Here is a 225,130-nt window from a genome sequence, read left to right as displayed (position 1 = left end):
TCGGAATGGCGGGCTGGGGGAGCCCGAGGCGCTCACGGAAGTGGGCTGCAAGTCCCGTCGTGTGAGCGTGGACGGCGTCAGCATCCAGGCGCGTGACCAGCTGGAGGGCGGCTTCGGCGCCGACGAAGGCCTGCCAGGCCGGGGAGACGTCGAAGCGACGGGCGGTCTCGGCGAGCGGGTGATCGTGCCCGTACAGCGAGGTCCACGGGTCGGCAGCCGAATACCACCCCGCGAACAGCGCGGGAACGTGCGGCGTGTACTCCTCGGAGACGGTCATGAACGCGACGCCGCGCGGAGCACCGAGCCACTTGTAGCCGTGACAGATCGTCGCGTCGCACACTGACGCGTCGACCGGCAGCCACCCCACGGCCTGGGTGGTGTCGCACAGCGTGCGTGCGCCATGGGCCTTCGCGGCCGCGGTGATCTCCGGGAGGTCAGCGACGTCACCGGTGCAGGACTGTGCGAGTGCGAACGCGACGAGATCGACGTCGTCGTCGATGTGGGCTGCGAGCTCGGCAAGGGGAGCGGTGCGCACGTGAAGTCCCTGGGGAGCCTGGGCGAAGGGAGCGACGAGGGAAGCGAACTCGCAATCCGGGATGAGGACCGTGGCACCCGCGGGCAGGCTTGCCGCGATGAGAGCGACGAACGCGGATGTCTGCGAGCCGATCGCCACGCGATCTGCCGTGACGCCGACCAGACCCGCGTAGAGGTCCCGGGCGTTCTCGACGATCGCCGTATAGCGCGAGATGTCCGGGTGCGAGAGGCATCCGCGGTCGAGATCGTCGATCATCGCGGCACGGGTCGAGTGAGCCATGAGCCCCACTGTCGAGGCGTTGAGATATCCACGCGCAGCGGGAAACTCCTGCGCGATGAGCTCGTGCGGCAGCGCGGCGGGCGCGGCGGCTCGCGTGTCGGCTCGCGTGTCAGTGGCGATCATGAGTCCAGAGTCCTCCAGGCCGAAAGATTCGTCTACGTCAGGGTTTCAATCGAAAACATGCCTATTAGTTATGCTTTGCTCATGGTGGAGCGCAGCGATATCGATCCCGACCTTTTCGCGGGCGAACTGGATGTGCAGTCCCTGCGGGTCATCCGTGCGATTGCGGATGAAGGGTCGATCACGGGAGCAGCCGCCGCGCTCGGCTATAGCCAGCCCGCGATCAGCCAGCAGGTCAAACGCATGGAGCAGCGGCTGGGCATGCCCCTGGTCGAACGCGTCGGGCGACGGCTGCGGCTGACCGAAGCGGGGCGCGTGTTGGCACGGCATGCGCCGGCTGTGACTATGGCGTTGGATGCTGCGGCCGGCGAACTGGCCGAGCTGCGGGGGCTGCGTCGTGCCCGAGTGCGTTTGGTCGGCTTTCCCTCCGCCTCGCCGACAATCGTGCCCCGGCTATTGCGAGAACTGTCGGCATCCGCTCCCGGCCTCACGGTGACGTACGTCGAGGCCGAGCCGCCCGAGGCCGTGGAGGCGGTGCGTGAGGACCGCGCCGACATCGCGGTGACTTTCAGCTATCCCGGTGATCGGGATGACCCGCATGGCGAGAGTGCGCGCGGGCTCGCGGTGCGTCCGATCGGTACCGACGAACTCATGCTGGTGCTCCCCGAGGGGCACGAGGCGGCGCGTGCCGAGCGGGTCGATGTCGCGGCGCTGTCGGAAGAGAACTGGATTGCCGGATGCCCACGCTGTCGCGGACACCTGCTCGAGATGTGTGGGCGGGCAGGATTCGCGCCCCACATCACCTTCGAGACCGACAACGTGGCCGCCGTCGAAGGCCTCGTCGCGCAGGGGATGGGAGTGGCGACGCTGCCACGGCTGGCTGTTGCGTCGTTCCCCCGGTGGCCGGCATCCTGACGCGCCCACTGCCCGAGGGGGAGAGGCGAAGTCTGCACGTCATCACGGCTCACGGAGCAGACCGCGTGCCCGCTGTACGCGCCACGATCGATGCCCTCGATCGGGTCTGCCGTGGTCTCGGGAGCAATACCGCCGGTCTCGGCGACGTGTGTGCCGCGGGCTGAGGCATTGCCCGCCCAAGTTGGTCGCCCCGGGGGAGGAACGGGACGAGGACGCGACGTCGATCCGAGGGGTGGCATCCGCCGCGGAACTAGACTTGATCTCTATGCCTGGTACGCCGCATCCCGCCACCACGACCGCCACCGGAACCGACCTCCGCGTGAGGTTCTGCCCCTCGCCGACGGGTCTTCCGCACGTCGGTCTGGTGCGCACCGCCCTGTTCAACTGGGCGTACGCGCGGCACAACGGCGGCAAGCTCGTCTTCCGGATTGAAGACACGGATGCGGCGCGCGACTCCGAGGAGAGCTACACCCAGCTGCTCGACGCGCTGCGGTGGCTGCGCATCGACTGGGACGAGGGCGTCGAGGTCGGCGGTCCCCACGCCCCGTACCGGCAGTCGCAGCGGCACGAGATCTACCGCGGCGTGCTCGAGAAGCTCATCGAAGCCGGTGTCGTGTACGAGAGCTATTCGACCGCCGAAGAGATCGATGCGCGCAACGAGGCGAACGGGCGGGCGAAGCAGCTCGGCTACGACAACTACGACCGTGAGCTCACCGACGAGCAGAAGGCCGCATTCCGCGCCGAGGGACGCGAACCCGCCTGGCGCCTGCGCGTGCCCGACCACGACCTCACCTACGTTGACCTCATTCGCGGCGAGGTCACGTTCCCGGCCGGATCCTTCCCCGACTTCGTCATCGTGCGGGCAGGGGAATTCCGCTCTACACGTTCGTGAACCCGGTCGATGATGCGCTCATGGGCATCACTCACGTCATCCGTGGGGAAGACCTCATGCCGTCCACCGCGCGCCAGCTCGCGCTCTATGATGCGCTCGTGACCGCCGGTGTCACCGACTTCGTGCCGCGCTTCGGCCACATGCCGCTCGTGCTGGGGGAGGAGGGCAATAAGAAGCTCTCCAAGCGTGACCCCAAGGCCGACCTCTTCTTGCAGCGTGAGAAGGGCTTCATCCACGAGGGTCTGCTCAACTACCTCGCTTTGCTCGGCTGGTCGATCGCGCCCGATCGCGACGTGTTCTCGCTCGACGAGCTTGTCGCCGCCTTCGACATCGCGAACGTGAACCCGAATCCGGCCCGCTTCGATCAGAAGAAGGCCGAGTCGATCAACGGCGACCACATCCGGATGCTGGAGGCTGACGACTTCGCCTCCCGCCTCGTGCCCTACCTCGAGGCAGCGGGCGTCGTGTCGAGCCCGATGACTGACGCACAGGCGCAGATGCTCGCTGCATCCGCCCCGCTCGTGCAGGAACGGATGCAGCTGCTCGGCGACGCTCCGGGACTGCTCGGGTTCTTGTTCACGGATGCCGTCACCTACGAAGACGACGCCCTCGCGTCTCTTCCTGCCAGTGCGGGGGAGGTGCTGGTCGCCGGTGTCGGCGCGATCGAGCTGATCCCCGAGGCGGAGTTCACAGCCGCGGCGATCCAGGAGGCGCTCTCGGGGGCGCTCATCGAGGGCCTCGGTCTCAAGCCGCGTGTTGCCTACGGACCGCTGCGGGTCGCACTCAGTGGTCGGCGCGTCTCACCTCCGCTGTTCGAGTCGATGGAACTGCTCGGCAAGGATGCGTCGATCTCGCGCCTGGGTGGGCTCGTGGAGCGACTCACGGCGGCGTGACGCGCCGAAGCCGGGCGTGGTTTGGCGGGGCCTTGGGCGTCGTCTAGACTTGACCCTCGGCGCCCGTTCCGGCGGGAACCCTTGGGGTATGGTGTAATTGGCAACACGGCTGATTCTGGTTCAGTTGTTCTTGGTTCGAGTCCAGGTACCCCAGCAAGAGAAATCCGCGGAATCCCGCGGGTTTCGTCGTTTCTGACAACGGTGGTTTCAGACATCCACCGGTTGGGCAGTTTTACGGGCCATTGGCGCGGCAGGGTCTTTGCCGTTCGCACGGCCGCTGTAGGCGACACCGAGCCGGAACGTGGCCCACACCATGCCCATGACAGCCGACGCGACCAGCACGATCCCGACATCGGGCTGGAACCGAAGGATCGTCCCGATTGGCGAGCCCAGAAGACGTGGCATGACCCAGACCAAGACGGCTGCTGCGGTGATCGTTGTAGCCAGCGGGAACCACAGGCTGAACAGCCCGAAGCCGCCTCGTTTGGCGCGCAGCGCGCTGCGGTGTCGCCACGCCCACACAATGCTCGCTCCGTACGCGACCGGAAGGAGAGTAAGCCCGACGAAGAGCGCCTGTTGTTCCCACCGGGACTCGGCCTCCGGGCCGGGCATACCGAGCGCAGCCGCGATCACGCGATCGCGTAGTCGTGTCGTCTCGCCGAAGCCCATGCCGCTTCCGCCGTTAACGAGCACGAGCGCGGCTCGTTCCTCGTCGGGGGACAGTACCGCGAGCGTCTCGACGCCAGGCGTCGATCCCGAGTGCCAGACCGTCCCATTGGGTGCGTCGATGAACCAGCCGAGCCCGTAGAACGGCGAGGCGGCGCCCGCGGGCTTCATCATGGTCGCCTTTCCCTCGGCACTGAGGATGTCATCGTCGCCGTTCATCATCATCGTGAGGTAGCGCGCCAGGTCGGACGCGCTGGCAACCACGCCTCCCTGGGGCGCGGATTCACGCGAGGTCGATCGGTCGTCGAGCGGACGCTTGGTCCAGAACCACGGGGTGTGGCCGACGGCCATCTCCTCGTGTGCTGCACCGTCGGAGACGAAACTGCTGTCCATGCCGACCGGGTCGAGGATGCGTTCTTCGACGTAGGTCTCGAAGTCGTGTCCGCTCTTCGCTTCGACGAGACGCCCCAGGATCTGGTAGTTCGTGTTGGAGTACTCCCAGGTCGCGCCGGTTGGGTTCGCGGGGAGTCGGTAGGCCCGACGGGCGAGCTGTTGCCCTGCAGCGTCGAATACCCGCTGGTGTGAGAAAGCAGCTGCCGCACGGTGATGGCGGCGGCCGGGCCTCCGACGAACTCGTCGAGATGGGCCGAGATCGGGTCGTCGAGATCGACAAGTCCGGCCTCGACCAACTGCATCACCGCGAGGGCCGTGAAACTCTTGGAGATCGATCCGATGAGGAACGGCGTGTCGGGCGTCACCGCCAGGTCGGTGCCGGCCTCGCGCACCCCGCGGGCCCCAGTCGTCACGGTGTCGCCCTCGACGATGGCAAAGGCGAGTCCGGGGACCCCGGATGCCGTCATCTCTTGATCGATGACTTGTTCGACGGGGGGCGCGGCGTCACCGCTCGGCGAGAGTGCCGTTCCCAGCAATAGGGCGGTGGTCAGGAGCGTGCGCATCGGGGACCTTTCAGAGTCGGGGCCGCGGGTGGATCACTGTGGGGCGAGAACGCGAACGTCTTCCCGCGTGACGGCGCTCGACCGGCGACCGGCGAGCAGGAGCCAGATGGTGAAGGCGAGTTCTGCCACGATCGAGGGGATAGCGACACAGGCGAGCATGACGCCAGCGATGGCGGCATAGTCGGCAACGAGCACGTGCGCCAGCGTGTCGATCGCGTATGCGCCGCCAGCGACGATGAGGATTCCCCCGATGAGCCGCGGTGCGAGGCCGGATCGGATGATGAGGACGCCCAGCAGCACGAGGTGGCCGCCGAAGGCGATGAGGCCCACAAACCATGCGAAGTCGAACGCCTCGAACATCAGCAGGGCGGCCTCGGGGCCGAGCGAGGACGTGCCGGTGGCTATCTGCAGACCGAGGAACATGAAGACCGCGCCGACGCCGAGGAAGACGGTGTAGACCACTCGGAACCACGCGACGAGCAGGGAACGGGCGCGACCGGCGGGAGCAAAGAGTACATATAGTGCCCATGCCACGGCGATGTCGATCAGGAAGATGATCACGAAGGCCGCGAGACCGACGCGGAAGAGGGACTCCTGCGCTCGGATGGCTTCGACGGTTGCCGCGGCGCTTGTCGTATCGATGAGTCCCTGCTTGACGACGAAGTTCGCGAAGATGGCCAAGACGAACAGGGCGAGATATCCCGTGCCGGCGATACGGGCGGCGCTGCGGCGGGTGGTGTCAGTGGTGATGGTCATGACGAGTTCTCTTTCGGGTGAATTTGTCGGGTGGTCTGGTGGATCAGTCGGCGATGCGTAGGACGGCCTTACCGCGGACAATGCCGGCCTCGAGGTCGGTGATCGCCTGGCGAACCTCGTCGAGCGGGCAGACTGTGGTTAGTGTCGAGCGGAGAGCCCCCGACTCGACCATGCGCGCGACCTCAAGAAGATCCGCGCGCTCCTCGGACGTGATGAAGAACCCCAATCGCCGCCGCGTGAAGGCAGAGCGCAGTCGAGCTCCGAACTGGCGTTGGATGCCACCGGTCAACCGGCCACCGTCTTCGCCTCCGACGATGACGAGCGCGCCGGTCGGCGTAAGGGTGCGAATCAGGCGGCCGAGCGGCAGTCGACCGTTCACATCAACGATGAGGTCGTACCGGTCGGGTAGGTCAGTGACGTTCGTCGTTGTGTAGTCGATCGACCGCACGGCGCCGAGTGACAGGACGAAGTCCGCCTTCGCGCCGCTTGCAACGCCGGTCACCTCGGCGCCGGCTGCTGCGGCCAGCTGCACCGCGTAGCTGCCGACTCCGCCTGATGCGCCGGTGACGAGTACGCGCTGGCCAGACTGGACGCGGCCGTGAGTATGCACGGCTTCAATTGCGGTGAGGCCCGACACAGGAATTGCCGCAGCTTCGTCGAAACTCAGGCCCTCGGGCATGGCGGCGAGCGAGCTCGCGTTGGCGACGGCGTACTCCGCAAAACTGCCCACAGCGCTTCCGAACACGCGATCACCGATGGCAAAGCCGTCGGTGTCGGGGCCGAGCCCCACGACTGTCCCTGCGACATCGACTCCGGGGATGGGCTGCCGCGGCGTGCTCATGCCGAACATCGGTCGGACGAGGTAGGGGAGCCCCGCCATGACGTGCCACACCCCGCGATCGAGCCCTGCGGCGGCCACCCGGATGAGAACGTGGCCGGCCTCCGGGCTGGGAACCGCGACTTGTTCGAGGTGCAGTACCTCGGGACTGCCGTAGCCACGCTGGACAACGGCTGTCATCACTGCGGGGACGTTCGTGTCGCTCGCGGTCTCGGCGAAGCGCTTGTTCTCGGTCATCTATCTCTTCTCTCGCGACGTGGACGCATTTCGTACTAAGTACGATACTCAGGTAAACCATAGGCGTACTAAGTACGATCCGTCAAGACGCTGCAGAGAAGGAGGCAGGATGCCGCAGTCACGGCCACAAGCGCGTGGAGGGCTCGACCGCGATCGGATCGTCGACGGTGCGGTGGCGCTGGCGGACGATATCGGGCTTGAGCCCCTCACCATCCGCCGTCTGGCCGACCACCTCGGTGTGCGCCCGATGACGATCTACCACTACGTCAAGAACAAGGACGACATCGTCGACGGGATGGTCGGTCGCGTCTTTGACGAGGTGGAACGGCCCTCGACGGACGTGCCCTGGAAGGACGCGATCGCGAGCCGCGCTCGCTCGCTCCGAGAGGCTCTGCGCAGGCACCCCTGGGCGATCCCCATCATGGAGTCACGTCGTACGCCGGGCTCTGACATCCTCGACCATCACGAGGCGCTGATGTCCGTGTGGCTCAGCACCGGGTTTCCACTCGCGGTTGTTGCGCACGGCCTCGTGGTGGTGGACGCTTTCGTCTACGGCTTCGCGCTGCAGGAGGCCGCCTTGCCGCTTGGCGGCGGCGGGGGTGATCTCGCCGAGGCCAGCGACCAGATCATCGCACCCCTCTCGGCGGAGGCGTATCCGTCGCTCTTGCGCTTCACCGCCGAGTACGTGATGCAGCCGGGCTACGATTTTCGCGACTCGTTCGAGGCGGGTCTCGGGATCGTTCTGGACGGCATCGAGCGCCGAGGTGTCGAGATCGGCGGCCGGTCGCGGGTCTCAGGCTCCAGCGGAGCGGATTCGTCACTCCTCTGATGAGCGGGCTGCGACCTACAATGCAGGCCGCGCGAACCGGTCTCGATACTCCGTCGGGGTCACCCCGAGCACGCGCTTGAACGACCGGTGCAGGGTCTCGGCATTGCGGAACCCGGTCCGCCCCGCGACCGTGGCCACGCCATCGTCGGTGAGCTCCAGCAGGCGGCGCGCGGCGTCCAGTCGTACCCGCTCGACGTAGCGCGCGGGACTCGACCCGACCTCGGTCGTGAACAGGCGCTGGAAGCTCCGCTCGCTCATGTGAGCGCGATCGGCGAGCGCGCGGACGGTGAGATCGGCATCCGGATGGTCGGCGATATAGGCGAGCAGATCGGCGAGATCCGGATGCTGCGAAGCCTGTGCTGCCAAGTGCGCGGAGAACTGCTGTTGGCCCCCGGCGCGGCGGAGATACACGACGAGGCATCGGGCGACCTCGGCGGCGAGCGCTCCGCCGTGGTGGGTGCGGACGATCTCGAGCGAGAGGTCGATGCCGGCCGTCACACCGGCCGAGGTCCAGACGCCGTCGTAGTGGAAGATGCGGTCGGCGTCGACCTCGACACTGGGATGCGTGTGCGCGAGCGTGTCGGCGAGAGCCCAGTGGGTCGTCGCGGTCCGTCCCTCGAGCAGGCCTGCGCGGGCCAGAAGCAGCGCCCCCGTGCAGATCGAGCCGACTTCGCCGCTGCGAGAGGCCAGCGCCGCCAGGTCGGCCACGAAGACGGGGTCGTCGGCCGCGGCCTCAACGTGCAACCCTCCCGCCACCAGCATGACGTCCGGCGTGAGGTCCGGGTCGCTCACCGCCCGCGTCGCGTACAACGCGGGTCCGGCGGCGGTTCGCACCGGGCCCGGCTGCGCTGCGGCGATCTCGACCTCGTAGGGCGGGTGGGTCTCACCGGCCTGCTCGGCGACCCAGTTTGCGAAGTAGAAGACATCCGACGGTCCGAAGACATCGAGGCCCTGCACGTCGTCGAACACGACGAGGACAACGCGGCGGTGACGCACCCCACCATCGTGGAGAGCGCCACCGCCGGTGTCAAACACGCTGCTCAGGATCAGACGGATGCCGCGACCGGGGCCGCTGCGGATGTCAGCCGCTCGTGCGCGGGTCGGAAGTACCACAGCATGATGCCCACGAGCGAGAACCACACGATCATCGCGAGACCGAACACAGAACCCGCGTCCGAGAGGCCCGGGACCATCGTCGCCAGGCCCGCGAGCCCTGCGACAAGCCCGATGACGGAGATCCAGCGGGGGAGGGCGCGTCCCATCCATGCTGAGAGGCTCACGAGGATGACCCACACGGCACCGATGACTTCGTTGCCGCCGCCGAGGCCGTTGCCGATCGTGTCGACGGCGAGCCAGAGTGTCTCGGCCGCGGCGGCATCCGTCTCAGTGAGGGTCGCGATCGTCGTGATTCCGACGCCGATGATCATGCCGGCGGCGATGATGACGGTTGCCCACATGAGGCCGAACGCGGCGGCGATGCGGCCGAGACCAGCACCGCGGGTGCCGGCGGTGCGGTCACGAAGGGCGATGGCAAGCGGCACCATGGCGATGCCGAAAAGGATGGTGATGACGATGTTCCAGAGCGTCAGCAGGGGCTGGTGCTCGACGAGTTGTGCGACGGCGACGCTCGGATCGGTGGCGGTCACGTAGCCGCCCAGGATCGTCAGTGCCAGGAGCAGTCCGAACACGAAAGTGCCGGCCGCGATGGAGGCGGATGCTCCGCCGAACTTCTTCTGCAGGGTGGTCATTTCTCTATCTCCAAAGGGTGGGTAGGGGAGGTGGACAGGTGTGCCAGGAGCCGGTCATCGCGTCCCGCGAGCGCCGACGTGAGCACGCCGGTGGTGAGCGCGAGCGCGAGTGTGGTCACGAACGCCGCTCCCGCTACCCACACCTCGACGGTGGTGATGTTCGTCAGGGGTCCGAGGGTCGCAGCGGATGCGTCAGCGTTCTCCGAGCGCAGGAACGCCGCGACGACAGCGATCCCCGTCAGTGAGCACGCGAGCACCGTGATGCTGCGCACGCCCGCGCGCAGCATCGCCGTCAAGATCGGCATCGGTCGCTCGTGGGTTGTTGTCGGGTTCGGCATGCTTCCACGTTCCCGTGCGCCGTGGGATGGCGCCAGGACGGATGATTGACGATTCGCGCCAACCTCGTCGTGCCGGGTCAGTGTCCCCGCAGACTCGAGTCCTTACGCCCAGGAAGCGCCCGCGACGCGACGGAAGTTGCCTCCAAGCACGGCGGTGATGTCGTCACGCTGCCATCCGCGGTTCTGCAGTGCGTCGGCGAGCCCGAGGAACCGCTCGGGCGGCATCCACTCAATCGGGCCCCACCGGGTGTAGCTCTCATCAAAGCGCTCGGGCGTGTTCTGGATCTCGATGAGGAAGTCGGCGTGATCGAAGGAGTAGTCGCTGCTGACTCCGACATGCTCGATACCGACCAGCTCGACCGCGTACTCGATGTGCGCGATCATCGCCTCGAGCGTTGGCGTGTTGGGTCCGAGGAAGATCCCGACGCCCGTGATTCCCACGACCCCACCCGTGTCGGCGCACGCACGAGCCTGCTCGTCGGTGATGTTGCGCGGATGGTCCCACACGGCGCGCATGCATGAGTGGCTGTAGATGATCGGGCGGGAGGAGACCTCGCACAGGTCGAGTCCGGTGCGGATGCTGCCGTGGGATCCGTCGGGCACGATTCCGATCTCGTTCAGCTCGGAGACCAGATCGCGCCCCCACGCCGTCAGGCCCATGTCGACCGGATCCAGGCATCCGTGCCCTGCCTTGTTGGCGAAGTTATAGGTCGGGGCGAGCGTGCGGACACCGGCGTCGTGGAGCAGGGTGAGATTTTCGAGGCTGCCATCGAGCGGGCCGGCGTCCTCGAGATCGAACACGATCGCGAGGTGGCCACCGGCGACGATGCGGTCGACGTCCTCCAGGCGTGTTGCTCGCTCCAGACCGGGTATCCCGGAGATCTGCGCCGTGAAGTGCGCGGCTGTTCGGAGGGTGTCAGTCAGTGAATGGGGCGAGTAGCCGACGTTGACGGAGAGGAGCGCGCCGCCGGGCCGGGTGTACCGCGCCAGTTCCTGGACGTCAGCAGAGATGCTCACCTCGAGGCACGTGTGCTGATCCCAGAGCATCGCGTTCACGACCTCATTCTGTCGCCTCTCCCGCTGACATCAGCTGGGCAGAGTCCCTCACACCTCTTGGAGAGACCGCACCATGCTTCGCAGGATGCGGAGGGCGGCATCCTGATCGTCGTCGCTGAGGTCCGAGAGCATCCGCTGCTCGACGGCACGCACCGCCGTGGATGCCTGCGCGAGGCGCTCCTCACCGAGCGGCGTCAGGCGCGTGGGGAGAACCCTTCCGACAGGCGGCTGGGCGGGTCTGGTGACGTAGCCCTCGCTCTCGAGCGCCTTCAGGAGCACGTTCATCGACTGGCGGGTGACGAAAGCACCGCGCGCCAGGTCGGAATTCGACAGCCCCGGCCGCTGGGCGAGCAACTCGAGACAGGAGTAGTGCGTGATCGTCATCCCTAAGGGACGGAGCACCTCTTCCATTGCCGCACGCAGGGTGTTCGAGGCCTCCTTCACCAGGTATCCGAGCGAGGTGTCGAGATGGATGCCGCCTTCGTTGCTCATGTCAGCAGTCTGACATAGAATGAATGTCAGAAAACTGACACCAAGAAAGGTCTCATCATGTCTGTTTCCGGTCCCGACTTCATCTCCCTGCAAGTGAGCGACCTCGCTGCATCCCAGGCGTTCTACGAGCGCTACCTCGGACTCGTGCGCTCGCCCGCAGGCCCCCCGCACGCCGTGGTCTTCGAATCGGACACGATCGCCTTCGCACTTCGCGAGCCGTTGCCGGGTACCGACCTCGCGTCAGCGCCGCAGCCGGGTCTGGGAATCGCGGTCTGGATGCACGCACCTGACGCCCAGCAGATTCACGACGCGCTCGCCGCCGACGGTCACACGATCGTCGCGGCTCCCGTCGACGGCCCCTTCGGGCGTACCTTCGCCTTCGCCGACCCGGACGGCTACCAGATCACCCTTCACGACCGCGCCTGAGGCGAGAGCTGGCGCTAGGCGGGGCGCACGAACTCCGCGACGCGCTCGAGTGCGCTGGGCACGAGGCGGAAGTACGCCCACGTGCCCCGCTTGGAGCGGGTGAGGAACCCCGCATCGGTGAGCACCTTGAGGTGGTGCGACACGGTCGGCTGCGCAAGCCCGATCGGCTCGATCAGGTCGCAGACGCACGCTTCCTGCTCCTCGCTCGCCGCGACGATCGACAGGAGGCGCAGTCGCGCAGGGTCGGCGAGCGCCTTCAATGCGGATGCGAGCTCCTCGGCATCCTCGCGCGAGAGCGGAGCCTCGGCCAGGGGCGCGCAGCACGCCGAAGGGCTCATCGAGGGAAGGACGTCGAGAGCGGTCATGCATCGATAATAGTCAATATTGACAGATATCGATATAGGCCCGCATACTGACGTTCGACACCTGCTTGAGAACGCCTGGAGGCCTCCGTGACCCTGCTTGATCTCAGCCCGCGCCCTGCCGTCGACGACCAGCTCGTCACCCTTCCCGTCGTCGTCATCGGCGCGGGGCCCGTGGGGCTTGCTGCCGCCGCGCATCTGCTCGACCGAGGGATTGATGTCGTCGTGCTCGAGGCGGGGGAGAGGATCGCGTCCTCGATCCGGCTGTGGGGTCACACCCGCCTCTTCTCGTCGTGGCAACACCTCATCGATCCCGCGGCGCGGCGTCTGCTGGAGGACGCCGGATGGACCCCGCCCGGTGACCTCGACCGCATGCCCACAGGCCAGGAGCTCGTGGACGAATACCTCGAGCCCCTCGCCGCCCTCGATCCGCTTGCGTCGCGGATTCGCCTCGGCACGCGGGCAACCGCGGTCGGGAAGGACGGGATCGACCGAACCCGCACGGACGGTCGCCACCGGGTGCCCTTCCTCGTGCAGATCCAGGATGCCGGGGGTGAGTCGGCGCAGCTGCGCGCCCGAGCGGTGATCGACGCCTCCGGCACCTACGAGACCCCGAACCCGCTCGCCGCATCTGGGCTCGAGCTGCGGGGCGGATCGAGCGTCGCCGATCGGGTGGTGCACGCCCTCCCCGATGTCGCCGGCGCCGACCGTCACCTCTTCGCGGGGCGGCACACGACGGTCGTCGGCGCAGGGCACTCGGCCGCGAACACCCTGCTGGCGCTGGCGGATCTCGCTGACCAGGAGCCCGGCACCCGCATCACCTGGATGCTGCGTACGCCCTCGGCCACGCGCGTCACGGCATCCGAGGCCGACGAGCTTCCGGGTCGTGCACGTCTCGGCGCTCGCACCGACGAGCTTGTCGCGTCCGGCCGGATCGAGCTCATCGACTCGTTCCGCATCGCGCGTGCCGAACCGACGGATGGGGGCATCCGGTTGATCGGCACTCGCGACGGTGAGCCTGCCGAGCACGAGACCAATCTCGTCGTCAACGCGACCGGATTCCGCCCCGACCTCGGGATGCTGCGCGAGATCCGCCTGGAGCTCGATGAGGTCGTCGAAGCGCCCCGGCGCCTCGCGCCCCTCATCGACCCCAACGTGCACTCGTGTGGCACCGTGCCCCCGCACGGGTTCGCCGAGCTGCAGCATCCGGAGCGCGGGTTCTTCATCGTCGGGATGAAGTCGTACGGACGGGCGCCCACGTTCCTGTTGGCTACCGGATACGAGCAGGTGCGCTCGATCGCCGCGTGGCTCGCCGGTGACCTGGCGTCGGCATCCGCGGTGCAGTTGACCCTCCCGGCGACGGGCGTGTGCTCGACGGATGCCGCAGGCTCGGGGTCCTGCTGTTGAGCGTGGCCGTGCGGCCCCTGACGGCGGCGGATTGGGCGAGCGTCGAGCGGATCTTCGCCGCGGGCATCGACGGCGGCGACGCGACCTTCGAGACCTCGACTCCTGACTGGGTGGGGTTCGATGCCGGGAAGATCCGAGAGCCGCGCCTGGTCGCCGTCGATGAGGCCGGTGCGGTCGTGGGCTGGGCAGCGGCGTCACCGGTCTCGGCGCGTGCCGCATATCGCGGGGTCATCGAGCACTCTGTCTACGTTGCTCCGGAACACCACGGCAGAGGAATCGGGGGCATGTTGCTCCAGCGCTTTGTGGCGGATGCCGATGCCGCTGGATTCTGGATGATTCAGTCGAGCATCTTTCCTGAGAACGTCGCGAGCCTTCGCCTGCATGAGCGCAGTGGCTTCCGGGTCGTCGGCCGCCGGGAACGGATCGCGCGCTCGCTGCGTGGTCCTCATTCCGGGCAGTGGCGCGACACGATCCTCGTCGAGCGTCGGTCACCTCACAACGGCATCGATTGACGTCGCCGGGGTCAGCGTTGGCCTGAGCGCCGGACTCATCGTGCGTCAACAACCCTGGCGATGATGACGGATGCCGGGATGTGCCCGACTCCGAGAACCACGGCCGCCGCTGCGAGCCAGGGGTTGCTGAGCCAAGCCGCTGCCGTGAGGAACGCCGCGACCGGAAGGATCGCCATCGGTACGGGAACGGGCCCGATCGGACCATACAGGGCGCGCAGCGAGCGTCCCCGGACGAGATACCGCACCCATGACCCGTAATAGCCCGCGATCGCCGCGGCAACGGCGACGAGCCACCACCAGACCAGAGGGCCGGGCACGGTGATCGCCGGCACGACAAGGCAGAGAGCCTGCCCCGCCCGCTCGAATGCGGTGAGCAGCCAGGGCACGCGCACCGCAGGCCACGGCTCGGCTGGTGGGAACCAGATCAGCAGCAGATTCGGGAGGAGGATGGCCAGCGCGACGGCGAGGCCGAGGGGAGAGAAGCCCATCAGACGCGTCGCCCCACGGCATCCGATTGCCGGTGCAGCGTCGCAGCGACGACTCCCGCCGCCCACCCGGGCGCGTCGCCGCCGACCGGGGGAGTGATCGTCGTCGCGTCGATCCCAACCTGGCAGAGGATCCAAGCAACCAGCGAGTTGCTGTTCCACATGTCCCCGCTCGGAGCCAGGGAGCGGCCCCAGGTGTGGATCGGGACGGTGTGAAGAGTGTCGAGCAGCGTGCGAGCCTGCGCTGGGCTCAGCGGGATGACGGTGGGCGCTGCGACGGCGTACTCGCGATCGGGGAGAATCCCCTGCGGCCACGCCCGCACCTGGTACCGGAACATCCGGAACCGTCCGAGCATGCGCAGTCCGACGGGCCCCGTCGCAACGACGCCGGATGCTTCTGGTGGCTGGCCCCACTGCGGCATCATCTCGATGACGTACCGCTGGTCGCCGGTGAACAGTTCGAGCGCCGCGTGCAGCAGCTGCCGAGGCGGCCTGCGCTCGCGGTAGGCCCGAAGCTGCTCCCACCATCGGCTCGTGTGAGCCACGATCGTGCCTCCGGCCCCGACCGGAAGCCACCACAGTTCCACGCGAGCCTCGCGCTCGGCATCCATGAGCTCATCCTCGTCCCACCGGGGCGCCGTGACACCGGCCAGAAGTCCCCGTCGTGCACGGTGGATCTGATCAGATCGGACAGGATCGATCGGGTACACAGATCCCGAGCCGCGCAGGCTGGATGTCGAAGGAGGCCCCATGATCGCGGAACTCAACCGGCTGATCGAGATCGTCGACGACAACCTGTCCGACGAGCTCGATGTCGCCCGGGTCGCCCGGGAACTGGGCGTGACCGAGTATCACCTGCGCCGGATGTTCTCGGCGCTGACCGGGATGCCGCTGTCGGAGTACGTGCGTCGGCGGCGGATGACAGTCGCTGCGGCAGAGGTCGTCGCGGGGGCTCCGATGCTCGAGGTCGCCGTGCGGTTCGGATACGGGTCGACCGAGGCTTTCGGTCGCGCATTCCGCGCGGTGCATGGATCGACGCCGGCTCAGGTTCGCGGAAACGGCGGCCCCCTTCGCTCGCAACCGAAACTCAGGCTCCGCCTGACCGTCGAAGGGAACACCACCATGGACACGCGCATTCTCGACCACCCCGCTTTCCGGCTGGTCGGATACGCTGCCCGAGTCCCTCTCATTCACGAGGGCGTCAATCTCCACATCCAGGGGTACATCGCCTCACTCCCCGCGACCGAGCACGCGCGCCTCAAGGAACTCAGCTCCACGGAGCCTGCCGGTCTGCTACAGGTGAGCGACGGCGTTGACCCCGACTACGTCGAGGGGAGCGAACTCGCCTACCTCCACGGAGTCGCGGTCGACGACGCCACATCTGTGCCCGACGACCTCGATGTCATCGAGGTCGAGGCGGGGGAGTGGGTCGTCTTTCGCACGTCGGGCGCATACCCGGCGGCGCTCCAGGAGGCTTACGCGGCGTCGGCAACCGACTGGTTCCCCGCCAACCCGTGGCAGCTCCGGCCCGGGCCCTCGATCGTGGCGGTGCTCGATCGCGCCGACGATTTCAGCACAGCGACGACGGAGCTCTGGATGCCGATCATCCGCCGCTGATAGGGCGCCGATGCGCGCCTCCCGGCATAGTCTGAGGGCGTGAGCGACCGTGCGCCGCAGACCTGGGAGTGCCCGACCTGCGGCGACCTAGTCTGAGAGCGAGCGTGAGCGACCGTGCGCCGCAGACCTGGGAGTGCCCGACCTGCGGCGACCGCCTGAACTTCGAGATCCTCGACGATGAGCGCTTCCTGGTCGCATGGTCGTGCGTCCTCTGCGGTCCGATTCGCACGACCGAACCCGTCTAGTGTCGGCCGTGCGCCGATACACTCCACCTCATGGGCGTGACGGGAATCGGTGGGGTCTTCTTTCGTAGTCGGGATCCGCAGGTGCGTGCCGCGTGGTACCGCGAGTACCTCGGTATCGAGGCAGGAGCCGAGGGGGACGCATCCGTCTGGCAGCAGGATGCTGGGATGACGGTGTTCGCGCCGTTCCCGGCGGACAGCGACTATTTCCCGGCGGAGCAACCGTTCATGCTCAACTTTCGGGTGACCGGCCTTGACGAGCTGATCCGGCGTTTCGACGCTGCCGGTATCGATGTCGAGCGACGAGATGAGTGGGAGACGGAGTACGGCCGGTTCGTGCGCGTCACCGACCCCGAGGGCCTCCCGATCGAGCTGTGGGAGGCGGCGGACGACGCCGACGCGGGAGCATAGTCTGGAACGAGATCACCGTCCGCGCTCCACCATGATGCCGGGCGTCTCACCTTCAGGAATCGGGGCCCGAAGTGTTCAGCTCATCACACCTGCTCATTCTCGTCGCCGTGCTCGCGATGTACGCGCTCTCGATCTGGGCGTTGACCGTCACGATCCGTTCCGATCAGCTGATGACCATTGAGAAGGTGATCTGGTCGCTGATCCTGATCCTTGTGCCGGGCATCGGACTGCTCGTGTGGGCGCTGCTGTGGTTCACGCGCCGATGGCCTCGACACACGGTCTAAGCCCTTCGATCGTGCGTCGTAGAGCGGTTGAGCGATCCCTCACATCACGCGACGGAGCAGACCGTCGGCATTGAGGTCGAGTTCGGCATCCAGCCCCAGTCTTGCGAGAAAGCCGCGATCGTGGCTGACGACGATCATCGCGCCACGGTAGGCGCCGAGCGCATCGACGAGTTGATCGACCGTGCGCAGGTCGAGGTTGTTCGTCGGCTCATCGAGCACGAGAAGCTGCCGGGGTGGGTCGGCGAGCAGCACCTGAGCGAGCGCGGCGCGAAACCGCTCACCGCCGGAGAGAGTCGCTACGGGGCGATCCACCATGGCGCCCCGCACGAGGAGCCGGGCGAGCTGATTGCGCAGGTCCGCGCGGGGCAGATGTGGGGCGTAGCGTGCGACGTTCTCGATCACGGTCTCCCGTTCGTCGAGGTTCTCGAGCCGCTGCGAGAGCATCCCGATTCCCTCGACGTGCGCCACGGCCGTGGCGTGTCCACGCGCGGGGGAACGCCCGATACGAGTGAACGCACAAGGGTTGTCTTTCCGACACCGTTCGCGCCAGTGAGCGCAACGCGTTCCGGGCCCTGGATGACGACTGTCCGTCCGTCCGATCCGGTCAGTTCCGCGATCCTCTTGCCTGCGGGCACCGCGGGATCGGGCAGCTGAATCAGTATCCGATCGTCATCACGGATGCGGGACTCCGCCTCCTGTAGTGAGCGCTGCGCTGCGTGCATCCGGTCATCGAGCACCGCGCGTCGGGCACCCTGCGCCTTTTCGGCGGAGTTGCGCCGGTCATTGATCGCCGCGGGGACGAATCTGCGGTTCGCGGCATCCTTCCGGCCCTGCCGCTCGCTGTGAGCGACGCGTTCGGCCGCCGCGATCCGTTGCCGCTTCTCGACGCGCACCTCGTGTTCGGCCGCCCGCACGGCCCGCTCCGCAGCCTCCTGTTCCGCGGCAACCTGCTCGCGCCACGCGCTGTACGGGCCGCCATACACGGAGAGGGCACCGGCTCGTAGCTCAGCCGTGTCCTGCATCCGTTCCAGCAGCTCGAGGTCGTGGCTGACGACGATCACCGGGCCGCCCCACCCGCCCACGAGGTCGTGGACGCGTGCGCGCCCGGCGGCATCAAGGTTGTTGGTCGGTTCGTCGAGGAGAGCGATGTCGGCGCGGCGGAGCTTCACCCCGATGAGCGCCGCGGTCATCGCCTCACCACCCGAGAGTGAGGTGGCAGGCCGTTCGAGGTCGTCGATGTCGAGGCCCGCCGCGCTCAGTGCCGCACTCGCGCGTTCGGCGACGTCCCAGTCGGTACCGATCGTGTCGAAGAGTCCGGGATCGATCTCGCCCCGCTCGACGGCGGATATCGCGTCATCGACAGCGCGGATGCCGAGCAGATCGATCACGGTGTCGTTGGGTGTGGCATCCGCGCGCTGCGGCAGGTAGTCGACGAGTCCGGCGGTGTGCACCGAGCCGGATGTCGGAGTGAGCTCGCCCGCGATGAGGCGCAGCAGGGTGGACTTGCCGACGCCGTTGAGGCCGACAAGACCCGTCGAGCCTCGGGCGAAGGAGCCGGACACGCGGTCGATGACGCGCGTGCCATCGGGCCAGGCGAAGGTGAGGTCGTGCAGAACGACGGCGGGCGTGGGGGCAGGCATGCGGAACTCCAGATCGTGTCAGTTCCTGATCAAGTCAGGGGTGGGCTGACGCGGGATCCGCGATGCGCAGAGGAAGGAATCGAGGTCCGGTCAGCGGGGGATGCTGAGGCCCGAACCTGTCATGTCTCTTCCTTACCGTTCACTCCCTCTCACGTGCGGCAGGGCCGCGGGAGCGCGCCACAAGTATGCCACCGCCGCGGCGGAATGCAAACGCTCGTACCCGGCGGCCGCGCGCGGCCGGGGCGCATCTGGTGTCAGCGGGTCCCGGCCGCCAGACGGATCTGCACGATGTTCTCGGTCTCGTCGATCTCGGCGACCTTGGGGTGCGCCTTGATGAAATCGGTGAAGCTGCGAAAGCCCAGGGCACGCTCGCTGAAGCCGGGATCGAGCCGCGTAATGAGGCTCTTGACGACGTTCGCGTGCTGCCACTCTGTGCCCTCGCGATCACCCTCCAATCGCAGCGCGCGTTCGAGCAGCTCGGCCCCGGGATCGGCAGCCTTCTTGCGGCTGCGACGGGTCTTGGCGGCCACCGCGGTTTCGGCATCCTTGACCGGCTCGCGCTCGATGCCCGGCAGCGCGTCATACGTGTCGAAGCGGTCACACGCGGCAGCAAGCGACCGGGCGCTGGAGCCGGCGACCCCGACGCCCACGACATAGCGACCGAGCCGCTTGCACCGCTGCGCGAGGGGGACGTAGTCGGAGTCTCCGGCGACGATCACGACGTGGCTGAGGTCGGGGAGGCGGAACATATCTTCCACCGTGTCGACCGCGAGACGGATGTCGGCGCCGTTCTTCGCGTACGCGGCTGCGGGGAACAGCTGCACGAGATCGACGGCTCGGGCGACCAGCTGCGTGCGGTATTCAGCGTTGACGGGGGACGACCAGTCCGCGTAGGCGCGGGTGAGAACGAGCGTGCCGAAGGATGCCGCGTAGTCGATGATCGCGCCGAGGTCCACGGTCGCTGCCGCCAGACGCTCGGCGATCTCGGGTTCGGTCGGATCGGCGGCGATGCGCTGGCGGTCGCGGCCGTAGGCATTGCGTCCGTGCACCGTGTCGTACCAGGACATCACGATGTTGTCGAAGTCCAGATACACCGCAACTCGCGGATCGGTTCTCTCAGCCACGCTCACTCCTCGTCGATCGACAGGCGCCTGCCGGCTCCGGTTCGAGCCTAGTCTCGGCATCCGTCCGAGGCAGCGCTCAGGGTGCGCAGTCGTATACGACGCCTCCCGGGGCATCCGTCACCGTCTGGCAGGTGTCTTCGACCCACTCGCGGATCTGCGCCGAGGTCGTCGATGTGCCGCCCGACGGAGTGCTCGCCCCGCGACCGGCCATTCCGGTGCCCAGGACGTAGCGCAGGCTGCCGTCGGCCACGAGCGCTTCGAAGTCCTCCAGGGTCGGTACCTGGTCGTTGCCGTTGAAACCGCCGATGGGCAGCACCGATCCACCATCGGTCGCGAGGATGATGCCTGCCGCGCTTTGCGCGCCGAACGTGGCGATCAGGTAATCGGCGCCGCCCTGGTTCTCGCGGAGCCAGGCAACGAACTCGCTGGATGCCGCACCGCCGGCGTCGGCAGCTGCCCCTCCCGGTCCGGTGTTGGCGGGTTGACCGGGCGCCGCACCGACCTGGCCCGCGCCGGGTCCTGCCCCCTGTCCGGGGCGTTGCCCTGTCCCGGTCCTGAGGAGTTCGCACCGGGCGCCCCGCCGAGCCCGCCGGCCTGCCCTGGCGCGCCCCCGAGTCCGCCGCCCGCACCCCCGGGCCCCCGCCCGTATCGGAGACGCCGCCGGCGACCGGGTTGATGTTGCTCGGGTTGGCAACCGTCACTGCCGACCAGACTGCCGGCGTGAGCACCAGCGCGATTGTCGCGAGCAGCGCGGTCGTCCACCGCGGGATCCACCGCTGCCCCGCGCCTGGCCGCGTCCTTTCCGCGAACAGCAGCAGGATGGCTGCAGCTCCGACCGCCGCCTGAATCAGCGAGATGACAGGGGAGTAGCCGGGGTACCACAGTGAGATCAGCACCGCGGTGACGGCCGCGACGGCGATGAGTGAGACCTGCGGCCACAGGATGCCGTGACGCCGTGCGACACCGAACGCGAGACCCACCAGCAGGGCGACCGGGATGGCGAGCGCCGCGGTATAGAACTGGTGCATTCCGTCGACCGCCGAGAACATTGCCGCAAAGACCACCAGCCACGCGCCGAGCAACACCGTGACCGGCCGCGAGAAGCGGAGCATCCACAGCACGACCGCGGCGAGGACTGCCGCTGGCAGCAGCCAGGCGATCTGCCCCGCGAGCTGTTCGGTGAACAGCCGCACCGCGCTGGGGTCCCCGGAGAAGGGCGGGCTGAATGACAGGTAGTCGCTCGAGTTTGCTGTCGCCGAAAAGCGACCGAGACCGTTGTAGCCGAAGACCATCTCCCACGGATTGTTGCTGAGAGTGCTGCCGATGTACGGTCTTGCGTCGGCGGGAATGAGCGAGACGATGACGATCCAGCTCAGCGATGCCGCAACGCTCATGGTTCCGGCGACAGCGATATGCCAGAGTCGCCGCACGACAGGCTGGGCGGTGACCAGGTAGGCCAGCGCCAGCGCCGGCCACACCGCCCACGCGACGAGCATGTACATCTGGAACGCGAGCGCGATGAACAGCCCGGACGTGATGAGCCACCCGAGGCTTCGCTGCGTGAGTGCCCGCGTTGCGGCCCAGGCGACGAGGGCCAAACTGAGGACGAAGAACGTCTCGGGTTGGTTGGAGCGCGACACGGCGATGAGGATCGGGGTCGTCGCCGCGACAGCACCCGCGACAAGTCCCGCCGTCGGCGACACGAGCCGGCGACCCGTGACCGCCACGATGACGACGGTCACCACGGCCGCGAGTGCGTTGGGCAGCACGACAGTCCACGTCGCGTACCCGAACACGGCGACAAAGAGCGCGGGGATCCAGAAGGCACCAGGGATCTTGTCGAGGGTGACAGTTCCCGCCGGATCGAACGCGCCAAAGAAGAAATTCGCCGGGCTCTGGCTCATCGAAACGGCGATTGCCGCGTAGTAGTCGGATTCGGATGCCGAATCGATCGCCCACACCGTCAGGAGTGCGGTTGCCAGCGCGAGCGCGGCGAGCCCGAATCGAAATCCCCAGGGGGAGGGCTTCCGACCTTCGAGGGAAGGCGCGGGAAACGGGGCGGATGCCGGTGGCAGCGGGCGAGCATCGGTGAGCATGACCCCGACGGTAGGGATCGCTGTGAGGCGTGCGCTTTCGGCATCCTATGAGCGTTCTATGGCTGCCGCGGCTGAACGCTGCGCCGTCGCCGTCCTGCGCGACCGGCCCCGGGCCCGTGCGCCGGCTCGATAATGGGAGCCATGAGCGCGACGTTGCCGACGGATCTTGGTCGCGAGCTGGCCGCGCTCCGGGAGCGAGCGTATGGGCCGGGCGCCGATATCGCGACGGATCCGCAGGCGGCGGCGCGGCTGGCCGAGCTGGAGGCGCTCGTGCGCGGCGCCGACCCGCAGGCCTCCAGCGAGGAGACGGCGGACACCGACACCGCAACCGGTCCGGTCCCGTCGGCTGCCGGGGGACGCTCGCTGCATCCGACGCGAACGCATCCGCCGGGAACGATCCGCAGTCGTCGGAGCCGTTGCTGCCGACGCCGCGGTCAGCGTGGTGGCGGCATCCGGGTGTATTCCTCGCTGCTGGGGCCGCGCTCGCGGTGGGGCTCGGGCTCGGACTCGCGCTCCCCGCTGTGTGGACTGCTCGGCCCGACATCATCGCTGCGATCGACCCTGATGCTCCGGTCGATCCCACCGAAGCCTGGATTCGGCAGGCTGAGCGCGCCCTCGAGGTGGATGCCGGCACGCTTCAGCAGTACGAACAGGTGCAGGGCGTGACGATGTGGACCGGCACCAACGCTGCGGGTGCGCGGTGTCTGATCGTCGTGTGGGGAGAATTGTGGGGGAACGGGAGCTGTGCGCCGGACCCGTTGGATCCCGTCGTCGACTTCCGGGTGAATCCCGACATCCCGATGCCGCTGGCGGCGCCTCTGGACGAGGGAGGCGTCGTGCGCTTCGTCGCGCGCGGAGATGTCGTCGAGATCTGGGTGCGCGAGCCCGCGGAGAGCGGACCCGACGTCAGCGACAGCTGAGCCCAGACGGCACCGTCAGATGTCGACCGAGGCTCCGGCATCCAGCTCGAGGAACTCGCCACCGCCCTGTTCGGTCGCCCATCGCAGTCGCTGACGCCCCATCGTGCGGCCGATGATCGAGAGCGTCATGTCGTGGGTGCCGAAGCACAGCCGCGGCGCGACGGCCAGCACGAAGTCCATCGCGTCGCCGATCTTCAACCAGGGCGCGCCGACCGGAGCGGCCAGCAGCTTCACATCCCGACCCTCGGGCACGTCGTACGAATCGCCTGGGTAATAGAGGCGGTCGTTGACCAGCACACCGATGTTGTCGATGACGGGGATCGAGTCGTGGATGACCGCGTGGCGCCCACCGAAGAACTCCAGATCGAAGGGGCCGACAATGATGTTGTCGCCGGGTGCGGCGACCCGGACGTCGAACCCCGCTGCGGCCTCGGCGAGCCCGGCGGGGCCGATGATCTGCGCCTTCGGAGCGTGAGCGAGGATGCGCCGCAGGTGCTCCGGGGTCCAGTGGTCGGGATGCTCGTGCGTGAGCACAATGGCCACGACATCCCCGTCATCCGGCAGCGGATCGGTGAACGACCCCGGGTCGATGACCAGCGTCTTTCCGGAGTCGCGGATCGTCAGGGCAGCGTGCTCGTGCTTGGTGACTCGCATACCTCGAGTCAACCCTCGGGGGCCGGGTCGAGGCAAGCCCGCGGCGGCGTCGCGTCGATTTGGCCGGGCCTTCGGATGCATGGCATAATCGAACGGTTGTCTTGCGGCCCCATCGTATAGCGGCCTAGTACGCCGCCCTCTCACGGCGGTAACGCGGGTTCGAATCCCGCTGGGGTCACCAACAAGAAGACCCCCGGTCAGCCGGGGGTTTTCTTGTTCCTGCCGAAAGGCTCGAACGGGCGCTATGCCGCTTTTGGCAACAGATTGGCAACATCTGATTGCATGGCCGCGAGGTTCAGCGCCGTGGCAACACCGTCCAGGTCGTCATCGAACAGGTCGGCGTACACGTCGAGGGTCACCGCGGCCGAGGCGTGCCCGAGCATCCGCTGGACGGCCTTCACGTTCGCGCCGGCGCTGACGGCGAGCGAGGCAGCGGTGTGCCGCAGCTCGTGCGGGGTGAGGCCCTTGATCCCGACCGCCTCGGCCGCGGTGTCGAACCAGCCGACCCGGTAGACGTGGTTGCGAAGCCAGGTGCCGGTGCGGATGCCGTAGAACACCGGGGCGTAGGCCGGGCGCCCGGCGATCTGCGCGCGGAGCAGCCCGACGAGGAACGCCGGGATCGGGATACTGCGGTGCTCGTAGTCCTTCGGCGGCTCGATGCGCTGGTAGCCCTTGTCGGCCACGACGGTCTGCTCGACGGTGAGGCGCGGGTGCTTCGCGTCGAGGTCGAGGTCACGGATGCGGAGCCCGGACAGCTCGCCCCAGCGCAGGCCGCAGTAGGCGAGCACGAGGACGACGAGGCCGTAGCCGTACTCGCGCCCATCCTTCATCTCGTCAATGGCCTGGGCGAGCGCGGCGACCTGATTGTGGGACAGATACCGCTTGCGGGACTTGGTGGGCTTGGGGAGTTTGAGCCGGGCGGCGGGGTTGGACGGCAGGCGCTCGTCCTCGACCGCGAATCGGAGCGAACCGGAGAGGACGTTGACGATCTTGCGGACGGTCGCCGGGGCACCGGGGAGGGCCGAGGCCCACTCCTGCACCCGCAGGCGGGTGAGGTCGCCGATCGGGATCTTCCCCAACTCGGGGACGATGTGCTTGGCGATGATGTTCTCGACCCGGCTGCGGGTCGTCGCCCGGAGGTCGCCGCGGGCGGCGATCCAGGTCTGGAGCCATTCGGCCACGGTCACCCGCGCACGCGACGGGTCGAGGTAGCGGCCCTGGGCGATGTCGACCTCCGTGGTCGCCAGGAACAGCTCGGCGGCCTTCTTGGTGGTGAAGCCGCGCTTCTGCGTCTGCTTCTTGTCCGGGCGTCGGTAGAGCGCCCGGTAGCGACGGCCCTTGGCCGTGTCGTAGGACTCGATGCTTCCCATGACTGGCTCCTACTGCTCCAGCCCCGCGAGGCGCTGCACGTCGATGCGGCGGTAGACGCGCTTGTGCCGGGTGAGCCGAATCGGCTCCACCGGGGCCTGGCCCTCCAGGGCGAGGGTGCGCAGGGTCGTGCGGTGGATGCCGAGCAGCGCCGCTGTCTCCTCCTCGGAGTAGAACAGGCGCTCGGGCTCCCGAGCGTCGAGGGGCGATGCGCTCTGACCCATCACGGCCTCCTTCGCATCTACGATCACAGCCGCGATTGCTGCTGTCGTCTTAGATTAGACCACAACACGCCAATCACAGCAAGAGTTTTAGTTGCTCGTGTCGCTCGGTACACTCGGGATGTGACCGCAGCCCCGCGCAGACCCGGCGATCAGTCCTATGACGGCCTGATCGTCTCGGCCGACCTGCCGGACGGCTGGCATCTGCCGAGCCGGTTCCCCGGCGAGCGCGACGACGACGCCAGCGCGCAGATCGACGCGATCCTGGGCTACAACGATCAGGTGACGACCGAGGCCGACCGGCAGGCGCAGCTCGACTCGGAGCAGAACGAGACGATCGACGGCCGCTGGCGCTACATCGAGCACACAGCCACGGCGACCCGCGTGTTCATCCGGCTCCAGCGCCAGCAGTTCGCCGTGCCCGAGGAGGTGCGCATCACCGGCGTCGTCTACCTCCCGTGGCGGCCGGGCGATCCCGTGTCCAGCCAAGACCTCCGCACCCTGCCGACCGCGCGCATCGAGGCGGCGATCAACGAGCGCCTGTTCGCCATGAAGCGCACGGTGACCATCACCGGCGGGAAGATCGTGCTGCCCTCCGGCCGGAAGATCAGCGAGCGGGATCTGCTCAAGCCGCTCGGGAACCCGAAGCGCACGCCCGACTTCTACGAGCTGGTCGCCCTCCAGTACGGCAAGCTCTCGGCGCAGGGGGACGCGGCGCCTGCTGTCACGATGGCGAAGATCAACGGCGTCGCCCACGCCACCGCGCAGGGCTGGCTCGTGCGCACCCGCTCGCGCGGACTGCTCCCGCCGGGCCGCCGCGGGTAGTCGTCGGGGGAGCGGCGCGCACTTGCCCCCGAGCGCGTCGCTACAGGCTCGGCCCGAAGTCGGGTCCGCTGCTCGGGCTCGGACGGTGCTGGTCGCGGGTGAAGTCGTGCAGCTCTGCGGCACGCCGCGCCAGGGCCTCGGCTGCGACGCGCTCGGCCTCGGCTCGGGCCTCGACCTGGGCTGCGGCCTCGGCGACCGGCAGGGCTTCCAGCTCCGCGAGCTGGCGTCGCAGCGCCTCGGCCTGCTGCTGGGCGCTCTCGGCCTGGCGGCGCGGGCTGCCGGTGCTGTACGGCTTGCTGAACAGCCGCGTGTGCAGCATGGCCCGCTGCCGCTCCTGCCGGTCCCCGGCACGGCGCTGCTCCTGCCGGGCCTGCGCGTGCGTGCGCATGGCGTCGGCCAGCCGCGGGTCGGCCTCGGCCTGTTGCTCGGCCGCCGCCTGCGCCCACGCCGGCGCCTGCTCCGGCGTACGCGGGATCGAGCCCCACCGCTGCCGGGTCAGGTGCTCGGCCTCGTGGCGCTGGCGCTCGGCCTCGGTCAGCGCCCGGTCGGCGCTCCGACGCCTCAGCGCCCCGGCACGGCTCCTGGCGGCGATCGCCGTCTCGTGGCGCTCCCTGACCGCGAGGACCGCGGCGGCGTCCGTGCCGGCCTGCTCGACCAGCGGCGGGACGGCCTCGGCCCGTGCCGCCTCGACCTGCTGGGCGGCGGCCTCGACCTCGGCCAGCAGCGCCTCGGCCTCGACGCGGTGCGCGGCCGACTGGCGCTCCATCGCCTCGGCCGCCTCCGCCCACCGTGCCGCCTGGCGCTCGGCCTGCTCGATGCTCTGCCGCAGTCGGGTGCGCTCGGCGTTCACGACGCGCACCGGCCCGTCCGCGACGATGCCCGCGACGGCGGCCTGCGCCCGCTCGGTGGCCTCGCGCAGTCCGCGGTCGGCGCGGTCCCGCTCGAGCGCGGCCTGGAACTGCTCGCGCGCGTCCCCGAGGTCCGCGGCGACGACGTGCAGCCTGTTCTCCTCCTGCCCGCGGGTGAGGCCGACGTAGACGCCGGCCGCGTCGAGCGCGTCCGACAGGACGGTGTGCGACGCGGGGGCAGTCATGCCCTGGACGCCGTAGGCGGTCGCGGCGTAGGCCAGGTGCGCGTGCTCGGCGACGTACTCGGCGGGCAGATGCACGGTGCGCTGCTGCTTCCGCTGGCTCGCGGCGTCCCGCACCCACAGGCTGCCGTCGCCGCTGACGTGCTGGACGATCCAGGTCTGCCGGTTCGCCACGCCCATCTCCGAGTCGTTGCGGCGGGTCTGGATGAGGTCGCCGGCGCCGATGCTCAGGCCGTCCGCGCCGTCGATGGTGCGGGCGTCGTCGACCGCGCCCGCGCGCACCCGGTCCTCTCGGATCAGAGTGTTCAGTTCGCGCGCCTCGTCGTTGGTCGCCGCGGTGATCGCGGCTCCGTCGATCCGCTCGGCGGCGACCGCGGCGCGCAGCGCCTCGGTGTCCTCGTGGAGCCGCACGAGTCCGAGCGCGTGGAGCCGGTCGAACAACTCGGCCGGGTCGCGGCCGGTCCGCAGGGCGAGGGTGAGCTGCGCGTAGTCGGGGTCCGCGAAGCGGTGCAGGCTCGTCAGCGAGTAGACGCGGGGGACGAGCGCGGCCGCGATGTCGAGCACCCCGCCGCGCCCCACGGCGGGGAGCTGCGCCCGGTCCCCGACGAGTGCGAGCGTCGCGCCGGCCTCGTCCGCGACGGTCAGCAGGGCGAGGGCGGTGTCCTGGTCGAGCATCCCCGCCTCGTCCACCACAACCCGCTCGGCGGCGGCCAGTCGGTTCTCCTTCGCCGGGCCGCGGTAGGTCGCGCCCGTCACCGGGTCCGTGTCGCCCACGGCCAGCCGGGTCCAGACACCATCGGCGTTCCACCGGAACCCGTGGTCGTAGACGAGTGCCGCTACCGAGTCGGTCGGCACGCCCAGCTCGGCGGCGGCGACGTCGGCGGCCTTCTTCGTCGGGGTCACCACCCGCACCGAACGACCCTCCTGTCCGGCGGCGCGGATCGCAGCACCGAGCATGGTCGTCTTGCCCGCGCCCGCCGCGCCCTCGACCACGACGAGCGGCCGGGTGGAGGCGAGCGCGGCGGCGGCGCGCGCCTGGTCCGCATCCAGCCCCGGCTCCTGCACGCGCGGGGTTGCGCCGTGCACCGGCCGGGTGGCGCGTGCAGCCAGTCGGTCGCGCAGCTCCGTCTCGACGGCCACTACGTGCAGCGTCGTGAGGTGCGCAACATGCTCCAGCCGTGGCGCATCCGGCGGCAGGATCGAGAGGCAGTCGTCCGCCGCGAGCCGGGTCGTGATGGTGATGAACTCGCGCAGCTCCTCGCGGGTGGCGCGCACACCGGCCTCGGTGACGATGTGCGCCACCTGCTCCTGCACGTCATGCACGGTCCATGCGGATGCAGCAGCCGCGCAGCGGTCGAGCGCACGGGAGGCGACCTGTTGCACGGCCAGCTCGTCCAGCGTGCGCAGGGGTTGCACGGTGGCGCGCGGCAGGTCCGGGGTGTAGCCAGCCTCCTGCAACTCGCGCAACCAGCCGGCCTCGGAGCCGAGCACGCTGGGCTTCTTGCTCGGCCGCTCATGATCCCACGCCTTCGCGTGCAACCTGGCGCGCACCACCGGCCCCGTCTCCTGGCCGGGATGCGCGGCCTCCCACTCGGCCTCGAACTTGGCGAGGTTGCGCGCCACCTGCTGCCCGCGCTTGGACATGACCGCTTTCCACGGCACCAGCTCCGCGACCTCCCCGGTCACCGGGTCAAGGGTGAGACCGTGCGCGTCGAGCACCGCGGCGAGCTGCGGGTGCGCGGCGATGACCGCCGTGCCGAGGGCGCGGATCGCGCCCTGCTGCCGGAACAGCGCCGCGGTGTAGAGCCCGCGCCAGCGACCGGCCGCCCACACGCGCGTCCCGATCTGGAAGTGGATATGCCGGTGCGGGTCGCCCGCACGGGAGGTCTTGTGCGACACGGCCACGGTTTCGAGCTGCTCGATCGGCACGACCTCCTGCTTCCCGCGCGCGCCGACGCGGGTGACCGAGTGCTGGCCGAGCCAGGACCGGATCTCCGCAACCGCGTCCCGCTGGGCGGCGTCCAGGGCCTCGGACACCTCCGGGTGCAGGCCGGCGGCGACCGACAGGGACTTCGGGACGTTCACGACCATCTCCATGAACCGGGGCGACCCCCGGCCACCCTCGCCCGCAGCCGGGGTCGGCCCATCGACTCCCCGGTGAGCGGGTTGATCCAGCCAACCCACTGGCGGTACTCCTCGGCGGTCAGCCCGAGCTCGCCGATCACTCGGCCCTCGGCGTCGACCGCCGTGAACTCGGCCAGGGCGGTCCCCGCCTCCAGGTAATACTCGTCCGCCCGCGCGCGGTCGGACTCCAGATAGCGCAGGGCATCCGAGCCTGTGCCCCGGAACGGGATCACGCCACCTTTCATGCCTTCGCCTCCTACCTAAGATAACAGCTACCATATCAGGTAGGATACGTCCATTCTTGTGAAGAAGTCAGAAATGAGCGAGTCCGGGGTCCGGTTGGCGGATCAGCGAACGTCAGAGGGTCAAGAGTTGGGGAGAGTGGACAGTGGTGAGGATCTCAGAGAGATGTGCCTGCATGCGGTGATAACTGCTGGGCCGCGACCTAGGTGTAGCGACCCGGGACGTTGTGTGCGTCGCGGGTAGGTGAAGACCTCCGGGACGATGTGGGTATCTGACAACTCGCATCGGTGACCGGAGGTCTTCGTGGTTCACGCTAATGCTCATTTGACGCCGAGGGGGCGGCTTCGGCTTGCTCGTGCGGTCGTTGTCGGCGGCTGGTCGCTCGCCCGGGCTGGGGAACGGTTCCAGTGTTCGCAGGCGACGGCGAAGAAGTGGGCCGATCGATACCGGGCGGGTCAGCCGATGACTGATCGCAGTTCCCGTCCGTATCGATCGCCGACCCAGCTTGACCGTCGCACGGAGCGGCGGATCGTCGCGATCCGCTTCAACCGGCGGTGGGGTGCTCGGCGGATCGCCTGGCATCTGGGGTTGAACCCGGCGACCGTGGGTCGGGTGCTTGCCCGCTATCGGATGCCGCGGCTGTCGCATCTGGACCGCAACACCGGGCTGCCCGTTCGGAAGCCGAAACCGATCCGGTACGAGGCGGCCGCGCCGGGCGATATCGTGCATGTCGATATCAAGAAACTGGGTCGGATCCCTGACGGTGGCGGCCACCGGATGCTCGGCCGTCACGCCGGACGCCGCAACCGCCGCGCCGGGACCGGCTACTCGTTCCTGCACCACGCGGTCGATGACTGCACCCGCCTGGCCTACTCCGAAGAGCTCGACGACGAACAGAAGGACACCGCCGCCGGGTTCTGGATCCGCGCCCGCGCTCACTTCGCCGAAGCCGGCCTCACCGTCAAAGCCGTCATGACCGACAACGGCTCCTGCTACCGCTCCCACGACTTCGCCGCGGCCCTCGGCGAGGGAGTCCGGCACATCCGCACCCGCCCCTACCGGCCACAGACGAACGGGAAAGTGGAGAGATTCAACCGCACCCTCGCCGCCGAGTGGGCCTACGCATCGACCTACCTCTCGAACGCGGCAAGATCAGCCACCTACGCCGACTGGCTCGAGGAATACAATCACCGACGACCCCACACCGCCCTCGGAGGCCACACCCCCACCTGCCGCCTTCACAACCTCACGGGTCGCTACACCTAGGGTGGTCGCCATGAGTGACAGCGACGTCTACGTCAGCCCCACCCGCGTCCCTGCCGGCATCGCCCTCCTGCTCGCCGTGCTTGGCACCGCCGCCATGTACGCCGGCTTCGTGCTCGGGGTTCCCGCCGCCCTCGACGGCAGCGGCAGCGGAGCGGGTGGATTCATCGTGCTGTTCCTCGCCGGAGCCGCGCTCGTGCTGGCGGCGCTGGTGATCTCGATCGTCTGCCTCGTGCGCGGTCTCGCGCGCGGCATCGCGATCCTGGCGCTGGTCGTCGCGCTGGTGCCGGTCGTCGGCGTCGTGATCCTGCGGATCGCGGCGGTGTCCTAACCCGCGGCGTCCTGACCCTCCGCCGCCTTGTACACCTTCGACCGCGGCACATAGCGCGCGGAGTTGCCGAGCAACCCCGCGACCTCCTCGTCAGTGAGCTCGCGGCGCACCTTGCCCGGGATGCCCGCGACGAGCGACTGCGGCGGCACGATCGTGCCCCTCGAGCACCACCACCTCGCGTGCCGTGGCAGACCACGAGCACCGCCTTGCCGGGAAGTCGGTGGCGATGCGGGTCAGGGCCACGACCCCGTGCACAGCGACGGAGTCGAGCGACGCTGCGCCCGGATACTCCCGGTCGGGCCAGCGCGCGATCGCGGCGGCGGCCGAGGTGCCCTCCAGCTCGCCGTAGTCGCGTTCGGCGAGCTTCGGATACGCGGTGCCGAACGGGGTGTTCAGCCCTTCCGCGATGATGCGGGCCGTCTCGCGGGCGCGCAGGAGCGGGAAGTTCACGACCGCATCCACGGCAGTGAGCGCAGGGTCATCGGGGTATCCGCCACCTATCGGTGTCCGGTGTTGTTGAGCCGGATGTCGCTCGATCCCTGGATGAGTCCCTCGGCGTTCCAGTCGGCCTGACAATGCCGGATGAACGCGACGATCATGACGTGAAGGCACCGATCACGCCGACCACGGGTCCAGACCGCCCCGGAGCCCACGACGACGAGCCTCACGGGCGCCACCAGCAGGAGGAACCGCGCCCGGTGGGCGAGGCGCCACGGCAGCACGCCCAGGTATCGCCGCGCGAATTCCCGGATCGCGGGGGTCGTCGATCGTCGGCGTTGTGATCCTGAGGATCGCAGCGACCGCCTGACTTCGGGGTGCTCGCCGAACGCTTCAGTGCCGGGAACGGCGCCGGTGACCCGCCCCTGCGGGCGGCGCAGCATCTTTTACACGCTGGAAATGTTCAGGCCATGCCCGCGCAACGACAGCCAGCGAGCATGGATCGTATACAAAACGCGAGAGATCGCGTCATGATTGCCGCGAGAATTGAGAGGCTTATGAAGACTTCAAGCCACCGCGATAGGCGTCTCGCCTGGGCGGGTGCGACCATGGTGGGGATGCTGACGATCGCCGGTTGTGCGGCGGAGCCATCGACCGAGGAAGAGTCCCTTCCGGTCGTGGCGACACAGCTGAACTGGGTCACCAACGTGGAGTTCGCCGGAATGTGGATCGCCGAGAGCGAGGGCTACTACGCGGAGGAGGGCATCGTCGCCGAATGGCTGCCGGGCGGCCCCAACGTCTCCAACACCGTTCAGATCGTCGCATCCGGTGACGCACCGATCGGACTCGATACGAACTTCACCTCGTTCATCGACGCCGTGTCGGAGGGAGCCGACGTGGTGCTCGTCGGTGCTGTCTACCAGGAGAGCCCATTGGCAATCCTGTCGCTCTCCGAGAACCCGATCAACTCGGTCGAGGACATGATCGGCAAGCGCATCGGAAGCCCCCAGGGGCAGCAGCGTGAACTGGATGCCATCTTCACCATCAACGGGCTAGAGCCGGATTACGAGTTCGTGCCGATCGGCTACGACGTGCAAGCGCTCGTGAACGGAGACGTCGACGGGATCACCGCCTTCGCCACCAACCAGGGACTCATCCTCGAAGAGCAGGGTGTGGACTACACCAGCGTGTCGTGGCAGGACCTGGGTCTGGATGTCTACTCCAACATGATCTTCGTCGACCGCACCTACCTGGAAGAGAACCGCGACCTGGTTGTCGCCTGGTTGCGGGCTACCGTGAAGGGCTGGGAGAAGAACGCCGACGACCCCGAAGTGGCCGCGCAGCTCGCGGTCGACGTGTGGGGAGCCGACCTGGGACTCTCGCTGAGCCAGCAGATCAAGGAGAACATCAATCAGATCCCGATGACGACGAGCGATCTCACCGCGGAGTCGGGTCTGTTGCGGATCTCGGCGGAGGACATCGAGCAGAAGATGTACCCGATCCTGCGGGCTGCGGGCATGACCGATCTTCCTGATGTCGCGACTTACGTTGACGAATCGCTGCTCGACGAGGTCTTCGGCGGATCGGCAACCCTGCTCCGATGACTGTGCAGGACCTCGGTCCGGTCGGCACGGCGACGCGGTCCCGAAAGACCATCGAGATCGTGATCGGCGTGCTCCTCTTCGCCTCGGCGTGGGAGATCATCGGCCGGACCGGGGTCCTCTCCACCTCCTGGCCACCCCTCACCGACGTGTTGTGGGTGATCGTCGATCCCGCGCGTGCGCCGAGGTTGTGGGGGGCGCTCGGGGTGACCGTCCAGGAGGGGCTTCTCGGCGGCGTGATCGGAATCAGCGCCGCGGTGGCGACCGCGGTGCTCTCCCGCCTGATGCCGGTCACGCGTCGCCCGGCGGAGCGCTTCGCGGTTCTCGTCGAGGCGGTTCCGGTCGTCGCCCTCGGCCCGCTGCTCATGGTCCTTCTGCCCCGCGCCGTCGTGCCCGCGGCGCTGGCGGCGACAGCGGCCTACTTCGCTGCCTTTGTCGTCATCTGCTCCGCGCTGTGGACCCGACGGGCGGCGCAGGAGGACCTGTTTGCCGTACTGGGTGCCCGGCGGATCGCGGTGCTCGCGCAGCTGGAAGCGCCCGCGGCGCTCCCAGCGGTGTTCGCGGCTCTTCAGCTGGCGATTCCCGCGGCCCTGTTGGGGGCGGTGATCGGCGAGTGGTTCGGCTCCGCCCGGGGCATCGGGCCCCTGCTGATCAACTCGATGCAGAACTACGACATCCCGTTGCTGTGGGCGGCGGGGGTCCTGACCGCAGTGCCCGCCAGCATCGTCTACGGCGGCGCTGCGTCACTCGCCCGGCGGAGCGCGGCGAGGTTCGGGCTGTGAACGCGCGCGTGACGGCTATCGGGCGAGCGGTCGCCCGGTTCGCCTGGGACAACGTGGCGGTCGTGGCGATCGTCGCCGCGTGGGCGCTGTGGGTCGTGATCGGGCAGGTCAACCGGGTCGTCATGCCCTCCCCGGCGAGTGTTCTCGCCGACCTGGTCGGACATCCGGATGCGTATCTTCCCGACCTCACGGTGAGCGCCGGGCTGGCCGCGACGGGTCTCGTCCTGGGACAACTGCTTGGCATCGGACTCGCCATCGCGGCCCATCTCTCAGGAGTCGTGCGTGCGGCGGTGCGGCCCGCGGTGCTGATCGTCCGCGCTGTTCCCATGGTGGCGATGGTTCCGATCTTCGCGCGGATTGTCGGTTACGGAACGCCGACCGTGCTGGTCGTCGCCACACTGGTCGCGTATTTTCCAGCGTTCGTCCTGGTGTCGCGCGGTCTGGCCTCCGCCTCGCGCAGCAAGCAGGACCTGCTGACGGTGCTGGGAGCCTCGAGATGGACGAGGTTCCGGCGGCTCGATCTCCCGGCCGCGGTCCCTTCGCTCTTGGAGGCGTTCCGGCTCTCTGCGGTCGGGTCGGTGGTCGGGGTGCTGCTCGCCGAGTTCGTCGTCGGGTCGTCGGGTCTCGGGCAGCTCTTCGTGGTGTCGCGGGTCTCCTACGACATGTCGCGATCCTGGGGTGCCGCCATCGTCGCCACAGTGCTCTCTCTCGCATTCTTCGGGCTGGCTTCGGCCGTGACGCGGTGGCTCGAAGCGGCTTATCACGACGGCAGTAATGGGAAGGGATGATCGTGAACGACAACATCGACGAGGCTTGGGTACGGACGGTACCCAAAGCCGAGGTCCACGTGCACCTGGACGGATGCATCGACCGGGAGGAGCTGATGCGACTGGCCGGCAAGTACGGGGTGCCCCTTCGCCGACCGGCCGAGCAGCTCTTCGATTTCGACGGACTCACCGAATTTCTCCAGTTCCTCGACTGGGGTGCGTCGCTGGTCAGGACCGCCGACGACGCGGCATCCGTCGCCTATCGGTTCGCCCAGAGGCAGGCGGCCAGCGGCATCCGCTACACCGACGTGATCATCAACCCGACCCACTGGGAGGCCTGGCGCGGAAATATCGCGGGACTCGTCGACGCCCTCGACGCCGGATGGCGAGAGGCGGAACAGGACGGACTCCCGTCGACTGGCCTGTGCCTGAGCTTGTTGCGCCAGCAATCCGCCGCTGAGGCCGATGAACTGCTGGATTGGATGCTGGAGCGGGACCATCCGCGGGTGGTCGCCCTGTCGATCGACGGCGACGAAGCGGTTGCCGGGCGTGTGTCCGCAAGGTTCGCCGACACTTTCCGCCGCGCGGCATCCCGTGGCATTTACCGGACCGTTCACGCAGGGGAGTCCAGTGGTCCCGAGGGTGTCCGCGATGCGATCGACCTCCTGATGGCCGATCGTATCGATCACGGCTTCCGCGCGATCGAGGAACCGGCGCTGGTCGCCGAGATCGCCGACCGAGGCATCCCGCTCGGCATCTGCCCGGGGTCGAACGTCGCTCTTGGATTTACCGAGAGCCGGGCCGCGCATCCAGTCGAGGAGTTGCGGCAAGCCGGGGTGCGGATCAGCCTCAACACCGACGACGGCACTGCCCTGGGATCGATTCTCGACCAGGAGTACGCCGCGACCGCGCGGGCGTTCGGCTGGCAGCGCGATGACCTTCTCGCCATCGCGCGAACATCGATCGAGTCGGCCTTCTGCGACGATGACCGTCGTAGCGCGCTGCTCGCGGAGCTCGATGCGGTGGCAGCCGGCGAGGAGGCGCGGGCATGAGCGCGGTGGCGATCGTTGACGCGCGAGTGCTGACGATGGACGATGAGCGCCGCGACCTCGAGCGGGCGACCGTGTTGGTCGAGGACGGCGAGATCGTCGCAGTGGGATCGAACGTCGAGATTCCCGTCGGCTCGCGGGTGATCGAGGCGGCGGGGCGCGCGGTGATCCCGGGACTCGTGAACGCGCACACCCATGTGCCGCAGATCCTGCTTCGCGGCGGCTACTCCCACGATCGGCCACTCTACGAGTGGCTCTACAACGTGCTGTACCCGGGCCTGAGCGTGTACGAGAACGACGACATCCGGTGCGCGACCTTGCTGTTCGCGACGGAGGCGTTGATGAACGGTGTGACGACGATCGTTGACAACGAGGATGCTGGAACGCGTTCCATGGTCTCCACCGCGGCGAGCACTGTCGAGGCCCTCGTCGAGAGCGGCATCCGCGCTGTATACGCTCGCATGTTCGCCGACCAGCCTGCGCCGGGTTTCGAGGATTATCTCGGCGCGGTCCGTGCGAAGGCCCCGGACGTTCCGGACAGCGACATCTTCGTCGACACCGATCGCGTCTTGGCCGACCTCGATGAGATCGTGCGGAGGTACGACAGGGCCGGTGAGGGTCGGATCCGAGTGTGGCCGTCGCCGGCGATCCCCGGAATCGTCTCCCGACGCGCCCTGCAGCGGAGCCGACAGATCGCGCGCGAGCGCGGAACCATGTGGACGATGCACGTCGCCGAGGACGAGCGGGAGCGCGTGCAGCACATGATGGGCGCGGTCGAGTATCTCGACAGCGTCGGTGCGCTCGATGAGAGGTTGCTCGCGGCGCACTGCATCGACGTCTCCGATCGTGAGATCCGGTTGCTCGCAGAATCGGGCACCCGGGTATCGACGCAGCCGGCGAGCAACGCCTTTCTAGGCGCCGGGGTCGCGCCGGTTCCGCGAATGCTCCGGGCGGGCATCCCGATGGGGATCGGCACGGACGATGCGAACTGCTCGGATGCGGTCGATCTCTTCGGTTCGATGAAGCTCCTGGCGCTCCTGCACCGCGCGGTGAGTCGTGACCCGGGGGCGATCAGTCCGCAGCGGGTCGTGGAAATGGCAACGATCGAGGGAGCGCGGGTTCTGGGTATGGATGACCTGATCGGATCGATCGAGGTCGGCAAGCGCGCCGACCTCGTCATCCTTGATCTGGAGGAGCCGCGGATGACGCCCGCGGCCGACTTGTACGCGGCGCTCGTATTCTTGCAACCCACGGTCGCGGTACGTACCGTGATAGTCGACGGTCGGGTCGTCGTCGAACGCGGCGTTCCTACCTTCCTTGGCGCTGACGGCGACCTCGCGGCCCTGGTGCGGGAGGCCTCGGAGCGTTCCCGCGGCATCGCGGACCGCGCACGACTCCAGGTGGGCCGATGAACGCCGGCGCGCCTCTCGGGCGCAGCGTGCGGGTCGAGGCGGTCTCGAAGTCGTTCCGGCTGAAGCGCGGAGCGTCGGTCCAGGCGATCAAGCGGGTAGACCTGGAGATCGCCGAGGGGAGTTCGTCGCGCTCATCGGCCCGTCGGGCTCGGGGAAGTCGACGATCTTGCGGATGATTGCCGGACTTGACGAGCCGACTTCGGGGTCCGTGACGATCGCCGGTGAGCATCCGCGAGTCCTCGCGCGCGATCATCGCCTGGGTGTCGCGTTCCAGGACCACGCACTGCTGCCGTGGTTGACGGTGCGCAAGAACATTGAGCTCCCTTTCCGAGTCGCGGGCCGTGACGTCGATCGGCACCAGGTAGATGATCTGATCGACTTGGTCGGACTCCGGGGCTTCGCCGATGCGCGCCCGTCCCAGCTTTCCGGCGGGATGCGTCAACGAGTCTCGATCGCGCGGGCTCTGGCTCTGGATCCCTCCGTTCTGCTTCTGGACGAGCCGTTCGGAGCGCTCGACGCGGTGACGCGACGACGACTCAATGTGGAGCTGCAGGCGGTGTGGACGCGGTTGCGCATCACGACGCTCCTCGTCACGCACAGCGTCGAGGAGGCGGTGTTCCTCGCCGACCGAGTCGTCGTGCTGAGCGCCAGACCGGCGCAGGTCGCCGATGTCGTCGAAGTGGGGTTCGAGCGACCCCGTGAGCCGGATCTGCTGCGGGATGATCGCTTGCATCGCATCGTCGACGGGCTGAACGCGCGACTGGACGCGACGGAGGCGGAATCGTCCGCAAGCGGGGGAGCATCCAGCTGAGGCGACCGGAACTCGGCATCTGGCGGGGTTGGTCCCTAGAGTGAGGAGCATGGCTTCTCGTGCTGGGCTTCCCCTGCGCGACGTGATTGCCGCCGCGATCCGGGGACGGATCATCGATGGCTCGTACGTTCCCGGCAGCCGGCTTCGCGAGGAGGAGATTGCTTCCGATTTCGACGTCTCCCGAGTACCCGTGCGCGAGGCCTTTCAGGTGCTGGAGCAGCAGCGCTTTCTCGAGTTGCGCAAATACAAGGGTGCAATAGTCGCCCAGCCCGAGTCATCGGGCACCCGCGAGCTCATCGCGATCCGCGCCGAACTCGAGGCGATGGCGGCGCGGCTTGCCGCGGCTGCCCACGGAGGGGCGATGGCACGCGAACTTCGATCTCTTACAGAAGAGGGCAGCACCCTCGACCCGGTGACCGAACCCGAGCGCCATTCGGAGCTGGTGGAGCGATTCCACGACACGGTGGCGATTGCTTCCGGAAATCGAGAACTCGTCGAGATGCTGAGGACGCTGCGCAGCCGCCTCAGTTGGATATTCGGAGCGGAGCTGGCTGCGCGCGCTGCCGGGTCGTGGGATGAGCATCGCGACATCTGCGCGTCGATTCTCGGCGGCGAGGAGGCCGCGGCTCATCTCATGCGCGAGCACGTCCTCGGCGACCTTGCGTTCTTCGACGAGCTCATCCGTCGCTGAGGTTTAACACGGCGGTAACACTCCGACGCCGGCCCTCTCCGGTAGGTCGTATACGATCGAGGTGAGCAAGGGAGTCATAGTGACCACGACAACACCGCAGGCGATCCAGGCGGATCCCTATGCCTGGCCGTGGCACGGTCAACTCGATCTCACGCGCACGGCTCTGCTCTGCATCGACTGGCAGGTCGACTTCTGCGGCAGCGGTGGATTCATTGATTCGCTGGGCTATGACATCAGCCTGACCCGTGCGGCGATAGAACCCACCCAAAGAGTGCTTGGGCGGGCGCGCGAACTCGGGCTGACGGTGATCCACACGCGAGAAGGGCACCGCCCCGATCTCTCTGATCTGCCCGACACCAAGAGGTGGCGTTCCGCCAGTCAGGGGGTCGAGATCGGGTCCGTCGGGCCTCTGGGACGCGTGCTGATTCGAGGCGAGGCTGGGTGGGAGATCATCCCCGAGTTGGCCCCGCTTGCGGGTGAGACGGTCATCGACAAGCCCGGCAAAGGTGCGTTCTACGCCACCGACCTCGAGCACATTCTGCGCATGGCGGGGATTACCGATCTGCTGATTACGGGGTTGACCACCGATGTCTGCGTGTCGACCACAATCAGGGAGGCCAACGATCGCGGGTTCGAGGTACTCGTGCTGTCGGATTGCACGGCCGCGACCGATCGCGCCCGGCACTTGCAGACGATCGAGATCCTCACGATGCAGGGCGGCTTGTTCGCGGCTGTCGCTTCATCGGACTCCGTCCTCGCCGCGCTGGGTGCGGAATCGCTCCCGGCCGACGACCGGACGCGCTGATGTATGTCGATCTGACGGTCGTGCCGGTTGCTGCCCCCGACGACGCCCCGGTCGACAGGGTGTTCGGGCGAAGGGTCCTTGCCGTCATCGGAAAGACGGAGGGGAACGGCGGCGTTAACGACTTCAGCCGGGCTCTCGCGACTCGCGCCTGGACCGAGGGGCTCTCGGAACCGGCGTTGACCGTCATGTCGGGCGGCACTGAGGGAGTCCTCAGCCCGCATGTCACCGTGGTTTCGGAGGGTTCGACATCAGGCAACGGGCGACTTGCGGCGGGGTTCGCGCAGACCCCTCGGTTATCTGTCGAAGGGCTCGGGCGCCGAGAGCAGGTCGACGCGGTCGCTGCGGCGACGCTCGAAGCGTGCCGCAACGGAGGCTTTGATCCACGCAACGCCCACATGGTGCTCGTGAAATGCCCTTTGCTGACGACCGAGCAGATCGTGTCAGCGAGAGGCGGGGCCGTGACGGATGATCCCTACCTATCGATGGCGCGATCCCGAGCGGCTAGCTCGCTGGGCGTCGCGCTCGCGTGCGGAGAGATCGGCGGAGTCGAAGCGGACCAAGGCCTCGCAGGCGATCCTTCTGTCTGGTCGGCGGTCGCTTCGGCTTCCGCCGGTATCGAGCTCGACCGGTGCCTCGTGCTGGCGTTCGGGTCTCGACTCGACCCCGGCGGACAGCTGAACGCTGAGACGGTGGTCATGCACGACGCGATCGACGTGGAGGAGATCGTCGCGCTCCGCGATCGCATCCGAGCCGCCGGCGGCACCATCGTGCAGGTCTTCGCGAAGGCCGAGGCGAGTCCGGACGGGCGGATCCGAGGGTTACGGCACACGATGCTCACCGACACCGACCTCTCGTCGACACGACACGCGCGCGCGGCCGTAGGAGGCCTTCTAGCGGGGGTGTTCGGGCGCACATCGATCTACGTCTCCGGAGGCGCCGAGAACCAAGGGCCACCTGGAGGAGGTCCGGTGACGGTGGTGTGGCAGGAACCCACGGGCGGAGGTGAGACGAGGCGATGACGAGCAGATTCGGGCCGGTAGCGGCCACACCGTACGCGTGGCCGTTCGACGGAACGTTCTCCGCCCAGTCGACCGCGCTCCTGTGTATCGACTGGCAGGTGGACTTCTGCGGGGTCGGTGGCTACGTCGACCGCATGGGGTACGACCTCACACTCACCCGACGCGGACTCGCGCCCACAGCGCGGATCCTCGGTTCCGCTCGCGCGGCAGGCCTCCAGGTGATCCATACTCGCGAGGGTCATCGGGCGGATCTCTCGGACTGCCCGCCCAACAAACTCTGGCGCTCGCAGCAGATCGGTGCCGAGATCGGGTCGTCAGGACCGGGAGGACGCATCCTCGTACGCGGGGAACCCGGGTGGCAGATTGTGCCCGAAGTGGCACCTCTCGTGGGCGAGATCGTCATCGACAAGCCTGGCAAGGGGGCGTTCTACGGAACCGATCTCGACGTGATCTTGCGCACTCGGGGATCACTCATCTGATTCTGACGGGGATCACAACCGACGTCTGCGTGCACACGACGATGCGGGAGGCGAACGATCGCGGCTACGAGTGCCTTCTGCTCAGTGACTGCACAGGCGCCACCGATCACGGAAACTACGAGGCGGCGCTGAAGATGATCACCATGCAGGGGGGTGTTTTCGGTGCGGTCGCGGAGTCGTCGGCGCTGGATGACGCGTTCGGTAAGGGATCCGCGCGGTGATCTCTCCTCGCATGGAGATCGCCCGCCTCCACTCCGCGTACCGGCGGGGAACCTGCACACCTCGCGATGTGGCGGAGCGCACTCTGGCTGCGATCGATGCGCGAGGACGTGACGGAGTCTGGATCTCGGTCTCCGATCGACTCGTCCGAGATGCTGAAGCACTCGATCCTGCCGATCGCGATCGTCTTCCGCTCTGGGGCATCCCCTTCGCGGTCAAAGACAACATGGACGTCGAGGGGTGGGCGACGACGGCGGCGTGCCCGTCTTTCGCCTACAGCCCCAGCAGTCGGCACCCGTGGTTCGCGACCTGATCGCGGCAGGCGCGATCCTCGTCGGCAAGACCAACCTGGACCAGTTCGCTACCGGTCTGAACGGTACCCGTTCTCCTTACGGGACGCCCTCCTCGGCCCACGATAGCTCCCTCATCTCCGGCGGGTCGTCATCAGGATCCGCGGTAGCTGTTGCGGCGGGCCTGGTTGCGTTTTCTCTGGCGACCGATACCGCGGGGTCCGGGCGCGTTCCCGCGGCGTTGAACGGGGTCGTCGGTCTCAAGCCGAGTGTGGGCCTTGTCAGCACTCGCGGTGTCGTGCCGGCGTGCCGGTCGCTCGATTGCGTTTCGGTGATGGCGAACTCGGTTGCCGACGCAGCCATCGTGGCTCAGGTGATCGCCGGCTTCGATGATCAGGACCCCTGGTCGCGCCCGCTCCCGGTTCCTTCCGCCCGGGTTGCTTCGGTCTCGCTCGCCGGAGTCCGCCTGGGCGTGCCTGAGGTTGTCGCCGGATGGGGCGAGCGTGGCGAGGAGGACGCGTGGAGTCGGGTCCGTGCCGACCTCGTCCGAGCCGGAGCCGAACTGGTTGAGATCGACTACACCCCGCTTCTCGAGGCAGGTCGTCACCTGTATGGCGGTGCGTGGCTTGCTGAGCGCGCGACCGCCGTCTCGGTCGCGCTCGAGGAGGACCGAGACGACGTCGACCCGGTCGTGCGCCAGATCTTGGCGGGCGCCGGTGCGATGTCGGCCGCACAGGTCTGGTCGAGTATGCACCGCGTGTGGGAGTTGCGGCGGGAGGCGGATGACATCCTCCGTTCGGTCGATGCTCTGCTCACTCCCACGGTGACGAAGACCTACACGGTCGAGCAGATGCGCGCTGACCCCGTCGAACTCAACGCGCAATTGGGTACCTACACGACCTTTACCAACCTGCTCGACATGTGCGCCATCGCGGTCCCGGCGGGGAGTACGGCGGCGCACGTCCCCTTCGGTGTCACCCTTCATGGGCCTTCCGGTGCCGACCAGGAACTCGCAGGGCTGGCGTCGGCGCTCGCGGATGCGGTCGACCAGGACTCGCTGATGGAGGTCGCCGTCGTCGGCGCCCATCTCGAGGGGTTCGGACTTCATCACCAAATCACCGATCGCGGCGGGCTCCTGAGCCGGCGCACGATGACCGCACCCCGGTACCGGCTCTACGCGCTCCCCGGCGACGAGCCGCGACGTCCCGGGCTGGTGACCGATCTACGAGAAGGCGCTCGTATCGAGGTCGAGGTCTATCGGCTTCCGACTGCTACCGTCGGGTCCTTTCTCCGCGGTGTGAGTGCACCGTTGGCGATCGGCACGCTCGAGCTCGACGACGGCACCGCCGTCCACGGATTCGTCTGCGATCCGACGGCGCTCGAGGGAGCGCGTGACATCACCGCGTACGGCGGGTGGCGCTCGTATATGGCCGCGGCGGCCGATGATCTCAACAGGGCGGCCGATGCCAGCTGACGACGTCCCGATCCTCGCGGTTCACGGGGTCGCGGCCTCACCTGCCGTCTGGGATCCTCTGAAGCGCTTGATTCCACAGCTCCGGGCGCTTCGTCGCCCGAAGACCGGTCGGTTGGAGGACGAGATCGAGTGGCTGGCCGAGTATGCGGCGGGCGCGGTCATCGTGGGGATGTCAGGCGGGGCAACCCTCGGTCTCGCGCTCGCGGGCATGGGTGCCGCGTGCCATGGATTCGTCCTCCATGAGCCGGCGGCGGGGAACCTGGTGCCGGACCTTCTCTCCCCGACCGCCGAGGCCTTTCGCCGTGGCGGGACGACAGCGGTGGGTAAGGCGCTCTATGGCAGGAGGTGGTCGGTCGACCTGCTCGATGACCACGGAGACGTCGACGCGACGACGGCGAAGGAGATCGCCATGTTCCGCAGCTTTCAGCCTCGACGTCGACCGGTCGGGGGACCCCGATGCGTGGTCACGACGGGGTCTCGGTCGGCTGCGCCCAGGCACCATGTTGCGAGAGAGCTGCGGCGGCTGGGCTACGAGACTCGCACCATCGAAGGCTCCCGGCACTTCGTCACATACGAGCAGCCCGCGAGGCTGGCCGCCCTGGTGCGCGAGGTCGCCGGATTGGATGCGCCCGGGCATCCGGGGATCGATGACGGAGGTTCGGGGTGGGCGAGGTTCTGGTGGTGACCTCGCGGCGGTCTTCTAGACCTCGGCCGCGCGGTAGATCTTCGACCGCGGCACATAGCGCGCGGAGTTGCCGAGCAGCCCGGCGACCTCCTCGTCGGTGAGCTCCCGCCGCACCTTGCCGGGGATGCCCGCGACGAGCGATCGCGGCGGAACGACGGTTCCCTCGAGCACCACCGCCCCCGCGGCGACGAGCGAGTTCGCGCCGATGACGGCGCCGTTCAGCACGGTCGCGTTCATGCCGATGAGGCATCCGTCTTCGACGACGCAGCCGTGCACGACGGCGGCGTGGCCGATGCTGACGTCGGCGCCGATGATCGTCGGGTTGCCCGCCTCGGTGTGGATCACCGCGTTGTCTTGGAGGTTGCTGCGTTCGCCGAGCACGATCTCGTCGATGTCGCCGCGCAGCACCGCGCCGAACCAGACGTTGGCATCTGCAGCGATGCGCACCTTGCCGATCACGGACGCGTTCGGGGCGACCCAGGCGTCGGCGGAGATGTCGGGCTCGTGCCCGTCGAAGGGAGGATGACCGGCATTCCGCCAGCCTAGCTGTACTGCCCAGGCAGGTTGTTTGAGATCCGGCTGATGGGCGGGAGCTTCCCGATCGCAGTGTGGGGCCTGTGGTGATTGTAGAAGTGCAGCCAGGCGGGCAGGGCTGCGCGGCGGGCTGATTCGCTGTTGTAGTGCTTCACGTAGGCCCAACCGTCGGCCATAGTGCGATGGAATCGCTCGATCTTCCCGTTCGTCTGCGGACGGTAAGGACGTGTGCGCTTGGGTGTGATGGCGAGCTCGGCGCAGACGCGTCGCCAGGCGTGGGAGCGGTAGGCGGGGCCGTTGTCCGAGAGGACCCGTTCGACGCGGACGCCGCGGTCGGCGAACCAGGACACGGCCCGTTGCAGGACGCCGATCGCGGTCTCGGCGCGTTCGTCGTCGTGGATCTCGGCGTAAGCGACGCGGGAGTGGTCGTCGATGACGGTGTGGACGTAGGCGGTGCCGGTGACCATGTCGCCGGCGATGCCTCGCTTTCCGGTGCGCTTGGCCGTGACTGCTCGGTTGCGGTCGCCTTGGGACCGTCCGACGTAGCGCCAGCCGCCGCCGTCGGGGATGTTGCCGAGCTTCTTCACGTCGACATGGATCAGCGCGCCGGGCTTGTCGTGCTCGTACCGGCGGGCGGGTTCCCCGGTCTTCACATCGACATGCGAGAGCCGGTTCAGTCGACACCGTTTCAGCACCGCGTGGACGGTCGAGGCCGGCATCCCGACGCGGTCGGCGATCTGGACCGGCCCCAGGCGCTTGCGGATCCGCAGGTGCACGATCTTCTTCACACGGTGCGTCGGGGTCTTGTTCGGATGCGCATGCGGGCGCGAGGACCGGTCGGCCATCCCCGCTTCACCGAGCTCGACGTAGCGTCGCGCCCATTTCGCGGCGGTGGGCCAGGAGACACGGAAGTAGTCCGCCGCCGCGGCGACCGTCCACTCCTCGTCGACGATCTTCTGTGCAAGACGGAGCCTTTGGCGCGGGGTGAGCGCCGCGTTAGCGTGAGACACGAGAACCTCCTGGTTCAGAGCGGATGCGGTAGCAGCTCCACTCTGCCGGGAGGTTCTCGTCACATCAGGGAAGCCAGATCAAACAACCTCCCTGGGCAGTACAGCTAGCGGCGAGTGCAGCAGTCGACAAGGCTGAGACGTATGCGCTTGCTGCGGCCGCTGTGGCGATACCCGATCATCTCGGTCACCGTCGTGGTGCTCGCCGCGGTCGTGGTCCTCCACGCCGTCGGAGCGGATGCGGTGGGACGGTGGACGGCGACGGCCTACGTCGGAGCGTTCGTCGTGTGGACGCTGGTTCGGATGGTGCGTGATGTGCTTCGCGGGCATGTCGGGCTCGACATCCTCGCGGTGGTGGCGATGGTCGCAACCCTCGCCGTGGGCGAGTACATCGCGTCGCTCATCATCGTTTTGATGCTCTCCGGCGGTGAAGCGTTGGAGGACTTCGCCGCCCGGCGGGCCAGGCGCGACCTCACCGCGCTGCTGGACCGATCGCCGCGCACCGCGCATGTTCTCACTCACGAGCATGCGTCGGACTCGGACGAGGTGCAGGATGTCGCGGTCGAGCACGTAGGGATCGATGATGTGCTGCTGGTGCGGCCGGGCGAGATCGTGCCGGTCGACGGCATCCTGCTCACCGAGAGCGGCACGTTCGACGAATCGTCGCTCACTGGGGAGAGTCTGCCGGTGACTCGTGAGGCGGGCAGCGACGTGCTCTCCGGCGCTATCAACGGGAACCGGGCGGTGCGGATCCGGGCGGTGCGGCGCAGCGCGGACAGTCAGTACCAGCAGATCGTCGCGCTCGTGCGTGCCGCGGAGGACTCGCGTGCGCCCGTCGTGCGGCTCGCGGATCGGTTTGCGATCCCCTTCACGGCCGTCTCGCTCGCCCTGGCCGGCATAGCGTGGGCGGTATCGGGCGATCCGACGCGCTTCGCTGAGGTGCTGGTGCTAGCGACGCCGTGCCCGCTGCTGATCGCTGCACCGGTCGCGTTCCTCGGCGGGCTCTCGCGGGCCGCGAAGGCCGGCGTGATCATGAAGGGCGGAGGTGTCGTAGAACAGCTCGCCCGAGTGCAGTCCGCGGCCTTCGACAAGACCGGAACGCTGACGCAGGGCCAGCCGACCCTCGTTGACGTTCGCCCTGTCGGCGGCTTCGAGGCGGGCGAACTGCTGCAGCTCGCCGCGTCTGCTGAACAGTACTCGTCGCATGTGCTCGCAGACAGCATCCGCCGGGCCGCGGTCGAGCGCGGCATCGACCTTCTCGCGGCCGAGGAGGCCAGTGAGGTCGCCACGAATGGTGTGACCGCGGTGATCGGGGGGCGAACGGTCGTCGTGGGGAAGCCCTCCTACGTCGCGTCAGTGGCGGCCGACACGGTGCGCGCAGACCTGACGACGGGCGAGGCCGCGGCCTACGTCGCCATCGACGGCCGGTTCGCCGGCGTCCTCGTGCTCGCCGACGATCCCCGCCCGGAGTCCGTCGCGGTGGTGTCGTGGCTGCGCGCGAACGGTGTCGAACGGATCGTCATGCTCACGGGAGACACTCGTGCGACAGCCGAATCGATCGCGCGGCAGACCGGGATCGACGAGGTGCATGCCGAGCTCCTTCCGCCAGAGAAGGTTCATCTCGCGGCCGACCTGCATCCACGACCCGTGATGATGGTCGGCGACGGGGTGAACGACGCCCCGGTGCTGGCCGCCTCCGACATCGGCGTTGCGATGGGCGCGAAAGGCGCGACCGCGGCCGGCGATGCCGCTGACGTGGTGATCCTTGTCGACTCGCTCAGCAAGGTGGTCGACGCCGTGTCGATCGGGCGGCACACGCTTCGCGTCGCGCTGACGGCGATATGGCTCGGCATCGGTCTCAGCGTGGTCCTCATGGTCATCGCCATGACGGGCGCCATCCCCGCCGTCGCCGGCGCTCTCACGCAGGAGCTCGTGGACCTCGCCACGATCCTCTACGCGCTCCGCGCGCTGGGCGGCCCGCCGAGCGGACTCCCCGCTGCCGCACCGCCGCCGTCACGCCGATCCGACACGGAGTCCGACTCGCACCGCGTGTGACGCTCTGAAACCCGAGCACCACGACTGGAATCTGCGGGCGAAGAGCCGAGGTGCAGGGTTGCCTCTCCTTCCTGGCGGCAGGAGAACTACCGAACTACCGTGAGGAGCCGTGACGACGCAATCCCCTCCATACCGGCATTCCGGCGAGCCTCACGCAACGGGGCTCGCGCAGCGACTCAACTGGCTGCGCGCAGGAGTGCTGGGAGCGAACGACGGGATCGTGTCCACGGCGGCGGTCGTCGTCGGTGTCGCCGGAGCGACAGCGGAGGTCACGCCAGTGTTGCTGGCGGGGGCCGCGGCCCTGGTCGGCGGGGCTATCTCAATGGCGCTCGGCGAGTACGTCTCGGTGTCCAGCCAGCGGGACAGCGAGCGGGCTCTCATCCAGAAGGAGCGGCGCGAGCTGGAGGAGGATCCCGAGGTCGAGCTCGAGGAGCTGGTCGGGCTCTACGAGGAGCAGGGCCTCACCCCCGGAACCGCCCGCCTGGTGGCGACGGAGCTGACCGAGCGCGACGCGCTCAAGGCCCACCTGGCGCTCGAGCTGAACATCGACCAGGAGGACGTCGTCAGCCCCTGGCACGCCGCCTTCGCCTCGCTGATCGCGTTCACGATCGGCGCCGTGCTGCCGCTGCTGACGATCCTGCTGCTGCCGCACCCGGCGCGCATCGTGTGGACCTTCGTTGCCGTGCTCCTCGCCCTGGCGGTCACCGGATACGTCGCGGCCTGGATCGGCGGCTCTCATCGGTGGCGGGCCGTGGTGCGCCTGGTGATCGGCGGTGCGCTCGCCCTGGGAGCGACCTTCCTGGTCGGCTCCCTGTTCGGCACGGTCGTCGGCTGAGGCGGCGCGGACTCACCCCTTGCTCACAGTACGGCCCAGCCGATGAGGCCCGCGGCGATGACGACCGCCCACGCCGGCGCCTTCCACGAGGTCAGGGCGACGAACCCGGCGGCGGCGATCCCGAGGGCCGCGACCGATGTGACCCCTTCGGTGAACACCGGCGTGTAGAGCGCTGCGGCGAGGATCCCCACCACGCCGGCGTTCACGCCCATGAGCGCCCGCTGCGCGAGTGGAGCGCGACGCAGCCGGTCCCAGAACGGCAGCACCCCGACCACGAGCAGTGTCGCGGGGAGGAAGATCGCGACCAGCGCGATCGCGGCGCCGAGCAGCCCGGACGGCGGGCTGGTAGTCGCGGCGCCGAGGTAGGCGGCGAAGGTGAACAAGGGACCGGGGACCGCCTGCGCGGCACCGTAGCCGGCGAGGAACACGTCGTGGTCGACGAGGCCGGTCTGCACGGTCCCGGCCTCCAGCAGCGGCAGCACGACGTGACCGCCGCCGAACACGAGTGCCCCAGCCCGGTAGAACACGTCGAATAAGCGTACCGCCCCGTTCTCAGTGGCGGACACGAGCAGGGGGAGGCCCGCGAGCAGGATCACGAAAAAGGCCAGGCTCCCGATCGCGGCCCAGCGAGGCACCCGCACGACGAATGGCTCCGACTCCGATGCCGTGGCGGCCTGCGGGCGCAGCCACACCAGCCCGACGACTCCCGCGGCGGCGATCACGGCGACCTGTGCGAACGCGCTCGGGACGAGCAGGACGACGATCATGCCCGCCACGGCGATCGTGGCCCGCTTCGCGTCCGGGGTGAGGGTTCTCGCCATGCCCAGCACGGCGTGGGCGACGACCGCGACCGCGGCGGCCTTCACCCCGTGAATCCATCCGGCGCCGGACAGGTCACCGAGCGCCGTGACCCCGTAGGCGAACGCGACCAGCAGGATCGCCGACGGCAGGGTGAACGCCGCCCACGCCGCCAGCAGCCCGCCGAACCCTGCGCGCTGCAGCCCGATCGCCATGCCGACCTGACTGGATGCGGGGCCGGGCAGGAACTGGCACAGCGCCACCAGGTCCGCGTAGGCGCGGTCGCCCAGCCACTTGCGCCGCTCCACGAACGCCTCGCGGAAGTACCCCAGGTGCGCGACCGGGCCGCCGAAGGAGGTCAGTCCCAGGCGCAGGAACACGAGGAACACCTCTCCGACCGTGCCGGGGTGGCGGCGCCCGCCGGTCGAGGGGGAAAGGCTCATCGCGCTCAGTCTGCCCCAGTCACTTGACGCTCACTAGACCAGCACCCTGGCATTCGCGGCCGACCACGCCTGCGCCGCGAGCTGCACGGCATCCCACGGAGAGCCGAGCGGCGGGGTGTAGGAGAGGTCGAGGTCATCGAACTGCCCGATGGTCAACCCGGCATAGAGGGCGGTGGCGAAGGTGTCGACCCGCTTGGCGACCTCGGTGCCGCGCCGCCCGACGAGCTGCGCGCCGAGCAGACGCCCGTCGCCGGTGTCCCCGGTGATGCGGAAGTGGATCGGGTGGGCACCGGGGTAGTACCGCTTGTGGTCGTCCGCGGCCGCGGTGATCGTTGCTGCCGCGTAGCCGGCGGCGATCGCCTCGTGGTCGCGCAGGCCGGTTCGGGCGGCGACGAGGTCGAAGACCTTGACGACCTGGGTGCCGACCGACCCCGCGAAGGCTCGGTCGCCGCCGAGAGCATTCTCTCCTGCGATGCGGCCCTGCTTGTGCGAGGTCGTCCCCAGCGGCAGATAGGTCGCGCCGAGGAGGCGGTGATGCGTGATGATGCCGTCGCCGGCGGCCCAGACGTGCGGGAGCCCGGTGCGCATGTGCTCATCGACCACGACGGCGCGGCCCGCGCCGAGGCTCGCTCCGGCCTGCTCGAGCAGCTCGGTGTTCGGCCGCACCCCGACGACCACGAGCACGAGGTCCGCGGTCTGTGCGAAGGGCTGCCCGTCGCGGGTGCCGGTGACGGTGAGCCCGACCGGGGTCTTCTCGATCCCGGTCACGGTCGAGCCGGTGACGACCTCGACGCCATGCGTCGTGAGTTCGTCGCGGACGAGGGCGCCGAGCTCGGGGTCGAGGGTGGAGAGCACTTCGGGTCCGCGCTGGAGCTGGGTGACCTGCATCCCGCGGGTGATGAAGGCTTCGGCCATCTCCAGGCCGACGTAGCCGGCGCCGACGATGATCGCAGACTGCGGCTGCCGGGTAGTGAGGTCGTGGTCGAGGGCGAAAGTGTCACCCATCGAATGAATGACATGCACCCCGTCCTCCGGGGTCAGCGCATCGAGGCCGGCGATGCCGGCGTGGGACGGGAGCGCGCCGGTGCCGACGATCAGCTCGTCGTAGGCCAGATCCTCGAAGATGCCGTCCGGGGTGCGGACAGTGAGCCGCTGCCCGGCGACGTCGATGCCCGTGGCGAAAGTGTTGAGCCGCAGCCGCATCCCGGTGGCCTCCAAGTCAGCGCTCGTGCGGTGCGCGAGCGACTGCCACGGGGCGACCTCGCCAGTGAAGTAGTAGGGGATGCCGCAGATGGAGAAGTTCGGGTACTCGTCCGCCACCACCACCGTCACGTCGGTGGTCGGGTCGAGTTCGCGGGCACGGAGCGCGGCGGAGATACCGGCGTCGGAGCCGCCGATGGCGATCAGATGGGTCATGGCTGGGCCTTTCGATTCGGGAACAGCAGGAACACAAGCCCGACGCCGACGACCGCGCCGACGACCTGGGCGGCGAGGAACCACAGCGCGGAGGTCGGGGCGATGCCGGCGAAGGTGTCGGTGAAGATCCGGCCGATGGTCACGGCGGGGTTGGCGAACGAGGTGGACGAGGTGAACCAGTACGCGGCGCCGATGTAGGCACCGACCGCCGGGGCGACCAGCGCCGCGCGGCCGGTGCGAGCCAGGGCGAAGATCGTGAGGATCAGCCCGGCGGTGGCGACGACCTCGCCGAGCACCTGCCCCGGTGCCGCCCGGTCGGTCACCGACAGCGCGGCCGGCACGGCGAACATGAGGTTCGCCAGCAGCGCCCCACCGATGCCGCCGACGATCTGAGCGCCAGCGTAGACGGCGATCTCGCCGCCGCCGTGCCGTGCGCCGAGGGCGCGGTCGGCGAGGGTGACGACCGGGTTCAGGTGCGCGCCGGAGACGGGCTGGAAGATCAGGATGAGGACGGTCAGGCCGAGCGCGGTGGCGATCGAGTTCTCCAGGAGCTGCAAGCCCACATCGCCGGGCGAGAGACGCGAGGCGGCGATGCCGGAACCGACCACGACCGTCACCAGCAGGCCGGCGCCCAGCAGCTCAGCGGCAGCACGCCGCCACAGCGGGACGGCCTCGGTCGTGGTGGTGTTCATCGCTGCCCATCTTGACGAATCCGGTTCGCTCAGTCAAACTTGAGGTAATGAACATTGAGGAAACTTGCCTTGCGGGTCGGGTCGCGCGGTATGCGGCGCTGGCCGATCCTGTGCGGCTGCGGATCGTGGACCTGCTCACCCTGGGCGATGTCGCCCCGGTCGAGCTGCAAGGCGAGCTGGGTGTCTCATCGAGCCTGCTCGCCCATCACCTGAACCAGCTCGAACAGGCAGGGCTGATCGTGCGGACGCGGTCGGAGGCCGACCGGCGCCGCACCTACCTCCACCTCGCGCCCGGCGCGCTCGACGGCCTCACCCCTTCCCCGATGCTCGGGGTGCGGCGGGTGGTGTTCGTCTGCACCGGCAACTCGGCCCGATCCCAGCTCGCCGCTGCGCTCTGGCACGGCAGCAGCGATATCCCGGTGGCCTCGGCCGGCACGCACCCGGCCGCGCAGATCGAGCCGGGCGCGATCGCCGCCGCGGACCGACACGGCCTCACCCTGCGAGCCCGCGCCCCGCGCGCGCTGGACGACGTGCTCGGCGCGGACGATTTCGTGGTGACCGTGTGCGACACCGCGCACGAAGAACTCGGCGACGCCGGCTGCGTGCACTGGTCGGTGCCGGACCCGGTGCGCGACGGGACGGACGCCGCCTTCGACGCGGCGTTCGAGGACATCGCCGCCCGCATCCAGAGCCTCGCGCCCCGGCTGACCACGACGAAGGGATGACGACGATGCCAGACGAGCACGAGCGCCACGCGACGATCACCATCGACCAGGAAGCGGGCCTCGCCACCAGCGCCGAGCGCCTGACGCGGGAGTTCGAGGGCACCTTCGGGCGGGAGACGATCGACCGTTTCCTGCACGCCTCCTACACCGACCTCGCCGCCCGTGCGACGGTGCCGACCTATCTGCCGCTGCTGACCGAGAAGTTCGCCCGGCAGCGGCTGCGCGCGCTCGCCAAGGTCGACGGGATGCACCTGACGGGCACGCCGACCGTGCTGTTCCTGTGCGTCCACAACGCCGGCCGCTCGCAGATGGCCCTCGGCTTCTTCCAGCACCACGCCGGCGACCGGGCGATCGGCTGGTCCGGCGGCTCCGAGCCCGGCGAGCAGATCAACCCGGTCGCCGTTCAGGTCATGGCCGAACGGGGCATCGACATCGCCGGCGAGTTCCCCAAGCCCTGGACCGACGAGATCGTGCGGGCGGCGGACGCGGTGATCACGATGGGCTGCGGCGACGCCTGCCCGATCTTCCCCGGCAAGCGGTACGAGGAATGGACGCTACCCGATCCCGCGGGCTGGACCCCGGACGGGATGCGGCCGGTGCGCGACGAGATCGAGCGCCGCGTGCTGAACCTGCTGGCCGAACTCGGCGTCCCCTCCCGCGCCTGACAGTCGACTTCCACAAGCACCGGACCCGCTCCCTGCCAGTCGCGGGGTCGGGGCGGAGGCCGCAATGCCCGAACCGGCTTGTGACATCCGGCGCGATCGCGCAGACTCGGGTATCGGGTTTGGCGGCGTCTCGGCAGGCTCGTTCTCATGTGCTACCGACCGCGTAGGTCCGTGAATCCTGAGGGAGTTGTCCACGCGGCCACCCGGCGACTCGCCCGTGTTTTACGGGCCAGAACGTGCTTTCGTGATCCGGCGGGGACAGGGGTGTCGAACAGTTCTACTCCCACGTCGTCGTCGTGAGTGGGGGAACGATAGGCGTCTTCTCAGCGTCCGATGCTCGGTGGTTCGTTACCGGGCGCGTCACGCGACGGAGCTGGACGATAGGGCGGGAGTGAGCGCCGAAGGGTCTGCCCGATCCGTCCGACGATCCCCGGCGGCTCGGGCACGGCGACCTTCAGTGCGATCCGGCGGTGGGTCTGCTGCTCTTCCAGCGCCCGCACGTCGGCACTGGGGTCGGAGGCGGCCAGCTCGATCATGCGGGCGGCGTCGTCTTGCAGCCGCCGGTAGGCCGACGCGGTCCTCGGACTGAGGTAGCCGCGCCGGGCGTGAGCGGCGCCGAATACGGCGCCGTAGTCCGCGAGCCAGGCAACGGCCTCGACCGGGGTGAGCTCTCGGGTCTGCTCGCTGCGCAGCACCTCGGCCGCGTGGGGCTCGTGCTCCCATGCGCCGGATTCGGTGCGGCGGTTGTCGTAGAGGCGGCGGTCGCGGGTGTAGACCTGGATGCGGGCGACGGCGGGCAGGGCCTCCAGCGCGGCCACGACCTCGGGTGAGCCGGCCAGCGCCGTCTCGTGCGCCTCGGGCGGGGTCCAGCGGCCGACCTCGCCGCGCCGGGCGCGCAGGAACCGTTCTTCCGCGGCCAGGCGCGACACCGGGGCGGGCATGGCGACGGCGACGACCTCGACCCGGTAACCGGCCTCCGCGAACCGGGCCGCGGTGTCGATGACCATCGCTGGATCGCGGAAGGTGCCTTCCAGCAGCACCGGGTAGCCGTGCTCGATCGCATGGTCCAGGGCGAGGCGGATGAGCCCGCTGGAGGTTGGCGCGGTCGCGGCCGGCATCGCCAGCGGGTCGTTCACCGCGAGATCCCGGTAGCCGGGGTGGTAGGCGCGCAGGTCATCCCCGGTGATGGACACCAGCTCGGGGTGCTCCGCGAGGATCGCCGCCTGCGCCCTCGTCTTGCCCGCGGCGGGCTGGCCGCCGAGCAGTACCAGGAGCCGGTCGCCGGTCGGGACCGGCGGGAAGATCGCCTGCCGCGCGGTGGCGTCGAACACCTGCCGCAGCCGCGCCTCGTCGGAGGCGACGGGTTCGGTCACGCGATCCGGCGGCTCGCCTGGCCGGTCAGGGCGTCGATCTCATCGAGCCATGCCTGCTGCTGGGCGATCAGCCCGAGCCGGTCGTCGGGGTCCAGCGCCGTGCGCTGCTGGTTCACCAGGCGCACCCGCGCGGCCCAATACTCGCGCTCGCGCTCGTCGGTCGTGGCGAGCTGCCGTTCGATCAGGACGGAGGCCAGGGTGGTCGCGCCCTGGGCGGTCATGTCGTAGAGGGCCACATCGCTCACGCGGGGCTCGTCGTCGTACCAGGCGCGCAGGGACTCGGCCGGGATCGCGCTCGGAATCGTCACGCTCATGGGATCACCTCTGCTTCGTCGTTGCTCATTCTACCTCCCCGGTCCGCTCCCGCCCCGGACCCGCTCCCTGCTGTTCGCGGGTCGGGACGGAGGGTGCAACATCCGAGCGCAGCGACGTGGTGTTGCGGCATCCGCCACGACCCCGCAAGCTGGTAGAGCGGGTCAGGCGCGGGAACGTGAGTTCGCTACTCGGCACACTCGGCAGGCGCGCAGAGGCACCAGGATTACCCGCCTCTGGAGGGGCGCAAACGTGGCAACATTTTGGCAACGAACGCTGACGACAGGACTTTCCGCGACGCACTCGACGCACGCGGAACCCCAGTAAACACAGGGCAGAACCGGGTCGGGCACGCAGTTCCGGGGGAGCCTATTCCCCTCTCACGGCGGTAACGCGGGTTCGAATCCCGCTGGGGTCACCAACAACGAAAAACCCGGTCTTGTACCGGGTTTTTTCGTGTTCGGGGTGCTAGCAGTTGCAGCGAATGGACCACCGGGCGGGCCCACGCCGCCGATGCCGGTGCCGGTGCCGACACGAGGGTAGGACAAATCCGGAGCGTAGGAGGATTTGCGCACCAATCGTCCTACGCAGCCGATTCCTCCTACATCCCCGATGTTGGTTGCGGTGCCGGGGACGCTGGGGGATGCCGCCTCTAGGCTGGCGACCGTGTTGACGACGCTCGCGATCGACGGTTACCGCAGCATCCGAAGCCTCGTCGTGCCACTTGCGCCGCTGACGGTCGTGACCGGCGCCAATGGCAGCGGCAAGTCGAGTCTGTATCGGTCGCTGCGTCTGCTCGGCGCTGCAGCGCGAGATGGCGCGATCCGAGCGCTTGCCGCTGAAGGCGGCTTCCCCGGCACGCTCTGGGCAGGCCCCGAGTCGGGTGCGCCCGCGAGCGGTCCGGCCCAAGCGACGGTGCGCCGAGGCCCCGTCGCCCTGCGGCTCGGATTCGGCGCGGATGCCGGGAGCTTCGGGTACGCCATGGACCTCGGAATCCCCATCCCCTCAGCAACGATGTTCGGCGCTGATCCCGAGATCAAGGCTGAGGCCGTATGGGGTGGGCCGGTACTGCGGAGCGGCTCCCTTGTCTGCGAGCGGCGCGGTGCGATCCACCGCGTGCGCACCGACGACGGCTGGTTGACGGTGCAGCGACCGCTCGCGGCGTGGGAAAGCATGCTGGCCGCGTTCGGCGATCCCGGTGCGGCACCGGAGGTCGTGGAGCTGCGGTCCCGGCTGCGCGACTGGCGCTTCTACGATGCTGTCCGGACGGACGCGGATGCTCCCGCTCGACGCCCCGCGATCGGCACACGCACGCCTATCCTTGCGTCAGACGGGGGAGACCTTGCCTCGGCGCTGCAGACCATCCGCGAGCAGGGCGACCCGAACGCGCTTGACGCGGCAATCGAGCGCGCACTGCCGGGCAGTGGACTGGTCATCACTGATCACGGCGGCCGGTTCGAGCTGTCGCTACGACAGGCTGGCATGCTGCGACCGCTCACTGCGCCCGAACTGTCGGATGGCACCCTGCGTTACCTGGTGTGGGTTGCTGCGCTGATGAGCACACGCCCCGCGAGCCTCATTGCCGTCAATGAGCCGGAGACGAGCCTGCATCCCAGCCTCATGGAGCCGCTTGCCGCGATGCTCGGGGACGCCGCAACGCGGTCTCAGGTCATCGTTGTCTCGCATTCCGACGCGCTCGTGGGAGCGCTCGAACGCGCCGGCGCCACCGTGCACACGCTCGAGAAACGGAACGGCGAGACCCGGGTCAAGGGCCAGGGTGTCCTGGACGCGCCTTCGTGGGTGTGGCCCAGCCGCTGACAGGTCGCGGATCGGGCCGCTGACCGCTCGCTGACGGGTTGCGGATCAGGCCATTGACGCCTCGCGGATTAGTCGCGGGGTGTCCGTCTGCGGTGTTCGGGCTCCTCACGGAGGTAGGCATAATCACCGCGGTAGGACGATCCGGTGCGGAATCGTCCTACCGCGGAAATTTCTCCTACCTTCGCGAGGGCCAGGGCCAGGGCCAGGGCCAGGGCGACGGCGAGGGCCAGGGCGAGGGTGGGTCAGTCCTTGGCTGAGCCGCGGCCCCGACGGACGAGAGCGATGATGCCCCAGACGAGTCCGCCGGCAACCGCGAGCACGGCGATCCACGGAAGCAGGAATCCGAGGGCCACGACGATGCCGTTGAGGGTTGCGACCAGGCCGTTCCAGCCGGCCACGAGCCCATCCCAGAAGCCGGCGGGGTTGGCATCCACCGCCTCATGGCGCACCGTGAGCGACACGCTCAGCGACGACATCGCGACCTGGTCTTCGAGGGTCTCGAGCTGTTGCTGGTACGACTCGAGGGTGGCCTGACGCTCGGCGAGCGCCGACTCGGCGGCGATGAGGTCCGACACCGATCCCGCCTGTCCCATGAGCTCGAGCAGGCGATCGACGGATGCCTGTGCGGCATCCACGCGCGCCTGGAGGTCCACGACCTGGTCGGTGACGTCGAATCTGTCGATCGAGGATGCCGTGACTTCGCCCACCTGCTCCAGGTCGGCCATTGCGGCGGCCAGCTCATCGGCGGGAACACGAACGGTGATCCACCCGTTGGTGACGGCGACGCTCGGGTCGGCGAGGTCGACGGGCATGCCGGAGTATCCGGATCCGATGCTCATCGATTCGACGTATCCGCCGCGGCCATCCGCTGCCGTAGCGATCTGCTCGGCAGCCGAGCGGACATCGTCGACGACCACGGTCGCCGACGAGGACGCGATGATGGCACGACCGGACTCGTTGATCGCCGAATCTGCGGCTCGCGCGTCGCCCGAGATCACCGATCCGTCGGTGAGGGAGATCTCCCCGCCCGACATGCCGCCATCCATGGACATGTCTGCGGGCATGATGCCCGCCGCTCCGCTCTCGTCCGTGCCGCTCAGCCCCGCGAGCACCGTCGGCGCGATGATCGCCGCGACAGCGACGACAGCCGCCGCGGCAGCACCGGCCATCCAGAAGCGACCGCGGGTTGCGGAACGGCGAAGGGATGCCGTGCGTTCTGCCTCGATCGTCGTGAAGACACGATCTTCGAGGTGGGCGACGCGATCGTCGGGCAAAGTCGGGAGTTCGCGCGGGGCTTCGGCATCTGGCTGCGCGTCAGACCCGGACGGCGGAGGGGTGTGGGTGTTCATGTGCTCTCCTTGGCAACGGTCCGCAGACGCGTGCGGATGCGGGAGAGACGGTTGCGGACCGCGCCGTGGGGGATGCCGAGTTGCTCGGCCGCGGCGCTGTACGCGTAGCCTTCGGCGGCGCACAGTCGCAGGATCTCGCGATCGGTATCCGAGAGGGTCGCGATCTCGCTGGCGATCAGGCGGAGGTACTCCTCGTCGATCACCTGCTGCTCGATATCCACCGTCGCTGGGATGGTGTCATCGGCCACCGCCCCAGCGTTCTCACGATCCTTCCGCTGCGCGCGCATCCGGTTCGCTGACTGGAATCGGCAGATCGTCGCCAGCCACGGCAACAGCGATTCCGACGCCAGATCGAGCTCCGGAAGCTTCCGCCACGCGACGACGAAGGTCTCCTGCACGACGTCCTCGGCATCCGAGGGATCGCCCAGGAGCCGGTAGGCGATCCAGTAGACCGGCCGAACGTAGGTGCGATACAGCAATCGGAAGGCCTGCTCGCTGCCGCCGGCGGCGCGGGCGACGAGTTCGGCATCGCCCGTGGTCACTGAATCGGTCATCGGTTCCCCTGTTTCGCACCGCGGATCGGCGCGCCTCATTGTCTCTCACCCGGTCAGTGTCGGCATCCGGCCATTCGTCTCACCGCGAAATGACGAGAACCCCCGGTCGGATGCCGGGGGTCCTCGTTCTCGGGGACTACTCGTACCGCAGGGAGTCCACGGGGTCCGCTCGCGCCGCCCGCGCGGCGGGCAGGGTTCCGGCGAGGAAGGCGATCACCATGACGACCAGGATGATCGTCGCAATCGAGGCGGGGTCGAAGGCGATCAGCGTCAGCCCTGGCAGATCCGCGAGCAGGCTGGTCGAGAGGACTCCGCTCACTCCCGTGCCGACAATCATCGCGATGGCCGCGCCGATGGCGCTGCCGAGGAACCCGAGGAAGGCGGCCTCGAGGCTGAAGAGCGTGAACACGCGGCCCGAGCCCATGCCCATGGCCTTCATCAGGCCGATCTCCCGCGTGCGCTCTTGCACCGACATGTAGAGCGTGTTGACGATCCCGAATGCGGCCGCCAGCAGAGCGATCACCGCGAACGCGTTGAGGACGAGGACGATGCCATCGATCACGGCAGTGATCGTGCCCAGCTGATCGGCGATCGTCGTGCCGGTGTAGCCAGCGTCAGCGAGACGGTCCTTGAGCGCCGAGATGTCCTGCTCGGTCGCATCCGGGTCAAACCACACGGTTGCTGCTGCATAGCGGTCGGCTTGCTCCTCGGTCAGCCCGGTGGACTGCGCGTCGAAGAGCGCATCACTGAGGGCGTCATTGGTGAGGATGCTCGAGCCGTTCGGGTTGGCGAGCGCGTCTTCGGTGACTCCGACGACGGTCGCGTCGATCATGTGCTGCGTCCGCTGGGCATCCGTGATCGCGAGCGTCACGGTCTGCCCGATGGCATCCGCGTTGCTGTCGAATCCGAGCGGCTCCACGTAGGCAACGGGCAGCGCGACCTCGTACTCGGGAGCAGCAGGGTCTGGCTCTTCACCCGCCGCAAGCACGACCGTCTGGCCGGGGATGAGGCTTCCGACCGAAGCAACATAGGGGGTGCCGTCGCCAGCCTGGATGTAGTCGGGACTGATGGTGCGGACCGCGTCAACGTTCAGCACACCGTCGATGCCCTCGAGGGCATCGATGTCGTCGGGGGTCAGGGCGATCACGGTCTGGCCGGGGAAGCCGCTGGAGACGGCATCCGGGTCATACTCCTGGGGTTCGCTCGAACCGGGTGTGGTCCTGGTGCTCTCGTCGGTCTTGGTGACGGTCATCGCGTCGGAGGCGCCGACCCCGAGACGGTGTCGTCGATGTAGGCGTTGATGCCTGTGCCGAGCCCGCTGGTCAGGGTCAGGGTGAAGGCGCCGACGAAGATCGCGAGGATCGTGAGGATCGTTCGGGCTTTTGAGCGGAACGTGTTGCTGACGGCCGAGCCGATCAGATCGATGGTGTTCATGCGGCGTCCTTCGTGGTCTCGTCGACGATCAACCCATCGCGGATGACGATGCGCCGGTCGCAGCGGGCTGCCAGTTCCTCGTCGTGCGTGACCACCACGAGCGTGATCCCGTGCTCGCGGTTGAGGGTGAACAGGATGTCTTCGACGACGGCGCCGGTCGCGGTGTCGAGGTTTCCCGTGGGCTCGTCGGCAAAGAGAATGCGCGGGTTGTTCACGAGTGCCCGTGCGATGACAACCCGCTGCTTCTGGCCTCCCGAGAGGTTGAGTGCCTTGCTCCGCGCCTTGTCGGCAAGCTCCAGCTGTTCCAGCGCCGCCATGCCGCGGCGCTTGCGCTCGGTGCGGCCGACGCCCGCGATCTTCAGCGGCAGGATGACGTTCTCAAGAACCGAATCATTGCCCGTGAGGAAGAACTGTTGGAAGACGAAGCCGAAGGTCTTGTTGCGGGTCTTGTTGAGTGTGCCCCCGCGCAGCGTTGCGGTGTCGACGCCGTCGAGCGCGATGCTGCCCGAGTCGGGGGCGTCCAGCAGTGCCAGGAGGTGCATCAGCGTGGACTTGCCAGACCCGCTTTTGCCGACGATGGCGACCGATTCGCCCCCATGGATGTCGAAACTCACCCCCTTGAGTGCGTCGAAGCGGCTCTGACCGCGGCCGTAGTGCTTTCGCAGGTCACTGATCTGAAAGATCGGGGTGGACATGGGGTCTCCATTCGAGGTGGGCGATCCCCAGTCTGCGAGGCCGCGCGTGCCCGGCGCGTCCCGCCAGCGCGGACACTTCGGTACCGCATCCGCAGTAGCCGGCCGTACCGCGGGCGGGCGATGCCGCGGCCTCGGCTCTCGGGCACACTGGTGTCGTGACCCAGCAGCTCGATGTGCCAGAGGTGCCGGCGGATCCGCACCCTCGACTGCCGGCATGGCTGCCCGATGTGATCATCGGGCTGGTCGTCCTCGCTGCCGCCTTCGCCCCCGTGCCGGTCGCGGAGCTCCGACCTACGGGGCCTCTCACCCTCGTCCTGGTGCTCCTCCCAATAGCGATCTTCCCGTGGCGTCGCCGGTGGCCCCTGACCGTTCTTGTCGTGCTTCTCATCGACTTCGGCGTCGCAGCCGCTGCGGGTACGGCGTCGCCGGGGATCGCGATCGCCGTCGGTGCCGCGACCTTCCACGTCGTCGTGCGAACCACCCGCCGCCGCGGCCTGATCGTCGGGGGATGCGCGACGGCAGCGATCATCCTGCTCGCGATGCTCAGCGCCGTCGGCAGCGTCATTGAGCCGCGGGTGCTGCAGTTCGGGCTGATTGTCGCCTTCGGCACCGCTGCCGGTGACGGAGCCCGGTCTCGCCGCGCCTACATCGCTGCCATCACCGAGCGTGCCGAGCGGGCCATGCGTACGCGAGAAGCCGAGGCCAGCCGGCGCGTCAGTGAAGAGCGCCTGAGGATCGCGCGAGACCTGCACGACGCGGTCGCCCACCAGATCGCGGTGATCAGCCTTCACGCCGGCGTCGCCACCTCTGCCGTTGACACTCGTCCCGACAAGGCCAAGGAGTCGCTCACAACCATCCGCACCGCAGCGCGCGCGGTGCTCGCCGAGATCGGCGATCTCATGACGATGCTCCGCGCGGACGGTGCTGCCGATGCCAGTACGCGACCCCAGGGTGGGCTGGATCATCTCGATGAGCTTGTGGCGCAATTCACGGCATCCGGGCTGGAGGTGCAGACCCGGATCGAAGGCGACACGTCCCGGGTCTCGGGCTCGGCCAGTCACGTCGCGTATCGGGTCGTCCAGGAAGCGCTCACGAACGCGCATAAGCACGGCGCGGAGCATCGTGCGCACGTGCTGGTGCACGTCGGCGACGACGAGATCGTCGTTTCCGTCGGCAATCCGATGGACACGGGAACCCGCCCGGAGCCCGACGAGTCAGGGTCGGGGGTCGGCCTGATCGGGCTTCGCGAACGCGTGGCCTCGGTGCGCGGTACCGTCCAGGCAGGTCCCGTGCCTGCTGGATGGAAGGTCGAGGCGCGGTTGCCTGTCACTCAGGAGGAGGCGCGATGACCTCTGTCGCGGTCGTTGACGATCAGTCCCTCATCCGACAGGCGGTGGTCGACATCCTCGCCGACCAGGACGAGATCACCGTGGTCGGGCAGGGCGCAACGGGACGTGAAGCAGTCGCGTTGGCCAGCGAGCTTCATCCGGATGTCATCGTGATGGACATTCGGATGCCGGAACTCGACGGGATCTCGGCGACGGCCGAGATCTGTGCCCGTGCCGAACTGGCTCAGACGAAGGTGCTCATCCTCACCACCTTCGAAGAAGACGAGAACCTCGTCGCCGCGCTGCGTGCCGGAGCAAGCGGCTTCGTCGGAAAGGGGGCAGAGCCCGACGATATCGTCCGCGCCGTCCGCGCCGTTCACGCCGGCGACGCGCTGCTCTCCCCGTCTGCCACGCGAGCCCTGATCGACCGGTTCGTCAGCGTCCCTGCGCGGGAGAGGCCCGAGGCGTCTCCGACCCTGGCTTCGCTGACCGAACGGGAGCAGGAGGTGCTGCTCATGGTGGCGCGCGGGCTCTCCAACCAGGAGATCGCCGATGCGCTGTTCATCTCACCGCACACGGCGAAGACCCATGTGAACCGGATCATGACGAAGGTGCACGCTCACGGCCGAGCGCAACTGGTCATCCTCGCGTACGAGTCCGGGCTGCTCACACCCGGTCAGTAACGCACGTACCGTCGTGTGGTCGTGAGGACCGGAAGCCACGCCCTCCGGGGTTCCTGATCCGTCTGGGGCCGTTAGTCTGGAGCGGCGAGAGGGAGTATCCCGTTCTTGCGCGTTCGTCATCACGGGCCGGCGGCCCCGGGCGCGCACCGCGGCTGCGCGGGGGAGAGACTTTCGGTGCACGCACCTGCCCGCATCCTGTGAAAGGCCCTTGTGGACCTGACCCTTCCCCTCTGGTTCGAGATCGGCTCGCTCGTCGGCCTGACTCTCATCCTGCTGGCCGACCTGCTCATCATCCTGAAGCGTCCCCACATTCCATCGACGCGGGAATCGACGCTCTGGGTCGTGTTCTACGTGACACTCGCCCTGATCTTCGCGGGCTTGATGTGGCTGATTGCGGGCGGTGAGTACGCCGGGCAGTTCGTCGCCGGATGGCTCACCGAATACAGCCTGTCGATCGACAACCTGTTCGTTTTCGTACTGATCATGGGCCAGTTCGCGGTGCCGCGCCGCTATCAGCAGGAAGTCCTGATGGTGGGCATCATCATCGCTCTCGTTCTGCGAGGGCTATTCATCCTCGCCGGTGCCGCCATCATCGAGAACTTCAGCTGGGTCTTCTACATCTTCGGCGCGTTCCTCGTGTGGACGGCTTACCGGCAGGCTTTTCCGGGCGCCGACCACGACGACGAGGTCAAGAAGGAGAACTTCGTCGTGCGTCTGGTGCGCCGGACAGTCGACATCAGCGATCACTACGACGGTGCGAAGCTGCGCACGGTGGTCAACGGCAAGAAGCTCTTCACCCCGATGATCATCGTGTTCGTTGCCATCGGCGTGACAGACCTCATCTTCGCGATCGACTCGATCCCGGCGATCTTCGGGATCACGCAGAGTCCCTTCATCGTCTTCACCGCGAACATCTTCGCCCTCATGGGCCTGCGACAGCTCTACTTCCTGCTCGGCGACCTGCTCGATCGGCTGCGATACCTGCACTACGGGATCGCGTTCATCCTCGCGTTCATCGGTGTGAAGCTCTTCCTTCATGCGATGCACGTCAACGAGCTGCCGTTCATCAACGGGGGAGAGCACATCGACTGGGCTCCGGAGATCTCCACGTGGATGTCGCTCGGGGTCATCGTGGTCTCGATGGTTGTCGCGACCGTCGCAAGCCTCCTGGCATCCTCGCGCGAGCGTCGCGCCGCGGGTCAGGCGGAGGAGGCGGGCCCGGTGGATGCCGCATCCGTCGTCGCCGACGAAAAGGGCACCCCCTCGACCGTTGAGCAGCCAGCACCCGCGGACCGCCCCGACGAGCGCTCCTGACACCGGTGGTAGCTCGCGCCCGCTGATCTCTTCCGCGAGGGGTCGCAACACGCCGCACCGCGGATCGGGCGTACGGCGTGTTGCGACCCCTCGGCGAAGAGTCGGATGACTTGACGACGTCCCGAGCAGACTCGTTAGGGGTGCGCGCCGCTGGCCGTGCGGGTCGAGAGAGTTTCGCGCACCACGTGCGCCGCTGCCTCGAAGCCCAGCCTCCGCGAGATTCGCAAGGGGAACCACCCGGATGCGATCATCCGGTTGTACCGATCGATGTCGTGCGCCCATTGCCAGTCGTCCGTGCGGTGCTGATCACCCTCGTACTCCACGACCACGCGGTGAGCGCGAAACACGAGGTCGCCGTGATAGGTGCTGCCGTCGCTCAGTTCGACAGCGGCATTGATTTCGGGCTCGGGAAGACCAGCATCCACCAGGGCGACGCGAAGCAGGCTTTCGCGCCGGGAACGCGACCCCCGCCGGATGAGCGAGGCAGCCTCTCGTGCGCGCCGGATGCCACGGGCACCGGGTCGATCGCGGATTCCGGCGTGAATGTCGCGAATCGACGCGAGTGGCGCGTCGCCCGACACGATGGCGTCGCCGAGGGCAACAAGATCCGGCAGGTGCAGCGTTGCCGCGAGACCCAGCCAGGTGTCGACGGGCGCGGTCAGCCGAATTCCGTGGAGGGCGCGGATCGCAACGGTCCGCGAGGACTTCGAGCCGCGCACGCCAGCTCCGCGAGGTGCGCGTCCACCAGCGAGGTGAAGTACGTGCAGACTTGGGTCGTGTTCGAGGGCAAGTGGAAGCGGCAGACCCCAGAGCTGGGCGGCTGTGGCCTGAGCGAACACCACGTGTGTCGAGGCCCGAGTGCTGTAGGCGAGGCAGCGCGACAAGAGGTCTTGAGCGCGATCGGATCGCTCGCGCACGCCATGGAAGGGGGCTCTCAGGTCGCGGGCGCGAAGTCGGCGTGTCGGTACTCCTAGAGCCTGCGCCGCGCTCACCGAGAACGGCACTCCCTGCAGGGTGTCTGGCAGCGGCTGGGGATCGGGCATGCTCCACCCTGCGATGTGCCCCTTGGCTGGCATCCTGAACCCCCACGAGTGTGTGAATACCCTCCCTCTGAGCGGCCCGGTGGAGGAGCCATGTTTCACGCGAGGGGTCGCAACACGCCGTACCGACATCTGGGCCTACGGCGTGTTGCGACCCCTCGGCTAGGGCAGCACCCGACGAGCGCTCCTGACACCGGTGGTAGTCTGAGCGAATGCGGATCGCTCGCCTCCTTCTTAGCGGCCGCGACGGGTCCTAGTTCTCAGGCCAACCCCGTCGCGGAGTCTCGTCGCGGGCTTGAACTACCCTTTCCTGGAACGAAAGAGCTCATGAGCGAATCCACCATCGACGTCGGCATTCCCGATCACCCCCGCACCCTGGCCGAGAAGGTCTGGGATGACCACCTGGTCGTCAAGGGGGAGAACGGCCAGCCCGACCTCATCTACATCGACCTGCACCTGGTCCACGAAGTCACGAGCCCCCAGGCCTTCGACGGCCTGCGCGCGGAGGGGCGTCCTGTCCGGCGTCTCGACCTGACGATCGCGACGGAAGACCACAACACCCCGACGCTCGACATCGACAAGCCGATCGCCGACCTCACCAGTCGCACCCAGATCGAGACGCTGCGCCGCAACGCCGAAGAGTTCGGTGTGCGCCTGCACTCGCTCGGCGACAAAGAGCAGGGCATCGTCCACGTCGTGGGCCCCCAGCTCGGCCTCACCATGCCGGGCGTCACCGTCGTCTGCGGTGACTCGCACACCTCCACCCACGGCGCGTTCGGTGCGATGGCCTTCGGTATCGGCACGAGCGAGGTCGAGCACGTGCTCGCCACCCAGACGCTGCCGCTCAAGCCCTTCAAGACCATGGCTATCACCGTCGAGGGGGAGCTGAAGCCCGGCGTCACCGCAAAGGACATCATCCTGGCTGTCATCGCGAAGATCGGCACCAACGGCGGGCAGGGGTACGTGCTCGAGTTCCGCGGTTCGGCCATCCGCGCCCTCTCGATGGAGGGACGGATGACGATCTGCAACATGTCGATCGAGGCCGGCGCCCGCGCGGGCATGGTCGCCCCCGACGAGACGACCTTCGCCTACCTCGAGGGTCGTCCGCACGCCCCGACGGGCCAGGACTGGGAGGATGCGGTCGCCTACTGGCGGACGCTCCCCAGCGACGAGGGCGCCGTCTACGACGCCGAAGTGTTCATCGACGCGAACGAGCTCGAACCCTTTGTCACGTGGGGGACGAACCCCGGTCAGGGCGTGTCGCTGAGCGACCGCGTGCCCGCACCGGAGTCGTTCGCCGACCCCAACGACCGCGCCGCCGCCGAGCGGGCCATCGAGTACATGGACCTCACTCCCGGTACGCCCATGAAGGATGTTCCCGTGGATGCCGTCTTCATGGGCTCGTGCACCAACAGCCGCATCGAAGACCTGCGAGCCTTCGCCTCCATCATCCAGGGGCGCACGAAGGCCGAGGGTGTGCGCGTCATGGTCGTGCCCGGGTCTGCGCGCGTGCGTCTGGAGGCCGAAGCCGAGGGCCTCGACAAGGTGTTCACCGACTTCGGTGCCGAGTGGCGCTTCGCGGGCTGCTCGATGTGCCTCGGCATGAACCCCGATCAGCTCGCCCCGGGCGAGCGCTGCGCGTCGACGTCGAACCGCAACTTCGAGGGGCGTCAGGGCAAGGGCGGACGCACGCACCTGGTCTCGCCCCTTGTTGCCGCTGCCACCGCGGTGCGCGGGACGCTCTCGAGTCCGAGCGATCTGGAACCGCTGGATGCCAGTGAAACCGTCGTGACCAGCGGAGCGGAGGCCTGACATGGAGAAGTTCAGCACCCACACCGGTGTCGTCGCGCCGCTGAAGCGCTCGGCTGTCGATACCGACCAGATCATCCCCGCCGTCTACCTCAAGAGAGTGACGAAGACCGGCTTCGAGGACGCCCTGTTCGCGAACTGGCGCCAGGACCCCGAGTTCATCCTGAACCAGCCGACGTTCGCCAGCGCCTCCATCCTGGTTGCAGGCCCCGACTTCGGCACCGGCTCAAGCCGTGAGCACGCGGTTTGGGCGCTGCGTGATTACGGTTTCCAGGTCGTCCTGAGCCCCAAGTTCGCCGACATCTTCCGCGGCAACGCGGGCAAGCAGGGGCTGCTCACCGGTGTCATCGGCGAGAGCGACCTCGAGGCGATCTGGGCAGCTATCGATGCCGACCCGGGCGTACAGATGACCGTCGACCTCGAGGCGCGCACCGCCACGATCGGCGACCTTCAGGTCGCTTTCGAGATCGACGATTACACTAGATGGCGGCTCCTGGAGGGGCTCGACGATATCGGGCTCACACTGCGAAACGAAGAAGCGATCACCCAGTTCGAGTCGCGCCGCGCATCCTGGCGGCCGCGAACCCTCCCCGTTCCGTAGCCGCCCTACCGAGGCATCCGCAGATCCGATCGGTCAGCCGATGCCGAGAAACAAGTGAGGTTCATCCCGGATGAAGACGCTTCTGAGCGACGACGCCGCGCGGGCGGCAGCGACCGAACCCATCGGCGAGGTGCTGTTGGTCCGCGGCGGGCGTCCGTTGCGGGGTCGGGTGACCGTCACCGGTGCGAAGAATCTCGCGACCAAGGCGATGGTTGCGTCCCTTCTCGGGGACTCGCCGAGCACGCTGCGCGATGTGCCCCAGATCAGCGACGTGCGCGTTGTCCGGTCTCTGCTCGAGGTCCACGGCGTCAAGGTCACCGACGGCGCCGAGCCGGGCTCGCTCGTGCTCGACCCGACGGATGCCGTCTCGGCCCATATGGAAGAGATCGACGCCCACGCGGGAGCGTCCCGCATCCCGATCCTCTTCTGCGGCCCGCTTCTCCACCTGCTGGGTGAGGCGTTTATCCCCGATCTCGGCGGATGCCGTATCGGCGATCGTCCGATCAACTTCCACCTGGACGCGCTTCGCCAGTTCGGTGCTGTCGTCGAGAAGCTGCCGACCGGCATCCGACTGTCGGCCCCCGAGGGCTGCACGGTGCGAACATCGACCTGCCCTACCCGAGCGTCGGCGCAACCGAGCAGGTGCTGCTGACGGCGGTGCGAGCCGCAGGAGTGACGGAGTTGCGGGGAGCGGCGATCGAGCCCGAGATCATGGATCTCATCGCCGTGCTACAGAAGATGGGCGCGATCATCTCCTACGAGCCCAACCGGGTCATCCTCATCGAGGGCGTTGACGAGCTCACCGGCTACGACCATCGCTGCATCTTCGATCGCAACGAAGCAGCGTCGTGGGCATCGGCTGCCCTCGCCACCGACGGCGACATTTTCGTCGAGGGGGCAAAGCAGCAGGAGATGCTCACGTTCTTGAACATCTACCGCAAGGCCGGTGGGTGGTTCGATGTGCGCGAGGACGGCATCCAGTTCCGTCGTGGCGGGGCCCTCAAGCCCGTCATCGTCGAGACCGACGTGCACCCCGGCTTCATGACCGACTGGCAGCAGCCGCTCATTGTCGCGCTCACGCAGGCCGAGGGCGAGTCCGTCGTGCACGAGACCGTCTACGAGAACCGGTTCGGTTTCACGGATGCCTTGAACAAGATGGGCGCCAGCATCGTCGTGCACCACGACGGCCTGGATGCGCCGTACCGTCGCGTCCCGCGGCGCGCGCTCGAGCAGGCAGCTGTCGTGACCGGGCCCACGCGGTTGCGCGGGGCCGACGTGGTCGTACCGGACCTGCGGGGCGGGTACAGCCACCTCATCGCTGCGCTCACGGCCGAGGGGGAGTCAACGGTCCGTGGCGTCGGGATCCTGAGCCGCGGCTACGAGAAGCTCTTCACCAAGCTTTCGGCGCTCGGCGCAGACTTCGATATCGTCGGCTGACATGGGCCACCCGAAACCGCGAGCCTCTTCCGAGAAGACGCGGCCCAGCGTCTTCTGGCCGCTGGCAGCAATCGTCGTGCCGCTGCTGGGAATCCTCGCGCGTGTCGACATCCAGGATGGGCACAAGGTGCCCCGCGAGGGCGCTTTCGTGCTCGCCCCGAACCACATGAGCGAGTTCGACCCGGTCATCGTGGCGCGCGCGGTGTGGGGCATCGGCCGGGCACCTCGCTTCATGGCGAAGGAGAGCCTCTTTCGCGTACCCGTCCTCGGCGCGGTCTTGCGGGCAACGGGCATGGTCCCCGTCGCGCGAGCATCGTCGGCCGGCTCGGCCAAACAGACCATGAAGCAGGCGGAGCACCTCGTGGAGGAGGGCCGCGGTGTCATCGTCTATCCCGAGGGCAGCCTCACCCGCGACCCAGACCTGTGGCCCATGCGGGGAAAGACCGGTGCCGTGCGTCTGGCTCTGGAGGGCGACATCCCGCTCATCCCGGTCGCGCACTGGGGTGTCCAGCGCATCCTCCCGCGCTACGGCAAGCTCAGCCTGTGGCCGTTGCGCAAACGCGTGCAGGTGCTGGTGGGCGACCCGATCGATCTGTCGGCTTTCGCCGGACGCACCCGTGAGGCATCTGCGCTTGTCGCCGCAACCGACCTGCTGATGGCCGAAATCGCCCGCCTGGAGGGCGTGTTGCGGGGGGAGGCCCCGCCTGCGCAGCGGTGGGATCCGACAACCCACGGGCAGAAAGAGACGGGGCGCCTTGACTCGTAAAGAGGATGCTGCGCGGCCTCGGGTGACCGTGATCGGCGCCGGTAGCTGGGGGACGACGTTCGGCAAGGTCCTGGCCGACGGCGGAGCCCGCGTCACGATGTGGGCGCGACGCCCCGAGCTTGCCGCCGAGATCACGGAAGCAAAGCGCAACAGCCACTACCTGCCGGGAATCAATCTTCCCCGGCACATGACGGCAACCTCCCACCTCGAGGAAGCTCTCGCCGGGGCAGAGCAGATCTATCTCTCCGTGCCCAGTCAGGCGCTTCGCCAGAACCTGAAGATCATCCGTCCCCTCATCGCGGAGGCCGGAGTCCCGGTCGTGTCGTTGATGAAGGGCGTCGAACGCAAGTCGGGTCTGCGGATGAGTCAGGTGATCGAGCAGGAGCTGCGGTGCGATCCCGATCTCATCGCCGTCGCATCCGGCCCCAACCTCGCTCTGGAGATCGCAAAGGAACAGCCGACGGCGGCGGTCATCGCATCCAGCAGCCAGGAGACCGCGGATGCCGTCGCACGGCGGGCTCGCAACGCGTACTTCCGGACGTTCGTGAACACGGATGTCGTCGGTACCGAGTTCGGCGGCGTGCTCAAGAACCTGATCGCGGTGGCGATCGGGATCGTCGACGGTGTCGGGTACGGCGAGAACACGAAAGCCTCGATCATCACCCGGGGCCTCGTGGAGATGACGGACTTCGCCGTCGCGCAGGGGGCCCACCCGGCAACGCTGCAGGGGCTCGCGGGACTCGGTGACCTGATCGCGACCTGCCAGTCGCCGCTCAGTCGGAACAACACGGCCGGCCGGCTCCTCGGCCAGGGCTACAGCTTCCAGGACGTGGTGAAGCAGATGGAGCAGACCGCCGAAGGTCTGGCCTCGGTTGCACCGGTCCTGTCACTTGCGGCGGAGGCCGGCATTCACATGCCGATCGTCGAGCAGGTGAAGATGGTGTTGGACGGCACGATGAACCCCAAGGACATCGCGCCGCACCTTACGACGGACGACGACGAACCCCAGGGCGAGAGGACGCAGAATGGTGCAAGCGACGGTGGCGGTGCTGTTTGGCGGTCGCTCCAGCGAGCACTCGATCAGCTCCGTTACGGCGGGAGGGGTGCTCCGGGCGCTCGACCGTGAGCGGTTCCGGGTCATTCCGATCGGCATCACCCGCGACGGTGTCTTCGTCCTCGAAGACGACGACCCCGACAAGTTCGCCCTCGATGCCGCGCACCTGCCCGAGGTCGGTGACAACGGAACGCGCGTGCTCTGGCCCGAAGGCGGCGCCGACCGCGTGCTCCGGGTGCGCCAGCCCGATGGCAGCATCGATACGCTCGGCTCGCTCGACGTGGTGCTGCCGATCCTGCATGGCGTGCACGGCGAGGACGGCACGGTTCAGGGCTTTCTCGACACGCTCGGCATCCCGTATGCCGGCGGCGGCGTGCTGGACTCGGCACTGTGCATGGACAAGCACTTCATGAAGATCGTGCTGCAGGCATCCGGCGTGACTGTCGCGCCGTGGGTGACGATCTCTCGCGAGGCGTGGGCCTCGGACCCGGATGCTGCGCGGCGGGCCGCCCGGACCCTCGGCGTTCCGAACTTCGTGAAGCCCTCACGGGCAGGCTCGAGCGTCGGCGTCTCGAAGGTGCATGACTGGGAAGAATTCGACGCCGCCGTCGAGCTGGCCCTCGCCGAGGATGACAAGGCTCTCGTCGAGACCGCGATCGTGGGCCGTGAGCTCGAGGTCGCTGTGCTGGAGACGCCGGGCGCAGCGCCGGCCCGCGCGTCCCTGCCGGGCGAGATCGTGCTCACGACCCGTGAGTTCTACGACTTCGAGGGCAAGTACCTCGGGGAGACGGGGCGGAGGTCGTGTGCCCCGCTTCGCTCACGGATGACGAGATCGCCGCTCTGCAGACAGCAGCCGTCCGCGCCTTTGACGCGGTGGGCGGGCGGGGACTCGCGCGCGTGGATTTCTTCCTCACCCCGAGGGCATCTACGTCAACGAGCTCAACACCATGCCGGGGTTCACGCCGATCTCGATGTTCCCGAAGTGCTGGATCGCGTCGGGGATGACCTACGCCGAACTGATCAGCGACCTGCTTGACACGGCTCTCGCGCGGGGCTGAAAGCCTCGCCGCACAGACGCGGCGCCGACCTCAGCCGTCGGTGGATGACGCGCCGCTGGTCAGGTCCGTGCATTCGAGACCGTTCACGGGGAGCGTGTCGACGATGATGTTGCCGAGCGTGTCGAGAACCTCTGCGCTGGAGACCGTGTCGCTGTCGAGGTAGACCTCGACAGCCGGGTCGGTGCCGAACGAGGTGATCCGGTAGTACGGGGCGTCAGCGTCGTCGACGATCCAATCGACGCCGCTGAGCGTGGAGCAGGGAAGCGTTGTGGGCCCGGGAACGTCGACGCCACAGGCGACGATGATGTCGCTCGCGCCGTCATCGCCCCACGCGCCGGTGGACTGAGCATCCGTCCAGCGACGATCGAAGCCGTCAAGCGTCTGGGGGAACCGCACTGTCACATCGGCGCAGTGCGGGTTGTTCGCGTCGGGTGCCGGCTGCAGCGAAACCGTCGTGCTGCAGGCGGCGAGGATGAGCAGGCTCGTCGCGCAGGTCACGGTCGCGGCAGCGGCGCGTCGGGCGAACGGCATTGGTCCAATCTACCGCCGCGGTAGCGTGGGACGATGCAGGATCGGCTGGTCGGTGAGCTCTCAGAGGGTGAGATTCTGTCCGCGATCCTGCGCGAGCTCGGGCCGTCGGGAGCAGAGGTCGGTCCCGGAGATGATGCAGCCGTGCTGTCGGCATCCGATGGGCGGGTCGTCGCGACCGTCGACACGCTCGTGCATGGTCCGGACTTCCGCCTCGCGTGGTCGAGCGGGTTCGATCTCGGATGGAAGTCCGCGGCGGTGAATCTCGCTGACATCGCTGCGATGGGAGCTCGTCCGACGTCGATCCTGGTGGCGCTCGCGATGCCCGATGAGACTCGCCTCTCGTTCGTGGTCGAGCTCGCCCGCGGTCTGCGCGCCGGATGCGACGCGCTCGCACCCGGCTGCGTCGTGGAGGGCGGTGATCTGACCGTCTCCGACGTCCTCACGGTCGCGGTCACAGCGCTGGGCACACTCGATGGCCGCTCGGCAGTGCGCCGCTCCGGGGCGCGGGTCGGCGATGTCGTTGCCGCCACCGGGCATCTGGGCGATGCTGCGCGCGGCCTGCGTCTGCTGTTCGACAGGTTCCGGGATGCCGAGGGTCGGCCTGTCCCGGTGGATCGATCGGACCTGTCGGGCGCCGAAATCCGGGAGCTGGACGCGCAGTTGCGGCCCGCCCCCGCCATCGGTGACGGCGTCCGTGCCGCCCTCGCGGGCGCGACAGCGATGATGGACCTCTCGGATGGCCTCGTGCTGGATGCGGGACGCTTGGCCGTCGCATCCGATGTCACCCTCGACCTGCGCCGCGAGGAGCTTGGCCCCACCCCGACGATGCGCTGACAGGCGGCGAGGACCACGGCTTGCTCGCGACGTTCCCGACGACCGACTCCGTCCCCGACGGCTTCACGATCATCGGGGTGGTCCGTGAGCGGGCAGCGGCTCCCGTCCTCGTCGACGGTGCCCCGTTCGAGGGAGCCGGCGGGTGGGACCCTTATCGCGACTGGGACGCGTCGCGTGGCTGATCGACCTCGTCAGCCAGGCCGATCCACCACACTGCCGTGTCGCCGTACCGCCGGTGGCGCTCAAGGGTGAGACCTGCAGGAAGCGCCGGCTGGGGTGAGCGTGCGGCGCGTTCCACGACCACGATGGCGTCCGGTGCCAGCGCGGGCACCAGCAGGCGGAGAGTCTCGTGGAGGCCGTCCTCGTCGAGGTCGTACGGCGGATCGATGAAGACGAGGTCGTACGGTCCCTGCGACGTCGCGAGGTAGGCATCCGTCGTGGCCCGGTGCACGCGACACGCGCCGTCGGTGGCCTTCCCCACACGCTGAGCATTGCGCTCGATCACGCTGGCAGCGCGCGGGGATTTCTCGACGAGGTCGACGTACGTCGCGCCGCGGCTGAGCGCTTCGAGCCCCAGCGCACCCGACCCTGCGTACAGGTCCAGTACTCGGGCGCCGGTGGTCGCATCGGCGGCGTCGAGCGAGCCGAAGATCGACTCTCGGACCCTGTCGCTGGTCGGTCGTGTGCCGCTTCCCGGGACCTCGAGGGTCAGGGAGCCCGCAGCCCCGGCGATGATCCGTGTCACCCGTCCACTGTACAAACGGCGCCGGGGCTCGGTGCCGTGCCTCCGCGCGTCGGATGCTCTGCCTAAACTCGGGTGCATGGTCGCCCTCACGCTGTCGTCGCGGCTGGATGGCGCGCTCGGGGGCAAGACGGCGAAGGCGCTCGAGCGCGCTTTCGCGATGCGCACCGTCGGTGACCTGCTCGAGCACTACCCGCGCCGGTATGCGCGCCGCGGAGAGCTCACCCCCATTGCGTCCCTGCCCATCGGGGAACCGGTCACGATCGTTGCCGAGGTTCGCCGGGCATCCGAACGACGGATGCAGAACCGTCGCGGATCTCTGCTCGAGGTCGTGATCAGCGACGGCAACGGGGAGCTCACCCTGACCTTCTTCAACCAGTCGTGGCGGATGAAGGAACTCGTCCCGGGCAGGCGCGGCGTTTTTGCGGGGAAGGTCGGGGAGTACCGCAGGTCGTTGCAGCTTGCCCATCCGGACTACGAGCTCTTCGACGACGAAGACCGCGCCCGCGCGACGGCCGAAGCAACCGCGAACCTTCCCGTCCCGATCTACCCCGCTACCGCGTCCCTGGCCAGCTGGCAGATCGCGAAGTTCGTGGGGATGGTCCTCGACGGTCTCGACGACCTCCCCGAGCCGCTGCCCGAGGACCTCCGCCGGGCTCATGGTCTGCTGTCGTATCGCATGGCGTTCGAGCGCATCCACCGGCCCGATTTTCCGGATCAGGTCGAGCCGGCCCGGCAGACCCTGCGCTGGCACGAGGCACTGGTGCTGCAGACGGCGCTTCTGCAGCAGCGCCAGTTCGTCCGGGCGATGTCGGCGACCCCGCGTGAACCGGGCGAGCTGCTCGAACGCTTCGATGCATTGCTGCCGTTCACCCGAACCCCCGATCAACTCGAGGTCGGTGAGCAGATCTCCCGGGACCTCGTCGGCGCGTGGCCCATGAACCGGCTCGTCCAGGGCGAGGTCGGGTCGGGCAAGACCCTCGTCGCGCTGCGTGCCATGCTGCAGGTCGCCCAGAGCGGCGGGCAGTCGGCCCTCATCGCTCCCACGGAGGTGCTCGCCTCGCAACACCTGCGGTCGATCGCGCGGATGCTCGGCCCTGACCTGGCGGTCGAGCTCATGCCCACGCTCCTGACCGGTCAGCTCACGGCGGCGGAGCGGCGGCGGGCGGCGCTGCGCGTGGCATCCGGGCAGTCACGCATCGTCGTGGGCACCCACGCCCTCCTGAGCGAGGCCACGACCTTCGCCGACCTGGGGCTGGTCGTCGTCGACGAGCAGCACCGGTTCGGTGTCGATCAGCGTGAGGCGCTGCGTGCGAAGGGCACGACGCCACACGTCCTCGTACTCACCGCGACACCGATCCCGCGCACCGTCGCGATGACCGTGTTCGGCGACCTCGACGTGTCCACGATCCGGTCGATGCCCGCGGGTCGTGCCGGCATCGAGTCGTTCGTCGCACCGATCGCCGACCGCCCGGCCTGGTTTGGGCGCGTCTGGGATCGCGTGGCCGAGGAAGTCGCCCAGGGACGCCAGGCGTTCGTCGTCTGCCCCGCGATCGACGCCGCAGCATCCGGAAAGCCTGCAGCTGACGAGGTCGATGAGGGTGTGGGGGAGGACTCCACCGGTGCCCCGGCCGAGGAGTCGTCCCGGAAGACCCGCTGGGGCGTGGTCCAGCTGGCTGAGCTGCTGTCTCGGCATCCGGCCTTCGAGAATCTCACTGTCGAGATCCTCCACGGAAAGATGCCCGCAGATCAGAAGGATGCCGTCATGCAAGCCTTCGCGGCCGGTCGCATCGATGTGCTCGTGGCAACGACCGTCGTCGAGGTCGGCGTGGACGTGCCGAACGCCTCGACGATGGTGATCCTCGAGGCTGACCGGTTCGGGGTTTCTCAACTGCATCAGTTGCGCGGCCGGGTCGGCCGAGGCTCGGTGCCGGGGCTATGCCTGCTCGTGACCGAGAGTGAGCAGGGCACGTCGGGGCGCGCGCGGGTCGAAGCGGTGGCGGCGACTCTCGACGGCTTCGCCCTGGCCGAGGTCGATCTGGAACTGCGCGGCGAGGGTGATGTGCTGGGAGCTGCCCAGTCAGGCGTGCGGTCTTCGCTCCGCCTGTTGCGGGTCGTGACGGATGCTGATCTCATCGCCCGGGCTCGCTCTGCCGCAGAAGACATCCTCGCCGCCGATCCCGCCCTGATGTCTCATCGTGCGCTCTCCAACGAGATCGAACGGCGGGTCGGTCAGCAGGAGCGGGCCGCTCTCGCCAAGAACTGAGGGTGACCCCGATAGGCTTGAGGCATGAACAGTCGGATCGCCGTGGTTCCGGGCTCCTTCGATCCGCCGACTCGTGGTCACCTCGATGTCATCCGTCGCGCGGCCCGGCTGTACGACCAGTTGCACGTGGTCGTCGTTCACAACCCCGGGAAAGAGGCGATGCTCCCGATCGCGCAGCGCCTGTCGCTGCTGGAGCAGTCGATCGCCGAGGAAGACATCGACGGCAATGTCGTGGTGGCCTCGTGGAGCGTGGGTCTGCTCGTCGATTACGCGCGCGATGTCAATGCCGGGGTGCTCGTGAAAGGCATCCGTTCGCAGGCGGATGTCGTGTACGAAGTTCCGATGGCGGTCGTCAACCGCGACCTGGCGGACGTTGAGACCGTTTTCCTGCTCCCCGATCCCGCGCACGCGATGGTGTCGAGCTCGCTCGTCCGGCAGGTCGCCGCTCTCGGCGGTGATGTGTCGGCGTACGTACCGCCCGCCGTGTCGCGGTTCCTGCACACCGGCGGACACGACCTCTGAGCGCTCGCCGAGACCGGTAGCTCTCACGCGGGTAGCATGGACCCCCGTGAGTAGGCAGCACTCGGGACCGTTCGTGGTCCCCGTCCGTGACATCACGTACCGTCCCGGCGAGATGCGGGAGTTCTCCCTGGAGATCCCGGCTCCGCAGAAGTGGGGAGAGGGACTGGTTTCCGTTGCGGAAGGCGAACCGGTCGTCGTGGACGTGCGGATGGAGAGTGTTCACGAGGGGATTCTCGCGAGCGGCGAGGCCGAGACCGAGTACACCGGGGTCTGCGGACGCTGTCTGGGTGAGGTCGCTGAGAGCGTCCGCGTCGCGTTCCAGGAGCTTTTCGCGTATCCTGGGCGAGAAGAAACTGACTTCGAGGTTCAAGACGACCACGTGGATCTTGAAACTCTGGTCAGGGATGCGATCGTCCTGTCGCTTCCATTTCAGCCGGTGTGTCAGCCGGATTGCCCCGGCCTTGATCCGGCCACGGGTGAGCGACTGACCGACAACACCGGTTCGCTCGAGCGCGAACCCATCGATCCCCGGTGGGCGGCGCTCCAGGGCTACACAACCGAGGACGACACCACAGACCACGGCGACCACGACTCACGCGCGTGAGTGGGCTGCCGAGAAGAAAGAAATGAGCTGAACAATGGCTGGTAACCCCCCGAAGCGCAAGGTCTCGCGTTCGAACACCCGCTCGCGCCGCGCGCAGTGGAAGGCCGACGCCCCCACCCTGGTGAAGACCGTCGAGAACGGCAAGACCGTTTACAGCCGCCCGCACCAGGCGAAGGTCGTCACCGACTCGCAGGGAACCGAGCTGTTCTTGGAGTACAAGGGCCGCAAGGTCGCCGACGTCTGAGCGTCGCAGCGACGTGACAACTCGCGAGTCTGCTGAACTCGCGCAGAAGCTCGGGGTCGAGATCGACCCCGAGCTTCTCGCGCTGGCACTGACCCACCGGTCCTGGGCCTACGAGAACGGCGGAGTTCCCCATAACGAGCGGCTCGAGTTCCTCGGCGACTCCGTGCTCGGTCAGGCCGTCACCGTGCGGCTGTACCGTGCGCATCCCGAACTCGACGAAGGTTCGCTCGCCAAACGACGCGCCGCCGTCGTATCGACGGTTGCGCTGGCAGAGGTTGCCCGTGGCATCGACCTCGGAGCGTACGTCGCGCTCGGACGCGGTGAGGAACAGACCGGAGGGCGTGAGAAGGACTCGATCCTTGCCGACACGATGGAGGCCGTGTTCGGAGCCACGTACCTCTCAGCGGGCCCGGATGCGGCATCCGATCTGGTGCTGCGGCTCCTCGAACCGTTGCTCTCTGACCCCGACCGGTACGGGGCAGCTGTCGACCCCAAGACCGCGCTGCAGGAGCTTGCCGCCCGCCGCAGCGTCGCGCCGCCGGCCTACGAGGTCTCATCGACCGGACCGGATCACGATCGCCGGTTCACTGCCGTCGTCGTCGTGGGTGACCACCGCGCCGAGGGAGTCGGAACCAGCAAAAAGCAGGCGGAGATGGCCGCTGCGCTCTGTGCGTGGCGCGACCTCACCTCCCGCGCCTGACGGTCGTCGCACCTGAACGCTGCCACAGCACCATGCCTGAGCTTCCGGAAGTCGAGGTGGTCCGCGCGGGTCTCGCGCCCGCTGTCACGGATGCCGTCATCGAGGCGGCCACCGTCAGCGACGACCGCGCCCTGACTCGGCATCCACCGGGCGCCGCCGACTTCGAGAGGCGCCTCGTGGGTCGCCGCATGGCCGGACCGGCGCGACGCGGGAAGTTCCTGTGGATCCCGCTCGCTGCCGCGGACCCCGGCGCGACACCGACGGAGGCCGTGGTCGCGCATCTCGGCATGAGCGGGCAGATGCTGCTGCGTCCCTCGGGGCACCGCCGGAGCGCCATGAGCGCGTGCGGCTCGATATTCGGCATCCGGATCATGGCGATCTGGCCGTGGTCTTCGCCGATCAGCGCACGTTCGGCTCCCTTGCCATCGACCCCCTCCAGGGGACTCCCGACGGACTCGCGGGGGCCTCGGCACGCACGATGCCCTCGTGCCCGCCCAGGTTGCGCACATCGCGCGCGATCCGCTGGATCCCGGCTTCGACCGTCGTGCCTTTCGCGCCACGCTCGCCCGCAAGGCGTCGGCGATCAAACGGGTGCTCCTCGACCAGACCGTGGTGTCGGGCATCGGCAACATCTACGCAGACGAATCGCTGTGGGCCGCACGTATCCACCCCGATACACCCGCGGATGAGCTGAGCACCCGCGCCGTCCACCGCCTGGTTGCCGAGGTACAGGCAGTGCTCGAGAAGGCCCTCGCGGAGGGTGGGACGAGTTTCGACGCGCAGTACGTCAACGTCAACGGACAGGCCGGATACTTCGCGCATTCCCTCACTGCCTACGGCCGGACCGGTCAGCCCTGCCCGCGGTGCGGCCGCCCCATCGTGAAGGTGTCATTCACGAATCGGTCGAGCCACTTCTGCCCGCACTGCCAGCGTCCACCCCGGATGTCGGGGCCTGAATCGATCCGCCCGCGATAGGAGAAGAGCATCATGCGCGTCGTGATCTCCGGAACTCACGGCAGCGGCAAGAGCACGCTGATCGGTGACTTCACTGCCGCTCATCCGGACTGGCAGGTGCTGCCGGACGCGTATGAGTTCGTCGATGCCGCTGACGCCGAACCTGGAGCAGTGTTGTTCGCGCAGCAGCTGGGCATTGCCGCGTCTCGACTGCGGGAGCCGGCCTCGGGCCCGGTGATCGCCGAGCGAGGTCCCCTGGATTTTCTGGCGTATCTCCACGCGACGCAGTCGCTCGGCAGGTCGGTCGTGGACCCCGAACTTCTCGCTCGGGGGTACGAGATCACGAGCGATGCGATGCACCAGGTTGACCTCCTGGTGCTCCTGCCCCTCAATCCCGTGGATGCCATCGCACTCGGCGCCGACGAAGACCTCGAGCTTCGGGATGCGATGGACATGTCCCTTCTGGAGCTCGCCGACGACCCGGATCTCACTGGTCGGGCGGACGTGAAAGAGATCGTCGGCGATCGGGGGAGGCGGCTCGCCTCGCTCGAGCAGGCGGTTCGTCGGCTCCGAGACGAATCAGCCGGCTTCTGAGCCGGACGCGGCCCAGGTCCCCAGTCTTTGTTGGTTGAAGAACTCCATGGTCAGCGACGTCACGGTGCCGTCGGTGCGAGCGAAGGTCGCCGACGAGCGCGAGCCCGGGGAGCGTTCTCTCCCGTCGGAGTGAACGCGAAGGTGTCGCCGTCCCACGGGTCGAGCGCCACGACATACGCGCCGTCCGGCCCCAGCGCCGCCTGCAGCTGCCCGCCCTCGTCCGTGATCGTCAGGGAGCCGTAGTAGGGGTTCGTGTAGGTGCCGACGTAGTCGGATGCCGGCGCCGGCGGGGCAGCATTCGGGGAGACGTTTCGCCGGCGAGGTCACCGGTCGGAGCGTAGTAGGAACCGATTGCCGCGTTGAAGTCGGTCACCCAGTCTCGCGTGATGTAGCCGTACTGCACCAGATCCAGGAACTGCGCGTTGATCGCTTCCGGGACCCCTTGGGGGCCCGCGTTCGTGAGGGTCACAATGCCCAGATCGAGACTGGGCAGCATCCGGAAGCTCGTCGCCGCGCCGAGGATGAAAGCACCCGAGTGACTGATCGAGGTGCGCCCGCTCACCTCCGTACCGGCGTTGAACCCGAAGCCATACATGCTCGTGCGTGCCACGTTGGAGTCGGGGTGCCCGCTGACCATCTCGCCGGTCGTGGCGGCCGTGAGCGCGGCGGGATCGATGTAGTCGGCACCGTCGAGCTCACCGTCAGCGAGCACGACATTCATCCACGCGGCAAGATCGAGAACGTTCGAGGACACTCCTCCTGCCGGGGCCTGGGCATCCGGGTCGCGGTCGTAGAGCGGGACGAACTCGTCGTCCACGAGGGTGTGGATCGTTGCCCGGTTGGCCTGCGCGAGAAAGTCGGAATACCGCGAGCTCGACGAGGTCATCCCGATCGGCTGGTAGACCAGCTCGTCCATCGCATCCTCCCAGCTCATCCCGAGGGCGGCGGCAGCTGCCTCGGCGCCGATCGTGATGCCGAAGTTGGAGTAGTTGTAGGTCGAGCGGAACGCCGACAGCGGCTGCAGGTACAGGTGATCCATGATGTAGGCGCGGTCGTATCCGAGATCCTCGAGATCATCACCCGCCCCGGTGGCGAGTCCTGTCCGGTGCGAGAAGTAGTCGCCGATCGTGCCGTTCTGGGTCACGTACGGATCAGACAGCGCGAACTCCGGCAGTTCGTCCACGACGGGAGTGTTCCAGGTCACGGCGCCGTCTGTGATCGCCTTGGCGACGGCGGTCGCAGACAGGGACTTCGACACCGAGGCGATCTGGAACACCGTTTCCGCGTCGACGGCGTCATCGGTGCCGGCCTCGGTAACACCGAACCCACCGCTGTAGACGATCTCGCCGCCGTGCACGACGGCGACGGCCAGCCCCGGAACTCCGCTCTGCTCGAGGGTGGAATCGATCACGTCAGGCAGAGCGTCGAGGGCGTCCTCGACCGCCGATTCCGAGGGCAGAGCTACCGCATCCTCGCCGGGGTTCGGATAGCTATCCACGGGGATGGTCCCCTCGGATGCGGGACTCGTGCAGCCGGCGAGGAGCACGAACGTGCTCACGACAAGAGCGCCAAGGGCGCCGCGCGTCAGGACAGTGGGCATGAGTTTCTCCTCGGCCGGGTGCGCAGGGGTCATGACCAGTGTCCCCGGGCCGCAGCGCAGCATCCATAGACATAGGTCCATGGAAGTGGGCGGACGCTGGGGCGATAGTGGTGATCGTGTCGACTGTGCCAGGCTCGAACACCATGAGCCCGTTCGTGCGACAGCGCCGCGCACGGCCGCAGCCGATCACTGAGCTGGTTGGGCGCGGCGCGCTTCTTCTGGCGCTATTGGGCGCCGTGCTCGTTGGGATGCAGCTTGCCGCGGTTCTCCCGGGGACGTCGCAGCCGACGACAGCCGTCCTGGTCCTCTATACCGGGGTCTTTGTCGTCTACCTCGCTGCCGGTCTGCTGGCGTGGTGGCGTCGTCCGGCCAACCGCATGGGCCCGCTGCTGATCGTCGCCAGTCTCGCGGTATTTGCAGGAAACCTCGGCAACGCGACAGTGCCGGCGCTGGCGCTGATCGGCGACCTGTTCGCGACCGTTGTGTTTGCCGCGATCGTCCACCTCCTGCTCGCTTTTCCCTCGGGACGGCTGCGAGGCACGGCATCCACTGTCGTGGTCCTCGCCGGATACGCGGTGGCGATCCTCCTGCAGGTTCCCATTCTGCTCACCCTGAACGATCCGGCAGCCTCCGACGCGTTCGCGACCGTGCAACGGGTTGCCGGACTCGCCGTCATGGTGGCGGTAGCCCTCCTCCTCGCACGGGCGCTCCTGTCCGCGGACGCCGCGTTCCGGCGCGTCCTGTTCCCCCTCTATGGGTACGGGTTCTTCGCGGTGCTCGCAGTCCCCGCGAGTGCCGCCGGGTTTGGTCTTCTCGGCGCAGACCTCGCGCTCGCGCTCGCCGTGAGCCAGCTTCTCATCCTGGCCGGAGTTCCGGTCGCCTTCGTTGTGGGCATGCTCCGGGGCGGCTTTCCCCGCACGGGGGAACTGATGGAGTTGAGCGCCGCTCTGGCGTTGGCCGAAGACCAGGAGGCCCTGCTGACCGATGCGCTGGCGCGGACCTTGGGTGATGACACGCTTCGGCTTGTCTTCCCGAGTGAGAACGGGGCCTACCTCGACGAGCGTGGTGAGCAGGCAGATCCGCCCGCCGTCGCGGACGATCGGGCTGTCACGCCGGTGGTCGTCGCCGGACGAACTGTCGCCTCCATCGAGTACGATCCCCGGCTCACGGCAGACCCGGAGCAGGTCCGCCAGGCCGGTCAGGTGATCGCCATCGCGATCGATCGATCGCGCCTGTCAGCTGAACTCTTGCGGAGCAGGCGTGAATTGCTCGCTTCCCGCGCGCGACTGGTCGATGCCGCCGATCGCGAGCGCCTGCGCATCGCGCAGGACCTTCACGATGGTCTACAGATGCACCTCGTGCTGCTCGCTCTCGAGGCCCAGCAGATCGCCCACGCCGCTGAAGCCGGTGCTGACACCAGCGCCCGCTCCATCTCGTTGCGGGAGAACATCGACGCGGCGGCAAGCGACCTTCGCCGTCTCGTACACGACGTGCTCCCACTCCCGTTGGTCGGCCGCGGACTCGGTGATGCCGTCGAGGACCTCGTTGACCGCATGCCGATCCCGACCGCGCTGGAGATGGGCACGCTGGATGACATTCCCTCGGCGACGGCAACGACTGCCTACTTCGTGGTTGCCGAAGCTCTTGCCAACACCGTGAAGCACGCTCACGCAGACCGCGTGGTCGTCACGGTCTCGAGAGCGGATGCGGCGCTCGTGGTCTCGGTCGCCGATACCGGCATCGGCGGAGCGCACCTGCGGGGCACGGGACTGGGCGGCCTCGTCGACCGCGTCGAGGCCGTCGGCGGCTCACTCCACCTCACCTCCCCGCCCGGCGAGGGAACGACTCTTCGAATGGAGATTCCGTGCGCGTCGTCATAGCTGAGGATGAAGCCCTGCTGCGGCAGGGCTTGGCTCTCGTTCTCGAACAGGACGGCTTCGAGGTCGTCAGTGCGGTGGGCACTGCGCCCGAGCTGGAGACAGCCGTCGAGACCCAGCATCCGGCACTTGTCATTACCGACATTCGGATGCCGCCGACGCACACCGATGAGGGACTTGCCGCCGCTCGTCGCATTCGGCAGTCTCACCCGGAGGTCGCCATCGTCGTTCTCTCACAGCACGTTCAGCGCCGCTACGCCCTCGAGCTCGTCGGCAACGGTCAAGGCAGCGTGGGGTATCTGCTCAAGCAGCGGATCGCTGACGTCCGCACCTTCACACAGGACCTGCGCCGAGTGGTGCGTGGCGGAACCGCGCTGGATCCCGATGTCGTCGAGATTCTCCTCTCCCGCGCCCAGGTGCTCGGGGGTGGCGTGGAGCGACTCACCCCGCGACAGCGCGAGGTGCTCGGATACATGGCCGAGGGGCGTAGTAATAGCTGGATAGCCTCGGCGATCGGGTTCTCCGAGAAGGCGGTCGTCCAGCACACGTCGCGGATCTATGACGCACTCGGACTCCCTGTCGATGCCGACGATCATCGGCGTGTGCTCGCCGTCCTCCGTTATCTCGCCGACTGAAACAGCGCGAGATCCTTCTTCCACGCGCCGACGTACGCGACGGGGTCGAATCCGATGGCCTCGTTCACGGCGAGCATCGGCCGGTTCTCTTCCGCGTTGTAGGTCAGGACACGCTGCGTGTGCGGTGAAAGCTCGCGCCAGCGCAGCAGAGCTGCCGTCTTGATAAGCATGCCGAGACGGTGGCCGCGATGCTCGCGCAGCACGAGTGTGTCTTCCTGGTGCGTGACGGGGTGGCCTGGGCTCGATGCCAGTTCCGTGAAGGCGACGAGCCGCCCGGATTGGCGCTCGCGTGCGGCGACGACGAGCACGTCGCGGCCGCCATCGATCCAGTGAGTGTCGTGTTCGAGAATCCGGGCTGCATCCCAGCTCTCCTCGGCGATCTCCATGCCGGCGCTCGGCGCATCCACGCTCATTCGCGACTTCATCCAGGCGTAGTCGGCCACGAACTCCGGAGGAGTCGGTGGGTGCCACGAGACGACGTCGTATCCGTCTGCTGCGTCCAGGGCCCGCCGGTGAAGATCCTCTACAAACCCCATGCTGGTGGCCGAAACGTCGAGGACGCTCTTGCGCTCGACCTGTTCCAGTGCGTAGCCGTGCCGGAGGACGAATCGTGCAGCGTGATCGAGGGGAATGTGGCCGAACCCCGTCGGCGGTGTCACCTGCTCACCGTCTGCCGTCGGATGCTCGATCCACGACTCGATGATGCGGCGTCCGTGTGCTCGTGCGGCTGCCTCGAGGATGCCGAGCGCCGCGGTTCCCACGCCGTGACCCCACGCGTGACGGCGGAGTTCGATCTGCGCGTAGGCGACCATGGCGTCGCCGTCGTGCGGAAGATCAAGACCTGCGCGTCCCACGAACTCGCCGCCGGTCCAGACTCCCCAGATGAGTCGCTGCTCGAACGGAGATGGCTGGTAGTGGGGGAGAAGCACGGCGGGCTCGAGTTCCTCGTCTCGATTGCCGCTGATCTCGTCGTAGACGATGTTGCGGACCCTCACCATCTCGAGAAAGTCCGCGGCTTCGGGGGCCTCGAGGCTGCTCGGGATGGTGAGGGGCCGGATATCGGGTGTCGCGGTGGTCACGTCGGTCCTTCGATCAGCGGGCGTTCAGGTGCCAGGCGGCCAGGCGCAGGGCATGAGCCGCACGCTGTTCGCGTGCCCGCTCCTGTTCGTAGCGGAGGTGTGCAACCGCGCGCTGATCGCGGGAGGCGGCGCGACGGAGGTGCTGCGTGAGCACCCAGACGGCGACCCGCAGACTTGCGCGCTCGGCGACCGTCAGATGTCGACGCACGTGGGGATGGGTGGTGAGAGCCTCGACCGGCTCGAGTGTGGTGTACATGAGAGACCTTTGGTCAGCTGCGGGTGCCGGTTCTCATCCGGCACGCCGCGGGGAGGCATCCGCGTGCTGACCGACCAGGTCAGCGCGGATGCGAAGAAGTGAACGGACGGGTCGTCCGGGGGACCGGAACCGAGGAGGTCCGGTGGCTCAACCAGCGCGCGTTACGCGGCGGTGGGAGCGGCGAGCAGTCCCGGGGAGGTCAGTCCCATGGGCGCGCGCAGCGGGGTGTGTCCGAACACTGCATTACGAATCATCATGGCTGTCCTCCTCTCGTGATGTGTCGCGATCTGGAACGTTAGCGGGTGCAACCCCGGTTCGTCAAGCAAGTTCCCAGAATTCGTCGACGTCCGGGCGTGTCGCGAGTCCGGGGCCTGGCTCCCTCGGCAGAACCGCACGGCACGGTAGCGTAGGTCGACGGTCGGCCGCGGGGTCGATGCGCCGCAGGTCGGAAGGAATGCGCATGCACCTGAAGAGCGTGACGCTCAAGGGGTTCAAGTCGTTCGCCCAGCCGACCACGTTCGCCTTCGAGCCGGGGGTCACCGCCATCGTCGGCCCCAACGGTTCCGGCAAATCGAATGTCGTCGACGCGCTGGCCTGGGTCATGGGTGAGCAGGGTGCCAAGACCCTGCGCGGCGGAAAGATGGAGGACGTCATCTTCGCCGGGACCTCGACGCGGGGGCCGCTGGGACGCGCCGAAGTGCAGCTCACGATCGACAACAGCGACGGCGCGTTGCCGATCGAGTACTCCGAGGTCACGATCAGCCGCACGCTGTTCCGCAACGGCGCGAGCGAGTACGCGATCAACGGCGAAGGATGCCGCCTGCTCGACGTTCAGGAACTCCTGAGCGACTCAGGGCTGGGCCGCGAGATGCACGTCATTGTGGGGCAGGGGCGGCTGGACACCGTCTTGCAGGCCTCGCCGGAAGACCGCCGCGGTTTCATCGAAGAAGCCGCCGGGATCTTGAAGCATCGTCGCCGCAAAGAGAAGACGCTGCGCAAGCTCGAGGCGATGGAAGCCAACCTCACGCGCCTGAGTGATCTCGCCGGCGAGCTTCGTCGTCAGCTTAAGCCCCTCGGTCGGCAGGCCGAAATCGCGCGCGAAGCTGCCACGATCGCTGCCGTCGTGCGTGATGCCAAGGCGCGCCTGATCGCCGATGAACTCGTCGGATTGCGTGCTGAGCTGGCAGACCACGTGCGCGCCGAGCACGAGCGGCACGCCGAACGCCTCGTGCTGCAGGACCGATCCGATCAGCTGCGTGCGCGCATCGCTCAGCTCGAGGCCGAGCAGCGCTCCGAAGCCGTCGACGGCGCACGCCGGGTGCTGTTCTCGCTTGAGCGTGTGCAGGAGCGCCTCCGCGGGCTGTACTCACTCGCCGGCCAGCGGCTGACACTGCTCGGGGAGTCGGAGGACGACGACGGTGCCGCTGTCCGCACCGTCACAAGCGCCATGATCGATGACGCTCGCACCGAGATCGACGAGGTCTCATCCGGGTTGGTGGATGCCGAGGATGTAGCATCCGAAGCGGCTCGCGACGTCATGCGGGCCCGTGCCGAGCTGGATGCGCTCGATGTCGACATCGCCGAGCAGAGCGCGCTGGTCTCGCAGCACGAGATGAAGCTCACGGCGCTGCGGGGCTCCGCAGACGCGGCGGACTCAGCCCTCGCGGCCATCGACGACGCGCTCGCGCGCCAGCAGCGTGCACTGGATGCCGCGACGGCGCGCCGTGATTCTGCGGCTGCCGAGCTTGCGGGTGTCGATCCCGACCTCGTCCCGGAGGGCAGTTCGGCCCAGTACGCGGCCGAGTACGAAGAGGCGGGTCGCCGCGCGACGGATGCCGAGACCCGCGTTTCGGAGCTGCGGGATCGTCTGCACGCGACCGAGCGTGAGATCGAGGCCCTGACGGCGCAGACGACGGCGCTGACGCGCGCATTGGGCGTCAAGAACGCGTCAGCCGACCTGATCGCCGAAGGCGCACCGGGGGTGAAGGGCCTCGTCGGGGATGCGATCCAGATCACGCCCGGATACGAGGCGGCGATCGCAGCGGTGCTCGGTACCCGCGCCGAGGGCGTGCTCGTGGACACCATCGAGGACGGGTTTGCCCTTGCCGAGCGCGTCCGTGACGCCGATCGCGGTGTCGTCGACTTCGTCATCGGAGATGTCGCCGGTCCCGGTGAAGACCTCTCGGGTTTCGGCTCGCTGCGACCGGCCGTGGATGTGGTCACCGGTCCCGCCGGCGTGGGAGCCCTGCTGACGCGGGTCCTCATCGCCGACGACCTCGACGCCGTCCGTGCGAGTGCGGCCACGATCGTCGCCGACCCGCGGACGATCACCGTCGTCACGCGAGCCGGCGAGGTGTTCACAGGATCGTCGCTTCGAGCAGGGGCAGGAGCATCCCGATCGCGACTTGAGCTGCTCGCCGAGCGGGATGCCGCAGCCGACCGCCGTGACGAGCTCGCGGTGGTGGCCGACTCGCTGCGGGAGGCTCTGGCTGACGCGCGTACCGAGGCAGAGGATGCGAAGCGTCGGACCAGCGCGGCCCTGACGCGGTTGCGCGAGCACGACGCGGCAGTCGCGGCGCACGCGGAGTACGTCAATCGCGCCACCGTGCAGGTGGAGGCTGCCAGCGCCGAGTGCGAACGTCTCGCTGCAGGGCTCGCGCAGGCGCAGACAGCCCGCGACGAGGCAGCCGCAGCTGCGGCATCTGCCCAGACGCAACTGCACCACGCGCTGGAGGCACCGCGTCCGATCCTTGACGCATCTGCTCGCGACGGGCTTCTCGAGGCGCTCGAGGGTGCTCGAGAGCACGAGATGCGCGCGCGGCTGGAGGTCGAGACGCTCCGCGAGCGCGTTCGCGCCGGACAGGCTCGGGTGCAGCAGCTCGAGCGTCAGCGCGAACGCGAGGCTGCTGCCGCTGCTGAGGCTGCTCGCCGCGCCGTCATTCGGCGACGTCAGCGCCAGGTAGCTGCCGATGTCGCGGCGACGCTGCCCGCCGTCCTCGACTCGGTCGACCGGTCGGTCGCGGCGGCGCGCCTCGAGCTGGCCGAAGCGGAGTCTGCCCGCTCCGCCGTCACGTCGGAATTGTCAGCAGTACGCGCCGACGAGGCGGCCGTGCGCGAGCGGCTGGCCGGGTTGACCGAGAGCGTCCACGGCCTCGAGCTGCAGATGCACGAGAAGCGCCTGCACGTCACGAGCATCCTGGAACGCGCGCGGTCGGAGCTGAGTCTCGACGAAGACATTCTCATTTCCGAATATGGCCCCGACCAGCCGATTCCTGCAGGGGAGGACGAGGAGTCGAGCGTCTTCGATCGTCCCGGTCAGCGCAAACGCCTGCAGGATGCCGAACGCAAGCTCGCACAACTGGGTCGGGTGAACCCGCTGGCGCTCGAGGAGTTCGCCGCGCTGGAGCAGCGACACACGTTTCTCACCGAGCAACTGGCCGACCTCACGAGTACGCGCAAGGACCTCGTCACGATCATCGATGACCTCGACGAACGCATGCAGACGATCTTCCTCGCGGCGTTCGACGACACGCGGACGGCCTTCGACGAGGTCTTCCCGATCCTCTTCCCCGGCGGATCGGGAAGTCTGAGCCTGACCGATCCCGACAACCCGCTGACCACCGGTATCGAGGTCGCGGTGCGGCCGGTCGGCAAGAAGATCGAGCGGCTCTCGCTGCTCTCCGGTGGAGAGCGGTCCCTGGCCGCTGTCGCGTTGCTGACCGCGATCTTCAAAGCCCGGCCGAGCCCGTTCTACATCCTCGATGAGGTGGAAGCAGCGCTCGACGACGCCAACCTCGGCCGCCTGCTCGGCGTGTTCGAGCAGCTCCGCGCCAGCAGCCAGCTCATCGTGATCACGCACCAGAAGCGAACGATGGAGATCGCGGATGCGCTCTACGGCGTCTCGATGCGCCAGGACGGCGTCTCCGCCGTCGTGGGGCAGCGGATCGCGGATCGCGCGGCCAGCTGACCGTAGGCTGGAGTCATGGCCGATTCCTCCTGGTCGCTCGGACGAGCGCTTCGCGGCATGTTCGTCAAACCCACGATCGATGAGACGACGTGGGAGGACCTCGAGACGGCGCTGCTGACAGCCGACTTCGGTCCCGACATCACCGAGCGCATCGTGGACGAGCTGCGCGAGAAGGTCGACCGGTATCGCACCACCGACCCGCGAGATCTGCACCGGATGCTGAAAGAGACGCTCGAGGAGCACTTCGCGAAATTCGACACCACCCTCAAGCTCACCGAGCGGCCGGCCGTCGTGCTCGTGGTCGGGGTCAACGGCGTTGGCAAGACGACGACGATCGGCAAGTTCGCGAACTTCCTCCGGCGTTACCAGCGCAGCGTCGTTGTCGGTGCCGCCGATACGTTCCGCGCGGCAGCCGTGGACCAGCTTGCGACGTGGGCTGAGCGGGGCGGAGCTCACATCGTTCGTCCTCAGCACGAGGGGCAAGATCCGGCATCCGTCGCGTACCAGACGATCGAGTATGCGAAGAGCACCGGCACCGAGATCGTGCTCGTCGATACCGCCGGGCGCCTTCACACCAAGGGCGGGCTCATGGATGAGCTCGGAAAGATCCGCCGGGTCATCGAGAAGCAAGCGCCCATCAGCGAGGTTCTCCTCGTCCTCGATGCCACGACGGGCCAGAACGGGGTCATGCAAGCCCAGGCATTTCTGGAGCATGCGGGTGTCACCGGCCTCGTCCTCACGAAGCTCGACGGCTCCGCGAAGGGCGGCTTCGTCCTCGCCGTCCAGGAGCGAACCGGGATCCCCGTCAAGCTCCTCGGACAGGGTGAGGGTATCGGCGATCTCTCCGGCTTCACCCCGCACGTTTTTGCCGCGGCGCTCGTGGATTGACGCCGCGCCGGGCGCCAGGACTATCGGTCGGCCCCCGAGGCTGGTTTCATGGGGTCATGGCGATCGAGCACGACTTCTTCGGCCTGCTGGAATCCGGTCCGGACGGTTCGATCTTCTGGTCTGAGAACGTTGAGTTCGCAGACCAGTCGGTCACCGTCGATCTGACCGCGCCCGATCAGGATGATGTTTCGCCGGCGGCGCTGGATGTTGCAGCCAGCCTCATCTCGTCCCTCGAGACGATCGATCGGATCGCCCGTGAGGCGATGGTGTCGCAGCTCAGCGAGCGCACGAGCGAGGTGACCGAGTACATCCTGCAGCAGCAGGAGATGCTGGGGGAGGAGTTGGAGGCGTTCCTCGTCGACATTTCGGGGGACACGCACATCGACGTCATTCGCGCGCTTCAGCTCATGAGCATGACGATCCTCGCCGACGAGCACGGGGGTTCTGACCCGTTCGCGGTGCTCGAGTACGCGCTCGATCCGGATGCCACCGACGACGTGCTCCTGGTGAACATCGCCTCCGACGGCACGGTGCTCTCGGTCACCAGCGCGGACTGACCACGCCAGCGCTGCTCACACCGCCTGGGCGAAGCTGAGCCCCTCGCGCGCGATGTCGTCGGCGAGGTGCGACAGGCTGTCGGGGATCTCCCATCCCTTCGACAGCATCGACTGGGCCCACAGTCGCCCGGCGCGGTACGACGAGCGCACCAGCGGGCCAGCCAGCACACCAAGGAACCCGATGCGTTCGGCCTCTTCTTTGAACGCGACGAACTCGTCCGGCTTCACCCAGCGAGCCACCGGCAGGTGTCGGGGGAGGGACGAAGGTACTGCGTGATCGTGATGATGTCGGTGCCCGCCTCGCGAAGGTCGCGGAGTGCCTGAACGACTTCCTCCGGTTCCTCGCCCATCCCGAGGATGAGGTTGGACTTGGTGATCAGTCCCGCGCGGCGAGCCTGCGTGAGCACGTCGAGCGACCGTTCATAGCGGAACGCGGGACGGATCCGCTTGAAGATCCGCGGGACCGTTTCGACGTTGTGTGCGAAGACCTCGGGCCGCGCCGCGAACACCTCGTCGAGGAGCGCCGGCTCGCCGTTGAAGTCCGTGGCAAGCAGTTCGACCCCCGTGCCGGGATTGACGGCGTGGATACGTCGAACGGTCTCGGCGTTCAGCCACGCGCCCCCGTCGGGCAAGTCATCGCGGGCGACGCACGTGACTGTCGCGTAGCGCAGCTGCATGCGCTGCACGCTTTCGGCGACGCGTCGCGGTTCGTCGGTGTCGTACGCGGCGGGCTTGCCCGTGTCGATCTGGCAGAAGTCGCATCGGCGCGTGCACTGGGATCCGCCGATGAGGAAGGTCGCCTCGCGGTCCTCCCAGCATTCGTAGATGTTGGGACACCCCGCTTCCTGGCACACCGTGTGCAGGCCCTCATCCTTCACGAGGCCCTGCAGTTGCGTGTACTCGGGTCCCATCTTGGCCCGGGTGCGGATCCACTCCGGCTTGCGCTCGATCGGGGTCTGCGCATTGCGGATCTCCAGCCGCAGCAGCTTGCGCCCTTCCGGCGCCGCCTGTCCGTCGACCGGTGACAGCCCGTTCGCCGCCCCTGTTCCGCACGCGCTCATGCTGCGACCTCCGCGTATTCTCGTTCGAACTCTCTGATGACCGTGGGAAGGATGTCTGCGGGGGTCACCGGTGCGCCGACGACCTCGCTGACGGTCGTGACACCGGCATCCGTGATGCCGCACGGGATGATGCCGCGAAAGCCCGCGAGAGTGTTGTCGCAGTTGATGGCGAACCCATGCATCGTCACGCCCTTCTCGACGCGGACCCCGATAGCGGCGACCTTGTCTTCGGAAAGGGGGCGACGGACCCACACGCCGCTGCGCCCCTCGACCTGGTAGCCGTCGACACCGTGGGTGGAAAGCGCACTTATGAGGAGCCGCTCGAGGCGACGCACGTGAGCGACGACATCGATCGGCTCGCGCAGCCGCACGATCGGGTAGCCGACGAGCTGTCCCGGGCCGTGCCAGGTGATCTTTCCGCCGCGATCCACATCGATCACGGGCGTTCCGTCGGTCGGGCGCTCGTGTGATTCCGTGCGCTTGCCCGCGGTATAGACGGGGTCGTGCTCGAGCAGGATGAGCGTGTCGGGGCGCTCCCCGGCACGGACCTCTCGATGGATGCGCCGCTGCAGGTCCCAGCCATCGAGGTAGGGGACGGTCACGGGGAGAGCCCCGCCACCAGAACATCGATCACGTAAGCCTCCAGCGTTATTGGACTGCGTCCAACAATACGCCGATCTGGGCGGGGCAAAGCGTGTAGCCTTCCTCCATGTCCGGGGGCAGGCCACACGCTGTATCGCAGGAGTTGATCGCCGAAGCCGCGTGCGAACTGTTCCTCGAACAGGGATACGAGCGCACGACCGTCGCGCAGATCGCGCGCCGTGCCGGCGTGAGCAGGTCCAGTTTCTTCAACTACTTCGACTCGAAGTCCGAGGTCTTCTGGTCGGGGTTGGATGAGCGAATCGGGTTCCTCGACGCCTTCCTCGCTGTCGCGTGCCCGTCGCCGCAGCCGGCTTCCGTCGTGGCGGAGGCTGTCCGCGAGGCCTTCGTGCGGTTCACACCCGACGCGCTGGCGCTCGCGCTCGTGCACTCCGATGCGATGGGGGTCGTTCCCGGGTTGACCCAGGAGATGGCGACGCGACAATGGCGCATCGCCGCCTCGATCAGTCGATATCTCCGTCGCACCGGAGAGGACGCTCTCCCCGCCGACGTGCATGCCGCCGCCTACGCGGGCGCGGTCATCGCAGCGCTGCGCACGTGGGCGCTCGCCGCCGGCGGGCGGGTGAGCCTGGATGACGTACTGGCATCGGCGATGGAGGCCGCGGGCTGAGGATTCCCCCGGGGCAGACGGTCGGCCCCGCGCCCGCTCCCGTAGAATCGGACGATCATGGCAACCTTCGGCACGCTCTCGGATCGCCTTACCGAAACCTTCCGCAACCTCCGCACCAAGGGCAAGCTCACGCCCGCGGATGTCGACGGGACAGTCCGCGAGATCCGGCGTGCCCTGCTGGATGCCGACGTCGCGCTGCCGGTCGTCAAGGAGTTCACCGCCAAGGTGCGTGAGCGCGCCCTCGGCGACGAGGTGAACAAGGCGCTGAACCCCGCGCAGCAGGTCGTGCAGATCGTCAACGAGGAACTCGTCGGCATCCTCGGTGGACAGCAGCGCCGTTTGCAGTTCGCCAAGACGCCGCCGACGGTCATCATGCTCGCGGGCCTCCAGGGGTCGGGAAAGACGACGTTCGCGGGCAAGCTCGCGAAGATGCTCGAAAAGGACGGCCACACCCCGCTGCTGGTCGCGTGTGACCTCCAGCGCCCCAACGCCGTGAACCAGCTCCAGGTCGTCGCCGAGCGGGCGGGCGCGGCGATTTATGCCCCCGAGCCCGGCAACGGCGTCGGCAACCCCGTAAAGGTCGCCAAAGACGGCGTCGAGTTCGCGAAGCAGAAGCAGCACGACATCGTCATCATCGACACCGCCGGCCGGCTGGGTGTGGACGCCGAGCTCATGAAGCAGGCCGCCGACATCCGGAAGGCCACCGACCCCGACGAAGTCCTGTTCGTCATCGACGCGATGATCGGTCAGGATGCCGTGAACACGGCCAAGGCCTTCCAAGAGGGCGTGGACTTCACCGGTGTCGTCCTCTCCAAGCTCGACGGCGATGCCCGCGGTGGTGCGGCGCTGTCGGTGGCATCCGTGACCGGACGGCCGATCATTTTCGCGTCCACGGGAGAAGGGCTCGAGGATGTCGAGCCCTTCCACCCCGACCGGATGGCCAGTCGCATCCTCGACCTTGGCGACATCCTCACCCTCATCGAGCAGGCCCAGAGCGCCTTCGATGAGGCCGAGGCGGCCAAGATGGCCGAGAAGCTCGCGACGGAGCAGTTCACGCTCGAAGACTTCCTCGACCAGATGCAGCAGCTCAAGAAGATGGGCTCGATGAAGAAGATGCTCGGGATGCTCCCGGGTATGGGCCAGATGAAGCAGCAGCTCGACGATTTCGACGAGCGCGAGATCGACCGCACTGAGGCGATCATCCGTTCGATGACGCCGGGGGAGCGACGTAACCCGAAGGTCCTCAACGGCTCGCGCCGGCTGCGCATCGCGCGCGGTTCCGGGATGACGGTGACCGACGTGAACCAGCTCGTGCAGCGCTTCGATCAGGCCGCCAAGATGATGAAGACCGTCGCTCGCGGTGGTATGCCCAACATCCCTGGAATGGGTCCCGTTCCCGGTGGCGGGCGCCCGGGTGCCTCGGCAAAGCGAGGCAAGCAGTCCAAGGCCCAGAAGGGGCGCCAAGGGTCGCGGTCGGGGAACCCCGCCAAGCGCGCCGCGGAGAACGCGGGGATCGCGGGAACACCCTCGACGCCCACCGGCTCGGGATTCGGCTTGGGCGGGGGACAGGCGGCGCCGAGCGAGGCGGACCTCGCCGAACTGCAGAAGCTCCTCGGCAAGAACTGACGACGCGCGTCACCAGCGCGCTCACGCACCGCTCGCCCCCACTCGAGTCGTTCGCTACAATCCGCAGGGCGTCTATCCTCCCAGCGAGCGGAACCGAGAATGTCCGTGCTCAGCGGCCAACACCTGTTCGACCGCGATGTGCCGCGCTTCCTGGAGAGCCCCGCCGGCGTCCTGCCGCCGTACCCTCGGCGAACGTGGCTGCGGTGGACGATGCGCGGCATCCTCGCCCTCCCGCTGATCGCCGTTGTCGTGCGCTACGCGCTGCTGGCTCCTGAGCCGTGGCATGACACGGCCAATCAGGCTCTGCTCGCCCGTGTTCGGGATGGGGCGGGAGCCGCGGACTTCGGTCAGCTCCTGACCACGTTCTCGCCGCCGCTGGGAGCGCTACCAGCCCTGGTCCTGCCCACCGAGCTGCTCCTCGCGCTCGGCGGTGCGCTCCTCGGGGGCTTCTTCCTGCAGGGGCTGGATCAGGCGATGTTCCGACGAGGGCTGCACGGAATCATCCGGCTCGTCGTCATCGTGTCACTGCTGATCTCCCCGGTCTTCGTCCTCCTCTCGGCAACCGACATCACGATGTTCGGCGCCATCGTCCTCTTCGGCTTCGGGCTCATCGATATCGTCCGATTCGAGAACCTCGCCAATACGCAGGCGGGATTTCGTGCGGGGCTGCTGCTCGGGGCCGCGGCGATGACCGACGTCCGAGCGATTCCCCTCGTCCTGACGGTGGCGATCGTCGGCACCCTGCTCATCCATTCCCGCCCGCAGGCTCGGGCAGCGAATGCGGTGATCGTGGCCTTTCCCACCGTCGCGGTCACCGTCGCGCTCGCCCTTGCCGGCGTCATCATCGGTTCTGGACCGCTCACGTTCCTCCGCACCGACACGACCAGCGCCGTCCGCGCCATCGAGGCACTTGTCTCCGATCCTCTCAGCGAGCCCCTCATGCTGTATCTGGCTCCTGTTCTGGTCGTCGCCATCACGGCCGGCGTCTTCGGGTTCGCGCGCTCGGGTGTCATGATGCTCCTGATCGCGGTGGGCGCCTTGGCCGGTGTGCTGGTGGGATCACCGCTGATCTCCGCGGCAGCGCTGGCGTATCTGCTCGTCCATATCTCGGTCGCGATCCTCCCCACCGAGTCGCCGGCCCAGCACGCGGCGATCGTCGTGATGTGCGCCGTTCTCGTGGGAATCGTCGGGTGGGCTGTTGCCTCGCGCCTTCCCGAGGCCCAGGAGTGGTCGGTCATCTTCACCGGGTTCGGCCCCGGGCCGAGCCCCACGGTCGGGGGGACCGGATGACGGATATCGATGTGACTCTCCTGGATGTCGGGTTTCGTGCGGTCTACGCACGGGAAGGGTGGATTCCGTTGGCCTCGAGCGAGGACGGCACGATCCTGGTCGGCGCCTCTCGTGAGCTGGACGACTCGCAAGAAGAAGCGATCGCGGATGATCTCGGCGCTCCGATCGAGGTCGTTCCCGTGAGTCAGCAGTTCATCGTCGATGCCGTCATCGAGGTGTTCGCGTCCGAGTTCGCCGCCGAGGCCGCCGACGGGCTCGCCAACTCCAACCCGGTGCGTTCGGCGCGCACGGTGCTCTCACGGGGCCAAGTGATCGGGTTCGCGATCGTGGCCGGGATCGCTGTGCTCGGTGCGGTCTTCCTGACGGGTCCGACGCTCGTGACGATCCTCGCGCTCATCAATCTCTTCTTCTTGGCGAGCGTGCTCTTCAAGTTCATCATCGCCTTTCGCGGATCGCGCTACGACCTGGTGAACAAGGTGTCGCGGTATGAACTTGCGATGCTCGATGAGGACGATCTGCCCTTCTACACGGTCCTGGTGCCGGTCTTCCGGGAAGAGAAGGTGGTCGCCCAGCTGATGACCAACCTCGGTCGCCTCGACTATCCCCGCGACCGCCTCGAGGTGCTGATCCTTGTCGAGGAGGGCGATGACGCGACCCGGGCGGCAATCGCCCGATCATCCGTCCCGGAGCACTTCATCGTCGTTCCGATCCCCGCCGGTGTTCCGCAGACCAAGCCGCGCGCCTGCAACGTCGGTCTTGAGCTGGCCCGCGGGGAGTTCCTCGTGATCTTCGATGCAGAGGATGCCCCCGAGCCCGACCAGTTGAAGAAGGCGGTCATCGTCTTCTCCCGCACTGACGAGTCCACGGCTGTCGTGCAGGCGTCCCTGAACTACTTCAACGCGCGGGAGAACGCACTGACGCGCCTGTTCACCCTCGAGTACGGTGCCTGGTTCGACTACATGCTCATGGGCCTCGAGGACTCTGACCTCCCCATCCCGCTCGGGGGAACCTCGAATCACTTCCGGATGGCGGCACTACGCCGCCTCGGCGGCTGGGACCCTTACAACGTCACCGAGGACGCAGACCTCGGCATCCGTGCCAGCGCACTCGGCTACCGTGTCGGTGTCGTCGACGCCACCACGATGGAGGAGGCAACCTCCCACATCCCGCAGTTCATCAAGCAGCGCAGTCGATGGATCAAGGGGTACATGCAGACGGCCCTGGTGCACTCGCGACAGCCGATAGCGCTGATCCGCCGCATCGGCCTTCGTCGCTTCGCAGCCTTCGCCCTGTTGATCGCCGGCACGCCGTTCACGTTCCTGAGCGTCATCCCATTCGCGATCCTGCTCGTTCTCGCCCTCGCGCTGCCGTTCTACGTCGTCCCGGTCGAGGTCCCACCGATCGTGATCGTCTTGAGCGCGTTGAACTTCCTGCTCGGATACTCGCTGCTGATCTACATGAACATGATGGGCCCGTACAAGCGCGGGCTGTTCGAGCTCGTGCCCTGGGCTCCGCTGAAGCCTCTCTTCTGGGTTCTGCACTCGATCGCGGCGTACAAGGCCCTCTGGCAACTGATCACCAGACCGCACTACTGGGAGAAGACCGAACACGGCACCTCTCGCTTCGCCGCGCCGCACGTCGACGAGGGTGAGCACCAGGATGCCGCGCCGCCGGAGGAGCCCGTCGCCGACACGGATCCCGAGGCGAACCTCACTCCGGAAGAGCGGGAAGAGCGCAGCGCAGGGGAGCGTCACCGCCGGATGTCGTGGTGAGCGTGCCGGCTCATCGAATCCCGCGACCCCAGAGGATCAGCGGCGTGCGGTTCGCGTACTGCCGGTAGTCGTCTCCGAAGGTCTCAAGGAGAAAGCGCTGCTCGACGTGCGCCTTGGTGATGAGCACGGCAGCCAGCAGCACCCACACGACGATGAGTTCGACCCGGCCTCGCCACGCGACCCATCCGAGGGAGCCGAGAAGGATGCCGAGGTAGACCGGGTTGCGCGTGAGGCGGAACACCCCGCCCGTGCGCAGGGATGCCCCGTCTTTCGGCGCGACCCAGGGAACGATGTCGCGACCGAGCGCGGCAATGCCCGCACCAGCCACCGCGAGTCCGACAATACCGACCGCCGCGGCAACCCCCATCAGCCACGCAGAGCCCCAGACCGGGTCGCCTGGCAGCAGGAGTAGCGCGAGCAGCACGAACTGGGCGATGACCAGCCAATCGGAGCGATGACGCACAGCCACAGTCTGCCAGCGTGAGCCAGCGTCGCTCGTGCGCGCGGGCTGCTATCTCAGCGCGTTGAGGTGGTCACGCAGCGTCGGTCCGTCGCGGAACTCGGTGACCAGATGCCGCACCACCGCTCGCAGATCGCCGTCGTTGTCGTCCGCGACCCGCAGCTGGCGTTCGTAGCTGGCGCCGGTTGCGAGAATCTTCTCGACGCCGGCGAACTCCTTCGCGCACTTGAGTTCGACGGAGATCTCGGCGAGATCGTCGAGGATCTCGCGAAGGTGCTCTCGCACGGGCTTGAGCGTCCCGGCGCGGTCGACGATGATCTCGGCGTCGAGGCCGTAGCGGGCCGAGCGCCACTTGTTTTCGCGGAGGAACCAGGGCTGGATCCCCGCGAGGTCTTCGCCCTGATCGAGCCGCCGCGAGAAGTGCTCGACGAGCACCTGCACCAGGGCGGCAACAGCAGCGAGTTCCGGCAGCGTCGACATCCCGTCGCAGGCGCGCACTTCGATCGTTCCCCACCGTGGCGCGGGTCGGATGTCCCAGCGCACCTCTGTGGCGTCTGTCATGACGCCGGTGCTGACCATGTCACCCAGGTATGCCTCGAACTCCTCCCAGTCCTCGAGCAACCAGGGCAACCCGGCGGTCGGGAGTTGCTGGAAAACGAGTGACCGGTTGGACGCGTAACCGGTGCGGTCGCCGGCCCAGAACGGACTGGACGCCGACAGGGCTTGCAGGTGAGGCAGATAGGTCGAGAGGGCACGAATGAGCGGCATGACCTTGTTGACATCCTCGACGCCCACGTGGATGTGAATGCCCCAGATCATCATGTTGCGGCCCCACCACTGCGTTCGTTCGATGAGCGCCTGGTATCGGGTCTTGTCGGTCACTTCCTGGTCGTACCACTGCGCGAACGGGTGGGAGCCGGCGCAGAGCAGGTCGAGGTCACGCGGCTCGGTTGCTGTCCGCAGAGCACGGATGGCGTCCACCATGTCTTCGGCTGCGGCGGCCACCGTCGAACCGACCCCGCTCGTGACTTCGACAGTATTGGTGAGCAGTTCGCTCGTGAGAGAAAAGCGTTCGAGCTCGATCGCGGGCGCGAGCTCGTCGAGAAGCTCGGGTGCGCGCCCCGCGAGATCGCCGGTCGCGCGGTCGGCGAGCATGAGTTCCCACTCCAAGCCGACGGAGGAGCGAGCGGATGCCGCAAAGCCGAGCGTCATGGCGTCAGTTTCGCACGCACCGTCTCGCGTGGGCTCGATTGCGACATCCCGTGACGCGAATCAGGACGCACCGATCTCGATCAGCAGCACGCCACCGGCGATCGCGACCACACCCAACCCCATGAGCCAGGTGAACGGCTCATCGAACAGGATCTTCGCCAGCACCGCGGTCAGCGCGACGCCGGTCGCCGACCAGATGCCGTAGGCGACGCCCACCGGCATGCCTTCGGCCAAACACAGGAACAGGAGTGCGAAGGCAATGACGTACGACGCGATGACCGGCGCGATCCAGACGGTGCGCCGGAAGCCCTCGGAGGCCCGGAGGGACATCGTGCCGGTGACCTCGAAGACAATGGCGCCCACGAGGTAGAGCCACATCATTGTGCGTTCTCCGGATCACTCGCTGCTCGGCGCGCAGCCCCGTTCGCTGCGCCCGCGCCGACCTCCACGAGGAAGACGCCGGCGATGACGATGACGATTCCCAGGCTCATGAGCCACGTCAACGGATCGCCGAACAGGATCGCCGCGAGCACAGCCGTGAGCGCGACACCCGAGGCCGCCCAGACTCCGTACGTCAGACCGATCGGTGCCCCGGCGCGCAGCAGAAGCGTGAGGCATGCGAAAGCGCCCACGTAGCCGACGCCGACGCCGACGAACCAGATAGCGGAATCGACAGCGAGGCGAAGCGACAACGTGCCGCCCACTTCCAGCAGGATCGCGCCGATCAGATAGAGCCATTTCGTCATCCGGGACCTCCGTCGGGAGTCGCCAACTGTCGCATCACGGCTCACACGCTACCGGCGTCGCGGCCGGCCGGGGAGCGACGCAGCGAAGGTGGTTCTCGGCATCCGGTCGGATCTGGCAGAATAGAGGGTCGGACCGCGCTCGACCCTCTATCCAGCGCATCCACCCCCTTTGAGCTTCCGCCGGGTGTGCACCCCACTCTCCAGGCGATCAGTTCGTTCACGTCCACCACACAGGAGAATCGTGGCTGTCAAGATCCGTCTCAAGCGTCTCGGAAAGATTCGCGCCCCCTACTACCGCATCGTCGTCGCCGACTCGCGCACCAAGCGTGACGGTCGCGTCATCGAAGAGATCGGCAAGTACCACCCGACCGAAGAGCCCTCGTTCATCGAGGTCGACTCCGCTCGTGCGCAGTACTGGCTGAGCGTCGGCGCCCAGCCCACCGAGCAGGTGCGCGCCATCCTCAAGATCACCGGCGACTGGGGCACCTTCAAGGGTGACAAGAACGCCGTGTCGACTCTCAAGACCGCCGAGCCCAAGCAGGCGTTCGAGGTCGAGACCACCAAGAAGTCGGTCGTCAAGCCGAAGGCTGAGAAGAAGGCCGAGCCGGCCCCGGCCGCTGACGCTGACGCTGCACCCGAGGCCGCTGAGTCGGCCGAGACCGCAGAAGCCTGAGTCCGTGCTCGCCGCCGCGCTCGAACACGTCGTCAAGGGGATCGTCGACAACCCGGACGATGTGCGCATCCTCGCGTCGGAGTCCTCACGTGGTGAGGTGCTCGAGGTGCATGTGCACCCCGACGACCGGGGCCGCGTCATCGGGCGCGGCGGTCGCACGGCCAAAGCCATCCGCACCCTGATCTCGGCGCTGGCCGACGGGCGCCGCGTGCGGGTTGATGTCGCGGACGACTGACGTGGTCGATTCGGACGGGCGTGCCGCGCCGCCCCCTTCGGCAGGAACCCAGTTGCGGGTCGGACGCCTGGTCAAGGCGCACGGGCTCAAGGGTGCCCTGAAGCTCGAGCTGTACACCGACAACCCCGACGGCAGGTTCGTTCCGGGCGCCACCTTCACGCTGCAGGTCCCGGACACCTCGCCCTGGCATGGGAAGCCGCTGACGGTTCGCGAGTTCCGCTGGATGAACTCGCACCCTGTCGCGTTCTTCGAGGGCGTCGATGACCGCACCGCCGCCGAGAGCCTCGTACGCGCGATCCTGTGGGTCGACGAGGCGGCCGATGCGGCATCCGACGAGGAGGATGCCTGGTTCGATCACCAGCTGGTCGGGCTGGACGTGCGCCGCGGCGACGAGTCGGTCGGTCGCGTGATCCGCGTCGAGCATCTTCCCGCGCAGGACCTGCTGATCGTGCGCACGGACGCCGATCGCGAGGTGCTCGTGCCCTTCGTCAAGGTCATCGTTCCGGTGGTCGACCCCGCGGCGGGCCACGTCATCGTCACGCCCCGGCCGGGCTGTTCGAAGAAATCCCCGACGAGGATCCCGAGCCGGCCGAGGCGTCGGACACGTCCCCCGAGGAGTCGGCCGGCGACACCGACGGGAACTGACGTGCGGATCGACGTCGTCACGATCTTTCCCGCGTTCTTCGACGTTCTCGAGGTCTCGCTCATCGGCAAAGCCCGTGAGCGCGGACTGCTCGATGTGCGCGTTCACGACCTCCGGCACTGGACGCACGACCGCCACCGCACCGTGGATGACACCCCATACGGGGCGGCGCCGGCATGGTCATGAAACCTGAGCCGTGGGGCGAGGCCCTCGACGAACTCGCTCCCACGGGCGCATCACCCCGGCCGACGATCATCTTTCCCTCACCTGCGGGCGAGCTCTTCCGCCAGTCAACGGCGCGCGAGCTTGCTCTCGAGGAGCATCTCGTGTTCGGGTGCGGGCGGTACGAGGGGATCGACGAGCGGGTCTTCGAGGATGCCGCCGCACGCGGCTCGGTGCGCCTCATCAGCCTCGGCGACTACGTCCTCAACGGCGGCGAGGTAGCCGCCATGGCGATGATCGAAGCCATCGGACGCCTCGTCCCCGGCATGGTGGGCAACCCGGCGAGCATCATCGAGGAATCCCACGAAGACGGCCTGCTGGAGTACCCGTCGTACACGAAGCCCGCCGTGTGGCGTGAGCGCGCGGTTCCCGACATCCTGCTCAGCGGCAATCATGCCGCCATCGCACGGTGGCGCGCCGACCAGCAGCGTGAGCGCACGCTGACGCGCCGCCCCGACCTTCTGCCGGAGTGACATCCTCGGGTCTCGCCGGCGGCTGCCGCAGGGCCCCGAGACACCGACTTGTCACACGGGGGAAACCCACGGGACGACCCGAGGCGTCAAACTGAGATCCCGTCACCTGCCGAAGGGATCAGTGCCATGCGCCGAGCCAAAATCGTCGCCACTCTCGGACCTGCGACCGCGTCCTACGACCAGATCGAGGCGCTCGTCCGGGCGGGGATGGATGTCGCACGGCTGAACATGAGCCATGGCGAGTGGGCTGACCACGAGCAGTCGTACGCCGCTGTGCGCCGCGCCGCAGACTCCACGGGGCGCCCGGTCGGCATCCTGGCAGACCTGCAGGGCCCGAAGATCCGGCTGGGGCGCTTCGCCGATGGGCCGCATCATCTCGAACCCGGCGATATCTTCACGATCACGACCGAGGATGTCGAGGGCACCCGCGAGATCTGCGGGACGACGTTCCCGCAGCTGGCCGCCGATGTCGTCGCCGGCGACACGCTGCTCATCGACGACGGCAAGGTTCGCCTGCGGGTCCTCGATACCGACGGAATCTGCGTGCGCACCGAGGTCGTGGTCGGGGGAGCGGTCTCCAATAACAAGGGCATCAACCTCCCCGGTGTGGCCGTGAGCGCGCCCGCGCTGAGCGCCAAGGACGAAGCCGACCTGCGCTGGGCGCTGGCACTGGGTGTGGACATGATCGCGCTCTCGTTCGTGCGCTCACCCAAGGACGCGCAGCGGGCCCGGGTCATCATGGCCGAGGAGAACCGCCGGATTCCCCTCATCGCCAAGATCGAGAAGCCGGAAGCCGTCGAGCACCTGCAGGAGATCATCGACGCGTTCGACGGTGTCATGATCGCGCGCGGAGATCTCGGGGTCGAGTTGCCGTTGGAGACCGTGCCGATCGTGCAGAAGCGGGCGATCGAACTCGCGCGCCGGTGGGCGAAACCGGTCATCGTGGCAACCCAGATGCTCGAGTCGATGATCGAGAACCCCGTGCCGACCCGCGCGGAGACCTCGGATGTCGCGAACGCCGTGCTCGACGGCGCCGATGCCGTCATGCTCTCGGGGGAGACGAGCGTCGGCGCGCACCCCGTCACCGTCGTCGAAACCATGGCGCGAATCGTCAGTTCCACGGAGGAGACCGGCCTCGAGCGCATCCCTCAGCTCGGAACGAAGCCACGGACGCAGGGCGGGGCGCTGACCCTTGCCGCGGCGACCATCGCCGATTTCGTCGATGCGAAGTTCGTGTGCGTCTTCAGCCAGTCCGGTGACTCGGCCCGCCGGATGGCGCGGCTTCGTCACCGCGTGCCGATCCTCGCCTTCACCGACCTGGCGGGAACCCGTTCACGCCTGGCGCTCACGTGGGGTGTGGAACCGTTCCTCATCGCGCGGGCGGCCTCGACCGACGGGCTCATCGAGCTTCTCGACCGGGCACTGATCGAGGCGGGCCGCGTACAGCCCGGCGATGCCGTCATCATGACAGCTGGCGCGCCCCCGGGGACCGCCGGATCGACCAACAATGTGCGCGTGCACATCGTCGGAGCCTCCGACGGGTCCTGATCCGCCCCGGTGTCAGCGGACGCCGAGGAAGCTTCGATCGGTGAGGATTACCGGGCCATCGTCGGTGATCGCGATGGTGTGCTCCGAGTGCGCGCCGCGCGAGCCGTCGCCGCTCCGCAGCGTCCAGCCGTCGGCATCCGTCCGCAGCTGATCGGTCGACTGCAGGAACCACGGTTCGAGGGCGAGCACCAGCCCGGCGCGCAGCGGGTAGCCGCGGCCCGGCTTGCCGTTGTTGGGAACGTGCGGGTCGCCGTGCATCTCGCGGCCCACACCGTGGCCGCCGAAGTCGGTGTTGATCGACAGACCTTCTGCGTGAGCGACGGCGGCGACCGCCGCCGAGATGTCGCCGATGCGGTTGCCGACCACGGCCGCGGCGATGGCGGCATCCAGGGCCCGCTCTGTCGTATCGATGAGTGCGAGGTCCTCGTCACGCGGCGTGCCGACGACGAAAGAGACAGCCGAGTCAGCGACCCAGCCGTCCACCGCGACGGCGAAGTCGAGGGTGACGAGGTCCCCGTCGCGGAGGGCGTAGTCGAAGGGGAGGCCGTGCAGGACGGCGTCGTTGATCGAGGTGCAGATGACCTTGCCGAAGGGGCTCGCCCCGAACGACGGGTGATAGTCGATGTAGCAGGACTCAGCGCCGGCAGCCCGGATCATCTCGTGCGCTCGGCGATCGATCTCGAGGAGGTTCGTGCCCACCCGGGTCTCGTCGCGCAGGGTAGCGAGCACCTCGGCGACGAAGCGACCCGCCGGTTTCATCGCTTCGACCTCGGCGGGTGTACGCAGTTCGATCATGGGTTTCCTCTCGACCGATCCATTCTGTCCGATCCGCTACGGATCGGCTGTGAGGATGCCTCGCATCGCGCGCCTCGGATGCCGGGATCGGGAGCCGGGCGTAGCATCGAAGCATGTGGCTGCGACGCGCCTTCTACGGCTGGATGATCCCCGCCGCGTTCGTGCTGCCACTGTGGCTGTTCGTCGGCTGGATCGCTTTCGATGCTGGCGCGTGGGCGTTGCTGTGGGTTCTCCTGCTGGCGATTCCCTCGGTGCTCATCGGTCAGCTCGTCTTGACACTCCTGGTCCGTGCGCGCCCGACCGCCCGAGCTGCTCGGGCGGTGTCGTGGTGGGATGTCGCGGGCTTCACGGTGTGGCACGCGCTGACGATCGCGCTCGGGTTCTTCGTCGCCGCGTGGTGGTTCCCGGTCTTCTTGCTCACCGTCGCTGTCGGCCTCTCGCTCTTCTGGGTGATGCTCTGGCAGCTCTGGCGAGAAGCGCGACCGGGTCTGGTGACTCTGCGCAGCGCGTCGGGCGTGTCCTACATCCCACCGTCAGCATCGACTCCGCCGCAGCGCGACGATCCCGAGGTGATCGTCATCACGGAGCAGCAGCCCCGATCCTGACGGTTTTGTTCCCGGCATCGGGCATGGCAGAATAGCTGTTTGTGCCATGACGGATTCTGCCTCAGGGGAATCCACCGGCGGTCCTGACCGCGGTGCGCACATCTCGTCCTTTTCTATCCACCCGCGACCGACCTGTGGCGGCCGCAGAGAGTAGCGATCATGCAGACCCTCGATATCGTCGACGCAGCTTCCCTGCGCAGCGACATCCCCGCGTTCGGCCCCGGCGACACCGTCAAGGTGCACGTGAACATCGTTGAAGGAAGCCGCTCGCGCGTTCAGGTCTTCCAGGGCGTTGTGATCGGTCGCTCCGGCGATGGCGTCCGCGAGACCTTCACCGTCCGCAAGATCAGCTTCCAGGTGGGCGTCGAGCGTACCTTCCCGGTTCACAGCCCGATCATCGACAAGATCGAGCTCGTCACCCGCGGTGACGTGCGTCGCGCGAAGCTCTACTACCTGCGCGAGCTGCGCGGCAAGAAGGCGAAGATCAAGGAGAAGCGCGACAACTGATTTCGCGCGTCTCCACGTGTGCCCCGGTGCCCTCGGTGCCGGGGCACACGTGTCTTACCAGGGCGTTACACGACACGTGTGCTGCCCCATCGTGTGACACCCTTATCTGAGCGTCCGCATCACGTCGGACGGATTGGATCGCTGCATGACTTCCGACGCCGAGGCACCCGCTGAATCCGTGACACGGTCGCAGCGGCGCGAACGGAGAGGTCGGCGCGGGGCGTGGATCTTCCTGCGCGACGTGCTGGTCATCATCCTCATCGCGATCGTCGTCTCCGCACTGGTCAAGACGTTCCTCGTTCGGTCGTTCTACATCCCTTCCGGCTCGATGGAAGACACGCTCCAGATCAACGATCGGATTCTTGTCGACGAGCTGACCCCGCGCTGGAACGGGTATGAGCGCGGCGACATCGTCGTGTTTCAGGATCCGGGCGGATGGCTTCCCGTAACGGTGCGTCCCGCGCAGTCCCCGTTCGTCGAGGGGATCGACTGGCTGCTCACTCTCGTCGGACTGTCGGTCTCGGATTCCGAGGATCACCTCATCAAACGGGTGATCGGTGTTCCCGGCGACCACGTCGTGTGCTGCAACGCGCTCGGTCAGATCACGATCAACGATGTCCCGCTCGATGAGTCCGCGTACGTCAAGCTCGATCCGGGACAGAGCGCACCGAATCTCGTGCCGTTCGACATCGTCGTTCCCGACGGAAGCCTCTGGGTGCTCGGTGACAATCGAGATCACTCGAAAGACTCGCGATTCAATCAGGACCAACCGGGCGATGGGTTCGTGCCGATCGAGAACGTGGTCGGTCGAGCGTTCGTCATCACGTGGCCGGTTCCCCGCTGGGGCCTGCTGGATTCGCACAGCGAGGTCTTCGCCGGCATACCCGCGGGCGTGGGAGCCGACGCGCCATGAGTACCGGGTCGCGAGCAGTCCCGCGCCTCACGCTGGAGCGGAAATTGTTGCGCGAGTACGAGCTCGTCATCTCGTGCGACGAGGTCGGACGCGGAGCCCTGGCGGGCCCGGTCGCCGTGGGCGCCACCGTCGTGGATGCCGCCCTCTCGCGCCGCCGCGTCCCCGAAGGCCTCCGCGACTCCAAGCTCGTCCCCGAAGCGCGCCGAGCTGAGTTGGCCCGCCGCGCGGCAGGGTGGGTCGCTGACAGCGCGATCGGGTGGGCAAGCTCGGCCGAGATCGACGAGATCGGCATCCTTCCGGCGCTCGGACTCGCTGCGCGGCGTGCGCTGGACGACCTGTCAGCGCACGGCGTGGATGTATCTGCGGCGATCGTGATTCTCGATGGCAACCACGACTACATCTCCCGTGCCGCGGGGCCGCAGTTGACCGTGCGCCCGGTGATCAAGGCCGATCGTGACTGTGCGGGCGCTGCTGCAGCATCCGTCATCGCCAAGGTGGCTCGCGACGACCTCATGGTTGGACTGCACGGCGACCTCCCGGCCTACCAGTGGGTCCGCAACAAGGGGTACGCGAGTCCCGAGCACCGTGCAGCGATCCTCGAGCACGGCGTGAGCGACCACCATCGGGTTTCCTGGGCATTCGCCGGGGCACCGACCCTGTTCTGACGCCCTCAGCTGAGCCTGTTCGAGCTCTACCGTGGTCGCGCGCCGCGCCCCGACAACTAGGATGAGACCACCATGGATGACGAGGTCTTCGAGGACTACGACCGCGAACTGGAACTGGCGCTATACCGCGAGTACCGGGATGTCGTACACCAGTTTCAGTATGTGATCGAGACGGAGCGACGCTTCTACCTCGCCAACGATGTGAACGTCGTCCGCCGAGACACCGAGCACGACTTCTACTTCGAGATCACGATGAACGACGTCTGGGTGTGGGACATCTATCGCGCCGACCGCTTCGTGAAGTCGGTGCGTGTGCTCACGTTCAAGGACGTCAACGTCGAAGAGTTGCAGCGCGGCGACTTCCAGCTGCCCGACGAGCTCACGCTCGACAGCTGAACTCGGTTCCTCCCCAGGGGGCACGCCCGCGACGTCTGTTCGTTCCTCACCCGGTTCGTCGCTCGTGACCACACCGGTGCGGCGACGCTGGGGGAATGGCACGCAAGGACGATCTCGGCAGGGCGGGTGAGCACGCCGCGGAGGCCTATTTTCGGGCGCGCGGCTTCGAGATCCTCGATCGCAACTGGCGGTGTCGCGCAGGTGAAATCGACCTCGTGGTCGCGGATGCCGACGCGATCGCGATCGTGGAGGTCAAGACGCGGCGGTCGGCCGCCTTCGGGCATCCGTTCGAGGCGATCGACGCACGGAAGCTGCATCGCCTGCACCAGCTGGCGCGAGAGTGGCGCGCCGCTCATCGAGACATCGCCGGGAGCCGCAGCATCCGCGTCGACGGGATCGCAATCACCGGTGACCCTGCGGCGCCGCCGCAGATCGAGCATCTGCGAGATCTCGCATGAGTCTGGCCCGCACGTGGGCGATATCGCTCGTTGGCATCGAGGGCGTCGCGGTCGAGGTCGAGGCTGATCTGTCCGATCAGCTCCCCGACTTTCGCATCATCGGCCTGGCTGACAGAGCGCTCGGGGAATCCTCCCAGCGGGTGCGCAACGCCTGTGCCAACAGCGACGTGCCGCTGCCCAGTCGGCGCCTCACCGTCAACCTCTCACCGGCGAGCCTTCCCAAGCACGGCTCCGGATTCGACCTTGCTATCGCGGTCGCTGCTCTCGCGACGCAGCTGCCGATCTCTCCCGATGCTCTTCTCCGCACCGCCCATATCGGCGAACTGGGCCTTGACGGCCGGCTGCGCCCGGTGCCCGGCATCCTGCCGGCCGTGATGGCCGCCGCGCGCGCGGGGCTCGAGACCGTCGTCGTGCCGCGGGCCAGCGAGGACGAAGCCTCGCTCGTTCCGGGGATTGCCGTGGTCGGCGCGACGAGCCTGGGAGATGTCCTCTCCCGCCATGGAATCGATGCGCGGCTCCCCGAAGCCGAACCCGTCGAGACGTCCACCGACCCTGGGTCGCTCGAGGACACGCTGGATCTGAGCGACGTGGTCGGACAGGACGACGCGGTCTCGGCGCTTCTGGTCGCAGCCGCGGGCGGTCACCACGTGCTCATGACCGGACCGCCGGGCGCGGGGAAGACGATGCTCGCGCGGCGACTTCCCGGGATTCTGCCGCCCCTGGATGACGAGTCCGCGCTGGCCGCGGCATCCGTTCGCTCGTTGTCGGGACATGCCGTCACGCACCTTTCCCGGGTTCCGCCCTTCGAAGCGCCGCATCACAGCGCCAGCGCGGCCGCGCTTGTCGGTGGCGGGACCCGCGCCCCGCGTCCGGGCGCCATCGTCCGCGCCAGCGAGGGTGTGCTGTTTCTGGATGAGGCAGCCGAGTTCGCAACCACAGTCCTCGATGCGCTGCGCCAGCCCCTGGAGTCCGGGCAGATCACGGTTCACCGCGCCGGGTACACGGCATCCTTCCCGGCGCGGTTCCAGCTCGTGCTGGCCACCAACCCGTGTCCGTGCGGCAACCGGGGGCTGCGAGACGCCGTGTGCGAATGTCCGTCGCAGGCGATTCGGCGCTACCAGAATCGGCTGTCGGGTCCACTTCTTGACCGCGTCGACATCGAACTCACTCTCCTGCGGGTCGGCAGGGTTCCCGAGGCGCGAGGCGTCCTGGACTCGGACCGGGCCCGGGCGCTCGTCGTTGAGGCGCGCGATCGTGCCGCACGCCGCCTCTCGAACACCCCGTGGCGCCGGAACGCCGACGTTCCCGGGACCTGGCTGCGCTCCGGTGCCGGTGCCCTCCCACCCGGCGTTCGCGCGCCGCTCGACGGCGCACTGGCGCGGGGAAGCCTGACCCTCCGCGGCTATGACCGCGTCCTCCGCGTGGCGTGGACCCTCGCGGATCTGGAGGGCGAGCAGATGCCGACCCCCGAGCACATCGGGCGCGCACTGTTCTTGAAGAGAGGAATCACCTCGTGATCGATCCGCAGCGTGCTCGAGACGAGCTCGGTCCTCTGGTGGCTGGCGTGCTCTCCGACGACGACGTCGTCGAGCGGTATGCGCGCGTGGTGTGGAACACCCTCACGGAGCCGGGCGACGGAGCCGCGGGAATCCTGACGGCGGCACAGGGGCCCGTCGAGGCGCTTGCACGGGTGCGTCGCGGGGAGCTCAGCGACAGCGTGCTGGAGCGAGGTGAAGCCCGGCTCGCGCTGGAGCGATGGGAACCGCGGATGCGTCCCGGTGCCGTTTCTGCTGTGCTTCGGACAGCCCGTGCCGCCCGGCTACACCTCGTGACGCCCGCCGACGAGGCGTGGCCGGACGCTGCGGACGATCTGGGCCCGCACGCGCCGCTGGTGCTCTGGGTGCGCGGCGACCCGCGCGCTCTCGAGGCAGCTCGATCCGGTGTCGCGATTGTGGGAGCCCGCGCCGCAACCGCCTATGGCGAGCACGTCGCGGGGGAGTTTGCCGCGGAACTCGCGGCGTCGGGGGTCTGTGTCGTCTCGGGTGCCGCCTTCGGCATCGACGCGGCAGCGCACCGCGCGAGCCTCGCCGGTGGCGGCTGCACGGTCGCGCTGATGGCGGGAGGCCTGGAGCGGGCGTATCCGCAAGCACACACCGAGCTCGTCGAGCGCATCGCCGCGACGGGTGCGGTCGTGAGCGAGGTCGCACCCGGCTCAGCTCCGACCAAGTGGAGGTTCTTGCAGAGAAACCGACTCATTGCCGCCCTCTCGGCTGCGACAGTCGTCGTTGAAGCCGGATGGCGCAGCGGATCCCTCAACACCGCCCACCACGCAAGCGCGCTCGGTCGCCCCCTCGGGGCCGTGCCGGGCCCTGTCACAAGTGCAGCCTCTGCGGGCTGTCACCGCCTCCTGCGCGAACTTGAAGCGACGTGTGTCACGACCGCCGCCGAGGTTCGCGAGCTGATCGGGTGGGGAGAACTCACCGGACGAGGTGGCGGGGAGTCCGCTCCTCGCACCACCGACGCCACCCGCGTGCGTGATGCCCTCAGCAGACGGGTAGCGCGCAGCGCGCAGGAGGTCGCGCGTCGCAGCGGCCTCGGGGTCGCTGACGTGCAGTCGCACCTCGGGCTCCTGCACCTGGACGGTCTCGTGACCGCCGAATCAGAGGGCTGGCGCCTGACGTGAGAGGCTCGGGCGAGGAGGTTCGAGAGCCATGGTCGATGAGAACGGCAAACGCTGGCGCCCGGTCATAGCCGCGCTGGCTAACCCCGTTGTCCGGGTCGCTTTCGGCTTGCTGGCGGTCGGCGGCGACCTCGACGGCTACCTCGCCGATAAGTCGCCCTCCCGTCGGCGACACATCGTTGACGCGCTGACAGCCTCGGGCATCGTCCGCGGGGACGATCAGGCGCTGACGCTTCGCGCCGAGGTCTTCGCCGAGATTCTCGCCGACGCCGCGCCACGGAGAGCAACCGGCGTCGAGCGGTTCCTCGTCGATGGGCGCATCGCGCAGTACCCGGGATCATCGAGCGAGCGTGACCTGGTCCTGCAGTGGGTTGCGGTGCGGGTCCTCGCCCCCGGCGAGACTGTCTCCGAGGCTGTGCTCAACGGGCGGCTGCGGGTGCTCGCCGATGACACTGCCCTGCTGCGGCGGTACCTGGTCGACGCTGGTCTCGTGGAAAGGCGACAGGACGGATCGGAGTATGCGCTCAGCGAGGTGGCGGCAGGCGCCACGCGCGGCTGATCCGGGACCGTCGCGCCTGGCGCCACACCGCGCGGGCCGCCCGCCCGGTGCCCGGGGCTGAGGCATCCTGTCTCCATGGAGATCCCCGCGGCGGTCGAGCAGTACCTGCGCCACGTCGCCGACGTGCGCCGCCTGTCACCGGCGACTGTGCGCGCCTATCGGTCCGATCTCGTGGACCTCGCCGATGCGACCGGACCCCTCCCGATCGAGGATGTCGACCTTGAGGTCCTCCGGAACTGGATGTGGCGCGCGAGCGAACGCGGCGACGCTCGGTCCACCCTTGCGCGGCGCGCTGCCGCGGTGCGCACCTTCTTCGCCTGGGCGTTGGATGCCGGTCTCATCAACACGAATCCGGCGGTGCGACTCGTTGCCCCGAAGCGGGGGCGGACCCTGCCGAAGGTCGCGTCGGCAGAGGGTCTCTCGCAGCTGCTCGACGATCTCGGTGAATCTGCCCGCGAGGGCGGCGACGCCGTCGAGCTGCGCGACCACGCGATGCTCGAGCTCCTCTACGGTGCAGCGCTGCGCGTCTCCGAGCTGTGCGCCCTCGACCTCACCGATCTCGATGCGGGTCGTCGCACCACGCGGGTGTGGGGCAAGGGGTCGAAAGAACGGGTCGTGCCCTACGGAGGTGCGGCAGCGCGGGCGTTGGATGCCTACCTTGTGCGTGGACGCCCCGCGCTTGCCGGCTCTGCCGCCGCGCGCAGCGCGCTCTTCCTCGGCGTACGCGGAGCCCGAATCGGCTCGCGTACCGTCTACGACGTCGTTGCCCGCCGGGTCGGTGCGCTGACCGGGGGAAGTGTCGGCCCGCACGCTCTGCGCCACTCCGGCGCGACGCACCTGCTCGATGGGGGCGCTGACCTCCGATCCGTCCAGGAAATGCTCGGTCACGCGAGTCTGGGAACGACGCAGATCTACACCCATGTCTCGAGCGAGCGACTCGCGGCCAGCTATCGCCTCGCGCATCCGCGCGCGTAGGGAGCGCCCAGCGTCGCCGACGATCCCGGGCATCGCGCGTAGGGTTATCGCATGCATTCTCCGCGCCGCGCTTCCGGTGTCGCCCTCGCTCTCGCCGCCACACTCGCGCTCGCCGGATGCATCGCCGTACCCGGTCCCCGTGTCACCGTCGTTCCCACGCGGGCGCCGGTGACACCGACTCCCGCACCGACGTGGCAGACGCTCGCGCCGACACCGGTGCCGACCGTGACGGTTGATCCGACGTCAGCGCCAGACGCGCTCTGTGTGGATGGACGGGCGGTCCTCGCCGGCAACGATCTCAGCTTCTCCCTCACGGGGGATTGCGCAGAGGTCACGATCGCCGGCAACCGCATCGTCGTGCGGATGGACGGGGACGCGGATGCTGTCCTTCTCCAGGGGAGTGACAACGACATCACGATCGGCGACCTGGGTGCGCTGCGCATTGAAGGAAACGACAACACTCTGGGGAGTGGAGCGATCGGATCTCTCCAGATCGCCGGCGACCGGATGCTCATTGACGCCGACGGTGCCATCGGGGACGTGACCGTCAACGGCAACGACAACACCCTCCGAGCCTCCGGGTACGGCGACATTCAAGACAACGGCGGGCGCAACGTCTTCGGCTGAGCCCCGCGCCCTGAGCCCTGAGCCCTGAGCCCTGAGCCCTGAGCCCTGAGCCGAAGCTACCGGCAGCACGGAAGCAGGACAGCCCGGGGCACGCCGCCCAGCAACACCATCGGGTTGATGTACTCGCCGTGCCATCGCACACCGAAGTGAACCGCGCCCGGTGGTGTGTGTCCGCCCTCGGCGACGATGCCCACCTCCGCCCCACGGCCCACGCGATCGCCCACCGCGAGGGGGGACGTCACGGGCTCGAGCGTGGTGACGAGACCGTTGCCGTGGTCGATCGTGATGAGGTCGCGATCGACGACCCGGCCAGTGAACTGCACGACCCCCGCGGCTGGCGATCGCACGGATCGGATGCCGAACAGGGCGAGGTCGATGCCGCGGTGACCCGGTCCGTACCGGTGGGCGGGGGCGACATAGTTCGTGAGGATGCGGAACCCTGAGACGGGCCAGACCCAATCCCTGGCCACCAGCGTCGGATCCGAGGCCTGAGCCATGTGCACTGCCGTGTCTCGGTCCGACGGGCGGGCTGCGGACGCCGGTGGCGACGGCGTCAGTCCCGCAGCGGTGAGGGACAGCAACGCGACGATGGCGACCAGAATGCGGTGCGAGGCAGACATGGCACTCAGCATCCACGTCGCGTTCTCGCAGCGACGCTCCCCGCTCGCTGGCGGGGGAGAGCCAGACTGATCGGTGCCCGTGGGGAGGAGCGCGTGCGCCGTCGCGACGCGTGTCTGCGGCAGGCGTGCGCTGGTACACTGGAAGGGCACCCCGTTCTCGGGGTGACTTCGCGTGCCCTGAGCCTGCCCGTCGGGCAGGTGGCACGACTCCCATCGGTCTGAGCTCACCCGAGCGCAGCGGGAGCGTGTCGGGCGCCAGGATCGTCGGTCGCCGACCGGCGAGATCAACCGTAAGAGACGCGACCTCGCGTCAGCAAAGGAGTACGGCCATGGCCGTCGTCACCATTCGCCAGCTGCTCGACAGCGGCGTGCACTTTGGACACCAGACCCGCCGGTGGAACCCGAAAGTCAAGCGCTTCATCCTCACGGAGCGCAGCGGCATCCACATCATCGACCTGCAGCAGTCGCTGACCTACATCGACAAGGCGTACGAGTTCGTCAAGGAGACTGTCGCCCACGGTGGCAGTGTCCTGTTCGTCGGCACCAAGAAGCAGGCGCAGGAAGTCATCGCCGAGCAGGCGACGCGCGTCGGCCAGCCCTACGTGAACCAGCGGTGGCTCGGTGGCCTCCTCACCAACTTCGTCACGGTTTCCAAGCGCCTTCAGCGGATGAAGGAGCTCGAGGAGCTGGACTACGACGACCCGGCAGCGAGCGGATTCACCAAGAAGGAACTGCTCATCAAGAAGCGTGAGCTCGACAAGCTGCACAAGTCGCTCGGTGGTATCCGCAACCTGCAGAAGACCCCCTCGGCGATCTGGGTCGTCGACGCCAAGCGCGAGCACCTCGCCATCGACGAGGCCAAGAAGCTCGGCATCCCCGTCATCGGCATCCTCGACACCAACGCCGACCCCGACGAGTTCCAGTACCCGATCCCCGGCAACGACGACGCGATCCGCTCGGTGAGCCTGCTCACGCGCATCATCGCCGACGCCGCCGCGGAGGGCCTCATCCAGCGTCACCAGCCCGCTGGCGAGGCCGAGGCTCAGGCCGCCGAGCCGCTCGCCGAGTGGGAGCGTGAACTCCTCGAGCAGGGCGCGCCGGTTGTCACCGACGTCGCCGAGGTCGAGACCATCGCGACCGAGTCGGACGCCGATGCCGCCGGTGCCGCTGCGCACGACGCTGTTGCCGGGGCCCCGAGGCTCCCGCCGAGACCACGGATGCTGCTGCTGCCGAGACCACGGAAGCTGCTGCCGAGACCACGGAAGCTGCCGACGCGGCCGCCGAGACCAAGTAAGCCGATCGATATGGCTCCGGTGGCGTGACAACGCCACCGGAGCATCCACGAGAACTCATCACGAACAAGGAGCCACCACCCATGGCAAACTTCACGATCGCCGACATCAAGGCGCTGCGCGAGCAGCTGGGCACGGGAATGGTCGACACCAAGAAGGCGCTCGAAGAGGCTGACGGCGACGTCGAGAAGGCCGTCGAGATCCTGCGCCTCAAGGGTGCGAAGGGCAACGCCAAGCGCGCTGACCGTTCCACCAGCGAGGGCCTGATCGCTGCGCGTGAGCAGAACGGCACTGTCACCCTCATCGAGCTCGCGTGCGAGACCGACTTCGTTGCCAAGAACGACCGTTTCGTCGCGCTGGCAGACAAGGTCGTCGAGGCCGCTGCCGCGGCGGGCGCCGATTCGGTCGAGGCAGCACTTGCCGCCCCCGCCGGCGCCGGAACCGTCGACCAGCTGATCTCGGACGAGGCAGCGATCATCGGCGAGAAGGTCGAGCTTCGCCAGGTGCGTACGCTCGAGGGCGAGAAGTTCGAGATCTACCTGCACAAGACCAACAAGGATCTGCCGCCCCAGGTGGGTGTCGTCCTGGCTTACACGGGTGAGGATGCCGAGACGGCTCGCGCGCTCGCGCAGCACATCTCCTTCGCGAATCCGTCGTACCTGTCCCGTGACGACGTCCCCGAGGCTGACGTTGAGAAGGAGCGGGAGATCGTCACCGAGATCTCGCGCAACGAGGGCAAGCCCGAGGCGGCGCTGCCGAAGATCGTCGAAGGTCGCGTGAACGCGTACTTCAAGCAGGTTGCCCTGCTCGACCAGGACTACGCCCGAGACAACAAGCTCTCGGTCGCCAAGGTCGCGAAGGATGCCGGTCTGACGCTCACCGACTTCGCTCGGTTCAAGGTCGGCGCGTAAGCGCATTATCGAAAGGGTCCGCACCATCCAGTGCGGGCCCTTTCTGATGTGCTTCGGTAGGTTGTAGGCGACAAGAGGAGACGTACGTGGCGGATGAATCGACGGGGCGCCGACGCGTCCTGCTTAAGCTCTCGGGGGAAGCGTTCGGCGGAGGTCAGCTCGGGGTGAACCCGGATGTCGTGAGCCAGATGGCGCGCGAGATCGCCGCAGCGGTCGATCAGGTCGAAATCGCCGTCGTGGTCGGCGGCGGCAACTTCTTCCGCGGCGCGGAACTCAGTCAGCGAGGGATGGATCGCGGCCGTGCCGACTACATGGGCATGCTCGGTACCGTCATGAACGCTCTAGCGCTGCAAGACTTTCTCGAGCAGGCGGGGGCGGCCACCCGCGTGCAATCGGCGATCTCGATGACCCAGGTCGCCGAGCCCTACATCCCGCGGCGCGCCGAGCGTCACATGGAGAAGGGTCGGGTTGTGATCTTCGGGGCCGGCGCCGGTCTTCCCTACTTCTCGACCGATACGGTTGCCGCCCAGCGCGCGCTCGAGATCGGGGCCACCGAAGTGCTGGTCGCGAAGAACGGCGTCGACGGTGTCTACACGGCGGATCCGCGGAAGGATCCCACCGCTACCCGCATCGACCGGATCACCTACCTGGATGCCTTGCAGCGGGGTCTGAAGGTAGTCGACTCGACAGCCTTCAGCCTGTGCATGGACAACGGTATGGACATGCGGGTGTTCGGGATGGAGCCCGAGGGGAACGTCACCCGCGCGCTTCTCGGCGAGTCGATCGGCACGGTCGTCACGGTCGGCTGACGACCTGCCGACTAGACTGTGCAGGTCACACGCAGTAAGGAGTCGCCGTGATCGCGGATGTCTTGACCGATGCCGGAAGCCGCATGGATCGTGCTGTGGAGGCCGCGAAGGATGATTTCGCGACCGTCCGCACGGGACGCGCCAACCCGCAGCTGTTCCAGCGGATCATGGTCGACTACTACGGCTCTCCGACGCCACTGGCTCAGCTTGCCTCGCTGAACAATCCTGAGGCGCGCACGCTGGTGATCAATCCCTATGACAAGTCAGCGCTCAAGGCGATTGAGCAGGCTATTCGGGATGCCCCGAATCTCGGTGCGAACCCGACCAACGACGGCACGATCGTGCGCGTCACGATGCCCGAGCTCACCGAGGAACGGCGTAAGGAGTTCGTGAAGCTCGTTCGCACGAAGGGCGAGGACGCGAAGGTGCACGTGCGCGGCATCCGTCGTAAGGCGAAGGACGACCTCGACGCGCTCAAGAGCGACACCGGCGAAGACGAGCTGGCTCGCGCGGAGAAAGAGCTCGATGCGCTCACGCGCGCCCACGTCGACCAGATCGACGAGGCGCTCAAGCGCAAAGAAGCCGAGCTTCTCGAGGTGTAGCGGTCGCCATGACCGATGATCGTTCCGATGCGCGCGTCCCTCGCGATCCCGCCGGGGATCCGACGGACGATGCCGATGCTGGCTTCCCCGCGCAGATGCGTACCGCCCGCACCGAGTTCGAACAGCATGTAGCGCACGCGCGGGCTGAGTTCGAAGAAGCCAATGAGCGCATCAAGAAGCGGACCGGCCGCGACCTGATTCTCGCGATCCTCATCGGCGTGGGTATCGGTGCGGTCGCGCTGGGCTCGCTGATCTTCATCAAGTGGGTCTTCATCCTCTTGGCGCTGGGTGTGGTTGTTCTCGGCGTGGTCGAGTTCTCGCGCGCCCTCCGTGGCTCTGATCGGCGCATCGATCTCGTGCCCCAGATCATCGCCGCGGTCGTGGTGCTCTTGTCGGGAGCGTTCCTCGAGCTCTGGCTGCACTGGGTAGCGCTGTTCGCGGGGCTGGCCGTCGTGGTTGTGTGGCGCCTGATCGCACAAATGGCCGCTGCCGATGGTCGCCGGTACAACGCCGTCACCAGTGATGTGCTCGCCGGAACGTTCGTGGTCTTCTACGTCCCCTTCCTGGCGAGCATGGCGATGGTGCTGCTGCGCCAGGATCGCGGCGAGTGGTGGATCCTCGCTTTCATCGCGGTCGCCGTCGTCGCAGACACCGCGGCTTACGCTGCGGGGCTCACGTTCGGGAAGCACCCCATGGCACCCCGAATCAGCCCGAACAAGACCTGGGAGGGCTTCGCAGGTGCCGTTGTCGGGGCTATCGCGGCGGGGGTGCTGCTCGGGATCTTCCTGCTCGGCGTGCCGTGGTGGGCTGGCGCCATCCTCGGTGCGGTGATCCTGGGGACAGCAACCACCGGCGACCTCGGCGAGTCGATGGTCAAGCGGGACCTCGGAATCAAAGACATGAGTTCATGGCTTCCCGGGCACGGCGGCGTGCTCGACCGGCTCGACTCAATCCTCCCGTCGGCGACGGCGGCTCTGGCGCTGTACTACCTGTTCGCGCCGATGGGAGCAGCATGATGTGGTGTGACAGCACGAGGCTGGTATCCGTATGACGATGACGACGTCCCCCGAATCGGCGCCCCCCGCCGTCCCCGAACCCGCCCGGGCCCTCTTCCCTGTCACCCGCGGTCGGGTGAAGGGCTATGAGCGTGCCGCTGTCGATAGTTTCCTCTCCCACGCTCGAGACGCTTTCGAATCTCCCGGCCATCCCTCGATGACGTCGAGTCAGATTCGTGCGGCTGCCTTCCCCCTGGCGCGTCGTGGGTACGAGATCACGAGCGTGGATGCCGCGCTCACCCGCATCGAGGACGCCTTTGCGCGGCGAGAACGCGATGCGGCGATCGCCCGGGTCGGGACCGATGTGTGGATCGCTCGCACGCGCCGCGACGCCCAGACGGTTCTCGACCGCCTACAACGACCGTCGCGCCGCCGCTTCCAGCGCACGGGGCCGTTGCGATACGGGTACCGGATCGACGAGGTCGATTTCGTCATGAACAAGCTTGCTCGCTATCTCGAAACCGGCACCGGGGCGACCATCGAGCAGGTTCGCGGCGTCGCATTTCGGATGCAGCGCGGCGGCTATCGCGAAGTCCAGGTGGATGCCGTCTTGGACGCCGTCGTCGAGATCATGCTCGCTGTGGAGTGAACCGCGCGTCGCTCGGGGCGCATCCGCAGCCGGGCCTCGATAGAATCGGGTCATTGTGACCGATGAGAGCCGTGGTGACCAGGTAACCGCACGCGCGAGCGCTGAGCTCGCCGCGCGGCGCGCTGGTGCGCCACGAGCTGCCGCTGCCCCGGTCGGGCACTGGTCGAAGCGCCGCGGTGTGCTCGCCGTGTTCGCCGCCTTCGCAGCGCTGGGATTCGTCGCCGCCAACGCCGGCCCGAGTGGCATGGCGTTCGCAACGGCCGAGGATGACACGCCCGAGCCGGTCTCGCTCTACGCGAGTTCGATCGTCGATGCGCAGTCGCTCGTTGTCGAGACGGATGCCGAGCCTGCGGCGTTCGACCCGGATCGCGGCGGCTACGAGGTCTACGTGAAGCCCAAGCCCCCTCCACCCCCTGTCGTAGCCTCCAGTGGTGGCGGCGGTGGTGCAGCACCGGCGCCGTTGTTCTACTCGGGCGGCGGATCGCCTGCCGAGTGGATGTCGGCGGCGGGAATCGCCGAGAGCGACTGGGGATACGTCGACTACGTCGTCTCGCGCGAGAGCGGCTGGAACCCGAACGCGACAAACCGTCGCTCGGGAGCCTGCGGCCTGGTTCAGGCGTTGCCGTGCAGCAAGGTCCCCGGTAGCGGCTACAACCCGGTCGACAACCTGCGGTGGGCCAATGGTTACGCCGTGGGGCGCTACGGCAGCTGGGCTGGCGCGTACAACTTCTGGGTCAACAACCACTGGTGGTGATCGGCGAGGATGCCACGATCTCATCGTCGCCGACCCGAGCCCGCCGGCGATGACGGACTCGATCGCCTGATCGCCGGGCGGAAGCGAACCGAACTGCGCCGCGGCGTGGAATGGACGGTGCAGCCGGTCTCGGCGGCACAAGCCACCAAGTCATACGCGTGCCCCGGATGTGTTCGTCCCATCGAGCCGGGCGTTGCGCACATCGTCGCGTGGCGGGCAGCCGGCGTCCTTGGTGACGCGGCAGATCTCGCGGCTCGGCGACATTGGCACACTCACTGCTGGAGGATCAGCTGACATGGAGATCCGCGGACCGATGCTCCTTCCCGCGCGCCGGGAAGAGATCGAGCTTCACACGCAGGACGGACTGCGCCTGGTCGGGGAGCTCGCGCTGCCCGAGGAGCGGGCGCCGCAGGCGACGCTGGTCACCCTGCATCCGCTCCCGACAGCGGGCGGCTTCATGGACTCGCACATCTTCCGCAAGGCGGCGGCGCGGCTTCCCGCGCTTGCCGATCTCGCTGTGCTCCGTTTCAACACCCGAGGGACGACGTCGCCTCGGGGGACCAGTGAGGGGTCCTTCGACGGAGGCGATTCCGAGCGCTGGGATGTCGCAGCGGCAATGTCGTTTGTGGCCGAGCGGGGCCTGCCCCGTCCGTGGATCGTCGGCTGGTCTTTCGGGACGGAGCTGGCGCTGAAGTATGCGGCAGACTACGACGTCGAGGGGATCGTGTTGCTCTCTCCGCCTCTCCACCGAACGACGGAGGAGGAGCTTGCAGGCTGGGCTGAGGACCCCCGACCGATCATTGTGCTCGTCCCCGAGTTCGATGACTTCTTGCGACCGGATGAGGCGTCGCACCGGTTCTCGGTCATCCCGCACGCGACGCTCATTCCCGTCGAGGGCGGTCGTCATCTGTGGGTGGGGGAGAACCAGACCCGCACGGTGCTGACCGAGATCGTCGCGGCGATCAATCCCGACGCGCTGCCGCTGGCAACCGAGTGGGACGGTGAGCTCGGGAATCCTGCCTGAGGTCAGCGCTCGTTCTGTCGCGGGATCACGACCTGCCGGTAGATGATGAGCACGCTCGCGGCCGCCGGGATCGCGATCAGGGCGCCGAGGAGTCCGAGAAGTGATCCACCGGCGAGGGCGGCGACCACGACGACCGCCCCGGGGATGGCGACGGCGCGACTCATGATGCGGGGCGAGATGACATACGCCTCGAGCTGCATGTAGATGAGGTAGTAGATCGCGGCGATCAGCGCGATCGTCGGTGATCCGAGGCCCGGGATGAGGCACGTCAGGACGATGATCGTCGACCCCGTGAGCGTCCCGACGAGGGGGATGAGCGAGAACAACAGCGCCACAACGGCGAGCACGGCGGGGAAGGGCGCGTCGATGATGCTGAGGAAGATCGAGCTCAGAATGCCGTTGATGACACCGAGACTGACCTGTCCGATGACGTAGTAGCCCACGGAGTTGGTGATCTGTTCGGCGAGATCGACGAACCGCTGACGCTTGGATGCCGCAACGAGTTGATACACGGCCTTCTTGAGCGAGGGGATCGAGGCCGTGAAGTAGATCGTCAGGATCAGCACGATGAAGGCGCCGAAAAGCCCGCTCGCGATCGTGGCACCGATGGCGAGGATGTTGCCACCGATCGATCCACCGATCGACGCGAAGTCCAGTCCCTGGAGCCACTGCAGGATGTAGGCGAAGATGTCATCCCATCTCAGCATCGGGAAGACCGTCTCGAGCCAGGTCTGCAACTCATCTGGCCACGACGGGTTCTGCAGGATGCGGGTGACCTCGACAACGAGCTGTGTGATCTGCTCGACGATGATCGGCAGCACCATGAGGATGACGCCCGCGAAGACTCCGAGGACGACGACGATCGTGACGAGGACGGCCGCCCACCGCGGCACGCGGCGGCGGATGAGCCACGACACCATGGGCTCGAGGCCGAGTGCGAGGAAGAGCGCCGTACCGACGTAGAGCAGGATCGTCGACAGAGTCTGCACGCTAGCGATGAGCAGGAGACCCAGACCCACGCCGAGGGTCGCGACGAATGCGACGCGGAAGGGGTTCTGCAGCTTCACGGCACCTCGTTCTCTCAGGCTCGACCCGCCTGGCGATCAGAATACGCATAGCCGGGCCTCAGAGGGTGACGCATCGCCTCTCTGGGGACTTTCAGGACATGTTCGCTAGTCTGAAATGTCAAGTTTCCGGCGCGCGTGGACGTCCGTGCGCCGAGGAAGGTTTTACGTGCGTTTCGTATGGGCTGTGGTCGCGCTGGTTCTGGCGACCGTGATGATCGGGGCAGGAATCGCCCAGCGGACGATCTTCCAGGGCCCGCGGTCGACAACAGCCGAAGTCTCGATCAGCGAGTCTGCGCCCTATCTGGTCATCGACGGCGCCGTTCTCACCGCGAATCCTGGCTCCCAGACCCTGCGGGTCCTGGGCGACGGGCCTGTTTTCGCTGCGTACGGTCGCACCGCGGACGTGCAGGCCTGGCTTGCCGACGCGACGTACAACGAGGTGGTGCGCACCGAAGATGGCGCGCTCGTCACCGAGGGCGTTGAGCCCGAGCCCACCGTCGACCCCTCGGCAGCTCCCGCAACGGATGCGCCGGCCGACGACGGGGCCACGACCGAGGACACTGCGACCGATCAGGGAGCCGAAGAAGAGGCGATCCCGGGACGCAACCCGGTCGGGTCCGATCTCTGGCTTGACGAGTACCAGCAGGAGGATCTTGTGATCGCCCCCCTGCAACTTCCCGCTGACATGAGCGTCATCATCGCCTCCGATGGGACAGAACCTGCTCCGACGACGGTGAGTGTCACCTGGCCCATCGCGAACTCCACCCCTGGGCCGGACCCCTCATCGTCGGTGGCGGCATTCTGATGGCCGTCGGTGTTGTGCTGTACGTCCTCGGCATCCGTCACGTACGCCGCTCGCGGGGGCCGCGACGCAAGGGACTACCGGTTCCGGTGACCGAGCCGATCGATCTGTCCGTGGCCGAATCCGACAAGGGCGTCATCAGCGCGGGAAAGCCGCGCCGATCGCTGGGCCGCGGACGCACGTCGTTCATCGCTGTCCCCGTCGTCGCCCTGACGGCCGGGCTGCTCTCCGGCTGCACCTCTGACGCGTGGCCGCAGCTGGCGCCGACCGAGACGCCGAGCCCGACCGCATCGGTCATCGTCCCCGAGGGCCAGCAGGCTCCCGCCGTGACCAAGCAGCAGGCAGAACGGATCGTCGGAGAGGTAGCCGAGACCGTCGCTCAGGCAGATGAGGCCAAGGACGCCGATCTCGCAGCTACCCGGCTCGATGGTGCACTCCTTGCCGAACGCAAGACGAACTACACGCTGCGCGAGGCGATCGCCGATTACACCATGCCGACAGCCGTGCCCGGCAAGCCTGTCGAGGTCGTGCTGCCGCAGGCCTACGACGATTGGCCGCGTTCGTTCCTGGCGGTCGTCACGGATGATGAGGCCAACACCTCGAGCATCATGGTGCTGACGCAGGCAGACCCGTGGACGCCCTACAAGCTGAGCTATCTCGGCAATCTCGGGGGCAACACGCTGATGCCCGAGCTTGCTCCCTCCTACATCGGTGCCAGCCAGCTGGCTCCCGACTCCCCGTTCCTGCTTCTGCCTCCTGACGAGCTTGCCTCCGCCTACGCTGACGTGCTCGACAAGGGCGACGAGTCCGAGTTCGCGGGCATGTTCGACGAAGAGAGCGACCTGTTCCGGGCGGGAGTCGTCGCCGATCGGCAAGAGCGCCTCGACGAGTTCAACCAGACGGCCAAGGAGACCGGCAGCCTGACGTTCAGCGCGGCCGCTGGTGAGTTCGCGCCGTTTGCCATCGCCACCCTCGAAAGCGGAGCGATCGTCGCTGTCAGCATCGCCGAGACCGACACCGTCAAGCCCACGAACGAGGATGCCGTCATCAAGGTGGGCGACAACCAGACGGTGAAGACGCTCGCGGGTGCCGACCAGTCGGCATCCGGTTTCTCGACGACCTTCAGCGACCAGCTGTTCTTCTACGTTCCAGAAAAGGGATCGAGCGAACCGATCCGTCTTCTGGGGTACTCGAGTTCGATTCTGAAAGGCTCTGTGCTGTGACACTTCCCGGCTCCAACGTTCCTCTTCGGGGCGCCGTCGACCTGTCCGCCCTCCGTAACCGTCCCGCGGCGCCGGCCCCCGGCGAGCCGACTTCGGGTGCCCCCGAGGGAGCGGGCGCTGCACGGCTGGTGATCGATGTCACCGACGCGATGTTCCCCGAGGTTCTCGAGCTGTCGAAGACGGTTCCGGTCGTGGTGGACCTGTGGGCAGAGTGGTGCGGGCCGTGCAAGCAGCTGAGCCCGGTCCTCGAGCGCGTCGTCACGGAGCACGCGGGACGCCTCGTGCTCGCGAAGGTCGATGTCGACGCGAACCCGCAGTTGGCTCAGGCTTTCCGCGCGCAGTCGATTCCGATGGTTGTGGCTCTCGTGGGTGGCCAGGCGGTGCCGCTGTTCACCGGGGCTGTCCCGAGCAGCAGGTGCGTGAGGTCTTCGCTCAGCTGCTTCAGCTCGCGGCTCAAAACGGTGTCACCGGATCCGTCGGTGCGGGCGAGCCAGACGACGCAGACGGTGAGGAGGCAGCAGCCGAACCGGCGCTGCCGCCGCTTCACGCCGAGGCGTTCGCCGCAATCGAATCCGGCGACTACGTCGCGGCCATTTCGGCGTACGAGCGTGCGCTTGCCGAGAACCCGCGGGATGCCGATGCTCGCGCAGGTCTCGCTCAGGTGCGCCTGCTCTCGCGCATCCAGGATGCCGACCTCCAGGCAGCACGCGCGGCTGCGGCAGCAGCGCCCACCGACGTCGACGCCCAACTGCTGGTTGCCGACCTCGATGTGGCCGGGGGGCACGTCGAGGATGCCTTCGATCGGCTCCTGGAGCTCTTCGCTGCGCTTCCGGCCGACGAGCGGATGCCGGTGCGGGAGCGCCTGCTTGAGCTGTTCGGCATCGTCGGCGACGAGGATGCGCGCGTCATCCGTTCCCGCAGCCGACTGGCGTCGCTGCTCTTCTAGTCTCGGACCGCGGCGGCGGGCGCCGGGTCAGTCGCGAATCGTGGACGGGACCCGTGCCTGCGGGTCGTAGCGCAGCCAGATGACGCTGGTCGCGGGCAGCACCATCGATGCTCGGCCGCCCTCACCGGCGACGACCATCCCGAGGTTGCCGGCGCCGGCACCGCCATACTCGTGGGCATCGGTGTTGAGGATCTCACGCCAAACGCCGCTGTGGGGCAGATCGAGCGCGTAGCTCGAGAGCGTTGACCCCGAGAAGTTGCACACCGCAGCGACGATGTTGCCATCCCAATCGCGGCGCGTGAAGGCGAGCACACTCGGGTTCCAGGACGGAGCACCGATGCGCGAGAAGGCCGACCCGTCGTTGTCGCGGCTCCACAGGGCCGGATTCGCGCGGTAGACCCCGTTGACGGCGCCGACGAAGTCCTGCAGCTGGCGATGGGTCGGCTGGTCGAGGGTCCACCAGTCCAGTCCGCGCGACTCCGACCACTCCGCCATCTGTCCGAACTCCTGCCCCATGAACAGCAGCTGCTTGCCGGGATGGGACCACATGTAGGCGAGGTAGGCGCGCATGTTCGCGAGCTTGCCGGCGTGATCGCCGGGCATGCGGGAGAACAGGCTCCCCTTGCCGTGGACGACCTCGTCGTGGCTGATCGGGAGCACGTAGTTCTCGCTGAACGCATACACGAACGAGAAGCTCAGCTCACCCTGGTGGTAGGAGCGGTAGAGCGGGTCTCGCTTGATGTACTCGAGGCTGTCGTTCATCCACCCCATGTTCCACTTGAAGCCGAACCCGAGTCCGGCGTGGTCGGTGGGGGCTGTCACGCCGGGGAAGCTCGTTGACTCCTCGGCCATCATGCTGATGCCCGGAAAGGTCTTGTAGCAGGTGGCGTTGACCTCCTGGAGGAAGCGGATGGCCTCCAGATTCTCGCGTCCGCCGTGGATGTTCGGCTCCCACTCACCCGCGTTGCGGGAGTAGTCGAGGTAGAGCATCGACGCGACGGCATCCACCCGCAGCCCGTCGACGTGGAACTCGTCGTACCAGTACAGCGCGTTGGCGACCAGGAAGTTGCGGACCTCGTTGCGCCCGTAGTCGAAGATGAGCGTTCCCCAGTCCTTGTGCTCACCGCGACGCGGATCAGGATGCTCATAGAGGGCTCGGCCATCGAACTTCGCAAGCGCGAACTCGTCTTTGGGGAAGTGCCCCGGTACCCAGTCCATGATGACGCCGATGCCGGCCTGGTGCAGGCGGTCGATGAGGTACTTGAGGTCGTCGGGACTTCCGAACCTGCTTGTGGGAGCGAAGTACCCCGTCACCTGGTAGCCCCAAGAACCGCCGAACGGGTGCTCGGAGAGAGGCAGGAACTCGACATGGGTGAAGCCGAGCGCTGTGACGTGCTCGATGAGGGGATCGGCCGCATCCCGGTACGACAGGCCGGGCCGCCACGAACCGAGATGTACCTCGTAGATCGACATGGGTTCGGTAACCGGGCGGCTCTTCGACCGCCGCGCGATCCAGGCCGAATCGTCCCAGCGGTACGAGGATGCCGTGACCACCGATCCGGTGGCGGGAGGAACCTCGGCCAGGCGGGCAAGGGGGTCGGCCTTCAGCCGCCACTGTCCGTCCGGACCCTGGATCTCGTACTTGTAGACGGCTCCTTCGCCCACGGCGGGGATGAACAGCTCCCAGACGCCCGAGCCGCCCATCGACCTCATCGCGTGGGCAGCGCCGTCCCAGCCGTTGAACTCGCCGACGACCCGCACGGCACGGGCGTTGGGGGCCCACACCGCGAACGAGGTCCCGTGGCTTTCTTCGTGCGTACGGACGTGAGAGCCCAGGACGTCCCACAGTCGTTCGTGGCGTCCCTCCCGAATCAGGTGCAGATCGAGCTCGCCGATCGTCGGGGAGTGTCGGTACGGGTCATCGGCGCGGTAGTCGGGTCCGTCGTCGTAGGACGTGTCGATCCGGTACGGACCGATCGGTCCCGTGACGGCGCCTTCCCAGATCCCGGCGGCGACGTGTTCGAGTCGCGCGCGCTTTCCCCGTCGAAGACGGCAGTCACCGTTGCCGCGAGCGGTCGGCGGGTGCGAACCACCCAGGTGTTCTTCCCCGTGGGATGGATGCCGAGAACGCTGTGCGGGTCGTGATAGCTGCCGTGCGCGACGGCGTCGAGTGTCGTGGAGTCGATCGTGGTCATCGCTGTCCCTCAATCCGCAGAATGTGCATGGGCTCGCGGAATGCGTCGAGCCGCACGTAGTTGTGGTCGGTCCAGGTCCATTGCGCGCCCGTGATGAGGTCGGTGACGCCGAACGGTTCACCGGGTTCGACACCCCAGACGCGCGTGTCGAGGTGGACGGTCGTCTCCCGCACCGAGTGGGGATCGACGTTCACCACGACGAGGATGGTGTCGGCTTGTCCGGTCGGCGAGAGTGAGGCATCCAGGTGCTTCGAATAGACGAGGATCGCGTCGTCATCGCTCCAGTGGATCGTCAGGTTTCGCAGTTGGCCGAGAGCCGGATGCTCGCTCCGGATCTCGTTGAGCCGCGTCAGCAACGGTGCGAGTGACGAGCCTGCCGCGTCGATCGCTTCCCAATCCCGGAACTTGTACTCGTACTTCTCGTTGTCGATGTTCTCTTCGGATCCGGGCCGCGCGACGTTCTCGAACAGCTCGAAGCCGGCGTACACGCCATAGACGGGTGCGGCGGTGGCAGCGATCACGGCCCGGATGACGTAGGCAGCGTGGCCGCCGTACTGGAGGTACTCGGTGAGGATGTCGGGGGTGTTGACGAACAGGTTCGGCCGCAGGAAGTCGGCCGTCTCGTGGGCCAACGACGAGAGGAACTCTTCGAGCTCCTCCTTCGTGTTGCGCCACGTGAAGTAGGTGTAGCTCTGCTGGAACCCCGCCATCGCGAGGCCCTGGAGCGGAGCGGGGCGGGTGAAGGCCTCGGCCAAGAAGACGACATCGGGATGCTCCGCGTTCACCTCGCGGATCAGCCACTCCCAGAACTGCAGCGGCTTGGTGTGCGGGTTGTCCACGCGGAAGATACGGATGCCCTGGGCGATCCAGTGGCGGACGATCCGCAGGACCTCTGCGCGGATGCCGTCGGGGTCGTTGTCGAAGTTGATCGGATAGATGTCCTGATACTTCTTGGGCGGGTTCTCGGCGTAGGCGATCGACCCGTCGGGGAGCGTCGTGAACCACTCCGGGTGGGCCGTCACCCAGGGATGATCGGGGGATGCCTGCAGCGCGAGGTCGAGCGCGACCTCGAGACCTTCTGCGGAGGCTGCCCGCACGAACGCCCGGAAGTCGGCGAGAGTGCCCAGGTCAGGGTGGACGGCGTCATGCCCGCCCTCGGCGGCGCCGATCGCCCACGGCGAGCCGGGGTCACCCGGGCCTGGGGTGAGCGAGTTGTTGGGGCCCTTGCGATTGGTGTGCCCGATGGGATGAATGGGGGGAGGTACACAACGTCGAAGCCCATTCGCGCGACGGCGGGAAGACGCTTGCTCGCCGTTCGGAAAGTGCCGCTCTTGACGGTGCCATCCTTGCGGAGCTTGGCCCCCTCGGACCGCGGGAAGAATTCGTACCACGCGCCGACCCCCGCGCGCTCGCGCTCGACGAGCAGCTCACGGTCGCCGCCGACGGTCACCAGTGACTGCAGCGGGCGCGTGGTGAAGGCGGCTTCCAGGCCGGGGTCGTCGATGAGGGCGATGGGGTCGCTGACGGCATCCGACCGGAACTGTTCGGCCATGTCGGCGAGCATCCGGCGCTCGGCGGCAGGCCGATTGCGTTCTGCTGCGCCGCGCTCGCACAGGAGCGCCCCCATCTCGAGCATGAGCGGCACATCAACGCCGGCGAGCACCTTGACGTGAGCGGCGTGATGCCACGTTGCGAAGTCGTCGGCGAAGGCTTCGAAACGGAACGTCCAGGTGCCCTCCTCAAGGAGAGCAACGTTCGTCCACCAGCGATCGAACCCGTCGCCGGCGGGTTCCAGGCGGTGCAGCGACTCGTCGCCGGACGGCGAGGTCAGGCGAACGTGAACACCGATGCGGTCATGCCCCTCCCGGAATGCGGTCACGCCGAACGCGACGACCTCGCCGTGGAAGGCGCTCGGCCTGTAACGCTTGTCAGGGGTGTCGGGGCGCGGTCGCACCATTGGAATGCGTCCCATCGCGGCGTCCGCGGCTGGCGCGAGGGACGAGACGTCACGCACCGGGATGTCGGTGGCGCTTCGCCAGGGGCGAGGAGCTGGGGAGCGTCTGCTGGTAGCCACGGTTCGAACCTACCCCGACCACTGCCACGGGGCACAGGTGTGGACAGGCGCCGCGCTGTCGGCAACAATGCGCCCCGGGAAGCCCGCTCAGGCTGGGTCGGCGACGAACAGGCGCATTGAGGTCGGTCCGAGTTCGACGCTCGACCCGGGCTCGTGAGTGGTGACCTCCGGTGACGGATGCTCGTCCTCGCTCGACCAAACCGATCGGTAGCGTGCGACGCCGTCCACGGCGGGCAGGTGCACGGTGACGCCTCGTTCGTTTCCGTGAACGACCAGCAGCGTGCGGTTGGGCGCCTCCAGCTCCGGGGTCGACGTCGCGAGGTACTGCAGAGTCCGGTGCGTGGGGTCGGCCCAGCGCGCGCCCGACATCATCTCGCCGCGCTCGTCGTACCAGTCCATGACGGACGCGGAAGGCGTCTCCTGGTCATCGCGCGCGAATCGGCTCGGACGCAGGGCAGGGTTCTCAGCGCGCAGGCTCAGCAGACGCTGCACGTGCGCGAACAGGTCTTCCTGCCAGGGGGCGTGTTCCCAGGGCAACCACGTCAGCGCACTGTCATGGCAGTAGGCGTTGTTGTTGCCGTGCTGGGTCCGACCGAACTCGTCGCCGGCCGTGATCATGGGGACGCCAGCCGAGAGCAGGAGAGTGCCCAGGAGATTGCGCATCGCGCGGCGGCGCGTCGCGAGGATGAGCGGATCATCCGTCTCGCCCTCAGCGCCGTGGTTGAAGGACCGGTTCGTGTCGGCGCCGTCACGATTGTGCTCGCCGTTTGCCGCGTTGTGCTTGACGTCGTACGACACCAGGTCGTGGAGGGTGAACCCGTCGTGTGCCGTGACGAAGTTCACGCTGGCAAGCGGACCCCGCTCAGCGCTGAACGTGTTCGAGGATCCCGCGAGGCGTGTCGCGAACCCGCCGACTCCCACGGGCGCGGTCGCGGCGCGGCGTCCGTAGTCGACGTCGCTCAGCCAGAAGTTGCGCACACGGTCCCGATACCGATCGTTCCACTCCATCCAGCCCGGGCCGAAACTGCCGGTTTGCCAGCCTCCCATCCCGACATCCCAGGGCTCGGCGATCTTCTTGACCTGCGACAGGGCAGGGTCGTCGATGATCGCTCGGAGCAGCGGATGCTCGGGCGTGAAGACGTGATCGCCGTCACGGCCGAGCGTCGTGGCCAGGTCGAAGCGGAATCCGTCCACCTGCACATCGTTCGCCCAGTAGCGCAGCGAATCCAGCACGAGGCGGGACGCGGCATCCGTGGCGGTATCGACGCTGTTGCCGCACCCGGTGACGTCGATGTAGGCGCCGTTGGCATGCTGGCGGTAGTAGCTGCGGTTGTCGATCCCGCGGAAGCTCGAGCGCGGTCCGCCGAGTTCGGCCTCGGACGTGTGGTTGTAGACGACGTCGAGGATGACCTCCAGGCCGGCCTCGTGCAGGAGCTTGACCATGCCCTTGAACTCCCGGAGCACCGCTTCAGGACCCTGTCGGCGACTCGCCTCCGTCGCCCAAGCCGCGTGGGGGGCGAAGAACCCCACCGTGTTGTAGCCCCAGTAGTTCGTGAGCCCCAGCTCGAGCAGCCGCGGCTCCGTCGCGAACTGGTGAACCGGCAGCAGCTCGATGCTCGTGATCCCGAGCGCGGTGAAGTGCTCGATCATCGCGGGGTGTGCGAGTCCCGCATACGTGCCGTGCAGGGCCGGCGGGATCTCGGGATGGCGCTTGGTCATCCCCTTGACGTGCCCCTCGTAGAGGACCGTCCGATCGAGGGGGATGAGGGGCTTGGAAACCCCGCCCCAGTCGAAATCGCCGGCCACGACCACCGATCGCCATCCTCGGAAGCCGTTGGATGCCAGACCACGCGTGTAGGGGTCGATCAGCAGCGTCGACGGATTGAACGTGTTCCCGGGCCCCTGCGGTCCATCGACCTGGATCGCGTAGTGCGTTCCCGGGCGCAGCTCCGCTGAAAACGCTGACCAGATATCCCCGTCGGCGCGCGAGAGCGCAACGGTCTCGACGACCCAATCCAGATCGTCGCGATCGAAGATCACGAGATCGATGGAGGATGCGTGCGCCGACCAGACCCGCAGTGTGCCGCCACCATCGTGAAGCCGCACGCCGAGGTCATCGAACCGCGGCGACAGGAGGCCGGCGGGTGCTGTCTCGGCGCGCGAAAGCACCGCTGACTCGGGGATCGGCATGCGTAGAGCATAACGACGGCGCAGGGGCAGTAGACGCGCCCTCGGCCGCTCTCGGCGCCCCGGACGCGCGGGTCAGTGGCACAGTGGAGTCCGTGAGCATCTACCTCGACCACGCGGCGTCGACACCGCTGCGTCCCGAGGCGCGCGAGGCGTGGCTGGACGCGGCCTCGGTGGTCGGCAATGCGTCGTCGATACACGCCGACGGGCAGAGCGCGCGACGCGTGTTGGAGGATGCGCGAGAGCGGCTCGCGGCAGCGTTGCAGTGCGACCCGATCGAGATCGTGATCACCTCCGGCGGGACCGAGTCGGTCAACCTCGCCCTGAAGGGACTGTGGCGGACCCGCCGTGCGGGGACCTCTGAGATCGTGCTGCCAGAGGGCGAGCACCACGCATCGATCGATCCGATCGAGTGGCTTGCCACGCGCGACGGCGCTGTCATCCGAAGCGTGCCGCTGTCCCCAACGGGCGGCATCCGGGAGGCTGACTTCTCGGCGGCCCTTCCGGGGGCCGCTCTCGCGACGGCGCTGATCGCGAATAACGAGGTGGGCACGATCAATCCCGTCGCAGATCTCGCGCTCGCCGCGGCCTCGGCTGGCGTGCCGCTGCACCTGGACGCCATCTCCGCGTTCGGCCATGTGCCCGTGTCTTTTTCCGCTCTGCGGGGCGCTGCTCGACCGGGGACCGGACTGCTGGCAGTGAGTGTTTCTGCGCACAAGCTCGGTGGTCCGATCGGCGTCGGAGCGCTCGTGGTCGCGCGGTCGGCTCGATTGGATCCGCTGCTGCACGGCGGCGGGCAACAGCGGGGGCTGCGCTCGGGGACCCAGGACATCGCCGGAGCGGCGGCGTTCGCGGTTGCCGCGGAGCTGGCCGTCGCTGAACTCGCCGCGGAGTCGGTGCGTGTGTCGGCGCTGCGCGACCGACTGATCGCGGGGATTGTCGCCACGGTTCCGAACGCGGAGCTGCTGGGCGACCCCGTCGATCGACTCCCCGGCAACGCTCATGTGCTGTTTCCCGGCGCGTCGGGGGAGTCGTTGCTGTTCCTGCTCGATATGGCGGGAGTGTCGGTCTCGACGGGCTCCGCGTGTCAGGCCGGTATTCCGGAGCCGTCCCACGTCGTGACGGCCATGGGGCGAAGCGACCGCGAGGCGCGAGAGGTGCTCCGCTTCACGCTGGGCACGTCGACGACGGATGCCGACATCGACGCGGTGCTGCGGGTGCTGCCGGATGCCGTGGCCCGCGCGCGGGCGGCATCCGGGTCCCGTTCAGATGCCCGCTCGTAGACTGGAAGCATGCGTGTTCTGGCGGCGATGAGTGGCGGAGTCGACTCCGCGGTGGCCGCTGCGCGCGCCGTGGATGCCGGCCACGACGTTGTCGGGGTGCACCTCGCGCTCTCGCGTGCCGGGGGGACGCTGCGGACCGGCAGCCGCGGCTGCTGCACGATCGAGGACGCGATGGATGCTCGCCGCGCCGCCGATCGCCTCGGCATCCCGTTCTACGTGTGGGACTTCTCGGAGCGGTTCCGTGACGAGGTCATCGACGACTTCGTCGCCGAGTATCGTGCGGGACGCACACCCAATCCGTGCATGCGGTGCAACGAGAAGATCAAGTTCGCGGCTCTCCTGGAGCGGGCGATCGAACTCGGCTTCGATGCCGTGTGCACCGGACACTACGCGACGCTCGTCGACACACCGCACGGGCGTGAGCTGCACCGGGCGTCGGATGCCGCGAAAGACCAGTCGTACGTGCTGGGCGTGCTCAACGCCGAGCAGCTCGCGCATTGCCTCTTTCCCTTGGGCTCGACGCCGTCGAAGGCTGTCGTGCGAGCCGAGGCGGAGGAGCGTGGACTGACGGTGGCGCACAAGCCCGACAGCCACGACATCTGCTTCATCCCGGACGGTGACACGAAGGGCTGGCTCGCGGAGCGCGTCGGCGTCGCTGAGGGGCCCATCATCGATCGCTCCGGCGCCCAGGTGGGAACCCACGACGGAGCTCACGCCTACACCGTGGGTCAGCGCCGCGGGCTCGCGCTCGGCACCCCGGCACCCGACGGAAAGCCGCGGTTCGTCCTGGAGATCCGGCCCGTGACTAACACGGTCGTCGTGGGCCCCAAGGAGGCGCTGGCAACCGCAGAAATCGCCGGGTCGCGGGTGAGCTGGGCGGGCCGGGCGCCGGATGCGGCATCCTTTGCGTGCGATGTGCAGATCCGCGCCCACGCCGATCCCGTGCCCGCGGGGGCGGAGATCGTGGACGGCGAGGTCGTGGTGACTCCCGCGGAGCCGTTGGACGGCGTGGCCACCGGACAGACCGCCGTGCTCTACGACGGCACGCGGGTGATCGGTCAGTTCACGATCGATCGGACGCGATCGGCCGTTCCCGTCGAGGCGTGAGCTGCGGCCGGCATGTCGGGGCTGCTGCCTAGACTTCACTCGTGGCCACGAACGACGCTTCCTCTGCATCCGTGACGAGCGACGACGCGGAGCTGGCGCGGCTCGGCCTGGATGATGCCCGTGCTGAGGCTTCCCGCCTGACCGACCTCATCGTGGATGCCCGAGACGCGTACTACGGGCGCGATGAGGTCATCGTCGACGATGCCACCTACGACGGCTGGATGCACCGGCTCGAGGTGCTCGAGCGGCTGCACCCCGAGGTTCAGGGCCAGGATTCACCGACCCTGTCCGTCGGTGCGGCATCCGGCACCCTGTTCGCGCCCGTCGAGCACGCCGAACGGATGCTGAGCCTCGACAACGTCTTCAGCGAAGAGGAGTTCCGCGCCTGGGCGGCGCGCGTGCAGCGCGATGTCGGCGCACCCGTGCACTACTTGTGCGAGCTGAAGATCGACGGGCTGGCGCTTTCGTTGCGCTACGAGCGCGGGAGACTCGTGTCGGCAGCCACGCGCGGCGACGGCCGTGTCGGCGAGGATGTCACCGAGAATGTTCGCGATGTCGCCGGAATCCCGGTGGCGCTTGGCGGGGCGGGGCATCCGGAGCTCGTCGAGGTGCGCGGCGAGGTGTTCTTCACTGTCGCTGACTTCGAGTCTCTGAACGCGTATCAGGAGTCGGTGGGCGACCGGCTGTTCGCGAATCCACGGAATGCGGCATCCGGGTCGCTCCGGCAAAAGCGTGAGGGCAAGAACGAGCGACAGCTCGCTGCGATGCATGAGCGGCTCTCGCGCCTGCGCCTGACGGTGCACGGTATCGGTGCGTGGCCCAACCCGCCGGTGGCGGCGCAGAGCGCGGTGTATGACCTGCTCGCGTCCTGGGGGCTGCCGGTGAGCCGGTACTTCACGGTCGCTGAGTCTGTGGACGGCGCCGCCGACTACATCCGTCACTACGGCGAGCACCGCCATGACGTCGAGCACGAGATCGATGGCGTCGTCGTGAAGGTCGACGAGCTGGCACTTCACGATGAGCTGGGGGCCACGAGTCGCGCGCCACGGTGGGCGATCGCCTATAAGTACCCGCCCGAGCAGGTCAACACGAAGCTCCTTGACATCGTCGTATCGGTCGGGCGCACCGGTCGCGCGACGCCATTCGCGGTCATGGAACCAGCGCGCGTCGCCGGCAGCGTCGTGCGGCAGGCGACTCTGCACAATCAGGACGTCGTGAAAGCCAAGGGTGTCCTGATCGGTGACACGATCGTCATTCGCAAGGCCGGGGACGTGATTCCCGAGGTTCTCGGGCCCGTGGTCGAGCTGCGTGACGGAAGCGAGCGTGCTTTTGTCATGCCGACGCACTGCCCCGAGTGCGGGTCGCCGCTTGCCCCTGCGAAGGAAGGCGATATCGATCTTCGGTGCCCGAACACACGCTCCTGTCCGGCGCAGGTGCGGGGCCGTGTCGAGCACATCGGTTCGCGCGGCGCTCTCGATATCGAGGGGCTCGGGGAGGTGTCGGCCGCTGCGCTCACGCATCCGCTGCGGCCTGAGGTGCCGCCACTTGTCACCGAAGCGGGATTGTTCGATCTGCGCGCCGAAGACCTCTTTCCGATCGATGTCGAGGTGCGGGATGCCGAGACGGGGCTCGTTCGGCTAGACGCCAACGGAGCGCCGGATGCGCGCAGTCCGTTCCGGCGTCAGCGCAAGGCTCCGCTCGACGGTCGCGCACCGACCGCGTCGCGTCCGGATCCCGCCTTCGATCCCGACGGACCTTTCGATGGGGATGCTGATTTCATCCTTTCGGCAGCAGCCTACGAGCTGCTCGAGAACGTTGAGCGCGCGAAGACAAAGGAACTGTGGCGGTTCCTCGTCGCGCTCAGCATCCGTCACGTCGGACCGGTCGCCGCGCGGGCTCTGGCGCAGTGGTTCGGATCGATCGACGCCATCCGCTCGGCCTCCCGCGAGGAACTCGCCGCCGTCGAGGGCGTCGGCCCGATCATCGCGGATGCGATCATCGACTGGTTCGAGGTTGATTGGCACGTCGAGATCGTCGAGCGCTGGGTTGCGGCCGGCGCGCAGCTGGCGACTCCCGGTCATCCGGGACCTGGTGCTGCGGTCGTCGACGGCGGCGTGCTCGAGGGTGTGACTGTCGTGGCGACGGGAACCCTCGAGGGGTACACGCGCGAGGGTGCGCAGGAGGCGATCATCGCGGCCGGCGGCAAGGCGGCGTCAAGCGTGTCGAAGAAGACGGATTTTGTGGCGGCGGGACCGGGCGCCGGCTCGAAGCTCGCGAAGGCCGAGGAGCTTGGTGTCCGGGTCATCGATGCGGCCCAGTTCCGCATCCTCGTCGAGCAAGGCCCCGAGGCGTTGGGCGAGTAGTTCGCTCCCGGGCTAGAGGGCTAGAGGGCTAGAGGGCTAGAGGGCCAGAGGTAGCGGCCGCGCGGGAGAGCGCGGGGTGGGATCGCTCGCAAGTCGCGCATGCGTCTCGACGTCGTACCGGGTGTCGCCGTACCTGAGCTTCTCGCGCTCGATCCCTTCGCGCTGGTACCCGGCGGCGGTGGCGACCCGGCATGAGGCAGGGTTGTTGACACGGTGTCCGAGCTCGAGTCGATACAGACCGCTGTAGAAAGCCCAGTCGGAGACGGCGAGGAGGCCGCCCGTGGCGTATCTATCCCTTTCCGCGCGCCGCAGCGGCGAGCCAGTAGTACACCCAGGCGCTGTCGTGCCGAAACTCGATTGCGGATGCTCCGATATTCCCCACCGCGACACCATCGTCGACGACTGCCCAGTTCTTCACCGTCGCGTCGAATCGCAGTGACTCGTCGACGAAGGTTCTTGCCGCCTCGAGACCGTCCAACGCCACGCCGCCGAACTGGGCGGCGAGATCCGGCGTGCTGGTCGCAGCCGCAACGAGCGCGGGAGCATCCTCGCGGGTCCAGGGACGGAGAACGACGGTCATCGCTACCATCCTTGCCTAGCAAGACCCGTGAGGTCAGGGGCTCTCGTCACAGCGCGCCTGACCGGCCGGTCCCACTGGTGCCACCCTCGTCGTCTGTCAGAACGGCGCGGTCTCGTCTGGCACGAAGGTGACAACCGCGGGTGGCCTGTCTCTGTAGGTGCGACCCGAGGGGCCGGTCCACTCCAGGATGCCGCCGGGCAACTGCTTCACCCGCCATGCCGTTTCGTGCTTGAGAGTGTGATGTCGACGGCAGAGGTGAGCCAGATTGGTGTGCTCAGTGGGTCCGCCGCGTGCGGCATCCATGGTGTGGTCGACATCAGATCCGCGGGCGAGCCTGACACAACCGGGGCACCGACATCGTTCGTCTCGGGCCCTGAGGAATCGTTCGAGGTCTTTGTTCTTGCGGTAGCGGTCGACGCCGAGCACGGCACCGGTGTAGGGGTCGGTCATGACGCGATCCCAGCCGGGTGCGTCCGCGGTAAGGCGGCGGGCGGTTTCGGCGTCGATCGGCCCGTAGCCAGCGAGGAGCGCCGGCTGAGACCCGACCCCGGCGAGTGTGAGGACGGGTACGGTGATGGCCACTTCGCCGCGGATGGCGTCGAGGCCTGCACCGTGCGCCACGGGTGTCCCTGCCAGCAGCAGGTCGGCCAGAAGGTCGGCGCGTTTCTGATCCATCGTTCTGGTGTCGATGGGGTGCTCCGTTGTCGTGGTGGGGTGATGCTCGTCGCCACTGGCGTCTCCTGACGGGCCGGTGGTCAGGCGTACCACGTTCCCGTCGCGCGGCTCATCGCGGGGAGGCACTGCGTCCCGATTACATGCCCGTTTCGTGGGCTGCGCATCGAGGCTCGGATCGGTCTGAACATCCGGCTCCGACCCGTCGGCAAGGGAGGTGCCTGGCGAGGCGGCATTGGGAACACTCGGTAGGTCCGTGGCCATGCGGGTGAGGCGGTCGTAGATCGCGTAGGTCAGGGTTGCGGGGAGGTCGGCGATGAGTCGCGCCATGTCGTCGGGGAGGTCGATGACTCGGATGTGCCGGTCTGCTGTGGCGGCGGCCTGGCGCCTCGCTGCGGCTTCAGGGTCAACACGGGTCGCGATGATCCGGGCGATGCTCTTCATGCGCCCGGCGGTTTCGGTCTCGGCGGCAGCCATGACGTGGGTCTCGTAGATAGGTCGCAGGTCGGGGTCGATGCCGGTGCCGCCGTCGAGGATCGCCGTGACGTGGGCGGCGTCGATTGATCCGCGTTCCCAGGAGGCGAGCACGTCGGGGTAGTCGGTGACGGTGGTGGATGCTTCGCCCATGCGCCGCTGCACGGTCCGGTCGCTGAGCCGGAGCGCGGCGGCGATCTCGGCTGCGACCTCCCGCAGGGGAGGTCAGCCTGACTGGGGCGTCGCAGTCCGGCGGCTTGCTGTTCGGCAGCACGTTCCAGCGCCAGATCCAGTGCCGCAGCAAACAGTCGCGCTTCGCGCGCCTGCGCCTCCGCTACCGCCCGGTGTGCGTCCACAAGTTCGGTGACGAGCTCGTCCAAAGCACGCCAACCGACGCCCGTAGCGTTCGCGTCGTGCCCCATGACTATCTCCGATCGGACCGCAGCCGCGGCATCCGTCTCGCACGAAGTGGGCACGTGTGCGATTTCCTGTTGGTACCAACTCTAGAAGGGGGCTCCGACATTGACGCCGTTGACGGATATCGCGGTGCAGGACCGCGCTGTCCGGCTTCCCCGCAATAAGACAGGCGACGCAGCCTCCGTCTCGAGGACGTCGCCGGTACACGAGTGGGACTGGCACGATGGGCTGATGCAGCTGGGAACTGAGCGTCCGGAAACTGGGATCCATGTGCGCGCAGCCGAGCGAGATGACGCTCGAGGCATAGCCATCGTGCATGTTCAGGCCTGGCGTGAAGCCTATGCGGGTCAGCTTCCGGCGGATGCCCTTGCCGCTCTGGCGGTGGAACCTCGCGTACCACGGTGGGCGGCGATTATCGAGGACAACGTCACGGACGTGTACGTTGCCGAAGCCGGGGAAGACATCGTTGGCTGGGCCACGTCAAGCGATGGCCGAGATCACGACCGACCGGCCACGCGCGAACTCGAGGGCATTTACCTTCTGCAGGCGGTACACGGCTCGGGCGCCGGGCAGAGGCTGCTCGACGCAGCGATTGGTGATCATCCGGCCTATCTGTGGATGCTCAAGGAGAATCCCCGAGCCGAAGCGTTCTATCGGCGAAACGGGTTCGAACGAGACGGCGCCACACGCGAACTGCGGATGGCGGGCGCTGCTGTGCCGACCGTGCGGATGGTGAGGCGCCGTAGTTAGCGTCGCGGCAGCGAGCGGTCGTTTGCGGTGGCGGTGAGGACGAAGCCCTTGACCGGCTGGGAGGTCGACGTACGCACGAGATCGGGTGCTAGCGAAACCCAGTGCCCAACCGATCGAAGCTCTGACCGTGCGGACCGACGAGAGCAAGGGGCTTCCCATCCCGAGCCACGATTGTGCGCCCTCGGATCTCTTCGTCGACCTGCTCAGTGATGAACGGGAGCACCTGAGCCCCTTCGTTGCTCAACCACGTGACGTCCGCGAGTGAGCGGATCATTTCGACGAACGCAGCTCGATGATCGTCGTCGAGATACGCAAGCACGGCGCTGTGGAAGACGACGATGTGGGAACCGGGCGGGGCTTCGGCGACCAGATCAGGAACCCTGTCGACAATGTCGCCGGCGACAAGGTGGGGAGGATCGGCGGCCACGATGTTCGCCGCGCGGTGCAGGCGCTCGCGACGCTCGGCATGCTCCGGCCAGACGAGCGTTTCGAGCCAGTCACGCTGATCGCTGTCGGAGAGATCGATCGGATTCAGGTCGACACCGGCACGCCATGCAATCTCGGGAATCCTCGTCGGCACGCTGGCTGCATCGATTGTGCAGGGGATCTGTACGCTACTTGGGCCCTCGGGCGGGTCGATGCGTACAGATCTCGCGCCGTTCACGGTGTAGCGGTAGCTGTAGCGATCGGGGTAAAGAACGAGGCCCGCCGCCGCGCCGGCCTCGATCAATGTGAGAGGCCCAGGCAGCTGCTCCAGAACCGGAAGGAGCACAGCGCACCGGGCGGCTTCATTTGTTTGTGTCGAGCGGCTCATGATGACGGGCACGACCTCCGCCCACTGCTCGACAAGCCAGTCTCGGAACATGTCGTACGTCGTGTTCGGCGCGCCGCAGAACCGCGCCGCTGCGAACACGAGATTCGGCTGGCGCTTCCCCCGCGGCAGCGCGGCGATCAGCGCTAGCAGGTCGCGGTCTTCGGCGGCTCCCAGAGCCCACTGGGTATAGGTCTCCGAAACGCCGGCAGCTTCCACCTCGGCGAACCGTCGGTATCCGTCAGCAAGCGACTGAGTCATCCCGCGACGATAGCGCGGACATCCTGACGGCCCGTACGGGGCAGAAGTGCCGGATGGCGCAACGATCGCTCCAGGTCGAGGGGCTCGCGAATGCCCGGGATCTGGGTGGGTTACCCCGACGCGACGGTTCGCTGACTCCGACCGGGGTCTTCTTCCGATCGGAGAACCTCGACAGCGTCGCACCAGCGGGTTGGGATCGGTTGCGGGAGCACGGCGTTGCGACCGTCGTCGACCTCCGTCGGCCGGACGAGGCATCCAGTGCTGTGCCGCCCGACATCGCGCACGTGCGCGTGGATCTCGACGGCGATGAGCGAGAGTTCTGGGAGCCGGTCGAGGCGGATGGGCGGTGGGCGACGCCGCTGTACTACCTCAGCCACCTTGAGTCGCTCCCGCACCGGATGGCCGGCGTCTTGAGCGCAATCGCTGACGCTGAACCCGGGGAGTGCTGTTTCATTGCGCTGCTGGATGGGACCGTACCGGGCTCGTGAGCGCATTTCTCCTGCGAGCTGCGGACGTGCCCGCGCCTGACGCGACAGCGGATTACTTGCAATCCTTCGTGAACGTCGCCGACCTCGAGTCGCTGCACGGTCGCAGCTTTCACGCCGAGCTGCGGCGGGAGGTAACACGACGGTGGGGGCATACGCCGGAGACCGCGTTTGCCGAGATGTTCGAGAACCTCGATGTTCATCGGTGGTTCGATGTGGCTGGCACTAACGAGGCCACACGACGGTCGATCACGACGTGGCGGGGCTCCATCGAGTTCACGGAGGATGCACATGTGCCGCCGGAGGGCTTGCACTCGTGAACCGGCCGTCGCCTATCCTCTTGTCGTAATTCATCTGGTTGCTCGCCGTGTACGGCCTGATCATCGCGACCGAGTCGTCGAGTGGTTGCAGAGCGTCGACGGTCCGCGGCGTTCGGAAGCGCTGGAGTCGCTCGCTACCGAAGGTGTCGACCACGAGACCGCGATGTTGATCGACACGGCCGACGGCCCCGTGCTCATCTATGCGATGCAGACCGACAACAGGAATCGTTCGCTGTCCGTTGCCGATGCATCCGACCGCCCGACTGATGCGGAGCATCGTGCCGTGATACGGGCCGCCGATGATGGCCCGGCGGACGCGCGCATACTGTTGGACCTGTACGTGAATGCCCCTTAGCAGAAGGGCTCCTGCGGGACTGCTGCGCACGGATCCGCGGTCTGAGGATAGGCGAGCCACTCTGGATCGGTCCGGACAGTACCGCGGGGCAAGAGCTCACGTGCTGGGGTCCGCACCGTCGGCCTCCAGGTACCGACTGGTACCATGGCGTCAGAGATTCCGGATTGGAGCACCCATGGCGATGAACCTGAGGTTGGATGCGGCCCACGAGGAGTTGCTTGAAGCGATGGCTGCGCAAGAGAGGCGCACCAAGACGGAGATCGTCAAGCTCGCCATTGAGGAGAGGGCGGCGCGAGCCGAGAAGAGCACGAGGACGAAAGCGATCTTCGACCGGATTGTGGACGAGGACGCTGCGCTCCTCGACGCGCTCTCGCGGTGACGGACTATCTCGAACCGGTCGATGTAGAGGAACTCGTCGCATCGATGGGATTCCATCTGCGTGACAGGAATCTCCTGCTGTCCGCGCTGGCCGCACCGCTGCCAGTCTTCGGGGAGGAGGTCTACGAGAGTCCCCACAGCAAGGCGGCGGCTCTCATGATCGCCATCAACCGTGATCATCCGTTGTCTGATGGAAACAAGCGGCTCTCGTGGATCGTCGCCAAGGCTTTTCTCGCGCTCAACGGGGAACATCTCACAGCTGCGACGGTGCCCGATGGCGATGTGTTCGTTCGCGCCGTCGCGAGCAATCAACTCCCCTTCGATGATGTCGTGCGGTGGATTGAGGAGCGTTCGACACGACTCTCGCTCGACGGGCAGGATCGCTAATCAGTCCTCGCCCGACAGCTCCAGCAGCTTCGTGCGGACCTGCCGGCGCAGCACCTTGCCGATCAGCGACTTCGGGAGCTCGTCGACGACGAAGATGCGCCGCGGCACCTTGTAGGGCGTCAGGATGCTGCGTGCGAAGTCTCGGATTGCTGTCTCGTCGATGTCCTCCACGCTGGGATCGAGAACGATCGCGGCGACGACTTCCTCGCCCGAGTGCTCGGACGGGAGTCCGACGACGGCGACGTCGGCAATGGCCGGATGCTGGCGCAGCACGGCCTCCACTTCCGTGGGCGCGACGTTGAACCCACCCGTGATGATGAGTTCCTTGATGCGATCGACGATGCGCACGAACCCGGTGTCGTCGATCGTGACGATGTCACCGGTACGGAACCAGCCGTCAACGAAGACCTCCTCGGTCTCCTCGGGCCGGCCGTAGTAGCCCGAGAAGACCTGGGGGCCGCGGACGATGAGCTCCCCGCGCTCGCCGGGGGAGACATCCACGCTGGGGTTGTCAGGATCGACGACGCGGCACTCGGTGCCCGGTAGCGGCAACCCGACGGTTCCGGGAACGCGGTTCTCGGCAACCGGATTGGCCATCAGCACGGGGGAGCACTCGCTGAGTCCATAGCCTTCGACGAGGTATCCGCCGGTCTCGGCTTCGAACGGCACAACGAGCTCGTGGGGCAGTGCCATCGCACCGGAGATCGCGATGCCGGTTCCCTCCAGAGATATCCCGGTGCGCCGCGACTCCGTCAGGAGGCGGTCGGCGATCGGCGGCACCAGCGGCAGGAAGGTCGCCGGGTGCTTCTTCGTCACCTCCAGCACCATGTCGGGGTCGAACCGCGGGAACAGCACGAGGCGTGCGCCCATCGACATCGCGAACGTGAGGCACAGCGTCAGTCCGTAGGCGTGGAACATCGGAAGCACCGCGTACACGACGCATCCTTCGCCGCGGTGAATCGTTGGGACCCACGCCTGCGCCTGTGCGGCATTCGCGAGCAGGTTCCGGTGGGTCAGCGACGCGCCCTTGGGTGAGCCTGTCGTGCCGCTCGTGTACTGAATGAGGGCGAGATCATCGGTGCCGGGCGTCGGATGCGTGGCGGGTAGCGGCTCGTGGCGTACGACCTGATCCCAGCTGATCGCCCCGGTGACGCGCTCGGTCAAAGCCGCACGGGACTCCCGTGCCTTCGCGATCGGCAACTTGAGCGCGAGCTGCATCGTCCAAGGCATCGCCGTGATGAGATCGACCGAAATCAGGGTCTTCACGCGCAGGTCGCGCGGGAACTCCTGCACGGTGCGCACGACCTTGCTCCAGACAATCGCGTGCTTGGCTCCGTGGTCTTCGAACTGCTTGCGCAGTTCTCGGGGCGTGTAGAGCGGGTTGTGTTCGACCACCACGGCGCCCAGGCGCAGAATCGCGTAGAACGCGACGATGTGCTGTGGGCAGTTCGGCAGCACGATGGCAACCGGGTCCCCGGGGCGCACACCGTGAGCGTGCAGGGCGGCAGCGGCGCGCTGAATCTGTTCGTCGAGGGAGCGGTAGCTCGTGGTGCGCCCGAAGAACTGCAGCGCGGGTGCATCGGGATAGTCACGAGCGGATGTCGCCACGATGTCGACGAGAGAGCCGCTGACAGGCTCAAGATCCTCCGGCACCCCCTCGGCATAGCTGGCGATCCAGGGGCGAGGCGGGTCGTACGGCATCACGGCCCCAGCCTAGAGGTGCGATCGGGCGCCGTTGGAGGCCCACGCGTGTCAGCGGTGCCCGAACGTCAGGTGACCCACGATCTCTCGGGCCCGTGCGTCGACATCCGGCGGCACGGGTGTCGCTCCGCTGAGCCAGATTCCGGCCAGTCCGTGCACGATCGCGAAGGCCGCATACGCCGACTCGCGTGCGGTGCTCTCGTCGGCCTCGTCCGCGTTTCCGCCACGGGCGCGAGAAACCGATTCTTCGAGGATCCGCCAGGTAGCAACCCGGGCTGCGGCAAGACCGGGGTGCTGCTCATCGGTGAGTCGGGGCGTCCACATCACCGCGTAATGACCGGGGTGCTCCAGCGCCCAGGTGACGTACGTCACACCGTGCTCGTAGATATCGCCCCCGGTGCTCGAGAGTGTCTCACTCAAGGATGTGAATCCCTCTTCGGCCAGCGCGGTCATGAGGTCGCGTCGGGTGGGGAAGTGGTGCACGGGGGCGGCATGACTCACTCCGGCGCGGCGGGCAAGCTCCCGCAAGGTCAAGGCATCGGGGCCCGACTCGGCCGCGATGCGCGCAGCCTCCGCCAGGAGCTCGCGTCGGAGATCGCCGTGGTGATAGTTCGCCATGCCTGAAGTCTAACTAGACATTGACAAGATAGCGACTGTCGTTCAATCTAGTCAGCAACAAGATTGTCTCGCGAAAGGCTCACACCATGACACTTCTCATCCCTCTCGTTCTCGTGACGCTGCTCGTCCGCGTTGGCGCGTGGTTTCTCACCACACGCGGCGTCGACCGCGCCCGCCCCTGGTCGTCGTGGCCTGCTGCGGCGGGAGCCGGCGTCGCTGCGGTCCTCCTCTTCGCGAGCGTCACGCACTTCGTCGAGCCGCAGCGGTCGGGGCTCATCGCGATCGTTCCCGACTTTGTTCCGGCCCCTGATCTGGTGGTGACGGCCACGGGGGTCATCGAGATCGTCATCGCCGGGGGATTGCTCGTCCCGAGGACCCGGCGGTGGGCCGCGCTTGCAGCCATCGTGCTTCTGATTGCGATGTTCCCTGCCAACATCGTGGCGGCGGCGGGCGTCGACAACCCCGCCGCGCCATCGACGCCGCTGGTGCCACGGACGATCGCGCAGCTCGTCTTCGTCGCCGGGGCGGTGGTGGCAACCGTGCCCGTTCGGAGCTCAGCCGCGCGGCGTGTGGCGACCACCGCTGCGTGAGGCAGGCCTCGGGATTGCGCTGTCTCGCCGATCGGGGGCGCGAGGGTGGCATCAGACAGCGCACCTAGAATGGTGCGGTGTCTGAAATCACCCCCGATCTCGTGCGCCATCTCGGTGTGCTCGCCCGAATCCGCCTGAGTGACGAGGAGGTGGGCCGCCTCACCGGACAGCTCGACGCGATCGTCGACAACATCGCCAAGGTGTCTCAGGTCGCGACGCCCGAGGTGCCAGCGACGAGTCATCCGATCGCCCTGCACAACGTGTTCCGCGCTGACCTTCCCGGCGACATGCTCACGCCCGAGCAGGTGCTGCAGAACGCCCGGATGCCGCAGACGGCCGTTTCCGCGTGACCGCGATCCTGGGAGAAGAGCAGTGACAGATCTGACCCGCTTGACCGCCGCCGAGCTGGCATCCTCCCTCGCGTCACGGGAGATCTCGAGCGTTGAAGCCACCCGCGCCCATCTCGACCGGATCGCGGCGGTGGATGCCGACATCCACGCTTTCCTCCACGTCAGCGACCACGCCCTCGAGGTCGCGGCCGACATCGACGCCCGGCGTGCAGCGGGCGACGATCTTCACGAACTCGCGGGGGTGCCGCTCGCCATCAAGGACGTGCTGGTCACCACCGATATGCCCTCGACGAGCGGATCCCGCATTCTCGACGGGTACCTGTCGCCCTACGACGCGACGGTCGTTGCGCGTTCGCGAGCTGCCGGACTCGTTCCGCTCGGCAAGACGAACATGGATGAGTTCGCGATGGGCTCGTCCACCGAGCACTCCGCGTACGGGCCGACGCACAACCCGTGGGATCTCGACCGGATCCCCGGGGGCTCGGGTGGCGGCTCCGCGGCCGCCGTGGCAGCGTTCGAGGCGCCGCTCGCGCTCGGCTCCGACACCGGCGGGTCGATTCGTCAGCCTGCCCACGTCACCGGAACTGTCGGCCTCAAACCGACGTACGGCGGAGTGAGCCGCTTCGGGGCGATTGCCCTGGCATCGAGCCTCGACCAGGTCGGTCCGGTCACCCGTACGGTCCTCGATGCGGGTCTGCTGCACGACGTCATCGGCGGGCACGACCCGCACGATTCCACCTCTCTCGCCGACGATTGGCCGTCGTTCGCGGATGCCGCACGCGAGGGTGCCCGCGGTGATGTGCTGAAGGGTCTGCGTGTCGGTGTCATCCGGGAACTTCCCGACAGCGGCTTCCAGAGCGGCGTGTCGGAGTCGTTCCGCGCGGCGCTTGCCCGGATGGAAGCGCAGGGGGCCGAGATCGTCGAGATCAGCGCTCCCCACTTCGAGTACGGCGTCGCCGCGTACTACCTGATCCTCCCTGCCGAAGCCTCCAGCAACCTCGCGAAGTTCGACTCGGTGCGCTTCGGCCTGCGCGTCGACGTGCCCGGCGGAACCGTCGAGGATGTCATGGCAGCCACGCGCGAGGCCGGATTCGGCGACGAGGTCAAGCGTCGCATCATCCTCGGTACCTACGCCCTGAGTGCGGGCTACTACGACGCGTACTACGGGTCGGCCCAGAAGGTGCGCACGCTCATTCAGCAGGACTTCGATCAGGCGTTCGCGCAGGTCGACGTCATCGCCACCCCCACAGCACCCACCACGGCGTTCCGCCTCGGCGAGAAGATCGACGACCCGATGCAGATGTACCTCAACGATGTCGCGACGATCCCCGCGAACCTCGCCGGCGTGCCGGGAATCTCGCTGCCCTCGGGTCTTTCTGTCGACGACGGGCTGCCGGTCGGCATCCAGTTCCTTGCTCCAGCGCGACAGGATGCGCGTCTCTACCGCGTCGGGGCGGCCCTCGAGGCGCTGCTGCTCGAGGAATGGGGTGGTCCGTTGCTTGATCGGGCCCCCGTGCTGGGTGCGGCGACGGGAGGGCGTGCCTGATGGCTACCGCGAAGCTCATGGACTTTGACAAGGCTCTCGAGATGTTCGAGCCGGTGCTCGGGTTCGAGGTGCACGTCGAGCTGAACACCGAAACCAAGATGTTCTCGCCGGCGGGCAACCCCGCCCACGCGTCCAACCACGCTGCGGAGCCGAACACGCTTGTCGCTCCCGTCGACATGGGTCTTCCGGGCGCGCTTCCGGTCGTCAACGAGACCGCGGTGCGCTTTTCTATCAGTCTGGGCCTGGCTCTCGGCTGCTCGATCGCGCCCTCGAGCCGGTTCGCCCGCAAGAACTACTTCTACCCCGACCTCGGCAAGAACTATCAGATCTCGCAGTACGACGAACCGATCGCCTTCGAGGGCGCCGTCGATGTCGAGCTGGCCGATGGCACGATCGTCGAGGTTCCGATCGAGCGCGCGCACATGGAGGAGGATGCCGGAAAGCTGACCCACATGGGAGGCTCGACCGGCCGCATCCAGGGCGCCGAGTACTCGCTCGTCGACTACAACCGCGCGGGTGTGCCCCTCGTCGAGATCGTCACGAAGCCGATCTACGGAGCCGAGCACCGCGCGCCCGAGATCGCCAAGGCGTACGTGCAGACGATCCGCGACATCGTGCTGGCGCTGGGGATCTCCGAAGCTCGTCTGGAACGCGGCAACCTCCGGTGTGACGCGAACGTGTCGCTGCGGCCCCGCGCGGCGGCCGGTGAGCCGCCGGCACCGCTGGGCACCCGCACCGAGACCAAGAACGTGAACTCCATGCGTTCGGTCGAGCGCGCCGTGCGCCACGAGATCCAGCGCCAGGCCGCGATCCTGGCGGCGGGTGGCACGATCACGCAAGAGACCCGTCACTGGCACGAAGACACCGGCACGACCTCTCCCGGCCGTCCGAAGTCGGATGCCGACGACTACCGGTACTTCCCCGAGCCGGACCTGCTGCCTGTGGAGCCCTCGAGCGACCTGATCGAATCGTTGCGCGCGGCTCTCCCCGAGCCCCCCGCAGCCCGACGTCGGCGCCTGAAGACCGAGTGGGGTTTCACCGATCTCGAGTTCCAGGATGTCGCCAATGGCGGCATCCTCGCCGAGGTCGAAGCGACGATTGCGGCGGGCGCGTCCCCCGCCGCTGCCCGCAAGTGGTGGACCGGTGAGATCGCCCGCATCGCGAACGCACAGGACCGCGAGGCGAGCGAACTCGTCTCACCGGCCCACGTGGCAGCGCTGCAGGGGCTGGTGGATGCCGGAACCCTGACCGACAAGCTCGCCCGGCAGGTACTGGAGGGTGTCATCGCCGGCGAGGGCACGCCTCAAGAGGTTGTCGACGCTCGCGGCCTCGCTGTCGTCTCAGACGACGGGGCGCTCATCGCCGCGATCGATGAGGCCCTCGCCTCCCAGCCCGACGTCATGGAGAAGATTCGCGACGGCAAGGTGCAGGCGGCGGGCGCCATCATCGGCGCGGTCATGAAGGCGATGAAGGGGCAGGCTGACGCTGTGCGCGTCCGCGAGCTGATCCTCGAGCGCGCTTCGCAGTCGTGACCTGAGCCTCACACCCTCGGCGCGGGGGTCAGGCTTGTCGAGTGAACGCCGCGAGGTGGTTCTGTGAGCCGGCGAGCAGGCGTTCCAGGACGCTGGCGACATCCTCTGGCGCGTCGGAGAGTGCTTCGGTGAGGTCAGCGATGTCGGTCTGCTCGATGACGACACCGACGTCGATGGCGGCGTCGCGGGATGCCGATCCGTCGGCGACGAGCTGATCAAAGAGGGCCTGCAGCTGGGGGTCGGTGAAGACGCCGATGTCATCAGAGCGCGGGTCGGTGATCGCGTGGTCGACGAGCAGGCCTGCGACAGCGTCCTGGTGCGAGAGTTCGGAGGCGGCGATGTTTGCGAAGATGTTGCCGCCCCACAGGTCGCCGAGCACGCTGTAGACGTCGTGCGCGAGCTTCTCTTCTTCGATCAGATACAGCAGTTGCGCCTCGAGGTCTGTCGGAGTGGCTTCGTCGGGCGTCGGCGGTTCGCTCGGTTCGAGCGTGATGGTATCTGCCAGACCCGCGGACGTCTCGACATTCACTATCGGCGAGGATGCCGCGGCGCATCCCGTCAGGCCTGTGGCGAGCAGGCCGGCCGTCGCCACGGCGAGGGGCAGGACGCGGGTTGAGGTGATCACAGCGCTCTCCTTCGGATTCGAGCTTCTCTATACCCCCGAGGGTATTGCGTGATTCTTCGGGCCGTCTGTCTCGTTCCGATGGAAACGCCGTGAGAGCGCTGTCGGTGGTGGGGGCGAGAATGGATTCATGGGACGAGGGGACGGCAGGAATCGCCTCGTGTCGCTCGATGATGCGGATGACACCGGCGCCGACATCCTGCACGTCGACATGGACGCGTTCTACGCGGCCGTCGAGGTGCTCGATGACCCGACGCTCGCGGGCAAGCCCATCATCATCGGCGCTCCCGAGAGTCGCTCTGTTGTCTCGAGCGCGTCGTACGAGGCGCGTGCGTTCGGTGTCCGGGCCGCCATGCCGGTGGGGCAGGCGCTGCGACTGTGCCCCCAGGCGATCGTCGTGCCGCCCCACTTCGATCGCTACCTCGCGCTCTCGCGTGAGGTGATGCGCGTCTTCCACGACATCACGCCGCTGGTCGAGCCGCTGTCGATCGACGAAGCGTTCCTCGACGTGCGCGGGGCGCGACGCCTCTGGGGATCGCCCGGAACGATCGCACGGATGCTGCGGGTTCGCGTGCGGGACGAGACCGGCCTGACCTGCAGCATCGGAGCGGCAGCGACGAAGCATGTCGCAAAGATGGCCTCCACGCTGAGCAAGCCCGATGGACTCCTCATCGTCGCCGAGGCGGACACCGCGGCGTTTCTTGCGCCGAGGTCGGTGCGCGCGCTGTGGGGCGTGGGACCGAAAGCCGCCGAAGCTCTGGAGTCTCGCGGTATCCACACGGTTTCCGATGTGCTGGATGCTCCGCAGGCGGTGCTCGAGCGTGCACTGGGCGCAGCGATGGGCGAGCGCGTGTGGAATCTGGCGCGCGGGCGCGACGCGCGGGAGGTGACCACGACGCGCGTCGAGAAGAGCGTCGGGCACGAAGAGACCTTTCACACCGACATCAGCGACCCGGCCGTGCTCCGCTCCGAGCTGCGCCGCCTGGCCGATCGCGTGGCGGCGCGGCTGCGCGCGGCATCCTGGGAGGCCGGCGCGGTGGCGATCAAGATCCGGTTCGCCGACTTCAGCACCGTGTCGCGCTCGCGCAGCCTTGCCGACCCGAGTTCGGTGGGGCAGCGCATCGGAGACGTCGCCCTCGAGCTCTTCGATGCCATCGACCGGCGGCTTCCCGTGCGACTCGTGGGGGTGCGCGCAGAGAAGCTGCGCACACTCACCGAGTCCGCGCCCGCCCTCTGGGACGACGACGGGGAATGGCGCCGCGTCGAGTCTGCGCTGGATACCGCGGTGGCGCGGTTCGGTCGGGGCGCCGTCACTCGCGCGACGCTCATCAGCGAGCGTGGCGGCGGAACGCTTCCGTCCAACCCTCGACCGCCGCGCGAATCACCCAGCTGACACGGATCGGATCCCCGTCGCCCTGTCATCGAGCGCCCCGGGCCGGTAGCGTGGGGCTATGCCCAACATCGCGCTCGAACTCGGCAAGCAGGCAGCATCCTTCGGTGTCTCCGGCATCTACGGAGAACAGCAGGATGTCGACGGCATCAAGATCATCCCCGTCGCCCTCGCATCCTCCGGCTTCGGCGGGGGATCGGATGAGGGCGGCAACGGCGGCGGTGGTGCCGGTGGTACCGCGATTCCGATCGGCGCATACATCCGCCGCGGCGATGACCTGCGCTTCGAGCCGAACCTGATCTCCCTGCTTGCCGTCGGCATCCCCTTCGTCTGGGTTGCCGGGCACGTGCTTATTCGTGTCATCCGCGCCCTCAAGAAGTGACGACCCGGTCAGTGCGGCCCTGAACGGCGCGACGCAGCTGCTGCGGGCCGACATCCTGGCCCTGGGGGCGCCGGCACCCGTCGTTCTCATCGACGGGCGTAGCGGCGCCGGGAAGACCAGTCTGACGCGCCTTCTGCTCGAGCGGTGGCCGCTGGAAGCGTCGCCCCAGCTCCTGGCCTTGGATTCGACCTACCCCGGCTGGGATGGCCTCGACGCCGCGGTCGACGATGTCACGCAGCACGTTCTCCTCCCGCATGCAGGCGGGCAGCCAGGCCAGTGGCGCCGCTGGGATTGGACTGTCGGCGAGTATGCCGAAGCGCACGGGGTGGACCCCGACCTGCCACTCGTGGTCGAAGGCTCGGGCATCCTGACCCCGGTGACCGCCGGTCTCGCGGACGTTCGCGTCTGGGTCGACTCGCCGGCCGCGTCGCGTCGAGAGCGGGCGCTCGAACGAGACGGAGACACGTACCGGCCGCACTGGGAGCGCTGGGCTCGTCAAGAGGATCGCCACCTCGAGCGGGACGATCCTGCGGCCCACGCCACGCGGGTGGTCGCCGTTCCCTGAGCCCGATCCGTCTCGGTGCTCCGTCAGGAGTCGTGAGAGTCCGGGTCCGCGTCGATGGCGGTGATGAGGCTGTCGAGTCGGTAGCCGAGCCAGTCGTAGATCCCGAATCGGGGGTCGGTGGAGTCGTGGTCGTCGTCGGCCTGAATCCCGAGTCGCGTTGCCAGCACAAGCCGAATCGCCGACAGGGTGCGCAGCAGAGCGCTCACGTCCTCGGCGCTCGCGTGCACGACGACCTCTTCCGTGAGTGCCGGGTCGTCGGGCGTCACAGGCATCGCGGGCAGCGTCGGACCCAGGATGCCGAGAACGGTCTCGGCATCCGTGTGACGGCGGTCGAGGAGCTCCCGTTCGGTGAGCCGCCGAAACTCGCGCGCGGCATCATCGTCGTCACGGTATCCCTCGGGAACCAGTCGAGCCACGGCATCATCGCTGGAGGCATCCGTCGTTGCCTCGAGGAGGTCTCGGAACTGCTCCGTCATCTGCGACAGATGCAGAGCCTCGATCCGGGTGATCGCCATCACGAGCTCACGAGTCATTCCGGGGCCTTTCGGACGGTGGCGGAGAGGCCGTAGTCGTGCATGGCGTGAACGTGGAGCTCCATCTGCTCCCGGGCGCCCTCGGCGACCACCGCGTGGCCCTCGTGATGCACCGCGAGCATGAGAGATTCCGCGCGCTGCGCGCTGAAGCCGAAGTAGGTGCGGAAGACGTGGGTGACATAGCTCATGAGATTGACGGGGTCATTCCACACGACCGTCTGCCATGGCGTTTCGGGAGCGCGGCGCGTGTCGACATCCTCATCGGCCCGGGGGAGTGTCGCGCTGTTCATCAAGCCCATCCCAACTCGTGGAGCCGGTCGTCGTCAATCCCGTAGAAGTGGGCGATCTCGTGGACAAGAGTCGTATGGATCTCAGCACGAAGCTCGTCGAGATCGTCGCACGCTGCCAGGTGCGCTTCACGATAGACGATGATCCGATCGGGAAGCTCACCCACGCCATATCGATCGCGTTCCGTCAACGCCCAGCCGTCGTAGAGGCCGAGAAGGTCCAGCGAACCATCCTCGCCACGGTCTTCGACCACGAAGACGACGTTGTCGAGCCCGTCGACCATGTCGTCGGGAAGCCGGTCGAGCTCCTCGACGACGAGTTGCTCGAACGCATCGGCATCCATCTCGATCATCGTGCCCCCGACTGGACTCGAACCAGTAACCGTCGGATTAGAAGGCCGATGCTCTATCCATTGAGCTACGGAGGCGCATCACCCAGATTACCGGGAGCCGCCGCGATCGCTGCGAGCGCCCGCTCTAGGATGGGCGGCATGGCTTCGAGCGAGAACGACCGTCTGGTGTGGATCGACTGCGAGATGACCGGACTGGATCTCGCCGTCGATGAACTCGTCGAGATCGCCGTCATCGTCACCGACTTCGAGTTGCGTCCCCTGGACCCCGGGTTCCAGATCGTGATCAAGCCGGATGCCTCGGCCCTCGCGAACATGAACGATTTCGTCACCGCCATGCATGAAAAATCGGGCTTGCTCACCGAGATCCCCAACGGTGTCAGCGTTGCCGAAGCGGAGTTTGAGGTCCTCGAGTACATTCAGCGCTTCGTACCCCAGGAGGGGAAGGCGCCGCTCGCGGGTAACACCATCGGCACCGACCGTATGTTCCTTGCGAAGTACATGCCCCGTGTCGACCGGTGGCTTCACTACCGCAACGTCGACGTGTCGAGCATCAAGGAGCTCTCGCGGCGCTGGTACCCCCGCGCCTACATCCACGCCCCGGCGAAGGATGGCGGACACCGCGCCCTCGCCGACATCAGCGAATCGCTGCGTGAACTGGCCTACTACCGCAGCGCGGTGTTCGTCCCCGAGCCGGGACCGAGCAGCGACGAGGCCAAGCAGGCTGCGGCTGCAGCCGTGTCGGCGTTCGCGCCCGGCGTGTGAGAGAATCTTTTGGTTGCCCGCTCCGGTGGGCGCATGGTGGCTATAGCTCAGTTGGTAGAGCACCGCGTTGTGGTCGCGGGGGTCGCGGGTTCAAGTCCCGTTAGCCACCCCATGTAGTCCGCCTCTGAGGCGGCTTTCGGTTGTGGATGCGGCTGTCTGAGGCATCCACAGCACCTCCGCAGCGTAGGAAGAATCGCCGCCGCAGGATGATTGCACCGCAGACTGTCCTCCCTGGGTGATTTCTCCTACCTCGGTGAGGTCGCCGACGCCACGCCGGAGGCTGCCTGTCGCAGCCGCGCCCGACCGCTTGCCAGAGCGGTGTCGAACAGCGGCAGTGTCACGTGGACGAGAGGGCCGATGGTCGCTGCGAACAGCACGGTGCCCAGTCCGACGGTGCCACCCAGAAGCCACCCGAGAACCAGAACCGTCAGTTCGACACTGGCTCGCGCGGCCCAGATCGGCATCCCGAACCGGCTGCGGAGACCGGTCATGAGCCCATCGCGCGGTCCGGGCCCGAAACGGGCGCCGATGTACAGGCCCGAGGCGATGGCGACGAGCAGGATGCCGCCCACGAGCATCGCGAACTGAGCCAGGAACCCGGAGATCGGCGGCAGGACCCACAGGGCGAGTTGCATCGCGGTGCCCACGATCAGGATGTTGGCGACGGTGCCGATCCCGGGGCGCTGCCGAAGGGGAATCCAGACGAGCAGGATCAGCAAGCCGAGGATGTTGGTCATCCACCCGACGCCGATTCCCGTGCGCAGAGAGAGCCCCTCGGCCAGCACGGTCCACGGGTCGACACCGAGCCCTGCATCCACCGTCAGCGCAGCACCGACCCCGTAGAGGGGGAGTCCGATGAGAAGTTGCAGGATGCGGCGAGGCATGGCACCATCCAAGTCGAGAAGTGGACTGACATGACCAGTCCAATCGAGAAGGAGTGGCCATGGAGTCTCGAATGTCAGCCCGTGCCCTGACCATCGCGCTCGGCGGCTGGCGCACGAGGGAGCCGGCGTATGAGGCGCTGGCCGACGGCATTCGCCTCCTGTGCCTGGACAACCGCATTGCGCCGCGAACGGCGCTTCCCGCCGAGCGAGAGCTGGCCCTCGCCCTCCGGATCAGCCGCAGCACCGTGTCGATGGCGTATCAGAGCTTGCGGGACTCCGGCCACATCAGCAGCCTGCGCGGCTCGGGCAGCGTCACTCTGCCGCTGGGGCGTCGCGAGGTGGGGCGGATCCTCGAAACCGAGGGAACGATCGACCTGCAGCAGGCGAGCCCACCCGCCTGGCCGGGCCTGGCCGGCCACATGGCGGATGTCGCCGCCGATGCAGCGACCCTCGCCTCACGCTCCGGCTACGACGTCCTCGGGCGCGCCGAGTTGCGCGAGGCCATCGCCGAGCACTTCCGTGCCCGAGGCCTGCCCACGGAGCCGCGCCAGATCATGATCACCGCGGGCGCCCAGAGCGCGATCCACCTGCTGGCCAGCGTGCTCATCGGACGAGGTGACCGTGTGGCGATCGAGACGCCGACGTACCCGCACGCCGCAGACGCGCTGCGGCGCGCGGGCGGACGGCTCGTCGGCATCCCGGTATCGCCGGAGAGCGGTTGGGACCTGGAGCGCGTCGCCGAGTCGTTCGCCCGAACGCGGCCCGTGCTTGCGTACCTCATGCCCGACTTCCAGAACCCCACCGGGCGCAGCATGTCGGTGCACGAGCGCGAGGCCGTCGAACTGGCAGCGGGCCGGTCGGGAACCCGCCTCATCCTGGATGAGACCACGGCCGATCTTGACATCGCTCGCGGGTTCCAGGATCGCGGATTCCGCACGACCGACGAAAGCCTCGTCGTGCGCGTCGGTTCGCTGGGCAAGACCGTGTGGGGTGGCCTTCGTGTCGGATGGATCCGAACCGATCACGACCTCATCGACCGGCTCGTGCAGGAGCGGCCCGCCTACGATCTGGGAACTCCGGAGTTTGAACAGGCGGTCGCAGCCGGGCTGATCCCACGATTGCCCGAGATCGCTCGCCATCGCGGTGAGTATCTGGGCGAGGGGCGAGATGCCCTGGTTTCGGCGCTGGCTGAGCGGCTGCCGGAGTGGCGTGTTCCCTCCGTTGATGGGGGAGTCGCGCTGTGGGTCGAGCTGAACGCGCCGTTGAGTTCGGCGCTGGTGCTCCAGGCGCGAGAAGCGGGGCTCCTGCTGGCAGCTGGCCCGAGGTTCGCGTTGGAAGGCGGAAACGAACGACATCTGCGCATCCCCTTCACCGCGCCCCCCAGTGATCTGCGGCGCGCGGTGGAGATTCTGGCTGAGGTCTGGCCGGGGGTTCTCCGGGATGCACCGCATGGCGTCCGCGACCTGTGGAGTTCCCCGTCTGAGCTGGAGAGCCACCGGGGCTCACATCACGTCGACAACACGAGGGCGTCGACGGCGTCCTCCCGGCTCCAGAACTGCCCGAGCGCGTGGAACCTCCGGTCGCGCGGGTGGAAGCGCTTCGCGGCGAAGTGCTCGCCCTGCTCGTCTCGACCGACGCGCACCTGTCCGATCGGTCCGCGGCCCGGGTCGACGACCCGCCAGGCGTCGATCCCGATGGGGATGAGCTGTATCCGTGGTCTCTGCATCTGCGTGTCCCTCCGCAATCGAACATAGATCCGACCACGGACATGGATGCGGGGAACAAGGGTCCCCGCGAGACTGTTGTGATCAGTGGTGCCAGAATCCGGCACCACAACAAGGAGAAATCATGCACACGTTCGTTCTCGCAGGCGGTTGCTTCTGGTGTCTCGACGCGGCCTACCGCGCTCTTCGTGGAGTGTCGTCAGTCGTCTCGGGGTACGTCGGCGGCGCCGTCGAGAACCCCTCCTACGAGCAGGTCTGCACGGGGCGCACCGGCCACGCCGAGGCCGTCGCCGTGACCTTCGATCCCGACGTCATCTCCGACGAGGTGATCCTGGACGCCTTCTTCACGATGCACGATCCGCGACAGCTGAACCGACAGGGAAACGACGTCGGCACCCAGTACCGCAGCGCGATGTTCCCCGCCGACGATCAGCAGCGGGAGCTCTTCGAGGCCGCGCGCGACCGTGCGGCCGAGTGGTGGGATGGCGGCATCGTCACCACGATTGAGCCCCTCGGCGCGTTCTATCCGGCCGAGGAGTATCACCAGGACTTCTTCGCGAAGAACCCGACCCAGGGGTACTGCCTTGCCGTCGCGGTGCCCAAGGTCAACAAGGTGCGCGCCCGGTTCTCGGAGTATGTGACGGCCTGAGGTCTCCTCCCCATCCTCGCGGGACGCGGCCCCTCCACGGCTCAGCGCGAGGACGCACGGCAGTTCCCGGTGATCGGCCAGCCTGATCTCGGCGCTGGTACCCGACGGGCACTCGGGTACCAGCGCAGCCCGGAACGGATCCGGGCGGGGAAGGGAGAAATGTCCGACATCATCACGGTCACCGGAAACGTCGCGGGGCCTCCGGAGTTCAAGATCACCGCGGGCGGCCTCGCCGTCGCGAACTTCCGTCTCGGCAGCGCGCAGCGTCGCCTCGATCGGTCGACCGGCACCTGGGTCGACGACGGGACGAACTGGTACAACGTGTCGGCCTTCCGCGGCCTCGCGGAGCACATCGCGGCCTCGGTCACCAAGGGTGAGCCGCTCGTCGTCACCGGCCGGCTGCGTCTTCGGGCGTGGGAGTCCGGTGGCAAGAAGGGGGTGAGTATCGATATCGACGCCGACACGGTCGGCCACGACCTGCGGTGGGGAACCTCGACCTACACCAAGCAGTCGACAGCCCAGGGGGCAGCATCGGCCTCGGAGACCACCCCCGCCGTGGCACAGGACGCCTGGGCTGCGCCCGGGGCCGAGGATGCCGCCACGCCCACACTGCCGAGCGAGACGCCCTTCTAGCCTCCCAGGGAGAGGTCGGCAGGAGGGCTCTAGACTCCTGTGCGTGTGTGCCGCTCGAATGACCGTTCCGCTGACCCCGACGGGGCATCGCCGCGCTGGGCGAGCGGTCGGGGTTCTCAGCGTGGCTCTGGTCGCCGGGCTGCTCGCGGGATGTACTGCTGAGCCCGCACCGTCGCCGACGCCCACTCCTGTGGCCACGACGACGCCGACCCCCACGGAGACTGCCGATCCGGCCCCCGAGCAGGTGAGTGAGGCGACGACCGCCGATGAGGCTCTGCCGTTCTTCGCGGACGTCGTGGCAGCCGTGTGGGGGACCGACCAGCGCTTCCAGGGCCGCGCATATATCGACGGGCTGACCCAGGCCGGCTTCGACAAGTCGGCGATGGAGGTCACGTTCGATGAGTCGACCGTCGGAAACCCTGCCGAGAGCATCCAGTTCTCGGTGCGGTGGGGTGAGGAGTGCCTTGTCGGCCAGGTCGGTCCGTCAACGGGAGACCCCGTAGTGGCCGTGATGCCGGGCCTCGCGACGGGCCGGTGCCTGATCGGGGACACCCGTCCCATTGACTGGTGAGGCGCGGGCGACGGGCAGGCGGCCCGTAGACTGGTCGAGCTATGGCTGAGTACATCTATCAGATGGTCCGCGCCCGTAAATCTGTGGGCGAGAAGCTGATCCTCGACGACGTGACGATGGCGTTCCTTCCGGGAGCGAAGATCGGAATGGTCGGCCCCAACGGTGCCGGAAAGTCGACGATCCTGAAGATCATGGCGGGCCTGGACACCCCGTCCAACGGAGAGGCGACGCTCACCCCGGGGTTCAGCGTCGGCATCCTGATGCAGGAGCCCGAGCTCGACGAGTCCAAGACAGTCCTCGAAAACATTCAGGACGGCATCGCCGTCAAGGCCAAGCTGGATCGCTTCAACGAGATCTCGGGTCTCATGAGTGACCCTGATGCCGACTTCGACAGCCTGCTGGCAGAGATGGGCACCCTGCAGGAAGAGATCGACGCGGCTGACGCGTGGGACCTCGACTCGCAGCTGGACCAGGCCATGAACGCGCTGCGCACGCCCCCCGCAGATGCTCAGATCCCGCAGCTCTCGGGCGGCGAGAAGCGCCGTGTCGCGCTGACGAAGCTCCTGCTGCAGAAGCCGGATCTGCTCCTGCTGGACGAGCCCACGAACCACCTCGACGCCGAGAGCGTGCTCTGGCTTGAGCAGCACCTCCAGAAGTATGCCGGTGCTGTGATCGCCATCACCCACGATCGGTACTTCCTCGACAACGTCGCCGAGTGGATTGCCGAGGTCGATCGCGGCCGGCTCATCGGCTACGAAGGCAACTACTCGACCTACCTCGAGAAGAAGGCCGAGCGACTCGATGTCCAGGGCAAGAAGGATGCCAAGCTCGCCAAGCGTCTGAAGGAGGAGCTCGACTGGGTTCGCTCCAACGCGAAGGGCCGTCAGGCGAAGTCGAAGGCGCGTCTGGCCCGCTATGAGGAGATGGCGGCAGAAGCGGATCGCACGCGGAAGCTGGACTTCGAGGAGATTCAGATCCCGCCCGGGCCGCGCCTGGGGAGCGTCGTGATCGAGGCGAAGAAGCTCAAGAAGGGCTTCGATGGCCGCTCACTCATCGATGGACTGAGCTTCAGTCTGCCGCCCAACGGCATCGTCGGCGTCATCGGTCCCAACGGCGTCGGTAAGACGACGCTGTTCAAGACCATCGTCGGGCTCGAGCCCGTCGACGGCGGCGATCTGAAGATCGGCGAGACGGTCAAGATCAGCTACGTCGACCAGACGCGCTCGAACATCGACCCCAACAAGTCGCTGTGGGAGGTCGTCTCCGACGGCCTGGACATCATCACGGTCGGTAAGACCGAGATCCCTTCCCGCGCCTACGTGTCGAAGTTCGGCTTCAAGGGACCCGATCAGCAGAAGAAGGCTGGCGTGCTCTCGGGCGGTGAGCGCAACCGCCTCAATCTGGCGCTCACCCTCAAGGAGGGCGGAAACCTCCTGCTGCTTGACGAGCCGACGAACGACCTTGACGTCGAAACTCTTCAGTCGCTGGAGAACGCACTGCTCGAGTTCCCGGGCTGCGCCGTGGTGATCACCCACGATCGGTGGTTCCTCGACCGCATCGCGACCCACATCCTCGCGTACGAAGGCACTGACGAGAACCCGGATGCCTGGTACTGGTTCGAGGGCAACTTCGAGGCGTACGAGCGCAACAAGCTGGAGCGTCTCGGACCCGACGCCCTGAACCGGGCCAGCTCCACCTACCGCAAACTCACGCGCGACTGAGTCGGGATGACCGACACCGACGCCGGGACCTCCGGAACAGCCCGGGTTCACTTGCCGATCCACCTGCGCTGGGGCGACCTCGACGCGTTCAATCACGTCAACAACACGTCGATGCTGAAGTTGCTTGAGGAGGCGCGCGTGCGCGCGTTCTGGCAACCCGGCGTCGGCGAGACCGCGCCCCCGACAGCAGTCATGAACTCGAGTTTGCACGCGGGTGTGCTGACGCTCATCGCGCGCCAAGAGATCGAGTATCTGCGTCCGGTTCCCTACCAGCGGCATCCGCTCGACGTTCAGCTGTGGTTCGGCAGGCTCGGCGGCTCCAGCATCGACGTGTGCTACGAAGTGTGCAGTCCGCGCGAGACGGCCGGTGAGAGCGGCCAGGAGATCTATGCGCGCGCAACGACGGTCGTCGTGAAGGTGGATGCCGAAACGGGGAAGCCGCTGCGGTTGAGCGAGATCGAACGGGATGCCTGGGCGCCGTACGTCGGAGAACCGTTGCGGTACGGCCACCGCCGCTGAGTCGGTCAGTCTCCGCCGCTCGGCACGCGGATCGTGATCTCCTGAGCGACGCTTGCCACGAGTATTCCTTCGGAAGAATAGATCCGGCCGGTGGCGAGTCCGCGTCCGCCGCGGGCGTTCGGGGATTCCTGCACGTAGAGCAACCAGTCGTCGACGCGCGCGAATCGATGCCACCACATGGCGTGATCGAGACTTGCCACTTTCAGCCCCGGCGTCGACCACGCAACGCCGTGAGCACGAAGCACCGATTCCTGAATGGTCATGTCGCTCAGATAGGCGAGCGCGGCGCGGTGCAGGTCGGGGTCATCGGGCAGGGGGCGCCGGGTTTTGAGCCACACCGCTTGGCGGGGGACATGCTCGCCCGCGACGTTCAGGTATATCGGACCCGGCACATGGCGCACATCGAGAGGCCGATCGGTGAACATGCGCTTGCTCATCGGATGGAGTCCGACAAGGTGATCCTCGAGGTTGGGGAGGTCCTCGGGGCGCGGAATGCCGGCGGGCATCGGCTCGGCATGCTCCAGGCCGGGGTCTTCGTCTTGGAAGGACGCGATCATCGAGAAGATCGGGACGCCATCCTGGTAGGCCTGCGTCCGACGCGTCGAGAAGGATCTGCCGTCGTGAATCCGGTCGACGGAAAACGTGATTCCCGCCGAGGAGTCACCCGGGCGAAGAAAATACCCGTGCATCGAGTGGACGGTTCGTCCGGGCGGCAGCGTGCGCGATGCCGCCACGATGGACTGCGAGAGTACCTGGCCGCCGTACACGCGCCCGAGCGGCATCGACTGCGACACCCCGTGAAGATGTCCTCCGTCGTCCTGGCGCCGCTCGATGACAGGTTGAGCACGGCGAGCAACGACGCGACCGGATCAGCTTCGACGACCTCGCCGGGAGCGTTCGTACCGCCGTCGGTCATCGGATCTCCCGGAGCTTGCTGGTCTCGCCGCGGGCGCGGCGCCTCTTCCGCTTGGTAGTTTAGGTCGGATGTCGACGCCACTGATTCTCGCCGATGCCGAGACGGCGGTGGACGCGCAGACCTTCGCCTCTCGAGCGGCTCGCGTCGGAGACGGCGCCGTGCGGCTCCGGGCAGCCGACGGCGTCCTCGTCATGACGTGCGCCCCCATTGCGCCGCGCGGGATCCTCGACTCGGCGCCCACCATCCTCGGGGTGCGCGTGCTTGCCGTCGACCCGGAGCTCGCGTGCGATGTCGTCGTCGATGGGACATCTCTCCGGGCGCACGGCGTGACGCTCGAGTTGCCCGATGCCGGGATGCGGGCAGCCTGGGCCGGCATATCTCCTCCGGTCTCGGGCTGGGTGGCCACGGGGGAGATCTCCTCGACCGAGCTCGCATCGGCAGCCCAGCGCGGCATGGAGGAGGTCGCGACGACCGTTCCCACTGACGCGGGTGAGGATGTGGTTCGGCAGATCCGTGGGGCGGTGTGGGGGCGCCCGACCCGGTTCTCGGTGGCATCCCCCGGGGCGTGGGGTTCGTCGCCCAGGTACTCGGTTTTCTCGGGCCGGAGGCCGAGAGTGTCCCGCTGCGGGAGTCCGGCCCATGGCTGCGGCTCTCACTGCGGCGCGGGCATGTTCTGGTGCGCAGGTCCGGCGGATCCGTCCGGGAGAGTGCCGCGGCGCGCATGCTCGGCTGAGGGCCGGCCACAACGAATGCTTGACCGCGAATTCGCGGTAGCCCTACGGTGACGGAATGGCGACTGCACCGATTACCTTCACCGCACCCGAGGGCAAGGGGCTGGCCGCCGGCACCCTCGGCCTGTGGGGGTCTACCGTCATCGGGCTCGCCTCCACGGCGCCGGTGTATTCCCTGGTCGCCACGCTCGGCTTCATTGTCATCGCCGTGGGTGCGCAGGCGCCGATCATCTTCGTGCTCGCGTTTGTGCCGATGCTCTTCATCGCCTACGCGTACCGGGAGCTGAACCGGGAGATCCCTGACTGCGGCACGACCTTCACATGGGGTACGAAAGCCTTCGGACCGTGGGTCGGGTGGATGGGCGGCTGGGGCGTCGCTGTGGCCGGGATGGTGGTGCTGGCCAACCTCGCCCAGATCAGCGGCATCTACTTGTGGGCGCTCATCGACGGGATCGTCGGAAGCCCCCAGGATGCCCTCCTGGCCGACAACGCTCCTTTGGTCACAGCGACCGGAGTGGTGTTCATCGCCGCGATGACGTGGGTGAGCTGGCGCGGCGTCGAGATCGGCGAGAGGGTGCAGAACATCCTCCTCGCGGTGCAGTACCTGGCTCTCGCGATCTTCATCGCGGCGGCGCTGTGGCACTTCTTCGCCGGAAGCGCGCCGGACCCGACGCCGTTCGACTGGTCCTGGCTCAACCCGTTCGCGATCGGTGACTGGAGCGGCTTCGTGCAGGCCATCCTCCTGGCGCTGTTCATTTACTGGGGGTGGGACACGACCCTGGCCCTCAACGAAGAGACCAAGGATCCGCGGCGCATCCCCGGGCGGGCGGCTCTGCTCACCACCGTCATCCTGCTGGTCACGTACGTGGCAGTGACGATCGCGGCGATGATGTACGCCGGACTGGGTGACGGCCCGACGGGCCTGGGCAACGAAACCAACGCCGACGACTTCTTCATCGCCATCAAGGATGGGCTGCTCGGCCCGCTCGGCTGGGTGCTGGTTGTCGCCGTCATGGTGTCGGCGATCTCCTCCACCCAGACGACCATCCTCCCGACCGCGCGCGGCACCCTCGCGATGGCGGCCTACCGAGCACTTCCCAAGAGGTTTGCGACGGTGCATCCGCGCTTTAAGACACCGTCATTCTCGACGCTCGTCATGGGGATCGTCGCCGTCGTCTACTACGTCGGGATGACGCTCATCAGCGACAACATCCTGCAGGACTCGATTCTGTCGCTCGGACTTGCCATCGCGTTCTATTACGGCATCACGGGATACGCCTGTGTCTGGTACTTCCGCCGAGAGCTGTTCACCTCACGCAGGAACTTCTTCTACAAGTTCCTGTTCCCGCTGCTCGGGGCGCTCATGTTGACCTACGCCTTCGTGCAGTCGGCGATCGACATGTACGACGTCGACTACGGCTACACGGTGCTCTTCGGCGTCGGGGGCACGTTCGTGCTCGGTGTCGGCGCGCTTGCGTTCGGCGTCCTCTTGATGTTCCTGTGGTTCTTCTTCCCGCGCGCGAAGTCCTTCTTCCGTGGCGAAAGCCTGAACCGCGACACACCTGTCATGGTGCGCGACGAGCCGTCAGCGTACGGCCGTTCGGTCGATGGCGGACTGACCTAAGACGCGTCGCGTCAACGTCCGATCACACTGTCGCGGCTGCGGCGCGTCCCGCCGCCCGGCCGGAGAACAGGCAGCCCCCCACGAACGTGCCTTCGAGTGCGCGATAGCCGTGCACGCCGCCGCCGCCGAATCCGCTGGCCTCGCCCGCCGCGAACAGCCCCTCGATCGGCTCGCCGCCGGGCTGCAGCGCCTGCCCGTTCAGGTCTGTCTCAATACCACCGAGCGATTTGCGTGTGAGCACGTGCAGCCTGACGGCGATCAGCGGGCCCGCGTCGGGGTCGGTGATGCGGTGCGGGGCGGCTGTGCGAACGAGCCGGTCGCCACGGTACGCGCGGGCCGAGCGCAGCATCGCCACTTGCGCGTCTTTCGTGAAGTCGTTGTCCATCTCGCGATCGCGTGCCTCGACTTCGAACCGGACGCGGTCGGCATCGAGCGCCGCGCCACCGGGCACGGCGCGCATGCCGTCGATGAGACTGTCCAGGTCGTCCCGGATGACGAAATCGGCACCGTGGTCGAGGAACGCCTGTACGGGGCCGGCGGCGCCCTTCCCGAGCCGCGAGCGCAGCAGCAGCCGGACGTCCTTGCCGGTGAGGTCGGGGTTCTGCTCGCTGCCTGAGAGGGTGAACTCCTTCTCGACGATCCGCTGCGAGAGCACGAACCACGAGTGGTCGTAGCCCGTAGCGCGAAGATGCGCGAGGGTTCCGAGCGTGTCGAACCCGGGAAAGAGCGGCACGGGAAGCCGCGCTCCCGTCGCGTCCAGCCAGATCGAGGACGGTCCAGGCAGGATCCGGATGCCGTGCTGCGGCCACACCGGATCCCAGTTCTGGATGCCCTCGACGTAGTGCCACATCCGGTCGCGGTTGATGAGATTGGCGCCGGCCGCTTCGGTGACCTCGAGCATGGAGCCGTCGACGTACGCGGGCACGCCGCTGACCATCTCGCTGGGGGCCTCACCGAGTCTCTTCGGCCACCATTCGCGCACGAGGTCGTGGTTGGCGCCGATTCCACCGGATGCCACAACCGTCGCGCCCGCCTCGATCGTGAACGCGCCGACGACGTCCCGGGACGTTGCGACCCCCCGCGCGGCACTGGAGGGCGCCAGGACATCGCCGGTAGCTCCGGTCACGGCGCCGTCTCGGGCGGTGAGCGAGGTCACCCGATGACGGGGGAGGACCGTGAGGGTCCCGGCACGCTCAGCATCCTCGACCGCCGCCTGGAAGGGGGCGACGAGACCTGGCCCGGTTCCCCACGTGATGTGGAATCGAGGAACGGAGTTGCCCGGTCCACCCGCGGTGTAGCCGCCACGTTCTGCCCACCCCACGACGGGGAAGAAGCCGACGCCCCGCTCGCGCAGCCAGCTGCGCTTCTCGCCCGCGGCGAACTCGAGGTAGGCCTCGGCCCACCGGCGCGGCCAGGCATCCTCGGCGCGATCGAAGCCCGCCGTGCCGAACCAGTCCTGCCGGGCCAGGTCGAGGCTGTCGCGAATCCCCATCCGCCGCTGTTCGGGGGAATCGACGAAGAACAGCCCGCCGAATGACCACCACGCCTGGCCGCCGAGGTTGGTGCGCGGCTCCTGATCGATGATCGTGACGCGCTTTCCCGCGGCGGTCGCCTCTGCCGCAGCGACCAGTCCCGCCAGCCCCAGCCGATCACGAGGACGTCGGTTCGGTGAACGGATGCTGCGGTCATGCGACTCCCTTGTCGTCGTGTGCGTCTGTGGTCGTGTGCGTCAGTTCTCGGAGGTCAGCGGGAGGTCTGCGCGAGTGCCCGCGGCCGGTCCGATCTCGGTTCTTTCGAACGTGTTCACCATCGCATGCGCTGCCCGACTCAGGTAGTCCCAGAGGGTTTCTTCGTGCAGCGGCGACAAGCCGACCTCGTCGAGCGCGGCGCGCATATGTGCGAGCCACCGGTCCCGCGCATCGGGATTGACATGGAACGGAGCGTGTCGCATGCGAAGGCGAGGATGACCGCGCTGCGCACTGTAGGTCGTCGGTCCACCCCAGTACTGCTCGAGGAACATCAGCAGACGCTCCTTCGCGGGTTCCAGGTCTTCTTCGGGATACATGGGGCGAAGAACGGGGTCGTCGGCCACACCGCGGTAGAAGCCGTCGACGATCCGCACAAAGGTCTCGTGTCCGCCGACCGCCTCGTAGAAAGACTGCTGCTCGGGGGTCTCCGGCAGACTCACTTCTCTGCCTCCTCGGATGCCTCGGTGTCGGCATCCGTCTTCTTGCCGGTTCGCTTCGCGCGCCATACGGGCCGATCCGGTGCGGCGGGGTGGGCGATCGGGGTCGGTTTGGTGCGGGGCGGGTTCGCGCCGCGCACGCGGCCGGCGGTCTCGAGGCCCGACAGCATGATCGAATTCATCTGCGGCAGCGTCAGCCCGAGGCCGTCGATGGCGCGCTTCAGACGCATACGAAGCTCACGGGCGACGTCATCCTTGGCCCCGGCGCGCGTCTTGATGACGATGCGGATGACGAGCGCGTCGCCCGAGACGGATTCGAGCCCCCACACCTCGGGTTCCTCGATGATGCGGCTGCGCCACTTCGGTTCCTGTGCGAGCGTGCGCGCGGCATCCAGCATCGCTTGTTCGACCTCGTCGACCTCAGCGTTCGCCGGCACCGCAAGGTCGATGATGGCGCGCGACCAGCCCTGAGACATGTTCCCGATGCGGGTGATCTCACCGTTGCGAACGAACCACAGCGTGCCGTTGACGTCGCGCACCTGCGTGATGCGCACGCTGACGTATTCGACGACACCCGTGGCAAGTCCGAGATCAGCGACGTCGCCGATGCCGATCTGGTCTTCGGCGACGATGAAGATTCCGTTGAGGACGTCCTTGATGATGTTCTGGGCGCCAAAGCCGAGGCCCGCGCCGATGGCTGCGCTCAGCAGCGTGAACGAGCCCATCACTTGCGGTCCCGCGAGGATGAGGATGATCAGCAGAATCGCGACGATCACGACAGTGACGTTGACGATGTTCTGGAGGATCGACCCGAGGGTGCGTGTGCGCTGGACGAGCCGCACGGATGCCAGCGGCGACCGCTCGAGCGCCTGCGTGTCGTCGACGCGGGCACGGGACTTGGCACCTTCGACGACACGACGAACGACGCGGCGAATGATCAGGCGCAGTACCCAGACGACGATCACGGCGCCCACGAGGACTGCGGCAACCTGAAGAAGGGTGCCGCCGATGTCCCCGAGCACCCGGAGAAAGCCATCCCACAGGGTGTCTGGGGCGGTGGCCGTATCGAATCTGTGCATCAGACGAATCCTAGAACCCGCGCCCCGAGCGATGCAGGATCACTCGGGGCGCGGGCTGTGGCGGTGCGGCTCAGTGCGCGTCGCGCTCCTGCACGGCCAGGGCACGCTCGACGCCCGCAAGGTTCTCTGCCACCAGGCGGCGCAGCGCCGACGGTGCATCCGTGTGGGATGTGAGCCACGTGCGTGTCGCGTCTCGGAGAGCCGCGTTCGCCAGCGGCGCGGGGTACAGACCGAGCACGAGGTATTCGGCGATCTTGTACGTGCGCGACTCCCACACCGGAAGAAGCATGGCGAAGTACTGGTCCACGAACTCGTCGAGCAGCAGCACACCGGCCGGGTGCGTGAATCCGAGACCGGCGGCGCGCACGAGAGTGTTCGGCAGGCGATCGGAGTCGACCAACGACGACCACGCGGCACTCTTGGCCTCGGGTGTGGGAAGCGCCGCCTTCGCCTGCGCCGCGAACTCGGCACCCTTGGCCGTGTTGTCGGCAGCGAGCGCTTCGTCGATCACGCCCTCGGCGATGACGCCTCCTGCCGCGAGCGAGACCAGAAGCTGCCACGACAGGTCGGTGTCGATCGTGAGCCCGTCCAGGCTGGTCTCCCCGGCCCGCAGGGCCCGGACGATCTCCCAGTGCTCGGCGGTTGCCGCGGCGCTGGCGAACGCCGTGACGAACTGCAGCTGGCTGTCGCTGCCCGCATCCGCAGCCTGCGCCAGCGCCCAGAGCCCCTTCGCGACCTTCTCTCGCGACGCGTCTCGCTTGGCGGGCGTCACGTAGGAGTTCGCAGCGAGCTGCAGCTGCGCGAGGGTTGTCCGTACGGTCGTGGACTCGGTCTCGGCGCCGATGTTGCCGAGGACCAGATCGATGTAGTCGGATGCCGAGGCCTCCGCGTCGCGCGTCTGATCCCAGGCTGCGCCCCAGACGAGCGAGCGGGCGAGCGGGTCCGAGATCTTCGAGAGGTGGTCGATAGCTGTCTGCAGCGAGCGCTCGTCGAGACGGATCTTCGCGTACGCGAGATCGTGGTCGTTGAGCAGCACCAGGTCGGGTCGGGCCAGGCCAACCAGCTCGGGCACATCGGTGAGATCGCCGTCGACGTCCAGTTCGGTGAAGTGGGTGCGGATCAGCGCACCGTTCTGCAGGTCGTAGAATCCAACGCCGAGCCGGTGCGGGCGGATCGTCGGGTAGTCGGCCGGGGCCGTCTGCACGATCTTGAAGGCCGAGATCGAGCCGTCTGCAGCCTCGACGATGGCGGGCGAGAGGGTGTTGACACCCGCGGTCTCGAGCCACTTCTTCGACCACTCGGTCAGCTCGCGGCCACTGGTTGTCTCAAGCTCGGTCAGCAGGTCGCGAAGTTCCGTGTTGCCGTACTCGTGCTTGCGGAAGTACGCTCCGACGCCGGCGAAGAACTCGTCGATACCCACCCACGCCGCCAACTGCTTGAGGACGGAACCGCCCTTCGCGTAGGTGATGCCGTCGAAGTTGACCTGCACGTCTTCCAGGTCGCGGATCTCGGCGACGACCGGGTGGGTCGAGGGGAGTTGATCCTGGCGGTAGGCCCAGGTCTTTTCCATCGCGTTGAAGGTGGTCCACGCCTCGGTCCACTCGGTGGCCTCGGCCGTGGCGATGGTCGAGGCCCATTCGGCGAACGACTCATTGAGCCAGAGGTCGTTCCACCACTTCATGGTGACCAGGTCGCCGAACCACATGTGTGCGAGCTCATGCAGGATCGTGACGACGCGACGTTCCTTGACGGCGTCGGTCACCTTGCTGCGGAACACGTACACCTCGGTGAAGGTGACCGCTCCGGCGTTCTCCATCGCACCGGCGTTGAACTCCGGGACGAACAGCTGGTCGTACTTGGCAAAGGGGTACGGGTAGTCGAACTTGTCTTCGTAGTACGCGAAGCCCTGGCGGGTCTTCTCGAAGATGTAGTCGGCATCCAGGTACTGCCACAGGCTCTTGCGGGCGAAGATCCCGAGGGGGATCACGCGGCCCGAGGCGCTGGTCAACTCCGAGAACGTCGACTCGTAGGGGCCGGCGATGAGCGCGGTGATGTAGGAGGACATGCGGGGCGTGGGCTCGAACTCCCACGTCGCGATGCCCTCGCCGCTGGGGACGGGCTCGGGGGTGGGGGAGTTGGAGATGACCTTCCACGCCGCCGGCGCGGTGACGGTGAACTGGAACGTCGCCTTCAGATCGGGCTGCTCGAACACCGCGAAGACGCGGCGAGAGTCGGGCACCTCGAACTGTGTGTAGAGGTAGACCTCGCCGTCGACGGGGTCGACGAAGCGGTGCAGTCCCTCGCCGGTGTTGGTGTACTCGCAGTCGGCGATGACGACGAGTTCGTTCTCGGGCGCCAACTCATCCAGGGCGATCCGGGAGTCGTTGAACGCGGATGCCGGGATGCTGCGCCCATTGAGAGTGATCGAGTGGACGCTCCGGGCGATCAGATCGATGAAGCTCGACGCACCCTCGGTGGCGGTGAATCGCACCGTGGAGGTGGACCGGAACACCTCCGGGCCGGTGGTCAGATCCAGCTCGACCTCGTAGGACTGCGTGTCAAGGACGCCGCGACGTTCCTGCGCTTCGATGCGGGTGAGGTTTTCTCCAGGCACTTTCGGATGCTCCCAAGTGTGTGAGGGGTTCAGGGATGCCGCGATACGGCCTCGCGCGTTGTGGGCGCGACAACCCCCAAGCCTACGCCGCGAGTTCTCGCGCGACGTGACTGCGGGCGTGGGCGATGGCTGTGGGCAGATCGGTGAACAGATGATTGTGATGACGGAGTGAGTCCAGCACGCCGACCCGCCGGAACAGCCCGTCGTGGAGCGGCTGCACGCCCTTGATCAAGACCGTGACACCCCGTCGCTCCAGGGCCTGGACGATGTCGGCCAGCATCCGTGCTCCCGTCGCATCGACCAGTTCGAGCTGCGACATCCGCAGCACGACGACGGACACGCCCGTCAGAGCCGCCACCTGCTCGAAGACGCGGTCGGCGGAGGCGAAGAAGAGCGGACCGTCAATGGCGATGATCGCGATTCGTTCGTCGCCGTCGATGGCGTCGCCGATGATCGGCTGGCGGCGCACGCCGGTCTGCCGGGAGAGGCTGCGCACGGCGATGATCCCCGCGAACAGAACGCCGATGATGACCGCCACGATGAGGTCGAACGACACCGTGACAACCGCGGTGACGATGAAGGCGATCGCATCGCCCCGGGTCGAGGTGAGGATCGCTCGAACCGTCGACGCGTGCACCATCCGTACCGCGGTCACCATGAGAACCCCCGCCAGCGCCGCGAGCGGGATAGCCCCGACCGGCTGCGAGATCACGAGGACCACGAGCAAGAGCACGAGTGCGTGGGTGATCGCCGCGAGACGGCTGCGTCCGCCGGAACGCACGTTCACGGCCGTGCGGGCAATGGCGCCGGTGGCGGGCATCCCGCCGAACATCGCGGAACCGATCGACGCGATGCCTTGGCCGACCAGCTCGCGGTCGGGGTCGTAGGCGCCGCTGTCGGCCAGGGAGGCTGCCACGCGGGCCGACAGGAGCGACTCGATCGCTGCAAGCGCGGCGACCGTGAGGGCGGGCAGGAGCAGCTGGCCGATCAGTGCCGGATCGAGCGGAGGGAAGGAGGGGGCGGGCAGGCTTGCCGGAAGCGCACCGATTGTCGCCAGCGGCGTCGAGATCGCCAGGGCAAGCGCGGTGACGACGGCGATACCGATCAACGATCCGGGAATGGCGCGGTGGATCCGAGGCGCGATCAGCATGATGGCGGCGACGACGGCCGCCGCTCCCAGCGCCCAGGGGGTGTACGACCAGTCTGCCGCCGCAACGGATTGCACCGCGGCGATGATCGCGTTGGAGGAGTGCTCGCCGGCGTGAGCGGTGTGCGCAGACGTCAGTAGCGGCACCTGTTGCAGAAAGATGATGACCGCGATCCCGAGGGTGAAGCCTTCGATGACCGGCCAGGGGATGAACGAGACGGCGCGCCCGAGCCGGAGCGCGCCGGCAGCCACCACGATGATGCCGGCGATCGCGGTCACGGCGACGACGGCACCGGCGCCGTGGGTCGCGACGATCGGCACGAGAACCACCACCATCGCCCCGGTCGGCCCCGAGACCTGCACGTTGGACCCGCCGAAGACTGCCGCGAGGATGCCGGCGACGATGGCGGTGACGATGCCCGCTTCCGCCGACAGTCCCGAGCTCACTCCGAATCCCAGGGCCAGCGGCAGGGCCACGATGCCTACCGTGATCCCTGCGATCAGGTCGCCACGCCAGGTGCGACCGAGCATCCGATAGTCGCGCCGGCCCGGCAGCAGGGCCCGCGTGGATGCCCATGCGCGGGCGCCGAATCTTCTCGCGGGGCTCATGTCGCGAGAGTTCCGAAGGGCGGAAGTGACCGTGCGTGCTGCAGGCGCGCCTCGTCGGACTCCAGGACGCCGATCAGCAGAGCGCGCGCTACCGCGAGGAGATCACCGACGCGGGGATCGGCGAGGCGGTAGAAGACGTGGCTGCCTCGTCGCTCCGATTCGACGAGACGATGGCGTCGAAGCACCGCGAGGTGCTGGGAGAGGTGAGAGGCCTCGAGCTCGGTCTCGGACTGCAGCGCAGCGACCGTGACCTCGGGGCTCGAGGAGAGCAGCTCGAGGATGCGGATGCGGAACGGGTGCGCGAGCCCCTTGAAAAGGTTGGCCTTGACCTCGTACAGGGGACGCTGCTCGTGGGTAAACGGCATGATGAATCAATCATATCGTCAGGCGTCGGAGGGGTGACAACGCCCCCACGACACCAACGCCCGGCGCGCGACCCGGTATAGCGTGGGGGAGTCTCAGACTGCACGTAACGAGTGAACGCATACGGAATCAGGGAGCGAACGATGGCGTCGACCGATAAGTCCCCGAGTGCGAAAGGGCCCGTCGGACGGGTGCTGCGGGAGGTTAACGCCCCCGAACTGGCCGCGGGAATCCACCCCGCTCTGATCCCCGGTATCGGCGTCGAGCAAACCGGGCGCCGCTTCTCGACCAACGTCACGGTCTTCGCTACCGCTGGGGTCTTCGTCGCGGCGGTGATCATCTGGGCGATCGTGTCGCCGGCAAGCCTGCAATTCGTGGGCAGCACAGCGCTCGGGTGGGTGACGACGAATTTCGGCTGGCTGTTCTCGTCGCTCGCCGTTCTCGTGCTGGGGTTCATGCTCGTCGTCGGCTACGGCCGCACCGGGGGAGTCCGGCTGGGCGCTGACGACGAGAAGCCCGAGTTCTCAACCGTCTCGTGGATCGCGATGCTGTTTTCCGCCGGAATGGGAATCGGACTGCTCTTTTACGGTCCCCTGGAACCGCTGTCGTTCTTCGTCGACCCGCCCCACGGATTCGCCGTGGAGCCCGGCACGACCGACGCGATGGAGACTGCCCTCGCGCAGACGCTCTTCCACTGGGGTCCGCTGGCGTGGGGTTTCTACGCTCTCGTTGGCGCGGCGATCGCCTACGGTGCCTATCGTCGTGGTCGCGCCCCGCTGATCTCGGGGATCTTCGAGCCGCTGTTCGGCCGCCGCGTTGACGGCTGGGCGGGCGGCGTGATCGACATCTTCGCGATCATCGTCACGCTCTTCGGAACAGCGGTCTCACTCGGTATCGGCATCCTGCAGATCGGTCGCGGCATCGAGGTCGTCAGCGGCATCGACGATGTCGGGCAGGGCGTCCTGATGATCTTGTTCGCCGTACTGACGGGACTGTTCGTTCTCTCTGCGGTATCCGGTGTGAAGCGCGGGATCCGGGCACTGTCGAACATCAACATGGCGCTGGCTGGTGGGCTCGCGCTCTTCGTGTTCGTCGTGGGGCCGACGCTGCTCATCGTGACGCTGCTCCCGTCGGGCCTCGTGACGTTCTTCAGCGACCTGGGCATCATGATGTCGCGCAACTCCTTCGAGGGGGAGGGCGCCGCATCCTTCATGGCGTCGTGGACGACCTACTACTGGGCGTGGTGGATCTCGTGGTCGCCGTTCGTCGGGATCTTCATCGCAAAGATCTCGCGAGGAAGGACGCTTCGCGAGTTCGTCACTGTTGTCATCCTCATTCCCTCCGCCGTGTGTTTCGTCTGGTTCACAACCCTCGGTGGAACCGCGATGTGGATGGAGCAGGAGGGGGTCGGACTGAGCGAACTGGCGCAGCCCGAGGATGTGCTCTTCGGGGTCCTCGGTGAACTGCCGCTCGGGGCTCTGACCTCGGTGGTCGCGATCATCTCGATCGTCGTCTATTTCGTCACGTCGGCTGACTCCGCCTCAATCGTGATGGGCTCGATGAGTCAGCGAGGCAAGCCGGAACCCTCGACCTGGGTCACGATCACGTGGGGTGTGCTTCTCGGCGGGGTAGCTGCCGCCCTCCTGCTGGTCGGTGGCGCGTCGGCGCTGCAGGGACTGCAATCCATCATGATCGTCACCGCCCTGCCCTTCGCGCTCGTGATCATCGGAATCATGGTCGCCTGGGCGAAAGAACTGCGCACCGACCCATACGTGTTGCGACGCAAGTTCGCGCGGGCGGCGATCGCTCAGGGCGTTCGCCAAGGCATCGCCGAGCACGGCGATGACTTCGTCTTCGACTCGGCATCCGTGGACGCGGGCGAAGGCGCCGGTGCCTGGCTCGACTCGACGGACCCTCAACTCACCGAGTGGTACACGACGGCGACGCAAGAGATCCAGGTCGTGGATGCCGACGATGTCGCCCGCACCCTCGAACCAGGGCACATTCAGCCGAAGGGTCCCGCGCGCCCCGATCACGAGGCATCCGGAGACGCCTCGTTGGTCGTCGGGGAGAAGCGGGCTAACCGCACCGAAGGGGGCGAGGACACGACAGAACGGTAGGCTGACGCACTTCTAGGATGGAGCCCATGCGCATCCACATCGCCACCGATCACGCCGGCATGGAGTTTTCCACGCAGCTACAGCACCACCTCGCCGAGCAAGGCCACGACGTGGTCGATCACGGTCCGATCGAGTACGACCCCGTCGACGACTACCCCTCGTTCTGCATCCGTGCCGCCCTCGGCGTCGTCGCCGATCAGTCAGCGGGCGTCGAAGCCCTCGGGATCGTCTTCGGCGGCTCGGGCAACGGTGAGCAGATCGCTGCCAACAAGGTGCGCGGCATCCGCGCAGCCCTGGTGTGGAGCATCGCGACCGCAGAGCTTGCCCGCGAGCACAATGACGCGAACGTCATAGCAATCGGCGCCCGCCAGCACACGTTCAGCGAGGTCGTCACCTTCATCGACCGGTTCATCGAGACACCGTTCTCGAATGAGGAACGTCACGTGCGCCGCATCGGGCAGATCGCGGCGTACGAAGCCGACGGGTCGCTGCTGCCGGATCCGCGAGATGTCGCGAGTGGCGCGTCGACGGACTCCTTCGACCCGGAAGCGGGTTAATGCCCGAGGGTCATTCCGTCCACCGGATCGCGCGGCAGTTCGCCAAGAACTTCGTCGGCAGGCCCGTGGGCGCGTCGAGCCCGCAGGGTCGGTTCGCGGAGGGCGCCGCGATGTTGTCGAGCCGGGAGATGCTGGAAGCCCGCGCCGTCGGTAAGCAGATGTTCCTGCGCTTCGACGGTGACGTGTGGCTGCGTGTGCATCTCGGGATGTACGGCGCATGGGACTTTGCGGGGGTGATCGACGCCGACGCCACGATCGCTGCGGCGAACGGGCGAATGGGGCAGACCAACCAACGCGGCACGGTTCTGGACGAGCCGATCCTGGATGCCGCGGGCGAGAACTCGCTCACCTCGATCGGCGCACCGCGACGCGCGCGGGTGCACGTGCGGATGTCGGAGCAGACGACCGGTCTCCCGGATGAGGACGAGCAGTGGCCCCCGCCGGTAGTCGGCCAGGTCCGGCTGCGATTGCTCACCGAGGAGACCTGCGCTGACCTGCGGGGACCGACAGCCTGTGAACTACAGAGCCCGGACGAGGTCGTCGCTTCGATCGCGAAGCTCGGGCCGGACCCCCTCGTCGATGATCTCGCCGAGGGCGAGGAGCGCTTCGTGGCGACAGTGCGGCGCAAGCCCACCCCGATCGGCCTGCTTCTTATGGACCAAGCCGTCGTCAGCGGGATCGGCAACGTGTACCGCGCGGAACTCCTGTTCCGCGCTCGCCTGAATCCCCACACACCGGGTCGCGACGTGCCAGAGGAGACCGTCAGATCGCTCTGGCATGACTGGACCCGACTGCTGGAGATCGGCGTCCAGACCGGTCAGATGATGACGATGGACGACCTCGACCCGGATGCCTATCGCCGCGCCATGGCCCATCGCGATGATCGGCATTGGGTCTACCACCGGGCCGGTCTGCCGTGCCGAGTGTGCGGCACCGCGATCGTCGTCGAGGAGGCCGCGTCGCGGAAGCTGTACTGGTGCCCGAACTGTCAGGCGTGAGGCTCGATCCTGCCGCCGTAGGCTGAATGCATGCGCCAGAATCCGAGCTTCGCCATGACCGATGTCGGCGAGGTGCGTCGGATCATCGAGCAGAACCCGTGGGCGACCCTGGTCAGTTCGACCGACGACGGACTCGTCGCCTCGCACTACGCTGTGCTGCTGGATGACACCCGCGACGACCTCACCGTTGTCGGACATGTCGGCAAACCCGACGACCTGATCCATGGCCTCGGCGATCGTGAGCTGCTCATCGTCTTTCAGGGTCCGCACGGCTACGTTTCGCCCGGCTGGTACGGAGATCGGCCGAGCGTCCCGACGTGGAATTTCGTGGCCGTCCATCTTCGAGGCGTCCCGGAGCTGCTGCCGTCGGAGGAGAACCTCCGCGTACTGGATCGCTTGGTCGCGCGATTCGAATCCCCGATGCCCGAGCCTCGGATGCTGTGGGAGCGACCCAACGACCCGGAGTTCGTCGACCGCCTCGAGCGCGGCACCGCCGGCTTTCGCCTGACACCGACGTCGGTGACCGCGAAACGCAAGCTCAGCCAGAACCGTCCGACCGAGCTCGTCGATCACATCATCCGGGAACTCGAGGATGAGGGTCCGCACCACAACCCGACGCTGGCCGCAGAAATGCGCCGGGCGAACGACGCGCGCGCATGAGTGCCGTCGGTGCCACCGTGTCGACGATCGTCGGCGCGCAGATCACGGGGCCGGGTAGCGAGCTCCTGCCGGTCGACGGTGCATACGACGTGTTCATCGAACGCGGCCGCATCCTCGATCTGGCCCCCACGGGGGCGGTTCGCCCGACCGGCGAGGTGTTGGCGGCCGACGGTGCGTGGCTGATTCCGGGCCTGTGGGACCACCACGTGCACACCATGTCCGCTGCGCTCACCCGGCAGCGCCAACCCCTTGGCGCTGCCGAATCAGCGCGCCACGCCGCCCAGCTCATGTCGACGGCTCCACTGCTCGGCCGGGGCATCCGTGTCGGTGCCGGCTTTCGGGATGCGTTCTGGCCGGACGAGCCGTCACTGGACATGCTCGATGCGACGACCGGGGACGTTCCGACGTATCTGATCAACGCGGACCTGCACAGCGTGTGGCTGAACTCCGCCGCCTTCGCGCGGGAAGAGATCACACCTCCTGATGGGTCGGGGATGCTCCGGGAAGAGCCTGCCTTCGAGATCTCTCGTCGCCTGGCCGCTGCAACGCCCGACATCGCTGACGCGGCGGTCGCCGACCTCGCCCGGCATGCCGCCTCGCGCGGGGTCGTCGGCATCGTCGATCTCGATATGGCGTGGAATGCGGAGGCGTGGTCCCGGCGTCTCGCGGCCGGCATCGACAGCCTGCGCGTGGAGTTCGGAACCTATGCGTCCCAGCTCGGGCGACTCATCGAGACGGGGTGGCGCAGCGGCGACCGGTTGAGCGAGCTCGTCACGGTCGGACCGCTCAAGGTCATCACCGACGGCTCGCTGGGAACCCGAACCGCCGCGTGCTCACATCCGTACCCGGGAGACCCGCATAACCACGGCGTCCTGACCATCCCGCCCACGGAGCTGGTCGCCCTCATGACGGATGCCACGGCCCACGGCATCTCCTGCGCGATCCACGCCATCGGCGATCTCGCGAACACCCACGCGCTCGATGCCTTCGCTGCCACGGGGGCGACCGGAACCATCGAGCACGCGCAGCTGGTCGCGGCAGTCGACATCCCGCGGTTCGCCCGGCTCGGCGTTGGCGCGAGTGTGCAGCCCGAGCATGCGCTCGATGACCGCGATCTCTCCGACACGATCTGGTCCGCGCAGATCGCGCGGCCCTATCCCTTCCGCGATCTGGTGGGCGCGGGCGCGAATCTGCTGTTCGGATCCGACGCGCCGGTGGCTCCACTTGACCCGTGGGCAGCAATGGCGTCCGCGATTTATCGCACCCGCGACGGGCGCTCGCCGTGGCAGGTCGAGCAGGCCATCGACGCGTCCACGGCGCTGGCAGCGTCGACGCACGGCGGATCCGCGGCTCCCGCACGCATCGAGCCGGGAGCTGTCGCAGACCTCGTGCTGTGCGCCGAGAATCCGATGACGGCATCCGAGGTCGGCCTTCGCGCCATGACCGTTCGCGCGACCCTGCTCGGCGGACGCGTGACCCATCTCGCCTAGCCCGGCAGCGTGCCGCTGTCCTACTGTCGAGGCATGATCTCCGACGATGCATCCGTTCTTTCGGTCGGAGGCTCGAGCCCCGACATCGACCAGACCGCCTTCCTCGCAGCGGGTGCCCGCGTGATCGGGGATGTCCGGCTCGGACCGGATTCCAGCGTCTGGTACAACGCCGTGCTGCGCGGTGACGGCGATTCGATCACGGTCGGAGCAGGCTCGAATCTGCAAGACAACGTGTCGGTGCACGTGGATGCCGGCAGCCCGGTCGTGATCGGCGAGAACGTTTCGGTGGGACACAACGCCGTCGTCCACGGGTGCACCGTCGAGGACGGATGCCTGATCGGGATGGGATCGGTCATTCTGTCGGGGGCGGTCATCGGCGCCGGATCGCTCGTGGCCGGGGGAGCCCTCGTCCTCGGCGGAACGATCGTGCCGCCCGGATCGATGGTCGCCGGCGTCCCCGCGAAGGTGCGTCGGGAACTCACCGAGGACGAGAAGCTCGGCATCCTGCGCAACGCCGACGCCTACCGCGAGCACACCGCCGCGCACCGTGCGGCCAGCCCGGCAGGGGAGTAGCGGCGCGGCGCAGAGCCTCGGTCGCAGCGGGACCACCCGCTGGCGGGTCGGTTCCTACGGCACCCACGCGAAAGCCCCGCTGCACCGCCGGTAGCGGCACATCGGGCCATTGGAGGGGGCGACGGGAATCGCCCCCGCACAACCAGTTTGGAAGACTGAACCGGCTGTCCACTGGCGTCCACTGGAGTCACGACCAGCCCGTCTTTCCGGGCGTTGTTTCTACTGGTGTCCGCTGGGTTCGACTGGCGTTTGTGACATCGCGGTGCCAACTCGTGACATCGCGCGCGCGTGAACCGAGTCCCGCGGTGCGACTACTTGTTCGGTCTCTTCCAGGCGGCCAGCGACTCTGACACACTCTTGCGCATGGGATTCCTAGAGTCGACGGGGAGGAGCTTCCCGCAGCACGACGTGATCATCGTTCACAACGAAGGTTCGCCCGAAGAGGTGCGTGCACCCTCGCGTGGCATCATTCAGTCCAAGTCGGGTCAGTTCAACGTTGATACGCCGATCTACGAGGGTGACTGGGTCGAACTACCGGACCCGCGCGGTGGGACTCGTCGGCTTTACGTACGCGAGGTCCACGTCAATGACGTTGGTGAGCATGCCCCTGCCTTCCGTGATATGGGTCACATCAGTGTGAAGTGGGGAGAACCGTCGACCGCACACGCGCCAGCCGAGCGCCTTGTCGTGAACGTATCGGGGAGCCACAATCAGATCGCGTGGAACAACCGCGATGTGACTCAGCAGCGAGGCGATTGGCCGAGTGATGAGCGAGCCGTGCTCGCGAAGCTCCTTGAGGAACTTCGCGATCTCGAGATCAGCCCCGCCGATCGAGACATCCTGTCAGAGGAAGCCAGCGCAGCGATCCAATCAATCGACAACGGCGAGGACACGGCTCGCCGGCGGCGGAGCATCGCGACGATTCGCGGCGTTCTTGGTGACATCGCATCGGGTACCGCCCAAGGCGTCGGTCAGGCGGCAGTCGGGTGGGCCCAGGTCGCGCTAGGCCGTGTTGATCAAGAGGTTTCGTTCCTCGGTGGGCAAGTCTTGAACGGTGACGCGACAGGAGATCTCTGACGAGGTGTGGGCCGTGATGGAGCCGTTGATGCCGACGGCGACCGGGAGGTCGCGGCCGTGGACAGATCACCGACTCACTGTTGAGGGGATGGCGTGGAAGTACCGGACCGGGGCGCCGTGGCGGGACGTGCCGGATCGGTTCGGGAAGTGGAACTCGATCTACAAGCGGTTCAACCGGTGGGCCGAGGACGGCACCTGGGAGCGACTGCTCGCCGAGGTGCAGAAGCAGGCTGACGCTGCCGGGAAGATCGACTGGGTCGTCTCGATCGACTCCACGATCGCGCGTGTGCATCAGCACGGCGCGACCCTCGCCCGGGACACAGGGGGCTCTGCCGAATCACAAGAATCCGTGGTTCGAGCCGCCTGATCACGGGATCGGCCGCTCCCGGGGCGGGCTCACGACCAAGCTGCACCTGGTCTGCGACGGTCGCGGCCGGCCGCTGGGGATGATGATCACCGGCGGGAACATCAACGACACCACGATGATGACCGCCGTGCTCGAGGACATCCGCGTGCCCCGCGACGGGAAGGGCCGGCCCCGCACCCGCCCCGACCGGGTACTCGCCGATAAGGGCTACCCATCGAAGGCGAACCGGGCATGGCTGCGCGACCGCGGTATCGCCGCGACCATCCCGGAGCGTGACGATCAGATCGCGCACCGCCGCAAGAAGCCGGGCCGGCCGATCGACTTCGGCGACCAGCAGCAGGAGCGATACAAGGGCCGCAACGTCGTCGAACGCTGCTTCAACAGGCTCAAGCAGTGGCGTGGCATCGCGATGCGCTCCGACAAGCTCGTCCGCACCTACCGCGCCGCCGTCAGCCTCGCCGCCACGCTGATCTGGATCAAATCAGACTTGATCAACACGGCCTAGGTCGAACGTGTCGCTCATTCCGCAGCTGCTTCCGCGTGGGCGATCGCGTCGCGCAACTGTTCCAGCGTCGGGGATCCGGCAAGACCGTTCGGGGTCAGGTAGACCCGGCAGGACAAGCCCGGCGGCGCATCTGGTGCCGGGAACAAGGCCGCCCCTTCGAGGAGAAGCGTGGGGGAGCCACGGAAGTCCAGCGCTTCCGCGTCCGCCTGCGTGGCTACGCGCTGACGTTTCACCGTGAGCTCAGAACGCTCCGCGGCGATCATTGCCACGCGTTCCGCGGCGGTCTCCCAGTTCGGACAGCCGTCGAAGTACTGCACCGTGATTTCCATGCACCGACCCTAAACGTTGTAGTCAGATGCAAGGTCAAGTGGTGTGATGGAGACATGCGCATCGGAGACCTCGCCGAAATGTCCGGCGTCAGCACACAGACCATCCGGTTTTACGAACGCGAAGGTCTGCTGCCGGCCCCCCACCGAGAGAGCAACGGATACCGGTCGTACGAAGACCGTACGGTCGCACGAATAGGGTTCATCCGTGCTGCGCAGGCCGCCGGCCTCAAGCTGACCGATATCGCAGGAGTTCTCGAGCTGCGAGAGGCTGGACAAGCTCCCTGCTCACATGTGGAATTCCTGCTGGCCGAGAAGCTCTCCGAGGTCCGTGCGCGGCAGGAAGAGCTTGCCCGACTCGAAGCGGAACTTGTCGGCATGATTGCGGCAAGCCGGATGCTTGACCCGGCGGAATGCTCCGCAGGCAGCGTCTGCAACCTGATCCCGCAGTAACTGCCTGCGCCATACGACGCTCTCCACGTCGAGGCCATAGACCTGGCGCCGCCTCAGCTGGCGTCTTCCCGGAGCGAGCAGCCCATAGAGTCGCGAAGCATGCTCGCCGGTAGCATCTGGCTTGTGCAGAATGCCGATATCGATTCGAAGCCAGCGGTCGCACCATGGTGCTCATGCTGCGGCCGAAGCTATCAGCGTTCGAAACTTCACGCACTGGGGGACTCGGGGGCCCTCATCTGTCGGCGCTGCGGTCTATACGTCGCGCTCCGACTTAGACACGATCCCGTCCCGCGAGCGGACAAGTAGCCCACCGCTAAGCCGGATTGTCGTGACAACCATTGCATCTCACTGTAGGCGGCGGCCCAGCGGTGCGTCTGCAGTTGATGTGCCTCAGGCGACCAGTCTCGTCGGAGACGGCTGGTAGAGGCTCCCGTCCCGGAGCATCGCGTAGAGGACGTCGCATCGTCGGCGGGCGAGAGCGAGCAGCGCTTGGTTGTGGCGTTTGCCCTGGCTGATCTTGCGGTCGTAGTAGGCGCGGGATTCGGGGTCGCGTAGCGCGGCAAAGGCGGAGAGAAACATCGCGTTCTTGAGGATCTTGTTCCCGCGGCGCGATGAGTACTCACCCCGGATCGAGGACCCCGATCTTCGAGTAACGGGTGCCAAGCCGGCGTAGGCGGCGAGGTGTCCGGCGGTGGGGAAGTGTTTGCCGGCGACTTCGGTGAGGACTCTGGCTGCGGTCCTGACGCCGACTCCGGGCATGCTCGTCAGCACGGGCTGAAAAGGGTGCGCATCAACCATCTTCTCGACCTCCGCCGCGACATCGTCACGTTGCTTCCGCAACGTCGCGAGCTGCGCGGCCAGTCGCGGGACCACCATGGCTGCCGCGTTCGTGCCGGTGACCACGACCGTCTGCTCGCCGAGTGCGGCAATGATCTCGTGCGCCCAGTCGCGACCTTTGCGCGGTGCGTGTTTCAGCATTCGCGTAGCGACCCGTTTCTCGCCGGCGGCGCGCATCGCGGCCGGTGAGGGGTATCGCTGCAGGAGGTCGAGGATCGCGGGGTGATCGAGCCGTGGCCCGATGGCGCGTTCCAGTGCGGGATGGATCTGGGTGAGCAGCCCACGGACGCGGTTGCCGACTTGGGTGATCTGGGCGGCGAGGTCGTCGTCGAAGCCGCAGAGCATCGATAGTTCCGCGACCTGCTCGTCGGTGACCTGGATCGACCGCAGGGTGTGCGGCATCGTCCGCGCGGTCTCCGCGATGATCGCCGCGTCCCTCGCGTCGGTCTTCGCTTCGCCTGGGTGAAGGTCTGCGATGCGTCGCATCGCCAGTCCCGGCAGATATCCAACCAGCGCGCCTGCGGCTTGCGCGACCGCGACCGGCAACGCGCCGATCGTTGCCGGCTGATCGACGATCAAAAGCACCACGCCGTGCCCCTGCAGGTCGGCGAGCACCGCTCTGAGTCGGCGTTCGTCGTTGGGCAGGGGTCGGTCGTATAGCTTCTTCCCGGCCCGGTCCAGAGCGACCGCGTGGTGCTCGCCCTTGCCGACGTCGAGGCCGACGAACACGTCGACCTGGTCGTAGTTCTCGATCTGGGTGACCACAGCTCCTCCGTTCGCCCGGGTTGACAGCTGCGACGGTGCGTCTCGGCATCCACGTTACGAACGACCTCGAGCGTGCTCGGGCCTGGCCCCTATCAGCGATCACCCACCGCCAACCAGGCTCGGTGACAACACCCCCCGGATCATGCGTACGACAGGGGGGACCAATCATGCCGAGCCCGGCAGGCTGCCACCGCCCAGCATGCTCACCGAACGGCTACGAAGAAAGTAACGGGGGGGGGTGCGCCCGACGGGCCTCACGTAGAGGGAGGGACGACAGGTTCGGCCGAGGCGTCGGCAGTCTGCTCGACTCGGCGAATCTGGAACCTCATGAACTCCGTGTGACGGCGCCCGACCTCCGCCAGGATCGAGTCAATCGTGGTCGCGGGCCCGAGATACTTCTCCAATTCGCGGCTGGCGAGGGCGTCAATACTGCGGTCGTAATCGCTGCCGTAGAGGAACTCGGCCATCGTGAGGTGGTCGGCCATGATGGCGGCCGCTGCGTCGGGGTCGTGGTCACGGATCGCGGTCCAAAGCTGCTCATGCAAGGGCGCCCCTGCGGATTTGACGTGGTGGTCGGAGAGGCTTCGCAGCATGAGTTCGAACACGAGCGGGCTGATCGATCCGTAGATGATGTCGAAGACGGTGTTGTGGCTCGCCTTTATGACCAGCGCATGGAAGGCGAGGTCGAGCTGAGCCTCCTCCAGAACATGCCCGGCTTTGGCGAACTCGTCGAGGCACCATCGCATCGCCCGCACTTCGGAGGAAGTCGCGTGCAGTGCTGCGAGCCGCGCGGACTGCGTCTCGAGCATGAGGCGCACTTCCATCAGTTCGCGAACCGTCGCATCTTTGCGTCGGTAGAGCACGTCGAGGCTGCGCGCCCCGTCGACGGTCTCCGGCGCCTTCACGAACGTCCCTCGTGCGGGCTGGATCTCCACGAGCCCCTGCTCCGATAGCCCCCGCAACACTTCGCGCACGACCGGGCGCGACACGCCGAAGTCCTCAGAGAGGCTGCGCTCGGACGGCAGCTTGGCGCCGGCGGCGAGTCGTCCGGTCACGATGCTGTCGCGCAGGTAGCTCGCGATACCATCACCTGTGGGGATGCTCACTTCGTCGCGCCTCCCAACCCGGCCACGAAGTAGCGCTGGAATGCCAGGAAAAGTATCACCGGCGGCAGCGCGAGGATAATCGCTGCGGCCATGACCTCGGGCCACGGTGTGGAGAACTCACCGAAGAAGCTCGCGATCCCCATACTCGCCACCCAGTCCCCGGAGGCGGTGATGATGAGCCGCGCGAACAGATACTCGTTCCACGCGGAGATGAAGGCGAAGACCGCGGTGGCGACGACCCCCGGTGCGGCGACGGGCAGGACGATTCGGAACAGAACGCCCAAGCGTGTGCAGCCGTCAACTCGCGCGGCCTCGTCCAGCGATTCCGGCACGGTGTCGAAGATCGACTTCAGCATCCAGGTCGCCACCGGCAGGGAGAAGATGAAGTTCGCGATGACCAGACCCTTCAGGTCGCCGACCAACCCCACGTTCACGAACGTCGTGAAGATCGGGATCATTAGCACGATCGCGGGCATCATCTGCGTCGCGAGGGCGAAGTAGGCGGCGATCCCGACCCCGCGACGGGTCCACCGCGACATCGCGTACGCGCCCCAGGCCGCGAAGACGACGGTGAGCAGAGCGCTGCACACCGAGACGATCAGGGTGTTTCGCAGCCACGTGAGGATCGGCCGGGTCTCCCAGACGCTCCCGAACGACTCCAGTGTGGGCTGTGACGGGAACAGTTCCGGCGGGAAGGCGTAGCGGAACCCCGGCGGCTGCAGCGCCTGCACCAGCATCCAGTACACCGGACCGAGGGCGAACAGGAGGAAGACGGCCACCAAGAGCCAGGTCACCACCCCGCCCCGCAGGGCACGGAGCCGGCGCGCGCGGCTCTTGCGCGGCCGGGTTGCGAGGGACTCAGACATCCTTGACCTTCCTCGAGCGGAGATACAGCCAGGCCGGGATCGTGGAGAGCAGGAGCACGATCGTGCCGAGCGCCGCCGCCTGCCCGAAGTCGTAGCGCTCGAACGCCTGCATGTACGCATCAAGCGACAGCACGGTGGTGGCCCCGGCCGGACCGCCTCGTGTCGCCAGGAAGATGACGGTGATATCGGCACCGAGCGCCCACACCGTCATCAGCAGCGCGAGGACCGCGGTGACGGTGCGCAGGCCGGGCAGGGTGATGTGGCGCAGCTGCTGCCACCAGCCCGCACCGTCCAACGCCGCGGCCTCGTAGCGTTCGCGCGGGATGTTTTGCAGCCCCGCGAGCAAGAAGATCGCCGCGAACGGGAACGTGCGCCAGACCTGGATGACGATGACCACCGTGAGCGCCCACGCGGGGTCGTTCAGCCACGCGATGTTCTCCGCGGTGAGGCCGACCAGCCGCAGCAGCTGATTCACGATCCCGAACTGCGCGTCCAGCGCCCAGCGCCACACGAGCACGGCGGGCACGATGGGCAGAGCCCAGGGGACGATGAGCAGCATCCGCACGACCGCGCGGCCGCGGAAGGTGCGATTCAGCAGCAGTGCGACGGAGAGCCCCACGGCCAAGCCGCCGAGCACCGTTCCCAGTGCGAAGACGAGTGTGATGGTGACGGTGCGCCAGAACGATCCGCTCGTCAGCAGCTCGCTGTAGGTCTGAAGACCAACGAAGTCCCCGTCCTCGACGATGCTCCCCTCGAAGAAGCTGCGTCGCACCACTTCCACCGCCGGTACGAGGAACCCGATCGCCAGGACGGCGACGGTCGGCGCGAGGAAGGCATACGGCGAGAACGCCTCCCGCGCTCTGCGGCGCTTCGGCGGCTCGTGGCCGCGGGCCCGCGACGTGTCGACTGTTGTCATTGCTCCACTTCTCGCCTTCGGGTGTGGGTCAGCACGGGGTGGGCGGACGTGCCCGCCCACCCCGCTCGGTCAACCGGCCAGGAGCGCTTCGAGTTCGCTCTGGATGGCCGCGGCCGTGTCCTGCGCACTGGTGCCATTGACCAGCATCGCCTGGAAGGCGTCGCCGATGACGTTCATGACCGACGTGGCCTCGTCGCCGACGCCCCCGGGTGAGTACGACACCGCCGTCTCGGCCGCCGCCACGACGGACTCGAGGTACGGCGCCTCGGTCAGCAGCGCCTGCGGGACCTCGATCGGCACCCCGGGCGGCACGCGCTTGGCCTCGATCGTGAAGTCGAGCAGGTCCTGGTTCACCACGTTCATGATGAACGCGGCCGCCGCATCCTTATTCTTCGCATCCTTGGGCATGGCGAAGAACACGTTCACCGAGACCGTCGGGTTCTCGAACGGCGCCTCCGACAGGGTGAAGTCGGCCGCCGCAGCGGGGTTCGCGTCCTGCGACGCCGGCACCAGGAAGGGCCCGGTCACGACCGTTGCGATCTTGCCGGCCTGGAAGGCGTCGACCACGTCGGCGCTGCTCTGACCGACCGGCAGGAGGCCGTCGTCGTACAGCCCCTTCACGAACTCGAGCGCTTCGACCACCTCATCATCGGTCGCGGTCGGCTCCCCGTCGGTCACGAATGCGCCGCCGAAGCCGGCGACGATAGGCATGAGGTACTGATAGATGTCGACGGGGCTCGCGCCGCCAGTGACCATTGCCGCGCCGAACACGCCGTTCGCGGGGTCGGACACCGCCTCGATGACGGAGCGCCATTCGTCGGGCGTGGTCGGCGGCTCGACGCCGGCGTCCTCGAGGAGCCGCTGGTTGTACACGAACATGCGGGGGTTCGTGAATCCGAGGAGTCCGTACACCTGTCCGTCGACGACGGCGACCTGCTCGGCGTCGATCATGGCCTCCACGTCGACGCCCGCCTCCTCGAGCCAGGGGTTCAGCGGCTCCAGGAGGTCTTGCTGCACCCACTGGTTCATCTGCGGGTCATAGGGCACGACCACGTCGGGGGCTTGTCCCGAGGCCATCTGCGTGTATACCTGCTGGTGGTAGTCGGCGAACGGCACGATCGGCTTGTCGATCGTGAGGCCGGGGTACTCCTCAAGGGTGAGGTCCTCGAGCAGCGTCATGTACTCGGCGTCGGGCCCCGACTCCCAGAGGTGGCTCGGGATGCTCAGTTCCCCACCCACCTCGTCGTCGTCGCCGCCACTCTGCTGCCCGGAGCAGCCGGCGAGAGCTGCGCCTGCCACCGCGACCACCACGAGGGGTGCGACCCGCGCGATTCTTTTTCCTGTCATTTCTTTTCCTTTCTCAACCACGGTGTTGCTAGGAAGGTGCTGCGTCGGCTTCACAGCGCGCTCACTCGACGCGAGACGTCGGGGGCGTTCAGCCGGGGGAGAGGGAGATGCCGAGGCCTGGGGCGCTGCTGATGGTGAGCATCCCGTCGGCGATGGTGGGCAGGCCCTCGACGACCTCGGGGTACCAGGTGCGGAGGAAGGCGCGCACCGACTCCTGGATGACCGCGTTCGGCTGGCTTATCGTGAGATGGCACACCGCGGCGAAGGTCACGGGGCCGGTGCAGTCGTGCGGTGCGATCGGCGTCAGGAAGGCATCGGCAAGGGCCGCCACCCGGCGTGCCTGCGAGAGTCCGCCCGTCCATTGCGCGTCGACGGTCGCGAAGCTGGCGGCGCCGGATTGCAGCAAGGGTAGGAACCCGCGGATGCCGACGGCGGTCTCGCCGATCGCGAGGGGAACGCTGACGTCTTCGCGGAGGCGAGCGAGCGCGTCGATGCCGTCGGCTCGAATCGGGTCCTCCACCCAATACGGGTCGTAATCGGACAGCGCCCGGATGATGCGGGTCGCTGTCGGCCGATTCCACAGCCCGTGCAATTCGACCATCAGCGCCATCTCCGACGCGTCGGCGACCGTGCGGATCTGCTCGATGACGCGGAGCCCCTCGCGCAACTGCGAGCCGCTGATCTCGTTACCGCGCGACTCCTCCGCGAAGCGGTCGAACGGCCAGACTTTCATCCCGGTGATGCCTTCGTCGCGCAGTTCGGCGGTGAGCTCGGCCGGTCGGTGCAGGAACGCGTGGAGGTCTTCGTAGACGCCGGCGGTCTCCAGGCCCCAGTTGCTGGAGTGCTGCCGCGAGGTGGTGCTGACGTACCCCGGGCCGGCGCAGGTGTTGTACACCCGCACGCCGTCGCGCACCGGCCCGCCGAGCAGCTCGGCGACGGGGAGGGACGCGCGCTTGCCCATGAGATCCCACAGGGCGATGTCGATCGCACCGATGGCCCGCGTCTCGACGCCGCCGCCCTGGTAGCCGACGTACGGGTGGGCTACCGCGGCGAACTTCTCCGGGGACAGATCCGCGGAGCCGAGCAGAAGCGGCACGAGCGAGGCATGGATGTAGACCTCTACCGCTTCGGCGGAGTAGTACGCCTCCCCGAGGGCCTCGAGACCATCGTCGGTGCGCAGGCGGACGACGCAGAGGTTGGGCTGGAACGCTGGGCGCAGCGTCTCCACCTCGACAATTCTCACGGTGACTCCCTCGTCAATCTCATGGCTGGTATGGCCAGTAGGCATCGTCCTTCGCCGTATGGCCATCTGTCAAGCGAGATTTCGACAAGTAGTGAAAAGACGCTAATCAAACTGGTAAGACCAGTATTGCGGGTGCCGGTGGCGAATGCCTATGCTCGACGCACCGGCCCCTCGGGGGTCGCGAATGCGAAGGAGCAGACGTGTCACAGAACCTGAGACCGCGAGTCGCGGTCCTCTTGTCGGAGCGAGCGCGGCGCATGGTGCTGCGGGAAAGCGCGGCTCAGCGGTTGGAGGAGCACGCCGAGGTGTCGTGGGCCCCGGCCGATCCGGCGACGTGGGATCTCGATGCCCTCCTCGAGGGAGCGGACGCGGCCGTGACGGGATGGTTCACGCTGCCGATCAGCTCCGACCTGCTCGCCCGGCATGAGAACCTGCGCTTCATCGCGCACACCGCCGGCACCGTGCGGGGACTCCTGCCGCTGGAGGAGATCGGGCCGCGCCTGCGCGTGAGCCAGGCGACGCAGTTCTTCGCTCCGTCCGTCTCCGAGTTCACCCTCATGCAGATCCTCAGCGGCTTGCGCCACCTGCCGGCGCTGGATCGAGAGCTCAAGGGAGGTGCAGCGTTCGATGATTTCGACGGCCGCTATCCCGCCGGCCTGATCGCCTCGCGCACCGCCGGCGTCGTCGGCGCGAGCCGCAGCGGGCAGGCCGTCATCCGGCTCCTGCGGGCCTTCGGCGCGCGGGTGCTGGTCGTGGACCCGACCGTCTCGCCGGAGGTGATCCGCGAATTGGGCGCCGAGCCCGTCGAGCTGCACGAGATGCTGCCGCAGGCCGACATCGTCACGCTGCACGCGCCTCTGCTCGCGGCCACGGAGGGGATGATGGGCGCCGAGCAGTTCGCCCTCATTAAGGACGGCGCGCTGTTCGTGAACAGTGCGCGGGGCGGGCTGGTGGACGATGACGCCCTGTACGCCGAGGTGTCCAGCGGCCGGATCTCGGCGGCCCTCGACGTCTTCGCCGAGGAGCCGCTGCCCCTCGACGACCGCTGGCGGAGCCTGGAGAACGTCATCATCTCGCCCCATCGCGCGGGTTTCACCGTCGAGGCTCACCTCCAGAACGGCGATGCGATGGTCGACGAGATCATCCGCTGGGCGGCAGACGAGCCGCTGTCCTTCGAGATGCCGCCCGACCGTGTCGCCGTGATCGCCTGAGGAGATGACGATGAGTCAGCAACTGCAAGGCCGGGTCGCTCTCGTCACCGGCGCCGCGGTGGGTATCGGGGCCGCGATCGCCCGGCGGCTCGCCGCCGCGGGCGCGGACGTCGCGGTGACGCACTACGGACATGATCCGGGCGCGGTCCTGGACGCCGTGCAGGCGCACGGCGTGCGCGCCGCCGCGTACCGGGTGGACGCTCGTGACAGCGCGGCGGTCGGCGAAGCCGTGGCGGCCGTGCGGGCCGAGTTCGGACGCCTCGACATCTTGGTGAACAACGCCGGCGGCCTGGTCGTCCGACAGGGCGTCGCCGAGGCGAGCGATGCCCACTGGCACCATGTGATCGACCTCAACCTGTCGAGCGCGTTCTATTTCACGCGCGCCTGCGTCCCGCTCCTGGGCGAAGGCGCACGCATCGTGTCGGTCTCGTCCCTGGCGGCGCACAACGGCGGCGGAGCCGGTGCCTTCGCCTACGCGGCGGGCAAGGCGGGGATGCTGGGACTCACCCGCGCACTCGCGAAGGAACTCGCGCCACAAGGCGTCACCGTCAACGCCGTCGCTCCGGGCTTCATCCTCGACACTCCCTTCCACGAGCAGTTCACTCCGCCGGAGGCGCAGGTCGCCGCCGTCGAGGCCACACCCGTCGGTCGGGCAGGATCGCCCGACGACATCGCGGCGGCCGTCGAGTACCTGGTCTCGCCCAATGCGTCCTTCACCACGGGCGTCGTGCTGGACCTCAACGGCGGCACGTACTTCAACTGACAGCCGCTCGATCGCGAGCGAGAGAGGAGAACCGTGACCATTCGAGTCACCGTCTGGAACGAGAACGTCCACGAGAGCACCGAACCGGAGATCTTGTCGATCTACCCGGAGGGCATCCACGGGGCGATCGGAGCCGCTGTGTCCGCGCTGCTCGGCGACGATGTCGAGATACGTCTCGCGACGCTGCAGCAGCCGTCTCACGGACTCGGCGAGGAGGTGCTGGAGAGCACCGACGTGCTCATCTGGTGGTCGCACATCGCGCAGGAAGACGTGACCGACGACGTCGTGAGCCGCGTGTACGAGCGGGTGATGCGGGGCATGGGCTTCATCGCCCTGCACTCCGCGACGAAGTCGAAGATCCTGCGGCGCCTGCTCGGAACGAGCTGCTGCGTGCGATGGCGACATGGCCACGACCGAGAGCTCGTCTGGACCATCAAGCCCGACCACCCCATCGCTCAGGGCCTTCCCGAGGTCTTCGCCGTGGAGCAGCAGGAGATGTTCGGGGAGTTCTTCGACATCCCCGATCCCGACGAACTGGTGTTCCTTAGCACCTTCTCCGGCGGTGAGGTGCTGCGCAGCGGCCTGTGCTACCGCCGGGGGTTCGGGCGCGTGTTCTACTTCAGCCCCGGCGACCAGAGCTATCCCGTGTACCACAATCCGCACATCCAGCGCGTCATCGCCAATGCGGTGCAGTGGGCTGCCCCCGAGCGGGCGTTCGTGACCAGCCCTACCTCAGCCGCAACAGCCCGGAGGGCTGGATCGAGGAAGAGCTCGCGAGGAACGCGTCGTGAAGACGGCCCTGTTCACCAAGCTCTTCGCCGATCGTTCGTCGGAGGTGGTTGCCGATACCGCCGCCGAGCTCGGATTCGACGGCATCGACCTGCTCATCCGCGAGGGCTTCCCCGCGACGCCGGCGGACGCCGCGTCGATCGAGTCCTCCCTACGGCGGTTCGCGCAGTCGCCGACCCCCGTCCTGACCGCCACGACCGACATGACCGACGTCGATCGCTACCCCGTTGATCGCGTCCTCGGAGCGTGCGCGGAGGCCGGCATCCCGACCGTCCGCGTGGGCTACTGGTACTACGACGCCACCGAGCGCTACGCCGCGGTTCTGGAGCGCGCCCGTCGAGAGCTGGCGGCGCTGGCCGAGGTGGCGTCGAGGCGCGGCATCACCCTACTCGTGCAGCTGCACGGCGGCACCATCCATTCCTCCGGCGCGCTCGCGGCTGCGCTCACGGCCGACACCGATCCGGGCGTCGTCGGGACCTACATCGATCCGGGCAACCAGAGCGTCCAGGACGGTCGCGAAGACTGGCGGCTCACGTTCGATCTCCTCGGCGAGCGCCTGCGGTGCGTCGGTGTCAAGAACGGGGGCTGGTCGGCCGGCGGCCTGCGCGAGTCCGGACAGCGCGTCTGGGGATCGGACTGGCTCGGGGTCGCGGACGGCGCTGTCGCCTGGGACGACATCCTGCGGCATCTCCGTGAGCGCGGGTACGGCGGAGTGCTCTCCTTCCACGGGCATTACGACCTCCCCTTCGGCCAGGTGGTCGATCAGACGAGGACCGACCTCGGATTCGTCCGCCGCATCATCGAGGAGGGTCGCTGATGGGTGATCCAGTCGCTGGCAAGGTGGTCCTGGTCGCCGGCGCGACCGGAGGGATGGGCAGCGCGGTCGCGCGCGCCGCGGCGCTCCGAGGAGCGGCCGTGGTCGCCGTCGCGCGCAATGGCGATGCCCTCGCCGACCTCGCCGACGCCGTCACGGCTGAGGGAGGACGGGTGCGCACGCACGTGGCCGCCGCTGCCGATCCCGGTCAGATGCGGGCGGCGGTCGAGGCGGGAGTGCAGGAGTTCGGCCGCATCGATGCCGTCGTGAACGCCGTCGGCGGGAACATCACCGATCGCGCGCTGGAGGTCCTCTCCGAGGCGGGATGGCGCGACGTGCTGGCGGCGAACCTGGATGCCGCATTCTCGCTGACCCAGGCGGCCCTCCCGCTCTTCCGGGCGCAGGGCGACGGCCTCCTGCTGCACATCACGTCCTCGGCGGCGAAGAAGCCCGACCAGTCCGGAGCCGCCTACCAGGCAGCCAAGTCCGGCGTGGTCGGCCTCGCGCACGCGACGATGCAGGAGGAGCGGGAACGCGGCATCCGGGTCAGCGTGCTCTTTCCCGGCTTGACCGACACTCCGCTGGTCGCCAAACGACCCGTCCCCGTGCCCGCGGAGGTCATGGCCCACGCTCTGCATCCCGACGACGTCGCCGATGTCTGCCTGGCGCTGCTCGCGCTCCCGCCACGCGCCTACGTGCCGGAGGTCGAGTTGTACCCGAGCAGGATCTGACATGTCCTCGGACCTGCGGAGGCGCGGCCATGCATGAGGACCGGTGGCCGCGACCACTCCCTCGGCTCCTCCAGGAGACCCCGCTCATCGCGGTGCTGAGGGCGGAGGCGCCAGCGGAGTGCGTCGCCGCCGTCCGGACGCTCGTCGAGGAGGGTATCGGCTGCGTCGAGATGACGCTGACGACACCCGGCGTGCTCGACGCGCTCCCCGCCTTCATCGATGCCCACGGTGACGACGCGGACATCGGGGTGGGCAGCATCGTCGACCCGGATCAGGCGATGCGGGCGCTGGATGCCGGCGCGTCCTTCGTCGTCACGCCCGTGGCGGACGTGGACGTCGTGCGCCTGTGCGTGGAGCGGGGTGTGCCCGTGTTCCCGGGCGCATTAAGCCCCACCGAGATCCACCGCGTGTGGAGCGCAGGCGCTTCCGCCGTCAAGGTGTTTCCCGCGAGCCTGGTCGGCAGCGAGTACCTCGGGCAACTGCGCGGACCCATGCCCGACGTGGAGGTCGTACCCAGCGGCGGCGTGGGCCTCGACGAGGCCGTCGCCTGGATCACCGCCGGCGCACGTGCGGTGAGCGTCGGCGGGCCTCTTCTCGGCGATTCGCTGCGAGGCGGCAATCCGGATGCTCTTCGCGGGCGGGCGCGGGCATTCGTCGCCACCCTTCGCGATGGTCGAGGGCGAGGATGAGCGAACGGGAGGATCGGCTCGACCTCGTGTCCGTCGGCGAGACCATGGGCCTCTTCCGGGCCGAGTCGATTGGTCCGCTCTCCCACTCCCGACAGTTCCACCTCGGGATCGGGGGAGCCGAGAGCAATGTCGCGATCGGCGTGGCCCGGCTCGGCGGGCACACGGGCTGGGTGGGACGGGTCGGCGCGGACGGCGTGGGCGATCTGGTCCTGCGAGAGCTCGCCGCGGAGGGCGTGCGCGTGCACGCGGTGCGTGACCACGGCGCGCCCACGGGTTTGATGCTCAAAGAGCGGCGCTCGTCGGAGACGCAACACGTCTGGTACCACCGCGCGCACAGTGCCGGCGCCGCATTGAGACCCGAGGACCTGCCGCGGGACGCGATCGCGAAGGCACGCGTCCTGCACGTAACAGGTATCACCCCGGCGCTGTCGAAGACCGCGCGGGCGACTGTGGAGGAGGCGATCGCGCTGGCGCGCTCGGGGGGCGCCACCGTGTCGTTCGATGTGAACCACCGCCGGGCGCTGTGGCCGTCGTCGTCGGATGCAGCACGTGCGCTCAGGACCATCGCCGAAGCGGCCGACATCGTCTTCGCAAGTGACGCGGAGGGGGAGCTGCTGACGGGTGAGAACGACGCCCGCCGCCAGGCCGAGCGATTCGCAGCGTGGGGCGCGCGCGAAGCCGTCATCAAGAGGGGATCCGACGGTGCCGCGCTCCTCGCCGACGGCCGCTGGCTAGCGACGCCAGCCCTCAGCATCCAGCCGCTCGACACGGTCGGAGCCGGCGACGCCTTCGTCGCAGGCTACCTCGCCGAGCTACTGGAGGGGCGGACGTTCGAAACGCGGCTGCACACCGCGGTGCGCAGCGGTGCGTTCGCATGTCTGGTGCCCGGCGATTGGGAGGGGATGCCCGGGCGCGCCGAGCTCGAGTTGCTCGACGCCAGCGATCCGGTCACCCGCTGACGACGCGCCCCGCATTCGCCCACGATTCGAATCCGCCGATAGCTGCGCGCCATCGCGTGCGACGTGGATTGCGCCGGGGGCAGCGGGAACGGGCCCGCTACTTCGACGACGACGCCCGCGTAGTGGGCGCCGACATCTACTACCTCGGCCGCGACGGAGACGCAGCGGCCACGGACGAGTTCGAGGAAGCCGGCCACATTGCGACGAACATTCAGAGCGAGCGCGCGGGTCGGCCTGTGGACACACGATCGACCGCCCGAAGCTGACGGCGGATCTCTTCGACTCCATAGGCTAGCTACTGGGCTGACCCGATAGCTCAGCAACTCTGAGCCGCGAAGGGCCGGAAGCCTACCCGGTGCTATGGGCCACGCCGTCCTCGCAAGCGAGCGAGATCAGCAAGCGTCCCCTAGGCCGTGTTGATCAAGTCTGATTTGATCCAGATCAGCGTGGCGGCGAGGCTGACGGCGGCGCGGTAGGTGCGGACGAGCTTGTCGGAGCGCATCGCGATGCCACGCCACTGCTTGAGCCTGTTGAAGCAGCGTTCGACGACGTTGCGGCCCTTGTATCGCTCCTGCTGCTGGTCGCCGAAGTCGATCGGCCGGCCCGGCTTCTTGCGGCGGTGCGCGATCTGATCGTCACGCTCCGGGATGGTCGCGGCGATACCGCGGTCGCGCAGCCATGCCCGGTTCGCCTTCGATGGGTAGCCCTTATCGGCGAGTACCCGGTCGGGGCGGGTGCGGGGCCGGCCCTTCCCGTCGCGGGGCACGCGGATGTCCTCGAGCACGGCGGTCATCATCGTGGTGTCGTTGATGTTCCCGCCGGTGATCATCATCCCCAGCGGCCGGCCGCGACCGTCGCAGACCAGGTGCAGCTTGGTCGTGAGCCCGCCCCGGGAGCGGCCGATCCCGTGATCAGGCGGCTCGAACCACGGATTCTTGTGATTCGGCAGAGCCCCCTGTGTCCCGGGCGAGGGTCGCGCCGTGCTGATGCACACGCGCGATCGTGGAGTCGATCGAGACGACCCAGTCGATCTTCCCGGCAGCGTCAGCCTGCTTCTGCACCTCGGCGAGCAGTCGCTCCCAGGTGCCGTCCTCGGCCCACCGGTTGAACCGCTTGTAGATCGAGTTCCACTTCCCGAACCGATCCGGCACGTCCCGCCACGGCGCCCCGGTCCGGTACTTCCACGCCATCCCCTCAACAGTGAGTCGGTGATCTGTCCACGGCCGCGACCCGGAAAGTGTCAAGGCGGGTGAGACAGATTCCGTCAGGCGGTCTGTATGAGGGCCTCCTGTGAGGGCTGGTTGATCCAGGCGGCCTCGGGCAGCTTGGGCGCCTGGGGTCGGCGGTGGCCGAAGCGCTCGGGACGGGCGGCGTAGGCCGCGTCCAGGGTGGCCTGGCGCTGGGCGCGGACCTGCCCGGCGGTGCCGAAGTGGACGCTGGCGGGGGTGTGCAGCCCGATCCCGCAGTGGCGGTGCTCGTGGTTGTAGTAGGCGAAGAACTGCTCGGCGAACGCGCCGGCGTCGGCCAGGGACCCGAAGCGCTCGGGGAAGACCGGGGCGTACTTCAGCGTCTTGAACGCCGCCTCGCTGTAAGGGTTGTCGTTCGACACGTGCGGGCGGGAGTGCGACCTGGCCACCCCGAGGTCGACGAGCAGCTGAGCGACCGGTTTGGAGGTCATCGAGGTCCCGCGGTCGGCGTGGATCGCCTCCGGCACGCCATGGATGCCCATGGCGTGCTCGAGCAGGTTCTTGGCGATCTCGGCGTCCTCGCGGGCCGCGATGGTCCAGCCCACGACGAACCTGGAGAAGATGTCGAGCACGACGTACAGGTCGTAGTACACGCCCCGCTCCGGCCCCTTGAGCTTTGTGATGTCCCAACTCCACACCTGCCCCGGCGCCGTCGCGACGAGCTCGGGCCGGGTCCGGGGCGGGTGGCTCGCCTGCCGGCGCCGTTCCCCGGCCATGTCGTGCTCGCGCAGGATCCGGTGCATCGTGGACATCGAGCACAGGTAGGTGCCCTCGTCCAGCAGCGTGGCCCAGACCTGGGCGACCGACTTGTCCGCGAACCGCTGGCTGGTCAACACGGCCAGCACGTGGGCCCGCTCGGCGGCGGACAGCTTGTTCGCCGGTGCCGGCCGCGGTGTCCGTGGACGTGGCGGTGGCGGGTTCTTGGCCCGGTAGTGACTGGCGCGGGAGCGACCCAGCAGCGCGCACGCAGCCGCGGTGCCGACGTGCTCGGCCAGCCCGTCGACGGCCGGGTTGATCACCGCGGCGACCGCGGCGGCTTGTCCGCGCTCTCGGAGAGCGTCTCCAAGAGCGCGTGTGCTTTTCCCATCAGGTCCAGCGCCGCCCTGGTCTTGGCCAGCTCGGCCTCGGCCTTCTCCGCCCGGGCCCGTAGCGCCTGCAGCTCCCGCTCGCGCCGGTCCCGCGGCTTGCTGCCCAGCCCGGACAGCGAGCCGGCGGCCGCGGCCTTGCGCCACTCGATGATGTGGGAGGTGTACAGGCCCTCCCGGCGCAGGATCTCCCCACGCCCAGAGCGGTCCGCGGCGTCGTACTCGGCCAGGATCGCCGCTTTGAACTCGGCGGTGAACGTCCGCCTCTTGGGCCGGTCAGCACGAGGAGCCATAGCCCCATCATCGGTGCCGACGTCAGCAACCGTCATCGTCATCTCAGTATTGGTCCGTTCTCGCCCCGTGCAGTGCGAAGGTCAGCAGTGCTGGTGTCTCACCCCATCCTGACGCACAGGGACCTCCCGGTCGCCGTCGGCATCAACGGCTCCATCACGGCCCACACCTCGTCAGAGATCTCCTGTCGCGTCACCGTTCAAGACTTGCCCACCGAGGAACGAAACCTCTTGATCAACACGGCCTAGTGGCGCTCTTCGGCGGATAGAGCCCTTTGCCCGGACCTATCTGGAGTGATTCCAGTGGAGTTGCGGGTGGCGACCGTCGTAGAATCACACCCATGTGATTCGGTCGGCTTGACTCATTGGGGGGCGCTCATGCGGGAAACATCAGACGCAGTCAGTGTCCCCTCGGGGTACCCGACGTCGACCATCTTCATAGATGAAAGCGGCTCGCGTGCCAGCGGGAGCCGGTTCTTCGTGATGGGAGCGATAAAGGTCCGGTCTCCGGGAAGGCTAGCCAGGGCGATGCGGGCTGTGCGCGACAAGACTCGCTTCTCATCTGAGTTCAAGTTCAGTGAGATTACGAGCGGCTCCTTGCCTGCGTACTACGCAGCAGTAGATGCGCTGGCAGAGTCTGATGCTCACATCGTTGCCTCAGTCGTCAATCGCGACCGATTCGACCCGTTCCCCGGAGTAGAGGTGTGGGAGGCACATGCTCACGTGGCCGCGAAGCTGCTTTGCGGTGTCATCAATCGGCGAGAGCTTGTATCCGTAATCCTTGACGATCTGTCAACCCCTGAGACGTTCTCGCTTGACGAGGAGGTTCGTAGGAGGGTGAACGCCAGGTTCAAGAACACCAGCATCGTTAGCGCGCTCTGCGCCGATTCGAAGAGCATGGACTTGTTGCAGCTTGCGGATTTGACGGCGGGTGCGATCGCGTTCGAGCGCCGCAGGAATGCCGGAGAAAGCCGCCGGCCGGGATCGAACCCGAATTCGCCCAAGTCGAAAGTCGCGGCGCGCCTCATGGCCGCGTTCGCTCTCGATAGCCTCGAGGACGTCCGGGTCGGACGCGTGAATATTGCGACGCTGCGCCCTCCGGAGCCCGGAGTAGAGCGCCCGAAGCTTCGAGTCGTCGGGCAGGCCGACTGATTGAATACGCTCAGGTTGTGTGGGTACAATCCACGCAGGGAACGCATGAGCCGCTGGCTCACAGCTGACCCTCTGAGCATGAGCCTCTGGCTCACAGCCAGCTCCGTATTTCGGTTGGTTCCTAATTTTCACGGTGCGCCCACTCCCTCGTTGAGGGATGGGCGCACCGGCGTTTTCGAGTCCTCGCGGATCTGCTGCAGGTAGGGGCTGAGTTCGTCGATCGCGTCGGAGCTGCCCGCGGCGGCCGCGGTGACCTTATCAAGTCCGATCCGGAGCTTCTGCGCTGCGCCGAGCGCCGACCCGGGGCCGTCGATCTTGCCGAACAGCCGCCCCCAGATGTCGGCTGACTGCTGCAGGTTCTCCGCTACGAGCTTCCTCGTCGCGGCCGTGATGCGCTGCGTCGAGTCCTCCAGGGTGTCGGCGTACGCTTCGGCCCCCGATTGTGCTTCCGCGTGGCGCCGCGCCAGCTCGCCGACGGTCTACTTGCTCGGGATGGGAATGCGGCGGGGTGAGGTGCTCGGCGCGCGTTGGTCCGACGTGGATCTCGCCGCAGGCACCGTCACAGTGCGTCGGACGCGAGTGCTCGTCGGCGATCAGGTCGTCACGACGACGCCGAAGTCCGCGCGCTCACGCCGCACGGTGCCGCTCACCCCTGAAGCGCGGCGCGCGCTCGCACCGACCCGGGAGCGTACCCTCGGCTCATCGAACGTCGTGCCCATCGGCGACCACCGCGGAGCGGACGACCGGCTCGTCGCTATCGACGCCGCCGGCGAGCCGATCACACCTTGGGGATTCCGCCGCGAAGTGCTGGCCCTCATGGCGACCGCCGGAGTGCCGGTGATCCGGGTGCACGACATCCGGCACTCGGTCGCGACGATCATGCTCGAGGCGGGGCAGCCGCCGCACGTCGTGGCGCGGATCCTGGGGCACGATCCCGCGGTGCTCATGCGGACGTACCCGCACGTGGGGGACGCCTCAGCAGCGGGTGCGGTAGCTGCCCTGGGGCAGGCCATCGCGGGTGGTTAGTGACAGTCCGCGCGGAACTCGTGACACCGGGGCCGCTCGGTAAGACGGGGAATGCCCGGCAGATTGAGCATCTGACCGGGCATTTTCCGCGTGGAGGGGGTGACGGGAATCGTCCCCACCGCCACTCCACCCGGCGCTGCGCGCCGCGCGGAGCCTCGGGCGGCGTGGGCCCACCCGCACGCTGGATCGGTTCCTACGGCACCAACGCGAATGGCCCGCCGCACCGCCTGGGGCGGCACATCGGGCCATTGGAGGGGGCGACGGGAATCGAACCCGCACAACCAGTTTGGAAGACTGGGACTCTACCATTGAGCTACGCCCCCGCAGCGACCGGAGCCGCAGCATCCGACAGTCTATAGGGCACCGCGGGGGAGCCTCGCACCCGGTGCCAATCGGCGCCTCTGGGAGGTAGGAGAAATCGCCGCGGTAGGACGGATGCCGGGGCAATCGTCCTCCCTCCCGGAGAGTTCCTACGCTCGCAAGATCGTCGGCGCCAGCAACGCCGGCGCGCGCGTCAGCTAGACTTCTGTGGGCCGTCTGTCGCACAGCGCGTGAGAACCCGCCCGGGGCGTAGCTCAGCTTGGTAGAGCGCCCGCTTTGGGAGCGGGAAGTCGCAGGTTCAAATCCTGTCGCCCCGACGTTTCGGCCACACACCCAGACCTTCACCGCACAGTGTTGCGGTGCAGCACGAGGAGAACAACACAGGCATGGTCACCAGCACTGTCGAGAAGCTCAGCCCGACCCGCGTCAAGCTGCTGCTCTCGGTTACCCCCGACGAACTCAAGCCGAGCATCGCGCACGCTTACGAGCACATCGCGAAGGATGTTCAGATCCCCGGCTTCCGCAAGGGCAAGGTGCCCGCTCCCATCATCGACCAGCGAATCGGTCGCGGTGCCGTGCTCGAGCACGCCGTCAACGACGGCCTCGACCGCTTCTACCGCGAGGCCGTGGAGGCGCAGGAGCTGCGCGTCATCGGTCGGCCGAGCGCTGACATCACCGAGTGGCCCAACGAGAAGGACTTCTCGGGTGACCTGAAGGTTGAGATCGAGGTCGACGTCCGGCCCGAGGTCACTCTTCCCGCCCTCGAAAGCCTCACCGTCGAGATCGAGGCCGCAGAGGTCGACGACGCTGCGGTGGATGCCGAGCTCGACAAGCTGCGCGCCCGCTTCGGCACCCTCATCACGGTCGACCGCCCGGCGACGGCCGGCGACTTCGTCGAGCTCGATCTCGTCGCGACGATCGAAGGCGCCGAGATCGACCGCGCCGAAGGCGTGTCGTACGAGGTGGGTTCGGGCGAGCTGCTCGAAGGCATCGACGAGGCGATCGATTCGCTCACCGCCGGTGAAGACACGACCTTCCGCTCCAAGCTCGTCGGTGGCGAGCACGCCGGTGAAGAGGCCGAGGTCGCTGTCACCGTGACCAGTGTCAAGGAGCGCGAGCTGCCCGAGGCAGACGACGACTTCGCGCAGATCGCGAGCGAGTTCGACACGATCGCCGAACTGCGTGAGAGCCTCCGCTTCAACGCTGCTCAGCAGTCCGGACTTCAGCAGTCCTCGGCCGCCCGCGACAAGCTCATCGAGATTCTGCTGGAGCAGGTCGAGATCCCGGTGCCCGCCGGTCTCATCGAGGATGAGGTGCACCAGCACCTCGAGGGTGAGGGTCGTCTTGAGGATGACGAGCACCGCGCTGAGGTGACGGAGGCTTCCGAGAAGCAGTTCCGCACGCAGATGATCCTCGACAAGCTCACGGAGACCTACGACGTTCAGGTCTCGCAGGACGAGCTCACGCAGTACCTGATCCAGTCGGCAGCTCAGTACGGCATGTCGCCGCAGGACTTCGTGAACGCCATCCAGCAGGGCAACCAGCTTCCCGCGATGGTCGGCGAGGTCGCCCGGAGCAAGGCTCTGGTTCACGCCCTGCGCGAGGTGAAGATCGTCGACACGACCGGTTCCGCCGTCGACCTGTCGGCTCACCTTGTGGTGCCCGACGACGAGGCTGAGGCTGAGGAAGAGGTCGTCGAAGAGGCGCAGGACATCGCGGATGCCGCCGCCGACGCCGACGAGATCATCGAGGCCGAAGAGAAGCCGGCTCCCAAGAAGCGCGCCCCGCGCAAGTCGACCAAGACCGACGCGGAGTAAGACCACAACGACGCAAGGGCGGATGCTGCACTGAGCAGCATCCGCCCTTGCGCGTCGCTGCAGGAGGAGATGCGTGGATACCTGGGAAGAGCGGATCGCGGCGATCTGGGCAGATGAGGATCTCACCGACGATGCGCGCATCCGCTCGATCGACGCCGTTGCCGCCGAGCGTCCCGCCGATGATGCGCTCGCGCTGTTCGAGCGTGCAGGAGCCCGAGATGCCGCCGGTCGCGAGAGCGAGGCAGAGCCGCTCTACCGTGCAGCGATCGCCGCAGGTCTGCCCGAGTCGGTCCGAGCTCAGGCTGCGATCCAGCTCGCCAGCACACTTCGCAATCTCGGGCGTGCCATTGAGGCAGTCGACCTTCTTCGTGTTGAGTACGACCGGTCTCCCCAAACCGACCTGCGAGATGAAGTGGCCGCGTTCTACGCGCTCGCGCTGGCATCCGATGGTCGCCCGGATGCCGCGGCTTCTGTGGCCCTTACCGCCCTCGCACCGCATCTGACCCGGTACCGCCGGTCGGTCGAGGCCTATGCCCGGGAGCTCCACCGCGAACGATCTGCCCACGGCGAACACGAGCGGGAGGCTGCAGCCCCGCCGGTAGATTCGATCTCACGCAACGAACACGGGAGCACACATGGCTGAACCACTGGTCGCGACGAGCGTCTTCGACAGGCTGCTGAGAGACCGCATCATCTGGCTGGGGTCGGAGGTGCGCGACGAGAACGCGAACGAGATCTGCGCGAAGATCCTGCTTCTCGCTGCGGAGGACTCGCAGAAAGACATCTACCTCTACATCAACTCGCCCGGCGGTTCGATCACCGCGGGTATGGCCATCTACGACACGATGCAGTTCGTTCCCAACGACATCGTCACCGTCGGAATCGGCATGGCCGCATCGATGGGTCAGCTGCTGCTGACCAGCGGTACCAAGGGGAAGCGCTACATCACGCCGAACGCTCGCGTGCTGCTGCACCAGCCGCACGGCGGCTTCGGTGGAACTGCCTCCGACATCCAGACGCAGGCGCAGCTCATCATCTCGATGAAGAACCGTCTCGCCGAGATCACCGCGGCGCAGACCGGCAAGTCCGTCGAGCAGATCAACGAGGACGGCGACCGGGACCGCTGGTTCACGGCCGACGAGGCCCTTGAGTACGGCTTCGTCGACCACATCCGCGAGCACGCGGCGGACGTCGCCGGTGGCGGCGGCACGGACGTGAAGTAGACGACGGCGCGAGCGCAGAAGAGAGAGAACGCATGAACACCCCGAACCTTCACGTCCCGCAGGCGTCGCCCAATGCCCTGCAGATGCCCGGTAGCCGCTATGTCCTCCCGCAGTTCGAGGAGCGCACGGCCTACGGGTACAAGCGTCAGGACCCCTACAACAAGCTGTTCGAAGACCGCGTCATCTTCCTGGGTGTCCAGGTCGACGACGCGTCGGCAGACGACGTCATGGCGCAGCTGCTCGTGCTCGAGTCGCAGGATCCCGACCGCGACATCATCATGTACATCAACTCGCCCGGTGGCTCCTTCACCGCGATGACCGCGATCTACGACACGATGCAGTACGTATCGCCGCAGATCCAGACTGTGGTTCTCGGTCAGGCCGCCTCGGCTGCTGCCGTTCTGTTGGCTGCCGGCGCCCCCGGCAAGCGCCTCGCGCTGCCCAACGCCCGCATCCTCATCCACCAGCCCGCGATGGGCGAGGCAGGCCACGGTCAGGCATCCGACATCGAGATCCAGGCCGCCGAGATCCTGCGTATGCGGACGTGGCTCGAGCAGACGCTCGCGCACCACTCGCACCGCAGCGCGGAAGAGGTCAATCGCGACATCGACCGCGACAAGATCCTCTCCGCCGAGGAGGCCATGACCTACGGTCTGGTCGACCAGGTCCTGACGACGCGCAAGCGCCAGCCTGCGTCCCCCGCGAAGTAACCACACACGACCGGCCCCGGCATCCGTTGGAAGAAACGGATGTCGGGGCCGGTCTGTTGAGACGGGCCAGCCAATCCCGCCGGATGTCGCCGGGCTCGGTTAGGCTCGGACCACAGCCGCCCGGAACGAGGAGGACCCCTGATGGCACGCATCGGTGAGAGCGCTGATCTGTTCAAGTGCTCTTTCTGCGGTAAGAGCCAGAAGCAGGTGCAGCAGCTCATCGCCGGTCCCGGCGTGTACATCTGCGACGAGTGCGTCGAACTCTGCAACGAGATCATCGAAGAACGCATGGCCGAGTCCGGTGACGGAGTCGTCGCCGATTTCGATCTGCCGAAGCCCCGCGAGATCTTCGCGTTCCTCGAGGAGTACGTCGTCGGGCAAGAGCCGGCCAAGCGCGCGCTGTCGGTCGCGGTCTACAACCACTACAAGCGCGTTCGCGCGCACTCGACGCTGCAGCCCGCGGAGCAGCGCGCTGAAGACATCGAGATCGCCAAGAGCAACATCCTGCTGCTGGGCCCCACCGGTTGCGGCAAGACCTACCTCGCCCAGACCCTCGCGAAGCGCCTCAATGTGCCGTTCGCGGTCGCCGACGCAACAGCTCTGACCGAGGCCGGCTACGTCGGCGAGGACGTCGAGAACATCCTGCTGAAACTGTTGCAGGCAGCCGACTTCGACACCAAGCGCGCCGAGACCGGCATCATCTACATCGACGAGGTCGACAAGATCGCCCGCAAGGCTGAGAACCCATCCATCACCCGGGATGTCTCGGGCGAGGGCGTGCAGCAGGCGCTCCTGAAGATCCTCGAGGGCACGGTCGCCTCCGTTCCGCCCCAGGGCGGGCGGAAGCATCCGCATCAGGAGTTCATTCAGATCGACACGACCAACGTGCTGTTCATCGTCGCCGGTGCGTTTGCTGGGCTGGAAGACATCATCTCGTCGCGCGTCGGCAAGCACGGTGTCGGTTTCGGGGCGCCGCTGCACACGAAGGGTGACGACCTCAGCCTGTTCAGCGAGGTTCAGCCCGAGGACCTGCACAAGTTTGGACTGATCCCCGAGTTCATCGGTCGACTCCCCGTTGTCGCCTCGGTGTCACCGCTTGATCGCGAGGCGCTCATCGAGATCTTGACCGCACCGAAGAACGCGCTGGTCAAGCAGTACGAGCGCATGTTCGAAATCGACGGAGTCGGCTTGGAGTTCGACGACGAGGCGCTCGTCGCGATCGCGGATCTCGCTGTAGCGCGAAAGACCGGTGCGCGAGGGCTGAGAGCCATCCTTGAGGATGTGCTCGGACCCATCATGTTCGAGATTCCCTCGGCCGAGAACGTCGACAAGGTCATCGTCACGCGCGCCGCAGTAGAAGATGGTGCAGCGCCGACGCTCGTCCTCCGCCAGGCACGTAAGTCCGCCTAGCAGGATCCGGCTTCGGCGAACTGCGCCCGGATACCTGCAACCTGGCGACACGGGTCGCGGACTCAGGGCGCCGCGCTCAGGCGGGCACGCGATCCGCGCCGTGAACGAGCCGCCCATCCCGCATGTGCACGATTTCGTGCATGGCCGGGGCGAGAGACAGGTCGTGGGTGACCAGGAGCGTCGCTGTCTGGCGCTGCGTCGTCAGCTGCACGATCAGATCCATGATCTGCTTTCCGCGCTCCTGATCGAGCGCGCTCGTCGGCTCGTCCACGACCAGCGCCGCAGGATCGTTCACGAGTGCCCGTGCGATGTTCACACGTTGACGCTGTCCGCCAGAGAGCTGGTGTGGGCGCTTATGCGCGTGCTCTGCCATCCCGACGGCGTCCAGGAGCGCTCGTGCCTTCTCGATAACCGACTCGCCGCGCCGCGCACCGCCCAGATGGTCCATCACGACGAGTTGCTCCAGCGCGGTGAGAGACGGCACCAGATTCGCCTGCTGGAAGACGATACCGATCCGCTCGCGTCGTAGCGTCGCAGCGCCCCGCGCATTCAGCGACGTCGCATCGACACCGTCGATGACAGCCCTCCCAGCGTCGGGCTTGATGAGCGCCGCCGTGACGGCCAGGAGGCTCGACTTTCCCGAACCGGAGGGGCCGGTCAGTCCGGTCACTGTGCCGCGGGCAACCGTGAGGCTGACATCGTCCACGGCCCGGACTCGCCCGGCGCCGTCGGGGAAGGTCAGTGTGACGTTGGTCAGTTCGATCATCGGTTGCTCCCCAGGGCTGTCAGCGGGTCGGCGGTCGTAATGGTGCGCAGCGAGAACCCCGCTCCGACGAGTCCGAGGACGATCAAGAGCACAGCAGGGACCACGGTGGTCAGGGGATTCAGAAGGAAGGGGAGCGCGTCGCCGAGCGCCAGCGCGGCCGCGACAACGACAGCCATGCCGAGAACGGTGCCAGCTGCGAGAATCACGGCGGCTTGGCCGAGCGCATCGCGCACGAGTGCGCGATTGGTGGCCCCCAGGGCTTTGAGGATCGCGACGTCGCCGCGTCGCTGCATCGTCCAGACCGCAAAGAACGATCCGACAACGAGAGCTGAGATTCCAAACAGCAGCGCGATGATCAGCGCCAGCGATCCGATCTCGGAGCGGAACGCGGGCAGGCTGGTAAGCGACGCGAGGACCGAACTGGAGACGGTCGTCGCTGTCGCATCCACGCCGGCAGCGTCTGCGACGTCCCCGGTGACGAGGAGCGCTGTGGCGAAGGCTCCCGGCGTCCCGAGCATCGCTGCCAGCGACTGCCAGTCCGAGAGCGTCGTGTAGACGACGGGGGTATGGCTGTACCAGTCGTCCGCGGTGATCGAGGTGACCGCGAAATCGGTGCCGGCGATCGTGACGGTGTCTCCGGGGTCAGCACTGAGCGCACGCGCGGCGCCGGAGGAGAGCACGATCTGTCCGTCAGCGGTCGGCGCTGCGGGCAGAGCCCCGCCGAAGACGGCGACGGCTTCGCGAGCGTCCGCCGTCTCGGCGCGCGCCTGGCTGATGCCCAACGGTGTGACCGTTGTCACTCCGGCGGCGTCCTGCCACTGCGCTTCTTGCTGCGCAGTGATCGCCGAATCCGCGTACGACGGTGTCGCCCCCGGCGAACTGGGGCCCAGCACAACGCGATCGGCCGAGAGTCCGACGACGCCCGAGACGTTTTGCCACGCCAGCCCGCCGGTCAGTCCGCTGAGGAAACCGACGAGGATGGTGATGAGGGCGACGACCGCTCCGATCAAGACAAAGCGGCCTCGGGCAAAACGGAGATCCCGCCAAGCGACAAACATGAGCGACCTTTCACGGTGGATGATGACTCCAGCCTCGCTGTCACGGGGGCAGCGGACATCGGTCGAGCGGAGGGAATCGGCGCGCCCTGGAAGAGTGAGGGAGTTCTCCTCCTTTCGGTGGACGACACCGCCGCGATGCACGCGTACGCTGGAGCGGCTATGGCTGTCGTGCACCCGCCCGTCAACCCGATCGTGGTCGGACTCCAGGTCGGGCTTCAGGCGCTCTTTGCCGGGCTCCTCGTGTTCACAACAGTCGCGGGCTTCCTGAGCGCAGGAGCGTCGGCGATCTGGATTCTCGCGCTCTGCGCCGTCATGGCCGTGACCTACCTGGCTGTGCTGTTGAGTCACGCGCGTCCACGCGGGCGGGTGCTGATTCTCCGCTACGCGTTTCTCACTGCGTTGACCGCGGAATGGGCCGTGCTGGTATGGCTCACGCCCTTCGCGGCCTACCTGGTGTTCCCGCTCTTCTTCCTGTACCTCGACCTCCTTCCCGACCCATGGGGCCCGGTGGCCGTCGTGGTTGCGACCTTGGTGACGATCATGGTGCTCGGACTGCACGGAGAGTGGACGGTGGGGGGCGTTCTCGGTCCCTTGGTCGGAGCCGGAGTCGCCGTTCTGATCGGCCGCGCGTACCGCGCTCTGCGACGTGAGAGCGCCGAGTACGAGCGGCTCTATACCGAGCTGCTCGCCACCCAGCAGTTGCTCTCTTCCGCGGAGCGCCGTGCTGGAGCGATGGCTGAGCGAGAGCGGCTAGCCCGCGACATTCACGACACTGTCGCGCAGAGTCTGTCGAGCATCACGCTGCTGCTCGGGGCCGTCGAACGACGTCAGCCGGATGGCCCCGGTGCGGCAGAGATCCGTCTTGCCCGCGAGAGTGCGCAGGCAAGTCTCGTCGAGACGAGATCACTGATCTCGGGTCTGACGCCGCCTGCGCTGGCCGATCGCTCGCTCGCTGCTGCGTTGCGCAGACTCGCCGAAGAGACCTGGAACGAGGGGGACCTTCACGTGGATGTGCGGGCCTCCGACTCGCTCGCGCTGCCGATGCAGATTCAGACCGCGTTGTTCCGGGTTGCCCAGGGTGCCTTGGCCAACGTGGCGCAGCATTCCCAAGCCCGCACCGTTGCCCTCGAGCTCACGGAGACCGAGGCTGCCGTGTCCTTACGCATCAGCGATGATGGCGTCGGTTTCGACGCCACTCGCGTGGAGTCGCTGCCCGGGCGGTCCGACTCCTTCGGGTTGCGCGCGACACGCGAACGGGCCGAACAGCTCGGCGGGAAGCTGACTCTGGTGACCGCGCCGGGCGAGGGGACATCAGTGCTGGTGACGGTGCCGAAGGAACTCGCGCGATGACGGTGCGCGTCGTCATCGCCGACGACCATCCCGTGGTCCGCGCGGGTCTTCGGGCGCTTCTGGCGACAGAGGCCGAACTCGAGGTTGTCGCTGACGCAGGAACGCCGGAGGATGCCGTGGTCATGGCCACGGAGCATTCTGCTGACGTCGTCTTGATGGATCTCCAATTCGGCGGCACATCGACCGGCGTCGACGCGACACGCGCGATCCGCTCGCTGCCCAGACCGCCCGCCGTCCTTGTGCTCACCAACTACGACACGGATGCCGACATCCTCGCCGCCGTCGAAGCCGGTGCGCGTGGGTACTTGCTGAAGGATGCCCCGCCCGAGGAGCTTCTCGCTGCTGTACGCGCAGCGGCGGCGGGGGAAAGCGCCCTCGCTCCGACGATCGCGGGGAGGCTCCTCGAACGCATTCGTGCGCCGAGGCCGACGTTGACCGCACGGGAACTCGACGTCCTCTCGTGGGCTGCCGAGGGGTTGTCGAACGCGGCCATCGCCGCCGAGCTCTTCGTCACCGAGGCGACCGTCAAGACCCACCTGGGTCACGTCTACGAGAAGCTGGGGGTCTCGTCGCGGAGTGCTGCAGTGGCCGCGGCGCGAGCGCAGGGATTGGTGCGGTGACCCGGAGTTCCTGATCACCCGGCCATGTCGGAGGTCAGCTGTACCGTTTCGGTGTGACTCGCTTCATCTATGACACCGCCACGAGCTTCACCGGCTGGATCGCCGACGCCGAGCATTCCCTGCAGTGGCTCTTCGATGTGCCTGGCGGAACGGAACCGGATCCGGAGCTGCTTCCCCCGGAGGATGCGCTCATCGTGGAGGGCTCGTCGACGTACGAGTGGATGCTGCGCGAGTCCGACCTTGTCCGCCATCCGGAGAAGTGGCGGGAACTGTTCGGCTCCCGCCGAACATTCGTTTTCACATCACGCACGCTCCCGGTTCCGGAGGGCGCGGACGTGACCTTCGTATCGGGTCCCGTGTCGGGGGTGCTGCCCGACATCCTCGAGGCAGCGGGGGAGTCAGACGTCTGGATCGTGGGCGGGGGCGAGCTCGCCGCCCAGTTCTTCGACGCCGGAGCTCTCGACGAGGTCGCCATCTCGATCGCTCCGGTCGCGTTGACCAGCGGTGCTCCCGTGTTTCCGCGTCGCGTCGAGTCGGACCGACTTCGCCTCGTCGAGGCTCGCCAGGTTGGACAGTTCGCGCGGCTTCGGTTCCTCGTTACCCCCGCGTAGGGGCTGAGCGCGGTCGTGTGAGAGTCAGTCCTCGAGCCCCCGACGCCGGAGCAGCGGGGCGATATCGGCCTCTCGCCCGCGGAAGTCCCGGTAGGCATCGAGTGGGTCCTTCGATCCTCCGACCCCGAGGAGGCGCTCACGGAACCGGTCGCCGTTCGCGCGCGTGAGGCCACCGTTCTCGCGGAACCACTCGACGGTGTCGGCATCCAGGACTTCGCTCCAGATGTAGGAGTAGTAGCCCGCGCTGTAGCCGCCCGAGAAGATGTGGGCGAAGTACGTGGATGAGTAGCGTGTGGGGACCGCCGGGTTGTCGAGCCCGATCTCGGCGAGCGCGGATGCCTCAAACGCAGCTACATCGATATCGTGTGCCGCGTCGGCGGCCGACAGCGAGTGCCAGGCCTGATCGAGCCACGCCGCCGCCAGGTACTCGCTCGTCGCAAACCCCTGGTTGAAGCTCTCCGAGGCGTTCAGTCGCTCCACGAGGTGCGTGGGGAGGGGCTCATCGGTGTCGATGTGTCGGGCGTAGGCCGCGAGGATCTCGGGCCAGAAGATCCACATCTCGTTGACCTGGCTGGGGAACTCCACGAAGTCCCGGAAGACGTTGGTGCCGGCGAAGTGCGGATAGGTCACCGTCGCGAACAGCCCGTGCAGCGCGTGGCCGAACTCGTGGAAGAAGGTCGTGACTTCATCGAGGGTGAGCAGCGTCGGCGTGCCCGGCTCAGGTTTGACGACGTTGAGGTTGTTGACGACAACCGGTGCCGTGCCGCGCACGCGTGACTGCGACACGATGGAGTTCATCCACGCGCCGCCGCGCTTCGTGTCACGCGTGTACAGGTCGAGCAGGTAGAGCCCGAGTGCCGAACCATCCGCGTTGAACACCTCGAAGACCCGAACGTCGGGGTGGTAGCCGGGCAGGTCGGGACGCTCGGTGAACGTGATGCCGTACAGCTGCGTCGCGGCGCGGAAGACGCCGTCGCTGAGCACCCGTTCGGCCTCGAACCACGGACGCAGGGCGGCAGCGTCGATGTCGTACTCGGCTGAGCGAACCTTCTCCGTGAGGTAGGCCCAGTCATGCGCTGCGATCGTGAACGGCTCGGGTTCGGCATCAGCCATTGCCTGGAGAGCTGCTTGCTCAGCCCTGGCGTTACGAGCCGCCGGAGCGGCAAGGCGGAAGAGCAGGTCGCGGACGGCATCCGGACTGCCCGCTGTCTCGTCGGCTGTGACGGAGGCCGCATGCGAGGCGAACCCCAGAAGCTCGGCGCGTTCGGCCCGCAGGCGCACGATCTCCAGCAGCACCGCGCGGTTGTCGTTCTCGTTGTCACGAGTGCCCCGAGCTTGGGACGCAGCCATGATGCGCTGGCGTGAGCGGCGGTTGCGGAGGGATCCCAGATAGGGGTGCCCGGTGAAGAGGGTCAGAGAAACGAGCCAGGCGTTCTGGATGCCACGATCGGCTGCGGCGCGCGCCGCCGCGGAGATCTCACCTTCGGCGAGGCCGTCGAGGTCGGCGACGTCATGGAACACGACAGCGAGGTCGTTCGTATCGTTCAGGAGGTTCTTCTCGAAGGTCGTCGTGAGCGTCGAGAGGCGAGCGTTGATCTCCGAGAGCCGGGCTTTCTGCGTAGCGTCGAGGCCAGCGCCCGCTTGCGTCATCTCGCGGTAGTGGCGCTCGACGAGGTAGCGGTCCTCCGGGGGAGCTCCAGGTCGTCGAGCTCGTCGTGCAAAGACGTGATGCGTCGGTACAGAGCGGCGTCCAGCTGCACCGCATCCGTGTGGGCCGCCATCAACGGGGCGAGCGTCTCCTCGATCTCTTGGATGTCTTCGGTCGCGTCCGCGGACGAGACGGTGTAGAAGGCCGAAGCGACGTCGTGGAGCAGTTCCCCACTCTGTTCCAGCGGCACCATCGTGTTCTCGAAGGTCGGAGCCGCGGTCACGCTTGTGATGGCCTCGATCTGTCGGCGGTGCTGGGCGAAGGCCTCTTCGAACGCGGGCAGGTAATGCTCCGGTCGGATGACGCGGTAGTCGGGAAGCCGGTAGGGGAGCGTGCTCGTCGCGAGAAGAGGATTCGACGTATCGGCATCGGTCATGGATTCAACCTATCTCTTCGCGACTCGCATGCAAGGAAAAGTTTGCAAAGTCTATGTTGCAAAGAGACCTTTGCAGTTGTACGCTCGTGCCATGGACGCACAGGATCGCTCGCCCGGAGACGCTCCGCCGAGAATCGGAGACGCTCCACCGAGAATCGGAGACGCTCGCGAGCTCGATGTCGGCGCTCTGCGAGCTCTGGCTCACCCCCTGCGTGTGCAGATCTACGACATCCTGAGCCAGTTCGGCCCCCAGACGGCGAGTTCGCTGGCCGAGCAACTGGGTGAGTCATCGGGCGCGACCAGCTATCACCTCCGTGCGCTCGCGAAGCACGACCTGATTCGTGAGGTCCCCGATCGCGGAACCGCGCGCGAGCGCTGGTGGGAGAGGCCCACGGGCGCTGTTTCGATGACCAGTCCCACCGCGGTCAAGACCCCGGCGGGTCGTGCCGCCAGCCAGGTGGTCATCAGTGAGTTCTATCGCCGCCGCAACCGCCAGCTCGAGGACTTCATTGCCGACAACTTGCGCAAGGACCCGGATGAGTGGACCGCGATGCTCAGCACCGCGACCGTACGCATGACGGATACCCAGTTCGAGCAACTCGTGCACGACCTGGAGGCGGTGATCGACGACTACGTAGCCCGTTACCGCGAACAGGAAGGCGACGGCGTTCGCCCCTTCACGGTGCGCACCGACGTCTTCCCGTTGACAGACCGGAGATCGTCATGACAACCGTGAGGTCGTTCGCATCCGCTCGCTGCGACCAGCCGCAGCCGAGCCCGATCGAGCACATGGCGCTGACGCTCTTGCGCACGCTCGAGCGCCACATCGACGCGCTGGCGCGTCGCCGGGCGCTGACTCGTCCAATCAGGGAGGCCGCGCGGCATCAGCACGCCACCGCGCGCGCGGATGCTACCGCCGGTGCTCACATCGGCATTCTCCCGCGATGACTGTCGCCCCGACCCGGGTGCGGCGTCAGGTTCCCCTCGGAAAAGACTTCGGGAAGCTCTGGACCGCGGCGGCGTTCAGCAACCTCGCCGACGGTGTGGGGCGCACCGCAGTTCCGCTCATTGCGACAACCCTCACGCGAGACCCGGTGGCGATTGCCGCGGTCGGCGCGCTCGCGTTCGTGCCCTGGCTGTTCTTCGGCCTGCCCGCCGGCATGATCGTCGACCGGTTGGATCGGCGCCGCGTGATGGCGTCGGCGAACATCCTGCGTGGTGGGGTCGCGGTGGCTCTTGCGGCGCTCACCGCGACAGGCCATCTGCAACTGTGGCAGCTTCTGGTCGCGACCGTCGTGTTCGGCATCGGCGAGACCCTCTTCGACAACGCGACCAACGCCGTCATCCCCTCGCTCGTCGACAAGGCCGGATTGGACCGCGCGAACAGTCGCATTCAGGCTGCGCAGATCACGATCGATAGCTTCGTCGCGCAGCCGATCGCCGGGATCCTGTTCGCGGTATCGCTTGTTCTCCCACTCTGGGTGGGATCGGCTGGCTACCTCGTCCCGATCGCCCTGGCGCTGATGCTGCCGCTGTCTGCCGCCCACGCTCTGCGAAGTTCTGCGAGCCGCCCGGCATCCGCAGCGGACGGCGTCGCGACGCCGGGCGAGCGGATCCCGGCATCCGACAGCCCGCGCGTGTCGACAAAGGATGCAGCACTGTACCTGTGGCGTCATCGCTACCTGCGCGCCCTCGTCGTGTTCACCTCGATTCTCGGGGGTGCGTTTGCATTCGCGCAGGCGCCGACGATTCTCTACTTCCTCGACACGCAGGGCGTGGCCCCGGCGGCGATCGGGTTCGTCACGGCGGGAATCGGGGCCGGAGCTCTCCTGGGCTCGCTCGTAGCGCCCATCCTCGTGCGGCGCTTCGGCCGCGGAGCTGTCATGCTCGGCGCGAACCTCGTGGCCGGGGTGTGCCTTGCCCTGGTCGGTATCGCCCCGGAGGTCATCAGCGCCATCCTCGCCTACGCGGGCATGGCCTTCGCGGTTTCGCTCTGGAACGTCCCCTGGGGTGCACTGCGCCAGATGATCGTCCCCGGTGACATCTTCGGTCGCGTCCTGGGCATCATCCGCAGTCTCACCTGGGGCCTGTTCCCGATCGCGACGATGCTCGGCGGCTTCGTCGCTCGGTATGACCTCCGACTGCCCTACGTCATTGCCGCAGCGGTCACGATCGTCGCCGCCCTGGCAGCTGCCCGGCTCCTGCTGGCAGCCAGCACGGTGACGGCACCTGACCAGGCGTAGGGCACTGAGGACGGTGCCGGCGCTCCGCGCCGCCCCGCCTCGGCGCGATCAGGCGAAGTCGTCGTCGGGATCGTGCTGCACGACAGCTTCCCCGTCAGCGGTGAGCGTGACGATCACCCCGGTGTCGAGCTCCGCGATCGGGCGTCCCTCCAACCACGTGAGCGTCCATCGGGGCGTCGGCTCCTGCGCGAGCTGACCGGCGGAGATCAGATCCTCCACAGCGGCGATCTGTGCGCGAAGGGCGTCCGGCACGGCGGCCGGCGGCGTCGTCCCGAGGGACCAGCGAGTTCCGAGCTGCATCTCACACCTCTCCGAGTTCGATGGCGGCGACAGTCGTGCTGTCGGCATCCGTGTAGGCAATCGCGGCGATGCGCCCCACGGCCTTGAGGTCGCCTTCTGCTGTGCGGAGGCGTTCCACGGTCGCAGCCGGCGCACCGATCGTGATCGAGGTGACAGGCGTCTTCTGGGACGCCTTCGCCTCGGTCTTCGCGCGACGGATGCCGATCAGAGCCTCACCGACGGCTGTCAGCACGGCCGGATCGCCCTCGATCCCCAGCGGCTCAGGCCAGGCGGCGGTGTGGACCGAGCCGTCCTCGAACCACGACCATGCCTCCTCGGTCGCGAACGAGACAACGGGCGCGAGAAGTCGTAGCTGCGTCGACAGGGCGGTGCGCAGCGCGAGCGCCGCGGATGCCTGCCCGACGTCGGTCTGGTCATATGCGCGTTCCTTGACCAGCTCGAGATAGTCATCGCAGAAGGTCCAGAAGAACGACTCGGTGATCTCGAGCGCGCGAGCGTGATCGTAGGCATCCAGTGCTGCCGTCGCGTCGCGCACCACGCCGTCGAGCGTCGCGAGCATCGACGCGTCAAGCGCGTGCGTGATCCGGGCACCCTCGGGCACCGGGAACGACAGGACGAATTTCGCCGCGTTCAGGATCTTGATCGCGAGACGCCGGCCGATCTTGATCTGCGTCGGGTTCTGCGGGTCGAATGCGGCATCCGTGCCGAGCCTGCTCGACGCTGCCCAGTACCGGACGGCATCCGACCCGTGCTGGTGCAGGATGTCGGCCGGGGTGACGACGTTGCCCTTGGACTTAGACATCTTCTTGCGGTCGGGGTCGACGATGAACCCCGAAATCGCAGCATCCGTCCAGGGCGCGCGACCGTCTTCGAGCGCGCTGCGCAGCATCGTCGAAAAGAGCCAGGTGCGGATGATGTCCTGGCCCTGGGGGCGCAGGTCGAACGGGGCGACGAGATTCCACAGTTCGGGATCGCGCTCCCATCCACCGGCCAGTTGCGGTGTGAGCGACGAGGTCGCCCAGGTATCGAAGATGTCGCGCTCACCGTCGAAGCCTCCCGGAACCCCGCGCTGGTCCTCGGTATAACCCGGGGGAACGTCGGTGGTCGGGTCGACAGGAAGCGCGTCGGCCGTCGGCACGAGTACGTGCTCGTAGTCGCGCTCACCGTTCTCGTCGAGGCCGTACCAGACGGGAATCGGCACTCCGAAGAACCGCTGGCGCGAGACGAGCCAGTCGCCGGTGAGACCACCGACCCAGTTCTCGTAGCGAACGCGCATGAAGTCGGGATGCCACGACACGTCGCGACCGAGGTCGAGGAGCTTCTCGCGCAAAGCCTCGTCTCGGGCGCCGTTGCGGACGTACCACTGGCGCGTGGAGACGATCTCGAGCGGCCGATCACCCTTCTCGAAGAACTTCACGGGGTGGGTGAAGGGCTTCGGGTCGCCGATGAGCTCGCCCGATTCCTGCAGCAGTTCCACGACGCGCTTCTTCGCACTGAACACCGTCTTGCCGGCGAGCTCCGCGTAGGCAGCGCGCGCGGCGTCGGTCGTGATGACCTCGGGGGCTTCCGCGAGGATGCGCCCGTCCATCCCGATGATCGTGCGGTTGGGGAGGTCGAGCTCGCGCCACCAGATGATGTCGGTGACGTCGCCGAACGTACAGATCATGGCGATACCCGAGCCCTTGTCGGGCTGTGCGAGCGGGTGGGGCAGAACGGGGACCTCGACATCGAACAGGGGAGTGCGCACTGTCGTGCCGAACGCGGGCTGGTAGCGCTCGTCGTCGGGGTGGGCGACCAGGGCGACACACGCGGCGAGCAGCTCGGGGCGGGTTGTCTCGATGTGGATGTCGCCGCTGCCGTCGCTCTTGTGGAAGGCGAGACGGTGATAGGCGGCCGGCTGGTCGCGGTCCTCGAGCTCTGCCTGCGCGATCGCGGAACGGAAATCGATGTCCCACAGCGTGGGTGCGAGTGCCTGGTAGGCCTCGCCGCGCTCGAGGTTTCGCAGGAACGCGAGCTGGCTCGTGCGCATCGTCTCGTCCGAGATCGTGCGGTAGGTCTGGGTCCAGTCGACGCTCAGTCCGAGGTCACGCCAGAGGTTCTCGAAGTGCTTCTCGTCTTCGACGGTGAGTTTCTCGCACAGCTCGATGAAGTTGCGGCGGCTGATGGGCCTCTGGTCTGCGGCCTTGCTGCTCTTGTTGTCGCCGCCCTCGTACGGGGGAGTGAACTCCGGGTCGTAGGGAAGCGACGGGTCGCAACGCACGCCGTAGTAGTTCTGGACCCGACGCTCGGTCGGTAGGCCGTTGTCATCCCACCCCATCGGGTAGAACACCGTCTTGCCCCGCATCCGTTCGAACCGGACCTTGACGTCGGTGTGGGTGTAGCTGAACACGTGACCGATGTGCAGCGACCCGGATGCCGTCGGCGGGGGAGTATCGACGGAGTAGACCCCGTCGCGTCCGACCTCGGCGGCGCGGGAGCGGTCGAACCGGTAGGTTCCGGCATCCGTCCACGCGGCATCCCACTTCTGCTCGAGACCTTCGAGGACGGGCTTGTCGGGAATAGCGGCCATGGGTCTCCTTGCGCGATATGTGCGGCACCGTGTGTGCGTGCCTGAGTGTGTGAGGATGCCCCTCGATTCTACCGGCGCACATCCTGGGTATCCCACCGGTCGCGGCCGATCGCGAAGGCGAGGTGGGGCATGTCGATTCCGCGGTAGTGAACCATGAAGCGCTGGCGCACCGTCATCCCGAGCCGAATGGCGACGTTCATCGATGCGATGTTCGTATCGCGGATCCGCGCATAGACGAGGTCGGTGTCCTGCGTCGCGAAGGCCCAGGAGGTGCACGCGCGGGCAGCTTCGGTGGCGTAGCCCTGTCCCCACCAGGCTCGAGCGAGGTGGTAGCCGACCTCGATCACGGTCTCGTCGCCGACGGGCTGGGTGGTGATCCCGGCATCCCCGATGAGCTCGCCGGTATCTGCGTGCACCATCGCCCACAGGCCGAATCCGTCGTCGAGGTAGCGCTGCTGCTGCCGGGCGATCCAGTCGTGCGTCTCCTCGAGAGAGAAGCCGTGTTCGTAGGCGGCCATGGCTACCGGGTCGCCGAGCGCCCGGTGCAGAGCGGGGGCGTCGGATGCCTCGAGCGGACGCAGTCGCAGGCGATCGGTGGTCAGCAGCATGGGTCAGGACTCCGTGAGGGTGCCGGCATCGAGATGCCAGTGACGATTCAGACTGACGGTCTGCAGCATGCGGCGGTCGTGAGTGACCAGCAGCACCGTGCCGCTGTAGCTCTCCAGCGCTTGCTCGAGCTGTTCGATCGCCGGAAGGTCGAGGTGGTTGGTGGGTTCGTCGAGCACGAGCACGTTGACACCGCGAGCCTGCAGGAGCGCAAGGCCCGCCCGCGTGCGTTCCCCCGGGGAGAGCTCGTTGACGGCGCGTCCGACATGGTCGGCCTTCAGACCGAACTTCGCAAGCAGGGTGCGCACCTCGGCACTGGCCCATTCAGGGACCTGTGCCTCGAAAGCCGTAGCCAGAGCGTCATCGCCGGCCAGCAGCGCCCGGGCCTGATCGATCTCGCCGATCGCAACGCTCGCGCCGAGGCTCGTGGCGCCCTCGTCGGGGCTGAGGCGACCCAGCAGCAGGCGGAGGAGAGTCGACTTTCCGGCGCCGTTGGGCCCCGTGATCCCGATCCGATCGCCCGCGTTGACCTGCACCGACACCGGTCCCAGCGTGAAGTCGCCCTGACGGACGAGAGCCGAGGATGCCGTGGCGACGACCGAGCTGGAGCGGGGGGCCTCGCCGATCGTGAACTGCAGCTGCCACTCCTTGCGCGGCTCGTCGACTTCTTCGAGTCGCGCGATGCGGCTCTCCATCTGCCGCACCTTCTGCGCCTGCTTCTCGCTGGACTCGGTCGAGGCTTTACGGCGGATCTTGTCGTTGTCGGGAGACTTGCGCATCGCATTGCGCACACCCTGGCTCGACCACTCCCGCTGCGTGCGGGCGCGATTGACCAGGTCCGCGCGCTTGTCGCTGTATTCCTCGTACTCCTCGCGGGCATGGCGCCGAGCGATCGCGCGTTCCTCGAGGAAGGCGTCGTAGCTCCCGCCGTAGACGCGATTGGTGCCCTGCGCGAGATCCAACTCCACGACCGTCGTCACGATGGTCGAGAGGAACTCGCGGTCGTGGCTGACCAGAACGACGCCGCCGCGGTAGCCACGCAGGAAGCTCTCCAGTCGCGCGAGACCGTCAAGGTCCAGATCGTTGGTGGGCTCATCGAGCAGCACGATGTCGAAGCGCGAGAGCAGGAGTGCAGCCAGCGCCACGCGCGCGGCCTGGCCTCCCGAGAGTCCGGTCATCGGCGCGTCGGAAGGCAGATCGAGACCGAGATCGGCGAGGACGACGGGAAGGCGCTCGTCGAGGTCGGCGGCGCCGCTGGCCAACCATCGGTCGAGCGCGGTCGCGTAGGCGTCGGCGGCGGCGTCACCGCCGGCGGGATCGGCGAGCGCTGCGGCTGCTGCATCCATCTCGATCGTCGCCTGGGCCGCGCCGGTTCGCCGCCCGACGTAGCCGGCGATCGTCTCCCCGGCGACGCGCTCGTGCTCTTGCGGAAGCCAGCCGATGAAGGCATCCGTCGGGGCGCGGCTGACAGTTCCTTCGAGCGGCGCATCAGCACCGGCGAGGAGGCGTAGGAGCGTCGATTTGCCCGCGCCGTTCGCACCGACAACGCCGATGACATCACCGGGAGCAACGACGAGGTCGAGGTCGCTGAAGAGGATGCGGTGGTCATGACCGCCAGCCAGGTTCTTGGCTATCAGGGTCGCGCTCACTGCATCATTCTTCCCCACCCCGGGCGTCGCCGGTCACCGGATAGCTCGTGGGGCGCAGGGCGGGGCCGCGTGGTCTCAGTCGGCGATCCGGATGCCGAGAGCCGATGCGAAAGCGCTCGCATGCGCGTGAGCCTGTGGTAACGACAGCGTGGCGCCGCGGAGTCCTCGCAGATCGGTGAAGGACGCGACATCCAGCCCGCGAAGGTCGAGGTCCTCGGCGCGCAGGTCACGAGTGTCCAGTTCTTCGCAGCGGCAGCCCTCGAAAGTGACGCGCGTGAGCGTCGCGGCAGGCGCATCGATCGTGCCGAAGACGCAGTCGATGAACGTGACGTCGCTCATCTGGGAGGCCGCGAGGTTGAGATAGTCGGCCCGGACGCTGCGGAAGGTGACAGCTGCCACCTCGGCGGCGCCGAGATCGAGCGTGCCCACCCGCGCCGTGCCGACCTCGACCTCACGCCAGCGCGATGACCGGGCGGTGACCTGCACCGCGTGCAGGCGATCGATGATCACATCACGCACGGTCGATCCGGTCAGGTCCAGGAGGTCGACGGTATCCGCCTCCGCCATCGTGACGCGGCACTCCTCCCAGACGGCATGAGGTGCCGCCGAGGCGCCGGAGCCCACCTCGATCCGCGCGCCCCAGACGTTCGCGCGGGGCGCGGGCGTCGCCGCGGTGAGCTCATCCGGCAGATCAGGCTCCGCGCGACGGGCGGGGCGGAGTCCTGGACGGCGGGCGGAAGGCACGCATCCACCCTAGGCGCGGGTAGAATCGACCCACGAGCACCGATCCGGCTATCACCGGGGAGCTCTCGGAAGAACGGTCCCGCACGGGGCTCAGTAGAACCGAGCGGGTCAGGCCCGTCACAGCCGCAGTGAGAGGGGTCTTGTCGATCGCAGGTCGACAGGGCACGCAGGGTGGTACCGCGGCTCGCGAGAGTCGTCCCGGCGACGACGTCCGTGAACCTTGCGAGAGATCATGACCTACCCCCGCTCCTCGGCCTTCGGGCCCGCCGCCGATGTGTCTCCGAGCCCGCGCTTTCCCGCGATCGAGCAGGACGTTCTGGGCTTCTGGCAGCAGGATGACACCTTCCGCGCCTCCATCGCGCAGCGAGACGGTGCACCGGAATGGGTCTTCTACGACGGTCCTCCCTTCGCGAACGGCCTGCCTCACTACGGCCACCTCCTGACCGGCTACGCCAAGGACCTCTTCCCGCGTTTTCAGACGATGCGCGGGAAGAAGGTCGACCGGGTGTTCGGGTGGGACACGCACGGCCTCCCCGCCGAACTCGAGGCGATGAAACAGCTCGGCATCACCGAGAAGGCCGAGATCGAGCAGATGGGCATCGCCGCCTTCAATGCGAAGGCTCGCGAGTCGGTGCTCACCTACACGCACGAGTGGGAGGACTACGTCACCCGCCAGGCGCGCTGGGTCGATTTCGAGCGCGGCTACAAGACGCTCGACACCGGCTACATGGAGTCGGTGCTGTGGGCGTTCAAGAACCTCTACGACAAGGGGCTCGCGTATGAGGGCTACCGCGTGCTGCCCTACTGCTGGCGCGACGAGACCCCGCTGTCGAGCCACGAGCTGCGCATGGACGACGACGTCTACAAGATGCGGCAGGACCCGTCAGTCACGGTGACCTTCCCGCTCGTGGGAGCGAAGGCCGAGGCACTGGGTCTCACCGCGGTGCGTGCCCTCGCGTGGACGACGACTCCCTGGACGCTCCCGACCAACCTCGCGCTCGCGGTCGGTCCCGACATCCGGTACGTCGTGCTCCCCGGCGGTCCGAACGGTGCCGCCGACGTGCACCGTGCGCCCGACGGCGTCGCGGATGATGCGATCGAGGCGACCGCGCACGAGTACCTGCTCGCGGAAGACCTGCTTGCCGGCTATGCGAAGGACCTCGGGTACGACAGCGCCGAGGAGGCCCGCGCGGCGGTCTCGCGCAGCATCCTGGGTACGGATCTTGCCGGCGTCTCGTACGACCGCCTCTTCGACTACTACGCGGATGTCGAGACCTGGGGAACCGGAAACGCTTGGCAGATCCTCGTCGACGGCTACGTCACCACGAGCGATGGCACAGGCATCGTTCACCAGGCTCCGGCCTACGGTGAGGATGACCAGCGCGTATCCGAGGCGGCGGGCATCCCGACGATCCTCTCGCTCGACGAGGGCGGGCGTTTCCTGGCGCAGGTGACGGATGTCGCCGGTGAGCTGTGGATGGACGCGAACCGGCCCCTGATCCGCCTCCTGCGCGAGAACGGGCGGCTGCTGCGCGAGGCCAGCTACGAGCACTCGTACCCGCACTGCTGGCGCTGCCGGAACCCCCTCATCTACAAGGCGGTCTCGAGCTGGTTCGTGCGCGTCACCGAGATCAAGGATCGCCTCATCGAGCTCAACGAACAGATCACGTGGGCTCCCGAGAACGTCAAGCACGGACAATTCGGCAAGTGGCTCGAGGGCGCCCGGGACTGGTCGATCAGCCGGAACCGGTACTGGGGCTCGCCGATCCCAATCTGGAAGAGCGACAACCCGAGTATCCGCGGGTCGACGCGTACGGATCGTTCGCCGAGCTGGAGCGGGACTTCGGTGTGCTGCCCCGCAATGAGGCCGGCGAGGTCGATCTGCACCGCCCGTTCATCGACGAGCTGACCCGCCCGAATCCCGACGACCCGACCGGTCACTCGACGATGCGCCGCATCGAGGACGTCTTCGACGTGTGGTTCGACTCGGGGTCGATGCCCTACGCGCAGGTGCACTACCCGTTCAAGAACCAGGAGTGGTTCGACGAGCACGCCCCCGCCGACTTCATCGTCGAGTACATCGGCCAGACGCGCGGCTGGTTTTACGTCATGCACGTCCTCTCGGGTGCGCTGTTCGACCGTCCCGCCTTCACGGGTGTCTCGTGCCATGGCATCGTGCTGGGCTCGGACGGCCAGAAGATGTCGAAGTCGCTGCGCAACTACCCCGACGTGAGCGAGGTCTTCGACCGCGACGGCTCCGACGCGATGCGGTGGTTCCTCATGTCGAGCTCGGTGCTCCGCGGCGGGAACCTCGTCGTCACCGAGGAAGGCATCCGCGCCGGCGTGCGCGAGTTCCTGCTGCCGCTGTGGAACGCCTGGTACTTCTTCGCGACCTACGCGAATGCTGCCGCGGGCCCGGACGGTGACGGCTACGAGGCATCCTGGCGCACCGACTCCACCGACGTGCTCGATCGCTACATCCTCGCGCTCCTCGGCGACGTCGTCTCGGGGGTCGCGGCCGACCTGGACGCCCTGGATTCGACGAGCGCGGCTGAGAAGCTCCGCGACTTCGCCGAGGCGCTCACGAACTGGTACATCCGCCGCTCCCGCGACCGTTTCTGGGAGGGCGTGACCGATGACCCGCGCTCGCGCGAAGCCTTCGACACGCTCTACACCGTGCTTGAGACGCTCACCCGCGTGGCTGCGCCGCTCATCCCTCTCGTGGCTGAACGCGTGTGGCAGGGGCTCACGGGCGGACGCAGCGTGCACCTGCAGGACTGGCCGGATGCGGCATCCTTCGCTCCCGCCGCCGACATTCGCGCCGCGATGGATGCCGTGCGCGAAGTCTCGAGTGTTGCGAACGCCCTCCGCAAGAAGGAGGGCAAGCGCGTCCGTCTTCCACTGCCACGTCTGACGGTGGTGGTTGCGGATGCCGCGGGTCTCGCACAGTTCGAGTCGATCGTGCGCGATGAGCTGAACGTGAAGGCCGTGGAGCTCGTCGAGCTCGCGCCCGAGACTCCCGCCGAGTACGGGATCACGCACCGGCTCTCGGTCAACGCTCGTGCCGCCGGCCCGCGCCTGGGCAAGCAGGTGCAGCAGGTCATCCAGGCCGCCAAGGCCGGCGACTGGGCGGATACCGATGGTGTGGTCGTTGCCGGCGGCATCGCGCTCGAGCCGGGGGAGTATGACCTCGTACTCGAGACCGCGGGCAGGCCCGAGGGAGAGGCCCTGGCCGTGCTGCCCGGCGGCGGTTTTGTTCTCCTCGACACCACGACCACGCCCGAACTGGAAGCCGAGGGCCTGGCCCGAGACATGATTCGGGCCGTGCAGGATGCCCGAAAGGCCGCGGGATTCGACGTGAGCGACCGCATCCGCCTCGATCTGCTCTTCGATGACCAGGCGGACGCCGATGCCGTGGCAGCCGCGTTCGAGGTCGCGAACCTGGCAGGTGAAACGTTGGCGCGCGCCTACGCGGTGCGCTCACGCACGACCGTGAAGCTCGAGGTCGGGGACGCGGCAGATCCGGAGTTCGAGACGGTGGTGGACGCGGGGACGTACGCCAACAGAGGCGCCGTGACCATCGGCGTTGCGCGCAGGGGAGGAACCGCATGAACGATCGCGAACGCGCGGATGCCGTTTACGACATCCTTCTGGCCCGCCAAGGGGAGCAGTGGGTTCAGCCCCGCATCGAACGCACCCAGAAGCTGCTGGACTATCTCGACAACCCCCAGCGCACGTACCGCGTCGTGCACATCACGGGGACAAACGGCAAGACCTCGACCAGCCGCATCGTCGAGAGCCTGATCCGCGCGCACGGCCTGCGCACCGGGATGTTCACGAGCCCGCACCTGGAGCGGTTCACCGAGCGCATCCTCATCGACGGGGAGCCCGTGACGGATGCCGCACTCGTCGCCGCCTGGGACGAGATCGCGCCGTTCATCGATCTCGTCGATGCCGATCTCACAGGATCCGGTGACGCCGAGCTCACCTTCTTCGAACTGCTCACGGTGCTGGCCTTCGTCGTGTGTGCCGACGCACCGGTGGACGTCCTCGTGCTCGAGGTCGGAATGGGCGGCAGCTGGGACTCGACCAACACGGCCGACGGCGACGTCGCGGTCTTCGCTCCGATCGATCTGGATCACGCCGCTCGCCTGGGCGACACGATCGAGCAGATCGCAACGGTCAAGGCGGGAATCATCAAGGAGGGCGCGGCGGTCGTCACGGCCCGGCAGGCGCCCGCCGCAGAGGCCGTCCTGAGGGGGCAGGCCGGACGACGGGATGCCACCTTCGCGATCGAGGGCGAACAGTTCGCACTGCAGCAGTCAGCTCTCGCCGTCGGAGGTCAGCTGATCTCGGTGCGGGGCATGGCCGGGGAGTATCCCGATCTCTATCTGCCGCTCTATGGCTCGCATCAGGGCTTCAACGCCGCCCTGGCCATCGCTACCGTCGAGGCACTGATCGGTGGTGGGCAGCTGCCGATCGCGACCGACGTGCTGGTCGACGGCCTGTCGAGCGTCACGTCACCGGGACGTTTGCAGCTGATTGGTACGAACCCGACGGTGCTCGTCGACGCCGCCCACAACCCCCACGGTGCTCGCGCGCTCGCTCAGGCTCTGGGCGAGTCGTTCGATTTCGACGAGTGGGGTCTGGTTCTGGGCATCCTGTCGGACAAGGATGCCGATGGCATCGTGTCGGAACTGAGCGAGGTCGCCACAGAGATCTTCGTGACCGCGCCTGATTCTGACCGGGCGACGGATGCCGACGCCCTTGCTGATCTGCTTGAGGCCCGCGGTCTTCCTGCAGCGGTCTTCCCCGAGTTGGAATCCGCTGCCGAGGCTGCCAGGTCCTGGGCGGCCGCTGCGCCCCGCCGTGCCGTCATCATCACCGGCTCGGTGGTCCTTGCGGGTGAGGCGATCACTCTCTCGGCGCAGAACGAGTGGAAAGCGGGGCCGGACGCGTGAGCGCCGCAGAGTCCAGTCCCGCCCCTCGGTCACGCCGCGCCCGCGGTGCCCGGGAGTCTCTCGGGTCGGTCGTCCTCGGCTTCGAGTCGATCGTCGTCTTCCTCGGCGGACTCGTCGTCTACGGACTTCGCGTCCTGCCTGGCGGCATCGAGCCGTGGTGGGGGATCGTGGGTGGATCCGTCCTCGCCCTGCTCATGGTGGTCACCGCCGGGCTCTTGCGTCACCCGTGGGCGATCGCCGTCGGCTGGGCTCTGCAGGGGGTTGTTCTGCTGGGCGGTTTCTTGGTGCCGGCGCTCTTCGCTGTCGCCCTCATTTTCGGTGGCATGTGGGCGTATGCAACGATCAAGGGAGCATCCCTTGATGCTCGTAACGCCCGACACGCGGCACCCCCCGAACCTTCGAACGGAGAATGACGATGTCGACCGAAGAGACCCTCGTTCTGGTCAAGCCCGACGGTGTTGCGAGGGGCTGACCGGCTCGATCCTCGCTCGCATCGAAGCGAAGGGATACGCCCTCGTCGACATCCGCCTGGTCGAACCCGACCGGGACCGCCTCGAGCAGCACTACGCCGAGCACGCGGGAAAGCCGTTCTATGAGCCGCTCCTCGAGTTCATGATGTCGGGTCCCTCGGTGGCCATCCGTCTGGCCGGGAACCGGGTCATCGAGGGCTTCCGCTCGCTGGCCGGAACGACCGACCCCACCACGGCTGCGCCCGGAACGATCCGCGGCGACTTCGGCCGCGACTGGGGACTTGCCGTGCAGCAGAACCTCGTGCACGGCTCAGACAGCCCCGAATCTGCCGCGCGGGAGTTGGAGATCTGGTTCGGCTGAGTCCGAGCGCAAGAACGGGGAGGAGGACCCGGTGGGTCTTCCTCCCCGTTCTTGCTAAAGACCGAAGATGTTGGTCAGAGCCCGGGTCGGAGCAATCTGCGCGACGATGATCACGATCCCGTAGCTGACGATGGTCGCCAGCGGAACCCACCGCATGAGACCGCGCGAGAACCGAAGCAGACCCGGCGATCTCCCGAAGACACCCGAGCGCATGGCGTGAACGGTGACGGCATAGAACGTCGGGATCGTCACGCTCCACGTCACCATGCACCACGGGCACAGGGTCCCCAGCTCGAACAAGCTCTGGCTGATGAGCCAGATGACGAACCCGAACGCGAACAGCATTCCGGCCCAGAAGAGAAGCCAGAACCACCGGGCAAAACGGGCGCCGGCCAGGAGTGCTGCACCGACAACGATGGGTGCGACCCACCCCGCTAGTCCCAGGATGGGGTTGGGGAAGCCGAAGACGCTTCCCTGCCACGACTCGAGGTTCGCCGTGCACTGCACCAAGATGCTGAAGTCACAGGAAGCCGTCGCATTCGGGTCAGCGAGCAGGTGGAACCGCTCGATCGTCAGCGCGAAGGCGGCGTACCAACCGATCACCCCGGCAATGATGAGCCAGATGGCAAGGCCAAGGGGGCGACGACGGGATGCTTCCGGCATACGTCGATTCTGACACCCGTGTTGCTGACAGGCCGCCGAGTCACCCGGAATGAGCTGTATCGGTTCACGCGCGGCGCGAAGATTTGGCGCACGTGAGCGAAGGCTGCCGCGCCCTGTGACGCACCGCGCGCTCAGGTTCCAGCGAGGATGTGAGTGGAGTCGTCGAGTCGATGGAGCGTTTGCGCTCCGATAGTGCGATAATTGCCGGGACGAGTCCGCGGCCGCGCCGCGGGACATGTCGTCACAGACTTCCGGGCAACGGCTGCCCGTCGCAGCGTGAGCGTAGAGCCGGCTGCACACCGAGTTGATGAGCGACCTTCGGATCGCGGAGATGTCGTCGGGCGACGCGCGGGGTCGCTCGACAAGGAGTACGCCGACATGGGCGATGAGAACGATGTACAGAACACGATCGACGAAGATGCGGAAGGCACGCGCAGCGACCTGAACGCTGCTTCTGGCACCGCAGAGGCGACGGAAACCGACGCAGCAGACGCCGCTGCCGTCGATGCCGCCGGGACCGACGCCGCAGTGTCGGATGCGTCCGAAACCGAGCAGGCTCCGTCGGAGCACGAAACCGGCTTGATCGAGGCCGAGCCCGCCAGCACAGCCGAGCCCGCCAGCGCGGGCGACGCAGGCGAGGCAGTCGACGCGGATGCCGTGGTCGATGCCAGCGCCGCTGCGGAAGAGACAGCGTCCGATCCGGACGCTGTCGCGGACGCCCCCGAAGCTGACTCCACCCCCGCTTCTGACTCCGGCCCCGAAGCTGAGCCCGACGCCGTGCCCGAGGCCGGTGCGGCATCCGATGACCAGGCGTCTACCGACCAGGAGTCGACCGCCCAGGCGAGTGCGACCGAAGAGCCGGCGGG

At 67.6% G+C, this 225,130-nt stretch carries 210 protein-coding genes, 6 tRNA genes and 24 pseudogenes (2 of these 240 cut by a window edge); 148 read left to right on the top strand and 92 right to left on the bottom strand.

Annotated elements, in window-relative coordinates; all coding sequences use genetic code 11:
- A protein-coding gene (locus IT882_RS09655) for an aminotransferase class V-fold PLP-dependent enzyme (protein ID WP_195691699.1) crosses the window boundary here: on the bottom strand, positions 1-937 show its 5' portion. It extends 161 nt beyond the left edge of the window; 937 of the gene's 1,098 nt are visible here — the first part of the coding sequence; its start codon is at positions 935-937; its stop codon lies off the left edge, out of view.
- Between the two features lie 81 nt (positions 938-1,018).
- Here IT882_RS09655 and IT882_RS09650 point away from each other — a divergent pair.
- The 3 genes and pseudogenes from IT882_RS09650 (at position 1,019) to IT882_RS09640 (ending at position 3,788) form a co-directional block, all read left to right on the top strand.
- Positions 1,019-2,013 (top strand): annotated as a pseudogene (locus IT882_RS09650) (LysR family transcriptional regulator).
- A 101-nt stretch (positions 2,014-2,114) separates the two neighbouring features.
- Positions 2,115-3,634 (top strand): annotated as a pseudogene (gene gltX / locus IT882_RS09645) (glutamate--tRNA ligase).
- A gap of 82 nt (positions 3,635-3,716) precedes the next feature.
- Positions 3,717-3,788: transfer RNA gene (locus tag IT882_RS09640), tRNA-Gln, on the top strand.
- A gap of 53 nt (positions 3,789-3,841) precedes the next feature.
- Here IT882_RS09640 and IT882_RS09635 read toward each other — a convergent pair.
- From IT882_RS09635 to IT882_RS09625, 3 genes and pseudogenes are all read right to left on the bottom strand, one after another.
- Positions 3,842-5,160 (bottom strand): annotated as a pseudogene (locus IT882_RS09635) (serine hydrolase domain-containing protein).
- Between the two features lie 129 nt (positions 5,161-5,289).
- Complete coding sequence (locus IT882_RS09630; protein ID WP_195691698.1) at positions 5,290-6,012, bottom strand: DUF4386 domain-containing protein; 723 nt, start codon at positions 6,010-6,012, stop codon at positions 5,290-5,292.
- Positions 6,013-6,055: 43 nt separating this feature from the next.
- A complete protein-coding gene (locus tag IT882_RS09625; RefSeq protein ID WP_229382039.1) occupies positions 6,056-7,087 on the bottom strand; it encodes an NAD(P)-dependent alcohol dehydrogenase in 1,032 nt (343 codons plus the stop codon).
- A gap of 109 nt (positions 7,088-7,196) precedes the next feature.
- On the opposite strand from IT882_RS09625, the gene IT882_RS09620 reads away from it, so the two are divergent.
- Positions 7,197-7,916: a TetR/AcrR family transcriptional regulator gene (locus IT882_RS09620; RefSeq protein ID WP_195691697.1), complete on the top strand. Its 720-nt coding sequence runs from the start codon at positions 7,197-7,199 to the stop codon at positions 7,914-7,916.
- Between the two features lie 15 nt (positions 7,917-7,931).
- Here the strand turns inward: IT882_RS09620 and IT882_RS09615 are convergent, their stop codons facing one another.
- The 5 genes from IT882_RS09615 to IT882_RS09595 form a co-directional block, all read right to left on the bottom strand.
- Complete coding sequence (locus IT882_RS09615) at positions 7,932-8,951, bottom strand: GlxA family transcriptional regulator (RefSeq protein ID WP_229382038.1); 1,020 nt, start codon at positions 8,949-8,951, stop codon at positions 7,932-7,934.
- A gap of 11 nt (positions 8,952-8,962) precedes the next feature.
- Positions 8,963-9,664: a DUF4386 family protein gene (locus tag IT882_RS09610; protein WP_195691696.1), complete on the bottom strand. Its 702-nt coding sequence runs from the start codon at positions 9,662-9,664 to the stop codon at positions 8,963-8,965.
- Positions 9,661-10,002, bottom strand: coding sequence for a hypothetical protein (locus IT882_RS09605; protein ID WP_195691695.1), 342 nt, complete (start codon positions 10,000-10,002; stop codon positions 9,661-9,663). Before IT882_RS09605 ends, IT882_RS09610 begins: the two co-directional genes overlap by 4 nt.
- 102 nt (positions 10,003-10,104) lie before the next feature.
- The gene (locus tag IT882_RS09600; protein WP_229382388.1) at positions 10,105-11,049 is read right to left on the bottom strand and encodes a dipeptidase; all 945 of its coding nucleotides are present in this window, start codon (positions 11,047-11,049) and stop codon (positions 10,105-10,107) included.
- A 57-nt stretch (positions 11,050-11,106) separates the two neighbouring features.
- Entirely contained in the window at positions 11,107-11,550 is a 444-nt protein-coding gene (locus IT882_RS09595) for a MarR family winged helix-turn-helix transcriptional regulator (RefSeq protein ID WP_195691693.1), read from the bottom strand.
- A 57-nt stretch (positions 11,551-11,607) separates the two neighbouring features.
- On the opposite strand from IT882_RS09595, the gene IT882_RS09590 reads away from it, so the two are divergent.
- Positions 11,608-11,976 carry a VOC family protein gene (locus IT882_RS09590; RefSeq protein ID WP_195691692.1) on the top strand — a complete coding sequence of 123 codons (369 nt, stop codon included), beginning with the start codon at positions 11,608-11,610 and terminating at the stop codon, positions 11,974-11,976.
- 14 nt (positions 11,977-11,990) lie between these two features.
- Here the strand turns inward: IT882_RS09590 and IT882_RS09585 are convergent, their stop codons facing one another.
- Positions 11,991-12,341, bottom strand: a complete 351-nt coding sequence (locus IT882_RS09585) for an ArsR/SmtB family transcription factor (RefSeq protein WP_195691691.1) — start codon at positions 12,339-12,341, stop codon at positions 11,991-11,993.
- An 87-nt stretch (positions 12,342-12,428) separates the two neighbouring features.
- On the opposite strand from IT882_RS09585, the gene IT882_RS09580 reads away from it, so the two are divergent.
- Positions 12,429-13,745: an FAD-dependent oxidoreductase gene (locus IT882_RS09580; RefSeq protein WP_195691690.1), complete on the top strand. Its 1,317-nt coding sequence runs from the start codon at positions 12,429-12,431 to the stop codon at positions 13,743-13,745.
- Between the two features lie 2 nt (positions 13,746-13,747).
- On the top strand, positions 13,748-14,257 hold the full coding sequence (locus IT882_RS09575; protein WP_418887744.1) for an N-acetyltransferase family protein: 510 nt from the start codon (positions 13,748-13,750) through the stop codon (positions 14,255-14,257).
- Positions 14,258-14,292: 35 nt separating this feature from the next.
- Here the strand turns inward: IT882_RS09575 and IT882_RS09570 are convergent, their stop codons facing one another.
- Positions 14,293-14,745, bottom strand: a complete 453-nt coding sequence (locus IT882_RS09570) for a hypothetical protein (protein WP_195691689.1) — start codon at positions 14,743-14,745, stop codon at positions 14,293-14,295.
- A complete protein-coding gene (locus IT882_RS09565) occupies positions 14,745-15,353 on the bottom strand; it encodes a hypothetical protein (protein WP_195691688.1) in 609 nt (202 codons plus the stop codon). The genes IT882_RS09570 and IT882_RS09565 overlap by 1 nt, the downstream gene beginning before the upstream one ends.
- A 139-nt stretch (positions 15,354-15,492) precedes the next feature.
- Here IT882_RS09565 and IT882_RS09560 point away from each other — a divergent pair, with 139 nt between their 5' ends.
- From IT882_RS09560 to IT882_RS09545, 4 genes are all read left to right on the top strand, one after another.
- On the top strand, positions 15,493-16,359 hold the full coding sequence (locus tag IT882_RS09560; RefSeq protein WP_195691687.1) for an AraC family transcriptional regulator: 867 nt from the start codon (positions 15,493-15,495) through the stop codon (positions 16,357-16,359).
- A 104-nt stretch (positions 16,360-16,463) separates the two neighbouring features.
- Positions 16,464-16,604 carry a hypothetical protein gene (locus tag IT882_RS09555; protein WP_195691686.1) on the top strand — a complete coding sequence of 47 codons (141 nt, stop codon included), beginning with the start codon at positions 16,464-16,466 and terminating at the stop codon, positions 16,602-16,604.
- 30 nt (positions 16,605-16,634) lie between these two features.
- Positions 16,635-17,012: a VOC family protein gene (locus tag IT882_RS09550; RefSeq protein WP_195691685.1), complete on the top strand. Its 378-nt coding sequence runs from the start codon at positions 16,635-16,637 to the stop codon at positions 17,010-17,012.
- A gap of 71 nt (positions 17,013-17,083) precedes the next feature.
- The gene (locus IT882_RS09545) at positions 17,084-17,296 is read left to right on the top strand and encodes a PLDc N-terminal domain-containing protein (RefSeq protein WP_195691684.1); all 213 of its coding nucleotides are present in this window, start codon (positions 17,084-17,086) and stop codon (positions 17,294-17,296) included.
- Between the two features lie 39 nt (positions 17,297-17,335).
- Here IT882_RS09545 and IT882_RS17095 read toward each other — a convergent pair whose 3' ends face one another.
- From IT882_RS17095 to IT882_RS09530, 4 genes are all read right to left on the bottom strand, one after another.
- Positions 17,336-17,740: an ATP-binding cassette domain-containing protein gene (locus IT882_RS17095; protein ID WP_324253869.1), complete on the bottom strand. Its 405-nt coding sequence runs from the start codon at positions 17,738-17,740 to the stop codon at positions 17,336-17,338.
- Positions 17,695-18,936 (bottom strand): ATP-binding cassette domain-containing protein, encoded by a 1,242-nt coding sequence (locus IT882_RS09540; protein ID WP_324253868.1) that lies wholly within the window; start codon positions 18,934-18,936, stop codon positions 17,695-17,697. The genes IT882_RS17095 and IT882_RS09540 overlap by 46 nt, the downstream gene beginning before the upstream one ends.
- Positions 18,937-19,190: 254 nt before the next feature.
- Complete coding sequence (locus tag IT882_RS09535; RefSeq protein WP_195691683.1) at positions 19,191-20,060, bottom strand: NYN domain-containing protein; 870 nt, start codon at positions 20,058-20,060, stop codon at positions 19,191-19,193.
- A 47-nt stretch (positions 20,061-20,107) separates the two neighbouring features.
- Positions 20,108-22,156, bottom strand: a complete 2,049-nt coding sequence (locus IT882_RS09530; RefSeq protein ID WP_195691682.1) for a glycosyltransferase family 39 protein — start codon at positions 22,154-22,156, stop codon at positions 20,108-20,110.
- A gap of 416 nt (positions 22,157-22,572) precedes the next feature.
- Here IT882_RS09530 and IT882_RS09525 point away from each other — a divergent pair, with 416 nt between their 5' ends.
- Entirely contained in the window at positions 22,573-23,076 is a 504-nt protein-coding gene (locus IT882_RS09525; protein ID WP_195691681.1) for a hypothetical protein, read from the top strand.
- A 15-nt stretch (positions 23,077-23,091) separates the two neighbouring features.
- Here the strand turns inward: IT882_RS09525 and IT882_RS09520 are convergent, their stop codons facing one another.
- Positions 23,092-23,730 carry an MBL fold metallo-hydrolase gene (locus IT882_RS09520; protein WP_195691680.1) on the bottom strand — a complete coding sequence of 213 codons (639 nt, stop codon included), beginning with the start codon at positions 23,728-23,730 and terminating at the stop codon, positions 23,092-23,094.
- A 105-nt stretch (positions 23,731-23,835) separates the two neighbouring features.
- Between IT882_RS09520 and IT882_RS09515 the strand changes: the two genes are divergently transcribed.
- Positions 23,836-23,911, top strand: a tRNA-Glu gene (locus IT882_RS09515).
- A 61-nt stretch (positions 23,912-23,972) separates the two neighbouring features.
- On the opposite strand, the gene IT882_RS09510 is transcribed toward IT882_RS09515, so the two are convergent.
- Both IT882_RS09510 and IT882_RS09505 read right to left on the bottom strand, forming a co-directional pair.
- Positions 23,973-25,100 (bottom strand): site-specific integrase, encoded by a 1,128-nt coding sequence (locus tag IT882_RS09510; protein WP_195691679.1) that lies wholly within the window; start codon positions 25,098-25,100, stop codon positions 23,973-23,975.
- Between the two features lie 9 nt (positions 25,101-25,109).
- Positions 25,110-25,322, bottom strand: coding sequence for a helix-turn-helix transcriptional regulator (locus IT882_RS09505; protein WP_195691678.1), 213 nt, complete (start codon positions 25,320-25,322; stop codon positions 25,110-25,112).
- 120 nt (positions 25,323-25,442) lie between these two features.
- Between IT882_RS09505 and IT882_RS09500 the strand changes: the two genes are divergently transcribed.
- On the top strand, positions 25,443-26,144 hold the full coding sequence (locus IT882_RS09500) for a hypothetical protein (RefSeq protein ID WP_195691677.1): 702 nt from the start codon (positions 25,443-25,445) through the stop codon (positions 26,142-26,144).
- A 40-nt stretch (positions 26,145-26,184) separates the two neighbouring features.
- On the opposite strand, the gene IT882_RS09495 is transcribed toward IT882_RS09500, so the two are convergent.
- Together IT882_RS09495 and IT882_RS16480 are read right to left on the bottom strand one after the other, a co-directional pair.
- Positions 26,185-29,319, bottom strand: a complete 3,135-nt coding sequence (locus tag IT882_RS09495; RefSeq protein WP_229382037.1) for an AAA family ATPase — start codon at positions 29,317-29,319, stop codon at positions 26,185-26,187.
- On the bottom strand, positions 29,316-29,591 hold the full coding sequence (locus tag IT882_RS16480) for a hypothetical protein (RefSeq protein ID WP_229382036.1): 276 nt from the start codon (positions 29,589-29,591) through the stop codon (positions 29,316-29,318). The genes IT882_RS09495 and IT882_RS16480 overlap by 4 nt, the downstream gene beginning before the upstream one ends.
- 313 nt (positions 29,592-29,904) lie before the next feature.
- Here IT882_RS16480 and IT882_RS09490 point away from each other — a divergent pair, with 313 nt between their 5' ends.
- On the top strand, positions 29,905-30,867 hold the full coding sequence (locus tag IT882_RS09490; protein WP_195691676.1) for an IS481 family transposase: 963 nt from the start codon (positions 29,905-29,907) through the stop codon (positions 30,865-30,867).
- A 10-nt stretch (positions 30,868-30,877) separates the two neighbouring features.
- Positions 30,878-31,195, top strand: a complete 318-nt coding sequence (locus IT882_RS09485; RefSeq protein WP_195691675.1) for a hypothetical protein — start codon at positions 30,878-30,880, stop codon at positions 31,193-31,195.
- Here IT882_RS09485 and IT882_RS09480 read toward each other — a convergent pair.
- The 3 genes and pseudogenes from IT882_RS09480 to IT882_RS16920 all read right to left on the bottom strand — a co-directional run.
- Positions 31,192-31,353: pseudogene (locus IT882_RS09480) on the bottom strand (gamma carbonic anhydrase family protein); the annotation flags it as partial. The gene IT882_RS09485 and the pseudogene IT882_RS09480 sit on opposite strands and share 4 nt — an antisense overlap.
- On the bottom strand, positions 31,286-31,645 hold the full coding sequence (locus IT882_RS17370; protein WP_408904883.1) for a histidine phosphatase family protein: 360 nt from the start codon (positions 31,643-31,645) through the stop codon (positions 31,286-31,288). The pseudogene IT882_RS09480 and the gene IT882_RS17370, both read right to left, overlap by 68 nt.
- A 47-nt stretch (positions 31,646-31,692) precedes the next feature.
- Positions 31,693-32,076 (bottom strand): histidine phosphatase family protein, encoded by a 384-nt coding sequence (locus IT882_RS16920; protein WP_267189647.1) that lies wholly within the window; start codon positions 32,074-32,076, stop codon positions 31,693-31,695.
- A 114-nt stretch (positions 32,077-32,190) separates the two neighbouring features.
- Between IT882_RS16920 and IT882_RS09470 the strand changes: the two genes are divergently transcribed.
- The 12 genes and pseudogenes from IT882_RS09470 to IT882_RS09415 all read left to right on the top strand — a co-directional run bounded on the left by IT882_RS09470 (position 32,191) and on the right by IT882_RS09415 (position 43,717).
- Positions 32,191-33,237 carry an ABC transporter substrate-binding protein gene (locus IT882_RS09470; protein ID WP_195691674.1) on the top strand — a complete coding sequence of 349 codons (1,047 nt, stop codon included), beginning with the start codon at positions 32,191-32,193 and terminating at the stop codon, positions 33,235-33,237.
- On the top strand, positions 33,234-34,016 hold the full coding sequence (locus IT882_RS09465; protein ID WP_195691673.1) for an ABC transporter permease: 783 nt from the start codon (positions 33,234-33,236) through the stop codon (positions 34,014-34,016). The genes IT882_RS09470 and IT882_RS09465 overlap by 4 nt, the downstream gene beginning before the upstream one ends.
- A complete protein-coding gene (locus IT882_RS09460) occupies positions 34,013-34,804 on the top strand; it encodes an ABC transporter permease (protein ID WP_195691672.1) in 792 nt (263 codons plus the stop codon). The genes IT882_RS09465 and IT882_RS09460 overlap by 4 nt, the downstream gene beginning before the upstream one ends.
- Before the next feature lie 2 nt (positions 34,805-34,806).
- On the top strand, positions 34,807-35,835 hold the full coding sequence (add, locus tag IT882_RS09455; protein ID WP_228178106.1) for an adenosine deaminase: 1,029 nt from the start codon (positions 34,807-34,809) through the stop codon (positions 35,833-35,835).
- Positions 35,832-37,244 (top strand): amidohydrolase family protein, encoded by a 1,413-nt coding sequence (locus tag IT882_RS09450; RefSeq protein WP_195691670.1) that lies wholly within the window; start codon positions 35,832-35,834, stop codon positions 37,242-37,244. The genes add and IT882_RS09450 overlap by 4 nt, the downstream gene beginning before the upstream one ends.
- A 172-nt stretch (positions 37,245-37,416) precedes the next feature.
- Positions 37,417-38,055: an ABC transporter ATP-binding protein gene (locus IT882_RS09445; protein ID WP_229382035.1), complete on the top strand. Its 639-nt coding sequence runs from the start codon at positions 37,417-37,419 to the stop codon at positions 38,053-38,055.
- A gap of 49 nt (positions 38,056-38,104) precedes the next feature.
- On the top strand, positions 38,105-38,746 hold the full coding sequence (locus IT882_RS09440) for a GntR family transcriptional regulator (RefSeq protein WP_195691669.1): 642 nt from the start codon (positions 38,105-38,107) through the stop codon (positions 38,744-38,746).
- Positions 38,747-38,825: 79 nt separating this feature from the next.
- The gene (locus tag IT882_RS09435; RefSeq protein WP_195691668.1) at positions 38,826-39,551 is read left to right on the top strand and encodes a cysteine hydrolase family protein; all 726 of its coding nucleotides are present in this window, start codon (positions 38,826-38,828) and stop codon (positions 39,549-39,551) included.
- Positions 39,551-40,570 carry a ring-opening amidohydrolase gene (locus tag IT882_RS09430; protein WP_195691667.1) on the top strand — a complete coding sequence of 340 codons (1,020 nt, stop codon included), beginning with the start codon at positions 39,551-39,553 and terminating at the stop codon, positions 40,568-40,570. Before IT882_RS09435 ends, IT882_RS09430 begins: the two co-directional genes overlap by 1 nt.
- Positions 40,567-41,270, top strand: a pseudogene (locus IT882_RS09425) (cysteine hydrolase family protein). The gene IT882_RS09430 and the pseudogene IT882_RS09425 overlap by 4 nt, the downstream one beginning before the upstream one ends.
- A gap of 11 nt (positions 41,271-41,281) precedes the next feature.
- Positions 41,282-43,032: pseudogene (gene atzF / locus IT882_RS09420) on the top strand (allophanate hydrolase).
- Entirely contained in the window at positions 43,022-43,717 is a 696-nt protein-coding gene (locus IT882_RS09415) for an alpha/beta fold hydrolase (RefSeq protein ID WP_195691666.1), read from the top strand. The pseudogene atzF and the gene IT882_RS09415 overlap by 11 nt, the downstream one beginning before the upstream one ends.
- A gap of 15 nt (positions 43,718-43,732) precedes the next feature.
- Here IT882_RS09415 and IT882_RS09410 read toward each other — a convergent pair whose 3' ends face one another.
- Both IT882_RS09410 and IT882_RS09405 read right to left on the bottom strand, forming a co-directional pair.
- Positions 43,733-44,176 (bottom strand): gamma carbonic anhydrase family protein, encoded by a 444-nt coding sequence (locus IT882_RS09410; RefSeq protein ID WP_229382030.1) that lies wholly within the window; start codon positions 44,174-44,176, stop codon positions 43,733-43,735.
- A gap of 83 nt (positions 44,177-44,259) precedes the next feature.
- Complete coding sequence (locus tag IT882_RS09405; protein ID WP_195691665.1) at positions 44,260-45,261, bottom strand: IS481 family transposase; 1,002 nt, start codon at positions 45,259-45,261, stop codon at positions 44,260-44,262.
- A 141-nt stretch (positions 45,262-45,402) separates the two neighbouring features.
- Between IT882_RS09405 and IT882_RS09400 the strand changes: the two genes are divergently transcribed.
- The gene (locus tag IT882_RS09400) at positions 45,403-47,313 is read left to right on the top strand and encodes a heavy metal translocating P-type ATPase (RefSeq protein WP_195691664.1); all 1,911 of its coding nucleotides are present in this window, start codon (positions 45,403-45,405) and stop codon (positions 47,311-47,313) included.
- A 109-nt stretch (positions 47,314-47,422) separates the two neighbouring features.
- Positions 47,423-48,148, top strand: a complete 726-nt coding sequence (locus IT882_RS09395; protein ID WP_195691663.1) for a VIT1/CCC1 transporter family protein — start codon at positions 47,423-47,425, stop codon at positions 48,146-48,148.
- Positions 48,149-48,171: 23 nt separating this feature from the next.
- On the opposite strand, the gene chrA is transcribed toward IT882_RS09395, so the two are convergent.
- From chrA to IT882_RS09380, 3 genes are read right to left on the bottom strand one after another with little or no spacing between them, the layout of a single operon-like run.
- Positions 48,172-49,389, bottom strand: a complete 1,218-nt coding sequence (gene chrA, locus IT882_RS09390) for a chromate efflux transporter (protein ID WP_195691662.1) — start codon at positions 49,387-49,389, stop codon at positions 48,172-48,174.
- A 33-nt stretch (positions 49,390-49,422) separates the two neighbouring features.
- Positions 49,423-50,805 carry an FAD-dependent oxidoreductase gene (locus IT882_RS09385; RefSeq protein ID WP_195691661.1) on the bottom strand — a complete coding sequence of 461 codons (1,383 nt, stop codon included), beginning with the start codon at positions 50,803-50,805 and terminating at the stop codon, positions 49,423-49,425.
- On the bottom strand, positions 50,802-51,497 hold the full coding sequence (locus IT882_RS09380) for an aquaporin (RefSeq protein ID WP_195691660.1): 696 nt from the start codon (positions 51,495-51,497) through the stop codon (positions 50,802-50,804). Before IT882_RS09380 ends, IT882_RS09385 begins: the two co-directional genes overlap by 4 nt.
- Positions 51,498-51,544: 47 nt before the next feature.
- Here IT882_RS09380 and IT882_RS09375 point away from each other — a divergent pair, with 47 nt between their 5' ends.
- Both IT882_RS09375 and IT882_RS09370 read left to right on the top strand, forming a co-directional pair.
- Complete coding sequence (locus IT882_RS09375) at positions 51,545-52,222, top strand: helix-turn-helix domain-containing protein (RefSeq protein ID WP_195694251.1); 678 nt, start codon at positions 51,545-51,547, stop codon at positions 52,220-52,222.
- Positions 52,219-52,887 (top strand): arsenate reductase ArsC, encoded by a 669-nt coding sequence (locus IT882_RS09370; protein WP_195691659.1) that lies wholly within the window; start codon positions 52,219-52,221, stop codon positions 52,885-52,887. Before IT882_RS09375 ends, IT882_RS09370 begins: the two co-directional genes overlap by 4 nt.
- Positions 52,888-53,210: 323 nt before the next feature.
- Here IT882_RS09370 and IT882_RS09365 read toward each other — a convergent pair whose 3' ends face one another.
- Both IT882_RS09365 and IT882_RS09360 read right to left on the bottom strand, forming a co-directional pair.
- Positions 53,211-54,260 carry a zeta toxin family protein gene (locus IT882_RS09365; RefSeq protein WP_195691658.1) on the bottom strand — a complete coding sequence of 350 codons (1,050 nt, stop codon included), beginning with the start codon at positions 54,258-54,260 and terminating at the stop codon, positions 53,211-53,213.
- Positions 54,257-54,574 carry a hypothetical protein gene (locus tag IT882_RS09360; protein WP_195691657.1) on the bottom strand — a complete coding sequence of 106 codons (318 nt, stop codon included), beginning with the start codon at positions 54,572-54,574 and terminating at the stop codon, positions 54,257-54,259. The genes IT882_RS09365 and IT882_RS09360 overlap by 4 nt, the downstream gene beginning before the upstream one ends.
- 664 nt (positions 54,575-55,238) lie before the next feature.
- On the opposite strand from IT882_RS09360, the gene IT882_RS09355 reads away from it, so the two are divergent.
- Positions 55,239-56,390 carry an AAA family ATPase gene (locus IT882_RS09355; RefSeq protein ID WP_195691656.1) on the top strand — a complete coding sequence of 384 codons (1,152 nt, stop codon included), beginning with the start codon at positions 55,239-55,241 and terminating at the stop codon, positions 56,388-56,390.
- Between the two features lie 242 nt (positions 56,391-56,632).
- Here IT882_RS09355 and IT882_RS09350 read toward each other — a convergent pair whose 3' ends face one another.
- From IT882_RS09350 to IT882_RS09335, 5 genes are all read right to left on the bottom strand, one after another.
- Entirely contained in the window at positions 56,633-57,739 is a 1,107-nt protein-coding gene (locus tag IT882_RS09350; RefSeq protein ID WP_195691655.1) for a DUF4349 domain-containing protein, read from the bottom strand.
- The gene (locus tag IT882_RS09345; protein ID WP_195691654.1) at positions 57,736-58,293 is read right to left on the bottom strand and encodes an RNA polymerase sigma factor; all 558 of its coding nucleotides are present in this window, start codon (positions 58,291-58,293) and stop codon (positions 57,736-57,738) included. The genes IT882_RS09350 and IT882_RS09345 overlap by 4 nt, the downstream gene beginning before the upstream one ends.
- A 136-nt stretch (positions 58,294-58,429) precedes the next feature.
- Positions 58,430-59,545 carry an ABC transporter permease gene (locus tag IT882_RS09340; protein WP_229382029.1) on the bottom strand — a complete coding sequence of 372 codons (1,116 nt, stop codon included), beginning with the start codon at positions 59,543-59,545 and terminating at the stop codon, positions 58,430-58,432.
- A complete protein-coding gene (locus IT882_RS16460; protein ID WP_229382028.1) occupies positions 59,542-59,727 on the bottom strand; it encodes a hypothetical protein in 186 nt (61 codons plus the stop codon). The genes IT882_RS09340 and IT882_RS16460 overlap by 4 nt, the downstream gene beginning before the upstream one ends.
- Positions 59,724-60,422 (bottom strand): ABC transporter ATP-binding protein, encoded by a 699-nt coding sequence (locus tag IT882_RS09335; protein ID WP_195691653.1) that lies wholly within the window; start codon positions 60,420-60,422, stop codon positions 59,724-59,726. The genes IT882_RS16460 and IT882_RS09335 overlap by 4 nt, the downstream gene beginning before the upstream one ends.
- Before the next feature lie 155 nt (positions 60,423-60,577).
- Here IT882_RS09335 and IT882_RS09330 point away from each other — a divergent pair, with 155 nt between their 5' ends.
- From IT882_RS09330 to IT882_RS09320, 3 genes are all read left to right on the top strand, one after another.
- Positions 60,578-61,771 (top strand): sensor histidine kinase, encoded by a 1,194-nt coding sequence (locus IT882_RS09330; protein ID WP_195691652.1) that lies wholly within the window; start codon positions 60,578-60,580, stop codon positions 61,769-61,771.
- A complete protein-coding gene (locus IT882_RS09325) occupies positions 61,768-62,433 on the top strand; it encodes a response regulator transcription factor (RefSeq protein WP_195691651.1) in 666 nt (221 codons plus the stop codon). The genes IT882_RS09330 and IT882_RS09325 overlap by 4 nt, the downstream gene beginning before the upstream one ends.
- 216 nt (positions 62,434-62,649) lie before the next feature.
- Entirely contained in the window at positions 62,650-63,747 is a 1,098-nt protein-coding gene (locus tag IT882_RS09320; protein ID WP_195694249.1) for a TerC family protein, read from the top strand.
- Positions 63,748-63,881: 134 nt separating this feature from the next.
- On the opposite strand, the gene IT882_RS09315 is transcribed toward IT882_RS09320, so the two are convergent.
- Complete coding sequence (locus tag IT882_RS09315; protein WP_195691650.1) at positions 63,882-64,790, bottom strand: hypothetical protein; 909 nt, start codon at positions 64,788-64,790, stop codon at positions 63,882-63,884.
- Between the two features lie 324 nt (positions 64,791-65,114).
- Between IT882_RS09315 and leuC the strand changes: the two genes are divergently transcribed.
- The 6 genes and pseudogenes from leuC (at position 65,115) to IT882_RS09285 (ending at position 71,512) form a co-directional block, all read left to right on the top strand.
- Complete coding sequence (leuC, locus tag IT882_RS09310; RefSeq protein WP_195691649.1) at positions 65,115-66,599, top strand: 3-isopropylmalate dehydratase large subunit; 1,485 nt, start codon at positions 65,115-65,117, stop codon at positions 66,597-66,599.
- Position 66,600: 1 nt separating this feature from the next.
- A complete protein-coding gene (gene leuD, locus IT882_RS09305; protein WP_195691648.1) occupies positions 66,601-67,197 on the top strand; it encodes a 3-isopropylmalate dehydratase small subunit in 597 nt (198 codons plus the stop codon).
- A gap of 70 nt (positions 67,198-67,267) precedes the next feature.
- Positions 67,268-68,634, top strand: a pseudogene (gene murA, locus IT882_RS09300) (UDP-N-acetylglucosamine 1-carboxyvinyltransferase).
- 1 nt (position 68,635) lies between these two features.
- Positions 68,636-69,400 (top strand): lysophospholipid acyltransferase family protein, encoded by a 765-nt coding sequence (locus IT882_RS09295; RefSeq protein ID WP_195691647.1) that lies wholly within the window; start codon positions 68,636-68,638, stop codon positions 69,398-69,400.
- Positions 69,401-69,428: 28 nt separating this feature from the next.
- Entirely contained in the window at positions 69,429-70,526 is a 1,098-nt protein-coding gene (locus tag IT882_RS09290; protein ID WP_229382387.1) for an NAD(P)H-dependent glycerol-3-phosphate dehydrogenase, read from the top strand.
- Positions 70,426-71,512, top strand: a pseudogene (locus tag IT882_RS09285) (D-alanine--D-alanine ligase family protein). Before IT882_RS09290 ends, IT882_RS09285 begins: the two are co-directional and overlap by 101 nt.
- A gap of 30 nt (positions 71,513-71,542) precedes the next feature.
- Here IT882_RS09285 and IT882_RS09280 read toward each other — a convergent pair.
- Positions 71,543-72,043, bottom strand: a complete 501-nt coding sequence (locus IT882_RS09280) for a DUF3515 domain-containing protein (protein WP_195691645.1) — start codon at positions 72,041-72,043, stop codon at positions 71,543-71,545.
- Between the two features lie 33 nt (positions 72,044-72,076).
- Between IT882_RS09280 and thiL the strand changes: the two genes are divergently transcribed.
- Together thiL and IT882_RS17090 are read left to right on the top strand one after the other, a co-directional pair.
- On the top strand, positions 72,077-72,877 hold the full coding sequence (gene thiL, locus IT882_RS09275; protein WP_324253867.1) for a thiamine-phosphate kinase: 801 nt from the start codon (positions 72,077-72,079) through the stop codon (positions 72,875-72,877).
- Between the two features lie 20 nt (positions 72,878-72,897).
- Entirely contained in the window at positions 72,898-73,059 is a 162-nt protein-coding gene (locus IT882_RS17090; protein ID WP_324253866.1) for a hypothetical protein, read from the top strand.
- Here the strand turns inward: IT882_RS17090 and rsmD are convergent.
- Positions 73,029-73,622 (bottom strand): 16S rRNA (guanine(966)-N(2))-methyltransferase RsmD, encoded by a 594-nt coding sequence (rsmD, locus tag IT882_RS09270; protein ID WP_195691644.1) that lies wholly within the window; start codon positions 73,620-73,622, stop codon positions 73,029-73,031. The two genes, IT882_RS17090 and rsmD, sit on opposite strands and share 31 nt — an antisense overlap.
- A 76-nt stretch (positions 73,623-73,698) precedes the next feature.
- Between rsmD and IT882_RS09265 the strand changes: the two genes are divergently transcribed.
- The 7 genes and pseudogenes from IT882_RS09265 (at position 73,699) to IT882_RS09235 (ending at position 79,503) form a co-directional block, all read left to right on the top strand.
- Positions 73,699-75,885: an ATP-dependent DNA helicase RecG gene (locus tag IT882_RS09265; protein ID WP_195691643.1), complete on the top strand. Its 2,187-nt coding sequence runs from the start codon at positions 73,699-73,701 to the stop codon at positions 75,883-75,885.
- Positions 75,886-75,909: 24 nt separating this feature from the next.
- A complete protein-coding gene (gene coaD / locus IT882_RS09260) occupies positions 75,910-76,407 on the top strand; it encodes a pantetheine-phosphate adenylyltransferase (RefSeq protein ID WP_195691642.1) in 498 nt (165 codons plus the stop codon).
- Between the two features lie 112 nt (positions 76,408-76,519).
- A complete protein-coding gene (locus IT882_RS09255) occupies positions 76,520-77,011 on the top strand; it encodes a YceD family protein (RefSeq protein WP_195694247.1) in 492 nt (163 codons plus the stop codon).
- A gap of 34 nt (positions 77,012-77,045) precedes the next feature.
- A complete protein-coding gene (gene rpmF, locus IT882_RS09250) occupies positions 77,046-77,255 on the top strand; it encodes a 50S ribosomal protein L32 (RefSeq protein ID WP_195691641.1) in 210 nt (69 codons plus the stop codon).
- A 13-nt stretch (positions 77,256-77,268) separates the two neighbouring features.
- Positions 77,269-77,955 (top strand): ribonuclease III, encoded by a 687-nt coding sequence (gene rnc / locus IT882_RS09245; RefSeq protein WP_195691640.1) that lies wholly within the window; start codon positions 77,269-77,271, stop codon positions 77,953-77,955.
- Between the two features lie 32 nt (positions 77,956-77,987).
- Positions 77,988-78,930, top strand: a pseudogene (mutM, locus tag IT882_RS09240) (bifunctional DNA-formamidopyrimidine glycosylase/DNA-(apurinic or apyrimidinic site) lyase).
- A 12-nt stretch (positions 78,931-78,942) separates the two neighbouring features.
- Positions 78,943-79,503 carry an AAA family ATPase gene (locus tag IT882_RS09235; protein ID WP_195691639.1) on the top strand — a complete coding sequence of 187 codons (561 nt, stop codon included), beginning with the start codon at positions 78,943-78,945 and terminating at the stop codon, positions 79,501-79,503.
- 188 nt (positions 79,504-79,691) lie between these two features.
- Here the strand turns inward: IT882_RS09235 and IT882_RS17365 are convergent.
- Both IT882_RS17365 and IT882_RS09230 read right to left on the bottom strand, forming a co-directional pair.
- Positions 79,692-79,745 (bottom strand): annotated as a pseudogene (locus tag IT882_RS17365) (hypothetical protein); the annotation flags it as partial.
- The gene (locus IT882_RS09230) at positions 79,733-81,103 is read right to left on the bottom strand and encodes a serine hydrolase domain-containing protein (RefSeq protein WP_229382026.1); all 1,371 of its coding nucleotides are present in this window, start codon (positions 81,101-81,103) and stop codon (positions 79,733-79,735) included. The pseudogene IT882_RS17365 and the gene IT882_RS09230, both read right to left, overlap by 13 nt.
- Positions 81,104-81,219: 116 nt before the next feature.
- Here IT882_RS09230 and IT882_RS09225 point away from each other — a divergent pair, with 116 nt between their 5' ends.
- Together IT882_RS09225 and IT882_RS09220 are read left to right on the top strand one after the other, a co-directional pair.
- Positions 81,220-82,983 carry a sensor histidine kinase gene (locus IT882_RS09225; protein WP_195691638.1) on the top strand — a complete coding sequence of 588 codons (1,764 nt, stop codon included), beginning with the start codon at positions 81,220-81,222 and terminating at the stop codon, positions 82,981-82,983.
- A complete protein-coding gene (locus tag IT882_RS09220; RefSeq protein WP_195691637.1) occupies positions 82,968-83,615 on the top strand; it encodes a response regulator transcription factor in 648 nt (215 codons plus the stop codon). Before IT882_RS09225 ends, IT882_RS09220 begins: the two co-directional genes overlap by 16 nt.
- Here the strand turns inward: IT882_RS09220 and IT882_RS09215 are convergent.
- A complete protein-coding gene (locus tag IT882_RS09215; RefSeq protein WP_195691636.1) occupies positions 83,600-84,694 on the bottom strand; it encodes a GNAT family N-acetyltransferase in 1,095 nt (364 codons plus the stop codon). The genes IT882_RS09220 and IT882_RS09215 overlap by 16 nt on opposite strands.
- Before the next feature lie 13 nt (positions 84,695-84,707).
- A complete protein-coding gene (locus IT882_RS09210) occupies positions 84,708-84,950 on the bottom strand; it encodes a hypothetical protein (RefSeq protein ID WP_195691635.1) in 243 nt (80 codons plus the stop codon).
- 460 nt (positions 84,951-85,410) lie between these two features.
- On the opposite strand from IT882_RS09210, the gene smc reads away from it, so the two are divergent.
- Genes smc through IT882_RS09195 form a run of 3 tightly spaced genes read left to right on the top strand, consistent with a single transcriptional unit; the run spans position 85,411 to position 90,362 of the window.
- The gene (smc, locus tag IT882_RS09205) at positions 85,411-88,917 is read left to right on the top strand and encodes a chromosome segregation protein SMC (protein WP_195691634.1); all 3,507 of its coding nucleotides are present in this window, start codon (positions 85,411-85,413) and stop codon (positions 88,915-88,917) included.
- A gap of 15 nt (positions 88,918-88,932) precedes the next feature.
- Entirely contained in the window at positions 88,933-89,805 is an 873-nt protein-coding gene (ftsY, locus tag IT882_RS09200; protein ID WP_195691633.1) for a signal recognition particle-docking protein FtsY, read from the top strand.
- Between the two features lie 56 nt (positions 89,806-89,861).
- Complete coding sequence (locus tag IT882_RS09195; RefSeq protein ID WP_195691632.1) at positions 89,862-90,362, top strand: DUF2004 domain-containing protein; 501 nt, start codon at positions 89,862-89,864, stop codon at positions 90,360-90,362.
- 15 nt (positions 90,363-90,377) lie between these two features.
- Here IT882_RS09195 and lipA read toward each other — a convergent pair.
- A pseudogene (gene lipA / locus IT882_RS09190) lies at positions 90,378-91,423 on the bottom strand (lipoyl synthase).
- Complete coding sequence (gene lipB, locus IT882_RS09185) at positions 91,420-92,025, bottom strand: lipoyl(octanoyl) transferase LipB (protein ID WP_195691631.1); 606 nt, start codon at positions 92,023-92,025, stop codon at positions 91,420-91,422. Before lipB ends, lipA begins: the two are co-directional and overlap by 4 nt.
- Positions 92,026-92,132: 107 nt before the next feature.
- Here lipB and IT882_RS09180 point away from each other — a divergent pair, with 107 nt between their 5' ends.
- From IT882_RS09180 to IT882_RS09165, 4 genes are all read left to right on the top strand, one after another.
- On the top strand, positions 92,133-92,693 hold the full coding sequence (locus IT882_RS09180) for a TetR/AcrR family transcriptional regulator (protein WP_195691630.1): 561 nt from the start codon (positions 92,133-92,135) through the stop codon (positions 92,691-92,693).
- Between the two features lie 57 nt (positions 92,694-92,750).
- On the top strand, positions 92,751-94,319 hold the full coding sequence (gene ffh, locus IT882_RS09175) for a signal recognition particle protein (RefSeq protein WP_195691629.1): 1,569 nt from the start codon (positions 92,751-92,753) through the stop codon (positions 94,317-94,319).
- A 99-nt stretch (positions 94,320-94,418) separates the two neighbouring features.
- Positions 94,419-95,609 carry a hypothetical protein gene (locus IT882_RS09170; RefSeq protein ID WP_195691628.1) on the top strand — a complete coding sequence of 397 codons (1,191 nt, stop codon included), beginning with the start codon at positions 94,419-94,421 and terminating at the stop codon, positions 95,607-95,609.
- Complete coding sequence (locus IT882_RS09165) at positions 95,606-97,381, top strand: glycosyltransferase (RefSeq protein ID WP_195691627.1); 1,776 nt, start codon at positions 95,606-95,608, stop codon at positions 97,379-97,381. Before IT882_RS09170 ends, IT882_RS09165 begins: the two co-directional genes overlap by 4 nt.
- Before the next feature lie 10 nt (positions 97,382-97,391).
- Here IT882_RS09165 and IT882_RS09160 read toward each other — a convergent pair whose 3' ends face one another.
- Genes IT882_RS09160 through IT882_RS09145 form a run of 4 tightly spaced genes read right to left on the bottom strand, consistent with a single transcriptional unit; the run spans position 97,392 to position 99,799 of the window.
- Positions 97,392-97,844 carry a methyltransferase family protein gene (locus IT882_RS09160; RefSeq protein WP_195691626.1) on the bottom strand — a complete coding sequence of 151 codons (453 nt, stop codon included), beginning with the start codon at positions 97,842-97,844 and terminating at the stop codon, positions 97,392-97,394.
- Positions 97,845-97,892: 48 nt separating this feature from the next.
- Positions 97,893-99,053 (bottom strand): glutamate--cysteine ligase, encoded by a 1,161-nt coding sequence (locus IT882_RS09155; protein WP_195691625.1) that lies wholly within the window; start codon positions 99,051-99,053, stop codon positions 97,893-97,895.
- A 60-nt stretch (positions 99,054-99,113) separates the two neighbouring features.
- Complete coding sequence (locus tag IT882_RS09150) at positions 99,114-99,434, bottom strand: DMT family transporter (protein WP_229382025.1); 321 nt, start codon at positions 99,432-99,434, stop codon at positions 99,114-99,116.
- A complete protein-coding gene (locus tag IT882_RS09145; RefSeq protein WP_195691624.1) occupies positions 99,431-99,799 on the bottom strand; it encodes a DMT family transporter in 369 nt (122 codons plus the stop codon). Before IT882_RS09145 ends, IT882_RS09150 begins: the two co-directional genes overlap by 4 nt.
- 241 nt (positions 99,800-100,040) lie before the next feature.
- Between IT882_RS09145 and rpsP the strand changes: the two genes are divergently transcribed.
- The 5 genes and pseudogenes from rpsP to pyk all read left to right on the top strand — a co-directional run bounded on the left by rpsP (position 100,041) and on the right by pyk (position 103,593).
- The gene (gene rpsP, locus IT882_RS09140; protein ID WP_195691623.1) at positions 100,041-100,472 is read left to right on the top strand and encodes a 30S ribosomal protein S16; all 432 of its coding nucleotides are present in this window, start codon (positions 100,041-100,043) and stop codon (positions 100,470-100,472) included.
- Between the two features lie 4 nt (positions 100,473-100,476).
- Positions 100,477-100,707 carry an RNA-binding protein gene (locus IT882_RS09135; RefSeq protein ID WP_195691622.1) on the top strand — a complete coding sequence of 77 codons (231 nt, stop codon included), beginning with the start codon at positions 100,477-100,479 and terminating at the stop codon, positions 100,705-100,707.
- Positions 100,691-101,352: pseudogene (gene rimM, locus IT882_RS09130) on the top strand (ribosome maturation factor RimM). The gene IT882_RS09135 and the pseudogene rimM overlap by 17 nt, the downstream one beginning before the upstream one ends.
- Position 101,353: 1 nt before the next feature.
- A pseudogene (trmD, locus tag IT882_RS09125) lies at positions 101,354-102,045 on the top strand (tRNA (guanosine(37)-N1)-methyltransferase TrmD).
- A 126-nt stretch (positions 102,046-102,171) separates the two neighbouring features.
- On the top strand, positions 102,172-103,593 hold the full coding sequence (gene pyk, locus IT882_RS09120) for a pyruvate kinase (RefSeq protein WP_195691621.1): 1,422 nt from the start codon (positions 102,172-102,174) through the stop codon (positions 103,591-103,593).
- Positions 103,594-103,605: 12 nt separating this feature from the next.
- Here the strand turns inward: pyk and map are convergent, their stop codons facing one another.
- Positions 103,606-104,388: a type I methionyl aminopeptidase gene (gene map, locus IT882_RS09115; RefSeq protein WP_195691620.1), complete on the bottom strand. Its 783-nt coding sequence runs from the start codon at positions 104,386-104,388 to the stop codon at positions 103,606-103,608.
- A 113-nt stretch (positions 104,389-104,501) separates the two neighbouring features.
- Between map and IT882_RS09110 the strand changes: the two genes are divergently transcribed.
- From IT882_RS09110 to IT882_RS09060, 11 genes are all read left to right on the top strand, one after another.
- Complete coding sequence (locus IT882_RS09110) at positions 104,502-104,993, top strand: MFS transporter permease (protein ID WP_195691619.1); 492 nt, start codon at positions 104,502-104,504, stop codon at positions 104,991-104,993.
- A 159-nt stretch (positions 104,994-105,152) separates the two neighbouring features.
- Positions 105,153-105,500: a 50S ribosomal protein L19 gene (gene rplS / locus IT882_RS09105; protein ID WP_195691618.1), complete on the top strand. Its 348-nt coding sequence runs from the start codon at positions 105,153-105,155 to the stop codon at positions 105,498-105,500.
- Positions 105,501-105,645: 145 nt separating this feature from the next.
- On the top strand, positions 105,646-106,413 hold the full coding sequence (gene lepB, locus IT882_RS09100) for a signal peptidase I (protein ID WP_195691617.1): 768 nt from the start codon (positions 105,646-105,648) through the stop codon (positions 106,411-106,413).
- Entirely contained in the window at positions 106,410-107,078 is a 669-nt protein-coding gene (locus IT882_RS09095) for a ribonuclease HII (RefSeq protein ID WP_195691616.1), read from the top strand. The genes lepB and IT882_RS09095 overlap by 4 nt, the downstream gene beginning before the upstream one ends.
- Positions 107,079-107,150: 72 nt before the next feature.
- The gene (locus tag IT882_RS09090) at positions 107,151-107,474 is read left to right on the top strand and encodes a DUF2469 family protein (protein ID WP_195691615.1); all 324 of its coding nucleotides are present in this window, start codon (positions 107,151-107,153) and stop codon (positions 107,472-107,474) included.
- 95 nt (positions 107,475-107,569) lie between these two features.
- Entirely contained in the window at positions 107,570-107,932 is a 363-nt protein-coding gene (locus tag IT882_RS09085) for a YraN family protein (RefSeq protein ID WP_195691614.1), read from the top strand.
- Complete coding sequence (locus IT882_RS09080) at positions 107,929-109,449, top strand: YifB family Mg chelatase-like AAA ATPase (RefSeq protein WP_195691613.1); 1,521 nt, start codon at positions 107,929-107,931, stop codon at positions 109,447-109,449. The genes IT882_RS09085 and IT882_RS09080 overlap by 4 nt, the downstream gene beginning before the upstream one ends.
- Positions 109,446-110,615, top strand: a complete 1,170-nt coding sequence (gene dprA, locus IT882_RS09075) for a DNA-processing protein DprA (protein ID WP_195691612.1) — start codon at positions 109,446-109,448, stop codon at positions 110,613-110,615. The genes IT882_RS09080 and dprA overlap by 4 nt, the downstream gene beginning before the upstream one ends.
- Positions 110,616-110,643: 28 nt before the next feature.
- The gene (locus tag IT882_RS09070) at positions 110,644-111,171 is read left to right on the top strand and encodes a DUF2087 domain-containing protein (protein ID WP_195691611.1); all 528 of its coding nucleotides are present in this window, start codon (positions 110,644-110,646) and stop codon (positions 111,169-111,171) included.
- A 75-nt stretch (positions 111,172-111,246) separates the two neighbouring features.
- Positions 111,247-112,146 carry a tyrosine recombinase XerC gene (locus IT882_RS09065; RefSeq protein WP_195691610.1) on the top strand — a complete coding sequence of 300 codons (900 nt, stop codon included), beginning with the start codon at positions 111,247-111,249 and terminating at the stop codon, positions 112,144-112,146.
- 51 nt (positions 112,147-112,197) lie between these two features.
- Positions 112,198-112,773: a DUF3060 domain-containing protein gene (locus IT882_RS09060; protein ID WP_195691609.1), complete on the top strand. Its 576-nt coding sequence runs from the start codon at positions 112,198-112,200 to the stop codon at positions 112,771-112,773.
- Positions 112,774-112,829: 56 nt separating this feature from the next.
- Here IT882_RS09060 and IT882_RS09055 read toward each other — a convergent pair whose 3' ends face one another.
- Positions 112,830-113,393: a murein hydrolase activator EnvC family protein gene (locus IT882_RS09055; protein WP_229382024.1), complete on the bottom strand. Its 564-nt coding sequence runs from the start codon at positions 113,391-113,393 to the stop codon at positions 112,830-112,832.
- Between the two features lie 329 nt (positions 113,394-113,722).
- Between IT882_RS09055 and rpsB the strand changes: the two are divergent.
- The 9 genes and pseudogenes from rpsB to IT882_RS09015 all read left to right on the top strand — a co-directional run bounded on the left by rpsB (position 113,723) and on the right by IT882_RS09015 (position 120,429).
- A pseudogene (rpsB, locus tag IT882_RS09050) lies at positions 113,723-114,687 on the top strand (30S ribosomal protein S2).
- Between the two features lie 81 nt (positions 114,688-114,768).
- Complete coding sequence (gene tsf / locus IT882_RS09045) at positions 114,769-115,596, top strand: translation elongation factor Ts (RefSeq protein WP_195691608.1); 828 nt, start codon at positions 114,769-114,771, stop codon at positions 115,594-115,596.
- Positions 115,597-115,682: 86 nt separating this feature from the next.
- The gene (gene pyrH / locus IT882_RS09040; protein ID WP_195691607.1) at positions 115,683-116,405 is read left to right on the top strand and encodes a UMP kinase; all 723 of its coding nucleotides are present in this window, start codon (positions 115,683-115,685) and stop codon (positions 116,403-116,405) included.
- A gap of 47 nt (positions 116,406-116,452) precedes the next feature.
- Complete coding sequence (frr, locus tag IT882_RS09035; RefSeq protein WP_195691606.1) at positions 116,453-117,007, top strand: ribosome recycling factor; 555 nt, start codon at positions 116,453-116,455, stop codon at positions 117,005-117,007.
- Between the two features lie 8 nt (positions 117,008-117,015).
- Positions 117,016-118,023 carry a phosphatidate cytidylyltransferase gene (locus IT882_RS09030; RefSeq protein ID WP_229382023.1) on the top strand — a complete coding sequence of 336 codons (1,008 nt, stop codon included), beginning with the start codon at positions 117,016-117,018 and terminating at the stop codon, positions 118,021-118,023.
- Positions 118,024-118,054: 31 nt separating this feature from the next.
- Positions 118,055-118,651: a DivIVA domain-containing protein gene (locus IT882_RS09025; protein ID WP_418887743.1), complete on the top strand. Its 597-nt coding sequence runs from the start codon at positions 118,055-118,057 to the stop codon at positions 118,649-118,651.
- Positions 118,652-118,706: 55 nt separating this feature from the next.
- The gene (locus tag IT882_RS09020) at positions 118,707-119,405 is read left to right on the top strand and encodes a transglycosylase SLT domain-containing protein (protein ID WP_229382022.1); all 699 of its coding nucleotides are present in this window, start codon (positions 118,707-118,709) and stop codon (positions 119,403-119,405) included.
- Between the two features lie 9 nt (positions 119,406-119,414).
- Positions 119,415-119,699 carry a hypothetical protein gene (locus IT882_RS16455; RefSeq protein ID WP_229382021.1) on the top strand — a complete coding sequence of 95 codons (285 nt, stop codon included), beginning with the start codon at positions 119,415-119,417 and terminating at the stop codon, positions 119,697-119,699.
- Between the two features lies 1 nt (position 119,700).
- Complete coding sequence (locus tag IT882_RS09015) at positions 119,701-120,429, top strand: alpha/beta hydrolase (protein ID WP_195691605.1); 729 nt, start codon at positions 119,701-119,703, stop codon at positions 120,427-120,429.
- Between the two features lie 2 nt (positions 120,430-120,431).
- On the opposite strand, the gene IT882_RS09010 is transcribed toward IT882_RS09015, so the two are convergent.
- Positions 120,432-121,496, bottom strand: coding sequence for an AI-2E family transporter (locus tag IT882_RS09010; RefSeq protein ID WP_195691604.1), 1,065 nt, complete (start codon positions 121,494-121,496; stop codon positions 120,432-120,434).
- A gap of 166 nt (positions 121,497-121,662) precedes the next feature.
- Between IT882_RS09010 and IT882_RS16450 the strand changes: the two genes are divergently transcribed.
- The 3 genes and pseudogenes from IT882_RS16450 (at position 121,663) to IT882_RS09000 (ending at position 124,467) form a co-directional block, all read left to right on the top strand.
- Complete coding sequence (locus tag IT882_RS16450; protein WP_229382020.1) at positions 121,663-122,301, top strand: hypothetical protein; 639 nt, start codon at positions 121,663-121,665, stop codon at positions 122,299-122,301.
- The gene (locus IT882_RS09005; protein WP_229382019.1) at positions 122,301-123,521 is read left to right on the top strand and encodes a hypothetical protein; all 1,221 of its coding nucleotides are present in this window, start codon (positions 122,301-122,303) and stop codon (positions 123,519-123,521) included. Before IT882_RS16450 ends, IT882_RS09005 begins: the two co-directional genes overlap by 1 nt.
- Positions 123,518-124,467 (top strand): annotated as a pseudogene (locus IT882_RS09000) (tetratricopeptide repeat protein). The gene IT882_RS09005 and the pseudogene IT882_RS09000 overlap by 4 nt, the downstream one beginning before the upstream one ends.
- A 27-nt stretch (positions 124,468-124,494) precedes the next feature.
- On the opposite strand, the pseudogene glgB reads toward IT882_RS09000, so the two are convergent.
- The 3 genes and pseudogenes from glgB to glgX form a co-directional block, all read right to left on the bottom strand.
- Positions 124,495-126,662 (bottom strand): annotated as a pseudogene (gene glgB / locus IT882_RS08995) (1,4-alpha-glucan branching protein GlgB).
- Positions 126,659-128,619: pseudogene (locus IT882_RS08990) on the bottom strand (maltotransferase domain-containing protein). The pseudogenes glgB and IT882_RS08990 overlap by 4 nt, the downstream one beginning before the upstream one ends.
- Positions 128,620-128,823: 204 nt before the next feature.
- Complete coding sequence (glgX, locus tag IT882_RS08985; RefSeq protein ID WP_195691603.1) at positions 128,824-130,926, bottom strand: glycogen debranching protein GlgX; 2,103 nt, start codon at positions 130,924-130,926, stop codon at positions 128,824-128,826.
- A gap of 92 nt (positions 130,927-131,018) precedes the next feature.
- On the opposite strand from glgX, the gene IT882_RS08980 reads away from it, so the two are divergent.
- The 3 genes from IT882_RS08980 to ligA all read left to right on the top strand — a co-directional run bounded on the left by IT882_RS08980 (position 131,019) and on the right by ligA (position 135,676).
- The gene (locus IT882_RS08980) at positions 131,019-132,206 is read left to right on the top strand and encodes a cysteine desulfurase family protein (protein ID WP_195691602.1); all 1,188 of its coding nucleotides are present in this window, start codon (positions 131,019-131,021) and stop codon (positions 132,204-132,206) included.
- Positions 132,207-132,215: 9 nt separating this feature from the next.
- On the top strand, positions 132,216-133,313 hold the full coding sequence (gene mnmA, locus IT882_RS08975) for a tRNA 2-thiouridine(34) synthase MnmA (protein WP_195691601.1): 1,098 nt from the start codon (positions 132,216-132,218) through the stop codon (positions 133,311-133,313).
- A gap of 71 nt (positions 133,314-133,384) precedes the next feature.
- Positions 133,385-135,676: an NAD-dependent DNA ligase LigA gene (gene ligA / locus IT882_RS08970; RefSeq protein ID WP_195694235.1), complete on the top strand. Its 2,292-nt coding sequence runs from the start codon at positions 133,385-133,387 to the stop codon at positions 135,674-135,676.
- A gap of 289 nt (positions 135,677-135,965) precedes the next feature.
- On the opposite strand, the gene IT882_RS16445 is transcribed toward ligA, so the two are convergent.
- Together IT882_RS16445 and IT882_RS08960 are read right to left on the bottom strand one after the other, a co-directional pair.
- Positions 135,966-136,256, bottom strand: coding sequence for a GNAT family N-acetyltransferase (locus IT882_RS16445; RefSeq protein ID WP_229382018.1), 291 nt, complete (start codon positions 136,254-136,256; stop codon positions 135,966-135,968).
- 96 nt (positions 136,257-136,352) lie between these two features.
- The gene (locus IT882_RS08960) at positions 136,353-137,567 is read right to left on the bottom strand and encodes an HNH endonuclease signature motif containing protein (RefSeq protein ID WP_229382017.1); all 1,215 of its coding nucleotides are present in this window, start codon (positions 137,565-137,567) and stop codon (positions 136,353-136,355) included.
- A 483-nt stretch (positions 137,568-138,050) separates the two neighbouring features.
- Here IT882_RS08960 and IT882_RS08955 point away from each other — a divergent pair, with 483 nt between their 5' ends.
- Positions 138,051-138,569, top strand: coding sequence for a GNAT family N-acetyltransferase (locus tag IT882_RS08955; protein ID WP_195691600.1), 519 nt, complete (start codon positions 138,051-138,053; stop codon positions 138,567-138,569).
- An 88-nt stretch (positions 138,570-138,657) separates the two neighbouring features.
- Here the strand turns inward: IT882_RS08955 and IT882_RS08950 are convergent, their stop codons facing one another.
- Complete coding sequence (locus tag IT882_RS08950) at positions 138,658-139,641, bottom strand: DUF2332 domain-containing protein (protein WP_195691599.1); 984 nt, start codon at positions 139,639-139,641, stop codon at positions 138,658-138,660.
- A gap of 53 nt (positions 139,642-139,694) precedes the next feature.
- On the opposite strand from IT882_RS08950, the gene IT882_RS16915 reads away from it, so the two are divergent.
- The 5 genes from IT882_RS16915 to IT882_RS08930 all read left to right on the top strand — a co-directional run bounded on the left by IT882_RS16915 (position 139,695) and on the right by IT882_RS08930 (position 141,566).
- Positions 139,695-140,129 carry a tyrosine-protein phosphatase gene (locus IT882_RS16915; RefSeq protein WP_267490520.1) on the top strand — a complete coding sequence of 145 codons (435 nt, stop codon included), beginning with the start codon at positions 139,695-139,697 and terminating at the stop codon, positions 140,127-140,129.
- Complete coding sequence (locus IT882_RS16910; protein WP_324253864.1) at positions 140,084-140,446, top strand: tyrosine-protein phosphatase; 363 nt, start codon at positions 140,084-140,086, stop codon at positions 140,444-140,446. The genes IT882_RS16915 and IT882_RS16910 overlap by 46 nt, the downstream gene beginning before the upstream one ends.
- The gene (locus IT882_RS08940; RefSeq protein ID WP_324253863.1) at positions 140,340-140,801 is read left to right on the top strand and encodes a DUF6176 family protein; all 462 of its coding nucleotides are present in this window, start codon (positions 140,340-140,342) and stop codon (positions 140,799-140,801) included. The genes IT882_RS16910 and IT882_RS08940 overlap by 107 nt, the downstream gene beginning before the upstream one ends.
- Before the next feature lie 175 nt (positions 140,802-140,976).
- Entirely contained in the window at positions 140,977-141,180 is a 204-nt protein-coding gene (locus IT882_RS08935) for a hypothetical protein (RefSeq protein WP_195691597.1), read from the top strand.
- Entirely contained in the window at positions 141,177-141,566 is a 390-nt protein-coding gene (locus IT882_RS08930) for a type II toxin-antitoxin system death-on-curing family toxin (RefSeq protein WP_195691596.1), read from the top strand. The genes IT882_RS08935 and IT882_RS08930 overlap by 4 nt, the downstream gene beginning before the upstream one ends.
- On the opposite strand, the gene IT882_RS08925 is transcribed toward IT882_RS08930, so the two are convergent.
- Positions 141,567-143,267 (bottom strand): long-chain-fatty-acid--CoA ligase, encoded by a 1,701-nt coding sequence (locus IT882_RS08925; RefSeq protein WP_195694233.1) that lies wholly within the window; start codon positions 143,265-143,267, stop codon positions 141,567-141,569.
- 51 nt (positions 143,268-143,318) lie between these two features.
- Positions 143,319-143,885, bottom strand: coding sequence for a TetR/AcrR family transcriptional regulator (locus IT882_RS08920; RefSeq protein ID WP_195691595.1), 567 nt, complete (start codon positions 143,883-143,885; stop codon positions 143,319-143,321).
- An 86-nt stretch (positions 143,886-143,971) separates the two neighbouring features.
- On the opposite strand from IT882_RS08920, the gene IT882_RS08915 reads away from it, so the two are divergent.
- From IT882_RS08915 to gatB, 4 genes and pseudogenes are all read left to right on the top strand, one after another.
- Positions 143,972-144,475, top strand: a complete 504-nt coding sequence (locus IT882_RS08915) for a hypothetical protein (protein WP_195691594.1) — start codon at positions 143,972-143,974, stop codon at positions 144,473-144,475.
- A gap of 77 nt (positions 144,476-144,552) precedes the next feature.
- A pseudogene (gene gatC, locus IT882_RS08910) lies at positions 144,553-144,851 on the top strand (Asp-tRNA(Asn)/Glu-tRNA(Gln) amidotransferase subunit GatC).
- Positions 144,848-146,371, top strand: a complete 1,524-nt coding sequence (gene gatA / locus IT882_RS08905; RefSeq protein ID WP_195691593.1) for an Asp-tRNA(Asn)/Glu-tRNA(Gln) amidotransferase subunit GatA — start codon at positions 144,848-144,850, stop codon at positions 146,369-146,371. The pseudogene gatC and the gene gatA overlap by 4 nt, the downstream one beginning before the upstream one ends.
- Positions 146,371-147,903: an Asp-tRNA(Asn)/Glu-tRNA(Gln) amidotransferase subunit GatB gene (gatB, locus tag IT882_RS08900; RefSeq protein WP_195691592.1), complete on the top strand. Its 1,533-nt coding sequence runs from the start codon at positions 146,371-146,373 to the stop codon at positions 147,901-147,903. Before gatA ends, gatB begins: the two co-directional genes overlap by 1 nt.
- Positions 147,904-147,931: 28 nt before the next feature.
- Here the strand turns inward: gatB and IT882_RS08895 are convergent, their stop codons facing one another.
- Positions 147,932-148,528: a DUF2202 domain-containing protein gene (locus tag IT882_RS08895; RefSeq protein WP_195691591.1), complete on the bottom strand. Its 597-nt coding sequence runs from the start codon at positions 148,526-148,528 to the stop codon at positions 147,932-147,934.
- 127 nt (positions 148,529-148,655) lie between these two features.
- Here IT882_RS08895 and dinB point away from each other — a divergent pair, with 127 nt between their 5' ends.
- From dinB to IT882_RS08880, 3 genes are read left to right on the top strand one after another with little or no spacing between them, the layout of a single operon-like run.
- Positions 148,656-149,918 (top strand): DNA polymerase IV, encoded by a 1,263-nt coding sequence (gene dinB, locus IT882_RS08890; protein WP_195691590.1) that lies wholly within the window; start codon positions 148,656-148,658, stop codon positions 149,916-149,918.
- Between the two features lie 58 nt (positions 149,919-149,976).
- A complete protein-coding gene (locus IT882_RS08885; protein WP_195691589.1) occupies positions 149,977-150,297 on the top strand; it encodes a hypothetical protein in 321 nt (106 codons plus the stop codon).
- The gene (locus tag IT882_RS08880; protein ID WP_229382016.1) at positions 150,272-150,862 is read left to right on the top strand and encodes a hypothetical protein; all 591 of its coding nucleotides are present in this window, start codon (positions 150,272-150,274) and stop codon (positions 150,860-150,862) included. The genes IT882_RS08885 and IT882_RS08880 overlap by 26 nt, the downstream gene beginning before the upstream one ends.
- A gap of 23 nt (positions 150,863-150,885) precedes the next feature.
- Here the strand turns inward: IT882_RS08880 and IT882_RS08875 are convergent, their stop codons facing one another.
- The 4 genes from IT882_RS08875 to IT882_RS08860 all read right to left on the bottom strand — a co-directional run bounded on the left by IT882_RS08875 (position 150,886) and on the right by IT882_RS08860 (position 152,110).
- Positions 150,886-151,395, bottom strand: coding sequence for a DUF2017 family protein (locus IT882_RS08875; RefSeq protein ID WP_195691588.1), 510 nt, complete (start codon positions 151,393-151,395; stop codon positions 150,886-150,888).
- A complete protein-coding gene (gene clpS / locus IT882_RS08870) occupies positions 151,392-151,694 on the bottom strand; it encodes an ATP-dependent Clp protease adapter ClpS (RefSeq protein ID WP_195691587.1) in 303 nt (100 codons plus the stop codon). The genes IT882_RS08875 and clpS overlap by 4 nt, the downstream gene beginning before the upstream one ends.
- Positions 151,685-152,026, bottom strand: a complete 342-nt coding sequence (locus IT882_RS08865) for a metallopeptidase family protein (RefSeq protein WP_195691586.1) — start codon at positions 152,024-152,026, stop codon at positions 151,685-151,687. Before IT882_RS08865 ends, clpS begins: the two co-directional genes overlap by 10 nt.
- Positions 152,027-152,037: 11 nt before the next feature.
- A tRNA-Arg gene (locus IT882_RS08860) sits at positions 152,038-152,110 on the bottom strand.
- A gap of 63 nt (positions 152,111-152,173) precedes the next feature.
- Here IT882_RS08860 and orn point away from each other — a divergent pair.
- Together orn and IT882_RS08850 are read left to right on the top strand one after the other, a co-directional pair.
- Complete coding sequence (gene orn / locus IT882_RS08855; RefSeq protein WP_195691585.1) at positions 152,174-152,797, top strand: oligoribonuclease; 624 nt, start codon at positions 152,174-152,176, stop codon at positions 152,795-152,797.
- 36 nt (positions 152,798-152,833) lie between these two features.
- A tRNA-His gene (locus IT882_RS08850) sits at positions 152,834-152,909 on the top strand.
- A 133-nt stretch (positions 152,910-153,042) separates the two neighbouring features.
- Here the strand turns inward: IT882_RS08850 and IT882_RS08845 are convergent.
- The gene (locus tag IT882_RS08845) at positions 153,043-153,681 is read right to left on the bottom strand and encodes a YczE/YyaS/YitT family protein (RefSeq protein WP_229382015.1); all 639 of its coding nucleotides are present in this window, start codon (positions 153,679-153,681) and stop codon (positions 153,043-153,045) included.
- Between the two features lie 59 nt (positions 153,682-153,740).
- Between IT882_RS08845 and IT882_RS08840 the strand changes: the two genes are divergently transcribed.
- The 6 genes from IT882_RS08840 to IT882_RS08815 all read left to right on the top strand — a co-directional run bounded on the left by IT882_RS08840 (position 153,741) and on the right by IT882_RS08815 (position 159,498).
- Positions 153,741-155,435 carry a PLP-dependent aminotransferase family protein gene (locus IT882_RS08840; protein ID WP_195691584.1) on the top strand — a complete coding sequence of 565 codons (1,695 nt, stop codon included), beginning with the start codon at positions 153,741-153,743 and terminating at the stop codon, positions 155,433-155,435.
- Positions 155,436-155,529: 94 nt separating this feature from the next.
- Entirely contained in the window at positions 155,530-156,054 is a 525-nt protein-coding gene (msrA, locus tag IT882_RS08835) for a peptide-methionine (S)-S-oxide reductase MsrA (protein WP_195691583.1), read from the top strand.
- Positions 156,055-156,213: 159 nt separating this feature from the next.
- The gene (locus IT882_RS08830; protein WP_195691582.1) at positions 156,214-156,687 is read left to right on the top strand and encodes a single-stranded DNA-binding protein; all 474 of its coding nucleotides are present in this window, start codon (positions 156,214-156,216) and stop codon (positions 156,685-156,687) included.
- A 43-nt stretch (positions 156,688-156,730) separates the two neighbouring features.
- A complete protein-coding gene (locus IT882_RS08825; protein WP_229382014.1) occupies positions 156,731-157,258 on the top strand; it encodes a DUF6993 domain-containing protein in 528 nt (175 codons plus the stop codon).
- 41 nt (positions 157,259-157,299) lie between these two features.
- Complete coding sequence (gene ettA / locus IT882_RS08820; protein ID WP_195691581.1) at positions 157,300-158,979, top strand: energy-dependent translational throttle protein EttA; 1,680 nt, start codon at positions 157,300-157,302, stop codon at positions 158,977-158,979.
- 6 nt (positions 158,980-158,985) lie between these two features.
- Positions 158,986-159,498 (top strand): acyl-CoA thioesterase, encoded by a 513-nt coding sequence (locus IT882_RS08815; RefSeq protein WP_195691580.1) that lies wholly within the window; start codon positions 158,986-158,988, stop codon positions 159,496-159,498.
- 5 nt (positions 159,499-159,503) lie between these two features.
- On the opposite strand, the pseudogene IT882_RS08810 reads toward IT882_RS08815, so the two are convergent.
- Positions 159,504-160,414, bottom strand: a pseudogene (locus tag IT882_RS08810) (acyl-CoA thioesterase).
- 68 nt (positions 160,415-160,482) lie between these two features.
- On the opposite strand from IT882_RS08810, the gene IT882_RS08805 reads away from it, so the two are divergent.
- Together IT882_RS08805 and IT882_RS08800 are read left to right on the top strand one after the other, a co-directional pair.
- On the top strand, positions 160,483-161,199 hold the full coding sequence (locus tag IT882_RS08805) for a hypothetical protein (RefSeq protein ID WP_229382013.1): 717 nt from the start codon (positions 160,483-160,485) through the stop codon (positions 161,197-161,199).
- A gap of 4 nt (positions 161,200-161,203) precedes the next feature.
- Complete coding sequence (locus IT882_RS08800; protein WP_195691579.1) at positions 161,204-162,769, top strand: APC family permease; 1,566 nt, start codon at positions 161,204-161,206, stop codon at positions 162,767-162,769.
- A gap of 22 nt (positions 162,770-162,791) precedes the next feature.
- Here the strand turns inward: IT882_RS08800 and IT882_RS08795 are convergent.
- The 6 genes and pseudogenes from IT882_RS08795 to IT882_RS08770 all read right to left on the bottom strand — a co-directional run bounded on the left by IT882_RS08795 (position 162,792) and on the right by IT882_RS08770 (position 170,768).
- A pseudogene (locus IT882_RS08795) lies at positions 162,792-164,458 on the bottom strand (FAD-binding dehydrogenase).
- Between the two features lie 40 nt (positions 164,459-164,498).
- Positions 164,499-164,957, bottom strand: a complete 459-nt coding sequence (locus IT882_RS08790) for a globin (protein WP_229382012.1) — start codon at positions 164,955-164,957, stop codon at positions 164,499-164,501.
- Positions 164,954-166,033 (bottom strand): mechanosensitive ion channel family protein, encoded by a 1,080-nt coding sequence (locus IT882_RS08785; RefSeq protein ID WP_195691577.1) that lies wholly within the window; start codon positions 166,031-166,033, stop codon positions 164,954-164,956. The genes IT882_RS08790 and IT882_RS08785 overlap by 4 nt, the downstream gene beginning before the upstream one ends.
- Positions 166,034-166,103: 70 nt before the next feature.
- Positions 166,104-168,647 (bottom strand): aminopeptidase N, encoded by a 2,544-nt coding sequence (gene pepN, locus IT882_RS08780; protein ID WP_195691576.1) that lies wholly within the window; start codon positions 168,645-168,647, stop codon positions 166,104-166,106.
- Between the two features lie 82 nt (positions 168,648-168,729).
- Complete coding sequence (locus tag IT882_RS08775; RefSeq protein ID WP_195691575.1) at positions 168,730-170,403, bottom strand: SulP family inorganic anion transporter; 1,674 nt, start codon at positions 170,401-170,403, stop codon at positions 168,730-168,732.
- Positions 170,400-170,768 (bottom strand): ArsR/SmtB family transcription factor, encoded by a 369-nt coding sequence (locus tag IT882_RS08770; RefSeq protein WP_195691574.1) that lies wholly within the window; start codon positions 170,766-170,768, stop codon positions 170,400-170,402. Before IT882_RS08770 ends, IT882_RS08775 begins: the two co-directional genes overlap by 4 nt.
- Positions 170,769-170,909: 141 nt before the next feature.
- Here IT882_RS08770 and IT882_RS08765 point away from each other — a divergent pair, with 141 nt between their 5' ends.
- From IT882_RS08765 to IT882_RS08730, 8 genes are all read left to right on the top strand, one after another.
- Positions 170,910-172,886, top strand: coding sequence for a BCCT family transporter (locus tag IT882_RS08765; protein ID WP_195691573.1), 1,977 nt, complete (start codon positions 170,910-170,912; stop codon positions 172,884-172,886).
- A gap of 26 nt (positions 172,887-172,912) precedes the next feature.
- The gene (locus IT882_RS08760; protein WP_195691572.1) at positions 172,913-173,443 is read left to right on the top strand and encodes a ribose-5-phosphate isomerase; all 531 of its coding nucleotides are present in this window, start codon (positions 172,913-172,915) and stop codon (positions 173,441-173,443) included.
- On the top strand, positions 173,443-174,441 hold the full coding sequence (locus tag IT882_RS08755; RefSeq protein ID WP_195691571.1) for an Fpg/Nei family DNA glycosylase: 999 nt from the start codon (positions 173,443-173,445) through the stop codon (positions 174,439-174,441). Before IT882_RS08760 ends, IT882_RS08755 begins: the two co-directional genes overlap by 1 nt.
- A gap of 30 nt (positions 174,442-174,471) precedes the next feature.
- Positions 174,472-175,101 carry an FMN-binding negative transcriptional regulator gene (locus IT882_RS08750; RefSeq protein WP_195691570.1) on the top strand — a complete coding sequence of 210 codons (630 nt, stop codon included), beginning with the start codon at positions 174,472-174,474 and terminating at the stop codon, positions 175,099-175,101.
- A complete protein-coding gene (locus IT882_RS08745; protein ID WP_195691569.1) occupies positions 175,098-176,591 on the top strand; it encodes an amidohydrolase in 1,494 nt (497 codons plus the stop codon). The genes IT882_RS08750 and IT882_RS08745 overlap by 4 nt, the downstream gene beginning before the upstream one ends.
- Positions 176,592-176,624: 33 nt before the next feature.
- Complete coding sequence (locus IT882_RS08740; protein WP_195691568.1) at positions 176,625-177,164, top strand: gamma carbonic anhydrase family protein; 540 nt, start codon at positions 176,625-176,627, stop codon at positions 177,162-177,164.
- Positions 177,165-177,527: 363 nt separating this feature from the next.
- The gene (locus IT882_RS08735) at positions 177,528-178,241 is read left to right on the top strand and encodes a hypothetical protein (RefSeq protein WP_195691567.1); all 714 of its coding nucleotides are present in this window, start codon (positions 177,528-177,530) and stop codon (positions 178,239-178,241) included.
- 16 nt (positions 178,242-178,257) lie between these two features.
- Positions 178,258-179,113, top strand: a protein-coding gene (locus IT882_RS08730; protein WP_418887790.1) for an IS5 family transposase whose coding sequence is annotated in 2 segments (ribosomal slippage) — positions 178,258-178,575 and positions 178,577-179,113 — 855 coding nt in all. Because the reading frame shifts where the segments join, the coding sequence is not laid out codon by codon here.
- 14 nt (positions 179,114-179,127) lie between these two features.
- Here IT882_RS08730 and IT882_RS08725 read toward each other — a convergent pair.
- A complete protein-coding gene (locus IT882_RS08725) occupies positions 179,128-179,442 on the bottom strand; it encodes a thioredoxin family protein (protein WP_195691566.1) in 315 nt (104 codons plus the stop codon).
- A gap of 54 nt (positions 179,443-179,496) precedes the next feature.
- Here IT882_RS08725 and IT882_RS08720 point away from each other — a divergent pair, with 54 nt between their 5' ends.
- The gene (locus IT882_RS08720) at positions 179,497-179,892 is read left to right on the top strand and encodes a heavy metal-responsive transcriptional regulator (protein WP_071044126.1); all 396 of its coding nucleotides are present in this window, start codon (positions 179,497-179,499) and stop codon (positions 179,890-179,892) included.
- Between the two features lie 390 nt (positions 179,893-180,282).
- On the opposite strand, the gene IT882_RS08715 is transcribed toward IT882_RS08720, so the two are convergent.
- The 6 genes from IT882_RS08715 to IT882_RS08690 all read right to left on the bottom strand — a co-directional run bounded on the left by IT882_RS08715 (position 180,283) and on the right by IT882_RS08690 (position 186,972).
- Positions 180,283-181,482: an IS110 family transposase gene (locus tag IT882_RS08715; RefSeq protein ID WP_143003683.1), complete on the bottom strand. Its 1,200-nt coding sequence runs from the start codon at positions 181,480-181,482 to the stop codon at positions 180,283-180,285.
- 266 nt (positions 181,483-181,748) lie between these two features.
- Positions 181,749-182,600 (bottom strand): FadR/GntR family transcriptional regulator, encoded by an 852-nt coding sequence (locus IT882_RS08710; protein WP_195691565.1) that lies wholly within the window; start codon positions 182,598-182,600, stop codon positions 181,749-181,751.
- Positions 182,597-183,466, bottom strand: coding sequence for a carbohydrate ABC transporter permease (locus IT882_RS08705; protein ID WP_195691564.1), 870 nt, complete (start codon positions 183,464-183,466; stop codon positions 182,597-182,599). The genes IT882_RS08710 and IT882_RS08705 overlap by 4 nt, the downstream gene beginning before the upstream one ends.
- The gene (locus IT882_RS08700) at positions 183,459-184,382 is read right to left on the bottom strand and encodes a carbohydrate ABC transporter permease (RefSeq protein WP_195691563.1); all 924 of its coding nucleotides are present in this window, start codon (positions 184,380-184,382) and stop codon (positions 183,459-183,461) included. The genes IT882_RS08705 and IT882_RS08700 overlap by 8 nt, the downstream gene beginning before the upstream one ends.
- A 69-nt stretch (positions 184,383-184,451) precedes the next feature.
- Positions 184,452-185,729: an ABC transporter substrate-binding protein gene (locus tag IT882_RS08695; RefSeq protein WP_195691562.1), complete on the bottom strand. Its 1,278-nt coding sequence runs from the start codon at positions 185,727-185,729 to the stop codon at positions 184,452-184,454.
- Positions 185,730-185,817: 88 nt separating this feature from the next.
- Positions 185,818-186,972 (bottom strand): mandelate racemase/muconate lactonizing enzyme family protein, encoded by a 1,155-nt coding sequence (locus IT882_RS08690; RefSeq protein WP_195691561.1) that lies wholly within the window; start codon positions 186,970-186,972, stop codon positions 185,818-185,820.
- A 200-nt stretch (positions 186,973-187,172) separates the two neighbouring features.
- On the opposite strand from IT882_RS08690, the gene IT882_RS08685 reads away from it, so the two are divergent.
- The 7 genes and pseudogenes from IT882_RS08685 (at position 187,173) to IT882_RS08655 (ending at position 192,928) form a co-directional block, all read left to right on the top strand.
- Positions 187,173-188,183 carry a hydroxyacid dehydrogenase gene (locus IT882_RS08685; protein ID WP_195691560.1) on the top strand — a complete coding sequence of 337 codons (1,011 nt, stop codon included), beginning with the start codon at positions 187,173-187,175 and terminating at the stop codon, positions 188,181-188,183.
- Positions 188,184-188,193: 10 nt separating this feature from the next.
- Positions 188,194-188,946, top strand: coding sequence for an SDR family NAD(P)-dependent oxidoreductase (locus IT882_RS08680; RefSeq protein ID WP_195691559.1), 753 nt, complete (start codon positions 188,194-188,196; stop codon positions 188,944-188,946).
- Between the two features lie 33 nt (positions 188,947-188,979).
- Entirely contained in the window at positions 188,980-189,966 is a 987-nt protein-coding gene (locus IT882_RS08675; RefSeq protein ID WP_418887742.1) for a ThuA domain-containing protein, read from the top strand.
- Positions 189,851-190,552: pseudogene (locus IT882_RS08670) on the top strand (sugar phosphate isomerase/epimerase family protein); the annotation flags it as partial. The gene IT882_RS08675 and the pseudogene IT882_RS08670, both read left to right, overlap by 116 nt.
- Positions 190,552-191,280 (top strand): SDR family oxidoreductase, encoded by a 729-nt coding sequence (locus IT882_RS08665; RefSeq protein WP_195691557.1) that lies wholly within the window; start codon positions 190,552-190,554, stop codon positions 191,278-191,280. The pseudogene IT882_RS08670 and the gene IT882_RS08665, both read left to right, overlap by 1 nt.
- Positions 191,281-191,309: 29 nt before the next feature.
- Positions 191,310-191,969: a bifunctional 4-hydroxy-2-oxoglutarate aldolase/2-dehydro-3-deoxy-phosphogluconate aldolase gene (locus IT882_RS08660; protein WP_195691556.1), complete on the top strand. Its 660-nt coding sequence runs from the start codon at positions 191,310-191,312 to the stop codon at positions 191,967-191,969.
- Positions 191,966-192,928, top strand: coding sequence for a sugar kinase (locus IT882_RS08655; protein WP_195691555.1), 963 nt, complete (start codon positions 191,966-191,968; stop codon positions 192,926-192,928). The genes IT882_RS08660 and IT882_RS08655 overlap by 4 nt, the downstream gene beginning before the upstream one ends.
- Before the next feature lie 406 nt (positions 192,929-193,334).
- On the opposite strand, the gene IT882_RS08650 is transcribed toward IT882_RS08655, so the two are convergent.
- Positions 193,335-194,238, bottom strand: a protein-coding gene (locus IT882_RS08650; RefSeq protein ID WP_418887789.1) for an IS5 family transposase whose coding sequence is annotated in 2 segments (ribosomal slippage) — positions 193,335-193,871 and positions 193,873-194,238 — 903 coding nt in all. Because the reading frame shifts where the segments join, the coding sequence is not laid out codon by codon here.
- Positions 194,193-195,589, bottom strand: a protein-coding gene (locus IT882_RS08645; RefSeq protein ID WP_370428832.1) for an IS3 family transposase whose coding sequence is annotated in 2 segments (ribosomal slippage) — positions 194,193-195,253 and positions 195,253-195,589 — 1,398 coding nt in all. Because the reading frame shifts where the segments join, the coding sequence is not laid out codon by codon here. The genes IT882_RS08650 and IT882_RS08645 overlap by 46 nt, the downstream gene beginning before the upstream one ends.
- 339 nt (positions 195,590-195,928) lie before the next feature.
- Here IT882_RS08645 and IT882_RS08635 point away from each other — a divergent pair.
- Together IT882_RS08635 and IT882_RS08630 are read left to right on the top strand one after the other, a co-directional pair.
- Positions 195,929-196,702 (top strand): DUF3800 domain-containing protein, encoded by a 774-nt coding sequence (locus IT882_RS08635; protein WP_195691554.1) that lies wholly within the window; start codon positions 195,929-195,931, stop codon positions 196,700-196,702.
- A gap of 336 nt (positions 196,703-197,038) precedes the next feature.
- Positions 197,039-197,728, top strand: coding sequence for a site-specific integrase (locus IT882_RS08630; RefSeq protein ID WP_324253862.1), 690 nt, complete (start codon positions 197,039-197,041; stop codon positions 197,726-197,728).
- 249 nt (positions 197,729-197,977) lie between these two features.
- On the opposite strand, the gene IT882_RS08625 is transcribed toward IT882_RS08630, so the two are convergent.
- Positions 197,978-198,051, bottom strand: a tRNA-Gly gene (locus IT882_RS08625).
- Positions 198,052-198,292: 241 nt separating this feature from the next.
- Between IT882_RS08625 and IT882_RS08620 the strand changes: the two genes are divergently transcribed.
- The 6 genes from IT882_RS08620 (at position 198,293) to clpX (ending at position 203,209) form a co-directional block, all read left to right on the top strand.
- A tRNA-Pro gene (locus tag IT882_RS08620) sits at positions 198,293-198,366 on the top strand.
- 69 nt (positions 198,367-198,435) lie between these two features.
- Positions 198,436-199,866, top strand: coding sequence for a trigger factor (gene tig, locus IT882_RS08615; protein WP_195694227.1), 1,431 nt, complete (start codon positions 198,436-198,438; stop codon positions 199,864-199,866).
- A gap of 73 nt (positions 199,867-199,939) precedes the next feature.
- Positions 199,940-200,509, top strand: a complete 570-nt coding sequence (locus IT882_RS08610; protein ID WP_195691552.1) for a tetratricopeptide repeat protein — start codon at positions 199,940-199,942, stop codon at positions 200,507-200,509.
- Positions 200,502-201,089, top strand: a complete 588-nt coding sequence (locus IT882_RS08605) for an ATP-dependent Clp protease proteolytic subunit (protein ID WP_195691551.1) — start codon at positions 200,502-200,504, stop codon at positions 201,087-201,089. Before IT882_RS08610 ends, IT882_RS08605 begins: the two co-directional genes overlap by 8 nt.
- A gap of 32 nt (positions 201,090-201,121) precedes the next feature.
- Complete coding sequence (locus IT882_RS08600; protein ID WP_229382006.1) at positions 201,122-201,799, top strand: ATP-dependent Clp protease proteolytic subunit; 678 nt, start codon at positions 201,122-201,124, stop codon at positions 201,797-201,799.
- 141 nt (positions 201,800-201,940) lie between these two features.
- Complete coding sequence (gene clpX, locus IT882_RS08595) at positions 201,941-203,209, top strand: ATP-dependent Clp protease ATP-binding subunit ClpX (RefSeq protein ID WP_195691550.1); 1,269 nt, start codon at positions 201,941-201,943, stop codon at positions 203,207-203,209.
- 76 nt (positions 203,210-203,285) lie between these two features.
- Here the strand turns inward: clpX and IT882_RS08590 are convergent, their stop codons facing one another.
- Positions 203,286-203,975, bottom strand: a complete 690-nt coding sequence (locus tag IT882_RS08590; RefSeq protein ID WP_195691549.1) for an ABC transporter ATP-binding protein — start codon at positions 203,973-203,975, stop codon at positions 203,286-203,288.
- The gene (locus IT882_RS08585) at positions 203,972-205,033 is read right to left on the bottom strand and encodes an ABC transporter permease (protein ID WP_195691548.1); all 1,062 of its coding nucleotides are present in this window, start codon (positions 205,031-205,033) and stop codon (positions 203,972-203,974) included. The genes IT882_RS08590 and IT882_RS08585 overlap by 4 nt, the downstream gene beginning before the upstream one ends.
- A gap of 117 nt (positions 205,034-205,150) precedes the next feature.
- Here IT882_RS08585 and IT882_RS08580 point away from each other — a divergent pair, with 117 nt between their 5' ends.
- The 3 genes from IT882_RS08580 to IT882_RS08570 are packed head-to-tail and all read left to right on the top strand — an operon-like array spanning position 205,151 to position 207,614.
- Positions 205,151-206,383, top strand: coding sequence for a sensor histidine kinase (locus IT882_RS08580; RefSeq protein ID WP_229382005.1), 1,233 nt, complete (start codon positions 205,151-205,153; stop codon positions 206,381-206,383).
- A complete protein-coding gene (locus tag IT882_RS08575) occupies positions 206,380-207,003 on the top strand; it encodes a response regulator (RefSeq protein ID WP_195691547.1) in 624 nt (207 codons plus the stop codon). The genes IT882_RS08580 and IT882_RS08575 overlap by 4 nt, the downstream gene beginning before the upstream one ends.
- A 53-nt stretch (positions 207,004-207,056) precedes the next feature.
- On the top strand, positions 207,057-207,614 hold the full coding sequence (locus IT882_RS08570; RefSeq protein WP_195691546.1) for a dihydrofolate reductase family protein: 558 nt from the start codon (positions 207,057-207,059) through the stop codon (positions 207,612-207,614).
- Positions 207,615-207,638: 24 nt separating this feature from the next.
- On the opposite strand, the pseudogene IT882_RS08565 reads toward IT882_RS08570, so the two are convergent.
- Positions 207,639-209,698, bottom strand: a pseudogene (locus IT882_RS08565) (M3 family metallopeptidase).
- Between the two features lie 91 nt (positions 209,699-209,789).
- Here IT882_RS08565 and IT882_RS08560 point away from each other — a divergent pair.
- Both IT882_RS08560 and IT882_RS08555 read left to right on the top strand, forming a co-directional pair.
- Positions 209,790-210,425, top strand: coding sequence for an ArsR/SmtB family transcription factor (locus tag IT882_RS08560; protein WP_195691545.1), 636 nt, complete (start codon positions 209,790-209,792; stop codon positions 210,423-210,425).
- Positions 210,426-210,642: 217 nt separating this feature from the next.
- Entirely contained in the window at positions 210,643-211,941 is a 1,299-nt protein-coding gene (locus tag IT882_RS08555) for an MFS transporter (RefSeq protein WP_195691544.1), read from the top strand.
- A gap of 48 nt (positions 211,942-211,989) precedes the next feature.
- On the opposite strand, the gene IT882_RS08550 is transcribed toward IT882_RS08555, so the two are convergent.
- The 5 genes from IT882_RS08550 to IT882_RS08530 all read right to left on the bottom strand — a co-directional run bounded on the left by IT882_RS08550 (position 211,990) and on the right by IT882_RS08530 (position 217,809).
- A complete protein-coding gene (locus IT882_RS08550; protein ID WP_195691543.1) occupies positions 211,990-212,241 on the bottom strand; it encodes a hypothetical protein in 252 nt (83 codons plus the stop codon).
- Between the two features lies 1 nt (position 212,242).
- Complete coding sequence (gene valS, locus IT882_RS08545; RefSeq protein WP_195691542.1) at positions 212,243-214,810, bottom strand: valine--tRNA ligase; 2,568 nt, start codon at positions 214,808-214,810, stop codon at positions 212,243-212,245.
- Between the two features lie 68 nt (positions 214,811-214,878).
- A complete protein-coding gene (locus tag IT882_RS08540) occupies positions 214,879-215,418 on the bottom strand; it encodes a GNAT family N-acetyltransferase (RefSeq protein ID WP_195691541.1) in 540 nt (179 codons plus the stop codon).
- A 3-nt stretch (positions 215,419-215,421) separates the two neighbouring features.
- Positions 215,422-217,065 carry a ribosomal protection-like ABC-F family protein gene (gene abc-f / locus IT882_RS08535; protein ID WP_195691540.1) on the bottom strand — a complete coding sequence of 548 codons (1,644 nt, stop codon included), beginning with the start codon at positions 217,063-217,065 and terminating at the stop codon, positions 215,422-215,424.
- Positions 217,066-217,140: 75 nt separating this feature from the next.
- Entirely contained in the window at positions 217,141-217,809 is a 669-nt protein-coding gene (locus IT882_RS08530; RefSeq protein WP_195691539.1) for a hypothetical protein, read from the bottom strand.
- Between the two features lie 232 nt (positions 217,810-218,041).
- Here IT882_RS08530 and ileS point away from each other — a divergent pair.
- From ileS to ndk, 4 genes and pseudogenes are all read left to right on the top strand, one after another.
- Positions 218,042-221,421 (top strand): annotated as a pseudogene (ileS, locus tag IT882_RS08525) (isoleucine--tRNA ligase).
- Positions 221,418-222,770 carry a bifunctional folylpolyglutamate synthase/dihydrofolate synthase gene (locus IT882_RS08520; protein WP_195691538.1) on the top strand — a complete coding sequence of 451 codons (1,353 nt, stop codon included), beginning with the start codon at positions 221,418-221,420 and terminating at the stop codon, positions 222,768-222,770. Before ileS ends, IT882_RS08520 begins: the two are co-directional and overlap by 4 nt.
- Positions 222,767-223,183, top strand: coding sequence for a DUF4233 domain-containing protein (locus tag IT882_RS08515; protein WP_195691537.1), 417 nt, complete (start codon positions 222,767-222,769; stop codon positions 223,181-223,183). The genes IT882_RS08520 and IT882_RS08515 overlap by 4 nt, the downstream gene beginning before the upstream one ends.
- Before the next feature lie 2 nt (positions 223,184-223,185).
- Positions 223,186-223,601 (top strand): annotated as a pseudogene (gene ndk, locus IT882_RS08510) (nucleoside-diphosphate kinase).
- Between the two features lie 54 nt (positions 223,602-223,655).
- Here ndk and IT882_RS08505 read toward each other — a convergent pair.
- Positions 223,656-224,264 carry a vitamin K epoxide reductase family protein gene (locus IT882_RS08505; protein WP_195691536.1) on the bottom strand — a complete coding sequence of 203 codons (609 nt, stop codon included), beginning with the start codon at positions 224,262-224,264 and terminating at the stop codon, positions 223,656-223,658.
- A 378-nt stretch (positions 224,265-224,642) separates the two neighbouring features.
- Here IT882_RS08505 and IT882_RS08500 point away from each other — a divergent pair, with 378 nt between their 5' ends.
- Positions 224,643-225,130, top strand: partial view of an Rne/Rng family ribonuclease gene (locus tag IT882_RS08500; protein WP_229382004.1) — the 5' end (the start) only. 2,044 nt of this gene lie beyond the right edge of the window; 488 of the gene's 2,532 nt are visible here — the first part of the coding sequence; its start codon is at positions 224,643-224,645; its stop codon lies beyond the right edge, outside the window.

It is taken from the genome of Microbacterium schleiferi (genome assembly GCF_015565955.1).
In the GTDB taxonomy this organism is placed as follows: Bacteria; Actinomycetota; Actinomycetes; order Actinomycetales; family Microbacteriaceae; genus Microbacterium; species Microbacterium schleiferi_A.
Note: the sequence above shows the minus strand (reverse complement) of the source record. Positions and strands in the feature narration are given on the sequence as shown.

What these genes read in the sequence shown, in the direction of transcription:
- IT882_RS09630 (WP_195691698.1), bottom strand. Translation starts at nt 6,012, where the DNA reads ATGACCATCACCACTGACACCACCCGCCGCAGCGCCGCCCGTATCGCC.
- IT882_RS09625 (WP_229382039.1), bottom strand. Translation starts at nt 7,087, where the DNA reads ATGACCGAGAACAAGCGCTTCGCCGAGACCGCGAGCGACACGAACGTC.
- IT882_RS09620 (WP_195691697.1), top strand. Translation starts at nt 7,197, where the DNA reads ATGCCGCAGTCACGGCCACAAGCGCGTGGAGGGCTCGACCGCGATCGG.
- IT882_RS09610 (WP_195691696.1), bottom strand. Translation starts at nt 9,664, where the DNA reads ATGACCACCCTGCAGAAGAAGTTCGGCGGAGCATCCGCCTCCATCGCG.
- IT882_RS09605 (WP_195691695.1), bottom strand. Translation starts at nt 10,002, where the DNA reads ATGCCGAACCCGACAACAACCCACGAGCGACCGATGCCGATCTTGACG.
- IT882_RS09600 (WP_229382388.1), bottom strand. Translation starts at nt 11,049, where the DNA reads ATGCTCTGGGATCAGCACACGTGCCTCGAGGTGAGCATCTCTGCTGAC.
- IT882_RS09595 (WP_195691693.1), bottom strand. Translation starts at nt 11,550, where the DNA reads ATGAGCAACGAAGGCGGCATCCATCTCGACACCTCGCTCGGATACCTG.
- IT882_RS09590 (WP_195691692.1), top strand. Translation starts at nt 11,608, where the DNA reads ATGTCTGTTTCCGGTCCCGACTTCATCTCCCTGCAAGTGAGCGACCTC.
- IT882_RS09585 (WP_195691691.1), bottom strand. Translation starts at nt 12,341, where the DNA reads ATGACCGCTCTCGACGTCCTTCCCTCGATGAGCCCTTCGGCGTGCTGC.
- IT882_RS09570 (WP_195691689.1), bottom strand. Translation starts at nt 14,745, where the DNA reads ATGGGCTTCTCTCCCCTCGGCCTCGCCGTCGCGCTGGCCATCCTCCTC.
- IT882_RS09565 (WP_195691688.1), bottom strand. Translation starts at nt 15,353, where the DNA reads ATGGATGCCGAGCGCGAGGCTCGCGTGGAACTGTGGTGGCTTCCGGTC.
- IT882_RS09560 (WP_195691687.1), top strand. Translation starts at nt 15,493, where the DNA reads ATGATCGCGGAACTCAACCGGCTGATCGAGATCGTCGACGACAACCTG.
- IT882_RS09550 (WP_195691685.1), top strand. Translation starts at nt 16,635, where the DNA reads ATGGGCGTGACGGGAATCGGTGGGGTCTTCTTTCGTAGTCGGGATCCG.
- IT882_RS17095 (WP_324253869.1), bottom strand. Translation starts at nt 17,740, where the DNA reads ATGCTCTCGCAGCGGCTCGAGAACCTCGACGAACGGGAGACCGTGATC.
- IT882_RS09540 (WP_324253868.1), bottom strand. Translation starts at nt 18,936, where the DNA reads ATGCCTGCCCCCACGCCCGCCGTCGTTCTGCACGACCTCACCTTCGCC.
- IT882_RS09530 (WP_195691682.1), bottom strand. Translation starts at nt 22,156, where the DNA reads ATGCTCACCGATGCTCGCCCGCTGCCACCGGCATCCGCCCCGTTTCCC.
- IT882_RS09520 (WP_195691680.1), bottom strand. Translation starts at nt 23,730, where the DNA reads ATGCGAGTCACCAAGCACGAGCACGCTGCCCTGACGATCCGCGACTCC.
- IT882_RS09510 (WP_195691679.1), bottom strand. Translation starts at nt 25,100, where the DNA reads ATGGGAAGCATCGAGTCCTACGACACGGCCAAGGGCCGTCGCTACCGG.
- IT882_RS09505 (WP_195691678.1), bottom strand. Translation starts at nt 25,322, where the DNA reads ATGGGTCAGAGCGCATCGCCCCTCGACGCTCGGGAGCCCGAGCGCCTG.
- IT882_RS09485 (WP_195691675.1), top strand. Translation starts at nt 30,878, where the DNA reads ATGAGTGACAGCGACGTCTACGTCAGCCCCACCCGCGTCCCTGCCGGC.
- IT882_RS16920 (WP_267189647.1), bottom strand. Translation starts at nt 32,076, where the DNA reads ATGCTGCGCCGCCCGCAGGGGCGGGTCACCGGCGCCGTTCCCGGCACT.
- IT882_RS09470 (WP_195691674.1), top strand. Translation starts at nt 32,191, where the DNA reads ATGAAGACTTCAAGCCACCGCGATAGGCGTCTCGCCTGGGCGGGTGCG.
- IT882_RS09465 (WP_195691673.1), top strand. Translation starts at nt 33,234, where the DNA reads ATGACTGTGCAGGACCTCGGTCCGGTCGGCACGGCGACGCGGTCCCGA.
- IT882_RS09450 (WP_195691670.1), top strand. Translation starts at nt 35,832, where the DNA reads ATGAGCGCGGTGGCGATCGTTGACGCGCGAGTGCTGACGATGGACGAT.
- IT882_RS09445 (WP_229382035.1), top strand. Translation starts at nt 37,417, where the DNA reads ATGATTGCCGGACTTGACGAGCCGACTTCGGGGTCCGTGACGATCGCC.
- IT882_RS09440 (WP_195691669.1), top strand. Translation starts at nt 38,105, where the DNA reads ATGGCTTCTCGTGCTGGGCTTCCCCTGCGCGACGTGATTGCCGCCGCG.
- IT882_RS09430 (WP_195691667.1), top strand. Translation starts at nt 39,551, where the DNA reads ATGTATGTCGATCTGACGGTCGTGCCGGTTGCTGCCCCCGACGACGCC.
- IT882_RS09415 (WP_195691666.1), top strand. Translation starts at nt 43,022, where the DNA reads ATGCCAGCTGACGACGTCCCGATCCTCGCGGTTCACGGGGTCGCGGCC.
- IT882_RS09400 (WP_195691664.1), top strand. Translation starts at nt 45,403, where the DNA reads ATGCGCTTGCTGCGGCCGCTGTGGCGATACCCGATCATCTCGGTCACC.
- chrA (WP_195691662.1), bottom strand. Translation starts at nt 49,389, where the DNA reads ATGAGCCTTTCCCCCTCGACCGGCGGGCGCCGCCACCCCGGCACGGTC.
- IT882_RS09385 (WP_195691661.1), bottom strand. Translation starts at nt 50,805, where the DNA reads ATGACCCATCTGATCGCCATCGGCGGCTCCGACGCCGGTATCTCCGCC.
- IT882_RS09380 (WP_195691660.1), bottom strand. Translation starts at nt 51,497, where the DNA reads ATGAACACCACCACGACCGAGGCCGTCCCGCTGTGGCGGCGTGCTGCC.
- IT882_RS09375 (WP_195694251.1), top strand. Translation starts at nt 51,545, where the DNA reads ATGAACATTGAGGAAACTTGCCTTGCGGGTCGGGTCGCGCGGTATGCG.
- IT882_RS09370 (WP_195691659.1), top strand. Translation starts at nt 52,219, where the DNA reads ATGACGACGATGCCAGACGAGCACGAGCGCCACGCGACGATCACCATC.
- IT882_RS09360 (WP_195691657.1), bottom strand. Translation starts at nt 54,574, where the DNA reads ATGAGCGTGACGATTCCGAGCGCGATCCCGGCCGAGTCCCTGCGCGCC.
- IT882_RS09350 (WP_195691655.1), bottom strand. Translation starts at nt 57,739, where the DNA reads ATGAACACCCACACCCCTCCGCCGTCCGGGTCTGACGCGCAGCCAGAT.
- IT882_RS09345 (WP_195691654.1), bottom strand. Translation starts at nt 58,293, where the DNA reads ATGACCGATTCAGTGACCACGGGCGATGCCGAACTCGTCGCCCGCGCC.
- IT882_RS09340 (WP_229382029.1), bottom strand. Translation starts at nt 59,545, where the DNA reads ATGACCGTCACCAAGACCGACGAGAGCACCAGGACCACACCCGGTTCG.
- IT882_RS16460 (WP_229382028.1), bottom strand. Translation starts at nt 59,727, where the DNA reads ATGAACACCATCGATCTGATCGGCTCGGCCGTCAGCAACACGTTCCGC.
- IT882_RS09335 (WP_195691653.1), bottom strand. Translation starts at nt 60,422, where the DNA reads ATGTCCACCCCGATCTTTCAGATCAGTGACCTGCGAAAGCACTACGGC.
- IT882_RS09325 (WP_195691651.1), top strand. Translation starts at nt 61,768, where the DNA reads ATGACCTCTGTCGCGGTCGTTGACGATCAGTCCCTCATCCGACAGGCG.
- IT882_RS09315 (WP_195691650.1), bottom strand. Translation starts at nt 64,790, where the DNA reads ATGCCCGATCCCCAGCCGCTGCCAGACACCCTGCAGGGAGTGCCGTTC.
- leuC (WP_195691649.1), top strand. Translation starts at nt 65,115, where the DNA reads ATGAGCGAATCCACCATCGACGTCGGCATTCCCGATCACCCCCGCACC.
- leuD (WP_195691648.1), top strand. Translation starts at nt 66,601, where the DNA reads ATGGAGAAGTTCAGCACCCACACCGGTGTCGTCGCGCCGCTGAAGCGC.
- IT882_RS09295 (WP_195691647.1), top strand. Translation starts at nt 68,636, where the DNA reads ATGGGCCACCCGAAACCGCGAGCCTCTTCCGAGAAGACGCGGCCCAGC.
- IT882_RS09280 (WP_195691645.1), bottom strand. Translation starts at nt 72,043, where the DNA reads ATGCCGTTCGCCCGACGCGCCGCTGCCGCGACCGTGACCTGCGCGACG.
- thiL (WP_324253867.1), top strand. Translation starts at nt 72,077, where the DNA reads ATGCAGGATCGGCTGGTCGGTGAGCTCTCAGAGGGTGAGATTCTGTCC.
- IT882_RS09265 (WP_195691643.1), top strand. Translation starts at nt 73,699, where the DNA reads ATGGTCGCCCTCACGCTGTCGTCGCGGCTGGATGGCGCGCTCGGGGGC.
- coaD (WP_195691642.1), top strand. Translation starts at nt 75,910, where the DNA reads ATGAACAGTCGGATCGCCGTGGTTCCGGGCTCCTTCGATCCGCCGACT.
- IT882_RS09255 (WP_195694247.1), top strand. Translation starts at nt 76,520, where the DNA reads ATGCGGGAGTTCTCCCTGGAGATCCCGGCTCCGCAGAAGTGGGGAGAG.
- rpmF (WP_195691641.1), top strand. Translation starts at nt 77,046, where the DNA reads ATGGCTGGTAACCCCCCGAAGCGCAAGGTCTCGCGTTCGAACACCCGC.
- IT882_RS09235 (WP_195691639.1), top strand. Translation starts at nt 78,943, where the DNA reads ATGCGCGTCGTGATCTCCGGAACTCACGGCAGCGGCAAGAGCACGCTG.
- IT882_RS09230 (WP_229382026.1), bottom strand. Translation starts at nt 81,103, where the DNA reads ATGCCCACTGTCCTGACGCGCGGCGCCCTTGGCGCTCTTGTCGTGAGC.
- IT882_RS09210 (WP_195691635.1), bottom strand. Translation starts at nt 84,950, where the DNA reads ATGTACACCACACTCGAGCCGGTCGAGGCTCTCACCACCCATCCCCAC.
- smc (WP_195691634.1), top strand. Translation starts at nt 85,411, where the DNA reads ATGCACCTGAAGAGCGTGACGCTCAAGGGGTTCAAGTCGTTCGCCCAG.
- ftsY (WP_195691633.1), top strand. Translation starts at nt 88,933, where the DNA reads ATGGCCGATTCCTCCTGGTCGCTCGGACGAGCGCTTCGCGGCATGTTC.
- IT882_RS09195 (WP_195691632.1), top strand. Translation starts at nt 89,862, where the DNA reads ATGGCGATCGAGCACGACTTCTTCGGCCTGCTGGAATCCGGTCCGGAC.
- IT882_RS09180 (WP_195691630.1), top strand. Translation starts at nt 92,133, where the DNA reads ATGTCCGGGGGCAGGCCACACGCTGTATCGCAGGAGTTGATCGCCGAA.
- ffh (WP_195691629.1), top strand. Translation starts at nt 92,751, where the DNA reads ATGGCAACCTTCGGCACGCTCTCGGATCGCCTTACCGAAACCTTCCGC.
- IT882_RS09170 (WP_195691628.1), top strand. Translation starts at nt 94,419, where the DNA reads ATGTCCGTGCTCAGCGGCCAACACCTGTTCGACCGCGATGTGCCGCGC.
- IT882_RS09165 (WP_195691627.1), top strand. Translation starts at nt 95,606, where the DNA reads ATGACGGATATCGATGTGACTCTCCTGGATGTCGGGTTTCGTGCGGTC.
- IT882_RS09155 (WP_195691625.1), bottom strand. Translation starts at nt 99,053, where the DNA reads ATGACGCTCGGCTTTGCGGCATCCGCTCGCTCCTCCGTCGGCTTGGAG.
- IT882_RS09150 (WP_229382025.1), bottom strand. Translation starts at nt 99,434, where the DNA reads ATGATGTGGCTCTACCTCGTGGGCGCCATTGTCTTCGAGGTCACCGGC.
- IT882_RS09145 (WP_195691624.1), bottom strand. Translation starts at nt 99,799, where the DNA reads ATGACGAAATGGCTCTATCTGATCGGCGCGATCCTGCTGGAAGTGGGC.
- pyk (WP_195691621.1), top strand. Translation starts at nt 102,172, where the DNA reads ATGCGCCGAGCCAAAATCGTCGCCACTCTCGGACCTGCGACCGCGTCC.
- map (WP_195691620.1), bottom strand. Translation starts at nt 104,388, where the DNA reads ATGATCGAACTGCGTACACCCGCCGAGGTCGAAGCGATGAAACCGGCG.
- IT882_RS09110 (WP_195691619.1), top strand. Translation starts at nt 104,502, where the DNA reads ATGTGGCTGCGACGCGCCTTCTACGGCTGGATGATCCCCGCCGCGTTC.
- rplS (WP_195691618.1), top strand. Translation starts at nt 105,153, where the DNA reads ATGCAGACCCTCGATATCGTCGACGCAGCTTCCCTGCGCAGCGACATC.
- lepB (WP_195691617.1), top strand. Translation starts at nt 105,646, where the DNA reads ATGACTTCCGACGCCGAGGCACCCGCTGAATCCGTGACACGGTCGCAG.
- IT882_RS09095 (WP_195691616.1), top strand. Translation starts at nt 106,410, where the DNA reads ATGAGTACCGGGTCGCGAGCAGTCCCGCGCCTCACGCTGGAGCGGAAA.
- IT882_RS09090 (WP_195691615.1), top strand. Translation starts at nt 107,151, where the DNA reads ATGGATGACGAGGTCTTCGAGGACTACGACCGCGAACTGGAACTGGCG.
- IT882_RS09085 (WP_195691614.1), top strand. Translation starts at nt 107,570, where the DNA reads ATGGCACGCAAGGACGATCTCGGCAGGGCGGGTGAGCACGCCGCGGAG.
- IT882_RS09080 (WP_195691613.1), top strand. Translation starts at nt 107,929, where the DNA reads ATGAGTCTGGCCCGCACGTGGGCGATATCGCTCGTTGGCATCGAGGGC.
- IT882_RS09070 (WP_195691611.1), top strand. Translation starts at nt 110,644, where the DNA reads ATGGTCGATGAGAACGGCAAACGCTGGCGCCCGGTCATAGCCGCGCTG.
- IT882_RS09065 (WP_195691610.1), top strand. Translation starts at nt 111,247, where the DNA reads ATGGAGATCCCCGCGGCGGTCGAGCAGTACCTGCGCCACGTCGCCGAC.
- IT882_RS09060 (WP_195691609.1), top strand. Translation starts at nt 112,198, where the DNA reads ATGCATTCTCCGCGCCGCGCTTCCGGTGTCGCCCTCGCTCTCGCCGCC.
- IT882_RS09055 (WP_229382024.1), bottom strand. Translation starts at nt 113,393, where the DNA reads ATGTCTGCCTCGCACCGCATTCTGGTCGCCATCGTCGCGTTGCTGTCC.
- tsf (WP_195691608.1), top strand. Translation starts at nt 114,769, where the DNA reads ATGGCAAACTTCACGATCGCCGACATCAAGGCGCTGCGCGAGCAGCTG.
- IT882_RS09030 (WP_229382023.1), top strand. Translation starts at nt 117,016, where the DNA reads ATGACCGATGATCGTTCCGATGCGCGCGTCCCTCGCGATCCCGCCGGG.
- IT882_RS09025 (WP_418887743.1), top strand. Translation starts at nt 118,055, where the DNA reads ATGACGATGACGACGTCCCCCGAATCGGCGCCCCCCGCCGTCCCCGAA.
- IT882_RS16455 (WP_229382021.1), top strand. Translation starts at nt 119,415, where the DNA reads ATGCCACGATCTCATCGTCGCCGACCCGAGCCCGCCGGCGATGACGGA.
- IT882_RS09015 (WP_195691605.1), top strand. Translation starts at nt 119,701, where the DNA reads ATGGAGATCCGCGGACCGATGCTCCTTCCCGCGCGCCGGGAAGAGATC.
- IT882_RS09005 (WP_229382019.1), top strand. Translation starts at nt 122,301, where the DNA reads ATGGCCGTCGGTGTTGTGCTGTACGTCCTCGGCATCCGTCACGTACGC.
- glgX (WP_195691603.1), bottom strand. Translation starts at nt 130,926, where the DNA reads ATGCCGATCCCCGAGTCAGCGGTGCTTTCGCGCGCCGAGACAGCACCC.
- mnmA (WP_195691601.1), top strand. Translation starts at nt 132,216, where the DNA reads ATGCGTGTTCTGGCGGCGATGAGTGGCGGAGTCGACTCCGCGGTGGCC.
- IT882_RS16445 (WP_229382018.1), bottom strand. Translation starts at nt 136,256, where the DNA reads ATGACCGTCGTTCTCCGTCCCTGGACCCGCGAGGATGCTCCCGCGCTC.
- IT882_RS08955 (WP_195691600.1), top strand. Translation starts at nt 138,051, where the DNA reads ATGCAGCTGGGAACTGAGCGTCCGGAAACTGGGATCCATGTGCGCGCA.
- IT882_RS08950 (WP_195691599.1), bottom strand. Translation starts at nt 139,641, where the DNA reads ATGACTCAGTCGCTTGCTGACGGATACCGACGGTTCGCCGAGGTGGAA.
- IT882_RS16915 (WP_267490520.1), top strand. Translation starts at nt 139,695, where the DNA reads ATGGCGCAACGATCGCTCCAGGTCGAGGGGCTCGCGAATGCCCGGGAT.
- IT882_RS08940 (WP_324253863.1), top strand. Translation starts at nt 140,340, where the DNA reads ATGTGGCTGGCACTAACGAGGCCACACGACGGTCGATCACGACGTGGC.
- IT882_RS08935 (WP_195691597.1), top strand. Translation starts at nt 140,977, where the DNA reads ATGGCGATGAACCTGAGGTTGGATGCGGCCCACGAGGAGTTGCTTGAA.
- IT882_RS08925 (WP_195694233.1), bottom strand. Translation starts at nt 143,267, where the DNA reads ATGCCGTACGACCCGCCTCGCCCCTGGATCGCCAGCTATGCCGAGGGG.
- IT882_RS08920 (WP_195691595.1), bottom strand. Translation starts at nt 143,885, where the DNA reads ATGGCGAACTATCACCACGGCGATCTCCGACGCGAGCTCCTGGCGGAG.
- IT882_RS08915 (WP_195691594.1), top strand. Translation starts at nt 143,972, where the DNA reads ATGACACTTCTCATCCCTCTCGTTCTCGTGACGCTGCTCGTCCGCGTT.
- gatB (WP_195691592.1), top strand. Translation starts at nt 146,371, where the DNA reads ATGGCTACCGCGAAGCTCATGGACTTTGACAAGGCTCTCGAGATGTTC.
- dinB (WP_195691590.1), top strand. Translation starts at nt 148,656, where the DNA reads ATGGGACGAGGGGACGGCAGGAATCGCCTCGTGTCGCTCGATGATGCG.
- IT882_RS08885 (WP_195691589.1), top strand. Translation starts at nt 149,977, where the DNA reads ATGCCCAACATCGCGCTCGAACTCGGCAAGCAGGCAGCATCCTTCGGT.
- IT882_RS08875 (WP_195691588.1), bottom strand. Translation starts at nt 151,395, where the DNA reads ATGACTCGTGAGCTCGTGATGGCGATCACCCGGATCGAGGCTCTGCAT.
- clpS (WP_195691587.1), bottom strand. Translation starts at nt 151,694, where the DNA reads ATGGGCTTGATGAACAGCGCGACACTCCCCCGGGCCGATGAGGATGTC.
- IT882_RS08865 (WP_195691586.1), bottom strand. Translation starts at nt 152,026, where the DNA reads ATGGATGCCGATGCGTTCGAGCAACTCGTCGTCGAGGAGCTCGACCGG.
- orn (WP_195691585.1), top strand. Translation starts at nt 152,174, where the DNA reads ATGGCTTCGAGCGAGAACGACCGTCTGGTGTGGATCGACTGCGAGATG.
- IT882_RS08845 (WP_229382015.1), bottom strand. Translation starts at nt 153,681, where the DNA reads ATGCCTCGCCGCATCCTGCAACTTCTCATCGGACTCCCCCTCTACGGG.
- IT882_RS08840 (WP_195691584.1), top strand. Translation starts at nt 153,741, where the DNA reads ATGGAGTCTCGAATGTCAGCCCGTGCCCTGACCATCGCGCTCGGCGGC.
- msrA (WP_195691583.1), top strand. Translation starts at nt 155,530, where the DNA reads ATGCACACGTTCGTTCTCGCAGGCGGTTGCTTCTGGTGTCTCGACGCG.
- IT882_RS08830 (WP_195691582.1), top strand. Translation starts at nt 156,214, where the DNA reads ATGTCCGACATCATCACGGTCACCGGAAACGTCGCGGGGCCTCCGGAG.
- ettA (WP_195691581.1), top strand. Translation starts at nt 157,300, where the DNA reads ATGGCTGAGTACATCTATCAGATGGTCCGCGCCCGTAAATCTGTGGGC.
- IT882_RS08815 (WP_195691580.1), top strand. Translation starts at nt 158,986, where the DNA reads ATGACCGACACCGACGCCGGGACCTCCGGAACAGCCCGGGTTCACTTG.
- IT882_RS08805 (WP_229382013.1), top strand. Translation starts at nt 160,483, where the DNA reads ATGTCGACGCCACTGATTCTCGCCGATGCCGAGACGGCGGTGGACGCG.
- IT882_RS08800 (WP_195691579.1), top strand. Translation starts at nt 161,204, where the DNA reads ATGGCGACTGCACCGATTACCTTCACCGCACCCGAGGGCAAGGGGCTG.
- IT882_RS08785 (WP_195691577.1), bottom strand. Translation starts at nt 166,033, where the DNA reads ATGCACAGATTCGATACGGCCACCGCCCCAGACACCCTGTGGGATGGC.
- IT882_RS08775 (WP_195691575.1), bottom strand. Translation starts at nt 170,403, where the DNA reads ATGAGCCCCGCGAGAAGATTCGGCGCCCGCGCATGGGCATCCACGCGG.
- IT882_RS08770 (WP_195691574.1), bottom strand. Translation starts at nt 170,768, where the DNA reads ATGCCGTTTACCCACGAGCAGCGTCCCCTGTACGAGGTCAAGGCCAAC.
- IT882_RS08765 (WP_195691573.1), top strand. Translation starts at nt 170,910, where the DNA reads ATGGCGTCGACCGATAAGTCCCCGAGTGCGAAAGGGCCCGTCGGACGG.
- IT882_RS08760 (WP_195691572.1), top strand. Translation starts at nt 172,913, where the DNA reads ATGCGCATCCACATCGCCACCGATCACGCCGGCATGGAGTTTTCCACG.
- IT882_RS08755 (WP_195691571.1), top strand. Translation starts at nt 173,443, where the DNA reads ATGCCCGAGGGTCATTCCGTCCACCGGATCGCGCGGCAGTTCGCCAAG.
- IT882_RS08750 (WP_195691570.1), top strand. Translation starts at nt 174,472, where the DNA reads ATGCGCCAGAATCCGAGCTTCGCCATGACCGATGTCGGCGAGGTGCGT.
- IT882_RS08745 (WP_195691569.1), top strand. Translation starts at nt 175,098, where the DNA reads ATGAGTGCCGTCGGTGCCACCGTGTCGACGATCGTCGGCGCGCAGATC.
- IT882_RS08740 (WP_195691568.1), top strand. Translation starts at nt 176,625, where the DNA reads ATGATCTCCGACGATGCATCCGTTCTTTCGGTCGGAGGCTCGAGCCCC.
- IT882_RS08735 (WP_195691567.1), top strand. Translation starts at nt 177,528, where the DNA reads ATGGGATTCCTAGAGTCGACGGGGAGGAGCTTCCCGCAGCACGACGTG.
- IT882_RS08725 (WP_195691566.1), bottom strand. Translation starts at nt 179,442, where the DNA reads ATGGAAATCACGGTGCAGTACTTCGACGGCTGTCCGAACTGGGAGACC.
- IT882_RS08720 (WP_071044126.1), top strand. Translation starts at nt 179,497, where the DNA reads ATGCGCATCGGAGACCTCGCCGAAATGTCCGGCGTCAGCACACAGACC.
- IT882_RS08705 (WP_195691564.1), bottom strand. Translation starts at nt 183,466, where the DNA reads ATGTCTGAGTCCCTCGCAACCCGGCCGCGCAAGAGCCGCGCGCGCCGG.
- IT882_RS08700 (WP_195691563.1), bottom strand. Translation starts at nt 184,382, where the DNA reads ATGACAACAGTCGACACGTCGCGGGCCCGCGGCCACGAGCCGCCGAAG.
- IT882_RS08695 (WP_195691562.1), bottom strand. Translation starts at nt 185,729, where the DNA reads ATGACAGGAAAAAGAATCGCGCGGGTCGCACCCCTCGTGGTGGTCGCG.
- IT882_RS08680 (WP_195691559.1), top strand. Translation starts at nt 188,194, where the DNA reads ATGAGTCAGCAACTGCAAGGCCGGGTCGCTCTCGTCACCGGCGCCGCG.
- IT882_RS08665 (WP_195691557.1), top strand. Translation starts at nt 190,552, where the DNA reads ATGGGTGATCCAGTCGCTGGCAAGGTGGTCCTGGTCGCCGGCGCGACC.
- IT882_RS08660 (WP_195691556.1), top strand. Translation starts at nt 191,310, where the DNA reads ATGCATGAGGACCGGTGGCCGCGACCACTCCCTCGGCTCCTCCAGGAG.
- IT882_RS08655 (WP_195691555.1), top strand. Translation starts at nt 191,966, where the DNA reads ATGAGCGAACGGGAGGATCGGCTCGACCTCGTGTCCGTCGGCGAGACC.
- IT882_RS08635 (WP_195691554.1), top strand. Translation starts at nt 195,929, where the DNA reads ATGCGGGAAACATCAGACGCAGTCAGTGTCCCCTCGGGGTACCCGACG.
- IT882_RS08630 (WP_324253862.1), top strand. Translation starts at nt 197,039, where the DNA reads ATGTCGGCTGACTGCTGCAGGTTCTCCGCTACGAGCTTCCTCGTCGCG.
- tig (WP_195694227.1), top strand. Translation starts at nt 198,436, where the DNA reads ATGGTCACCAGCACTGTCGAGAAGCTCAGCCCGACCCGCGTCAAGCTG.
- IT882_RS08605 (WP_195691551.1), top strand. Translation starts at nt 200,502, where the DNA reads ATGGCTGAACCACTGGTCGCGACGAGCGTCTTCGACAGGCTGCTGAGA.
- IT882_RS08600 (WP_229382006.1), top strand. Translation starts at nt 201,122, where the DNA reads ATGAACACCCCGAACCTTCACGTCCCGCAGGCGTCGCCCAATGCCCTG.
- clpX (WP_195691550.1), top strand. Translation starts at nt 201,941, where the DNA reads ATGGCACGCATCGGTGAGAGCGCTGATCTGTTCAAGTGCTCTTTCTGC.
- IT882_RS08590 (WP_195691549.1), bottom strand. Translation starts at nt 203,975, where the DNA reads ATGATCGAACTGACCAACGTCACACTGACCTTCCCCGACGGCGCCGGG.
- IT882_RS08585 (WP_195691548.1), bottom strand. Translation starts at nt 205,033, where the DNA reads ATGTTTGTCGCTTGGCGGGATCTCCGTTTTGCCCGAGGCCGCTTTGTC.
- IT882_RS08575 (WP_195691547.1), top strand. Translation starts at nt 206,380, where the DNA reads ATGACGGTGCGCGTCGTCATCGCCGACGACCATCCCGTGGTCCGCGCG.
- IT882_RS08560 (WP_195691545.1), top strand. Translation starts at nt 209,790, where the DNA reads ATGGACGCACAGGATCGCTCGCCCGGAGACGCTCCGCCGAGAATCGGA.
- IT882_RS08555 (WP_195691544.1), top strand. Translation starts at nt 210,643, where the DNA reads ATGACTGTCGCCCCGACCCGGGTGCGGCGTCAGGTTCCCCTCGGAAAA.
- IT882_RS08550 (WP_195691543.1), bottom strand. Translation starts at nt 212,241, where the DNA reads ATGCAGCTCGGAACTCGCTGGTCCCTCGGGACGACGCCGCCGGCCGCC.
- valS (WP_195691542.1), bottom strand. Translation starts at nt 214,810, where the DNA reads ATGGCCGCTATTCCCGACAAGCCCGTCCTCGAAGGTCTCGAGCAGAAG.
- IT882_RS08540 (WP_195691541.1), bottom strand. Translation starts at nt 215,418, where the DNA reads ATGCTGCTGACCACCGATCGCCTGCGACTGCGTCCGCTCGAGGCATCC.
- IT882_RS08520 (WP_195691538.1), top strand. Translation starts at nt 221,418, where the DNA reads ATGAACGATCGCGAACGCGCGGATGCCGTTTACGACATCCTTCTGGCC.
- IT882_RS08505 (WP_195691536.1), bottom strand. Translation starts at nt 224,264, where the DNA reads ATGCCGGAAGCATCCCGTCGTCGCCCCCTTGGCCTTGCCATCTGGCTC.